This is a genomic window from Aromatoleum tolulyticum, assembly GCF_900156155.1.
Lineage (GTDB): Bacteria > Pseudomonadota > Gammaproteobacteria > Burkholderiales > Rhodocyclaceae > Aromatoleum > Aromatoleum tolulyticum.
The window spans coordinates 228,766-400,850 of the sequence record NZ_FTMD01000003.1 but is presented as its reverse complement, the minus strand read 5'-3'; the positions used below and the strand labels follow the sequence as shown (position 1 = coordinate 400,850).

The following is a 172,085-nucleotide window of genomic DNA, read 5'->3' as shown; positions in this document are numbered from 1 at the left end:
CCCATAGTCCTTCTTCAGAACCTCGATCACCGCTTCAAAGAATTGGGATTTTTCCCGCGCTTCCTTGAGCTGGACCTCCAGTTCCTTGATCCGTTGCTCCGGCGTGAGCGTCTGGCTGTTCGGTGATTGGGCAGGGTCACTCATACGACCGTAGTGTGCCATCGCACCCCAGCTCTGGCGACCGTGCTTGCGCAACCAGACCAGAACCGTCGACCGGCCTTGAATGCCGTAACGCTCCTGCGCCTGCTTGTAGGTCAGTTCGCCTTTTTCTACTTGCTCGACCACCGCCAGTTTAAAAGCCAGCGTGTAGTCCCGCTGTGTCCTCTTAATCCCCGTTTCCATCTGACTTCCCCTTTCTTTCCAGAAAAGGTGTCAACTTCTTTCAGGACGGGTCAAGTGCAACAAAAAAGCCGGCTCGAAAGCCGGCTTTTTTGCGTCGCTGGAAGAGCGTTACTTCTTGGCAGCGTCGGCGGCTGCAGCAGCTGCGTCCTTGGCAGCGTCGACTGCGGTGCCGGCAGCGGCAGCGCTGTCCTTGGCGGCTTCGACGGCGGTTGCAGCGGCTTCCTTGGCGGCTTCGGCCGGGGCAGCGGCGGGAGCAGCCGCCGGGGCAGCTTCCTGAGCGGGAGCAGCAGCCGGGGCGGCGGCGGGGGCTTCGGCCTTCGGAGCTTCGGCCGGCTTGCCGCAGGCGGCAACGGCGAGGGCGAGCAGGGAAGCAACGAGGAGCGACTGTTTCATGTTCGGTGTCCTTTCTTGTGGGGGCTAGATGGATGATCAGTTCCAGCCGGGCAAGCGTAAACGGAACCCCACCCGGTGAACCTCAGGAAATTCTAGCATGTGATTCGGTTGTGCCAATAGTTTATTGGTGCAACGCAATAAGGAAAAACGATAAGTCAAATACCAAGCGGCGTGCCGACAGCACTTGTCTCGCCATTCACCCAGAATGTTCCGAATTGCGTAGCGAGGTGTGCCAGCGTGCCCGATGCGTCGGTGCTGCTCTTCCCCCGCGGCAGATCCTGGTGGAAGCGGGTCACGAGGTGGCGGTCATCCGCGATCAGGAAGGGCTGGCTCCAGCCGCGTGCGCCAACGTCCGCGGTACGGACACTGGTGCAGTGTGCGTAGTGGCTGAGCAAGCGCGTGAGGCGAGGGCAGTCCTTTTGCAGCCAGGTGGTGGAATGCAGCAGGATGCGCAGAGTGTCGCGGCGCCTGCTCTGCGAGCACAGGCGCTCGAGTTGCTCGATTCCCTGCGGGCTTTCGAGACCCGTCTCGCGCAGGTCGGGATCGAAGATGATCACCGTTTGCTGCGCGTTCTCCAGGGCGTCGATGAGCGCTGCGCGGTATTCGCCGTAGCTGTCGAAAGTCTGTTCGCGTGGAGTATCCATGGTCGGGGCGTGCACGGTGGGCCGGGCGGGGGCGGGGGCGGAGGCCGGATGCAACCGCCTGTTTGCCGCCCGTTCGCAGCAATTATAGAACCCGGCGGGTAAAGCACTCTGCGAGTAGGTAAAATCGCGCTCTTTTGGGCGGACGCTTGATGCCGGTTGCTGTCATCGAATCACTGGACCATGAAGGGCGCGGCTTCACCCGTGTGGACGGCAAGGCGGTGTTCGTCGATGGCGCATTGCCCGGCGAGACGGTCGAGTACAGGGTGGTGCGCCAGAGGCCGAGCTACGACCTGGCCGAGCTGGAGCGCGTGCTCAAGCCCAGCGGGCAGCGGGTGGTGCCGCCCTGTCCGCATTACGGTACGTGCGGCGGCTGCTCGATGCAGCATTTCGATTCGGTGGCGCAGGCGGCGACGAAGCAGCGCGTGCTCGAGGATGCGTTGTGGCACATCGCCAAGGTCACGCCGGCAGTGATGTATCCGGCCATCCACGGGCCGGCATGGGGCTATCGTTACCGCGCGCGCATCGGCGTGCGGATGGTGCCGTCGAAGGGCGGGGTGCTGATCGGTTTCCACGAGCGGCGCAGCAGCTACATTGCCGACATGCAGAGCTGTGCGGTGCTGCCGGCGCATGTGTCGGCGCTGTTGCCGGCGCTGCACGAACTGGTCGCGGGACTGTCGATTCCCGACCGGCTGCCGCAGATCGAGATCGCGGTGAGCGAGGACATCACGGTGCTGGTGTTCCGCAACCTGATGCCGTTCACGCCGCAGGACATCGCGCGCCTCGCGGCGTTTGCCGATGCGCACGGCGTGCAGGTGTGGCAGCAGCCGGGCAGCCCGGCAACGGCGAAGCCGCTGCATCCGAAGAAGGGGCCGGGGCTCGCCTATACCCTGCCCGAGTTCGACGTCACGCTGGACTTCCTGCCGACGGACTTCACTCAGGTGAACGTCGACATCAACCGGCTGCTGATCCGGCGCTCGATGCAGCTGCTTGACCCGCAGCCGGGCGAGCGCATCGCCGACCTGTTCTGCGGTCTGGGCAACTTCAGCCTGCCGATCGCGCGCCGCGGGGCGCATGTGATCGGGGTCGAGGGCAGCGACACGCTGGTCGCGCGGGCGCTGAAGAATGCGCGGCGCAACGGCCTGGCGGAGCGGACCGAGTTCTACGCGGCGAACCTCTTCGAGACCACCGAGGACAGCCTCGCCGCGCTCGGCCGCCTCGACAAGCTGCTGATCGATCCGCCGCGCGAGGGGGCGATCGCGGTGGTCAAGGCGCTGAGCGAGCAGCAGATGCCGCCGCGCATCGTGTATGTGTCGTGCAACCCGGCGACGCTCGCGCGCGATGCGGCGGTGCTGGTGCGCGAAAAGGGCTACGTGCTGCGTGGCGCAGGGATCGCGAACATGTTCCCGCAGACCTCGCACGTCGAGTCGATCGCGCTGTTCGAGCGGGGCTGACATGCGAAGGCGGGGTGATATACTCCGCCGCTTCCGGAGGTGTGGCAGAGTGGTCGATTGCACCGGTCTTGAAAACCGGCAACGGGCAACCGTTCGTGAGTTCGAATCTCACCGCCTCCGCCAGATCCTGTCCATGTTCCCCGCATCTTCCGGCGACCGGATCTTCCACCCATCATTCTGCGCATGCCCCGCGTCATTCTCCTCAACAAGCCTTTCGGCGTGATCTGCCAGTTCACGGCGGAGCCGGGGCGGCCGACGCTGAAGGATTTCGTGGCGGTGCCCGGTGTGTACGCGGCCGGGCGGCTCGATACGGACAGCGAGGGGCTGCTGCTGCTGACCGATGACGGCGCGCTGCAGCACCGGATCGCGGATCCGCGCCACAAGCTGCCCAAGACCTACGTCGTGCAGGTCGAGGGGGAGCCGGACGAAGACGCGCTGGTGCGGTTGCGCGGGGGCCTGGATCTGGGGGATTTCGTGACGCGGCCGTGCGAGGCACGGCGTATTGCGGAGCCCGACTGGCTGTGGCCGCGCGATCCGCCGGTACGTTTCCGCAAGAGCGTGCCGACGTCGTGGCTGGAGATCGTGCTGCGCGAGGGGAAGAACCGGCAGGTGCGACGGATGACCGCGAAGGCGGGGTTCCCGACCTTGCGCCTGATCCGCGTGGCGATTGGAGCCTGGTCGCTCGCGGGTCTGCCGCCGGGGGCGTGGCGCGCCGAGGAGGTGGATGGCGGGCGCTTCGGCAGCGCAGCACCGGGGCGCAGGCCCGGATCCTCAGGCATCCGGCGTGCTTAGCCGCGCTGCGGTGCGCGCGGTAGAATCGCGCTTTCCCATTTATTCCCTCAGGGCTTGCCGGCGATGAATGTTCCGTCTCTTTTGGGCCGCTGTGCGGCGATCGTCACGCTGGCCGCCACCTTTCTGCCCGCGGCCCGTGCGGAATTGCCGATGGTGGAGCTGGGGGCGGGGATGCACCGCATCGAGGCGGAACTGGCGCATACCGATCAGGCACGCCAGATCGGCCTGATGAATCGCAAGGCGATGCCGCTGCAGCGCGGGATGGTGTTCGTATTCACGCAGGATGCGCGCCATTGCATGTGGATGAAGAACACGCTGATTCCCTTGTCGGTGGCATTCATGGATCGCGACGGGCGCATCCTGAACATCGCCGACATGCAGCCGCAATCGGAGGTCAGCCATTGTGCCGCGGCGCCGGCGCGCTTCGCGCTGGAGATGAACGCGGGCTGGTTCGCCGCGCGCGGCATCGGCGCCGGTACGGTGATCCGCGGCATCGACCGGCTGCCTGCCGGGCGCTGAGGCGTCGATGGCGGCGCGTCGGCCGCCGCAGTTTCCAAGACGCGATTTAGGGCTGTTTTCCCGCGCTTATCCGGCGGCGGGGCTTGCCGGTGTGCGGCGATAATTGCCGCACGTCGCCGAGTGTCCGTGCTGAACGGGCCGTATCCGGCGTGCAGGCAAGGAGTCGGCCGTGGCCGAAGACAGCGATCTCGAGAAAACCGAACAGCCATCGTCACGACGGCTGGAGCAGGCCCGCGAGGAAGGGCAGGTTCCGCAGTCGCGCGAGCTGTCGACCTTTCTCGTCCTGATCGCGGGCGTCGGTGCGCTGTGGATGATGGGGGAATGGATCTCGGGGCGCATGCTCGGCATGTTGCGCGCCGGCTTCGCGATCGAGCGGGCACGTGCCTTCGATGCGAAGCTGATGCTGGAGAGCTTCGGCGACCTGTTCACCGATGCGCTGCTGACGATGATGCCGCTGTTCGGCGTCCTGATGGTCGCGGCGATTGCGGCGCCGGTCCTGATGGGGGGCTTCGTGTTCGCGCCCAAGATGCTGGGGCTGAAGCTCGAACGCATGAATCCCATCCAGGGTATCGGCCGCATGTTCTCGATGCACGGACTGGCGGAGCTGGTGAAGTCGCTGCTGAAGGCGACGGTGGTCGGGCTGATGGGCGTCTACGCGGTGTGGCGCGAGCACGAGCACATCTTCGGCCTGACGGGCGAGGCGGTGGAAGCGGCGGTGCCGGACTTCCTCGAGATGGTGCTGTTCGCGACGTTGCTGATCATCATGGGGTTGGCGATCCTCGCGCTGATCGACGTGCCCTTCCAGCTGTGGCAGTACAACAAGAAGCTGCGCATGACGAAGGAAGAGGTCAAGCGCGAGAGCAAGGAACAGGAAGGCGATCCGCAGATGAAGGGGCGCATCCGCGCGATGCAGCGCGAGATGGCGCGCCGCCGCATGATGACGCAGGTGCCGAAGGCGGATGTGGTGGTGACCAACCCGACGCACTTCTCGGTGGCGCTGAAGTACGACGCGGACAAGATGCGCGCACCTATCGTCGTCGCGAAGGGCCGCGGCGAGGTCGCGCTGAAGATCCGCGAGTTGGCCAAGGAACACAAGGTGCCGATGCTGGAGGCGCCGCCGCTGGCGCGTGCGCTGTACAAGCACTGCGAACTGGAGCAGGCAGTGCCGGGGGCACTGTATACGGCGGTGGCCGAGGTGATGGCCTACGTGTATCAGCTCAACCACTGGATGGCTCACGGCGGGCTTCCGCCCGCGGCGCCCGGCAAGCTGCCGGTGCCCGCCGACATGGACCCCGGCGCGCCCGACTGAGCGGGCGTGCGGAACCGACGATGCGATAGAGGCTGGCAATGAACGATGTCCTCAACCTGCGAGCGCTGCTGACGCCGACGAACCTGCGGATGCTGGGTGCGCCGATCTTCATCATCATGGTGTTGTCCATGATGGTGCTGCCGTTGCCGGCGTTCGCGCTGGATGTGTTCTTCACCTTCAACATCGCCGTGTCGGTGATGGTGATGCTGGTGGCGATGTACACGCGCCGGCCGCTGGAGTTTTCGGTATTCCCGACCGTGCTGCTGGTGACGACGCTGCTGCGCCTGGCGCTGAACGTCGCGTCGACGCGCATCGTGCTGCTCGAGGGCCACACCGGCCCCGACGCCGCGGGCAAGGTCATCGAGGCCTTCGGCCACTTCCTCGTCGGCGGCAATACGGCGATCGGCCTGGTGGTGTTCGTGATCCTGGTCGTCATCAACTTCGTCGTCGTGACGAAGGGTGCCGGCCGGATTGCGGAAGTGAGCGCGCGCTTCACCCTGGATGCGATGCCCGGCAAGCAGATGGCGATCGACGCGGACCTCAACGCGGGGCTGGTCGACGAGGCGGAGGCGAAGCGCCGGCGCAAGGAGGTGGCGCAGGAGTCGGAGTTCTTCGGCGCGATGGACGGTGCGTCGAAGTTCGTGCGCGGGGATGCGGTCGCGGGCATCGTGATCCTGCTGATCAACATCGTCGGCGGGCTGCTCGTCGGCATCGTGCAGCACGACATGCCGGCCGGTATCGCGGTCGAGACCTACACGCTGCTGACGATCGGCGACGGCCTCGTCGCGCAGATCCCGGCCCTGATCATTTCGGTCGCGGCGGGCATGGTCGTGTCGCGCGTCGGCGACGACGCCGACGTGGGCGGCCTGGTGATCAACCAGGTGTTCTCGAATCCGCAGGTGCTGATGCTCGCGGCGGTGATCATCGGCGTGCTGGGCCTGATTCCCGGCATGCCGAACCTGGTGTTCATCCTGATGGCCGGCTCGCTCGGCTGGCTCGCATGGCGGCGCTTCGGCATCGTGCGCAGGGAGGCGGCCGCGGCAGCACGCGTGGCGCCCGAGGCTGCGGCGGCGGTGCCTGCGGCCGAGAGCCAGGAGGCGAGCTGGAACGACGTCGCGCCGGTGGACGTGCTGGGGCTGGAGGTCGGCTATCGGCTGATCCCGATGGTCGACAAGGGGCAGGACGGCGAGCTGCTGAAGCGCATCCGCGGGCTGCGCAAGAAGTTCGCGCAGGACGTCGGCTTCCTGTCGGCACCGGTGCATATCCGGGACAACCTCGAGCTCAAGCCGAACGCGTACCGCATCGCCCTGAAGGGGGTCGAGATCGGGTCCGGCGAGGCTTATCCGGGCCAGTTCCTGGCGATCAACCCGGGGCGCGTGACCGGGCCGCTCGCCGGGCGCGAGACGCGCGATCCGGCGTTCGACCTGCCGGCGTACTGGATCGACGCGAGCCAGCGCGAGCAGGCACATGCGCTGGGCTACACGGTCGTCGATGCGAGCACGGTGGTCGCGACGCACCTCAATCACCTGATCCTGAACTACGCCGCGGAGCTGCTCGGGCGCCAGGAGACGCAGGCGTTGCTCGACCACATCAGCAAGACGACGCCGAAACTCGTCGAGGACCTCGTGCCGGCGTTGCTGCCGGTGGCGACGGTGCAGCGCGTGCTACAGAACCTGCTCGAAGAGGGGGTCAATATCCGCGATATGCGCACGATCATCGAGACGCTCGCCGAGAACGCGCCGCGCACCCAGGATCCGCTCGAGCTTACCTCGCGTGTGCGTCAGGCGCTGGGCCGCTCGATCCTGCAGAGCCTGTTCCCGGGCAATGCCGATATCCAGGTGATGGCCCTCGATCCGGCGCTCGAGCGCATCCTCATGCAGGCGATGTCGACGGGTGGCGGCGATGGCGGCGTCATCGAGCCGAGCCTCGCCGACGGCATGCTGCGGCACGCGGCGGAGGTATCGCAGCGGCAGGAGGACATGGGGTTGCCGCCGGTGCTGCTGGTGCCGCCGCAGCTGCGCTGGCTGCTGTCGCGCTTCCTGCGCCGTGCGGTGCCTTCGCTCAAGGTCATCGCGAATTCGGAAGTGCCCGAGACGCGCACGATCCGCGTCACGGCGATGGTCGGCGGCGCCGCGCGCTGAGCGCTTTTGAGGAAACCGTCGCGGGCCGGATTTGCGGGGGGAAACCCGGTCTATTCCGCGCTATCGATCCGCCTCCCCGCCACCATAATCGGTTCCATGCTGCGCACAGAGCGCGGTAGTCGGGAGAACCACCATGAACGTCAAGCGCTACTTTGCCCCCTCCGCCCGTGAGGCCCTGCGTGCCCTGAAGGCCGAACTCGGTGCCGATGCCATCGTGCTGTCGAACCGCGCGGTCGAAGGCGGCGTCGAGATCCTGGCCCTGCCGGCAGACGACGTCGGATCGCTGCCGGGGACGCCGCGCGCTGCCGGCCCTTCGCCCCAGCCGGCCCCGCGGTCGGCCCCCGTTGCGCCCGCAGCGGCGGCCGAGGACGACGACTTCCAGGTGAGCCTGTCGGGACGCGCGCCCGCGGCTCCCGCCGCGACGCCGAAGCCGGCAAAGATCATCCGCCCGTTCAATCCGCCGCGCATGGAGACGGCCGACTATGTGATGCGTACGCGCGCCGCGGCTCTGAGCGAACAGTACTCGATCGATGACTGGAGTGCTCCCGATGCGGCGCCCGCTCCGCTTGCCGCGGCCACGGCGCCCGCTCCGAAGCAGGCGGTCCCGGTCGCAGCGCAGGTCCGCGCCGCCGAGCCCGCACGCGCGGTCGAGGACGAACGCATCCGTTCGCTGCAGGAAGCGAACGTCCAGCTGATGAAGGAAATGGCCGGTATCCGCAGCATGATCGAGCGCCAGCTCGCGGGTTTCGCGTGGGGCGAGACCCGGCGCAAGGCGCCCGCACGGGCGGATATCGTCGGCGAACTGCTCGAAGCCGGTTTCTCCAGCGTGCTTGCGCGCCGGCTGGCCGAATCCGTGGATGAGGAGGCTTCGCCGGAGGACGCCCGCGCTGCGGTGAAGAATGCCCTCGCGCGCGACCTGCGCGCGGTCGCGTCGGATGCGGACATCATCGACCGCGGCGGCGTGTATGCGCTGGTGGGGCCGACCGGCGTGGGCAAGACCACGACGACGGCAAAGCTCGCGGCACGCTGCGTGGTGCGCCACGGGGCGGAACGGCTGGCACTGATCACGACCGACGGCTACCGCATCGGCGCGCAGGAGCAGCTGCGCATCTACGGCCGCATCCTCGGCGTCCCGGTGTTCTCGGTGCGCGATGCGGCCGACCTGCGCCAGACGCTCGCCGAGCTGCGCAACAAGCACATGGTGCTGATCGATACGATGGGCATGAGCCAGCGCGACAAGATGGTGGCCGAGCAGGCGGCGATGCTCACCGGTGCCGGCGACGTGCGCCGCCTGCTGCTGCTCAATTCGACCTGCCGCGGCGACACGCTTGCCGATGTCGTGCGTGCCTACAGCGGGCCGGACCTGGCAGGCTGCGTGCTGACCAAGGTCGACGAGGCGGCGTCGCTCGCCCCGGCGCTGGATGTGGCCGTGCGCAACGACCTCAACGTATTCTATGTCGCCAACGGCCAGCGTGTGCCGGAGGACCTGCATCTGCCGAATCGCGCCTACCTGCTGCATCGCGCGCTGCGCGAGCAATCTGCCGAGTCGCCGTGGAAGCTGCAGGGCGACGAAGCGGCGCTGATGCTGGCGGCCGGCGGAGTCTGACATGATCGACCCGCGGGAAGACCAGGCGGCCGGGCTGCGGCGCCTGTTCCGGCGCGCGCCCCCGACGGTTGTCGCGCTGTACGCGACCGGACGCCGCCGTGCGCATGCCGCGTTGCAGGCGGCGCACCGTATCGCCGGGCACAGCCAGCGCGTGCTGCTGCTCGACGAGGTGCAGGGCGAGGACTCGCTGGCCGGGGTGCTCGGCCTGCCGGCCGGGGGAGATCTGTTGAGCGTGCTCGGTGGCCGCAGTTCGGTGCGGGAGCTCGTCCAGCCGGTGCCGGGCCTGCTCGGGCGCGTGCCGGTGGCCGCATGTGCTCTCGCATTGCCGCTGCTCGACGACGAACGGCGCGACTGCGTGCTCGATGCATTGCGCACGCTGCAGCGCCCCGCCAGCTTCATCCTGATCCATTCGGCGTGCGAAAGCGCCGCCGATCCGTCGCCCTTCGCGCTGGCGGCACCACGCCGTCTGGTCGTCGCCGAGGCGAGCCGCAGCGGTGCGACGGACGCCTACCAGGTGATCAAGGGCCTCGCCGTTGCCGGGGCGGGCTCGCTGCACGTGGCGGTGTGCGGTGCGCGTGGCCGTGCCGACGCCGCGGCATTCTTTCGCAGCCTCAACGAACTGGTGCGCCGCCACGTCGGGGTGCCCCTCGCCTGGCTGGGCGAGCTCGAGCGCGACGAGCTGGCAACCGGCCTGGGGCGCAGTGCGGCGGAAGCGTCTCCGCGCGATGCGGAAGCCGCCTTCCTGCGGCGCCTCGCGGCTTTCGGCAACGCACAGGCCGGCGCGGCGGCAATGCGCGGGAGACAGGCATGGGATTGAGCGCGTACCCGTTTGGCAAAAGCGGGCCGGCAGGGGGACAATGGAAATCCGCTGGTTTGCCCCCAGATGCGGAAACCCGTCCGGGCCGGAAGAAAATACAGGCGAAGTGGATGTACGACGCAGCAGGTAATCTCGACAAGAACCATCTGGTGGAGGCCTATGCCCCCCTGGTCAAGCGCATCGCCTATCACCTGATGGCGAAGCTGCCGGCCAGCGTGCAGATGGACGACCTGATCCAGAACGGCATGATGGGCCTGCTGGATGCGATCAGCCGTTACGAGGACGGGCTGGGCGCGCAGTTCGAGACCTACGCGGTGCAGCGCATCCGCGGCGCGATGCTCGACGGCCTGCGCGAGAACGACTGGCTGCCGCGCAGCATGCGGCGCGACATGCGCCGCATCGAGTCGGCGGTGCACGAACTCGAGCAGCGCAACGGGCGTCAGCCGAGCGAGGCGGAGCTCGCGGAGCTGCTGGGCATGCCGCTTGCCGAGTACCAGCGCATGCTGCAGGATGCGCGCGGCTACCAGCTCGTGCATTTCGAGGACTTCACCGACGGCGAGGGCGAGGACTACTTCGAGCGCCACCTCGGCGAGCACGAGTCGAATCCGGCCGACATCCTCGAGAAGGCCGACATGCGTAACGCGCTCGTGCGCGCGATCGAGGATCTGCCCGAGCGCGAGAAACTGATGATGGCGCTGTACTACGACGAGGAGCTCAACCTGCGCGAGATCGGCGAGGTGCTGGGCGTTTCCGAGTCGCGCGTGTGCCAGCTCCACAGCCAGGCTGTGGCGCGCCTGCGCTCGCGCATCGTGGGGACCGCGCGGCCAGCCGGCGCCACGACCGGGGCGCGTCGCGGACGGCCGCCGAAGAATCCGCCGTCCGGCGGCTGAGCGCGCCGGCCGGGGGACTGCGGACATGGACAAGATCAGCGTCGTCGGGCTCACCCTCGGCATCGCCGCCCTGATCATGGGGCAGGTGATCGAGGGCGGCCATATCGCATCGCTCCTCCAGCCCACCGCCTTCCTGATCGTGATCGGGGGCACGCTGGGGGCCGTGATGTTGCAGAGCCCGCTGAAGGTTTTCCGCGAAGGCATCCGCATGACCCGCTGGGTCTTCGTGCCGCCGCCGTCGAGCCATGCGGCGTTGATCCGCCAGGCGACGAGCTGGAGCCAGATCGCACGCAAGGAAGGGCTGCTGGCGCTGGAAGCGCAGATTCCGCGCATCAACGACCCGTTCACCCGCAAGGGGCTGCAGCTCCTCGTCGATGGCGTCGAGCCGCAGCGGCTGCGCGAGGTGCTGGAGGTCGAGATCGACGCCTGGGCGGCGCAGATGCGCCAGGGCGCGCGCATCTGGGAGGCCGCGGGCGGCTACGCGCCGACGCTGGGGATTCTCGGTGCGGTATTGGGCCTGATCCACGTGATGGAGAACCTGACCGATCCGTCGAAGCTGGGGGCGGGGATTGCGGTGGCCTTCGTCGCCACGGTGTATGGCGTGGGCTTCGCCAACCTGGTGTTCCTGCCGATGTCGAAGAAGCTGATGGCTTACGTGGCCGACGGCGTGTCGCAGCGCGAGATGCTCGTCGACGGGCTGGTGGGCATCGCCAACGGCGACAACCCGCGCATCATCGAGAGCCGCATGCAGGGCTACATGGCCTGAGCGTGCCGCGATGCGACGCCACCGCCGACACCGCCAGCTGGACGACGCGAACCACGAGAACCAGGATCGTTGGCTCGTGTCCTACGCCGACTTCATCACGCTGCTGTTCGCGTTCTTTGTCGTGATGTATTCGCTGTCGTCGGTGAACGAGGGCAAGTACCGCGTCCTGTCCGATTCGCTGATCAACGCCTTCCGCAACATTACCGTGAATGTGCCGGGCGACCCGGTGATCGCGCCGCCCCCGGCCGTCGCCCCGCCCAAGCCCGCGCCGTTGTCGCCGACCCCCGACGAAGAGGTCGAGAAGCGGCGCCGCGCCGAGTACAAGCGCATGACGACGATGGCCGAGGACATCCGCCGCGTGCTGACGCCGCTCACCCAGGGCGGGCAGGTCAGCGTGTCCGAGGGCGCGCGCGGGATCTCGGTCGAGATCAACGCCCGCGTGCTGTTCGCGCCGGGTGATGCGGTGCTTTCGGCGCCGGCAGTGGCGGCCCTGCGGGCCGTGGCCGAGGTGCTGGCGCGTGCCGAGTTCCCGGTCACGGTAGAGGGGCACACCGACAACATGCCGATCCGCACCGGGCGCTTCCCGTCGAACTGGGAGCTGTCCGCGGTGCGCGCCTCGACGGTCGTGCGGCTCTTCATCGAGTCGGGGGTGCGTGGCGACCGCCTCACCGCGGCCGGCTACGCGGACCAGCGGCCGCTTACCGACAACACCAACGAGGAAGGCCGCGCGCGCAACCGGCGCGTCACGATCCTGATCGAGTCGATGGTCGGCGAGCCGCCGCCACGCGCGCCGGGGCAGATCCGGGACGGCGATCCGCTCCGCGCTATCCTTCCCCCGGGTGAGGTGACGGAGCGCGAGGAAACGCCGCCGGCCCGCTGAGGTTCCCGAATCGCTTCCCCGCGGTTCAGGCGCTCGTGCGTGGCGCGAAGCGTTCCAGCACGTGCCCCGTCATGCCCTTGGCGAGCTCCTCCTCGCCGTAGAAAACCGTGCCGATGCCTTCCTTGCGCAGCAGCCGGGAGTCGTCCTCGCTGTGGCTGCGCAGGACGATCTCGATGGCCGGGTTGAGCGTGCGTGCCGTGGCGACCATGGGGCGGACGTTGACCGGGTCGGGTGTCGCGATCACCAGCATCGCCGCATTGGCGATGTGGGCCTGAATCAGCACTGCCGGCTCGGACGCGTCGCCCGCGACCGCCGCCACACCCTCGCTGCGCAACTGTTCGACCTGTTCGCGGTTCTGCTCGGCGACGACGAAGGGGATGCCGCGCGCGGCGAGCGCCTGTGCGATGCGCCGGCCGACCCGCCCGTAGCCGACCAGCACGACCTGGCCTTCGAGGTACCTGCGCTCGGTGCTCGTCGGCAGCTCGGCGTAGGGATCCTCGCGGCGCTCGAGCCGCCGCACGAACTCGGAGCGCTTCAGCGTCCATTCCCGGATCGGCCCGACCGACGCGAACACCAGCGGATTGAGCGCGATCGAGATCAGCGCGCCGGCGAGCACGAGGCTCATCCCGGTCTGCGGCAGCAGACCCAGCGTGAGGCCCAGGCCGGCGAGGATGAATGAGAACTCGCCGATCTGCGCGAGGCTCGCCGCGACCGTCAGCGCGGTGTTGAGCGGGTAGCGGAATGCGAGCACCAGCGCCATCGCGGCGAGCGACTTGCCGAGTACGATGATGAGCACCACGGCGAGCACCTGCAGCGGAAATTCGGCGATCACGACCGGATCGAAGAGCATGCCGACGGCGACGAAGAACAGCACCGAAAAGGCGTCGCGCAGCGGCAGAGACTCCTCGGCGGCGCGGTGGCTGAACTCGGACTCGCGCATCATCATGCCGGCGAAGAAGGCACCCAGCGCGAAGGACACGCTGAAGAGCTGGGCCGCGCCGTAGGCGATGCCGATCGCGGCGGCGATCACCGACAGCGTGAAGAGTTCGCGCGAGCCGGTGCGCGCCACCTGCCACAGCAGCCAGGGCAGGACGCGCCGGCCGGCGATCAGCATCAGCGCGATGAAGGCAGTGACTTCGAGGAGGGTCTTGCCGATCGTGCGCCACAGCGGGTCGCCGGCGTCGCCGGGCGCGGTGGTGGTCGCGCCGAGCGTGCCCGCGAGCGGCGGCAGCAGCACGAGGATCACGACGGTGGCGAGGTCCTCGACGACCAGCCAGCCGACCGCGATGCGGCCGTTCATGGTGTCGAGCACGCCGCGCGCCTCGAGCGCCTTGAGCAGCACCACGGTGCTCGCACACGACAACGACAGTCCGAACACCAACGCGGCGCCGGGACTCCATCCCCACCACCATGCGACCCCCGTGCCCAGCACCGTCGCGAAGCCCATCTGCACGACTGCGCCGGGCAGGGCGATGCGTCGCACCGCAAGCAGGTCGTCGAGCGAGAAATGCAGGCCGACGCCGAACATCAGCAGCATCACGCCGATCTCGGAGAGCTGGGAGGCGGTGTGGATGTCGGCGACGAAGCCCGGGGTTGCGGGGCCGATCGCGATGCCGGCGACGAGGTAGCCGACAAGCGCCGGCACTTTCAGGCGCTCGGCGACGAAGCCGAAGATCAGCGCGAAGCCGAAGGCTGCGGCGACCGTGGTGATGAGGGAGATGTCGTGGTCCATTCGGAGTCTTGGTTATGAGGGATGCAACAGCCACAACGACACACGCCGGCCTCGTGCGAGGCCGGCGTGTGTCGGGTGCGCTTCCTGAAAGACTACGTGGGGGCGAATGGGTTCCGGCCGCAGTTACGCGGCCGGCGAATCAGGCGGTCGTCAGGGCCGTGGGCGCGACCTTGGGCGTGAGTGCCATGCCCTTGCGCGCACGGCGATGGACGAGCGGCACGAGCTGGTTCGGCTTGAGTTCGACGGCGATGCTCTTGCTGCCACGACCGATGCCTTCGACCCTGAGCGTCGCGTCATCGGGCGGCACGGCCACCGCGACGAGCGCCTCCTTGTCGTCGAGCGCCATCACGATGACGCCGCGTCCGCCGGCCTGCACCTTCATCTCGCTGCGCATGAAGACCAGGATGCGGCCGTGCTCCGACACCGCGGCGATGCGCTCGCCCACGACGCGCGCCGGCACCAGCACCTTCTCGCCCTTCTCGAGCGTCATGAAGGCCTTGCCCGCGCGCTGGCGGCTGGTCGCGTCGGCGAGCGTGCAGATGAAGCCGTAGCCGCCGGAGTTGGCGAAGAACCAGCTCGACTCGGGCTCCGCGGTGAGTACCTGCGCCATCTTGCCGCCGTCCTGGAAGTCGACCAGCGTCGCGATCGGCGCGCCGTCGCCGCGCCCGCCGGGGAGATCCGACACGCGCACCGTGTAGGCGCGGCCGTTGCTGTCGATGACGACCAGCGGCCAGGTGGTGCGCGTCTCGATCACGGCGAAGGCGAAGTCGCCCGCCTTGTAGCTGATCGCCGCGGCGTCGATGCCGTGACCCTGGCGCGAGCGCACCCAGCCGTTCTTCGACACGATCACGGTGACCGGTTCGTCGGCCACGCTGATCTCGGCCGGCGCGACCGCGGCGACGGCTTCGATCACGGTGCGGCGATTGTCGCCGTACTTCTTCGCGTCGTCCTCGATCTCCTTGAGGATCAGCCGGGTCATCGCGGCGCGGCTGTCGAGGATGTGCTGCAGGCCGTTGCGCTCGTCCTTGAGCTCGGCCAGTTCCTTCTCGATCTTGAAGCCTTCGAGGCGCGCGAGCTGGCGCAGGCGGATCTCGAGGATGTCCTCGGCCTGCACGTCGGAGAGGCCGAAGGCCGCGATCAGCGCGGGCTTGGGCTCGTCCGACTCGCGGATCACGCGGATCACTTCCTCGATGTGCAGGAAGGCGATCATGCGCCCTTCGAGGATGTGGATGCGGCGGTCGACCTCGTCGAGGCGATGGCGGGTGCGGCGTTCGACGGTGACGTAGCGGAAGTCGATCCACTCGCGCAGGATCTGCACGAGGTTCTTCTGCTGCGGCCGGCCGTCGCGGCCGATCATCGTCATGTTCACCGATGCCGAGCTTTCGAGGCTGGTGTGCGCGAGGAGCACCGCCATGAACTCGTCGCGGCTCTGGCGGGACGAGCGCGGCTCCAGCACGATGCGCACGGGCGCCTTGTCGCTCGATTCGTCGCGCACGGTTTCCAGCACGCCGAGCACGAGCTGCTTGAGGTTCTTCTGTTCCTGGCTGACTTCCTTCTTGCCGGCACGCGGCTGCGGGTTGGTCAGCGTTTCGATCTCGGCGAGCACGCCGGCGGCGGAGACGCCGTGCGGCAGTTCGTCGATGATGACGCGCCACTGGCTGCGGGCGAGCTCCTCGACGTGCCAGCGCGCACGCACGCGCAGGCTGCCGCGCCCGCTCGCGTAGGCGTCGCGGATCGCCTCGGGCGAGGAGATGAGCTGGCCGCCGCCGGGGAAGTCGGGGCCGGGCAGCAGCGGCAGGACGTCGTCGAGTCCGGCCTCCGGGTGGCGGATCAGGTGGCAGGTGGCGTCGGCGACTTCGCGCAGGTTGTGCGGCGGGATCTCGGTCGCCATGCCGACCGCGATGCCCGAGGCGCCGTTGAGCAGCACGAAGGGCAGGCGCGCGGGCAGGAGCTGCGGCTCCTCGAAGGCGCCGTCGTAGTTGGGCACGAAATCGACGGTGCCGCGGTCGATCTCGGCGAGCAGCAGCTCGGCAATCGGCGTCAGACGGCACTCCGTGTAACGCATCGCGGCGGCGGAGTCGCCGTCGCGCGAGCCGAAGTTGCCCTGGCCGTCGACGAGCGGATAGCGCAGCGAGAAGTCCTGCGCCACGCGCACCATTGCGTCATAGACGCTGGAGTCGCCGTGCGGGTGGTACTTGCCGATGACGTCGCCGACGACGCGGGCGGACTTCACGTGCTTGGACGTGGCCGACAGGCGCATCTCGTTCATCGCGTAGAGGATGCGGCGCTGCACCGGCTTCATGCCGTCCTCGACCTGCGGCAGCGCGCGCGACTTCACGACGCTCATGGCGTAGGCGAGGTAGGCGCGTTCGGCGTAGCGGTCGAGCGCGAGGGTGCCGTCGTCGGGGGGCGGGGCGTCGTGGCCGCCGCCCGCGGCCGGAGGGGCGGGGGGCGCCGGTGGTGCGGCGTTGAAGAGATCCAGCGTGTCTGAAGTCATTGGGCGATGCGTCGAAAGGCTTGGGTGGGTGGCACGGCGTGAGGTCCGGGGCGCTTGGCCGGGACGGCGACGGCTGCGGGGCGATGTGGGCCGAGGGACGTCATCGTCCGGGCCGGGATACCGCGTCGGCAACGAATTGCGCCGGCGCGCCGATCAGCTTAGAGTCATTCGACCGCCTGCCAGCGGCAGCGCGCATTCTGGCAGCGTTCCGGGCTGAAGTTCAAGGATGTCGAGCGCGTCGGGCGTGAGCCGCGGTCACGTCCTCGGTTTTTGTGGTGCTTCCCCGGTGCGATCGCCGTGCGCTTCCGACCTTGCCGATCTCGTCCATGAACCTGCGTTTTGTCGAAGCCTTCCTGTGGGTCGCCCGTCTGAAGAGCGTCACCCGCGCCGCGGACAAGCTGTGCCTGACCCAGTCGGCGGTGTCGAGCCGCATCGCGAGCCTGGAGGAGGAGCTGGGCGTGGCGCTGATCGACCGGCGCGAACGGCACTTCCGCCTGACCAATGCCGGCAACCGCTTCCTCGTGTTCGCCGAGCGCCTGCTCGACATCCAGCGCGAGTTGAAGAGCGAGATCGGCTTGCCGGAGCCGCAGGCGATGACGATGCGCATCGGCGGCATCGAGTCGGTGCTGCACACCTGGCTGATCCCGCTCGTCGAGCATCTGCGCCGCACGCAGCCGCACATCGAGTTCGAGCTGACGGTGGAAATGACGCCGGTGATCACCGAGCAATTGCGGCGCGGCGGCCTCGATCTTGCGTTCGCGGCACTGCCCGCAGTGGGCGAGGGCATCCGCGTCGCGGAAATGCCTTCGCTGGAGATGGTGTTCGTCGGGCGTCGGGCCGATGCGGAACGCGCAGGCAGATGGACCTTGCCGGAGATCCTTGCGCACGACGTGCTGACCTTCCAGCGCAGCTCGCAGCCGCACGTTGCGCTGCTCGAGCTGATCCGGCGCGCGGGCCTCGAGGGCGGGCGCATCCATACGATTTCGTCGATCTCGGCGCTGGTGCGCATGGTGGAGGGCGGTTTCGGCTTCGCGACGCTGCCGCTGGCGACCATGCCGACCGTCGCCAGGGGGGCTGATGTCGCGGTGCTGGATGCCGAGCCCCGGCTCGAGCCCTTGCCGATCCACGCGTCCTACTGGGCCTACCCGTCGGCGCCGCAAATGGAAGCAGCGGTGCAGGAGGCGATCGCTTTCGTGCGGCGGTTTCCGGTCGACGGCGTGGAAGCGTCCGACGCGCCCGGCTAGGCGAGGAAAATGCGCGCAGACCATCGAAAAAATCGATGAACTCACAAAGAAATTTTGCGTTTGTGTAGCCTCCGGGCGCCACCGATACTTTGCTTACGACGCGATCACAGCGTCGGGTAAAGGACGAGGAGACATTCGGTGGAAAACAATCGAGACGGCGCGTTCGCGTCCGCTGCGGAGCTTACGACCGGGATCGCGGCGCGCAAGGCGATCCGTGCGGGGCAGTGGACTTCGCATACCAGCGGCCTCGCGCCGGGCCATGTGCAGGGCAACGTGGTGATCCTGCGCGCGGCCGATGCCGACGACTTCCTGCGCTTCTGCCTGCGCAATCCCAAGCCCTGTCCGCTGCTGGCGGTGTCCGAACCGGGCGAACCGCTGCTGCCGACGCTCGGCGCGGACGTCGACATCCGCTTCGACGTGCCGCGTTACCGCGTGTGGCGCAAGGGCGAACTTGTCGCCGAGCCGACGGCGATCGCAGAGTTGTGGCAGGCGGACTTCGTGACCTTCGTGATCGGCTGCTCGTTTTCCTTCGAGCAGGCGCTGCTCGACGCGGGCATCCCGCTGCGTCATGTGGCCAACGGCCGCAATGTCGCGATGTACCGCACGAACATCCCGACCACGCCGGCGGGCAAGTTCCACGGTCCGCTCGTCGTGTCGATGCGGCCGATGACGGCGGCCAACGCGATCCGTGCGATCCAGGTCACGTCCCGCCTGCCGAACGTGCATGGCGCGCCGGTGCATTTCGGCGACCCGGCCGAGATCGGCATCGCGGATCTGGCGAAGCCGGATTTTGGCGACCCGGTCGAGATCCTGCCGGGCGAAGTGCCCGTCTATTGGGCCTGCGGCGTCACACCCCAGGCCGCGGTGATGGAGGCCAGGCCCGAGCTGTGCATCACGCACGCGCCGGGAGCGATGCTGGTCACCGATCTGCTCAATCACCAGCTCGCCTTTTCCTGAACCGAACCTGTTTTCGTCGCACCCCGGCACAGACCGGGGGGACGTGTGTCGAACACCAAGAGGAGACTCACCATGTGGCTTCGTGAAACCAGCCAGAACGAACGCAAGACCCTGACCGCGGCGTTTGCCGGGTACGGCGTCGATGCGTTCGATTACATGATCTATACGTTCCTGATCCCGACGTTGATGGCGGCGTGGGCGATGAGCAAGGTCGAGGCCGGCTATATCGCGACCGGGGCGCTGATCACGTCCGCGATCGGCGGCTGGGCCGCCGGGGTGCTCGCCGACAAGTACGGGCGCGTGCGCGTGCTGCAGTGGACCGTCATCTGGTTCACGCTATTCACCTTCCTGTCGGGCTTCACGAACTCGTTCGAGCAGCTGTTCTTCACCCGCGCGATGCAGGGCTTCGGTTTCGGCGGCGAATGGTCGGTCGGCGCGGTGCTGATCGCCGAGATGGTCCAGGCCAAGAACCGCGGCAAGGCGGTCGGCCTCGTGCAGAGCAGCTGGGCCGTGGGCTGGGGCGCAGCGGCGATCGCCTTCTGGGCGGTGTATGCGATGCTGCCTGCCGAGCAGGCATGGCGCGTGCTGTTCTGGATCGGCATCCTGCCGGCGGTGCTGATTTTCTACATCCGCCGCAACATCCACGACCCGGAAGTGTTCCACGTCGCCCGTGCGAAGGTGAAGGCCGAAGGTGGCGGCAACTTCCTGCAGATCTTCTCGCCGCACCTGCTGCCGACGACCATCTTCGCCAGCCTGCTGTCGACCGGCATGATGGGCGCCTACTATGCGGTCACGACCTGGCTGCCGACCTTCCTCAAGGTCGAGCGCGGACTGTCGGTGCTGGGCACGAGCGGCTACCTGCTGGTGCTGATCGTCGGCTCCTTCGTGGGCTACCTGACGAGCGCCTGGTTGTCGGACCACCTTGGCCGCCGCCGCTGCTTCATGCTCTTCGCGACCTGTGCCGGCGCCTTGGTCTACAGCTATACGCTGCTGCCGATCACCGACACGATGATGCTCTTCCTCGGCTTCCCGCTCGGCTTCTTCCTGTCGGGCATCTTCTCCGGGATGGGCGCCTTCCTCGCCGAACTGTTCCCGAACGAGCTGCGCGGCTCGGGCCAGGGCTTCTGCTACAACTTCGGGCGCGCGGTCGGCGCGACCTTCCCGGCGCTGGTCGGCTACCTCAGCACCAGCATGCCGCTCGGTGAAGTGATCGGCATGCTGGCGGCCGGCGGCTACGTGCTCGTGATCCTCGCCTGCCTGCCGCTGCCGGAAACGCGCGGCCGGGACCTCGTCCTGCAGAACTGAGCACGCCGTCTCTCCGGCCGCAAGGTTTCCCGCGCCGTCCTGCACGGCACGGCGCGGGCAGCCACGCATCCAAGTCACTGGGCGCACGCCCTCTCCAGCGGAATAATCCCGCCATGACTACTGACCTTGCTCACCCGCCGGCGCGTCTGCTGAGCGTCGGCGACGCCGCCTGGACCGTCGAGTTCGGCAATGCCATCGACCCCGCCATCCACGGCCGCGTGCTCGGCTTCTCGAGCCTGCTCGACGCGCTGTCGAGCGACGGGCGCCTCGAAGGCGTCGTCGAATGGGTGCCGACCTTCCGTTCGGTGACGGTGCATTTCGACCCGCTGCGCGCCGACGCGCTGGCGCTGCACGATTTGCTCGCGGAGCTTGCCGGCAAGAGCGGCAGCCTCTCCGCGGCCGGTTGCCGTTGGCACATTCCGGTGTGCTTCGATGCGAGCTGCGCTCCGGATCTCGACGAGGTCGCTGCCGCCAAAGGGATGGGGCGCGAGGACGTCGTGCGCCTGATGACCGAGACGGTCTTCACCGTCTACATGCTGGGTTTCCTGCCCGGCTTCCCCTACCTCGGCGGCCTGCCCGAAGCGCTCGACATGCCGCGGCTGGCGACGCCGCGCAAGGTCGTGCCGTCGCGCTCGATCGCGATCGCCGGCCGCATGTGCGCCGCCTACCCGTGGCAGAGCCCGGGCGGCTGGCGGCTCCTCGGGCGCACCCCGGTGCGCCTCTTCGATCCGGCCAACGCGCGCCGGCCGGCCCTGCTCGCGCCGGGCGACCAGGTCGTGTGGCAGGCGATCGACACCGACACCTACGAAGCGCTCGACGAGGAATGCGCCGCCGGCCGGTTCGATCTGTCCTCGCTGCTGAAGGAAGGAGAGGCGACATGAGCGCGGTCGTCGAGGTAGTCGATGCGGGCCTCGCTGTCAGCGTCCAGGACCGCGGCCGCACGGGCTTTCGCAACATCGGCGTGCCCGTGTCCGGCGCGCTCGATGTGGTGCTGATGGCCGCGGCCAACGCGCTCGCCGGCAACCCGTCGGAGGCGGCGGTGCTCGAAGTGGGGTTGAGCGGGCCGTCGCTGAAGGCCTTGTCCGGCACCGTGCGCATCGGTCTCGCCGGCGATATGGGGGCTCAGGTCGTGAATACGCGCGGCCAGCTGCTCAAGGTGGCGCCGTGGCGGACGGCGACACTGTTTCCGGGCGACATCATCCGCATCGGCGGGGTGTCGCACGGTGTCGGCTATGTCGCGCTCTCGGGCGGCGTGCAGGTGCCCGCGCAACTCGGCAGCCGTTCGACCTATCTGCGCGCGGCGATCGGTGGCGTGCAGGGCAGGGCGCCGAAGGCCGGCGACCGCCTGCAATGCGAGGCGGTGCGCGGCGATCCTTGGCTCGAATCCCGTGCGCAGGCGCCGTGGCATCACGAGACCGGGCCGATCCGCGTGATCCTCGGGCCGCAGGAGGACCACTTCACGCCGCAGGCGCTGGAGACTTTCCTGACGCGGCCCTATGCGGTGACGCGTGACATGGACCGCATGGGATTGCGTCTCGAAGGCGATACGCTCGCGCACAACGAGCAGGGCGCCGAGATCGTGTCGGATGGCGTCGCGCCGGGCACGATCCAGGTGCCGGCGAACGGTCAGCCGATCGTGCTGATGGCCGACTGCCAGACATCGGGCGGTTATCCGAAGATTGCGACCGTGATCCGCGCCGACCTGCCGCGTCTCGCGCATCTGCGGCCCGGTGACGAGCTGCGCTTCGTCGCGGTCAGCCATGCCGAGGCCGCGGCTGCATTGCGCGAGCAAGTGCAGCGCCTTGCCGACTGGGTCGGCGCGATCCAGAACTTTCGCCCGCCCGGCGTCATCGACGAGGCGGCGCTGTACGGCGCGAACCTCATCTGCGGCGTGGTGCGCGGCGACGAATGGGCCCTGCATGGCGTCGATTTCAATCATTACTGTGGAGCACAGCATGTCTGAGCGCATCAACCTCAACGCCGACCTCGGCGAAAGTTTCGGCGCCTGGCGCATGGGCGACGACGCGGCAATGCTGGAGGTCGTGAAGTCGGCCAACGTCGCCTGCGGTTTCCACGCCGGCGATCCGCTCGTGATGCGCCAGACCGTCGCAACCGCGAAGCGCTGCGGCGTGAGCCTCGGCGCGCATCCGGGCTTCCCCGACCTGCAGGGCTTCGGCCGCCGGCGCATGGACGTGCCCGCGACCGAACTCGAGGCGATGCTGATCTACCAGATCGGTGCGCTCGCCGCGCTCGCGCGCGCCGAAGGGACGACGGTGACCCACGTCAAGCCGCACGGCGCGCTGAACAACATGGCCTGCGCCGACGCGAAGCTCGCGGCGACCGTCGCGCGTGCGATCCATCGGCTCGACCCGGACCTGATCCTGCTCGCGCCGGCGCTGTCGCAGCTCGCGGTCGCGGGGCGCGAGGCGGGTCTGCGGGTGGTCGAGGAGATCTTCGCCGACCGCGCCTATCTGGACGACGGTAACCTGGTGCCGCGCTCGCAGCCGGGCGCGATGATCCACGGCGCCGAGGCCTGCCTGCGCCATGTGCTCGACATGCTCGGAGCCGGCGCGCTGATCTCGATCAATGGCAAGCGCCTGCCCGTGAAGGCGCAGAGCATCTGTGTGCATGGCGACGACGCCGATGCGGTGGCGACCGCGCGGGCTCTGCGCGAAGGGCTGCAGCGCGCCGGCTACGAGCTGGTGGCGATCCCCGAACTCGCCTGATCAAGCGAGCGCGAGCAGACGCGTGACGGCGTCGGCGAAGTCGTCGGCGACGAGCGTCGGACGCACGTCCGGGGCGTCGTCGTCGCCGGGGCGGAACTTGCCGGTGCGCACGAGGATGGCCGGAATGCCCGCCGCGAGCGCCGCGCCGACGTCGTCGTGCAGATCGTCGCCGATCACCACCGCGTCGGCCGGCGCGACACCCAGTTCGGCGAGCGCGGTGTGGAAGAAGCCCGCCGCGGGCTTGCCGACGATCTCGGCGCTGACGCCGCTGCTGAACTCGAGCCCGCTCACGAAAGCGCCCATGTCGAGCGACAGGCCGTCCTCTTCCATGAAGTAGCGATTCTTCGCCATCGCGATGAAGGCGCCGCCGGCCATCAGCAGGCGGAACGCAGTATTGAGCTGCGCGTAGTCGAGATGGGGGCCCATGTCGCCCATCACGACCGCATCGGGAGCGTCGGCGCTCGGGCCGATTTCCGCCGCGAGGTCAGGGTGGACGAGATACAGCGGCTTCAGGCCGCGCTGGCGCACGAGCTGCTGCGCCGCGTGCGGAGCGGTCTGGAGCTCGTCTTCGGCGATCGCGAAGCCCATTCGCTGCAGCTTCGCGACCAGCGTGCGGCGTGGCGTGCGCGTCGTGTTGGTGAGAAAGCGCAGCGGCATCCCGGCGGCGCGCAGGCGGGCGAGGGCGTTCACCGCGCCGGGGATGGCCTGCTCGCCGACATGCAGCACGCCGGCGAGATCCACCAGTACGGCGCGGGGACGCCGAACGAGGAGGGGGGCAGGGTTCGCGGCCATGAAGGGTTACTCGAAAACGGGACGGGCGTTTCCGTTATAGGAGCCGTGATGCGACGCAGCAAGGCGCCGCCATCGAGGCTCCGACTCAGATGTCGGCCTCGACCGTATCGCCCTTTTCCTCCATCCACGCGCGGCGGCCCGAGGCTTCGCCCTTGCCCATCAGCAGCGTGAACATGCGCAGCGTCTCGTCGAGCGCGTCGGGGCGCACGTGCACCGGCAGCACGCGCCGGGTCGCGGGGTCCATCGTCGTCTCGCGCAGCTGGTCGGGGTTCATCTCGCCCAGGCCCTTGAAGCGGCCGACCTCGATCGACTCCGGCTTGAAGCCTTCCTTCTCGACGCGGTCGCGGATCGCCGCCAGTTCGCCGTCATCGAGCGCGTAGAGGCGGCGCGCCGGGCGCTTCTTGCCCTGCGCCGGGACGTCGACGCGATACAGCGGCGGCTGGGCGACGTAGATGTGGCCGCGCGTGATGAGTTCCGGGAAGTGGCGGAAGAACAGCGTCAGCAGCAGGGTCTGGATGTGCGCGCCGTCGACGTCCGCGTCCGACATGATGACGACCTTGCCGTAGCGCAGGCCCGACAGATCGGGGTTGCTGCCCGCGGCATGCGCGTCGACGCCGAGCGCGACCGCGATGTCGTGGATCTCGGCGTTCGCGAGCAGCCGGTCGGGGTCGATCTCCCACGCGTTCTGCACCTTGCCGCGCAGCGGCAGGATCGCCTGCGTCTCCTTGTTGCGCGCCATCTTCGCCGAGCCGCCTGCGGAGTCGCCCTCGACGAGGAAGAGCTCGTTGTCGGCGATGTCCTCCGATTCGCAGTCCGAGAGCTTGCCCGGCAACACCGCGACGCCCGAGGTCTTCTTCTTCTCGACCTTCTGCGCGCTCTTCTGCCGCGCGAGGGCCTGCTTGATCGACAGCTCGGCGATCGCCTTGCCGGCCTCGACATGGTTGTTGAGCCAGATCTCGAAGGGATCGCGGATCATCGACGAGACGAGCTTGACCGCCTCGCGCGAGTTGAGCTTCTCCTTCACCTGGCCCTGGAACTGCGGGTCCAGCAGGCGCGCAGAGAGCACGAAGCTCATGCGCCCGGCGACGTCATCCTGCTGCAGCTTCACGCCGCGCGGCAGCAGCGCATGGTGCTCGATGAAGCTCTTCACCGCGTCGAACACGCCCGCGCGCAGGCCGCTTTCGTGCGTGCCGCCAGCGACGGTCGGGATCAGGTTCACGAAGGACTCGGACGGTACCGACTGTTCGAACCAGCCGATCGCCCAGGCTGCGCCTTCGCCGGGCGCGAACGTCGCGTCGTCCTTGTCGGCGTACTTTTCGGCGGTGTAGAGCGGCGCGACCGGCTCGAGGTCGCCCGCCTGTTCGCGCAGATAGCCGGCCAGGCCGTCCGGATAGGACCAGGTCTTGGTCAACGCCGGACCGCTCGCCTGCTCGATATCGAGCCGCACCGACACGCCCGACAGCAGCACCGCCTTGGAGCGCAGCAGGCGCTCGATCTCGTTCTGCGGCACGCGCGGATTTTCGAAGTACTTGCCGTCGGGCCACGCGCGCACGCGCGTCCCGGTCTGGCGTCCGCACTCGCCGACGACCGAGATCGCGCCGATGTTCTCGCCGCCCTCGGCAAAGTCGATGCGGTGGATCTTGCCCTCGCGCTTCACTTCGACTTCGACGCGAGTGGAGAGCGCGTTCGTCACCGCGACGCCGACGCCGTGCAGGCCCCCGGAGAACGCGTAGGCGCCGTTGCCGTCGCGCTTGTCGAACTTGCCGCCCGCGTGCAGGCGCGTGTAGGCGAGCACCACGACCGGCACGCCTTCCTCGGGGTGCAGGCCGACCGGGATGCCGCGACCGTCGTCGGCGACGCTCACCGAGCCGTCGAGGTGCAGCGTCACGTGGATTTTCTTCGCAAAGCCGCCGAGCGCCTCGTCGGCCGAGTTGTCGATGACTTCCTGGATGATGTGCGTCGGCGAGTCGGTGCGGGTGTACATCCCGGGGCGCTCGCGCACCGGTTCGAGTCCCTTGAGGACGCGGAAGGACGATTCGTCGTATTGCTTGCCTGTCATGGTGTCTGGGCTGTGTCGCGGGCCGGCGGAGGCCGGCAGGCGTGCAAGGATACCTGCTGGGCAGCGATCTGGCACGGAGGTGATGCTCCGCGCGATCGCCGTGGCCGCTAATATGAGGCTTTGCGGTCGTCGAGGGCGCGGGCATGCAGCATTGCTTTACCTACGGTTCGCTGATGTGCGAGGACATCATGGCCGCGGTGAGTGGCACGCGCTGCAGCTTCGTTGCAGCCTCGCTGGACGGGTATCGGCGACAGCCGGTGCTCGGCCAGGCCTATCCGGGGATGGTGTCGGCGGCGCGGGCCGGCGTGCAGGGGGTGTTGTATCTGGATCTGCCGGCATCCGCGTGGCCGCGGCTGGACCGTTTCGAGGGCGAGGAGTACGAGCGCCGGCAGGTCGTCGTGCGGCTTCAGGACGGGCGGGTGGAGACGGCGTGGACCTACGTCTTCCGGCCGGAGTGCGCGGGGCGGCTCGTGGATGGGGAATGGGATTTCGAGCGTTTCCTGCGTGCCGGCAAGGCAAGCTTCACCGCGCAATATGTCGGTTTCGACGACCGGGCGGGCGACAAGTCGGCGTGAGGTGCCCCAGGCAGGGCGCGAGACGGGCGCCGCGCGCTATCGCTCCTTCTGCTGCTCCTCCCTGCCGCGCCGGTCGCGTTCCTCTTCCTGCGGCGGCTGTTTGCGTCCCCGCTGCTCCGTGCGGCCTCCCCGGTCCTGAGGGGGGCGCTCGTTCATGCGCGGACCACCCGTCTGGCGATCACGCATCTCCCTTTCCCGCATCCGCTCTTCGCGCCCGGGGTCCATCCGGCGCGGTTCCATCTGTCGGGGCTCCCGCTGCCGGGGTTCCATCTGCATTGGCTCGGCCCGCCGCTGAACCGGACTGCCCTGCCGGGATTCCGCGTCGGGCGCCGAACGCCGCCGATCCTGCTCCATCGTGCGAGGAGGGCGCTCGCGGCGCGCGGTTTCGCGGTCGTCGCGCTCGGGTCCGCGCGTTCTCGGGGGCGTCGGCTGGGGCAGGAACTCGCGCGCTGCGGCGTCGCGCGGCCGATAGCGGTAATGCTGGCCGCTCAGGTCGCGCTGTTCGCGGATGTCGCGCGGATACCGGTCGCCCGAGTATCGTCGCTGATAGATCGGGAGCGGCGCCGGCGGCGGTGCGGCGCGGCGGTCCCAGCGGTTCCAGTCCCGTCGGTGTTCGGCCCAGTCGTCGCCCCAGTGTTCGTGCCAGCGCGGCGGAGCCTCGCGGCGCCAGCTGCGGAAATAGATCGGCGGATCGCGGTAGTAGCGCACCGGAATGCGCAGGATGAACACGGGCACGGCTATTGGCGCGACAAGCGTCCACGGACCGTTGTACCAGGAGCTGACGTACCAGTCTTCACCGTAGAACACCCAGTACAGGCCGTCGTAGAAGAAGAAATTCCCGGCCACCCGCGGCGCGTAATACACCGGATAACCGGGCACCCGCACGAGTTGTGGATATACGGGCAGGTTGATGCCGATGGATACCTGGACCGAGGCCGTCGCCGGAGTGACTCCGGCCAACAACAGCCACAACACCATCAATAGCATGCGCATGGTCATTTCTCCCTCGGAGCCGCCTCGCGCGCGATGCTGTCGATGTGCTTGCTGTCCTCGCGTGGATCAACCCCGGAAACGCGCGCTCCGTCCGGGCTTCGCAAAATGGGATGAAAGCGTGAACGACAAATTTCCCGCATCATGCGGGCGGAATGAGGCGGACAGGGCGACACGCGAGCGCCAATTGGGCGCTCTTGTACATTTATAGGCCGTCTGCCGTCTGCATGCCATCACTTTCTGTCGCCAACTCCTGCGAAATTGCAAGCAAATGCTGGTATGGGCAGGTACGGCGAAGGGGCTGACGCCGACCGGCGATGCACGGTGGGAAATGTCGTTCGTATAGTCGGGGCGGCTGGGGGGCGGATTCCGGACAGCTCGACGCCGCTACTGGCCACGCATGAAGAAGCGGTCCAGGTCGCCCATCGTGAGCTGGGTCCAGGTCGGGCGGCCGTGGTTGCACTGGTCGGCGCGCTCGGTCGCCTCCATGTCGCGCAGCAGCGCATTCATCTCGGGAATGGTCAGGCTGCGGTGTGCGCGCACGGCGCCGTGGCAGGCCATCGTCGCGAGCAGTTCGTTCCTGCGTGCCGTGACGACTTCCGAGGCGGGGTATTCGCGCAACTCTTCGAGCAGCTTCCGCAGCAGCTCCGCCACGGGCGCGTTCGCCAGCAGCACCGGCACCGCGCGCACGGCAAGTTCCTGCGGACCGGCGGGCGCGATCTCGAAACCCATGCCGGCGAGCACTTCGGCACAATCCTCGGCTGCGGCCATGTCCTTCGCGCTCACCGAGAATACCGCCGGGATCAGCAGGCGCTGCACCGACGGGGTGCCGTCGAGGACGGTCTTGAGCTTCTCGTACAGGATGCGCTCGTGCGCCGCGTGCATGTCGACGAGCACGAGCCCCTTCGCGTTCTGCGCGAGGATGTAGATGCCGTGGAGCTGGCCGAGCGCGTAGCCGAGCGGGGCGGAGTCGTCGGCGTGCTGCGGCAGCGACGTTGCGATCGCGCCGGTCGGACGGCCCGCGGCGGGGGCGAAGGCGGTGGGGCGGAAAGCCTGTGGTGCGGCGCTGGCCGTTGGCGTCGTGGCTGGAGCGAGATTGGCGGCCGCTGCGGGCTCGCGCGCGGTGCCGACGAAATCGAAATAGCTGCGGCTCGCGGACTCCATCGCCAGCCGCCCCTGCACCGGCGGCGCGTTGCCGTAGCCGCCAAAGGGGCGTGGGCGTTCGTCCTGCGTGCGCGTTTCGGACGTGAACGCGGCGCTAGCGGTCGTCGTCACCGCCGCCGCTTCGTCGCGGGCCGCGAGACCGGCGCCCGACTCCGCGAGCGTGCGCGTCAGCGCATGGAACACGAACTGGTGGATCGCGCGCGCCTCGCGGAAGCGCACCTCGATCTTGGCCGGATGGACGTTCACGTCCACGCCCGCCGGGTCGAGTTCGAGGAACAGCACATAGGCCGGATGGCGGTTGCCGTGCAGGATGTCCGTGTAGGCCTGGCGCACCGCATGCGTGAGCAGCTTGTCGCGCACGAAGCGGCCGTTGACGAAGAAATACTGCGCGTCGCGGCTCGCGCGCGAATACGCGGGCAGTGATGCAAAACCGGACAGGCGCAGCGGCCCCGCATCGGCATCCAGGGCGCGCGCCTGCGCGAGGAAATCGTCACCCATCAGCGCGCCGACGCGCCGTGCGTGGTCCGCGGCGGGCAGGCGATGCACGACGCGGCCGTTGTGCGCGAGCTGCAGGCCGATGTCGGGGCGCGCCAGCGCGACGCGGCGGAACATCTCGTCGCAGTGCGCGTATTCGGTCGATTCCGACTTCAGGAACTTGCGCCGCGCCGGGGTGTTGTAATACAGATCCGCGACATCGACGACGGTGCCCGCGCCGAGTGCCGCCGGCGCCACGCTGCGCTCCGTGCCGTCGATGCGCCACGCGTGCGCGCTGCCTTCGGCGCGGCTGGTGAGCGTCGTGCGCGCGACCGCCGCGATCGCCGCCAGCGCCTCGCCGCGGAAGCCCATCGTGCCGACGCGCTCGAGATCGTCGAGGTTCGCGATCTTGCTCGTCGCGTGGCGTTCGAGCGCGAGCGCCAGCTCGTCCTTCGCGATGCCGCAGCCGTCGTCGGCGACGCGGATGCGCCGTACGCCGCCCTGTTCGAGCTGCACGTCGATCGCGCGCGAGCCCGCGTCGACGGCGTTCTCCAGCACCTCCTTGAGCACCGAGGCCGGCCGTTCGACGACCTCGCCGGCGGCGATCTGGTTGATCAGGAGGTCGGACAGCAGGTGGATCGAGGGCATGGGGGCGGGGGAAAGGCGGCGCAACGCGCAATTATACGGAGTCCGCCCCGGCCCCGGTCGCCTTGGCGTGCCGGCCGGGTTTCGGGGCCGGGGCTCCCTTCCGGTATCATTGGCGAAAATCCATCCTCCGTGCGCCGGTGCCGGATTGTCTGCGGAACATCTCGCGCCGGTCCCTGTCCGATTCCCCCGACGCGCGCGTTCGCGTCCGAACCGAATACCAAGAACACCTTCATGAAGTCCATTGTCATCCTCATTTCCGGCCGCGGCAGTAACATGGAAGCCATCGTGAACGCGGGCATTCCGGGCGCGCGCATCGCCGCGGTGATCAGCAACCGCGCCGACGCGAAGGGGCTCGAATTCGCCGCCGCGCACGGTATCGCGACCGCCGTCGTCGACCACAAGGCCTTCGCGTCGCGCGAAGCCTTCGACGCCGCGCTCGCCGAGAGCATCGACACGCACGGCGCCGACCTCGTCGTGCTCGCCGGCTTCATGCGTGTGCTCACCGACGCCTTCGTGCGCCGCTACGCGGGGCGCCTGATGAATATCCATCCTTCGCTGCTGCCATCCTTCCCCGGGCTGCATACGCACCAGCGGGCGATCGAGGCGGGCGTGCGGGCGCATGGGGCGACGGTGCATTTCGTGACCCCGGAGCTCGATTGCGGACCGGTCGTGATCCAGGCAGTCGTGCCGGTGTTGCCCGATGACGACGAGGGCAGCCTGTCGGCGCGCGTGCTCAAGCAGGAGCATCGTATCTACCCGCAGGCGGTGCGCTGGTTCGTCGAGGACCGGCTGACGATCACCGCGCACGGACAGGTGCGCGTGCGTGACGAAGCGGTCGATGGGGCCGGGTGGACGATCCCCGCCCTGGATCGCAGCGCCGGGGCCGGAGCGTGCGGCAGCCGACAATCCTGATCCTCGCGACGGGCGCTTCGGTGATCGCGCACGCGCTCGTGCTGAGTCTGCCGGGCTGGCCGGCGCACGTCGGCATCGAGCCGCCGGTCCTGCACGCGACGCTCGTGGTCGCCGAGCCCAAGCCGGCCGTGGACCTCGCGGCGGTCGCGGCGCCCCCGCCGCCCGTCGTGCGGGAACAGCCCAAACCGCGGCCCAAGCCGAAGCCCAGTCCCGCGCGCGCGGTCGAAGCGCCGCCCGCAGTTCCGCTGACGGCCCCTTCGGCCGGAGACGCAGGCGAGATCGCCATCGCGGCGCCCGCCGCTGCCGAGGTGCAGGCAGCGGACGAGGTGCCGCCGGCCGTCGATGCGGCGCCCGTCGCCGACGCAGCCGCGGAGTTGGTCGCGGCCGCCGACCTCAAGGGCTTCAACGTCACCGGCTGGCCCGAGCGCGGCAGCATCCGCTTCCGTGTGCATCTGGGCGAAGGCGGTTTCGCCGTCGGCGAGGCGCAGCATGAGTGGTCGCACGACGGCAAACGCTATCGCATGTCGGTCGCCGTGCGCACGACCGGCGTCGTCGGCATGTTCCGTTCCTTCCATTACGCCCAGAGCAGTGCGGGCAGCGTCGGACGCGAAGGCCTGAAGCCCGAGCGCTTCAGCGTCGAGCAATCGCGCAAGACGCCCGCCAGCGCCGAGTTCGACTGGGATGCGCGCAAGGTGACGATGAAGCGCGGTGCCAAGGAGCGTGTCGCGGACCTGCGCCCGGGCGACCAGGATCTGCTGAGCCTGTGGCACCAGATCGGCATCGTCGGCGCGGTCAGCGGATCGACCGAGCTGAACGTTATCACCGGACGCGAGGCCACGCCGTCGGCCGTCGAGGTCGTCGGGCCCGAGAAGCTGCCGCTGCCGATCGGGCTGCTGGATACCGTGCGCGTGCGTGCCGAGGCACGCAACGGCAGCCTGACGATAGACATCTGGCTCGCACGCAACTACGGCATGCTGCCGGTGCGCATCCGCGTCGTCGACGACAAGGGCGAGGTGCTCGACCAGCAGGCCGTCGAGCTGCGCCTGTCGCCCCCGGGGTCGGCCGGCGACGAACCCGCCGTGGCGGGGAGCGGCGGCGAGCGGGCGGAAGAAGGCATGATCGAATTGCGGGCGGAGGACAATGCCTTCGCCCATCCAACCATCGGAAATTGAAGAACAACTATGGCAAGACATGAAGAGGCCGCCTCGCGCGGCCTGCTGATCCACGCCGCCCAGGTCCTCGGCGTGGTGCTCACCTTCGAACATCCGGCCGACGTCGTGCTGTCGCGGCACTTCCGCGAGAACCGCGAGATCGGCCACCGCGACCGCGGCTTCATCGCCGAGGCCGTGTACGGCATCGTGCGGCGCCTGCGCTGGCTGCGCCGCCTGGTCGGCGACGATGCGCGTCCGCGCGCGCTGCTGCTGGCGTGGCTCGCGCGCGGCGAGGGCTGGCCGATGCGCAACTTCGAAGGTCTCGCGTCGGCGACCGAGCGCGACTGGATCTCCGGGATCAAGGCGAAGGACCTCGAAGAAGGCTCGCTCGGCGAACGCGCCGACATGCCCGACTGGCTCGCCGAGCGCCTGTTGACGACGCACGACGAGGCCACGCTGCTCGAACTCGCGCACAGTCTCAACCGTCCCGCGCCGCTCGACCTGCGCGTGAACGTGCTGAAGAGCGACCGCGAGGCCGTGCTCGCCGCCCTCAAGGTCAACGGCATCGACGCCGCCCCCTGCCCGTACTCGCCGCAGGGCATCCGCCTCGCCGGCAAGCCCGCGCTGCAGAAACATCCGCTGTTCCTCGACGGTTCCTTCGAGGTGCAGGACGAGGGCAGCCAGCTGCTCGGCTTCCTCGTGCAGCCCAAGCGCGGTGAGCTGGTCGTCGATTTCTGCGCCGGCGCCGGCGGCAAGACGCTGCAACTCGGTGCGCTGATGCGCTCGACGGGGCGACTGTATGCGTTCGACGTGTCGGAGAAGCGCCTCGCCAAGCTCAAGCCGCGCTTCGCCCGCGCCGGTCTGTCGAACGTGCATCCGGTGCTGATCGCGCACGAGCGCGATGCCAAGGTGAAACGCCTCGCCGGCAAGGCCGACCGCGTGCTGGTTGATGCACCGTGCAGCGGGCTGGGCACCTTGCGCCGCAACCCCGACCTGAAGTGGCGCCAGACGCCCGAGTCGGTTGCCGAGATGGTCGCCAAGCAGGGCGCGATCCTCGACTCCGCTGCGCGCCTCGTCAGACCGGGTGGCCGGCTGGTGTATGCGACCTGCAGCCTGCTCGCCGAGGAGAACGACGGCATCGTCGACGCCTTCCTCGCCGCGCATCCCGAGTTCCGCCAGGTGAGCGCCGCCGAGGTGCTCGGCAAGCAGGGCATCGCGCTCGACACCGGCGAGCGCCTGCGCCTGACGCCGCGCGTGCATGACACCGACGGCTTCTTCGCGGCCGTGCTGGAGCGCGTGGATGCCGGGGCGTGATGTATCGGTGCGACTGCTCGCAGGCGTCGCACTAGCGTTCATCGCCATGGCGCCGTCAGGCGCCGCCGCAAGCCAGCGCCTGCCCGCGCGGGGTTCGGTCGAGGTCGCATTTTCCCCTGCCGACCGCCCCGAGGCGCTGCTGATCGACGTCATCGACGACGCGCGCAAGACGCTGCACGTGCAGGCCTATGCCTTCACGAGCAAGCCGATCGCGCGCGCGCTCATCGACGCACACCAGCGCGGCGTGCGCGTCGAAGTGCTCGCCGACGCGAAGATGAACAAGCGCGGCAAGGGCAACGTGCTGCCCGAGCTGCTCGCGGCCGGCATCCCGGTATCGCTCGAGACGCGCTTTGCCGCGGCCCACAACAAGGTCATGATCGCCGACGCCGAAGGCCCCGTCTGCACACTGGTCACGGGCTCCTTCAACTTCACGCAATCGGCCGTCAAGCGCAACGCCGAGAACCTGCTCGTGCTGCGCGACAACTGCACGCTGACGCAGATCTACCTGGACAACTGGCGCCGCCACCGCGCCGACGCAACCCGTATCACCCGTCTGCCCTGGAAACCCGGAACGTGAAAGAAGAGATTCGTTTCGCCGCCATGCTCATGGATACCTGGAGCGACCTGCAGAGTCCCTCGGTCCTGTGGCAACTCGGCGCCCTGGTCGGCTGTCTCGTGCTCGCGTGGCTGATCGAACGTGCAATGCTCGAGCGTGTCGCCCGCCGGGGCGACGCCGAAACCGCCGCCCAGCGCTTCGGCCGCAGCGGCCTGCGCCGCGTGCTGTTCCCGTTGTCGGCGCTCGTCTTCGTATTCGCCGCGCGTGCGGTGCTGGGCAAGTACCAGAGCGTGCACCTGCTCAATCTGGCTGTGCCCCTGCTGACCTCGTTCGCCGCGATCCGCTTCGTCGTTTTCACGGTGCGGCAGGGCATAGGCCACTCGAGCTGGCTGGGCAACTTCGAGCGCGTCTTCGCATCGCTCGCGTGGGCCGTGGTTGCGCTGCATATCCTCGGTTGGCTCCCCGAGGTGATCGATGCGCTCGACGGGGTGTCGTTCAAGGTCGGCAGCCAAAAGCTCTCGCTATGGACGCTGCTGCAGGGCGTCGGCATGGTGATGTTCACGCTGCTCATCGCGCTGTGGGCGGCGGGGGCGCTGGAGCGCCGGCTGAGCGGTGCCGCCGGCCTCGACGACAGCATGCGCCTCGTGCTGATGCGCGTCGCGAAGGCGCTCCTGATCGTCGTCGCAGTGCTGATCGCGCTGCCCATGGTCGGCATCGACCTCACCACGCTATCGGTGTTCGGCGGGGCGCTGGGTGTGGGTCTGGGCTTCGGCCTGCAGAAGATCGCGGCGAACTATGTCTCGGGCTTCATCATCCTGCTCGACCATTCCCTGCGCATCGGCAACCTGATCTCGGTCGGCGCCGAGCGCGGCGTCGTCACCCAGATCAACACCCGCTACACGGTCCTGCGCGCGGCGAGCGGCATCGAATCGCTGGTGCCGAACGAGACCCTGATCGGCTCGGTCGTGCAGAACGAAACCTACAGCGACACGCGCATCGTCGTGCCGATCAACATCCAGGTGAGCTATGCCACGGATCTGGAGCGCGCAATGCAGATCCTCGTCGAGGCGGCGAAGACGCATGAACGCGTGATCGCGGAGCCGGAGCCCAAGGCCTTCGTCGTCGCCTTCGGCGAGAGTGGCGTCGACATGCGCCTCGCGGTATGGATCGCCGATCCGCAGGAAGGCACGCTCGGCGTGATCTCGCACATCAACCTGGAAGTGTGGAAGCGCTTCCGTGCCGAGGGCATCGAGATCCCCTTCCCGCAGCGGGAAGTGCGCGTGGTGCACAGCGAGGCCGCACTGGCGCAGGCGGTCGCCGAGGCCGCAGCGGCAGACTGATCGCGTCGGTGTTTCAGAGGCCTGCGTCGCCGCGCACGGCGTCGGCCCAGCAGTTCGGTGTCTCGTACAGGCGCACGCGCTCGAGGCGCAGGTGGTTGCCGTAGCTGTCGTGGTAGCGCGGATCGAGGATGCGGAATGCCTCGTGCGCGAGGTTTTCGGCGGTCGGCACGCAGTCGAGCACGACCGTCTTGTGGCCCGGCATGGAGGCGAGGAACTGCATGACTTGCGCATCGCCGCGGAACACCAGGAAGGCGTGGTCCCAGATGTCCACGACATGCGCCTTGGCGATCGACTTCACCTCGCCGAAGTCCATCACCATGCCATTGACCGGCTGGCCGGCGGCCTCGATGATTCCCCCCGACAGGGTAATCTCGATCGCGTAGCGGTGGCCGTGCAGGTGGCGACACTGGCTGGCGTGGTCCGGAATCCGGTGTCCTGCGTCGAATTCCAGGCGGCGGGTGATGCGCATGATTGACCTCGGGAGTGCAGGGCGCGGATTATAGCACCCGTCCAGATCGACCCTTTCGGGCCTCCCCCTCCGCCACTTCCGACCGCGATTCGCGGCACCTTCATCGATGGCTTCCAGCGACCGGCAACTCACGATCCGCAACCACGACCGCGACCTCGCGGGCCTCACCTATGTCTATCCGGTGCTGTCGCGCCGTGCCGGCGGGGTGTCGGTCGGCATCAACCTGAATCCCAACAACGCCTGCAACTGGCATTGCGCCTACTGCCAGGTGCCGGGTCTCGTGCGCGGCAGTGCCCCCCGCATCGACCTCGCCCAACTCGAGGCCGAACTCGCCGGCTTCCTCGATGCGCTCGTCAATGGCGACTACCTCGAGCGGCACGTGCCCGAGGGGCTGCGCCAGGTCCGTGACATCGCCTTTTCGGGCAACGGCGAGCCGACCAGCGCCGCCGAATTCGCCGATGCGGTCGGCATCGCGGTTCGCCTGCGTACGCGCTTCGGATTCGGCGCCGAAGTGCCACTGCGCCTCATCACCAACGGCAGCCTGATGGGGCAGGCGGGCGTGCGCGAAGGCGTGCGTCGCCTCGGTGAAGCGGGCGGGGAAGTGTGGTTCAAGCTCGATGCAGGCACGCGGGCAGGCATGCGCCGCATCAACGGCGTGGGGCCCGATCCTGACGCCGTCGCGCGCCGCCTGCAGGCGAGCGCCGAGCGCTGCACGACCTGGGTGCAGACCTGCATGTTCCGCTGGGACGGGCAGGCGCCGTCCGACGCGGACATCGCTGCGTATGTGGCAGTGCTGGAAAAAGCCGGCATCGAACGCCTTGCCGGGGTGCTGCTCTACGGTATCGCGCGTCCCTCGATGCAGCCCGAGGCGCCGCGCCTGTCGCCGCTCACCGAGGCCGAGCTGGAGGCGATCGCCGAGCGCATAAGAAAAACGGGGCTGACGGTTCGCGTCAGCCCCTGATGGCCATGAACTACTCCGCCCGGGTTAGCGCGACGTGCGCTCCTTGCGCTTTGCACGGGCTTCCTTCTTCAGCGTCTTGAACAGGTCCGGGTTCGATGCCTTCAGGAACTCGGCGACCTCGACGTCTTCCTTCTTGACCTTGTTGATGTCGATCTGCTCGATGTGAACCAGGCGGAGCAGGGCCTGCACGGGACGCGGAATGTTGCGGCCGCTCTCGTAGCGCGATCCCCCACTTTGGGTAACGCCGATCTTCGACCAGAACTGCGACTGGTTCAGGCCGAGCTTGCGGCGGATCTCGCGAACGTCAATGGTGTCAGTGCTTTTCATCTCTTGGGCCTCTGTTGTGAAGTCGGTTGTGCTATGAGGATTAGCTGCGCCCGAAGGCGATCATACGACTTAAGTCATATGGTGATCGAAGTATAGATTACTATTCCGGACAAATACAATGGGAAAATCAAAAGTCCTAGGGTTAACCGCAATCCATAAGTGCCCAAATTGGGTTTTGCCGCCTCGGTTACGTCGATCTGCAAAGTCCACTGGCTTTCGCTAGAATTGCGTGTTTTATCCACGGTTATTTGGATACGACGATGGCACTGATAGTTCAGAAGTACGGCGGCACCTCCGTTGGCAATCCGGAACGCATCAAGAACGTCGCCCGCAAGGTCGCGAAGTTCCAGTCTGCCGGCCATCAGGTGGTGGTGGTGGTGTCCGCGATGAGCGGCGAGACCAACCGCCTGATCGCGCTCGCCAAGGAAGTCGCAGGTACTCCCGATCCGCGCGAACTGGACGTTGTCGTGTCGACCGGCGAGCAGGTTACGATCGGCCTGCTGTGCATGGCGCTGCAGGACATCGGCGTCAAGGCGAAGAGCTACACCGGCGGCCAGGTGCGCATCCTCACCGACAGCGCGCATACGAAGGCGCGCATCCTGAATATCGACGAGGCGCCGATCAAGAAGGATCTCGATGACGGCAACATCGTCGTCGTCGCCGGCTTCCAGGGGGTGGACGAGCACGGCGCCATCACCACGCTCGGCCGCGGCGGTTCCGACACCACCGGCGTCGCGCTCGCTGCCGCACTGAAGGCGGACGAGTGCCAGATCTACACCGACGTCGACGGCGTCTACACGACCGACCCGCGCGTCGTGCCGGAAGCGCGCAAGCTCGACAAGATCACGTTCGAGGAGATGCTCGAACTCGCCAGCCTCGGCTCCAAGGTGCTGCAGATCCGCTCGGTGGAATTCGCCGGCAAATACAAGGTCAAGTTGCGCGTCCTGTCCAGCTTCCAGGAGGAAGGCGAGGGCACGCTCATCACTGTTGAGGAAGAACAGAACATGGAACAACCCGTCATCTCCGGTATCGCCTTCAACCGCGACGAAGCCAAGCTCACGGTGCTCGGCGTGCCCGACAAGCCGGGTATCGCCTACCAGATCCTCGGACCGGTCGCCGATGCCAATATCGAAGTCGACATGATCATCCAGAACGTGAGCAAGGACGGCACGACGGACTTCTCGTTCACCGTCGCTCGCGGCGAACTCGACAAGGCGGTGAAGGTGCTCGAGGCGGTCAAGGAGCACATCGGCGCTCGCTTGATCGTCACCGACAGGACCATGGCCAAGGTCTCGATCGTCGGCGTCGGCATGCGCTCGCACGCCGGTGTTGCCTCGCAGATGTTCCGCACGCTCGCGGAAGAGGGTATCAACATCCAGATGATCTCGACGTCGGAAATCAAGATCTCGGTCGCGATCGAGGAGAAGTACCTCGAGCTCGCCGTGCGCGTGCTGCACAAGGCTTTCGGCCTCGATGTGGCTGCATAATTAAGTTTGACCGGCACGCCCGGAATCGCTATGATGATGGGCTCTAAGGTTGGAGAGTTGGCCGAGAGGTCGAAGGCACTCCCCTGCTAAGGGAGCATACGGGCTAAAACTCGTATCGAGGGTTCGAATCCCTCACTCTCCGCCAGCCGTATAGAAATAAGCCGCCGTCTTGGGCGGCTTTTTTCTTGTGCGCGGCATTGTGTGGCCGGACCGCCGGTGGGCTGCGTCGGCACTCTCGCGATACCAGCCGATACACACGGGGCATCCGCTGGAGGGAATAATTGCGCAATGACGCCGTTGGGGCGGAAGTGCCGCGCGGCGACCGTTGCGCGGCCTCTATCGGAAAGGGGCGGTGCAAATGAGTTTGAGGAGTGTGCTGCTCGCTGTTGCGAGCGCGGCAATGCTCGGCGGGTGCGCGGTGGTTGCTGTCGCCGATGCGGCGGTGACGGTGGTGGCCACGACGGTCAAGGTGGGTGCCAAAGTTGTCGGCGCCGGAGTCGATGCGGTGATTCCGGACGACGATGACGATGAGGATGCGAAGAAGGAGTAATCGTGTTCGGTGCGGGGTGCCCGCGCGTGCGGCATTGCGCTCGCGCTCGTCGAGGATGAAAAAAACGGGCCCCGCGGGGCCCGTTTCATGTGCTGCGGGCTGAATCGCGCGATCAGGCCTGCTTCGCGGTGCCCTTGTAGTTGAGCTTTTCCTTGATCCGTGCGGACTTGCCGGAGCGCTCACGCAGGTAGTAGAGCTTGGCACGGCGCACGTCGCCGCGACGCTTGACTTCGATGCTGTCGACCAGCGGGGAGTAGGTCTGGAACGTACGCTCCACGCCTTCGCCCGACGAAATCTTGCGCACGATGAAGTTGGAGTTCAGGCCACGGTTGCGCTTGGCGATCACCACGCCTTCGTAGGCCTGGAGACGTTCGCGCGTACCTTCCTTGACCTTCACCTGCACCACCACGGTGTCGCCGGGGGCGAACTCGGGGATGGTCTTGTTCAGGCGGGCGATTTCTTCCTGTTCGAGCTGCTGAATCAGGTTCATTGTGCGACTCCTGTCGATTCAATGGCACTTGGCCTTGCGGCAGAGCAGGACATGCCTGATGCGCGCGGTTTGTATACGGGCTTCAGGCTCTGCCTTCGGCCCCTGCTTGCTCCTGCCTGAATTCACCAAGCAGTGACAATTCTTCTTTCGTCATCGTGCGCCCTTCCAGCAGGTCGGGGCGCCGGCGCCAGGTCGTGCCCAGTGCCTGCTTCAGTCGCCAGCGACGGATCGCGGCGTGGTTGCCGGAGAGTAGCACCGCCGGCACCGGCTCGCCTTCGTAGATCTCGGGCCGCGTGTAGTGCGGGCAGTCCAGCAGCCCGTCCACGAACGAGTCCTCGATCGCCGACACGGCGTCATTCAATGCGCCCGGCAGCTGGCGCACGATCGCATCGAGCAGCACCATTGCCGGCAGTTCGCCGCCCGACAGCACGAAGTCACCGAGCGATATTTCTTCGTCTACGCAGCGCTCGATGAGTCGCTGATCGACGCCTTCGTAGCGTCCGCACAGCAGCGTCAGCGCGGGCAACTCCTTCAGTTCCAGCACTTTCGCATGGTCCAGCGGCCGGCCTTGCGGCGACAGGTAGATCACGCGTCCCGCGGCGCCGAACTGCGCCTGCTGCTGCGCCTTCGCCTGGCCGATCGCCTTTTCGAGCGGCTCGGCCATCATTACCATTCCGGGGCCACCGCCGTAGGGGCGGTCGTCCACGGTGCGGTGCGGATCGTCCACGAAATCCCGCGGGCTGTGGAACGCGATGTCGTAGAGACCGCGATCCAGTGCACGCCGCGTGATGCCGCTGGCGGTCAGCGCCGCGAACATCTCGGGAAACAGGGTGATCACGTCGAAGCGCCTTGCGGCGACTGGTGTGCTCACCCGTTGTTCACCAATCCTTTTGCCAGTCGACCCGGATCGTCCGGCTCGGCAGGTCCACGTTCAGCACGTAGGCGGCGACGAAGGGAATCAGTCGCTCCTCGTCGCCGTCGCGCACCTGCAGTACATCGTGGGCGCCGGTAGACATCAGGGTCTCGACCGTGCCGAGCGATTCGCCCGACTGGTTTACGACCGAAAGGCCCACCAGGTCGCCCCAGTAGTATTCGTCGTCGCTGGTGCCGGGCATCGCCTCGCGCGGCGCGGCGATGTAGCGGCCCTGCAGCGCTTCCGCGCCGCTGCGGTCCGTCACGCCTTCGAACGAGGCGATGAGGCCCGCGCCGTGCTCGCGGAAACCGGCGAGTTTCACCGGCTGCCACGCCTCATCGGGGGCTTCGGCCTTGTCGGCGAGCCACCATTGGGGCATTTCGCGCCAGGAGAGCGGGTCGTCCCCGAAGGGGTGCACCTTGACCCAGCCCTTGACACCAAAAGGGGCGACAATGCGCCCCAGTACCATCATGACTGCGAAGAGTCAGGCAGGATCAGGCGGCCGCTTTCGCAGCCTGCTTGGCCAGGCGCTCGACCGTCGGCGACAGCTGGGCGCCGTTCTGCTTCCAGTAGGCCAGGCGCTCGGCGTTGATCACGAGACCCTTTTCGGACTCGGCTGCCATCGGGTTGAAGAAGCCAACGCGCTCGATGAAGCGGCCGTCGCGGCGGTTGCGCGAGTCGGCTGCAACGATGTTGTAGAACGGGCGCTTCTTGGCGCCACCACGGGCAAGGCGAATGACGACCATTGGGGTGTCCTGATGAGTAGATGCGAAAAGCAGGCGATTGTAAGGCAAGCGGCCGCGTGAGACAAGTGCGGATCGGGATTCGTCGGCGAGCGGGGCATGCCGATTCCGCTGCAAGGCCCGTGGGACGCGGGATTCCGCTCAAGAGCGTGATTCTTGAATAGAATGCTAAGACCTCCCCGAGCGGAAATTTTACCCCGATGTCTGCATCCGATCCGGTCTCCGAACAGTTGGCCTCCGTGCTGGAGTGGCTGGCGAGCGAGCCGGCCGACGATCCGCATGCGGAGCTGAATGCCCTGAGGGGCCGCCTTGGGAGGCTGCCCGAAGCGGCCGCCGGCGGCGCACCGCTCGTGCAATGCATCGACGAATTCGAGGCGAGGGTTCTCGACGTGTGCGGGCGCCTGAAGCCGCGCCTTCTGAATGCGGCGTTGCCGCTTTCGCACGAACTGCATGCGGTCGCAGGGGAACTCGTCGAGGCCTTGCTCGAAGTCGCGGGCAAACTGGGAGAAATGGCTGCTGCGACGCGCGAGCGTTGGCGTCCGGTGCGCCGCGGCGATCCGATGGCAGTGACGGCGCGTGCGTTGGGACTGGTACATGAGGCCTTCGTTGTTGCCGCGATGGGCGGGGCCGTCACGCCGCCCGGACTGTGGTTGGCGGCATATGGCATCGTCGAAGCCGGGGGGGGCTTCGACGCACTGGTATCCGCGCGGCCGGAAACGGCTGCCGCCGATGCCCTGCATGCGCTGAAACGCCTTCTGGCCCTGGCGGTGCTGCAGCCCGAGAGCCTGACGGCGCGCGAGCTGGTGTGGGCGAACGATTACCTGGAAGGCGTTGCGGACGAGGGGGCGCTGTCGCGGGAAACCCTGATGCCTGCCGCATCGTCTTTCTGGATCGATTCCGGCGAGGACCTGCCGCCGATTGCGACGATCCGCAGCGCGCCGCCGGTGGCCGAGGGGCTCGTCCATTTTTCCGCGTTCGGCGTCTCGCGTGCGCTCACGGGGCAGCTCGACTGGCTCAAGGAGCGTATTGCCGAGGCCGAGGCGGTGGGGCTGGAGCGCGACGGCGAGCTGCTCGAACCCGATGCGTCCGGATTGCCGGTCGGCCTGACGCCGGTCGAGATGGTCTCGCTGCTGCGGCGTATGCGCGATCGCTGGGCGCTGCCGCCGAATCGCGGTCAGTCGCGGCGGGCGTACCGCTATTCGGTGCAGGTGTGTGTCGGCCTGCGCGCGGTGTGGGAGGCCGCCCGGTCCGATGGCGCGACGGAACGCATCTCGGAATGGATGGTGTACAACGAGAGCCCCGGCGGGTACGCGCTGATGTCCGTCGAGGGCGTGACGGGCAGCCTGAGTGCCGGCATGGCGGTCGCGCTGCGCCGGGATGCCGGGCATCCGTGGTCGGTGTGCATCGTGCGCTGGATCCGCAGCGACAGCCCCGGTCAGGTCGAGCTCGGCCTGCAGCTGGTGGCGCAGACCTGTACGCCGGTGACGATAGGATTTCGCGGTGGCGAGGTGCAGTCCACGACGCACGCACTCATTCTGCCGCCGCTGCCGGCGTTGCGGCGCAACCAGGCGATCCTCGCGCCGGCGGGAACCTATGCGTCGCGCCGCTTCGTGCTGGTGCACGAAAGCGAACACCTCTATGTGGCACAGGCTCGCGTGCTGAGCCTCGACATGCAGACGGCGAACGTCGAGCTGTTCCAGTACGAGATCGATCCCTACCCGATCTAGTGGCGACCCGAGCCGGTCCGGACGTTGTTCAAGGTTCCTGCAATTCGGGACGCTGGGCCTTCTCCGCGGCCAATGCCGCGATCGAGATGTCGGTGGCGCGCAGTGCGTTCTCGATGCGTTCTGCCGTATCGCGCGACAGGTCGTTGCGTCCGGCCTTGCGCCACGCCGAGGGCGACAGCGCGAGCTGGCACAGCACGTCGGCGAGGCCGATGCCGGCGGCGTCGCGGCTGAGCAGCCAGTTGCCTTCGTCGGTGCGTGCCACCCAGCCGGCCTCGCACAGCTCGCCGAGCAGGCTTTCGCCTTCGTCGCCGTTGAGGCGGGCCGCCCCGACGAGCGGTTCGAATGCTACGGTGCGGCCTTCGGCCTGCGCGCGCGCGAGGGTCGTCAGCAACGTGGTCGCCGCCCACGCGCGGTCGCCGGCAAAGGGGGCGAGCACCCGCGTGCGTTCGAAGAAGCCGGGCAGCGACGCGCACAGGATCGCCCCGAGCAGGATTACCACCCACGACAGGTAGAGCCACAGCAGGAAGATCGGTACCGTCGCGAAGGTGCCGTAGATCAGCGTGTAGGTCGGGATGCGTGCGAGGAAGAGGGCGAAGAGCTGCTGCATCACGAGGAAGGCCAGCGCCGCGGTGGTGCCGCCGGCGAGCGCATGGCTCGGGCGCACCTTGTGGTTGGGTACTGCGAAGTACAGGAAAGTGAACACGACGCACAGCAGCGCGGCCGACACCAGCGTCGAGAAGGCTTCGACGACCCACGAACCCTTGCCGGCCAGTGCGACGGAGCTGGCGACGAGGTGGCCGGTGGCGAGCGCGCTGGCGCCGAGCGCGACCGGGCCCAGCGTGAGGGTCGACCAGTGCACGGTCAGGCGCGTGAGCAGCGGGCGCGGGCGGCGCACGCCCCAGATCTGGTTGAACACGCGGTCTATCGTCATCAGCAGCATCAGTGCCGTGACGACCAGCGCGCCGGTGCCGATCAGCGTGAGCTTGGCGGCCTTTTGCGAGAACTGGAAGGCGTAGGTCGCGATGATCTTGCCGGCACGGTCGGGCAGCAGGTTTTCCAGCAGGAAGGTCTTCAGCGAAATTCCGAGTTCGGAGAATGCCGGGAAGTTGCTGAAGAGGGCGATCACGACCGTGACGAGGGGCACGAGCGCGAGCAGGGTCGTGAAGGCGAGGCTGCCGGCGACCTGCGGGCAGCGGGTGGCGACGAAGCGCTGCGCGACGAGGCGCAGGAAGTCGCGTGCGGGATGCAGGGGCATGACGGACATGCGGTGGATGGGGCCGATGGGGCGGATGCGGTGGATGGGGCCGGGGCGGTGCCGGAGGGGCGGCTATAATGCCGCAATTCGATCCAGACCGTTCAGATGAAAGAAATTCTCGTACTTTATTACAGCCATCGCGGCTCGGTCCGGGCGCTCGCGGAGCAGATCGCGCTCGGAATCCACCAGGTGCCGGGCGTGGCGGCGCGGGTGCGGACGGTGCCCAAGGTGTCGACGGTGTGTGAGGCGGTCGAGGACGACATTCCAGCGTCGGGGCCGCCTTACGTCGAGGTGCGCGACCTCGAGGAATGCATCGGCGTTGCGGTCGGTAGTCCGACGCGCTTCGGCAACATGGCTGCGCCGATGAAGTACTTTCTCGACGGCCTGGCCGGGCCGTGGGTGAATGGTACGCTGGCCGGCAAGCCGGCGTCGGTGTTCACCTCCACCGCGAGTCAGCATGGCGGGCAGGAGTCGACGCTGCTGTCGATGATGATGCCGCTGCTGCATCACGGCATGCTGATCATGGGACTGCCCTACACGGAGCCGGCGCTCAACCGCACGCGCACCGGGGGGACACCGTACGGTGTGAGCCATGTCGCCGGGGCGGACGGCAATCCTGCGCCGAGCGCGGATGAGATCGAGCTCGCGATTGCGCAGGGGCGGCGGCTCGCCGAGGTTGCACTGACGCTCGCGGCGGGACGGACATGAGCGCGCGCACCCTGAACTTCGCGGCGACAGTGCTGTTGGTCGCGCTGATTGCGTTGTGCGTGCTGTGGGAGGCGTGGCTCGCGCCGCTGCGGCCGGGCGGTTCGTGGATGATCCTGAAGGCGCTGCCGTTGATGGGGGCCTTCCTCGGGGTGCTGAAGGGGCGGCGCTATACCTACCAGTGGCTGACGATGCTGGTACTGCTCTACCTGGTGGAGGGGGTGGTGCGGGCGACGGACCCCGGGCTCGCCGGCACGCTCGCGATCGCGGAAGCGGTGCTGGCGGCGCTGCTCTTCGCCTGTGCCGTGTGGTACGCGCGGGTGTCAGCGCCTTCGCGGCAGGGGCGCGCCTCGGCCTGATCCCGTCCGGTGCGGGCCGCGGACGGTTGTCCGCGGCCGTTACTGGTCGGAGCTGCGGGTCAGAGCTGCGGGTTCAGCTTCTCGAGCTTGCCGTGCAGCTTGTTCAGCGCATTGAGGTAGGCTTTCGCCGACGCGACGATGATGTCGGTATCGGCGCCCTGGCCGTTCACGATCTTGCCGTCCTGCGACAGGCGCACGGTCACTTCGCCCTGCGCGTCGGTGCCGGTGGTGATCGCGTTCACGGAGTACAGCAGCAGCTCGGTGCCGCTCTTTGCGACCGCCTCGATCGCCTTGAAGGCGGCATCCACGGGGCCCGATCCCTGCGCACTGGTGCGGGTTTCCTTGCCGCCGACGGCGATCGTGAGTTCGGCCTGCGGGGTTTCGCCGGTCTCCGAGTGAAAGCGCGAGGCGAGCAGGCGGAAGTGCTCGTGTTCGGGCGTGACGCCCTCGTCGCTCATGAGTGCGTTGAGATCCTCGTCGAAGATCTCGTGCTTCTTGTCGGCGAGCTCCTTGAAGCGCGCGAAGGCGTGGTTCAGCTGATCCTCGGACGCGACGACGATGCCGATCTCCTGCAGGCGGCTGCGGAAGGCGTTGCGGCCCGAGTGCTTGCCGAGTACGAGCTTGTTGGCGCCCCAGCCCACGTCCTCTGCGCGCATGATCTCGTAGGTCTCGCGGTGCTTGAGCACGCCGTCCTGGTGGATGCCGGATTCGTGCGAAAACGCGTTGGCGCCGACGATGGCCTTGTTGGGCTGGACCGGGAAGCCGGTGACGCCGGACACGAGTTTCGAGGCGGGCACGATCTGCGTCGTGTCGATGAGCGTGTCGCAGGGGAAGACGTCCTGGCGGGTGCGCACGGCCATGACGATTTCCTCGAGCGCGGCGTTGCCGGCACGCTCGCCGAGGCCGTTGATCGTGCATTCGACCTGGCGTGCGCCGGCCAGCACCGCGGCCAATGAGTTGGCGACCGCGAGGCCGAGGTCGTTGTGGCAGTGCACGGACCAGATCACCTTGTCGGAGTTGGGCACGCGCTCGATCAGGGTGCGGAGGGTGTTCGCGTACTGCGTCGGCACGTTGTAGCCGACCGTGTCGGGGACGTTGATCGTCTTCGCGCCGGCCTCGATGACCGCGGTGAAGATGCGCACGAGGAAGTCGATCTCGGAGCGGCCGGCGTCCTCGGCGGAGAATTCGATGTCGTCGGTGTATTCCTTGGCCCAGCCGATCGCCTTCACCGCCTGCTCGACGACCTGATCGGGCGTCATGCGCAGCTTCTTCTCCATGTGGATCGGGCTGGTCGCGATGAAGGTATGGATGCGGCCGCGCGCGGCGGGGCGGATCGCTTCGCCGGAGCGCCGGATGTCGTTCTCGTTGGCGCGGGCGAGCGCGCACACGGTCGATTCCTTGATCGTCTCGGCGATCGCGCGGACCGATTCGAAGTCGCCGTTGGAGGCCGCGGGGAAGCCTGCCTCGATCACGTCGACGCGCATGCGTTCGAGTTGGCGGGCGATGCGCAGCTTCTCTTCCTGCGTCATCGAGGCACCCGGGCTTTGTTCGCCGTCGCGCAAGGTGGTATCGAAAATGATCAACTGGTCTTTCATCGTCGGCTCCTGCTGGAATGGTGGAAAACCGGATATGACAAGCGGCCGGCGCTGGGACGCTGGCGGAAGTCGGGCAACACGAGGTGGGTGGGTATATTTAGCGCGCGGGGCGCAGCAGCGGGCCGAGCAGCAGCAGGCCCGCCGGGAGAAGGCGTAGCGACAGGAGGTGGTGGTCGCTGACGGAGTTCATGCGCACGACTATAAACCGCGGATTTGGCCGAACGCAAGGATGGAGCGGCGACGCGACGGATATGGGAGCGATTGCCGCCGGCTATCGGTGACGGCCGGGACGGACGAAAGGCCGCTCGGGCCGGGAAGCCCGAGCGGCCTGCGCACGATAAGGCGCGATGCCCGCCTAATCGTCGTCGTGGTGCCGGTCCCGCGCGTCGGCGGTCGTGGTCGGCTGCGGTAGCCACGCGTCGGCCGCGCCGCTCTGGTAGGCGAACCAGAAGCCCAGCACCGCGACGAGGAGCGCGGCGCCGGCGAAGCGGTGCGCGTGGCGGATGCCCTCGGTGGGTGCGCCGGACTTGCGGCCGGTGAGCATCGCGCGGGCGAGGTTCTCGCGGTGCAGCAGGCTGCTGACGAGGACTCCGGCGACATGCACGAAGACGATCGCGAGCATGGCGCTGGCGGCCCCTTCGTGCAGTTCCTCGAGCCATTCGCCGCCGATGTCCTGATAGGTCGCGAAGCCGCTCAGGGCGATCAGCGCGCCCAGCCCCAGCATCGCGAAGATCGCGACAGCGCCGGCGGGATTGTGACCGAGGTAGTGCCGGGGTTTCATCGCCAGCAGCGATTTCAGGTAGGACACGAGTTCGCGCGGGGAATAGATGAAGCTCGCGAAGCGGGCGTAGCGGGTGCCGATCAGGCCCCACAGCAGGCGGAACACGGCGAGCCCGGCGAAGGTGTAGCCGAGCATCACGTGCAGGTCGCGCAGCCGTTCCGAGTCGGATGTGAGCCAGGCGCCCGCGAAGCACAGCGCGAAACTCCAGTGGAAGACGCGCGTCGGGACGTCCCACACGCGCACGGCGGCGGCCGTGCCGGCGGCCCGGGAGGCTCCGCCTGCGGCGCTCGAGGAGGCGATGCTGGTGTTCATGAGCGTGCTCCGTTTTTCGGGATGCGGATGTCGCGTTCGCTGAAGTCGCCCTCGGCGGCGTTGCGGTGGCAGGCGGCACAGTTGGCTGCGCTCTTGACGGCCTCGCTGCGGAAGATCCCGGGCGTGATGCCGTCGTGGCCGTCGCGGTGTTCCTTGCGGAACCAGGGGGTGTCGCTGATGCGCAGCTGCGGGCGGCCGTCGTTGCCGGCGGTGTCGCGCCGCGCGGCGTTGGCGACGAGGAACTTCGTGATTACGGCCGACGTTTCGGCGTCGAGGCTTGCGTCCGAGCCGAAGTGCTTGTCGAGCCCGGCCATCATCGCGCGCCAGGACTCGGCGCCCAGCAGCGCGGGCGGGAAGGCGATGTGGCAGCTGCCGCATTCGCTGCGATACGTGGGGTGATTGATGTTCAGGCGCTTGTCTTCGTCGTCGTCGGCGAACGCGAGGCCTGCTGTGCCGGCGGTGACGACCAGGGCGAGTGCGCGCAGGGCGCGGGCGGGGAAGGTGGCGGTCATGTCGTGGAGCTCCGTGTGGGTCAGCGGGGGGAATTCATCAGCCAGGCGACGACGTCGGCCTTCTCGGCGGGCGTGCAGGTGCGGCCGAGCACGTCCTTGCAGTTGCGCCCGAACCATTTTTCGACCGAGCGGGTGCTGGCAAGGCGCTCGGGATTGGCTGCTGGCGCCATCGGCTCGATCGCCTTGCCTGTGCTGGCGTGCTTGCCGCGTGCGGCGGGATTCCTGGTGTGGCAGGTGGAGCAGCTCCACTCGCCGCCGTGCGTGGCGGTGAAGAACTTTTCGCCGCGTTCGGCTGAGGCGCTGAAGCCCGGTGTGGATTGCCGCGCCTCGGTCTGGTAGCGGGCGAGGAAGTCGGCGGGTGTTTCGGCACTGGCGAATCCGCTCGCGAGCAAGGCGGCGCCGGCCAGGAACATCCGCAGGGGGTGGCTTTTCATGTTTGCTCCTTGTGCTGATGGTGGAACAATGTCTTTGGAATCGGATCGCCGGAGTGTCGGCTCTGGCTGCAGGACGTACTTTGCGCGGCGGAGCCTGAACGCACGGTGAAGACGGCGTTCAGCTGCGGTTCACTCCGGCCGCCTTACAACGGAAACCGGAAAGCAGCGCGCACGGTGCGCGCGGCAGGGAAGGGAGGTTTCGATGCGCACGCTTGTGACATCGGCTGTCGTGGGGATGGTCGTTGCAGCCTTGTCGATCGGTCCGGTCGCGGCCGGCGGTGACGACCACGATCACGACCGCGCGCGTGCGGCCCTCGAGCGCGGGGAGGTGCTGCCGCTGCGCACGATCCTCGACAAGGTCGAGCGCGAACATCCGGGGAAAGTCGTCGAGGTCGAGCTCGAACGCGAGCACGGGCGCTGGATCTACGAGATCCGCCTGCTGCGCAGCGGCGGCGCGCTCGTGCGGCTGGACGTCGATGCGCGCGACGGCACCGTGCTCGGCGTCCGCTCGCGCGGTGACAATGGAGGGAAGCGCTGATGCACATCCTCGTCGTGGAAGACGAGCCCACGCTGGCCGCGCAGCTGTCGCAGGCGCTGCGCGAGGCCGGCTATGCGGTCGATTGCGCCGACAACGGGCGCGACGCGCATTTCATGGGCGAGGTCGAAGCGCTCGACGCGGTCGTGCTCGACCTCGGCCTGCCGCAGATGGACGGGCTGACGGTGCTGAAGAAGTGGCGCGCGGCGGGGCGGACGGTGCCGGTGCTGATCCTGACCGCGCGCGACAACTGGCACGAGAAGGTCGCCGGGATCGACGCCGGCGCCGACGATTACCTGACCAAGCCCTTCCACATGGAGGAGCTGCTCGCCCGCGTGCGCGCGCTGATCCGGCGCAGCGCCGGACATGCGAGCGCGGAGCTGCGCTGCGGTCCGGTGCTGCTCGACACGCGCGGCGGGCGGGTCACGGTGGAAGGGAAGGCGGTGACGCTGACCAGCCACGAGCTGCGTGTGCTGAGCTACTTGATGCACCGCAAGGGGGAGGTCGTGTCGCGCGCCGAGCTGACCGAGCACATCTATGCGCAGGACTTCGAGCGCGATTCGAACACGATCGAGGTCTTCGTCGGGCGTCTGCGCAAGAAGCTGCCGCCGGGCCTGATCGAGACCGTGCGCGGCCTCGGGTACCGCCTCGCATGTCCGGAATGAGCGGACGGAACTCGCTGCGTGCGCGGCTGCTGGCCGGCAGCCTGGTGTGGATCCTGGGGACGCTGACCGTCACCGGCTGCGTGCTCGGGGATCTCTTCCGCCGCCACGTGGAAGAGCGCTTCGAGGCGGAACTGCGCATCCACCTCGACCAGCTCACGGCGAGCATCGAACTCACTCCCGACGCGGGCTTGGCCCTGCGCACCGACCTGAGCGACCCGCGCCTGCGCAGACCCCTGTCCGGCCTGTATTGGCAGGTGGACCGCGAGGGCGGGGACGCCGCCCGCGGCGTGCTGCGCTCGCGCTCGCTGTGGGATGTGACGCTCGCCGTTCCGGCCGACGGACCGCGTGACGGCGAGGTGCACGTGCATCGCATCGACGGGCCGGATCGCGAACGCCTGGTGATGATGGAACGCATCGTGCAGCCGGAGGAAGTCGTCGCGCAGCCATTGCGGCTGATCGTCGCCGCCGACGAGCGTGGCATGACGAGTCCGGTACGCGAGTTCGTCGGGCTGCTCGTGATCGCGCTGGGCGTGCTCGCGGCCGGCGTGATCGCCGCGGTGCTGCTGCAGGTGTCGGTGGGCCTCGCCCCGCTGAAGCGTCTGCGCGAGCAGCTTGCCGAGGTGCGCGACGGCCGCAGCCGGCGGCTCGAGGGAGCCTTCCCGAACGAGGTCCGGCCGCTGGTGGACGAGCTCAACGCGGTGCTGCAGCACGATGCCGAGGTCGTCGAGCGCGCACGCACGCAGGCCGGCAATCTCGCGCACGCGATCAAGACGCCGCTCGCGGTGCTGGGCAATGCCGCGCTGCGCGAGGAGGGGCCCCTCGCACGCCTCGTCGCCGAGCAGGTCGCGACGGCCCAGCGCCAGGTCGATTACCACCTCGCGCGTGCGCGTGCCGCTGCGGCGACGCAGGTGCCGGGGCTGCGCAGCGCGCTGCGGCCGGCCGTCGAGGGGCTGGTGCGGGTGATGCGGCGCGTGCATGCGGAACGCAATCTGCATTTCGCGATCGAAGCGATTCCCGACGATGCGGCCTTCCGCGGCGAGGAGCAGGATCTGCAGGAAATGCTCGGCAATCTCATCGACAACGCGTGCAAGTGGGCGCGCCGCGAGGTGGGCGTGAGCGTCGCGGTGCGCGAAGGCGAAGTCGCGATCGTCATCGACGACGACGGTCCCGGCCTGCCGGCCGACGCGCGCGAGGCGATGTTCGCCCGCGGCGCGCGTGCCGACGAGGAGATGCCCGGTTCCGGCCTCGGCCTCGGCATCGTGCGCGACCTCGCCCAGCTCTATGGCGGGCGCATCGAACTGGGGCAGGCGCCGGCTGGCGGGCTGCGTGCCGCGCTGTTCCTGCCCGCCGCGTGAGATCGTCCGGTCGGCCCCCAACTGAAACCCTATTGTTGTTGCGAGAAGAGAAACGATGACTCACGAACAGAACCGCTCCCTGATCTCCGTCTGCCTGATGGCGGCCTTCGCCGACGGCCACAACGACCCGCGTGAGCGCGACCACGTGCGGCGCACGGCGGAGTCGCTGTCGGCCGGTGCCGGCGTCGACGTCATGTCGCTGTACCAGGACGTGCTGCTGAAGCGCGTGACGCTCGAGCAGGCCGTCACCGGGCTGGATGCGCCCGAGCTGCGCCAGCTCGCCTTCGAGATGGCGGTCGGCGTGTGCGATGCCGACGGCGTACACAATGCCGGCGAGACGGCCTTCCTGGAGCGCCTCGGCGCCCTGCTGCAACTCGGCCGCAGCGACGCGGCCGCGATCGTGAACCAGGCCGACGCGCTCGCCGGGGCGCCGGTCGACAAGCCCCTGCCGGAGATGCCGTCAGTCCCGTCGCCGGTGGCGCCTGCCGGGCCCGATCAGGCCGAGCTGGACAAGATGATCCTGAATGCGGCGATCCTCAACGGTGCGCTCGAACTGCTGCCCGAGTCGCTCGCTTCGATGGCGATCATTCCGCTGCAGACGCGCCTCGTGTATCGCGTCGGCAAGGCCCACGGCTTCGAACTCGACCGCGGCCACATCACCGATTTCCTCGCGACGGTCGGTGTCGGCCTCACCTCGCAGTACGTCGAGCAGTTCGGCCGCAAGCTCGTCGGCGGCCTGCTGGGCAAGGTCCTCGGCCGCGTCGGGCGCACGATAGGCAGCGAGGCCACCGGATCGGCCTTTTCGTTCGCGACGACCTATGCACTGGGACACGTCGCGAAGCGCTACTACGCGGACGGGCGGCGCCTCGACGGGACGGCGCTCAAGGCCGCCTTCGGCCAGATCTTCGACAATGCCAAGGGGCTGCAGCAGCGCTATGCGCCGGAAATCGCCGAGCGCGCCCGCACGCTGGACCTGAAGAAGCTGACCGCCGAGCTCACGCGCTGAGCGGCTGGGGCCCTCAGGGGGCGGGCAGCCGCGCCCCAAGCGCCTGTCGGGAGCCTGGAGTTGGCGTCACGAGGCGCGCAGCTCGACCCGGAACTCGCAGCCGGAACCTTCGCGGGGGGAGAGGGTGATCTGCCACCCCTGCCGGTCGCAGATGCGCTGCACCAGCGACAGCCCGATGCCGATGCCGTCCCCGCGCGTACTGCCACCACGGGCGAAAGGCCGGAACACCAGCGCCCGCTCCGCCTCCGGAATCCCCGCGCCGGAATCCAGCACCGAAAAACCGCCGTTGCGCAGCACCACGCGTACGAAACCTTCATCGGTGTAGTGGATCGCATTGCGCACGAGGTTCGTCAGCACCGCGCGCAACAGGGGGGCCGGATAGACGCCGTCGTCCACGCTTTCGCTGACGAGATCGAGTGTGAGGCCGCGCTGTGCCGCCTCGGGTTGCCAGCGGTGCAGCTGCTCGGTCGCCACGGCGGCGAGTGAGGTGCCCGCGAGCTTCGTGCCGCGCTCCTGCGGCGCGCGCGCGAGGCCCAGGAAAGTCTCCACCAGCTCCTGCATCTCGGCGCAGGCGCGGGCGACGCGTTCGACCTGCGCGCGCTGTGGCGGCGCCAGGCTCTGCGCCTCGAGCAGCTCGCAGGAGCTGGCGATCACCATCAGCGGCGTGCGCAGCTCGTGGCTCACGTCGCTGGTGAAGAGCTGTTCGCGTTCGAGCGCCGCGCGCAGGCTTCCGAGCGTCTCGTCGAACGCCGCGGCGAGCTTGCCGACTTCGTCGTCAGCGTATTCGGAGGCGAGTGACGGTGCGAGCGGCAGCAGCTGGTCGCGGTGCTGCACCTGTCCCGACAGGCGCACGACCGGCGAGATCACGGTGCGGGCGAGCGCCCGGCCGAGCAGGGCCGCGGCGAGGATGGAGATCACGACTCCGGCGGTAACCGCGACGAACAGCATGGTCTCGCGCCGTTCGAAGTCCTCCTGGTCGAGCACGAGGACATAGCGCTTGGCGCTGCGGTCGCGTACGAGCACGTGATAGGCCTCGTCGTCGTTCTCGGTTTCATGCAGACCTTCGTGCAACAGGGCGAGCCACGCGGGCAGGGATGCGCTGGCGCCGACCGGTGCGACGTACAGTTCCAGACCGGGACCGAGCGCCGGAAACCGTCCCTCGTCGGATTCATCGATGATGAAGTCGAGCTGACGGTTCATCGCATCGCTGACGAGGCGAGTTTCCACCGTGTCGATCGCGTTGACGACGATCAGCGCGAACACGCCCGCGACGACTGCGGCCATCAGGACGAAAGCTGCGACGATGCGAGACGCGAGGCTCTGCGGTGTCGTCATGTCAGACCTTTCGCAGCGTCGTCGTGCGCGGACATGCGCACGGGGTTTGGCCGGAGCGCTTCATCCTCTAGGCCGCGGCCAGCCGATAGCCGACCCCGTGTACGGTGTGCAGCAGCGGGGAGCCGAAGGGCTTGTCGATCTGCTGGCGCAGCGTGTGGATATGGCTGCGCAGGCTGTCGCTGTCGGGGGGGGAATCGCCCCACAGCGCGCTCTCGAGCGCCTCGCGCCGGACGACGCTCGGGCTCTTCTGCATCAGCAGTTCGAGGAGCTTCAGACCGATCGGTCCGACGTGCAGGGGCTGCCCGGCGCGCGTGACCGCGAGCGTGTCGAGGTCGAACTGCAAGTCTGCGACGCTGAGTACGCGCCGACCGCCACCCCGGGTGCGCTTGAGCACGGCGGCGATGCGGGCCGCGAGTTCGGACAGGGCGAAGGGTTTGGTCAGATAGTCGTCCGCGCCGGTGCGGAAGCCCTGCAACCTGTCATCGAGCGTGTCGCGCGCGGTCAGCATGATGACCGGTATGTGACTGCGCTCGCTGTCGCGCAGGCGCTGGCACAGCGTGAAGCCGTCCATGCCGGGCAGCATCACGTCGAGCACGATCAGGTCGTACTGCTGAGTCGCGGCGAGATGCAGTCCGGTCAGCCCGTCCTGCGCGCAATCCACCTCGTAGCCCTTCAGGGCGAGGTAATCCGCGAGATTCGCAAGAATGTCGCGGTTGTCTTCCACCAACAGTAGCCGCATGCGGATTCCAGTCTCCAGTCGGACGCAGGGGGCGTCACGCCCCCGTCATTATCCGCGGTGTCGACTGAATCGTGCCAGATTCGCCATGATCTCGACCATCGCCGAACGGATCGCAGCGATCGCCTCGTCCGCGCTGGCGAGCGGGCGATCGTCGCCGTCGGTCGCCTCGTTGCGCACCGCGCCGATCGCATTGACCGGGAAGGTCACCTTGTAGTCGTCGCCGATGTAGGCGAGACGGTTCCAGTCGGCGGCCACGGCGTAGTCGCGGTGAAAATCCGCGGCGAGCAGATCATGGCCCAGCGAGTAGTCCTCGGCGGGGTTCTGCACTCCCAGCAGCGGCATCAGGGTCGCGGGAATGTCCAGGTGGCTGGTGATGCCGGCGACGACGCGCGGCGCACGGCCGGGAACGCGAATGACCCCGGGCGTGCTTGTCTGGAAGCGGTTGAACTCCGCGCTGTGGCCCCAGCGGCTGCGCTCCATGAACTCCTCGCCGTGGTCGCCGAGCACGATCACGATCGTATTGTCGAGCAGGCCGCGCCTCTTCAGGTGGTCGATCATGCGTCCGATCTGGCTGTCCACGTGATGCGCCGCGTTGATGTAGCGGTTCTTGATCTGCCCGATCTGCGCGCCGAAGTCCGCCGTCAGGTAGTTGAAGTCCTGCAGCACCGGGGTGGCGATTTCCGCCTCGGGCGGATAGTCGTAGTTCGCGTGGGTCGACTCGAAGAACATGTAGGTCATGAACGGCCGGGCCGGATCGCGCTTGTCGATGAAGTCGATCAGCGCATCGATGTTGCGCACGTCGCGCTGCCAGGCCGGCGCGCCGCCTTCGAGCGGATGCAGGTCTGCCGGCCGCATGTTGGCGAACACCGTCTTGTCGAAGGCCGGGTAGGTGAAGCGTTGGCTCGTGTTCAGGCTGAACTGGTAGTTCTGCTGCTGCAGCACGTCCATCAGCACCGGCGCGCGGCGTGCGGCCAGCATCGGGAACCAGTAGTTGCCGTACAGGCCGTAGAACATCGAGAACACGCCCATCTGCGTCATGTTGCCGCCGCTGAAGTGCTTTTCCAGGCGCACGGCGTCGTTCGAGAACGTCCACAGGCGCGGCATGATCTTCGGGTCGAGCATGTCGAAGCGCAGCGACTCCGCGACCAGCCACACGATGTTCATGGGCATGTCGGGCGCCGTCACGCGCAGCGGCTGCTGCGGATAGCTAAGGCTCTCTTCCCGCACTTGCATGCTGCGCGCGCCGGCCTGATCCACCTTGAAGCCCAGGTTCTGCGCGAAGTTGCGAAAGGTCAGCGGCTGGTACAGCGGGAAATGCTCGCTGGCGAACAGGATGGGTTGGTAGTTTGACATCTCGCTGTAGCCGTAGGCGATGCGCTCGCCGGTGGTCAGCACGAAAAACAGCGCGAGTGCCCACGCACCGCGCAGCCTCCACCCGCCTGCGGTCGTGTCGCGCCGCACCACCCACACCCAGGCCGCGGCCTGCAGCGCACATAGCGCGAGGATGATCGCGCTGGCGGTGATCTCGGTGCTGCGGCTCGCGCCGAGCGAGGCGATGCCGCCCGGCGTGAACACCAGGTTCACGACGAAGCCGTTGATGTGGAAGCCGTACATCTCGTGGATCACGCGGTCCGCGAAGAGCAGTACCTGCGTGAGACCGGTCAGCACGATGAGGGCTGCGCCGAGGATCGCCGGCCCGCGCCGAAATGCCTTGCGGCCGTCCAGCAGCCTGCGCAGTCCATGTCCGATTGCGACGCTCGGCAGCAGGTACATGAAGGCGTATGAGAGCGTCGCTGCGAGCGTCCAGCCGGCCACCACCGGGCTCGCGTAGTCGCCCGTGCCCTGCTGCGAGAACAGCTGCACGAGCGCCACCAGCCAGGTGATCAGGAAATAGGCGTTGAGCTTGCGGGACGAGGGCAGGGCGGACATGCAGGACTCCGGATGCGGGCAGGCAAGGATGCTCGCAGTCCGGCCGTCAAGCGGCGCTCAAGACCTGGTGAAGAATTCGTGAAGTCCCGGGCGACGGGCGCTTCGGCCCGCCCAGGGGCGGGGAGAGGGGGCGGACGTCCGGGCGTCCGCCTTCCTGCAGTGCCTATTTCTGAGCGGAGTCCGCCTCGTCCTCGCCGTTGCCGGCGGGCTGCGGCGCCGGCACGGCGGCGCTGGCTCCCGCGCGCCGCTTCTTCATCCAGCGCATCGCATACACGACGTAGCCGGAGCCGGCGTAGACGAGGAACAGCCCGAAGAGCACGCCCGGCGGGTAGCTCGACACCAGCGCGAACGCCATCACCAGCGCGATCACGACGATGAAGGGCACGCTCTTGCGCAGGTTGATGTCCTTGCCGCTCCAGAACAGCACGTTGCTGACCATCGACACGCCCGCGAAGATCGTGAGCATGCCCGCAAGCCAGCGCACGTCCTGGCCGGCGAGACCCAGGTCGGTCACGACCCACACCAGCCCGGCTACCAGCGCCGCCGCAGCCGGGCTGGGCAGGCCCTGGAAGAAGCGCTTGTCGATGACGTCGATGTTGGTATTGAAACGGGCCAGACGCAACGCGGCGCCGGCGCAATAGATGAAGGCCGCGATCCAGCCGAATTTCCCGGTGTCCTTGAGCGCCCACTCATACACCACCAGTGCGGGGGCCGCGCCGAACGACACCATGTCGGACAGCGAGTCGTATTCGGCGCCGAATGCGCTCTGGGTGCGCGTCAGGCGCGCCACGCGGCCGTCCAGCCCGTCGAGCACCATGGCGACGAAGATCGCGACCGCGGCGGATTCGAAGCGCAGGTTCATTGCCTGCACGATTGCGTAGAAACCGGCGAACAGGGCTGCCGTGGTGAACAGGTTGGGCAGGATGTAGATGCCGCGGCGGCGTTTTTCGTTCGAGATCAGTGGCATGGAATATGACGTTCCTGCGCAGGGGCGGTGCGCGTAGTGGCCGGTTGCCGATTCTAACGCAGCGCGGGGTGATCGGGATGACCACACCGTCGGTGGCGGCCGATCAGGGAAGCTCGGCGAGGATGGTGCTCGAGGCAGAGACCTTGTCGCCGATCGTCACGCGTGCGCGGGTCCCCGGCGGCAGGTACAGGTCAACGCGCGAGCCGAAGCGGATGAAGCCGTAGCGCTGGCCGCGCGCCACCTTGGCGCCCGGGTCGACGTAGCACAGGATGCGCCGTGCAACGAGGCCGGCGACTTGTACGCAGGTCACGTCCTGGCCGTCGCGCGTCACCAGATGCAGGGCGTTGCGTTCGTTCTCGACCGAGGCCTTGTCGAGCGCGGCATTCACGAAGCGTCCGGCGTTGTACCAGCGCTGCCGGACTTCGCCGTCGACGGGAATGCGGTTCGAATGGACGTTGAAGACGTTCATGAACACGCTGATCTTCACGCAGTCGCGGTCGAGGTAGGGGTCGCGCACCGGCTCGATCGCCACGATGCGCCCATCTGCCGGCGACAGGACGTCCTTGGCACCCTGCGGGATCGGGCGCGCCGGATCGCGGAAGAACTGCACCACGAAGGCGAACAGGATCCAGAACGGCAGCGCCCAGGCGAAGCCGGCCGAGGTGTTGATCACCAGCGCCACGACCAGCGTGATCGCGATGAAGGGCCAGCCTTCGCGCGCCAGGATGGGATGAGGGTAATTATTGTTGGACATTGCGTATCCGATATGAAAAAAGGCCGGGCCCCCGCACATGGCGGAGCCCGGCCTGATGCATCGAGCGGTCTCAGTTCTTCGACTGGTCGACGAGCTTGTTCTTCTTGATCCAGGGCATCATGTCGCGCAGCTGGCCGCCGACCTGCTCGATCGGGTGGGCTGCGTTCAGACGACGACGCGCGGTCATCGACGGGTAGTTGGTCTTGCCTTCCTGGATGAACATCTTCGCGTATTCGCCGGTCTGGATGCGCTTCAGGGCGGCGCGCATCGCTTCGCGCGACTGTGCGTTGATGACTTCGGGGCCGGTCACGTACTCGCCGTACTCGGCGTTGTTCGAGATCGAGTAGTTCATGTTGGCGATGCCGCCCTCGTACATCAGGTCGACGATCAGCTTCAGTTCGTGCAGGCACTCGAAGTAGGCCATCTCGGGCGCATAGCCGGCTTCGGTCAGCGTCTCGAAGCCCATCTTCACCAGCTCGACGGCGCCGCCGCACAGCACGGCCTGCTCGCCGAACAGGTCGGTCTCGGTCTCTTCACGGAAGTTGGTTTCGATCACGCCGCCCTTGGTGCCGCCGTTGGCCGCCGCGTAAGACAGCGCGATGTCCTTGGCCTTGCCGGAACGGTCCTGGTGCACAGCAATGAGCGACGGCACGCCGCCACCCTTCAGGTATTCCGAGCGCACCGTGTGGCCGGGTCCCTTCGGCGCGACCATGATCACGTCCAGATCTTCACGCGGCACGACCTGGTTGTAATGCACGTTGAAGCCGTGCGCGAACGCGAGGGTGGCGCCCTTCTTGATATTCGGCTCGATGTCGTTGTAGTACACGCCCGGGATGTTCTCGTCCGGCAGCAGGATCATGACGACGTCGGCGCCCTTGACCGCCTTGGCGACTTCCTCGACCTTCAGGCCGGCCGCTTCGGCCTTCTTCCACGACGCGCCGTCCTTGCGCAGGCCGACGGTGATCTTGCAGCCGGAATCCTTCAGGTTCTGGGCGTGAGCGTGGCCCTGCGAGCCGTAGCCGATGATGCTGATCTTCTTGCCCTTGATGAGGGAGAGGTCGGCGTCCTTGTCGTAATAGACTTTCATGCTTTTCCTTTTTTGCTTTCGGTGGGGATGTTGCCCGGCCGCCGCCATGATAAGGGCGGGCGTGCCGGTCGCAATCTGTTGATCGATCGTCCGGAAACGGACTGTCCTGCGGCCGTGGATCAGACCTTCAGGATGCGGTCGCCGCGGCCGACGCCGCAGACGCCGGAGCGCACCGTTTCCAGGACCAGCGCCGGGTCGATGGCACTGATGAATGCATCGAGCTTCGCCTGGTTGCCGGTCAGTTCGATGACGTAGGACGTGTCGGTGACGTCGATGATGCGTGCGCGGAAGATATCCGCCATGCGCTTCATCTCCTCGCGGTCCTTGCCGGTAGCGCGGACCTTGGTGAGCATCAGCTCGCGCTCGATGTGCGCGGCCTCAGAGATATCGACGACCTTGACCACTTCGACCAGCTTGTTCAGCTGCTTGGTGATCTGTTCGATGATGTCGTCCGATCCGGTGGTGACGATGGTCATGCGCGACATCGAGGCATCCTCGGTCGGCGCGACGGTCAGGGATTCGATGTTGTAACCGCGGGCGGAAAACAGGCCCGATACGCGCGACAGGGCGCCAGATTCGTTCTCGATCAGCAGGGAGATGACGTGTCTCATGGTGTGTCTCTGGTCGATGCTTACAGGTCTTCGGCGGACAGGATCATCTCGGTGAGCCCCTTGCCGCCCTGAACCATGGGGTACACGTTTTCGGTCTGGTCGATCTGGAAGTCGAGGAACACCAGATCGTTCTTGCGCGCGAAGGCTTCGCGCAGCGCGCCCTCGACGTCCGACGGGCGCTCGATCTTCAGTCCCACGTGGCCGTAGGCTTCGGCGAGTTTCGCGAAGTCGGGCAGCGAGTCCATGTAGGACTCGGAATAGCGTTCGCCGTGGAACAGCTGCTGCCACTGGCGCACCATGCCGAGGTAGCGGTTGTTCAGGTTGCAGATCTTGATCGGCAGGCGGAACTGCTTGCAGGTCGACAGTTCCTGGATGTTCATCTGGATCGAGGCCTCGCCGGTCACGCACGCCACCTGTGCACCCGGGTTCGCGAGCTGCGCGCCCATCGCGTAGGGCAGGCCGACGCCCATCGTGCCGAGGCCGCCGGAGTTGAGCCAGCGGCGCGGCTTGTCGAAGCGGTAGTACTGCGAGGCCCACATCTGGTGCTGGCCGACGTCGGAGGTCACGATGGCGTCGCCGCCGGTGACTTCCCACAGCTTCTGGATCACGAACTGCGGCTTGATGATCTCGTCCGAGTTCTTGTACTTCATGCACTCGCGGCTGCGCCATTCGTCGACCTGCTTCCACCACGAGCCGAGCGTGTCGGGGTTCGGGCGCGCGGCGTTGGCCTCGAGCTGGCGGATCATCTCCTCGAGCACTTCCTTGAGGTCGCCGACGATGGGCACGTCGACCCGCACGCGCTTCGAGATCGACGACGGGTCGATGTCGACGTGGATGATCTTGCGCGGCTCTTCGGCGAAGTGGTCCGGATTGCCGATCACGCGGTCGTCGAAGCGGGCGCCGACGGCGAGCAGCACGTCGCTGTAGTGCATCGCCATGTTCGCTTCGTAGGTGCCGTGCATGCCGGGCATGCCGAGGTACTGGCGGTCGCTCGCGGGATAGCCGCCCAGGCCCATCAGCGTGTTCGTGATCGGGAAACCCAGCATGCGCGTGAGCTTGGTGAGCTGTTCGGCCGCGTTGGCGAGGATCACGCCGCCGCCGGTGTAGATCATCGGGCGCTTGGCTTCCAGCAGCAGCTGCACGGCCTTGCGGATCTGGCCCTGGTGACCCTTGACGACCGGGTTGTACGAGCGCATCGAGACCTCTTTCGGGTACTCGAACTCGCACTTGTGCATCGACACATCCTTGGGGATGTCGACCAGCACCGGGCCGGGGCGGCCGGTCTTCGCGAGGTAGAAGGCCTTCTTGATCGTCGTGGCGATGTCGCGCACGTCCTTGACCAGGAAGTTGTGCTTCACGCAGGGACGGGTGATGCCGACGGTGTCGACTTCCTGGAACGCGTCCTGGCCGATCGCGGCGGTCGGAACCTGGCCGCTGATGATGACCATCGGGATCGAGTCGCAGTAGGCGGTGGCGATGCCGGTGACCGCATTGGTGGCGCCTGGGCCGGAGGTCACCAGTGCGACGCCGACGTTCTCGGTGCTGCGGGCGTAGCCGTCGGCAGCATGCACGGCAGCCTGTTCGTGGCGCACCAGCACGTGGCGCACCTTGTCCTGGTTGAACAGTGCGTCATAAATGTAGAGTACCGCGCCGCCGGGGTAGCCGAAGACGTAATCGACCTTTTCTTCCTGCAGACACCTGATTACAATTTCCGCTCCACTCAGCACCATCGCAAACTCGCTATTCTTACGTTCCGAAACGCTGAACGTTACCGGTCAGGCGCAGTTTGGTCAAGGCTGCTGCGGCATCGCACAATGGCCTGAATAACCGGTTTTCATAAGGATCCAGAACTGGCTAACCGGGCAGAACTCTCCGCATTTCTCCAGAGTGTCGAAAAGCGTGCGTTCAAGCAGGCAGTGTATGCGCTGCGCAACGACGACGCGGCCCTGGATGCGGTGCAGGATGCGATGCTCAAGCTCTCGGTCAGCTATGGCGAGCGTCCCGCGAGCGAATATCCGATGCTGTTCCAGCGCATCCTGCAGAACGTCATCTACGACGCGCTACGGCGGCAGAAGGTGCGCAATACCTGGACGACGCTGCTGTCGTCTTTCGTCGGCGACGACGAACAGGACAGCGACAACGATCCGCTCGATACCCTTGCCGGGGAACCCGACGAAGCGAAGGCCGACACGCCGCACGGGCAGTACGAGCGCGCACGCACGCTGGCCGCGATCGAGCGGGAAATCGAGCGGCTGCCCCCCCGTCAACGGGAAGCCTTCCTCATGCGTTACTGGGAAGAGATGGATATTGCCGAGACGGCAGCGGCGATGGGCTGTTCCGAGGGGAGCGTGAAGACGCATTGCTCGCGCGCCACGCAGACGCTGGCAGCAGCCCTGAAAGCGAAGGGAATCAAGTTATGAACGACGAAGCTTTTGCCCGCAGGGTGGCGGTCCAGTTGTCCGCGGCCGCGCGCAGCGTGGACGGCGATGTCGCGGACCGTCTGCGGCTCGCGCGCGAGCGCGCCCTCGCCGCGCATCGGCCGGTGCAGGCGGGGTTCGGCGCGAAGATCGGTAGCGCGCTGCGTCGCCTGTTCCCGCCCATGATGCGCCCGGCGGCGGTGGCGGCGGCGATCCTCGTCGCGGTGCTGGCGGGCGATTACTGGACCACCTGGCTGCGCGTGAGCGAGATGGAGGAGGTCGATACGGCGCTGCTGATCGACGACCTGCCGATCGACGCCTATCTGGATTCGGACTTCAAGGCATGGCTGCAGGACGATTCGCAATCCTGATCCTGATGGCCGCCCTGAGCGGTCCGGTCCTCGCGGTCGCGCCGATCGGTGCGCCCTCGTGGTCCGGTCTGACGGCTGCCCAGCGTTCGGTGCTCGCGCCGCTGTCGGACGACTGGAATGCGATGAGCGAAGTGCAGCGCCAGCGCTGGCTGGGGGTTGCCAACCGCTATTCGCGCCTGACGCTGGAAGAGCAGGCACGCATCAGCGCGCGCATGCGCGACTGGGCGAACCTGCGGCCGGACCAGCGCGAGCGCGCGCGCGATCAGTACCGCGCGCTGCGCAGCATGCCGCGCGAGCGGCGCGAGTCGCTGCAGGAACAATGGCAGCGCTACCGCAGCATTCCGCCGGAAGAGCGCCAGCTCAAGTCCGGCCCGCGCATCGTGCGCCCCTTACAGCGACCGCCCGTGCGCGGCAACAAGGAATGAAGAAACAAGACCCAAGGCGCAATACCGCGGCCCCGTCCCGCAACGCTGAATCCCGTTCCGCAAACCACCCTCAGGTCGTCGCGCAGGTGGTCGAACTCGCCGGCGTGCGCCGCCGCCTTGCGAGCCTGCTGTACGAGGGGTTGCTGCTGCTGGGGGTGCTCGCGCTCGTTTTCCTCGTGCCCTACCTCGTGCTCGGTGTCCTGTTCGGCATCGCGCCGGCCGGGTGGGTGGCGTGGTTGCACATCTACGTCGCGCTGGGTGCGTATTTCATCTGGTACTGGCGTCGGCGCGGCCAGACGCTCGCGATGCAGACGTGGAAGCTGCGCCTGGTAACGGCCGACGGCCGTGTGCCCAGCGTCGCGACCGGCTGGCTGCGCTACACGCTCGCGTGGCCGTCGCTGCTGTGCTTCGGCCTGGGGCTCGCGTGGGCGCTGGTCGACCGCGATCGCCAGTTCCTCCACGATCGCCTCGCCGGCACGCGCATCGTGCTGCTTCCCTGACGCGGGCGTCGGGCGGCGCGGGGGGCGTATACTCACGGTTTGTCCCGTACGCGGCCGGACAGCCGGAGAAACAATGAAAAGCGAACACGCCCCGACCATTCAACGATCCGACTACACGCCGCTGGCGTGGACCATCGACGACATCGAGCTGCATTTCGCGCTCGATCCTGCGGCAACCCTGGTGACGACCCGGCTGCGCTGCGTGCGGCGCTCGGCGCGCGCGGAGCCGCTGCGCCTGCTGGGCGAGGAACTCGAGCTCGTGAGCGTGAGCGTCGACGGCGTGCCCGCCGGATCCGGGCAGCTGACCCGGGGCGAAGGCTGGATCGAGATCGCGCTCGATGCCGCCCGGGCCGAACTCAGTATCGTCACGCGCATCAATCCGCAGGCGAACACCGCGCTGTCGGGTCTCTACGTGTCGCGCGGCGGTTTCTTCACGCAATGCGAGGCCGAGGGGTTCCGGCGCATCACCTATTTCCCCGATCGACCGGACGCGATGACGCGCTTCACCGTGACGCTGGAGGCGGACGCCGCCGAATGTCCGGTGCTGCTGTCGAACGGCAACCTCGTCGCGCAGGGGGCGCTCGAAGGCGGCCGCCACTTTGCGAAGTGGGTCGATCCGTTCCCCAAGCCGTCGTATCTCTTTGCGCTGGTCGCGGCGAAGCTGGTCGCGCTGGAGCGTCGCGTCACGACCGCCTCGGGGCGCGAGGTGCTGCTGCAGGTGTGGGTGGAGGAGGGCAATCTCGACCGCACGCCGCACGCGATGGACTCGCTGGTGCATGCGATGCGCTGGGACGAGGAGGTGTTCGGCCTGGAGCTCGACCTCGACCGCTTCATGATCGTCGCCGTCAGCGACTTCAACATGGGCGCGATGGAGAACAAGGGGCTCAACATCTTCAACGCGAAGTACGTGCTCGCGAAGCCCGACACGGCGACCGACGTCGACTACGAGAACATCGAGAGCGTGGTCGCGCACGAGTACTTCCACAACTGGACCGGCAACCGCGTGACCTGTCGCGACTGGTTCCAGCTCACGCTCAAGGAAGGCCTGACGGTGTTCCGCGACCAGCAGTTCTCCGCGGACATGCTCGCACAGGCCGCGGGCGACGCCGGGGCGGCGTCGGCACGCGCGGTCAAGCGCATCGACGACGTGCGCGTGCTGCGCGCGGCGCAATTCCCCGAGGATGCCGGGCCGATGGCGCACCCGATCCGGCCGGAGCGCTACCAGGAGATCAACAACTTCTACACCGCGACGGTGTATGAGAAGGGCGCCGAAGTCATCCGCATGCTGCACACGCTGCTGGGCGCGGAGGGGTTCCGCAACGGCATGGACCTGTATTTCAGCTACCACGACGGCCAGGCGGTGACCTGCGACGACTTCGTCGATTGCATGGCGGAGGCGAACGGCTACGACCTCGACCAGTTCATGCTGTGGTACAGCCAGGCGGGCACGCCGCGCGTGCAGGCGGCCGGCGCGTGGGACGCGGCGAACGGCCGCTACACGCTGACTCTGTCGCAGCACACGCCGCCGACGCCGGGGCAGGCCGACAAGGCGCCGCTGGTGATCCCGGTCGCGGTGGGCCTCATCGGACCCGACGGCAAGGATTTGCCGCTGACCCTGGAAGGGGAAAACCACGGCGGCGCGACGACGCGCGTGCTGGTGCTATCGGAGGCGGAGCAGACTTTCCGCTTCGTCGGCGTCGCCGCCGAGCCCGTGCCCTCGGTGTTGCGCGGGTTCTCGGCCCCGGTGATCCTCGAACTCGACGAGAGCGACGAGCGGCTCGCCTTCCGCATGGCGCATGACGCCGATGCCTTCAACCGCTGGGATGCGGCGCAGCGCTATGCGGAGCGCGTGATCCTCGCGCTTGCGGCGGATGCCGACGCCGGGCGCGCGCTTGCGCTGCCGGCGGCCTTCGCGCAGGCCTTCCGTGCGCTGCTGAACGACGCGGCGCTCGATCCGGCCTTCCGCGCGCAGGCGGCGGCACTGCCGTCGGAGACCTATCTCCTGGAGCGGATGGAACCTGCCGATCCGGCATCACTGCGGGCTGCGCTGATGTACATGACGCGCGAACTGGGCAAGGGGCTGGCGCCGGACTGGCAGGCGATCGGCGCGGCGATGGAGGTGCCGGGCGAGTATCGCTATCAGCCGGGCGACGCGGGCCGGCGTGCGCTGGCCAACCTTGCGCTGAAGTACCTCGCGGCCGCCGGCGTGCCCGAGGGGCTGGCGCGCGCGGAGGCGCAGTTTGCGCGCTTCGGCAACATGACCGAGGGCTTCGGCGCGCTCGCTGCCCTGGTGCAAAGTGCGAGCCCCGTGCGCGAGGCGGCGCTGTCGCGTTTCCATGAGCGCTATCGTGACGATGCGCTGGTGCTGGACAAGTGGTTCGCGCTGCAGGCCTCGGCCTGGCGCTGGGACGCGGCCGCGGGGCCGGTGCTGGAGCGCGTGCGCGCGCTGATGGACGACCCGGCCTTCAGCCTCGCCAATCCGAACAAGGTGTATGCGCTGCTGGGAAGCTTCTTCCGTGCGAACCCGGCCGAATTCCATGCGCCGGACGGCAGCGGGCATGCGTTCTGGGCCGATCAGGTGATCGTGCTGGATGGCCGCAATCCGCAGGTCGCGGCGCGCATGGCGCGGGCGCTGGAGAACTGGCGCCGTTTCACGCCCGCGTTGCGGCAGAGCATCCGCGCGCAGATCGCCCGGGTCGCCGCGACGCCGGGGCTGTCGCCCGACGTGGCGGAAATCGTCGGCAAGGCGCTCGCGGATTGAGTGAACTCGGTGCCGATATTGACGCGGCAATTGGATACAGCCGTTCGCCCTGAGCCCGTCGAAGGGCGTTGGCACGGCTTCGACAGGCTCAGCCCGAACGGTGGTTCGTGGTCGGGCGAATGAAACTGGCGGGTCGCGATGTGGGTGGCCCGCCGGATGTTCAGGTGGTGAGTTCGCCGGCGATGTAGTTCGACAGGTGGTTGATCGTCTTTTCCTGCAGGTCGATGATGGATTTGACGACGTCGCCGATCGTGACGATGCCGACGATGTGCCCGTGCTCGACCACCGGCAGGTGACGGAAGCGGTTCTCCGTCATGATGTTCATCACCGCGTCGATCGCCAGCGACGGGGTGATCGTGCACACGTTGGGCGTCATCACGTCGCCCACGGTGGCTTCGCGCGAATTGAGGCCCTTGAGGACGAGCTTCCGCGCGTAGTCGCGTTCGGTGAAGATGCCCACGAGGCGATCGTTTTCGAGCACCAGCACCGAGCCGATGTCGTGTTTGGCCATCATCGCCAGGGCGTCGAGGACGCTGACGGTGGGCGTCACCGAGTGCGTCGTCGTGCCCTTCTGTTCAAGAATCTGTCGCACTGTCACAGTTGTCGCAAGCATCGTGTCCCTCCGTTCGTGTTAGGCATTCACGCGGCTCTCCCCTTGTTCGGGAGCATGCTGGCATAGCTTGGAACGAACCGGGCGCGGATGCAAGTGTGCAGTGCCCTGCGGGACCGTTGCGGCCCCGCTTGTGCGTCAGATTTCCAGGTTGTCGATGAGGCGGGTGCGTCCCAGCTTGGCGGCGGCGAGAACGACGAGCGGGTCGTCGGCATGCACCGGGGGCTGCAGGTCGGCCTGGCGGCGCACGGCGATGTAGTCGGGTTTCCAGCCGTGTGCGGCGAGTTCGGCGACGGCGATGGTCTCGAGCTTGAGGAAGTCGTGGTCGCCGCGTCGCACCGCGTCGCGGATGCGTGCGAGCTGGCGATAGAGGCGCGGCGCCTCGGCGCGCTCGTCGGGCGAGAGGTAGCCGTTGCGCGACGACAGGGCGAGGCCGTCGTCGGCGCGCACGGTCTCGCCGGGCAGCACTTCGACGGGAATCGCAAGCTGGCGCACCATATTGCGCAGCACCATCAGCTGCTGGTAGTCCTTCTTGCCGAACAGCGCGACGTCGGGCTGGACGATGTTGAGGAGCTTCAGCACGACCGTGGCGACACCGCGGAAGTGGTCGGGGCGGAATTCGCCCTCGAGGATGCTGATCTGCGCCGGCGCCGGATCGACGTGGTAATGCTGCGGCTCGGGGTACATCACCTTCTCGTCCGGGGCGAACACATGGGTGACGCCCGCGGCCTCCAGCCGCTCGCAGTCCGCGGCGAGCGTGCGCGGGTAGCGGTCGAAATCTTCGCTGGGGCCGAACTGCAGGCGATTGACGAAGATGCTGGCAATGACGCTGTCGGCCTTCTCGCCGGCCTGGCGCACGAGGTCGATGTGGCCGTCGTGCAGGTTGCCCATCGTCGGGACGAAGGCCGCCTTGCCGGCGGTCTTGCGCGCGGCGCGCAGGCTGTCGATTGTCGTGTGAATCTGCATGGCGTGTGTTCCCTGCGGGTGGGGCGGGCGGCGGTCAGTAGCAGTGCTCGGCGGCGGGGAAGCTGCCGTCCTTGACCGCGCGCACGTAGTTGGCGACGGCGTCCTCGATGCTGGCGGCGCCGGTCATGAAGTTCTTGACGAAACGTGCCTTGCGGCCGGGATAGACGCCGATCATGTCGTGCAGTACGAGCACCTGACCGTCGCAGTCGGGGCCCGCGCCGATGCCTATCGTCGCCATCGAGGTGAGGCTGGCGGTGACTTCGGCCGCGAGGGCCGCGGGGACCATCTCCATGACCATCAGCGCAGCGCCGGCCTGTTCGAGTGCGAGGGCATCGGCCTTGAGCCGGGCGGCGCCGGCTTCGCTGCGGCCCTGCACGCGGTAGCCGCCGAGCTGATTCACCGACTGCGGCGTGAGGCCGATGTGGGCGCACACGGGCACACCGCGCTCGACGAGGAAGCGCACGGTTTCGGCCATGAAGGCGCCGCCTTCGAGCTTGACCATGTGGGCACCGGCCGCCATCAGGCGCGCAGCGTTGCGCAGCGCCTGCTCGGGGCTTTCCTGGTAGCTGCCGAAGGGCATGTCGGCGACGATGAAGAGGCGGGTGTTGGCCCGGGCGACGCATTCGGTGTGATAGACCATCTGGTCCAGCGTCACCGGCAGGGTCGACTTCTGTCCCTGCACGACGTTGCCGAGGGAGTCCCCGATCAGCGCGACGTCCACGCCGGCGCGTTCGAGCAATGCGGCGAAGCTCGCGTCGTAGCAGGTGAGCATGGTGATCTTGTGCCCTTCGGTGCGCATCTTGCCAAGTTCGGACAGGGTGACGGGTTTTCCGTCCTGGAGGTAGCTCATCGGGGTTCCTCGAAAGAGGCGCGAGTTTTTCCTAAATTCCGCGCGGGTACAAGCCGTTTCGTGGTTTGCCGGCTGCTCGCTCAGGCGGCGTAACCGAAGAATTCGCGATAGCTGCGCATGTTGCGCAGGCGATCGAGCAGGAGTTCGAAGTCGTCATCGTGGTCGACGGGATTGAGGACTTCGGCATCGACGATGAACAGCGGCGCGGCATCGTACTGGTAGAAAAAGCGTGCGTAACGCTCGGCGACGCGCTCGAGGTATTGCTCGGTGATGCGCCGCTCGGTGTCGAGGCCGCGCCGGCGGACGCGTTCGACCAGCGTTTCGGGTTTGGCCTGCAGATAGATGATGAGGTCCGGCTTGGGCGGCGACGCGGGTTTCATCGCGTCGAATACGCGCTGGTAGAGCGCGAGTTCGTCGGGCGCGAGGTTCAGCGCGGCGAACAGGGGGTCCTTGTCCAGCACGAAGTCGGACACGACACGCTGCTGCTGTTCCATTGCCTCGGCGACCATGCCGAGCTGGTCGAAGCGCTGGAACAGGAAGTGCAGCTGGGTGGACATCGCCCAGCGCTCGGCGTCCTGATAGAAGCGGCCGAGGAAGGGGTTCAGTTCCGGTTGCTCGAACAGCGCCCGCGCGTCGAGGCGTTCTGCAAGCCGCCGGGCGAGCGAGGTCTTGCCCGCGCCGATGGGGCCTTCGACCACGATGTAGCGTGCCTTGTCCAACATGCAGGAACGTCGCCTTTAGTTTCTGAAGATGAAATATACCGCGCCAAGCATACACAGGGCGGCCCAAAGATAGTCAAGCTTGATCGGCTGCTTCATGTACAGCACGACGAAGGGCACGAAAACCAGCAGGGTGATCACTTCCTGCATGATCTTGAGCTGGGCGAGGTTCAGCTCGCTCGCGCCGATGCGGTTGGCCGGCACCTGCAGCAGGTATTCGAACAGCGCGATGCCCCAGCTGACGAGGGCGGCGACGAACCAGGCCCTGGACTGCATGTTCTTGAGATGGCCGTACCACGCGAAGGTCATGAAGACGTTCGATGCGGTGAGCAGCATCGCGGTCTGCACCCAGGCGGGCAGGGTCTGCATCCAGGCGGTCATGGGCAATTCGGCGTTGCGGGCGGATCAGGAAAGGCGTTCGATGCGCTGGTCGCGCACGGTGTCGAGCAGGTCCGCCGCGCGGCCGCGGCCGGGGATGTCGGTGTCGGGCGCGATCTCGGCGAGCGGGACGAGCACGAAGGCGCGCAGGTGCATGCGCGGGTGCGGGACGTCGAGGCCGGGCAGGGCGATGGTCGCGTCGCCGTAGAGGAGCAGGTCGAGGTCCAGCGTGCGCGGGGCGAGTTCGGTCTCGCGCCGGCGTCCGTGCGAGCGCTCGAGGTCGAGCAGGGCCGCAAGCAGGTCGGGTGCGGGCAGCGTCGTGTCGATCGCGGCGACGGCGTTGAGGTAATCGGGATGGCCGGTGACGCCGATCGGTGCGGAGCGGTAGAGGCTGGAGCGCGCGAAGAGGCGGGTGCCGGGCAGGTCGTCGAGCGCGGCGAAGGCGCTGGCGAGCGCGGCGGCGGCATCGCCCAGGTTGGCACCGAGGGCGACGAACGCGCGCACCGGGTCGCGGCCCGGCGGCGGGTGGTGGCCGGTCATGACGCGTTGCTGCTTGCCGTGGCCTCGGTAGTGGCCGCGGACGGCTTGCGGCGGCGACGGCGGCGCTTGCGCTCGGCGGATTCGCCGGCGGTCGGCGTCTCGGCGAGGAGCGCTTCGCGCGCGTCGTGGCCCGCGTGGGCAAAGCGATCCCACCAGTCGGGCAGTGCGGCGTCGATTTCGCCGGACTGGGCACGCAGGCGCAGGAAGTCCCACGCGGCGCGGTAGCGCGGCTGTTCGATGAGGCGGTACGGCGCCTTGCCGGTGCACTTCTCGAAGCGCGGCTGCAGGGCCCAGATTTCCTTGATGTCCCCGACGATGCGCTTGGTGATCGCGAGCTTGCCGGCCTGCCTGTCGAGCACTTCGTCCATCGCGGCGAACAGCGCGGGCTGGGTGTGCTCGCCGTCCTTCCTGCGTGTTTCCCAGTTGGCGAGCACTTCGTGCCACAGCAGGGTCGCGAAGAGGAAGCCGGGGGATACGGGCTTGTCGGCGCGTACGCGCTCGTCGGTGTTTTCCAACGACAGCCAGACGAAGCGCTCGCCCATCGGTTGCTCGAGGATCACGTCGAGGAGCGGCAGCAGGCCGTGGTGCAGGCCTTCCTCGCGCAACTGCTTGAGGCAGCGCACCGCGTAGCCGGAGAACAGCAGCTTGAGCATCTCGTCGAAGAGGCGCGCCGCAGGCACGTTTTCGAGGAGTTCCGCCATCTCGCGGATGGGATTGCGCGCGGCCGGGTCGAGTGCGAGGCCGAGCTTGGCGCCGAGGCGCACGCCGCGCAGCATGCGCACGGGATCCTCGCGGTAGCGCGCGCGCGGATCGCCGATGATGCGCAGCGTCTTCTGCTTGAGGTCCGCGACGCCGTGGTGGTAGTCGAGGATATGTTCGGTGGTCGGGTCGTAGTACAGCGCGTTGACGGTGAAGTCGCGGCGCGTGGCGTCTTCGGCCTGCGAACCGTACACGTTGTCGCGCAGCACGCGGCCGTGTTCGTCGGTCTCGGTGTCCTCGGCGCTCTGGCTGGCGCGGAAGGTCGACACTTCGATCGTTTCCGGGCCGCTCATGACATGCACGATCTTGAAGCGCCGGCCGATGATGCGCGAGCGGCGGAACAGCGCGCGCACGTCCTCGGGCGTCGCGCTCGTGGCGACGTCGTAGTCCTTGGGAGGATGGCCGACCAGCAGGTCGCGCACGGCGCCGCCGACAACGAAGGCCTTGTGGCCGCTTTCCTGCAGCACGGTGCACACCTTGCGGGCGGCGGGCGAGATCTGTTCGCGACGGATGCCGTGCTGGGTGACGGGGACCAGCGCAGGTTCGGTGTTGATGGGCGAGGCGGCGCGGCGGAAGACCTTGCGCAGCAGCTTGCGGATCATTGGAGAGAGGGGCTTGCAGTCAACATAAGCTGTGAATCATAACCGATGCGGCGCTGCGGGAGGGACTGCATTGTGGGTTGGATCGTGCTGTGGGAGCGGCTTCAGCCGCGAATGGGCGCCGATTCGCGGCTGAAGCCGCTCCCACGAGGCGACGGGGTCAGCGCAGCGAAATGACCGGCCAGCCGGCAGTCTGCGCGTGGGCGCGCAGGGTGTCGTCCGGGTCGACGGCAATGGGGTCGGTGACGCGCGACATCAGCGGCAGGTCGTTGTGCGAGTCGCTGTAGAACCACGAGCGGGCGAAGCTGCCGGTGTAGAGGCCGAGCGATTCGAGCCAGGCGTCGACGCGTTCGATCTTGCCGGCCTTGAAGGCGGGCATGCCGCGCGGCTTGCCGGTGAAGGCGCCGTTCTCCTGCGCGGGGATGGTGGCGACGAGGTGCGGGATGCCTAATTCGCGCACGATGGGGCCGGTGACGAAGCTGTTGGTGGCGGTGACGACGGCAACGAGCGCGCCGCTGTCGAGATGCTCGCGCACCAGCGCGCGCGCCTTGTCGGTGATCATCGGGGCAATCGAGCCGGCCATGAACTCGCGGTGCCAGGCGTCGAGCTGGTCGCGCGAATGGCGGGCGAGCGGGGCGAGCTGGAAGTCGAGGAACTCGAAGATGTCGAGCGTGCCGGCCTTGTACTGCTCGTAGAACCGGATGTTCTTCGCTTCCTGCACTTCGCGGTCGAGGACGCCCTTGGTGATGAGGAATTGCGCCCAGGCGAAGTCGGAGTCGCCGTTGAGCAGGGTGTTGTCGAGGTCGAAAAGGACGAGATCCACGTGTGTTTCCTTGGGTTTGGGGCGTGCGGCCGGCTCAGATGTCGAGGCCGGCCTGCATCATTTCGCGCAGCAGCGGCAGGGTGACGGCGCGCTTGCGTTCGAGGGAGGCGTTGTCGAGGGCGTCGAGCACCGCGAGCAGGCTGGGCAGGTCGCGGCGGCCGTGACGCATCAGGAAGTCGATGACGTCGTCGGCCAGACGCAGGCCGCGGCGTGCGGCCAGGGTCGCGAGGATGGCCGCGCGCGATTCGTCGTCGAGCGGACGCACCTCGTAGATCAGGCATTGGCCGATGCGGGTGCGCAGGTCCTCGCGCAGGGCGAGCTGGCGCGGCGCTTCCTTGCCCGCGAGCAGCAGCGTCTGGCCGAGGCTGCGCGAGCGGTTGAAGGCGTTGAAGAGGGCGATCTGGGCGTCGTCGCCGAGGCGGTCGACGTCGTCGATGGCGAGGAGAAGGCCCGGCGTCTGCGGCAGCTCGCGGCCGACCTCGGCGGCGGCGATGCAGGCCGTCGGGCGCCCGCCCGCGGCGGCGAGCGTGCCGCGCAGCAGGTGGCTGCGGCCGCTGCCGGCAGGGCCCCACAGGTAGAGGTGGCCGGGTAGGGGGGCACCTGAGTGGGCGCCTGAGGGAGCGGCGATGGCGCCGAGCGTGGCGACGAGTTCTTCGTTGCCGCCGACGACGAAGTTGTCGAGGGTGGGCGGCGCGTCGGGGCGGATGTCGAGGACGAGCTGTTTCATTGCGGGGGGGCGTCGGCAGGGGTGTCGCCGAGATAGATGCGGCTTGCGAGCCAGGCCGTGCGCACTTCGCGCAGGCCGACGAGGATCGCGGCACTCGCGGGCAGGGCGACGAGGATGCCGACGAAGCCGAAGAGCTGGCCGAAGGCCATCAGCGCGAAGATCACCGCGAGCGGGTGCAGGCCGATGCGTTCGCCGACGAGGTAGGGGGTGAGCACGAAGCTTTCGATGAGCTGGCCGAGGCCGAAGACGATGGCGACGCCGATCAGCGGCGGCCAGCCTTCGGCCTGCAGCAGCGCGGAGAGGATGGCGAGCAGCAGGCCGCCGCCGAAGCCGATGTAGGGGATGAAGACGAGCAGGCCCGTGATGACGCCGACGGGCAGCGCGAACTTGAGGCCGGCGATCCACAGGCCGACGCTGTAATAGACGGCCAGCAGCAGCATCACCGAGAGCTGGCCGCGCAGGAATTCGGAGAGCACGCGGTCGATGTCGTTGATGATGCGCATCGTGCGTTCGAGCATCGGGCGCGGGATGACGGTCTGCAGGCCGTCGAGGATGTGTGGCCATTCCTGCAGCAGGTAGAACATCACGACCGGCACGAGGAAGACGCTGGCGGCGGCGCCGAGCAGGGCGAGGCCGCCCTGACGCAGCTGGCCGAGGATCACCGGGACGAGGTCCTGGGCGCTGTCCCAGTGTTCGGCGATCCAGGTGCGCACGACGGCGGCGTCGAGCTGGAAGTCGATGTCGAAGCGCGCGCGCAGCAGGGGGGCGACGTGGGCGTTGAGGAGTTCGATGAGGTCGGGCAGGCGGCGGACGAGTGCGATCGCCTCGCGCCAGATCATCGGGGCGAGGATCAGCAGCAGGAGAAGCAGCGTCGCGCCCATGCCGGCGATCACCAGCAGAACTGCAGCCGTGCGCGGGATACGGCGTGCGACCATCCAGTTCACCGCGGGATCGCAGATGTAGGCGAAGACCGCCGCGATCGCGAAGGGCGCGAGGATGGGCGACAGGGCGTAGAACAGGGCGGCCAGCGCCAGGGCGACGCCGGCCCAGGCGGCGGTTTGCAGACGGTCGGCGCGGGATGGGTTCATTTCGAGTAAAATCGAGCACTTGGCGCGGCCGCCGGGCGGTCGCGAAACCTGTAAATGTAGCCACTTGGCGTTGCGGTCTCAAGTTGGGCCGTCCGCTCGAGCGGCCAGAACGCGCATTCCGCAAGCCTGAGGAACGATCTTGAGCTCCCCGAAACCTTCGCTTTCCTACCGTGATGCCGGTGTCGACATCGACGCCGGCGACGCCCTCGTCGACCGCATCAAGCCACTCGCGAAACGTACCATGCGCCCCGAGGTGTTGGGCGGCATCGGCGGTTTCGGCGCGCTGTTCGAGCTGTCGAAGAAGTACCGCGAGCCGGTGCTGGTGTCCGGCACCGACGGCGTCGGCACGAAGCTGAAGCTCGCGTTCCAGCTGAACAAGCATGACACGGTCGGTCAGGATCTCGTAGCGATGAGCGTGAACGATATCCTCGTGCAGGGCGCCGAGCCGCTGTTCTTCCTCGACTACTTCGCCTGCGGCAAGCTGGACGTGGATACCGCGGCGGCGGTCGTCGGCGGCATCGCTCGCGGTTGCGAGCTGTCGGGCTGCGCGCTGATCGGCGGCGAGACCGCCGAGATGCCGGGCATGTACCCGGACGGCGAGTACGATCTCGCGGGCTTCGCGGTCGGTGCGGTGGAGAAGTCCGAGATCATCGACGGCTCGCGCATCGTGCCGGGTGACGTGGTGCTGGGGCTGGCGTCGAGCGGCGCGCACTCGAACGGCTATTCGCTGATCCGCAAGATCATCGAGCGTGCGCAGCCGGATCTGGATGCCGATTTCCACGGTCGCCCCTTCCGCGACGTGGTGCTGGAGCCGACCCGCCTGTACGTGAAGTCGATGCTGGGCCTGATGCGCGCGATCCCGGGCGTGGTGAAGGGCATGGCGCACATCACCGGCGGCGGCCTGCTGGAGAACGTGCCGCGCATCCTCGCCGACAACCTGACCGCGCGCCTCGATGCGTCGTCGTGGACGCTGCCGCCGCTGTTCCAGTGGCTGAAGCAGGAAGGCAACGTCGCCGATCAGGAGATGTACCGCGTGTTCAACTGCGGCGTCGGCATGGTCGTGATCGTGTCGGCCGAGCAGGCCGATGCGGCGGTCGCGAATCTCGAGGCGGCGGGCGAAACGGTGTATCGCCTCGGTCGTATCGAGGCGCGCGCCGAAGGCGTGGCGCAGACGACGGTCGCCTGAGTTTTCCGGGGCCGCGCGCGATGCGGGGCCCGGCCGTCCGTGCAACTTTGTTGCCGGGCGGGTTGTCAGCAGGATGCAGGGAGCGCACCGAAGAGGGTGCGCTCGTTTTTTTTCCGGATCCCGTTCCAGTTTGAGTGCTCGCCGAAGATGCCCGCCCGTCGCCGCCTGATTGCCGCCGTCAGCCTTGCCGGACTCGCCGCCCTTGCGGGCTATGCGTACTACGCGAACCGCAGTGTCGGCACGGTGCAGCCGGTGGCCGGCGCGAAGCCGGCGGCGGGCGCCAATGCGCCGGCGGCGCAGGGGCCTGCCGAGGTCGAAACGGTGACGGTGCTGGCCGAGGCGATGGCGGACGATGTGACGGCGGTGGGAACGCTGCGCTCGAACGAGTCCGTCGTCCTGCGCCCGGAGGTTGCGGGGCGCATCGATGCGATCCGCTTCCGTGAGGGCGGCCCCGTCCGTCGCGGTGATGTGCTGGTCGACTTCGATGCCGCCGTGCAGCGGGCCGAGGTGCAGCAGGCGAAGGCGAACCTCGCGCTGGCGCAGGCCAATTTCGGCCGTACCGAAGATCTCTTCAACCGCAAGTTCCTGAGCCAGAGTGCGCGCGACGAGGCGGCGTCGCGGCTGGAGGTGGCGCGCGCGAACATGGCGCTCGCCGAGGCGCGGCTGGACAAGATGCGCATCCGTGCGCCCTTCGCCGGCATCGTCGGCATCCGCAACGTGAGCGTCGGCGACTACGTCAAGGAAGGCGAGGATCTCGTCAATCTGGAGGACATCGCGACGCTGAAGGTGGATTTCCGGCTTCCCGAGACCTACCTTGCGCAGATCCGGCCGGGGCAGAAGCTGGAACTCGCGTCCGATGCGGTCGCGGGCCGGCTGTTCACGGCGGTGGTGAGCGCGATCGATCCGCTCGTCGACGAACAGGGGCGGGCGGTGGTGATGCGCGCGACGCTGCAGAACGAGGGGCTGGGCCTGCGTCCCGGGATGTTCGCGCGCGTGCGGCTGATCCTGGAGGAGCGCGCCAACGTCGCGGTGGTTCCCGAGGAGGTGCTGGTGCCTGCGCCGGGCGACGTGCAGTTCGTGTATCGCGTGGTCGACGGCAAGGCGCAGCGCGTCGAGGTGAAGACCGGGGCGCGGCGCGGCGCCCGCGTGGAGATCGTCAAGGGCGTGCAGGCGGGCGACGTTGTCGTGACGGCCGGGCAACTGAAGCTGCGTGACGGTGCGGCCGTGAAGATCGTCGGCGCGGGCGGGGCGCAGGTCGCCCCCGCAGCCGGATCGGCGAAGCCGGCAAGCTGAGGGTAGTGCGATGGTCCTGTCGGAAATCTGCATCAAGCGCCCGGTGTTCGCGTCGGTGCTGTCGCTGCTGGTGCTGTTGACCGGGCTGATGTCATATTCGCGCCTGACGGTGCGCGAGTACCCGAACATCGACGAGCCGGTCGTGACCGTGGATACGACCTATACGGGCGCGAGCGCGGAGATCGTCGAGTCGCAGGTGACCAAGCCGCTGGAGGATTCGCTCGCGGGCATCGAGGGCGTCGACGTGCTGCAGTCGATCAGCCGCCAGGAGCGCAGCCAGATCACGGTGCGCTTCCGCGTCGAGCGAAATGCGGACAGCGCCGCCGCGGACGTGCGCGACCGGGTATCGCGCGTGCGCCGGCGCCTGCCGGACGACATCGAGGAGCCGGTGATCTCGAAGGTCGAGGCGGATGCGAATCCGATCATCTGGATCGCGTTCTCGTCGGACCGCCATTCGCCGCTGGAACTCTCCGATTTCGCCAGCCGCGTGGTCAAGCCACGCCTGCAGACGCTGTCCGGCGCGGCGGACGCGCGCATGTTCGGCGAGCGCCGCTATTCGATGCGCATCTGGCTGGACCGCGACCGGCTGGCGGCCTTCCGCCTGACGCCGCAGGACGTCGAGGACGCGATCCGGCGGCAGAACGTGGAGCTGCCGGCGGGGCGCATCGAGAGCCGCGAGCGCGAATTCGCGGTGGTGGCGCAGACCGATCTCGCCACGCCGCTGGAGTTCGAGTCGATCGTCGTGCGCCAGCCGCAGGCGGCCGGCGGCTACGCCGTGCGCATCCGCGACGTCGGCCGCGTGGAGGTGGCGGCGCAGAACGAGCGCACGCTGGTGCGCTTCATGGGCAAGCCGGCAGTGTCGATCGGGCTGATCAAGCAGTCGGTGGCGAATCCGCTGGATCTCAAGCGCGGCCTCGTGGAGATGCTGCCGGTGCTGCAGGCGGAGCTGCCCGAAGGCATGCGCATGGACATCGCCAACGACACGACGGTGTTCATCGACCGCTCGATCGCGTCGGTGTTCAGCACGATCTGGGAGGCGGTGCTGCTGGTCGCGGTGATCTGCTTCTTCTTCCTGCGCAACTGGCGCGCGATGCTAATTCCGCTGGTGACGATCCCGGTGTCGCTGGTGGGGGCGTTCGCGCTGATGCTGGTGTTCGGCTTCTCGATCAACACGCTGACGCTGCTCGCGCTGGTGCTGGCGATCGGCCTCGTCGTCGATGACGCGATCGTGGTGCTGGAGAACATCTACCGTCACGTCGAGGAGGGCATGGAGCCGCTGCAGGCGGCCTTCCGCGGCGCGCGCGAGATCGGCTTCGCGGTGGTGGCGATGACGATCACGCTGGCGGCGGTGTATGCGCCGGTGGCGTTCATGACCGGGCGCACGGGCAAGCTGTTCACCGAGTTCGCGCTGACCCTTGCGGGGGCGGTGATCGTGTCGGGCTTCGTCGCGCTGACGCTGTCGCCGATGATGTGCTCGAAGCTCCTGCGCCACGAGAAGAAGCACGGCCGCGTGTATAACGCCATCGAGCATTTCCTCGGCTGGCTGACGGCGGGGTATCGGCGCGCACTCGGGATCGCGCTGAACCGGCGCTGGCTCGTGATGCTCGCCTTCGCGCTGGTCGCCGGCAGCTCGCTGGTGCTGCTGAAGGCGCTGAAGACCGAGCTCGCCCCGGTCGAGGATCGCGGGCGCGTCGTGGGGATCTTCTCGGGACCGGAAGGCGCGACGATCGACTTCATGGCGCGCTACGCGACGCAACTGGAAGCGATCTACGCGCAAACCGCCGAGGTCGACCGCTATCTCGTGATCTCGGGCAATCCGACGGTGTCGCAGGGCATCTCGTTCGCCGGTTTCACGGACTGGAAGGAGCGCCAGCGCAATTCGAGCGCCATTGCCGGCGAAATGCGACCGAAGCTCGCGGCGATTCCCGGCCTGCAGGTCTTCCCGGTGCTGCCGGCGTCCTTCGGCCAGAGTCCGCGCACGCGGCCGATCAGCTTCGTGATCACGACCTCGGAGTCGTACGACGAGCTGGCGCGCTACACCGACCTGATCCTCGACGAGATGCGTACGCAGCCGGGTTTCGTGTCGCCGGATACCGACCTGAAGCTGACCAAGCCGGAGCTGGCGGTCGACGTCGATCGCGAAAAGGCGGCCGATCTCGGCATTCCCGTCGATGTGATCGGGCGCACGCTGGAGACGATGCTGGGCGGACGGCAGGTGACGCGGTACAAGCAGGATGCGGAGCAGTACGACGTGATCGTGCAGGTGGCGGCGCCGAGCCGCGCGGTCGCGCGCGACATCCGCGAGATCTACGTGCGCGCCCGGAACGGCGAGATGGTCCCGCTCGCCAACGTCGTCAAGGTGCAGGACCGCGTCAGCCCGCGCGAACTGAATCACTTCGGCCAGCGGCGCTCGGTGACGATCTCGGCGAACCTCGCGGCCGGATTCGCGATGGGCGAGGCGCTGGCGTGGCTCGACGCGACCGCCGCGCGCGTGCTGCCGGCCGGCTACGCGGTCGATTACGACGGCCAGTCGCGCGAATTCAGGACCAGTTCGGCGAGTCTCGCGCTGACCTTCGTGCTCGCGCTGGCCTTCATCTACCTCGTGCTGGCGGCGCAATTCGAGAGTTTCCGCGATCCCTTCATCATCATGCTGACGGTGCCGCTGTCGATGACCGGTGCGCTGGCGGCGTTGTATTTCGCCGGGGGCACGCTCAACGTGTATAGCCAGATCGGGCTGGTGACCCTGGTCGGCCTGATCACTAAGCACGGCATCCTGATCGTGGAGTTCGCGAACCAGTTGCGCGACCAGGGGGCGGTGCTGCGCGACGCGGTCGTCGAGGCGTCGGTGCTGCGCCTGCGCCCCATCCTGATGACGACCGGCGCGATGGTGCTGGGCTCGATCCCGCTCGCGCTCGCGACCGGCGCCGGGGCCGAGAGCCGCCAGCAGATCGGCTGGGTGATCGTCGGCGGCCTGCTGCTGGGGACCTTCTTCACGCTGTTCGTGGTGCCGACCGTTTATACCCTGCTCGCCCGGCGCGAACGCGACCGGCTCGCGGTCGAGGACGGCGCGCCCGCGTCGGCCTGATCGTCCGCGACGTGTCCGACGCGCATATCCACGCGCTTTCCCGCCCGCGCACGGTCCTCGCCGCCTGGTTGATGGCGGGGCTCGTGCTGCTGTCGTTGGCGCACGGCGCGCGCACGGGCCTGCCGGCGTGGCCGGCGGGGCTCGCCGCGTGGGGGGCGGGCGTCGCGCTGTGGCCGCGTCTCGACGGCAAGCAGCGACGCTTCGCGCTGATCCTGTGCGGACTGGGCGTTCTCGCCCTGCTCGCGGCGGTGTGGCGCGGCGCCGCTCCGGCATGGAGTGCGCTGCTGACGCAGAACACTGCCTTGCTCGGGATGCTGGCGGCGGTGAGCTTCCTGCAGCTCGTGGGATTCGGCAAGGACGGCGAGCGGCCCTTGCCGCGCGGGCGGCGGGCGCTGTGGCAGACGCTCGCGGGCGTGCATGTGCTCGGCGCGGTCATCAACATGTCCGTCGTGTTCATCATCGCCGAGCGCATCGCCCTGGATGGGCGCCTGAGTGCGGCGCAGGCGGCGCTGCTCGCGCGCGGCTTTCTCCTCGCGGCGCTGTGGTCGCCGTTCTTCGGCGCCATGGCGGTGGCCCTGACCTACGCGCCGGGCGCGCGCCTGGAAGATCTCGTGCTGGCCGGTCTGCCCCTCGCGGCGATGCTGTTGTGGCTGGTCACGCGGACCCTGCCGGTGGCGGCGGACGGGGGCGAGCGCGACTTCGTCGGCTTCCCGATGCGCGCGTCCTCGCTGTGGCTGCCGCTGGTGCTGACGGCGATGGTGTCGGCGGGGCTCGTCTGGCTGCCCGGCTGGTCGTCGCTGGCGGTAATCAGCGGCTCGGCGCTCGCGATCAGCGTCGCATCGGTGTTGGTGACGAACGGGCCGGTCGATGGCGTCGAACGCCTGTCCGCCCATGCGCTGCGCCGCCTGCCGGCGATGTCGGGCGAGCTGATGCTGTTCCTCGCCGCGGGCGTGTTTGCCACCGGCTTGCAGGCGCTGATGCAGGGCGACTCGGGCTGGACGCCGTTTGACCGCTTCGGTCCGGTGGAGGCGGCGCTGGTGCTGGGCGCGATGGTGGCGCTCGCAGCGATCGGCGTGCATACGGTGATCACGATCGTGATCGCGGCGACCTGGCTCGCGCCGCTCGCGCCCGACCCGATGCTGCTCGCGCAGATCTTCCTGATGGCGTGGAGCATCGGCCTCGCGCTGAATCCGATGGCGGGCGTGCACCTGTCGCTGCAGGGGCGTTTCGGGCTGTCGGCGCTGGGCTTGGCGCGGGGAAACCTGCGCTACTGCCTGGCGAGTTATGTGCTCGCGTCGCTGTGGCTGATCGTCGTGGGGGCGTGGCGCGGCTTACTGTGACGTCTCGAGCAGGCGTAGTGCCGTCGCGGCGACGGCGTCGGTGAGGTCGGGGCGCAGGCAGTCGAGTTCGACCAATTCCGGCCAGGTCTCGCGGAACTGGCGCTGCCAGGTGAGCTGGCGCTTCGCGAGCTGGCGCGTCGCGGCGATGCCCTTGAAGCGCATCGTGGCGTAGTCATCCGTGCCGTCGAGGTATTCCCACGCCTGGCGGTAGCCCACGCAGCGCATCGAGGGCATCGACAGGTCCAGCCGGTAGCGTTCGCGCAGGCGGCGCACCTCGTCGATGAGTCCGGCGGCGAGCATCGCATCGAAGCGCTGCTCGATGCGCGCGTGCAGCGCGGCGCGGTCGGACGGCGCGAGCGCGATCGGCAGCAGGCGGAAGGGCGGCGGCACCATCTCGCGCTTTGCGTAGCTGTCGGCGAGCGCTCGTCCCGTGAGGCGGACAATCTCGAGCGCGCGCTGGATGCGCTGGGAGTCGGTCGGTTCGAGCCGCGCGGCGGCTTCAGGGTCGAGGCGCGCGAGTTCCGCATGCAGCGCGGGCCAGCCGTGTTTCGCCGCCGTCGCGTCGATCTCCGCACGCAGGGTGGCGTCGGCGGCGGGGAGGTCGGACAGCCCGTCGCGCAGCGCCTTGAAGTACAGCATCGTGCCGCCCGCGAGCAGCGGGATGCGGCCGCGCGCGGTGATCTCGTCCATCAGGCGCAGCGCGTCGGTGCGGAACTGTGCGGCCGAATAGCTTTCTTCCGGGCTGACGACGTCGATCAGGTGATGCGGGCAGGCCGCCCGTTCCTCTGGCGTCGGCTTGGCCGTGCCGATGTCCATGTCGCGATAGACGAGGGCCGAATCGACGCTGACGATCTCGACCGGGAGGATGCGTGCGAGCGCGAGCGCGGACGCGGTCTTGCCGCTGGCGGTGGGGCCGAGGAGGAGCAGGGCGGGCGGAAGCATCGGTCGGGCGCGTGCGGTGGGCGGAGGCCGCGATTGTAGCGATGAAACGTGAGCGGCGCGCTGGGTCTGCGGGGCGGCTGGCCGGAGCTGGGCGAAGACGTGCCGGGCGTGTTTTTCGCTTGTTATGCAGCTCCGGCGGTATCGGTCCAGCCGAGTGCATCGAGCACGCGGGCGAAGTCTTCCGCGAGGGGAGTGCTCAGGTCGAGCGCTTCCCCGCTGCGCGGATGCGCGAGTTGCATGCGGGTGCAGGCGAGCAGCAGGCGCGAGACGCCGAAGAGCTGCGCGAACAGCCGGTTGTGCCGCCCCTTGCCGAAGGTCGCGTCGCCGATGATGGGATGGGAGATGTGCTTCAGATGGCGGCGGATCTGGTGGCGGCGACCGGTGGCGGGGTCGAGTTCGACGAGCGCGTAGCGGCTCGTCGGATAGCGGTCGACCCGGTGGGGCAGTTCGGTCGTCGCGAGGCGGCGGAAGTGCGTCACGGCGTCCTGCGCGGGGGCGTCCGTCGCGGCCTGGGGGCGACGCTCGGCGTCGTCGAAACGGCGCGTCAGCGGGTGGTCGATGACGCCTTCCGCGGGCGGATGGCCGCGCACGACGGCGAGGTAGGTCTTGCGCACCGTCTGTCGTTCGAAGGCGGACGACACCAGGGCTGCCGTCTCGCGGTCGAGCGCGAACAGCAGCACGCCCGAGGTGCCCTTGTCGAGGCGATGTACGGGGTGCACGTGGCGGCCGATCTGGTCGCGCAGGATCTGCACCGCGAAGCGCTCTTCATGCACATCGAGGACGGAACGATGGACGAGCAACCCCGAGGGCTTGTGCACGGCGACGAGGAAGTCGTCGCGGTACAGGATGGGTAGGGCTTCCGCCGCGGGTAATTCTGCGGCGGGCAGGTCCGCCTGCGGGGCGATGGCGGTGGGGCTGTCCGCGGGGGCGGCCGCCCCCGCGTCGGTCGTCGAAACCGCGTCGCTCAAAGCGCCGCGCCGTTCGCGTCGAACAGGCCTTCGAACAGGATGGAGCTGAGGTAGCGCTCGCCCGAGTCCGGCAGGATCGCGACGATGGTCTTGCCCGCATTTTCGGGCCGCTGCGCGAGGCGCGCCGCGACGGCCGCGGCAGCGCCGCAGGAGATGCCCGACAGGATGCCTTCCTCGCGCGCGAGGCGACGGGCGTAGAGGATTGCGTCATCGTTGCTGACGGTCTCGATCGCGTCGACCAGCGACAGGTCCAGCACTTTCGGCACGAAGCCGGCGCCGATGCCCTGGATCTTGTGCGGCGAAGGCTTCAGCGGTTCGCCCGCGCGCGTCTGCGTGAGCACCGGGCTCGCGCTCGGCTCGACGGCGACCGACAGGATCGCCTTGCCCCGGGTCTGCTTGATGTAGCGCGACACGCCGGTGATGGTGCCGCCGGTGCCGACGCCCGACACCAGGATGTCGATCTTGCCGTCGGTGTCGTTCCAGATCTCGGGGCCGGTCGTCGCCTCGTGGATCGCCGGGTTCGCGGGGTTCGTGAACTGCTGCAGCAACACGTACTTGTTCGGGTCGGACGCCGCGATCTCTTCTGCCTTGGCGATCGCGCCGTTCATGCCTTTCGCGCCTTCGGTCAGGACGAGCTTGGCGCCGTAGGCGACCAGCAGCTTGCGCCGCTCGACGCTCATCGTGTCGGGCATCGTCAGCGTGATGGGAATGCCGCGCGCGGCGGCGACGAATGCCAGCGCGATGCCGGTGTTGCCGCTGGTGGGTTCGACGATCTCCTTGCCGGGGCCGAGCAGGCCGCGCTTCTCGGCGTCCCAGATCATCGCCGCGCCGATGCGGCACTTCACGGAATAGGCGGGATTGCGCCCTTCGATCTTGCCCAGCACGATCGCGGGGGCTCCGTCGGTGATGCGATTCAGTTTGATCAGCGGCGTCTTGCCGATGGATTCGGCGTTATCAGCGTACCAATTTGACATTTGTGGGCTCCATGGTCCGGAAATTGGAGAATAGCAGGCGCCGGGGAGTGGCGCGCTGCGTCATTCTTCGGCGAGGCCGTTGGCCGTCGGGGTGACGCTGTTGCGCACCGTCGCTTCGCCGAGCGTCGGCGAGCACATTTCGATGAAGCGGTAGGCGAAGCCGCGCAGGTAATGGCCGCGGCGCACGGCGATGCGCGTGGTATTGGCGGGAAACAGGTGGCTGCTGTCGAGTTGGCGCAGTTCGCCCTCGCGCCCGGGCTGGAAGGCCATCGACGCGACAATGCCCACGCCCAGGCCGAGTTCGACATAGGTCTTGATGACGTCCGCGTCCATCGCCGACATCGCGACGTCCGGCAATAGCCCCGCGGCGGCGAAGGCGCGGTCTATGATGGAGCGTCCGGTGAAGCCTTCGTGGTAGGTGATCAGCGGGTACTCGGCGATCGCCTCGAGCGTGAGCGGTGTTGCGCTTTCGAGCGGATGGCCGGCGGGCACGATCACCGAGTGATGCCAGGAGTAGTAGGGGAAGGACGCCAGTTCGGGCACATCCGAGAGCGCCTCGGTCGCGATGCCGATGTCTGCCTGCCCGTCCAGCAGCATCGATACGATCTCCTCGGGGCTGCCTTGATGCAGCTTGAGGAGTACCTTGGGGTAAGCCTTCTTGAACTCGGTCACCACCTGGGGCAGCGCGTAGCGCGCCTGCGTGTGTGTGGTCACGACCGTCAGGCGGCCTTCGTCGCGGTTGCTGTACTGCTCGGCCAGGCGCTTGATGTTGCCGGCGTCGAGCAGCATGCGCTCGACCATCACGACGAGCTCGCGGCCCGGGTCGGTGAGGCCGAGCAGGCGCTTGCCCTTGCGCACGAAGAGCTCGACGCCGAGCTCGTCCTCGAGGTCCTTGATGTGCTTGGAGACACCCGACTGCGACGTAAATAAGGCGTTGGCGACCTCGGTGAGATTGAAGTTGCGGCGCACCGTCTCGCGGATGATGCGTAGCTGCTGGAAATTCATGCGCTTGCTCCGATGGCGTCGTTGCGCTGGAAGACTTTCAGGCGCGAGGGTAGCAGACGCACGGTCTGTCCCTCGGCAAGGGCGAGTTCGGTGACGCACTGCTGCGTCAATTCGACTTCAAAATGCTGGCCGGTCGCTCCGTTCAGGCCGTCGAGCTCGACGCGCACGGTGACGCCGAAGGCAAGGATGCGCGTGATGCGCGCCGCGACGCCGGTGTCGGCATGCGCGTCCGGAACGAGGTCCAGTTCGTGCGGGCGTGCGAAGGCGATGACTTCCGAGCCGGTGTCGAAATCCTGCGGCGCATGCGGAAGCACATCCTCGCCGACACGCAGATTGCTGCCGTCGACGCGGCCGTGAAAGAAGTTCACCGACCCGAGGAAACCGTAGACGAAGGGTGTCGCGGGCTGGCGGTAGACCTCCTCCGGTGTGCCGATCTGTTCGACGTGGCCGCGGTCCATGAGCACGACGCGATCGGCCACTTCCAGCGCTTCCTCCTGGTCGTGCGTGACGAAGATCGACGTGATGTGCAGCTCGTCGTGCAGCTTCCTCAGCCAGCGTCGCAGTTCCTTGCGCACCTTCGCGTCGAGCGCGCCGAAGGGTTCGTCGAGCAGCAGCACCCGCGGCTCCACCGCGAGCGCGCGGGCGAGCGCGATGCGCTGGCGCTGGCCGCCCGAAAGTTGCGCGGGGAAGCGGTCGGCGAGCCATTCGAGCTGCACGAGGGCGAGCAGCTCCTCGACCTTCGCGCGGATCGCCTTCTCCGACGGGCGCTGATCGCGCGGCTTCATGCGCATGCCGAAGGCGACGTTGTCGAACACGTTCATGTGGCGGAACAGCGCGTAGTGCTGGAACACGAATCCGACCTGGCGTTCGCGCACATGCGTGCCCGAGGCGTCGGCCCCGTCCAGCAGCACCTGTCCGGCGTCGGCCTGTTCCAGGCCGGCGATGACGCGGAGGAGCGTCGTCTTGCCGCAGCCCGACGGCCCCAGCAAGGCGACCAGCTCGCCGGTGGGAAAGTCGAGCGAGACGTCATTCAGCGCGACGAAGTTGCCGAAGGTCTTGCGGATGTTCCTGACCTGAATGCTCATGATGCAGCGTCCTGATGGGCTTCTCGTGATTGACTCCCGCCGCTCGCGCGGTGCTCGACCCAGGTCTTGACCGCCAGGGTCACGAGCGCGAGCAGGGCCAGCAGCGAGGCCACCGCGAAGGCGGCGGCGAACTGGTATTCGTTGTAAAGGATCTCCACGTGCAGCGGCAGCGTGTTGGTCTGGCCGCGGATGTGACCGGATACCACCGACACGGCGCCGAACTCGCCCATCGCGCGCGCATTGCACAGGATCACCCCGTACAGCAGGCCCCACTTGATGTTCGGCAGCGTCACGTACCAGAAGGTCTGCCAGCCGTTCGCGCCGAGCACGATCGCGGCTTCCTCCTCCTCGCGCCCCTGCGCCTGCATCAGCGGAATCAGCTCGCGTGCGACGAAGGGGAAGGTCACGAACACGGTCGCGAGCACGATGCCGGGGACGGCGAAGATGATCCTGATGTCGTGCTCCGCGAGCCAGGGGCCGAGCCAGCCTTGTGCGCCGAAGATCAGCACGTAGATCAGGCCGGCGATCACGGGCGACACGGAGAAGGGCAGGTCGATCAGCGTGATGAGGAGATGCTTGCCGCGGAACTCGAACTTCGCGATCGCCCACGCGGCGCAGACGCCGAACACCAGGTTGAGCGGTACGGATATCGCGGCGGCGGTGAGCGTGAGCTTGATCGCCCACAGCGCATCTTCATGGATCAGCGCGCTCCAGTAGGTTTCCCAGCCCTTGCGCAGCGCTTCGACGAAGACCGCGACCAGCGGCAGCAGCAGGAACACCGCGAAGAAGGTCAGCGAGATGCCGAGGATGGTCCATTTGACCCACGGCACCTCGCGCGTGGCCTCGCGGGATTCGTAGCGGACGGCGGCATCGCCCCGCGGGGCCGCAGTCCAGTTGAGTGTCGTTGCGGCAGACATCAGCGGTCCCTCCCGGTGCGTTTCGCGGTCCAGGCCTGCAGGCCGTTGATCAGGAGCAGGAGCAGGAAGGACAGCACCAGCATCACGACGGCGATCGCGGTGGCGCCCGCATAGTCGTATTGCTCCAGCTTGGTGATGATCATCAATGGCGTGATCTCGGACACCATCGGGATATTTCCGGCGATGAAGATGACCGAGCCGTATTCGCCCACGGCGCGGGCGAAGGCCAGGGCGAAGCCCGTCAGCAGCGCGGGCAGCAGCACCGGCAGGATCACGTGGCGGAAGATCTGCCAGCGCTGGGCGCCCAGGCTGGCGGCGGCTTCCTCCAGTTCCGTGTCGAGGTCCTCGAGGACGGGTTGCACGGTGCGGACGACGAAGGGCAGGCCGATGAAGACCAGCGCGACCAGCACGCCCAGCGGCTTGAACGCGACCTGGATGCCCTGCGGTTCGAGGTATTGCCCGATCCAGCCGTTCTTCGCGTACAGCGCCGTCAGCGCGATGCCGGCAACCGCCGTAGGCAGCGCGAAGGGCAGGTCGATGAGGGCGTCGACGAAACGTTTGCCCGGAAAGCTGTAGCGTACCAGCGACCACGCCAGCATCAGGCCGAACACGGCGTTGATCGCGGCGGCGGCGAGCGACACGCCAAAGGACAGCCGGTAGGTCGCGACGACGCGCGGGGCGCTGATCACGTGCCAGAATTCCGCGGCGCTGAGGCTGGCGCTCTTGAGGAATACCGCCGCGAGCGGCAGCAGCACGATCAGCGAGAGGTAGGCGAGGGTGTAGCCGAGCGTCAGGTGGAAACCCGGCAGCACCCGGAAGGTCCGGCTGGCGCTCATATCTTGGCGCTCCATATGCATTTCATGAATCAAGTCTATGCGCGCCGTTTGTGCTCGTTAAATAATAAAAAACGGGCTGGTTATTCGAATTCCTGCTAAAGGCGTCCGGCGCCTTTCCGCCGGTCCGTCTCTCCATGCGCTTGGTGGCCCCTCCACTGCACCCCGCCGGAAAGCGGATACGGTGCCGAGCTGCGGCAATTCCGCCCTCGACCGACGGGCGGCCCGCGTCCCGGCTGCCCGCGCGCGCGGGACGCGGGCCGCAGCCGGTCACCGTGGCTGAGTTACGGTGACCGGCTGCGATTGCCAGCGGTAGGTGCGGAAGCGCTCGCGCAGCGCCAGCTTGTTGATCTTGCCGGTGGCCGTGTGCGGAATCTCGTCCACCACGACGAGGTCGTCGGGGAGCCACCAGTGCGCGATCTTGCCGTCGTAGAAGGCGCGCATCGCATTGCGGTCGAGTCCGGCGCCGGGCTTCAGCACCACCGCCATCAGCGGCCGTTCGTCCCACTTCGGATGCGGCACGGCGACCGCCGCCGCTTCGGCGACGGCCGGATGCGACGCGAGGATGTTCTCCAGCTCGATCGAACTGATCCACTCGCCGCCGGACTTGATCACATCCTTGGCGCGGTCGGTGATGTGCATGTAGCCGCCCGCGTCGATGGTCGCGACGTCGCCGGTTCGGAACCAGCCGTCGGCGGTGAAGCCGTCGCCTTCCTCGCGCCCGTAATACTGGCGCAGCGACCACGGCGCGCGCACCACCAGTTCGCCGAAGGATTCGCCGTCGTGCGGCAGCGCCTGGCCGTCGTCATCGAGGATCGCCAGTTCCACCCCCGGCAGCGGCCGCCCCTGCGTGAGTCCTTGCACCTCGCGCCGTTCGGGAGCGAGCGTCGCCTCGTCGGCGCGTGGCACATTCACCGTGCCGATCGGCGACAGCTCGGTCATGCCCCACGTCCGCAGCACTTCGACGCCGTGACGGGCGAACGACTCCGCCATGGCCGGCGGGCAGGCCGAGCCGCCGATCGCCAGACGGCGCAGGCGCCCGAGCCCGCCGCCCTGCTGCGCGAGATGCTGCAGCAGGCCGGCCCACACCGTCGGCACCCCGTTCGAGAAGCTGACGCCCTCGTCGACGATCAGCCGGTGCAGCGACGCGCCGTCGAGCAGCGGCCCCGGCAGCACCAGGCGTGCGCCCGTGAGCGCCGCGATGTAGGGCAGGCCCCAAGCATTGACGTGGTACATCGGTACCACCGGCATCACGGTGTCGCGCGCGCAGATGCCGAAACTGTCGGGCAGGGCGCAGGCGTAGGCGTGCAGCACCGTCGAGCGGTGGCTGTACAGCACGCCCTTCGGGTTGCCGGTCGTGCCGGACGTGTAGCACAGGCTCGATGCCGTGTTTTCGTCGAGCTGCGGCCACGCGTAGTGTTCCGAATGGCGATGCACGAGATCCTCGTAGGCGAGCAACTCGCGCGGGAATTTCGCGGGCAGGTGTTCGCGGCCGGTCATCTGCACGAAGTGCGTCACCTGCGGTAGCTTGTGCGCGATGCGTGCGACGATGTCCGCGAAGGTGGCGTCGAAGAACAGCACCTGCGCGTCGGCATGCGCGAGGATCCAGGCGATCTGGTCATCGAAGAGGCGCGGATTCACCGTGTGGCACACCGCGCCGCTGCCGGCCACGGCGTAGTACAGCTCGAGGTGACGATGCGTGTTCCACGCGAGCGTCGCGACGCGGTCGCCCTGGCGCACGCTCAGGTGCGCGAGCGCATTGGCCAGCTGGCGGGCCCGGCGGTGGGTTTCGCGCCAGGTCGTGCGGTGCAGCGGGCCGTGCGGGTCTTCGGCGAGCCGGCTGACGATCGTGATATCGCCGTGATTGCGGTCGGCATGGGCGATCAGGCCGGAAATCAGCAGCGGCAGCTGCATCATCAATCCCTGCATCGTGGAAAACTCCTGTGTGCGTCGAATGGAAATGGGAATGGAAACGGAAATGGGAATGGGACGAACGCGCGCGCACGGGCGGCGAGCCCGCGGCGCAGTGCGGGTGGCGGGGAATTTCCCGGTGCGCGCCGCTTGCGCGGCGGCGCATCCCGGTCAGTGTCCGGCGGCCGGCGTGCGCGGCTGGAACGGCGCGTTCTCGTAGCCGCCGTCGCGCACGTAGCGCGCCAGCCGCAGCCACTCGGCGGCCGGCCAGCGGCTGCCCGGCTGGCGTGCCACGGCGATACCGTCGAGGTCGTAGAACACCACCGTCGGGAGCGCGAACACGCGCTGGGCATTCGCGAACGCGGCCTGCGTCGTCGCACCGCCGTCGAAGTCGCGCAGTGCCACCGGCTCGTCCGCGCGCAGGCTGACCGGCACGAAATGGGTGCGCAACTCGCGCTGCAGCGCGGTATCGCGGAAGGTCGAGGCCTTCACGCGTGCGCATTCGCCGCAGCCGTCCATCTCGTACAGCACCGCGACCCCCTTGCGCCCGGCGCGGCGCGCGTCGGCGAGCGCCGTGGCGAGGTCGACTGTCGGTGCGAAGAGGGGTGCGTCCGGCGCGGAGCGTCCCGCCGCCGCGTACGCGCCGCCCCATCCGAACAGCAGGGTCAGCGCGAACAGCAGCAGGCCGGCGAGCGCCCACCACAATTGACGTGCGATGTAGCGTTCCTTGTCTTCCTCATCGTCGGGGCGGGGTGGTTCCGGCATGACGACAGTCCCCGGAAAATCGTGCTTGCGCAGAAAGCTGCTCATCGTCGCCCCCTTAACGCAGCCAGAACAGCGCACGTGCCCGGACCCGCTCGAGCACGGTCATCGCGGCCCAGGTCACGACGCCGGTGTACAGGATGCCTGCCACCATGCGCGGGTAGTCGGCGAAGTCCGCGTAGTATTGGACGAAGCGACCGAGGCCCGCGTTCGCGCCGAAGAGCTCGGCGACGGTCAGCAGGATGAAGCCGAAGCCCAGGCCCACGGCCATCCCCGAGAAGATGTGCGGCAGGCTTGCGGGGAAGACCACCTTGCGCAGGTATTCGAGGCGGGAAAAGCCCAGCACCGCGGCGTTGTCGCGATGCCGCCCCTCGACGGCGTGCGCACCGGCGACCGTGTTCTGGAACACCGGCCAGAAGGCGCCGACGAACACGACGAAGGTCGCCGACAGGTGGAAGGTCGGCAGCACGGCGATCGCGTAGGGGATGTAGACGGTCGGCGGCACCGGCGCCGCGACCTTCGCGAAGGGGAAGAACGCCCGCCCCAGCCGCGGCGACGTGCCCGTGACGAGACCCAACCCGACGCCGACAACGACCGCGAGCGCGAAGCCGGGCACGAGGATCAGCAGCGATGACCAGGTCCCCGTGAACAGCTCCGGCAGCGACTGCCATAGCGCGTCGAGCACCACCGCGGGGGGCGGCAGTAGCGGATTGCCCTGCCCGGCGATCAGGCTGGCGATGCCCTGCCACGCGGCGATCAGCGCCAGCCACAGCAGCCAGGGTTCCCACGCGAAGGCGAGTCGGGCTGAGCGCGCGGACGCCGTGTCGGCGTCGTCCCGCGTGTCCGCGGGCACCGACACGGCGTCGAGCGTCGAAGTTTCGGAAATCATGAACGGTTCTCCAGATGACGGTTCAGGCCGCCGCGAGGCGGGCCAGCGTGTCCGCGTCGAGCGCTTCGGCGATCGATTCGCGCAGTGCGTGGAAGCGGTGGTCGCCGAACAGCGCTGCGCGCGAGCGCGGACGCTCGAAGGGCACCGCGAAGTCCGCGATGACCCGCCCCGGCGAGGCCCCCAGCACCGCGACGCGGTCGGCGAGCAGCAGGGCCTCGTCGACGTCGTGCGTCACGAACACCACGGTCGGCCGCGGCGCGCGCCCCTGCCACAGCTCGACCAGCAGATCCTGCAGACGGGCGCGATTGACCGGATCCAGCGCCCCGAAGGGCTCGTCCATCAGCAGAAACGGCGATTCCAGCGCCAGCGCGCGGGCGATCGCCGCCCGTTGCTGCATGCCGCCGGACAGCTCGAACGGGTAGCTCTCCGCGACGCCCGGCAGACCCACGCGCTCGAGGTAGTCGGCTGCCCGCGCGCGCGCCGCCGTGCGGGCAATCCCCGGCCGCGCCTTGCGCACGCCCTCGGCGACGTTGTCGACCACGCGCATCCACGGAAACAGCGCATAGTTCTGGAACACCTCCGCACGCTCGACGCCCGGCCCGGCGACTGGCCGGTTGCCGGCGAGCACGCGCCCGCGTTCGGGGCTTTCCAGGCCCGCGATCAGGCGCAGCAGAGTGCTCTTGCCCGAACCGCTGGGGCCGAGCAGGGCGAGGAAGCTGCCTTCCGCCACCGCGAGGTCGATGCCGTCAAGCACCGTCGTCCCGCCGTAGCCGAAACGCAGCCGCTCCACGCGCAAGGCCGCAGTCGTCGCGCCGCTCACAGCTGGTTCCTCGTCGGCTCGCTCTTCAGGCGCGCCTGCCAGAACGCGTCGCGCGGGTTCTCCTTCGCGAGGCTGTCGAGCGCCTTGCGGTAGGGCGTCAGATCGAAGATCGGCGCCAGCGGGCGCGTGCCGTCGACCACTTCCGAGCTCACCAGCGTCGTCCAGAACTTCTGCGTGCCCTGCACGTTGGGGTCGGTCGACTGGTCCAGATGGGGCGAGTAGTAGCCCTGTTCCAGCACGTCGCGATCGAGCTTCACATACTTCTGGATCGCGTCGATCGTTTCCTTCCTGCGCTCCGCCGCGAACTTCTCCGCCTTCAGGATCGCGCGCAGGAAGCGCACGTGCGTATCGCCCTGCTTGAGCTTGTCCGAGGTCACGACGATGCGGCAGCACGGATGCCCCGGCTGCAGCTCGGACGAACGCACGACGATCTTCAGCCCCTGCCGCTCGGCACGGATGTCGTGCGGCCCCCACACCACCCCCGCATCGACCTGGCCGGACTTCACCGCCTCGATCACCGCGGGCGGATTCTTCAGTTCGAAGATCTTCAGGTCGCTCTTCCAGTCGATCTTCTCGTCGTGCAGCGCGCCGCGCAGCACCGCGTCGCCCGTCGCCAGTCGCACCGTCGCGACCTTCTTGCCGCGCAGGTCGCCGATATTGCGGATCGACGCCGCCTTTTCGGGCGTCACGACCAGCGCCGCATCGAGCCCCATGATGCCGCCGATCACCTTCAGGTCGGCCCCCTTCGCGTAGTGCGCGAGCGGTGCGGTGGTGCCGAAGGCGCCCACGTCGAGCTTGCCGGCGGTGACGGCATTGAGCCCGTCGGCCGAGTTCTGGAACTCGATCAGCTCGACGTCCAGCCCCTCCTGTTTGAACAGGCCGTATTCCTTGGCGACGAAGAACTTGGCGTGGCCGGTGACCGGCAGGTAGCCCACCTTCAGATTCTCCGCATGCGCGAGACTGGTCGCGCCAAGCAGCGACAGCGCGAGGATGCCGGCGCGTGCGATTCGAGATGGATGCATTGGAATTCTCCCTGGGCAATGTGCGACGTCCGCGGCGTGCGCCTCATGCGCTGCCGCCGTCCTATGCACAAAATCTACGCGGCGGCGGTGCGCCGACGAACCAAGAAAAATTCGGATGTATTGCAGCGGGGAAGAAATACGGTGCTTATCGTCGGATGCGATAAGCACATACGGCACGGCGCCCGCCGTCGGCCGGACCGGAGGCCGTCCGCGGGCGGGCGCTGCTACTGCCTGGGGCGAGGGGGGAGGAATTAATCCGGATCGCCGGGCCGCAGCTCGAGCGAACTGCGGGTGTGATGGCGCAGGCGTGCGAGTGCGCTGCGCCGGCCTTTGTGCGACTCGCGCCGGCCGGAGATCGCGCCCAGCGGCAGATCCTCGTGAGCCTGCTGCATGCCGTCGAGCAGGTCGTGGCAGTAGGGCCAGGCACCGAAGCCGGAGTCGACGTTGATGTGCCCGGCCGCACCGACATTGATGAAGCGCGCCCCCCAGCGGTCGGCCCAGTAGGCCGCGACCGTCAGCCGCACCCAGGGGTCGTTGGTGCTGGCGATCACCGCACAGGGAAAGCCGAGCTGCCCCTGCGGCAGCCACGGCCCGAGGTCGTCGATCGGCCCCGCCGTTTCCTCCTGCAGTCCGAGCGGGCCGAAGCGTGCCGGATCGGCCGGCGCGACCAGCAGTGCTCCGGCGACCCGCTCGGGCCGGTCGGCCGCCGCGACCACGCTCGCCAGGCAGCCGAAGCTGTGCGCGACGAGCCATACCGCGTGCGCCGACTCGTCGATCTCGCGCCGCACCGCCGCCGCCCAGCGCGCCAGCACGGGCGCTTCCCAGTCGACGCCGCGCACGCGCCGCGCGTCCGGCAAGCGCTGTTCCAGCCACGTCTGCCAGTGGTCCGGCCCGCTGCCGTGGAAGCCCGGCACGATCAGCGTCGTGTGTCGCATGCGCGGCTCTCTCCGTGCGCTTGTCGTCAGTGGTGATGCGCGGCTCAGCGCGTGAAGATCTGGTCGAACACGCCGCCGTCGTCGAAGTGCGCCTTCTGCGTCTTCGCCCAGCCGCCGAACAGGCTGTCGATGGTGAAGGTCTTCAGCTTCGGAAAGCGCGCCACGTCCTTCGGGTCGGCCAGTTCCGGCTTCGCCGGGCGGTAGTAATGCTGCGCCGCAATCTTCTGCCCGACCGGCGAGTACAGATATTCCACGTAGGCCTTCGCGACTTCCGCCGTGCCGCGCTTCGCCGCGACCCCGTCGACCACGGTGACCGGCGGCTCCGCGAGGATCGACACCGACGGCACCACGATCTCGAACTTGTCCGGGCCCAGCTCATTCACCGACAGGAAGGCCTCGTTCTCCCACGCCAGCAACACGTCGCCGATGCCGCGCTGGACGAAGGTGTTGGTCGCGCCGCGCGCGCCCGAATCGAGCACCGGCACGTGCTTGAACAGCTCGGTTATGAACTCCTTCGCCTTCGCCTCGTTGCCGCCCGGCTGCTGCAGCGCGTAGCCCCACGCCGCGAGGTAGTTCCAGCGCGCGCCGCCCGAGGTCTTCGGGTTCGGCGTGATCACCTCGACGCCCGGCTTCACCAGGTCGCCCCAGTCCTTGATGCCCTTCGGATTGCCCTTGCGCACGAGGAACACGATCGTCGACGTGTAAGGCGAGCTGTTGTGCGACAGGCGCTTCTGCCAGTCGGCGGGAAGCTTGCTCGTCTTCGCAGAGATCACGTCGATGTCGTAGGCCAGCGCCAGCGTCACGACGTCTGCCTCCAGCCCGTCGATCACCGCGCGCGCCTGCTTGCCCGAGCCACCGTGCGACTGCTTGATCGTCACGTCCTGGCCGGTCTTCGCCTTCCAGTGCTTCGTGAATTCGGGGTTGAAGGCCTGGTACAGCTCGCGCGTCGGGTCGTAGGAAACGTTGAGCAGCGTCGTCTCGGCCTGCACGCTGCCGATCAGGCCGGCGGTGAGTGCGAGCGCCAGCAGGCTGCGGCGGATGAGGCTGGTGGTCATGGTGTTTTCTCCCTTGAATGGAATTCAATGGAGAAAATCTACCGTTGCGCGCTTGGAACCAGAACCAAGAAAAACTGAAATGTATATTCAGAAACGGCGAGGCCTCCGCCCTGCACCGCAGGGGGAGGCCTCGCGGCCGGCCTCCGGGGAGGCCGGCAGATGTCGCACGGGGATCAGGCGGCGAAGTTCTTCGCGGCGAAGTCCCAGTTGGCGAGGCTGTTCAGGAAGGTCGCGACGAAGTCCGGGCGACGATTGCGATAGTCGATGTAGTAGGCGTGTTCCCACACGTCGATACAGAGCAGGGCCTTGTCGCCGGTCGTCAGCGGGGTGCCGGCGGCGCCCATGTTGACGATGTCGACGCTGCCGTCGGCCTTCTTCACCAGCCAGGTCCAGCCCGAACCGAAGTTGCCCACGGCCGAGGTCGTGAAGGCCTTCTTGAAGTCCTCGAAGCTGCCCCACTTGGCCTTGATCGCGTCGGCCAGCGCACCGGTCGGCTCGCCGCCGCCGTTCGGCTTCATGCCGTTCCAGAAGAAGGTGTGGTTCCACACCTGCGCGGAGTTGTTGTACACGCCGCCGGCAGGGGCCTTCTTGATGATCGCCTCGAGGTCGAGGTTCTCGTATTCGGTACCCTTGATCAGGTTGTTCAGGTTGGTCACATAGGCCTGGTGGTGCTTGCCGTAGTGGAACTCCATGGTCTCGGCCGAGATGTGCGGAGCCAGGGCGTCCTTGGCGTAGGGCAGGGGGGGCAGGGTATGTTCCATTTGTTCTCCTTCCTGTTTTGTTTCAGGGTTGTCGGGGTTAAAGCCTGACTATTCTAGTCGGGATTTGACCCCGCTGGCAATCCTGCGGGCCGTGCAGCCTGTCCGCGGGGAGATCTCGTGGCACGCGCACGCGCGCCCCTCATGCTTCCGTGCTATTCACGATAGCACGCAGGCGCCCGATTGCGAGTTCCACCGAAATTTCCTCGCCTGCCGTCGTCTCGTCGGCGGCGCGCAGGATGCGGCCGTCGGCATCGCGCGTGATGCTGTAGCCGCGCGCCAGTACCGCCTGCGGCGCCAGGTGCTGCAGGTGGGTCGCCAGTGCGGCGATCCGCTCCGCGCGGCGCTGCACCAGTTGCTCGCCCGCTGCCCCCAGCCGCTGTGCCGCGCGGACGCAGCGTTCCATCTCCCGGCGCAGGTCGGGCTTGCGTGCGACGAGGCGCAGTTCCAGGACCCGCCGTGCACCTTCGAGGCGCTCGAGGCGGCGCGTCATCGCCGCGCCCAGGCGGGCTGCGAGCCGTTCGCTGCGTTCGCGCGCCAGCCCCAGCCGCTCGCGCGGATGCACCAGCCGCAACGCCGCCCGGTCCAGCCGCTGCGCCAGCCCGTGCAGACGCCGCTCCATTCCGGCCGACAGGGATCGTTCTATTTCACCGACGCGGGCACGCGCGGCGTGGTAGCCCGCGCTCGCCAGTTCGGCTGCGCCGGTGGGCGTCGCGGCGCGCACGTCGGCGGCGAAGTCGGCGATCGTGAAATCGGTCTCGTGGCCCACCCCGCTCACCACCGGCACCGTGCACGCGCGGATCGCGCGCGCCAGCGCCTCGTCGTTGAAGGCCCACAAATCCTCGATGCTGCCGCCCCCGCGCACCACGAGCAGCAGGTCGATGCCGTCCTCCGCAGCACGTGCATCCGCCGTGCGCACGGCTTCCGCGAGCCTTGCGCCGGCGTCCGCGCCCTGCACCGGCGACGGGTAGAGGACGACCTCCAGGTGCGGCGCACGCCGCTGCAACGCCGCCAGCACGTCCTTCCATGCCGCGGCCGCGGACGAAGTCACGACGCCGATGCGGCGCGGGTAGGGCGGCAGTTCCCGCTTCGCGGCCGGATCGAACAGCCCTTCCGCCGCGAGCTTCTCCTTGAGGTGCAGGAAGGCCTCGAACAGGTTCCCCTGTCCGGTCTGGCGCAAGGCCTCGACACTGAGCTGGAAATCGCCGCGTGCCTCGTACAGCGTCACGACCGAACGGGCGTCCACCCGCATCCCGTTCTCGGGGCGGAACGGCAGCAACTGGGCGCGATTGCGCCACATCGTGCAGCGAACCTGCGCCTGGGCGTCCTTCAGCGTGAAATACAGGTGGCCAGATGGCGCCCGCGTCAGGTTGGAAATCTCGCCGCTTACCCACAGCAGCGGGAAGCGCGCCTCGAGCGTCTCGCGCGCCACCCGGTTGAGCGCGGAAACGCTGATCGTCCGGCTGCCACCGTTCGTGTCGTCGGCGCCGCCGAAGGGGAGGGATACCGTGTTTTGCATGGGCCGGGATTGTAGCGGAATCCACAAGGCGCCCGTTCTGTCAATGGTGTATATACGAACCCCTGAAGTATTTAAGGATATTTTCAAGTTGCTGTTTTTAAACGAAAAAATTGTTGCTTAATTTTTCAGCGAAGTAAGAAAACACTTGTTGCGCCAGCTATTTGGCGACTAATTCGCGAAGAATCCACAAACTTATCCACAGGTTTTGTGGATTCTTGCCGCCCCCATGACAAAGGGTTGCGCCCTTGCCGTGTTCGCGGCCGGGGGTTAGAGTTCTTCTTTTTTCGAGCTCCGGAGTTCCTGCGTGTTCGCGCTCATCCAGTCCGCGGGCTGGCCCGTCTGGCCCCTCCTGCTGGTATCCATCGTTGCCGTCGCCCTCATCATCGAACGCGGCGTGACCCTGCGTCGCTCGCGCATCGTGCCCGAGGGGCTGCTCGACAAGGTACTTGCCGACCTGCGCCAGAAGGGCGCCACGTCCGAGATGGCCAGCCGCGTCGCCGCCCATTCGCCGCTCGGGCGCGTGCTCGCCGCGGGCCTGCGCAACGTCAGCAGTTCGCGCGAAGTCATGAAGGAGGCGATCGAGGAAACCGGTCGCGCCGTCGCGCACGAACTCGAGCGTTTCCTCAACGCGCTCGGCACCATCGCGTCGATCGCCCCGCTGATGGGCCTGTTCGGCACCATCGTCGGCATGATCGACATCTTCGCCGCCCAGGGCGGGGCCACGACCAACCCGCAGCAGCTCGCACAGGGCATCTCGACGGCCCTTTATGCCACGGGCCTGGGTCTGATCATCGCGATCCCCTCGATCATCTTCTGGCGCCACTACCGCGCGGTCGTCGATGGCTTCGTCGTCGACATGGAGCAGCAGGCGATCAAGCTGGTCGAGGTCGTGCACGGCGACCGTCGTCCCTGAGCGGGAATGCGCATGAACTTCCAGCGCGGACGCAAGCACGAAGCCCCGGACATCAACCTGATCCCCCTGATCGATGTCCTGCTGGTACTCATCATCTTCCTCGTCCTGACGACGACTTATTCGAAGGTGTCGGGGCTGGAGATCAATCTGCCCACGGCCGACACGAAGGCGGCGGAAGTGACGCCGAACGAGATCGTCGTCGCGGTAAACGCGGCCGGCGACGTGCTGGTCAACCGCCAGCCGGTCGGCGACAGGAACATCAACGCGATCGCTGCGGCGCTCGGTCGCGCCGTTCCCGCGGGCGGTACGGACCCGGTCGTCGTCATCACGGCCGACGCCAAGGCCGCCCACCAGAGCGTCATCGACGTGATGCAGGCGGCGCAGCGTGCGGGTCTGCCGCACATCACCTTCGCCACCCAGTCCGCCCCGTGAGCCGTTTTGCCGCCGGGGCGTCGTCGACGCCGCAGTCGCAGCTGCAGCGCAGCTGATCCATGGCGCGCAGCAGTCCGGGCTGGTGGCAACGCCGGTCGCCGGTTGCGTTCCTGCTGGGCCCCCTGTCGGCGCTGTTCGGAGCGCTCGCCGCGGCGCGGCGCAGCCGTTACCGCAGTGACCCGCGGCGCGTCGAACGCCTTCCCGTTCCTGTCATCGTCGTCGGCAACATCGCCGTTGGCGGGAGCGGCAAGACGCCGGTCGTCGATTGGCTCGTGCGCGAATTGCGCGCTGCAGGCTGGGTGCCCGGCGTGGTCAGCCGCGGCTATGGCGGCCATGTCGACGGAGTTGCCGTCGTCCCCGCAGGCGGCGATCCTTCTCTGTACGGCGACGAGCCCGTCCTCCTCGCGCGCCTCACCGGCTGTCCCGTCGCCGTCGGGGCGGACCGCCCGGCCGCCGCGCGCGCGCTGCTCGCCGAACACCCCACGTGCAACGTCATCGTGTCCGACGACGGGCTGCAGCACTACCGCCTCGCACGCGACATCGAGCTCGTGGTCGTGGATGAACGCACGCTCGGCAACGGCTGGCTGCTGCCCGCCGGGCCGCTGCGCGAACCGCTTTCCCGGCTGCGCGAAGTCGACCTCGTGATCGCGCACGGCCCGTTCTCGGCCGGCCTGAAGCAGGCGCTCGGCGACACGCCGGTGTTTCCGATGCGGCTCGAAGGCGATACCTTCATTGCCCTGCACGATGGCGCGAAACAATGCCGGTCCGCTGCATTTCAGGGGCGCCGCGTGCATGCGGTCGCCGGCATCGGCCGCCCCGAGCGATTCTTCGATCAGCTGCGCGCGATGGGGCTGGACGTCGTACCTCATCCCTTTCCCGACCATCATCCGTTCACCGCCGCCGACCTCGCTTTCGCGCCCGGCGAGGCGAAAGTCCTGACCAGCAAGGATGCGGTAAAATGTTCGGCTTTCGCGCCTGCCGACACTTGGGAATTCCCGGTCAGGGCACAGATCCCGGCGGGCGCGGCCGAACATATCCTGGAGAAACTGTCGCATGGACGCCAGACTGCTTGAAATCCTCGTGTGCCCCGTCTGCAAGGGTCCCCTCGACTTCGTCAAGGACAAGCAGGAACTAGTCTGCAAGGCCGACCGTCTCGCGTTCCCGATTCGCGACGGCATCCCGGTGATGCTCGAGGAAGAGGCCCGCCAGCTGCCCGCCGAAGAAGTCGACGCGCTGCGCCGCTGAGCATGGCGGGTTTTCACGTCGTCATTCCGGCGCGTTACGCGTCGACACGCCTGCCGGGCAAGCCGCTCGCGGACATCGGCGGCAAGCCGATGGTGGTGCGCGTGCTCGAACAGGCACGCAAGGCGGGGCCGTTGTCCGCGTGGGTCGCGACCGACGATGCGCGCGTCGTCGACGCCGTGAAGGCTGCCGAAGGCGACGTGCTGATGACGCGTGCCGATCACCCCAGCGGCACCGACCGCCTGGCCGAGGTCGTCGCCGCGCTCGGCTGGGGCGATGACGAGATCGTCGTCAATGTGCAGGGTGACGAGCCGCTGATCGACCCGGCGCTGATCGCCGATGTCGCCGGCGCACTTGCCGACACGCCGGAAGCCGCGATCGCGACGGCCGCGCACCCGCTGCACGATGCCGCCGAGTTCTTCAATCCGAACGTGGTCAAGGTCGTGTGCGATGCGCGCGATCAGGCGCTGTACTTCTCGCGCGCCCCGATTCCGTGGGCGCGCGACGACTTCGCCAAAGCGCGCGACGTCATCCCTGCGGGCCTGCCGGTGCAGCGCCACGTCGGCATCTACGCCTATCGCGTGGACTTCCTGCGCCGCTACGCAGGCCTCGCGCCGTCGCCGCTGGAAAACTGGGAAGCGCTCGAGCAGTTGCGCGCCCTGTGGCACGGCTACCGCATTCGGGTACTTTCGGTCGAACGCGCGCCGGCAGCGGGCGTCGATACCGCGGAAGACCTCGAGCGGGTCCGGGCGGCGTTTGACCGCGCGGGGCGAGTCGAGTAAGTTTCGGGCTTCATTTTTTGGGAACCATGCGGCCGGACCGGCGCGGCATGACAGGGAGGAGAGGATTCATGCGTTTGATTCTGTTGGGACCCCCGGGAGCAGGCAAGGGCACTCAGGCGAACTTCATCAAGGAAAAGTTCGGCATTCCCCAGATTTCCACCGGCGACATGCTGCGTGCCGCGGTCAAGGCCGGCACCCCGCTCGGTATCGAAGCCAAGAAGGTGATGGATGCGGGCGGCCTGGTTTCCGACGACATCATCATCGGCCTGGTGAAGGATCGCCTGCAACAGGACGACTGCAAGGCCGGCTACATGTTCGACGGCTTCCCGCGCACGATTCCGCAGGCCGACGCGATGAAGGAGGCCGGCGTGCCGATCGACTTCGTCCTCGAAATCGACGTTCCCGACAGCGAGATCGTCGAGCGCATGAGCGGCCGCCGCGTGCACGTCGCCTCGGGCCGCACCTACCACGTCAAGTACAACCCGCCCAAGGTTGCCGGCAAGGACGACGTGACCGGCGAGGAACTCATCCAGCGCGATGACGATCGCGAGGAAACCGTGAAGAAGCGCCTCGAGGTCTATCACGCCCAGACCAAGCCGCTGGTCGAGTACTACACCAAGTGGGCCGCCTCCGGTGCGGCTTCCGCCCCTAAGGTCCGCAAGATCGGCGGGCTCGGCGCGGTGGATGCGATCACCGCGCGTGCGTTCGAAGCGCTGAAGTAAGCGGGCGTCTCCGGTACATACGCGGCGAGCGGCGGGAGCCATCCCGTTTCTCGCCGCGTTTTCTTTTGCATCACACGAGAGCGCGATGGCCAGGACCAATCTACTCTATGCGCAGTCGGGGGGCGTCACCGCGGTCATCAACGCCACCGCTGCGGCGGTCATCGCCGCGGCCCGCGAACGTGACGACGCCATCGGGACGGTGTTCGCCGCACGCCACGGCATTCTCGGCGCACTTGACGAGGATCTGATCGACACGACGGCGCTTGGCGCGGACGATCTGGGTGCTCTCTCGCACATACCGGGCGGAGCCTTCGGCTCGTGCCGCTTCGATCTCGATCCGCCCGACCGGAACCCTGCCCAATATGACCGCCTGTTCGCGGTCTTCGCCGCGCACGACATCGGCCATTTCCTCTACAACGGCGGCAACGGCTCGATGGATACCGTCGCCAAGATCTCCGCCGCGGCCCGCGCGCGGGGCTATCCGCTGGTGTGCGTGGGCGTGCCCAAGACGGTCGACAACGACCTCGAAGGCACCGACTGCTCGCCGGGGTTCGGCTCGGCCGCCAAATATGCGGCGGTGTCGATGCTGGAAGCCGGGATCGACATCGCATCGATGGCGAGCAGCGCCGGGCGCGTCTTCGTGCTCGAGGTGATGGGGCGCAACGCCGGCTGGATCGCTGCGGCAAGTGCGCTCGCCGCGCGCACGGCGGACGACCCGCCCCACATCATCCTGATGCCGGAGGCCCCGTTCGACGAAGACGCCTTCCTCGCCGCCGTCGACGCCACCGTGAAGCGCCTCGGCTACTGCGCCGTGACCGTCTCGGAGGGGATCCGTCGTGCCGACGGCACGCTCGTGATGGAACAGGATCACGACCGCAAGGGACACGTGCAGCTCGGCGGCGCCGGCCAGTGCATCGCGCGACTGATTCACGCGCGTCTCGGCCACAAGCACCACTGGGCCATTCCCGACTATTTGCAGCGCGCGGCGGGGCATCTCGTTTCCGCCGTCGATCACGCCCAGGCGTGTGCCGTCGGGCGCGCCGCCGTCGAAGCTGCCATCGCCGGGCGCGACTGCGTCATGCCGGCGATCCGGCGCCTGTCCGACGACCCCTATCGCTGGGATATCGTGTTCCCGGACGTGGCCGCGATCGCCAACCTCGAACGCCGGGTTCCCGCCCATTTCATCCGTGCCGACGGGCTCCACGTCACCGACGCGGCAAAGCGCTACCTGCGCCCCCTCATCGAGGGCGAGGTGTATCCCGCGTTCGCCGCGGGCGTTCCGGACTACCGGCGTCCGCGCCTTTCCTCGGTCCCGCGGCAGCTCGCCGCCTACATCCCCTGAAACGTCGCGATACACTCCGCGTGGCCCGCCAGGCGTCGGCCGCGGGTATCGTTGCGACGTGCCAACCCGCCGGCATGCGGAACTCGGAGGGGATATGAACGCATCGCGAACGCTGCTGGCGGCGCTCCTGACCCTGGGCCTGACGATCCTGCCTGCGCCCGGGCCCGTCTTCGGACAGATTCCCGCACAGCCCGAAGCCGCGTCCGGGTTTCGCGCGAAGCCGGCCGTCGTCGCGCCGCGGGCGATGGCCGTTACCGCGAACCCGCATGCGAGCGATGCCGCCGTGGGTGTGCTGCGCGACGGCGGCAGCGCGGTCGATGCCGCGATCGCCGCCGCGCTGGTGCTCAACGTCGTCGAGCCGCAGTCCTCCGGCATCGGAGGAGGCGGATTCCTCGTCCACCATGACGCGCGAAAAGGCAGGACGAGCGCGTGGGACGGGCGCGAAACCGCACCCCGAGCCGTGGATGAGCGTCTCTTCCTCACGCCGCAAGGGGACAAGATGGCCTTCTACGACGCCGTCGTGGGCGGGCGTTCGGTCGGCGTGCCGGGGCTGCTGCGCATGTTTGCCGAAGTCCATGCCCGTCACGGCCGGCTGCCCTGGCCGCGCCTGTTCCAGCCTGCGATCGGCCTCGCCGCTGACGGCTTCGCAGTCTCGCCACGCCTGCACAGACTGATCGCACAGGACCGCTTCCTGGCGCACGATCCGTCCGCGCGGCAGCTCTTCTTCGACGCTGACGGGCGACCGCTGGCGGAGGGCTCCACGCTGCGCAATCCCCAGCTCGCCGAGGTCATGCGCACCGTGGCGGAGCAGGGCGCCGATGCCTTCTACGCAGGGTCGATCGCGCGGGACATCGTCGACGCAGTCGCTTCCGGTCCGAACCCTGGGGCGCTCTCGCTCGAGGATCTCTCCGCCTACCGCGCGGTCGAGCGTGCTCCGTTGTGCGGCAGGTACCGCGCCTACCGCGTCTGCGGCATGCCCCCGCCCAGTTCGGGTGCAGCCACCGTGCTGGCCATGCTCGGCATGCTCGAACGTTTCCGCCTCGCCGACATCCCGCCCGACTCGGCGTTCGCGGCCCACCTGTTCAGCGAGGCAGGGCGGCTCGCGTTCGCCGATCGCGATGCCTGGTACGGCGACCCCGCCGCGATGCCGGTCGCGCCGGCGCGGCTGCTCGCGCGGGAATATCTCGTCGGTCGCGCACAACAGATCCGGCTCGACGACAGTCTCGACCGGGCCCGGCCCGGCACTCCGGGCGAGGCGGCAGCGCCGCAGGCGGTGAACGTCGAGCAACCCGCGACCTCCCATATCTCGGTCGTCGATGCCGCAGGCAACGCCGTTTCCCTGACCGCCTCGATCGAGGATGCCTTCGGCAGCCGGCGCATGGTGCGGGGCTTCCTGCTCAACAACCAGCTCACCGACTTTTCCTTCGTGCCCGCCGACGAGCGCGGCCCGCACCCGAACCGCGTCGGCCCGGGCAAGCGCCCCCGCAGTTCTATGTCGCCCACGCTCGTGTTCGACGCCGGCGGCAAACTCCATGCCGTGACGGGCTCGCCGGGCGGCAGCCAGATCATCAACTATGTCGCGGAAAACCTCGTCGGCCTGCTCGACTGGAACATGGCGCCCGACGCCTTGCTCGCGCGCCCGCACGTCGGCAGCCGCAATGGCCCCACCGAGATCGAGGACCGCGCCGACGCACGGCAACTGGCGGCGGGCCTCGCCGCCTTCGGCCACGAAACCGTGATGCGCGACCTGACCAGCGGGTTGAGTGTGATCGTCAGGCGCGGCCGGGACTGGGTCGGTGCGGCCGACCCGCGTCGCGAAGGCGCTGCCGCCGGATACTGAGGGTGCCGGCCGGCGCCCGTCTCCGGCGGGAATTTCAGCCGAGCAGCGACGGATTCAGCGTGCAGGTGCCGGTGAGTTTCGCTTCGGCGAGCACGTGGCCCGCGATCGTGTTGCGCACCTGGACCCCGCTGAATTGGCCATCGAGGCAGCAGCATTCCTTGTCCAGCGCGTACAGCGTGAACACGTAGCGGTGCACGAGTTCGTCGTTCCACGGCGGGCAGGGGCCGTCGTAGCCGTGGTAGTTCCCGCGCATCGTTTTATCGCCGGCAAACCACGCCGTGTAATCGTTGATGCCCTGACGCGAGCCGAGCGGCCCTTCCGGTCCGTTCTTCCCGCCGGGAGTGACGCCATCCGAAAAGCTGCCGGCCGCGATTTCCCGCAGGTCCGCAGGCAGGTCGATGACGACCCAGTGGAAGAAATCCACGCGCGGCAGGCTCGCGGGCACGACGCGGCCTTCCTGGTTGACGTCGTCGCCCTTGCTCGGCACGTCCGGGTCGTGGCAGATCAGCACGAAGGACTGCGTTCCCGCCGGCACGCCGCTCCATGCCAGATGCGGATTGCGATTGCCGCCCAAGCATACGTGCCCCTCGGCGGCAGGAATGCAGAACGAGAATTCGCCGGGGATGCGCGCACCGTCGGCGAAGCTTTGGCTGCTGAGTTTCATGCCAGGGAACTCCTTACATGTCGATCGGGAGAATCAATCGCTTCATTGTAGTGCCCCGGCGGTGTCCGTGGCGCGGCGACGCAGGTCAGGCCGCGCGTCGGCGGAAGTCCCGCAGGCGGATCCCCAGCGCGAACAGCGTCAGGAAGTACGCCGCGATACCCCCCAGCACGACCGCGGACAGGCGCAGCGCACGCGTGGTCGCATGCTGCGCGTACCACCACGTCTCGTCGCCCATGCCGAACCACAGCACGACCCCCAGGACTGCCAGCGCGACCAGCAGGCGCAGCGTGAAAATCCCCCAGCGCGGCTGCGGCCGATAGACTCCGCGGCGGCGCAATCCCCGGTACAGCAGCGCCGCGTTCAGCAGCGAGGCGAGCCCGATCGACAGGGCGAGGCCCGCGTGCTTGAGCGGCACGATGAACGCAAGGTTCATCAATTGCGTCGCGCCCAGCGTGATCAGCGCGATCTTCACCGGCGTGCGGATGTCCTGGCGCGCATAGAAGCCGGGCGCGAGGATCTTCACCAGGATCAGGCCGCTCAGCCCCACGCTGTAGGCGACGAGCGCCAGGCGCGTCTGCTGCACGTCCGTCGCCGTGAAAGCGCCGTGCTGGAACAGCGTCGACAGCAGCGGCACGGCCAGCAGCGCCAGCGCCAGGGCGGCCGGCAGCGTGAGCATCAGCGTCAGGCGCAGTCCCCAGTCGAGCAGCGACGAGAAGGCTTCCGGCTGCTCGTCCGCGTGCAGTTTCGACAGACTGGGCAGCAGGATCGTCCCCAGCGCGGCGCCAAGCAGGCCCGCCGGGAACTCCATCAGGCGATCGGCGTAATACAGCCACGACACGCTGCCGCTTTCGAGGAAGGACGCGAAGATGGTGTTGATGATCAGCGATACCTGGCTCACCGAAACGCCCAGCATCGCCGGCAGCATCAGTCTGGCGATGCGGCGCACGCCCGGATCCGACAGGTTCAGGTCGAAGCGCGGCAGCAGCCCGATACGCGCGAGCGGTCGCAGCTGCAGCGCCAGTTGCAGGATGCCGCCGATGAATACCGCCCAGGCCAGCACGAGGACCGGCGGATCGAACCACGGGGCGGCGAACAGCGCCATGCCGATGAAGGAGAGGTTCAGCAGTACCGGCGTGAACGCGGGAATGGCGAACCGGCTCCATGAGTTGAGCACTCCGCCGGCCAGCGCCACCAGCGCCATGAACAGGATATAAGGGAAGGTGATGCGGGTCAGTTCGACCGTCAGCGCGAATTTGTCGGGCTCATCCGCGAACCCCGGCGCGGACACCCAGATGATCAGCGGCGCGGCGACGATGCCGATCGCGGTCACCGCCGTCACGGCCAGTGCGAGGGCTGTGGCCACGCGGCTGACCAGTTTGTGTGTCTCTTCCGGACCCTGGCGATTCTTGTATTCGGCCAGAATGGGCACGAAGGCCTGCGAGAAAGCCCCCTCCGCGAACATGCGACGCAGCAGGTTGGGCAGCCGGAACGCGACGAAGAAGGCGTCGGTCGCCATGCCGGCGCCGAAGGTGCGCGCGATCACGAAATCCCGGACGAAGCCGAGGATCCGCGACAGCAGGGTCATGCTGCTGACGGTGGCAAGGGCGCGCAACAGGTTCATCGGTGGCTGCCGTGGCAAAAGACGCGATGATAGCCGCTGTTGCCGGTCGGTGCACTTGCGCCTTGCCGATCGAATGGTTAAACTCGCGCGTTTTCAAGAACCACTCAACGGAAGAACATAGATATGGCCAACTCGGCACAAGCCCGCAAGCGCGCCCGTCAGGCGGTCGTGGCCCGCGCTCACAATGGCAGCCTCCGTTCTCGTCTGCGTACCGCGATCAAGGCTGTGCAAAAGGCCGTCGTCGGTGGCGACAAGGCTGCTGCTCAAGCGGTGTTCCGCACCTCGACGAGCACCATCGACAGCATCGCCGACAAGAAGATCATTCACAAGAACAAGGCTGCCCGCCACAAGAGCCGCCTGTCCGCAGCGATCAAGGCCATGGCTGCCTGATCCGCGCGTTCTTGCGACAAGAAAAACGGCGACCTCGGTCGCCGTTTTTTTTATTTCAGCTTCATTCGTTGCGTGCTTGCTGACCCCGCCTTCCTCAGATCTTCATCTGATCGTCGTCGATGCTGTCGACGACCAGATCGTTGTCCTTCGCAAAGTTGATCAGGAATTTGTAGGCGAGCGGTTCGATGTCATACAGCCGGGCATCCACCAGCACGGCCTTGTGGCCCTTCAGCGTGCATCCCGGTCGCACGTGGGGCGAATACATCATCCGGTTGTCGGCGCCGAAGGCCGACATGATTCCGCACAGCCGATCAGCCCAGTCGCTCGGGCGGAAGGTCTTCCCTTCGCGCGTGACTCCGATGATGACGAAGCTTTCGATCGATTGGTTCATAGGGCGAGGCTCGGCGGCTGCGGGAGTTTCCTGGGGAATGGTGCGCCGGCTGGAGCCGGAACTGCTGGCACCGCGAAAGACGGGGCGAATTCTAGCAGAAATCCCCCTCTTTATCCCGCGATGCGACGGATGATTCCGGGATGCGGATGTTGTCGGCAGGCGCAAAACCGTACGCGACGGGCACCCCGCCGCCCTGCGCCGCGTGCGCCTGACCGTGGCGCGCGCAACCGCCCGGGCCTCCCGTGTGTCGATCCAGAACCTATACAACGCCTGCGGTTTTCGCTTAACATCATCCTTCAATCCTTTCACGGCGGCATGTGCCGCCGTGTGCGTTTCTGCTACATCCTGAACGGGGTCCCCCATGTCGCATCTCATGAATACCTACGCCAGACTGCCCGTTGCTTTCACGCATGGGGAGGGCGTCTGGCTCTTCGATGAGACCGGCAAGCGCTATCTGGATGCGCTTTCGGGCATTGCCGTGTCCACTCTCGGCCACAATCACCCGCGGCTGGTGCGTGCCATTTCCGAGCAGGCCGCGAGCGTGCTGCATACCTCCAACCTGTACCGCATCCCGCGTCAGGAGGAACTGGCCGACCGCATCGCCGCCCTGTCCGGCATGGACGAAGTGTTCTTCTGCAATTCCGGCTGCGAAGCCAACGAGGCTGCCATCAAGCTCGCGCGCTTCTACGGCCACAAGAAGAACATCGATCATCCCGAGATCATCGTCATGGAAAACGCTTTCCATGGACGCACGCTCGCGACGCTCTCCGCAACGGGCAACCGCAAGACGCAGGCCGGCTTCGAGCCGCTCGTGACAGGTTTTGTGCGCGTGCCGTACAAGAACATCGCGGCGATCCGCGCGGTCGGCGAACACAACCACAACGTCGTTGCCATCATGCTCGAGATGGTCCAGGGCGAAGGTGGCATCAACATCGCCGACGACGCCTTCCAGCGCGAATTGCGCGCGATATGCGACGAGCGCGGCTGGCTGTTGATCTGCGACGAAGTGCAGTGCGGCATCGGTCGCACCGGTCATTGGTTCGGTTTCCAGCAGTCGGGCGTCAAGCCGGACATCATGACGCTCGCAAAAGGTCTCGGTTCGGGCGTGCCGATCGGCGCATGCGTCACCGCGGGGCGCGCGGCAGGCCTGTTCGCGCCCGGAAACCACGGCTCCACCTTTGGCGGCAATCCGCTCGCGTGCGCGGCAGGCCTTGCGACGCTCGACGAGATCGAGGACAAGGCGCTGCGGGACAACGCCGTCCGCGTCGGCGCCGCCATCTGCAACGGCATGCGCGAAGCGCTGGCCGGCGTGGCCGGGGTCGTAGACATCCGCGGCCGCGGCCTGATGATAGGCATCGAGCTCGACCGCCCCTGCGGCGACCTCGTGCGCCAGGCGCTCGAAGCGGGCCTGCTGATCAATGTCACTGCCGAACGCGTGATCCGGCTGCTGCCCGCGCTCGTGTTCACCGAGCAGGACGCCGGAGCCCTCGTGTCGGCGCTCGCGCCGCTGGTGCGCAAGTTCCTCGCGCAATAAGGAGGCCCGGGATGAACACGCCGCGGCACTACCTGCAGTTCAAGGATTTCACGCGCGAGCAATACGACTACCTGTTCGGTCGCGTGCGCTGGATCAAGGACAAGTTCAAGCGCTACGAGCCGTATCACCCGCTGTTCGACCGCACGCTGGTCATGATCTTCGAGAAGGCCAGCACCCGCACGCGCCTGTCCTTCGAGGCGGGCATGCAGCAGCTCGGCGGGTCGGCGATCTACCTGAACACGCGCGACTCGCAGCTCGGCCGCGGCGAGCCCGTCGAGGACGCGGCGCAGGTCATCTCGCGCATGAGCGACGTCGTGATGATCCGCACCTTCGAACAGGACATCATCGACCGCTTCGCGGCGAATTCGCGGGTGCCTGTGATCAACGGGCTGACCAACGAATATCATCCCTGCCAGATCCTGGCCGACATCTTCACGTTCATCGAGCATCGCGGCTCGATCCAGGGCAAGACGGTCGCCTGGGTGGGTGATGCCAACAACATGTCCTACACCTGGCTGCAGGCCGCCGAGGTCCTCGACTTCAAGGTCCGCGTGTCCACGCCGCCGGGCTACGGGATCGACCCCGCCCGCGCCGGCCTTGCCGGCACCGGACACTTCGAGCTGTTTGCGGACCCCATGGAGGCGTGCCGCGGCGCCGATCTGGTGACCACGGACGTGTGGACGTCGATGGGATTCGAAGCCGAGAACGATGCGCGCATGAAGGCCTTTGCCGACTGGTGTGTCGATGCGGACATGATGGCGGCGGCCAATTCCGGAGCGCTGTTCATGCACTGTCTGCCGGCGCATCGAGGCGAGGAGGTCACGGCCGAGGTGATCGACGGCCCCCAGTCCGTCGTGTGGGACGAGGCGGAGAACCGGTTGCACGTGCAGAAGGCGCTGATGGAGTACCTCATGCTAGGCAAGGTCGAAAGCTAGCAGCTTCGTCCGGCGCAGGCGGGAGCCACCGCGTGCGCAGGGCAGGGCGAAGGAACAGCATTTGACCGGGGGCGCGAAGGCTTCGCCGACCCCGGAACGAAAAGCGGTCGTGGCAACACGGCCTTCAGTCAAGCGGTAAGGAAAGAGCGGAAATCCACATGAGCGACGTCAAGAAAGTTGTCCTCGCCTATTCGGGCGGACTCGATACCTCAGTCATCCTCAAGTGGCTGCAGGACACCTACAAGTGCGAAGTGGTCACCTTCACGGCCGATCTCGGCCAGGGCGAGGAACTCGAACCCGCGCGCCAGAAGGCACTGAAGTTCGGCATCAAGCCGGAAAACATCTTCATCGACGACCTGCGCGAAGAGTTCGTGCGCGACTTCGTCTTCCCGATGTTCCGCTGCAACACTGTTTACGAGGGCGAATATCTCCTCGGCACGTCGATCGCCCGTCCGTTGATCGCCAAGCGCCAGATCGAGATCGCGCGCGCCACCAACGCCGACGCGGTGTCGCACGGCGCGACCGGCAAGGGCAACGACCAGGTTCGTTTCGAGCTTGGCTACTACGCGCTCATGCCCGGCGTGAAGGTTATCGCCCCGTGGCGCGAATGGGACCTGCTCTCGCGCGAGAAGCTGCTCGCCTACGCCGAGAAGCACGGCATTCCCATCGAGATGAAGCACAAGCAGGGCGGCTCGCCGTACTCGATGGACGCCAACCTGCTGCACATCTCCTTCGAAGGCCGTCATCTCGAGAACCCGGCCGCCGAAGCGGAAGAGTCGATGTGGCGCTGGACCGTGTCGCCCGAGGCGGCGCCGGATGCCGCCGAATACGTCGACCTCGAGTTCGAGAAGGGCGACCTCGTCGCGATCAACGGCAAGCGCATGAAGGCGCATGAACTGCTGGCCGAACTGAACAAGCTCGGTGGCAAGCACGGCATCGGCCGTCTCGACCTCGTCGAGAACCGCTATGTCGGCATGAAGTCGCGCGGCTGCTACGAAACGCCGGGGGGAACCATCCTCCTGCGCGCACACCGCGCGATCGAGTCGATCACGCTCGACCGTGAAGTCGCCCATCTCAAGGATGACCTGCTCGCCCGTTACGCGAGCCTGATCTACAACGGCTACTGGTGGAGCCCCGAGCGCCAGGCGATGCAGGCGCTCATCGACCACACCCAGCAGACCGTCAACGGCTGGGTCCGCCTCAAGCTCTACAAGGGCAACGTCATCGTCACCGGCCGCGACTCGAAGACCGATTCGCTGTTCGATCCGACGATCGCGACCTTCGAGGACGACCAGGGCGCGTACAACCAGAAGGATGCGCACGGCTTCATCCGCCTCAACGCGCTGCGCATGCGCATTGCCGCGAACGCGCGCAACAAGCGCGGTTAAGGAGCAGTCTGGATGGAGGGTGACCCGATCATATTCGGGCTGACGGTGGCGGAATTCGAGGATTGGTCGCTCAAGATCCTCGTTTCCGCGCTGATCGTTTACATGTTGTTCATCATCGGCAACCTCGCGAAACAGTCGAAGGCAGGGCGCTACGGGACGATCTGGCTGTTCGTCGCGCTCGGCCTCGGTTTCATCGGATTCATCGCCAAGAGCTTCATCCAGAAATTCATGGGTATCGAATAAGGAAGCCTCATTTCATGAGCATTACCGAGAAGATCGACGGCGTCGCCGTCACGACCAAGGCCAACGTCTATTTCGACGGCAAGTGCATCTCGCACGGCATCACCTTCGCCGACGGCACTCGCAAGTCGGTCGGCGTGATCCTGCCCGCGACGCTGACCTTCAACACCGGCGCGCCCGAAATCATGGAAGGTGTCGGTGGCAGCTGCCGCGTGCGACTGAAGGGCGAAACCGAGTGGACGACTTGGGGGGCTGGCCAGTCCTTCAACGTTCCGGGCAATTCGAGTTTCGACATCGAAGTGACCGGCGAGCCCTACCACTACGTCTGCCACTTCGGCTGAACGCCGCGCAGGGAGCCGAGCATGCCGTCTTTCGACATCATGTCCGAGGTCGATCAACCCTCGCTGAAGAACGCCGTCGACGTCGCCAACAGCAAGATCGCCGGGCGCCATGACTTCAAAGGCACCAGTGCGAAGCTCGAACTCGGCGACAAGCTGATCACGATGTTCGGCGACACCGATTTCCAGCTCGACCAGATGAAGACCATCCTTCTGCCCGAGATGACCAAGAAGAGCGTCGACGTGCGTTGCCTCGACTATGGCGACGTGCAGAAGATCTCGGGCAACAAGGTCAAGCAGGAAGTGAAGGTCCGGGTCGGCGTCGATCAGGATCTGGCCAAGAAGATCGTCAAGCTCCTCAAGGACAGCAAGATGAAGGTCCAGGCGGCGATCCAGGGCGACGTGGTGCGCGTTTCCGGCGCCAAGCGCGACGTGCTGCAGGAAGCCATCGCGCTGGTCAAAAAGGAAATCGTCGATTTCCCGCTGCAGTTCGGCAACTTCCGCGACTGATATCGCCAGGCGGAGGCATCATGGACATCACCACCATCGCATCCATCGCCTCCGCCAACGCATCGACCTCCCTCAAGGCCCAGGTTTCCGTCCTGGTCCTCAAGAAAGCCATGGAGTTGCAGACGCTCAATGCGGCGCAACTCCTGCAGGCTCTTCCCGCTTCCGCCGGCCCGACTCCGGGCGCAACCATCGGCGGGACGATCGACCTCTTCGCCTGACCCCCTCTCGACGCCGCGAACGGGCGCTTCGCCTGTCACGCTGTAGCGACGCATCGCCGGGTCCTTCCGTACCCACCCCTTTCCCGATTTCGTAGTGCGCGACCAGGCCGCCGTGACCTGAGTCCTCACCCCTCGGCGCGCGGATGCTGGGCGCTCCGCACATGCCCAAGTGAGCACGGCCGCGCCGGTGTGAACGAGGTCGCTCCGGTGAATCGTGCAGCTCGGCGGTCGGATCCGTAGAGCGGCAGCAGTGCGGCGAGTCTCGCTACGAAAAGTCTATTGGCATATTTCGTGGAAATGACAATAGAATTACGGGCGATCCGTTTCGGGAGAGGCGCAATGGGTGTGCGTGAAGGGATGGGCGATGCCCGGCGAAGGCAGCGGCCGGCGCAGGGAAGCGTTAAGCCGCGATGCCGGCGCGTGTCGTCACGGGGATATTCGCTTGTGGAACTGGCGGTGGTCATGACCGTCGTCGGGGTGCTATCCGCGATCGCGGTACCGTCGTTTGCGCGGCTGCTGGCCGAGACGCGTGTGAGCGACGCGTCGAGCGATCTGTTCGCCGCGGTGGTTCAGACCCGCTCGGAAGCGCTCAAGAGGCGCCACCGGATCATCCTGTGTCCGAGCGACGACGAGCAGGATTGTGCCGACACGGTCGAATGGAACCGGGGCTGGATCATGTTCGAAGACGGCAACGACAATGGCACGCGGGACACTGACGAGCCGCTGCTACGCATCGGCGAGGTACGGCCAAGCAACATCCGCATCTCGGGCGACGACAGCGTTGGTCGTTATGTGTCCTACGTTGCCACCGGACGCACGCAGCAACTTACCACCGGCGCGTGGCAGGCAGGGACCTTGACCGTGTGCAGCGAGGGAATTGCGCGAAAGATCGTTATCAACCGCGTAGGCCGGCCACGCATGGCGCACGCGACGTGCTGAAAAGGTTCGCTTGCGCTTTTGCGCCAAGGCGACGTGCACGGGGCGGGCCAGCATTTCAATATTCGCAGGACAAAAGAAAAAGCGCGGGCCGCATTGTCGCGGCCCGCGCTCAGTTTTCCCAAGACTGATCAGTCAATCTTCTTGTATCGATACACCTTGGTGCGATCCTTCCTGATCGGAATCTTCACATCGTCCCCGCAGATCGCCGATTGACAGTCCTCCCCGGGTTTCCCGCCGATGATGAACGGCACGATCTCCTTGGATCCATCGGGGTTGGTCACTTCAACCGTTCCCGTGACCGCGGACGGCGCCATCCCCCCGCCGACGAAAGTGGCAGAGCGGATTGTCCCCTCCGGTGGGGGCGTTTCGCATGTCGCGCCGCCGTGCAGGAAACATGCGGCGTACCCGCGCGCCGTTCCGAGCGAGGAGCAGAGATCCTTGTTTTTCGCCTGGAAGGTACTGAAGTTGACCATGCCCCCGATCGTCGCGGGCGTCGTCACAACCTGCTCGTTCGGGCCTGTGTCGCTCGTGTCGTCGAGGTCGATGGCCCAGCCGCGCGGACGGGTTACGATCGAGTTGAATACAGGCAAGTAATCGAGCGTCGTGGTGCTGGTATTCATCAGGTGGCAGGAACTGCTCGTCATTGTCGTGTCACCCGCCGCATCGCAGTCCTGGCGGTCGTCGATCGTGACGAAACCCGACCTGACTCCGAACTCGTCCCAGAACCCGTAAAAGCGGTTCTTCACTTTTGCCGCCGCGGAGGTACTGAGCGGTTTTTCGCGATTGCCTGAACCGATCAGCAGGATGTTGAAGTTGCCGAACCGCACGACGTCGGGAGCATAGAGGAACTTGCGGTTGCGGATATTGGTGGATGACCAGTCCCCGATCGTCGCTACATGCGTGACGGTCCAATCCGCCTGGCTCTGGGTGCCCGTCTTCGTCGGATCAGTGAGGTTGATGCGCCACACGTTCCCGGCGGTATCGGCCGCATAGATCAGGTCGGTAAAGCCGTCGTCATTGGTGTCGGTCGGAACGAGGTCGGCCACTACGCGACCGGCGCCTGTTCCGAGATTGATGTATCGCAGTTGCGTTCCGGCGGCGGCGTCGAGCACGAAAATGCCGTTCCCGGTCGGTGCGCTGGCGCAGTCCCGGGGTTCCGTGTCTTCGCATGCATCGTAGCCGGCGCCGAAAACGGTGTAGAGCTTCGACTGGTTCTTTACGCGCACAACCCGTGGGGTCGACCAGGTTTGCCCGAGCTTTGTCGCGTCGCTGCCGCCGAAACAGTTCCCGTTCTGGTCGCACCCGAATCGCCACATCGGTACCGGCGCTGAAGTCGTCGGATGCTGCGTGGCATTGAACGCGTAGATCATCTTCCCGCCACGCCTCATTGACGGGTAGATATAGGTCACGCGCGAGCCTGTTCCGTCGGCCTTGTCGGGGCCGATGTATGCGCCGATGGAGCCGTCGAAGAAATAGTCCTTGGGCGCGGCGGGATCATCCTTGAAGGTGACCAGCGGGAAGTTGTCCCGACTGCGCTTGAGACGCGATTTGAACTCGGGGGCAAGAAAGGCCCACAGTTCGTTGCCGCTGGACTCCGTCTTGTTGCCGTCGACCGCGCGGAACAGCCCATCGTCAGCCCCATAGTAGACGACGACATCGTTTGTTCCGTTGCTCCCGTAGTTGATGGCCAGCGGACGGGAATGGACGACGGCGCCGTGGATTGTGGGTCGAATGACGCTGGCGGTGCGTTGATACTGTTCATTTACCGTCGTCGTGGCCGAGTTATAACCATCTCCGACGTTGTCGCCGCGGATCCACCTCTCGTCGTCGGTTGTCACCGCGAAACTGGTGCCGCTCGTACAGTTGGACGGGGCTGCCGCGCACGTCGTGATCTTTCTGTCCGCCGGGTTGGCAATTTCGCGCAACTGTTGTGCCACGCCGCCGCGTTCGACGACACGTCCGTCCGGCTTGTCGTTGAATTCCGATCCTACGCAGCTTCCGTCGGGAATGTCGTAGTCGGGCGTCGGGGATTCGGTGACGGTCTTCCAGTATTCGCCCGAATTCGTGGTCCAGTAGCTGCGTGCGCAGGCCTGCAGGAAGCCGGTATTCGCGTTGTCGATCGCCGACACGCCATCCGCGTCGGCGATGAAAAGCGACCGGGTCGTCACGTCGTCGATAACGGTTTTCTGGAGCGCGAACTGGTACTGCTTCAGGTTGCCCGCCCAACGGGGGCGGGATTTGGTGTCCGGCCTGAACATGCCGATGAACACCTGATTGAGGTAGGTGCCCTGCGTGTTGACGCTGATCGGAAGCGAGGCCGAAGCGAACGAGCTGTTGACGGCATTGATCTGCATGAAGATGGTCTTCAGCCCGTCGACCAGCGCCTTGAGGTCACCATTCACCTTGAAGGCCCCGCCGACCCCCGAGCCGCCGTTGCGTGCCATGCTGTTGAGCAGGGCCGTCTGCGCCAGATCTTCCTTCTTGTTGAAGACATTGATCGTGAATGTCTTCAACGGTTGATGGCCAGCCACCGAACTGACGTCGGTGCGTGCGAGGAACTGGGCCCATTCGTCGGCAAAGCGGATGTCTGCCTTGTTGGTGGTCGGGAACAACTGGGGCGGTTTGAGTCCCAGGTACCCCATGACCCTGTTGGTCGCGGGGGTGACAGTTGTGTCGGAGCCGGATTCCTGGTTCGGGAACTGGTTACCGATCACCACGAGGTAATTATTGCCGCATGAATCCTTGTTGATGGGGCTCTGGTAGGTGTCCCGGGAGCCGGTGACGAACGCCGCGGGATCCTCCATGTCCCTGAGAGACTGCGAGCCGACCTTCACATCTTCAAGTGTATATCGTTTCGGGCCGAAACCTCTGGCACCCGTGGGGCTTCCGGCGGTGGTGGCCGCGACGCCGTTGGTGTTCGCGTATCCGCCGAAATACTTGAACGCCTCGAACATTGCCGTCCCGTAATCGGTCGATGACGGTCCCTTGAATTCGTCCGACTGGATCTGGCTGTCGATCAGGGTGAAATCGGATCTAAGGTTGGTGCAACCCGCGGACAGCGGCGCAAGCGATTGGACTGCCCGACGGATATACCCGGATACGACGTTGTTGCCGTCCACCGTTCCCGACGTATAGAGCATCAGCCCCAGATTGACGGTGAATGGCGCGCCGGTGTTGCAGGCGAGTTCATCGATGACTGCCTTGAGTGCCCGAACCTCGACCTGCCCTTGCGATAGTCTGGTGGTGGTGCCGAACACGAGATCGACGTACTTGAGGCAGGTCTCGTCGCCATTACATTTTGTGCTGACTTCCGTCTTGTCCCACCCCTGATCCATCGCCGACCAATTCGACGAGTTGTCGATGAATAGGAGAACATTGGGGGCCGCCTGGGTGGTCTGAGCCATCGTGTAGATGTCGATGTCCTCGGCCGCCACAGGTAGTGCGAGGCTGCTTCCCATCAAGGCAATCGCTAGGGCAATGCGTAGTCGCTTGCTCATTTCGGGGCTCCGTTTCGTTTGGGTATCGCGATTCATTTGCACGCAGACTGCGCTTCGGCATAGTCGATGCGCATTTCGACGCCCTGTACCACCTGAGCCTTGGCACTGGCGTTGGGAAGCTCGACGTTAGCCGTCATTTCCCAAAGCGAAGTGGCGCACAGAGAATTGCCCGACGTGTTGGTTGTGGGGTCGATGATCATTATGTCGTTGGATTTTCCGCCGAAGCAGGCGACGTTGGCGATCGGCACGTAGTCCTCCACCTTTTCCACCGCCGTTTCCACTCCCTCTACCACTTCAGTGACGGTTACCGTCCGCTTTGCCAACAATTCGTTCTGTTTAATGTATCGGTAGCGCTTGCATTTAGGCGGAGGCACCGTGACCGTGTAGTTCGTTTCGGGCGTGACGGCCGCCCCGGAAAATGCGGGAAGCGGAGCGCTCCGGTTAACGTTCCGAGCGGTGAACTCGTTCGAGTTGAGCGCCAGGTCCAGGTGATAATTGGCGGCGTCCTCTGCCTCCTTCTGGAACTGCTCGTTACCTACGACGAGGAGGTTGGTGTTCGCAAGGCGGATTGCGGAGACTGCCAGCAGCGTGATCAGTATGAGCATGATCAGGCCGACGAAAAGTACTGCACCCTGCTGCGGTGCGCGCGCTCGAAGATGCTTCATTTTGTTCTCCGCCCGACGGGGTGGATCAGTTCGACATAGGTGCTGAAAACGTGCCGCTTGTAGTTGTCGGCGAACGTCACGGGGCCCTTGGGGCCCAGCGTGAAGGTCTTGCTGCTGGCGTCGTAACCGGGCGACGGTTCGAGCGCACGGGCGAGCAGCCACAGGCGGACGCCGACGATGTGGCGGAGCTGGGCCGCGGTCGGGGTGTCGCTGAAGAGGTCCGGCGAGCCGTCGTTGCTGGTATCGATCGCGTATTCGAAAGACATGTCCTCGATGCCTTCGACCAGCGCCTGGACGTCCGGATTGGTGGTTCCGAGCGCCTCGGTGCGGAAATCGGCTCGTTTCAGCGTGGGAATGCCGTCGCCCGCAACGTTGTTGCCGGCGATGAAGAAAGCTCGGCGCAGGTACTGACGGATCGGCGCCCGATTCGCCGTCTTGCAGTCGATTTGCTGAAGGTCGAAGGTGCCTGATCCCGTCTTGACCCTGAACGGCTTGTCGGCAACTGCGCTGACGTACTCGTCACCGCACAGGGATACCTGCAAATAGCCGTTGTTCGGATTGAGTGCGTCCGGTGCAGTAACCGCCGTGGAGGCGCGCTGGACAAAAAGCAGTCCCGTTCCGCTCTTTGCGGAAATCGAGCAAGGGAAAGTGTCGGGAGTAAAGCCCTGAGCCGCGATATCCATCGAATCCTTCCAGACATCCACGTCGGTCGAGCACGGGGTGGCAGTCGTGGAAGCAAGCGTGTCGGGAAGGTGGGCGATGGCATCGTAATAACCCGCCATCGAGATTTCGTCCCGCAGGATCTGGATCGCGTAGCGGCCGTTCTCGAGCTGCTGGGCCGCCTTGTCCAGTTCGCGCCGGGACTGGCTGTTGTTAACGAAGATGGTCGTCATTGCGCCAATTACGAATAACCCTAGCGTCATGGCAATCATCAATTCGATGAGCGATATGCCACGCTCGCGCGAGCGCGAAACGCGGAGGCATGGCTGTGTGATCGATCCAGGTGCGTGCATGTTGTCTTACCCGGCAACTTGTTTCGGAATGAGGACGCGGGTGACGACTGCGCGCCGCAGACCTGCGCCGAAATCGACGTCTGCGGCGCACTGCGCCCCCGGGGTGTTGGCCGGGGGCGACGCCGTCGGCCTCAGCCCTTGCCAGACGCCGACGACGAAGAATTCGCCGAGTGCGTCATCGGTCGGTGGAATCGAGATCAGGCAGCCGCGCATGCCGATGGGAGCGCCGATGTTGCTGGTTCCTTTCTTTTCGGATGCCCCCTTCATCGCATTGCTCCATTCGCACAGTTGTGCGCTGACGTCGGCAGCGTCTGCGCATGTGGCGGGCTGCGCGTCGCCGACACCGTAGGTGACCAGGCTCTGCGCCTTGAAGGTGTCCACGTAGTTGCGTCCCGCGGAGATGCGGTCGGCCATGTCCTGCACCAGCATCAGCGCCATCGAACGCTGATAGGCTTCCATCTCGACTTCGTTCGCCTTGGACTGCAGCCCTGCGAGTCCCAGAAGTCCAATTGCCAGGATCACGATCGAAACCAGAACCTCGAGCAGACTGAAACCCTTCTGCGGGCGTACGGGCTCGCTACAACGATGGTCACGAGTCATGAACATGCTCCCTCGGTCAGTCGCGGCCTGCCGGTGGTATCGAGGCGGATGCAGCGTTGTACGTTTGTTCCGGTAGTTGAAATGGTTATCGCGGTATTCGCACCGCTGATCAGCCGACCGGTAGTGCCGTAGACGATCGTGGGGTTTGCCGGAGTGAAGCTCAGTCCCGCGAGCGCCGATTGCGAATGCACGTCTTGACCGCCGACCTGAATCGTCCAACCCTTTGCGAGGTCGCTCCCCGACAGCGCGAAACTGGCGTTCGCGTTGTTCTTCAATGCCTCGCTGCGGGCGACGACCATCGAGTCGTAGAGCGCCGACGACGCCGCGCGAACGCGTTGGGATGCGAGCAGCTCCTGGAACGACGGGTAGCCGATGGTGGTGAGAATTGCGAGTATCGCCAAGGCGATCATCAGCTCGATGAGCGAAAAGCCGGCAGAGCAAGCTTGCGCGTTCAGGCGGTCACGCACATTCGTCGTGTTCATGATTATCGACCGCCCCAGCAGTCCGCGACGCTTCCGGAACCGGAGATCGACTTGGTTCCCGCCTGGTTGATGCTCAGGGTGCCGCACTTGGTGTCCTGCGATAACTGCGAGCCGGTCGGCACGGCCTTTATCGTGAAGGCGGTTGCGGTGGGGGTTCCGTCAACGCTGACAGCATAGTGTTTGCTCACCTCGGACGGGGTGCCCATGCCGATGTCGCTCAGGGAACCGAACGTCCGTGCATCGAGGCGGTATTGCTGCTGTCGCGTCGCAATGTCGAGCAGATGCGCGGTGGCGACGCTGCGGTTCGAGCGCACCAGGTAGGACGTGTAGGAAGGGTAGGCAACGGCGGCCAGAATCCCGACGATCGCGACGACAATCATCACTTCGATCAGGGTGAAGCCGTTGCGCATCGGCTGCTGTGCGGTTTGTTTCGAGTTCACGATCAGGTCCATATCATGAGGGGGTACGTGGATGGTATGGTCGGAACTGCATCCTGGATAGAGGCTAATCAAAGTCCGGCCAAAGCAGAAGCCGCGTCCGATGAGCGTCTGCTTTCGGCGCACGAGTGGCAGACGGATGCCTCGATGCACTCCCGGTCGACGGTGCGGAATAGACTGCGGGGCGAAAACGCCGCCCCGTGCGGCGTGTGACGGCAGCAGGTTTTCACAACAGGAGCTTGATTTCGTTGGACAGCGCACCATCGCACGACATCGTGACCCTTCCGGACTTCCGCAACCTGGGCGTGCTGTTGCGCATCCTCGTGATCGCCGAGGCCGCCAATCTCGTAACGCTCGCGGCCCACTCCCCGGATGTGATCGAGGCCCTGAAGGGGGTCGGGGCGGTGGCCCTGCCATTTGAGCTGTCGCTGCTGGCGATCGTCCTGTTGTTGTTCGTGCTCTCGCCGCTCCTGGCACGCATTCCGTACCGGCGTGGCGTGGGGGTCGTGGTGGCGCTCGCCGCTGCCGCCGCAGGCGGGCTGGATGTCGCGTTCCATGCCTGGACGGGCGCGATCCCCTGGGGCGCGGCGCTGAAGTCTGCCGGGATCGCCGGTCTGCTCGCGGCGCTGATTCTGGGCTACTTCAACTGGCGCCAGCGGGTTCTTTCGCCAGCCCTCGCCAAAGCGCGCCTGATGGCGCTGCAGTCCCGCATCCGGCCGCATTTCCTGTTCAACAGCCTGAATACGGCAGTTTCTCTGGTAAGGCAGGATCCTCGCCTCGCAGAGCAGGTCCTGCTCGACATGTCGGATCTCTTTCGTGCGCTGCTGAAAGACAGCCGTTCGCTTGTTCCGCTCGCCGATGAGATCCGCCTCGCCGAGGCCTATCTGCAGATCGAACAGCTGCGTCTGGGGGAGCGCCTGCGGGTGCATTGGGATCGTGACGGCGCGCCCGTGTCGGTGAATGTCCCGATCCTGGTCCTGCAACCGCTGCTCGAGAACGCGGTGCGTTACGGTGTGGAGCCGTTCGCGACGGGGGGCGACGTGCATGTTTCGATCCGCGCCGAGGCGAGCGAACTCGTCATCGAGGTCACCAACTCGGTATGTGGCGGCGACTCGCCGATCCCGTCAGGCAACAGGATTGCGCTGGCGAATATCGAGGAGCGATTGGGCCTGTATTTCGACGCGGAGGGGACTCTGCACGTCTCGACGCGGGACATGCAGTTCGTCGTCAAGGTGTGCGTGCCGTTGCGGGGGGCACGTACAGTCGGCAAGGTGGCATGAAGCGTTGCGATTTGGCAGGCGGGAGGCGAAAAGGTACGCTGCTTCGAGGCGTGCGTGAATGGTGCGCACAGGTGGGGCTCTAATCCGGTAGGTGCATGATGGTCGGTCTGGTCGCGATGTTTCGGATTCCGTTCATGGTCGTCGCCGTTGCGGCGCCGCACGCGGTGCTCGCAGCGGAGGTCGAGCTGGTCGGGCTTTTCGGCAGAAAGGCGGTGCTGGTCGTGGACGGTGGTGCGCCGCGCACGCTGGCGGTGGGTGAGCAGACCCGTGACGGACTGCGTCTGGTCGAGGTGGCTGAAGCTGCGGCAACCGTCGAGATCGGCGGAAAAAGGCAGAAGGTGGCACTGGGCGCCGGCCCGGTCCGTGGCGGGTCGGGCGAGCAGGGTGGCGCTGCGGCGGTCAGTCTTGTCGCGGATGCACGCGGACATCATTTTTCCAGCGGCAGCATCAATGGCGCATCGGTCCGCTTTCTCGTGGATACGGGGGCGAGCATGGTGTCGATGGGGGCTTCTGACGCGCGTCGTGCCGGAATCGACTTTCGCAAGGGCGTGGGGGGCGTGAGCCAGACGGCCAGCGGTCCCGCGAGGGTATGGAAGGTGAAGCTGGATACGGTACGCGTCGGCGACGTCACGTTGCACGGCGTCGACGGACTGATTCACGAGAACGATCTTCCGTTCGTGCTGCTCGGGATGAGTTTTCTCAGTCGCATGGACATGCAGCGGGAAGGTGACCGCCTGACGCTGCGCAAACGTTTCTGAGAGGTGGGCGTGACAGAGAAGGAAGGCGCGCGCTCGGGCGCACTCCGCGATGCCGAATGGTTGCGGCGGCAGTTCACGGACCCCCGTACGGTCGAACCCGTGCACGACGACGGCAGCCTGTCGGGGCGGAATCTGCGGCCGGCAGCGGTGCTGGTGCCGGTCGTCGCACGCGAACAGGCGCTGACCGTGCTGCTGACGCGCCGCACGGATCATCTGCATCATCATCCCGGGCAGATCAGCTTCCCCGGCGGAAGGGTGGAAGAGACCGACGTTTCGGCAGTGATGACGGCCCTGCGTGAGACGGAAGAGGAGATCGGACTCGATCCCGATCGCATCGAGTTGCTCGGCGAACTGCCGGAATATCGGACCGGCACCGGTTTTCGCATCACGCCGGTGGTCGGACTGGTGCACCCGCCGTTCGATCTGACGCTCGACAGTTTCGAGGTCGCCGAGGCCTTCGAGGTGCCCTTGTCACACTTTCTCGATCCGGGCAGGCACCAGAAGCACAGGGCGGAGTACCAGGGAAGGATGCGCGAGTACTATGCGATGCCCTACGGCGAGTACTTCATCTGGGGGGCGACCGCGGGAATCCTCGTTTCCCTGTACAGATTCCTGGGCGAAGGGAGGTAGTGCGACCGGTGGCCACAGTTGACGTTGACGTCAACTGCAATTATTTTGCGCCTCCGTGTCGCCGCATGTGGACGGCGATGGAGAGGAGTTCGGCATGAAGATCGAAAACAGCGTATTCGTGGTGACCGGGGGCGGCTCCGGTCTTGGAGCGGCAACGGCGCGCATGCTCGCGGCGGCGGGCGGCAGGGTGGTGCTTGCCGATGTGAACCGCGAGGGCGGAGAGGCGCTCGCGCAGGAGCTCGGCGCGACGGTTGCGTTCGCACACACCGATGTGACGAGCGAGGAGAGCGCCCGGGCAGCGATCGCGCGCGCAGTGTCCGAATTCGGCGGGCTGCACGGGCTCGTCAACTGCGCTGGCATCGCTCCGGCGGAAAAGATCGTGGGCCGCGACGCTCCGCACCGTCTCGAGTCCTTTGCCCGCACCATCAACGTCAACCTGATCGGCAGCTTCAACATGATGCGGCTGGCAGCGGACGTGATGAGCAAGGAGGCCCCGAACGAAGAGGGCGAACGTGGCGTGATCGTCAGCACCGCCTCGGTTGCCGCCTACGATGGCCAGATCGGCCAGGCCGCCTATGCGGCGTCGAAGGCCGGCGTTGTCGGGCTGACACTGCCGGTCGCGCGCGAGCTCGCCCGCTTCGGCATCCGGGTCATGACGATCGCGCCGGGCATCATGGAGACGCCGATGCTGATGGGCATGCCGCAGGAAGTGCAGGATTCCCTCGGCAAGACGGTGCCGTTCCCTTCGCGCATGGGGAGGCCGTCGGAGTACGCGGCGCTCGTTCGCCACATCGTGGAAAACTCCTACCTGAACGGCGAGACGATCCGTCTGGACGGGGCGATCCGGATGACCGCCAAGTAAGTCGGCGTTCCGGATTGCCGGTCCAAGCAGGGGGCGTGCCGAGGGTGGCCGCCCCCTGCGTTTTTCCGGGCCTCCGGATGGGGCGTTGGTGGGGATCGGGGAAGTGTGCTAAAAGTGAGTTCCTCCCCGTTTCATGCTGCGCTGCAGCGGCCGCCTGTCCGGCTTCTTTCCGCACGTTCCGATGACTTCGTCCGAAACTGCCGTTTCCGCTTCATCTCCTGCCGCCGAGTGCTACCACTGCGGCCTGCCCGTTCCGCCGCAGACCAGCCACTACGTTGCGATCGACGGCGTCGAGCGGCGGATGTGCTGCGTGGGCTGCGAGGCAGTCGCGCGCTCCATCGTCGACAACGGGCTCACTGATTATTACCGGCACCGCGACGCGATGCCGGAGCCGCAAAAGGAGGCCCTGCCGGCGGAACTGCAGGAGCTTGGACTGTTCGACCACCCGGACTTCCAGAAGAGCTTCGTCGAACCCGTCGGAGAACACGAGCGGGAGGCCTCGCTGATCCTCGAGGGGATCACCTGTGCAGCCTGCGTCTGGCTGAATGAGCAGCATGTCTCGCGCCAGCCGGGCGTGTCGCTGGTCGATATCAATTACGCCACGCGGCGCGCGCGGGTGCGCTGGGACGAGCGCCGCACGCGGCTGTCGGACATCCTCGCGGCCATCCAGGCCATCGGTTACCGCGCCTATCCCTACGACGCGGAGCGTTCCGAGCAGATTGCGAAGCGCGAACGTCGCTCGATGCTGTGGCGGCTGTTCGTTGCCGGCTTCGGCATGATGCAGGTGATGATGTACGCCTTCCCGGCATATGTCGCCGGGGAGGGCGACCTGACGCCCGACATCGAACTGCTGATGCGCTGGGCAAGCCTCGTGCTGACGCTGCCGGTCGTCGTGTATTCCGCGGCGCCGTTCTTCCGGCGGGCACTACGTGACGTCAAGCTGCGCCGGCTGGGCATGGACGTGCCGGTTGCGCTGGGGGTGGGCAGCGCATTCGTCGCAAGCGTGTGGGCAACACTGACGGCGCGGGGCGAAGTGTATTTCGACTCGGTGACGATGTTCGTCTTCTTCTTGCTCTGCGGGCGCTACCTCGAAATGATCGCGCGACAGAAGGCCGTGCGCGGTGTGGAGGAGCTCGGCAAGGTCCTGCCGGCTTTCGCCGAACGGCTTCCGGGCTGGCCGTCCCTGACCGGCGAACGGATTCCCGTCTCGCAGCTCGTTGCGGGCGACGTCCTGCGCATACGGCCGGGCGAGGTCGTTCCGGCCGACGGTGTCGTGATCGACGGGCAGAGCGAAGCCAACGAGGCCCTGCTCACCGGGGAGAGCCTGCCGGTGCCCAAGTCGGTCGGCAGCGAGGTGACGGGCGGGAGCATCAACATCTCCAGCCCGCTTGCGATCCGGGTGGAGCAGACGGGCGATTCGACCCGGCTCGCGGCGATTCAGCGGCTGATGGAGCGTGCCGCGAGCGAGAAGCCGGCGATCGCCCGGCAGTCCGACAAGGTCGCCGTCGTATTCATCGTCGTGTTGCTGGTTCTGGCGAGCGTCACGGGCGTCGTGTGGTATTTCGTGGATCCGTCGCGGGCCCTGTGGGTGTTCGTGTCGGTGCTGGTGGTGGCATGTCCGTGCGCACTGTCGCTCGCGACGCCGGTCGCGCTCACGGTCGCGACCGACGCGCTGGCGCGGATGGGCGTGCTCGTGACCCGCGGTCACGCGATCGAGACGCTGGCGAACGCGAACCATTTCGTCTTCGACAAGACCGGCACCCTCACACTGGGTCACTTGACGCTCGAGGAAACGCTGCCGCTTGCCGATCTCGATGTCGGGCAGTTGCGGGCGATCGCAGGCGCCCTCGAGCAATCGTCCGAGCACCCGGTCGCCCGCGCCCTGCGCCGCTCGAACGATGATGCGGATCTCCCCGCGGCCCGGAATCTCGCGTCGGAAACGGGGCAGGGGGTTACGGGTACGGTGGATGGGGAATCCTACTGGCTGGGACGCCCGGACTTCGTCGCGGCGCATCTCGGCTGCGACTTGCCGTCAAGCGTCGACGAGCTGTCGGGGCGCGGCGGCTCCGTCGTCGCCCTCGGTGGGCGGGGGCGCTGCCTGGGGCTTTTCCGCCTGGCCGACGTTGCCCGGCCGGAGGCCGGTCAGCTGAGCGCGAAGCTGGCGGCCGAGGGCATCCGCACGACCGTGCTGAGCGGCGACACGCAGTCCGTCGCGGCTTCGATCGCGGCCCGGTTGGGGCTGAATGAAGCGCATGGCGGAATGACGCCGCAGGGCAAGCGCGACTTCATTGCCGGGTTGCAGGCCGATCCGTCAGCGGTCGTGGCCATGGTCGGTGACGGCGTAAATGATGCGCCGGTCCTCGCCCAGGTCCATGTTTCGGTGGCGATGGGGGGAGGGACAGAGCTTGCTCGCAATCAGGGTGACATCGTGCTGCTGAGCGAGAACCTGGCGGGGCTGGGGCGTGGCGTGGATCTCGCCCGGCGCACCCTGACGGTCATCCGGCAGAACCTGTGGTGGTCCTTCGCCTACAACTTCACGTCGGTCCCGCTCGCGATGGCGGGGCTGGTCACGCCCTGGATGGCCGGGATTGGCATGGCAGGAAGTTCGCTGCTCGTCGTGCTAAACGCCCTTCGCCTGCAGGACCATCGCCGGATAAACTGAAAATTCATGGAAAGTCTTTACATCCTCGTGCCGCTCTCGGTCGTGCTGGTGTTCGTGATCGGCGCAATCTTCTGGTGGTCGCTGCGCTCGGGTCAGTACGATGACATGGAAGGACCCGCCTATCGCATGCTCATGGACGACCGTGATCAGCCCGAAGGCACGAAGCCGGAACAGTCCGATGACTCGCCCTCGCAGATCGGGAAACAGTGATTCCGGCGGCAGGGGAATGCCCCCTCCAATCCCCCCGAGGGGTTTGTTGACCTACGTCAACGCCCCGGAGAACGAGGATTGGCATACTTTTCTTACGGTTTTCGAGATTGGTGCGTCGCGATTCGATCGCGCCAATCTGGTAAGGAATTTTTGTCTCTCTGTTGGGGTTGGGGGTGCGCTTGATGCGCACCCTTTTTTTTTGCCCGAAAGCACGGGCTATGATGCAGTAATTAAAACCATGCTGGCAACAGGTTTTTTTTGTAATTGGGTATTTTCACCCACTACTGCAGTGCAATAGAATGTCGGCCGTTGTCACGAGTCCGTGGCGAGCCGTTGCACATGCTCTCCCGGACTGGTGCGGAGGTTTTCTTCATCTCAAGGGGAGTTCCATGCAATCGCAGGCGACTTATAACTACAACGTCGTCCGCCAGTTCTCCATCATGACCGTGGTGTGGGGAGTGGTGGGCATGCTGGTGGGGGTCATCGTTGCGGCGCAACTTGTCTGGCCGGAGCTCAATCTGGGCGAGTGGCTGCATTTCGGCAGGTTGCGTCCGCTCCACACGAACGCGGTGATCTTCGCCTTCGGCGGCTGTGCGCTGTTTGCGACCTCGTATTTCGTCGTGCAGCGTACGTGTCATACGCCGCTGTTCGCGCCAAAGCTGGCGACCTTCACGTTCTGGGGCTGGCAACTGGTGATCGTGCTGGCGGCGATTTCCCTGCCGCTGGGCTTCACCTCCGGTAAGGAGTACGCCGAGCTCGAGTGGCCGATCGATATCCTGATCGCCGTCGTGTGGGTGTCCTACGCAATCGTGTTCTTCGGTACGATCGCGAAGCGCAAGACCAGCCACATCTACGTTGCGAACTGGTTTTTCGGCGGCTTCATCCTCACGGTCGCGCTGCTCCACATCGTCAATAGCGCCGCGATGCCGGTCAGCCTGACGAAGTCCTACTCCGCCTATGCCGGCGTTCAGGACGCGATGATCCAGTGGTGGTATGGCCACAATGCGGTGGGCTTCTTCCTGACCGCGGGCTTTCTCGGCATGATGTACTACTTCGTGCCGAAGCAGGCCGAGCGTCCGGTGTATTCCTATCGCCTGTCGGTGGTGCACTTCTGGGCGCTGATCTTCACTTACATGTGGGCAGGTCCGCACCACCTGCACTACACGGCGCTGCCCGACTGGACCCAGTCGGTGGGCATGATCTTCTCGCTGATCCTGCTGGCGCCGTCGTGGGGCGGCATGATCAACGGCGTGATGACGCTCTCGGGCGCGTGGCACAAGCTGCGTACCGATCCGATCCTGAAGTTCCTGATCACCGCGCTGTCCTTCTACGGCATGTCGACCTTCGAAGGTCCGATGATGTCGATCAAGACGGTCAATGCCCTGTCGCACTACACCGACTGGACGGTCGGACACGTGCATTCGGGCGCGCTCGGGTGGGTCGCGATGATCTCGATCGGTTCGATGTACTACCTGATCCCGCGCATGTACGGCAAGACCCAGATGTACTCGGTCGGGCTGATCAACACCCACTTCTGGATCGCGACGATCGGCATCGTGCTGTACATCGCGTCGATGTGGATCGCCGGTGTGATGCAGGGTCTGATGTGGCGCGCCACGAACCCGGACGGCACGCTGACCTATTCCTTTGTCGAAAGCGTGAAGGCGAGCTATCCGTTCTGGGCGATCCGCCTGGCGGGCGGTGTGATGTTCCTCACCGGCATGCTCATCATGTTCTACAACATGGTCAAGACGATGGCGGGCGAGAAGGCGTACGAGGCGCCCGTGGTCGCTCCTGCTGCCGCCCACGCTTAATCGGAGAGACAGGACATGGCTCAATCGAAACACGAATTCATCGAGCGCAGCGTCGGCTGGCTGATCGTGCTGACCCTTCTCACGGTCAGTGTCGGCGGTCTCGTCGAGATCGTTCCGCTGTTCTTCCAGAAGACCACGACGACCGCGATCGACCGCACCGGCAAGCCGCTCAACGTCAAGCCGTATGATCCTCTGCGGCTGGTCGGACGCGACATCTACGTGCGCGAAGGCTGCTACAACTGTCACTCGCAGATGATCCGCCCCTTCCGTGCGGAAACCGAGCGTTACGGCCATTATTCGGTCGCCGGGGAGTACATCTACGATCGTCCGTTCCAGTGGGGTTCGAAGCGTACCGGTCCGGACCTCGCGCGTGTCGGTGGCCGTTATTCGGACGAATGGCACCGCGTGCATCTGGTTAACCCGCGCGATGTCGTGCCGGAATCGAACATGCCCGCGTTCCCGTGGCTGCAGCGTCCGGTCAAGGCCGACGACATCGAGGACAAGATGCGCGCGCTGCAGACGCTGGGGCACCCCTATACCGCCGATGAAATCGCCGGTGCACGGGCCGTGCTCGAAGGCAAGTCGGAAATGGACGCCGTCGTTGCCTACCTTCAGGGGCTGGGCACCGCTTTGTCGAACTTCAAGTAAGGAAAAGGAGAAGCGCCGTGGATATCAACGATCTCCGGTCCCTCGTGACCGTGCTCGGTCTCACCTGTTTTCTCGCCATCTGCGTATGGGCATACAGCAGGAGCGCACGGGCAGGCTTCGAGGAGGCGGCGCGACTTCCCTTCACCGATGACGATGCGCCGGCCCTCCCGGGGGGCGGCACCGCAAGGAAGGATAAAAATGGCTGACTTTATTAGCGGCTTCTGGAACTCGTACGTGATGGGCCTGGTGGGCCTGAGCCTGCTGTTCTGTTTGTTCGTGCTCATGTCGAACAACAAGCGGGAAACCGGCCCGGTAGAGCTCCACGGTCACGTGTGGGACGAAAACCTCGCCGAGTACAACAACCCGCTGCCGCGCTGGTGGTTGTACCTCTTCTGGATCACGCTGATCTTTGCCGTGGCGTATCTGGCAATGTACCCGGGTTTCGGCAATACGAAGGGTGTGCTGGGCTGGAGTGCCGTCGGTCAGTACGAGACCGAGATGCGCCAGGCCGAAGAGCGTTACGCTCCGATCTTCGCCAAGTATCAGGGCATGGACGTGGCTGCGGTCGCGGCCGACGAGGAAGCACGCGGCGCCGGCAAGCGGCTGTTCGTGACCTATTGCGCACAATGCCACGGTGCGGATGCGCGCGGAGCGAAGGGCTTCCCGAACCTGACCGACAAGGCGTGGAACTGGGGCGGTGAGGCCGAGACGATCAAGACCACGATCACCGGCGGGCGCATGGGCATGATGCCGCCGTTCGGGCCCGTTTTGGGGCCTGAGGGGGTCAAGGATGTCGTGAACTACGTCCGTTCGCTGTCGGGTCTCGCCCATGATTCGCTGCGCGCCCAGCGCGGGGCGGAGCTGTTCCAGCAGAACTGCGTCGCCTGCCACGGCCCCGAGGCGAAGGGAACCCAGGCGATGGGCGCTCCGAACCTGACCGACGGGGACTGGTTGTACAGTTCGAGCGAAGCCGTCATGACGGAAACGGTGCAGAACGGTCGTACCAACCGCATGCCCGGATTCGGCGAGTTCCTCGGCGAGGCCAAGGTCCATCTGCTGGCGTCGTATGTGTATGGCCTCTCGAACCAACCGGCCGCCAAGTAAGTCGAAATCCTGAATTAGCTGCATTGCTGTTTTGTCCCCGGGGTTCGCCCCGGGGAAAATTATTACCAGTAAATCAGAAGATACGGATATAGCGATAATGAGCGATCCGGTACGGGTGCGCGTGGTCCCGAAATCGCAGCTTCGGGAAGAGCAAGGCGACGATCTGTATGCGGCCAGGCAGAAAATTCATGTCCGGTCGGTGAAGGGCGTCTTTGCAAACTGGCGTTGGGCCCTCGTCTGGCTGACCCAGATCATCTATTACGGCCTGCCATGGCTGACCTGGAACGACCGCCAGGCGGTCCTGTTTCACCTTACCGAACGCAAGTTCTACATCTTCGGCTGGGTCTTCTGGCCGCAGGACGTGTTCTATCTGGCGATCCTGCTCATCATCTCCGCCTACGCCCTGTTCTTCTTCACCGCGATCGCCGGTCGCCTGTGGTGCGGATATGCCTGCCCGCAAACGGTCTACACTGAAATTTTCATGTGGATCGAGGAGAAGATCGAGGGCGACCACAACAAGCGCCGCAAGCTCGAGGCCGCTCCGATGGACGCGCGGAAGTTCGGTCTGCGCGCGGCCAAGTTTTCGGCCTGGGGGCTGTTCTCCCTGTGGACCGGTTTCACGCTCGTCGCCTATTTCACGCCGGTCGATGAACTGCTGCAGTCCGCCAGGACTTTCGCCTTCGGGCCGTGGGAAATTTTCTGGATCCTGTTCTACGGCGGCTTCACGTACCTGTTCGCCGGCGTGATGCGCGAGCAGGTGTGCAAGTACATGTGCCCCTATGCGCGTTTCCAGAGCGTCATGTTCGACCCGGACACGCTTGTCGTGACCTATGACGAGGAGCGCGGCGAGCCGCGCGGAAGCCGTCGCAAGGGCGTGGAGCCACGCAGCGTCGGAGTGGGGGACTGCATCGACTGCGGCATCTGTGTGCAGGTGTGCCCCACCGGTATCGACATCCGCGAGGGGCTCCAGTACGAGTGCATCGGCTGCGGCGCCTGCATCGATGGTTGCGATCAGGTGATGGACAAGATGGGTTATCCCCGTGGGCTGATCCGTTATTCGACCGAGAACGCGGTACGCCGTCACTGGGGCCGGCGCGAAATCGTGCGGCACGTCCTGCGTCCCCGCACGTTGATCTACGGCGGCGTTCTTGTCCTGATCCTGCTGGCGACGGTGTGGAGTCTGGCAACTCGGTCCGATTTGCGCGTGGACGTGATCCGCGATCGCGCAACGCTGGCGCGCGAGGTCGCAGGCGGGCTGATCGAGAACGTCTACCAGCTGCGCATCATGAACATGCAGGAAGTCACGCGTCCGGTCGTCGTACGCGTGTCCGGTCTCGCGGGAATCCGGCTGGAAGGGCCGCAGCAGTTCGAGATTCAGCCGGCGATGACCGAATCGGTGACCGTGCAGGTCCAGGTTCCGCCCGAGGCGGCGACGCCCGGCAGCCACGAGATCGTTTTCGAGATCGGTGTTCCGGGTGACCCCGGCGCCGCGGTCCGCGAACGCACGACTTTCCTTCTTCCGCGCTAATCAGGAGCACACGCATGCGCAGTGCAAACATGCACAAGACACTGGAACCCTGGTATCGGCAGGGCTGGCCCTGGTTCCTGATCGCCATTCCTGCCATATCCGTCGTCGCGGGGATGGTTACCCTGTGGCTCGCCGTGAGTACCTGGGACGGTCTGGTGGTGGACGACTATTACCAGGAAGGAAAGGCGATCGAAAAGACGATCGCGCGTTCGCTCAAGGCCGCGGAACTCGGATTGCTGGCTGACGTCAGGCTGCGCGCCGAGGAGGTGACGCTCGATCTTTCGTCCGCAGCCAGCGCGCCGCTGCCGCCGACGGTCGTGCTGACGATTTCCCATCCGACACGCGGAGGAATGGATCAGGTGGTGGTGCTCAAACGTCGTGACGGTGTGTTCGCGGCACCGCTTGCGCCATTGTCAGCCGGACGGTGGCTGCTGCAGGTAGAGGACGAATCGCGCAGCTGGCGCATGAACGGGTCGGCGAACGTTCCCGCCGATTCCGTGATCCGTATCGTTCCCGCCAAGTCCTGATAGCCACGCTGGGGGATGCAATGCTGAAATGGGTACAGGTTTTGTGGCCGTCGTTTCTGGTGGCCGGACTTGCCGAGGCCGTCTTTTTCACGTTGATCGATCCGCAGGAGCTATATCTCTTCGGCGAGCCAGTGCATTACTCACTCACGGCCACCTACTCGATCGGCTTCTTCGGTTTCTGGCTGGTGGGTGCAGCGTCCAGCTTGCTGACGCTGTTCTTTCAGCGCAGCGCCGCAGAGATCAACCGGAAGGCGTAATATCGGCATCGGGCAGCGGTTCCCCGCTGCCCGATGCGCATGGAGCAACCAATCGGCCGCTGCTCAGCGGTAAACGAGTACGGGGATCTTGCTGTGGGTGAGAACCTTCTGCGTCTCGCTGCCCAGGAGCAGGCCGGCAATCCCGCGGCGCCCGTGCGACGCCATGAAGATCAGGTCGCAGCCGTGGCGCTGCGCCGCGTCAATGACTGCTTCATAGGGAACCTCGTTGACGATGGTGTCGGTGTCGGATGCGACACCCGCTTCGTCCGCGGCGCTCTTCGCCGCGTCGAGGATGCGTTTAGCTTCGTCGGCGGCAGCCTTGCCGAATTGTTCCGGCGTGGTGGGATCGATCAGCGCACCTTCCCCGTAAATCGGCATGGGGAAGTCGGGCTGCGCGTAGAAGAACGTGATGCGCGCACCGGCGTCCTTCGCGAAGGACACGGCACGGGCGACGGTGCTCTCGGACAGCGGAGATCCGTCGGTGGGAACCAGTATGTGCTTGAACATCGTGCATCTCCCAATGTTTTGCAAGGACAGGTCGATTATAGCGAGCCCGCTTGTGCGAAAGCGACGATAACGCTGTCGGGCTGTTGACTCCCGTCAAGCTTCGTCGCCCTCGCGCCGGTCAGTCAATGTCATGTGGGAGGCAGCATGGAACTGACATTTTTCGGCGCTGCCGGGGAAGTTACCGGCTCTTGTGCGCGTCTGCACTACGATGGCGGCACGTTTCTCGTCGACTGCGGCCTGTTCCAGGGCGGGCGGGATGCGGACCGGAAGAACCTGCAGGCGCTCGATTTCGATCTGCGCGGAATCGACTTCGTGCTCCTGACGCACGCCCATCTCGATCACTCGGGTCTTATCCCGCGGCTGGTGTCGCTCGGCTACAGGGGAAAGATCTATGCCACGGCGGCGACCGTGGACCTGCTGGGCGTGATGTTGCTCGATTCGGCGCACATCATGGAAAAGGAGGCGGAGTGGATCAACCGCGGCAAGCGCCAGAGGAATCTGCGGCGCGGCTACGAGGCGGGTCCGCTGTATACCGTCAACCAGGCGCGCGCGAGTTTGGGCAGCCTGCGCAAGGTGTCGTACGGCGAAGAACTGAATCCACACCCGGGCGTCCGCTGCCGTTTCCATGACGCCGGGCACATCCTCGGATCGGCGGTGATCGAACTCGACATCGAGTCGGGGGGCGTCGGGCGCAAGGTGGTGTTCAGCGGCGACCTCGGGCAGCCGGCCAGGCCGGTACTCCGCGACCCCACTCGGGTGCCGGAGGCGGACTTCCTCGTCGTCGAGTCGACCTACGGCAATCGCGCTCACCGTGCGATGGCCGAAACCGAGAAGGAACTGCTCGCCGTCCTGCACGACACGCTCGAGCGCAGGAAGGGAAACGTCATCATTCCCGCATTCGCTGTCGGCCGCACCCAGGAAATGCTGTTCGTGCTCGCAAACCTCGTGCGTCAGGGCAAGTTGGATGCGCTCGATGTCGTCGTCGATTCGCCCATGGCGTCATCGGTAACGGAGCTTACGCTGCGCTACGACGAACTGTGGGACGACGAAACGCGCGAGTTGCTGGCATGGATTCGTGCCCACGGCGAGCGCATGCGCGTGAGGTTCGTACAGGATGTGGAGGAGTCGAAGGCTCTGAACAACGAGCGCTCGGGACTGGTGATCATCTCGGCCAGCGGCATGTGCGAGGCCGGCCGCATCAAGCATCATCTGCGCTACAACATCGACCGCAGCGAATGCAGTGTCGTGATCTGCGGATTCCAGGCGGCCGGTACGCTGGGCCGCCGCCTGGTCGATGGGGCCCGTGCGGTCACGCTGTTCGGCGAGCGGGTGCCGGTGCGGGCGGCGATCCACACGATAGGCGGCCTGTCCGCCCATGCCGACCAGCCGGCCCTGCTGGCATGGCTGTCGAATTTCGTGCGACCGCCGCGACACACGTTTGTCGTGCATGGTGAGCAGGAAGCCGCATCCGCGCTTGCCGATGCGATCGATGAGCGGCTGGGCTGGCCGCATGTCACGGTCCCGCTTGCAAGGCGCTGCTATAGTCTGACCTGAGCGTCATCGCGAGCGCAGGAGCGTCGACTATGAAGAATGGAACGACAAACAGGAAGCACGGTGCGGGCGATTCCCCTCGGTCCGTCCGTCGGGCGCTGCGAGAGATCCACGACAGCGTCGAAGGAAGTCTCGATCCGCTGGGGATGGCGGCACCCATCGTGCATGCGCAACTCGCATGGTTTTCTCATCCCCAGGAGTTCGCGGAGCGCATGGTTGAGCTTTCGAGCGACCTGTGGCGCCTGCAATGGCATTCCGCCTGCCGCGCGATGGGCTTGGTCAGCAGGGATCCGGTCGTTCCCAACGCAGACGATGCGCGCTTTTCCGATTCCGTGTGGACCGACTCGGCGACGTGGGACCTGACGAAGGAGTGGTACCTCGCGTTCACGCACCACATGCAGGACATGCTCTTCGACACGCCGGGACTCTCGAGCAAGGAGCGACGCCGTGCCGCGTTCTGGTGGCGGAAGTGGCTCAACGCCGTCGCACCGACCAATTTCTTCTGGACAAACCCGGTTGCCATCCGCAAGGCCGTCGAGACGAAAGGCGAGAGCCTTGCCAGCGGTGTGCGCAACATGCTCGCGGACCTCGAGGCGGGCGAGATCCGCCTGAGCAGTCCGGGTGACTTCAAGGTGGGGGTCACGCTGGGCACGACCGAGGGATCGGTCGTCTTCCGCAACCGTCTGCTCGAGGTGATCCACTACGCGCCTACACAACCGAAAGTGCACGCCGAGCCGGTCGTGATCGTCACGCCGTGGATCAACAAGTTCTACATCCTCGATCTCACGCCGAAGAAGAGCATGGTCCGCTACCTGCTGGATCAGGGGTTGGATGTGTTCATCACGAGCTGGAAGAACCCCGATCAGTCGATGCGCGACGTCACCTTCGACAGTTATCTGGAGGATGGCGTCCACGCCATCGTCGAAACGGCGCGCAGCTTCACCGGTGCGCCGAAGGTGCATGCGGTCGGTTACTGCATCGGCGGCACCGCCCTCGCGATGTATATGGCATGGGCAAACCGCCGCTTTGCCGCGGACGAGGTGCCGGTGGCCGACTGGACTCTGTTCACGACCCTGGTCGATTTCCATCGACCGGGCGACATCGAGGTGTTCATCGACGGCGCGAGCGTCCGCTACCTGTCGGAGAACATGGCCCGCAAGGGCTTCCTCGAAGGCAAGGAAATGGCTTCCGCCTTCCGTCTGCTCCGCTCCAACAGCCTGATCTGGCACTATGTCGTGCACGGCTGGCTGTATGGCGAGGCGCCTGCGCCCTTCGACGTGCTGTACTGGAACATGGACGCCACGCGCATGCCTTACGCGATGCATTCGTGGTACCTGCGCGAACTCTACCTGGAGAATCGCCTGATCGAAGTGGATGGGCTGACGATATCGGGGCAGCCGATCGATCTGTCGCGCATCGTGCAGCCGCTGTATGCCGTCGCCGCCGAAGACGATCATATCGCCCCATGGGAGCAGGCGTATCGCATCAACAACCTCGTCACGGGGCCGCGTCGTTTCGTGCTGTCGAGTTCGGGCCACATCCTCGGCATAGTCAACCCGCCGGTGAATCCGCCGAAGCGCAAGTACTGGGCGGCGGCAGCCCGCCGCACGGACAAGGCGGACGACTGGCGCAAGCACGCGGAAGCGCATGAAGGCAGCTGGTGGAACGACTGGATGGGCTGGCTCAAGCCGCGTTGCGGCGAGCTCGTCGAGGCCCGCCCGGCCGCGTCCGCGGCATTTCCAGAACTTGCAAAGGCGCCCGGCCGATACGTCCTCGAGCGCTGATCCGCCCTCCGGTCAGCGGGAGAATCCGGGGGCGGCTCCGCCCGATTGACCCCTGTCAAGGTCACCTGGGGGCTGCGCACCGAGAATCCCTGGCAATCCCCGCCAACGGGTGCCGGTCAGCCCTGGTGGCGTGCCAGGCGGGCGGGGTCCAGCAGGGAGATGTGTTTGCCGTGTACCGTGATGAGTCCCGCTTCGGACAGGTCGTGAAAGATGCGCGACAGCGTTTCGGGCGTCAGATTGAGCCGCGAGGCGATGACCTGCTTGCTGGTCGGCAGGGCGATGTCGCAGGCGACGCCGCTTTCGCCGTCGACCTGTTGCAGCAGGTAGCCGATCACTCGCTGCATGCTCGAGCGCAGGGAATAGGTTTCGACGTCCTGGATCATGCCGTGCAGGCGGATTGCCATGCCGGCGAGGAGTTTGCGCGCAAATCCCGGATCTTGGTCGATGAGCTCGGAGACCACCGCCTGGCCGATGTGCAGCAGATGCGTGGACGTGAGGGCTTCCGCGAAAACCGGGTAGGGTCGGTTGAGGAACATCACGGCCTCGCCGAAGGTGTGCATCGGGCTGATGATCTCGACCACCTTTTCGTTGCCCTGCGCCGACGACACCGCGAGCTTCATCTGACCCGAGACGACGTAGTAGAAGCCATGCACGGGATCGCCGCGCTGGAAAAGGATTTCGCCCTTCTCGAGGTGGCGTTCGCGGGTGAAGCGGGCAACACGGTCGATCTCCTCTGCGGTCAGTTCGCTGAAGAAAGAAACCTGGCGCAGTGCAGTGGGAATATCGACTGGACGGTTGGACATCTCGGACTCCGTGGAGAAACTCGTGCATTTTAACCCGCAACCCGGCACGGGCCGCGATCCGGCGTCCCGCAGACTGTCTCCGCTGGGGGCGACAGGAGACAAGATGCAAGCTCACGCGAAGCCGGCTTCAACCTCGTTCATGCTGTTTGTCGCACCGCACCGGACAATGTTCCTGTCCGGCGCGGTGATGCTTCTCGTGAGCTTTGCGATGTGGGCGGCGGAACTCGGTGCCCGCGCGGGGTTGCTGCCGACGATCGGCTGGGCGCTCCCTCCGGGGTGGATGCACGCCCTGCTCGTGACGAGCGGCGTGTTTCCGTTCTTCATGTTCGGTTTTCTCCTCACCGCCATGCCGCGCTGGCAGGGCTATGACAAGATTGCGTCAGGACGCTGGCTATGGGCCTGGCGCCTGCTGGCGGCAGGATGGGCGCTGATCATCGTGGGCATGATCGTGCCCGGTGTCGCCGTCCCGGGTTTGGTGCTGGTGTTTCTCGGATGGGGCGGGATGCAGCGCATCCTGTGGCAGGTCGCACATCACGGCGACCTGGAGGCGCTGCATGCCCGCCTCGTGTGCTATGCGATGATCGCCGGAATGGCCGCAGTCCTCGCTTGGCTCGGCTTTGCGCTGAGCGGCAACCCCGTCTGGGGGCGCATCGCGATCGAAGTTGCCGTGTTCTGCTCGCTGCTGCCGGTGTTCTTCGGCGTGTGTCATCGCATGGTGCCGTTCTTTTCGAGCAGCGTGATCCCGGCCTACGTGATGGTGCGTCCCCTGTGGGTACTGGTCCTGGTCGTCGGCGGCAGCGTCCTGCACGCCGCGCTCGATGTGGCGGGATGGCTGTCGCTGCGCTGGATCGTCGACGCGCCCGCCGCCTATGCAGCCCTGTGGTTGTCGCGGCAGTGGAGGCCGGTGCCGGCCATGAAGGTGCCGCTGCTGGGGATGCTGCACATCGGTTTTCTCTGGCTTGGAATTGCGCTGACGCTCTTCGCCATCCAGGGGGTTGCGTCGCTGCTGGGCTACAGCGTGCTGGGCATGGCGCCGCTGCATGCGCTGGGCGTCGGATTCTTCGGCTCCGTCCTGATGGCGATGGTGTCGCGGGTGACTCTCGGGCACTCGGGGCGCAAGCTCGCCGCGGATCGCCTGACCTGGGCGCTGTTCCTTGGTCTCGAAGTCGTGGTCGTCGCGCGCATTGCCGCAGAACTTGTTCCCGCGGGCTGGTCGGCGATCGTCATGCTGCTGGCCGTGCTCGGCTGGCTGGGCGTGTTCGGCGCGTGGGCGTCGCGCTATCTGCCGATCTACTGGCGCCCGCGCAGCGACGGACGCCCGGGCTGAGCGCGATGTATCTGGCGATCAAGCACCTGCACATCCTGTGCGCGGCCCTGAGCATCAGCGGATTCGTGCTGCAGGGCGTCTGGATGATGCGGCGCAGTCCGCTGCTGGATCACCGCGTCACGCGCACCCTGCCGCACGTCATCGACACCGTGTTTCTCGGCAGCGCGATCATGCTCGCGACCATGAGCGGCCAGTATCCCTTCGTTGCGCCGTGGGTCACCGCGAAGGTCGTCGCGCTGGTCGTCTATATTCTTCTCGGCGCGACCGCGCTGCGTTGGGGGCGCACCATGCGCGTCCGAGTGCTGGCGCTGCTCGCGGCCGTGCTAACCTTTTCGTGGATCGTGTCGGTGGCTCTGAGCAAGAACCCGGCAGGATTCCTCGCGTTTGCCGGAGTATTCGGATGACCGATTCGCTGATTCCTTCGTCCCCGGGTTTCGAGACGCCCCTCGAGATGCTCGAAGCCTGCCACGAGCGCCTGCAGGCGCAACTTGCGACCCTCGCGCGGCTTGCCGCATGGCTCCCGGAGCATGGTCCGGACAAGCAGGCACGGCAGGCGGCAGTCAACGTGATGCGCTACTTCGATATCGCTGCGGTGAAGCACCATCAGGACGAGGAGGACGACCTCTTCCCCGTCCTGCGGGCGCGTGCCGATGACGCCCGGCGCGCCGAACTCGGCACGCTCATCGACTGGATCCTGGCCGACCACCAGAGGCTCTTTGCCGGCTGGGCGCGGATGCGGGCACGGCTCGAGCGCATCGCCGCCGGCGAACACGCCGATCTGTCGCCTGCGGATGTCGAGGAGTTTGCCGACGCCTACCGTCGCCACATCCAGCGCGAAGAGGGCGAACTGCTGCCGATCGCTCGCGGTCTGCTTTCCGAGGAGGATATCGCCGCCCTGTCGGGAACGATGACTGCGCGGCGGCGTCAATAGCGCACGACGCGGACGGATCGGCCGGACGAAGGGGGAGGCCCCTTCAGGGGCGCGGCGACGGGTGCTGGATCAGCCGCTTCAGGCCGACGATGTCGAGGATGCGGATGTGCTTCTGTTGCACCGCGATCAGGCCTTCGTCCTGGAACTTTGAAAAGGCGCGTGACACCGTTTCGAGCTTGAGGCCCAGATAGGAGCCGATCTCCTCTCGGGTCATGCGGAGGTGGAACTCCGCGGGAGAGAAGCCGCGCGCCGTGAAACGTTGGGACATGTTGAGCAGGAAGGCCGCCAGCCGCTCTTCCGCTCGCATCGAGCCGAGGAGGGTCATCACGCCATGGTCGCGCACGATTTCGCGGCTCATCACCTTGTGGAACTGCAGCTGCAGCCCCTCGACCACGCGCGACAGCTCTTCGAGCTTACTGTACGCGATCACGCAGACTTCGCTGTCCTCCAGCGCAATCGCGTTGCACGAATGGGTTTCGGTGCTGATGCCGTCGAGGCCCAGCATCTCGCCGGTCATCTGGAAGCCGGTGACCTGTTCGCGTCCGTCCTCGAGCAGCACGTCGGTCTTGAACGAGCCGGCGCGGATCGCGTAGATCGCTTCGAAGGGATCGCCCGCGCGATACAGATTCTGCTGCCGCTTGATCTTGCGACGCGCGCCGACGAGTTCGTCGAGACGGTCGATTTCCGATTCCGACATCCCGAACGGCAGGCACAACTCGACCAGATTGCACTGGGAGCATGCGACCTTCAGACTCGCAACTGTAATCGGCACCGTCGCCTTCATTTGCACGATAATATTGTTCCTTCTACGTCGACCGAGAAGTGGCAGGCGCCCGGCGGAATGGACCGTTGATCCACGTCAACCACGAAACTGCGGCTTTTTGAGATCGTACGGAATGCACTCAAGCGATACAACCATGACCAGTCAGAAAGATCTTGTATTCGACCAGCAGTTGATTCGTCGGTTCGATATCAACGGGCCGCGCTACACGTCCTACCCGACGGCCGATCGCTTCGTCGAAGCGTTCGATGCCCGTGCATTGCGGGACTGGCTGGCGCAACGCGGTGTTGGGGGCGTGAGTAAACCGCTCTCATTATACTTCCACATCCCGTTCTGTAACACGATCTGCTACTACTGCGCCTGCAACAAGATCATCACCAAGGATCATGCGCGCTCGGCCAAGTACCTGAAATATCTCGACAAGGAAATCGAGATGCAGGCTGCCGCACTGGGCGGCAGCCATCAGGTGACGCAGCTGCACCTCGGCGGTGGCACGCCGACCTTCCTGTCCCACGACGAGCTGCGCCAGCTCATGGATTCGGTGCGCAAGCGCTTCACGCTGGTGCCGAACGGCGAATACTCGATCGAAGTCGATCCGCGCAAGGTCGATTTCGACACCGTGAAGCTGCTCGCCGACCTCGGCTTCAACCGCATGAGCGTCGGGGTGCAGGACTTCAACGAAGACGTGCAGGAGGCGGTCAACCGCATCCAGAGCTACGACGAGACCAAGCTCGTCATCGACGCTGCCCGTGCCACCGGCTTCAAGTCGATCAGCATGGACCTGATCTACGGCCTGCCGCGCCAGAACATCATCAGCTTCAACCGCACGCTCGAACAGGTGCTGGAGCTGTCGCCCGATCGCATCTCCCTGTACAGCTACGCGCACCTGCCGGGCCTGTTCAAGCCGCAGCGTCGCATCGCGATCAACGACATGCCGACGTCGGACACCAAGCTGCAGATCCTGCAGCTGGCGATCCGCCGCCTGACCGAGGCGGGCTACGTCTATATCGGCATGGACCACTTCGCGAAGCCGGAGGACGAGCTGACGATCGCCCAGCGCCAGGGGCGTCTGCACCGCAATTTCCAGGGCTATTCGACGCAGGCCGAGTGCGACCTGCTGGCGTTCGGCGTTTCGGCGATCGGCAAGATCGGCCCGGTGTACGCGCAGAACGTGAAGACGCTCGACGAGTACTACGACGCCCTCGATCGCGACGAGCTGCCCGTCCTGCGCGGCATCGAGCTTACCGCCGACGACCTGCTGCGCCGTTCGATCATTCAGGCCCTGATGTGCCATTTCGAGCTGTCGATCGACTCGATCGAGATCGCGCACCTGATCAAGTTCGACGAATACTTTGCCGACGAACTCGAGGATCTGAAGGCGATGGAGGAGGCCGGCCTGCTGAAGGTCAGCGACAAGTGGATCAGCGTGCTGCCCCCCGGGCGTCTGCTGGTGCGCGGCATCGCGATGGTGTTCGACCGCTACCTGCGCTCCGACCGCGAGCGCGCGCGCTATTCGAAGGTCATCTGAGCCGCTTCGGCAGCCCGCGGCCGCGGGCTGTACCGGTCGGGAGAAGGTGATACAGTGCGGGCGTCCTCGGGCGCCCGCTTTGTTTTTTCGCGTCGCGATCCCGGGCTTCTCCCGTCTTGCCGTCTATCGCCATGCCTGAAACCGGATACATCGCAGCCTTCCTGATCGGCCTTCTGGGAGGTACGCACTGCGTCAGCATGTGCGGTGGTATCGTCGGCGCGCTCACCGTGAACATGCCGGGCCGGGCCGGGCGGCAGTGGCCCGTGCATCTCGCCTACAACCTCGGCCGGATCGCGACCTACACGGCGCTGGGTGGGGCGCTCGGCGCTCTCGGCACGGTCGGCATGCTGTTCTCGGACGTCCTGCCGGTGCAGATGGGCCTGTATGTGCTCGCAAACCTGATGCTCGTCGCCCTGGGGCTGTACCTGACCGGCTTCACCCGGCTTCTTGCGCCGGTGGAGCGGGCGGGCCTGGTGCTGTGGAAGCGCGTGCAGCCCTTCACCGCACGCTTCATCCCCGCCCGTTCGGTGGGGCAGGCCCTGCCGCTGGGGCTGTTGTGGGGATTCCTGCCCTGCGGCCTTGTCTACAGCGTGCTGACGACGGCGCTGGTGACCGGTTCGGCCGGGCGCGGGGCGGGGCTGATGCTGGCTTTCGGGCTCGGCACGCTGCCGAACCTGATGCTCGCGGGCATGGTGTTCAAGCGCTTCCGCGACATCACGCGCAATCGCCGCGTGCGCTTTGTCGCCGGGATGCTCGTGCTGGGGTTCGGCGTGTTCGGGCTGTTCCATGCGCCCAGCCTCGGCGGCGCGCTCTGGCGCGGAGTCGTGTGCGAGGTCTGAGCGGCGACGTTACGGCACCTGTCTTGCGGATCGGGCGCGAGCCTTGCCCCGCGGTGCGGGCATCGGCTCGGCAGCGTTAGCGAGGGCGTGGAGAATCGGGCAGGGGGCGGGTGCCTCGGTATGTTCGCAACAGCTCACGAGTCCCTGCAGCGCGTTGCGCATCTCCTCCAGTTGGCGAATGCGGGACTCGACGTCCGCGATCTTGGCGCGGGCGAACGCGCGCGCACGCTCGCGGTCTGTCTCTTCGTCGAGCGCGAGCAGGTCGGAGACCTCGTCGAGGCTGAAGCCCAGCGTCTGGGCGCGGCGGATGAAACGCAGGCGGGCGAGCTCGTCGTAGCCGTAGACGCGAAACGCGCCCTTATGTGCGCCGTTCGGCGGAAGCAGGCCGCGGCGCTGGTAATAGCGCACGGTCTCGACGCCGACTCCGGCGGATTTTGCCAGCGCACCGATCGTGAGGTCATTCATGGAGTTGACTCCGTACTCAGGTACGGGGGCTAGACTGCCATCAGGCGTTCCGTTGCGCAAATCGGCGGACGGGATGTGCGGATCCCGGGACGATCCCGGACGTGCCGAATGGAGTGGTGTAGATGAGTGCTCCCGAGACGACGATGAAAAGCCCGACGCTGGAAGTGCCGGTTTCAGGGATGACCTGTGCGGCATGCGCGGCGCGGATCGAGAAGGTGCTGAAGCGGCTGCCGGGCGTCGATGCCACGGTCAACCTCGCCGCGGAAAAGGCGCGCGTGAGCTTCGCGGATCCCGCCAGTGGCCCCGAACAGGTGATCGCAGCGATCCGCAAGGCGGGTTTCGATGTTCCGCAGGCCACGATGGAACTGGCCATCTCGGGCATGACCTGTGCGGCGTGTGCGACGCGGCTGGAGAAGGTGCTGAACCGGCTCCCTGGCGTGGACGCGACGGTGAATTTCGCGACCGAGCGCGCGACGCTGCGTTACCAACCCGGCCTCGTCGTGCCGGAAGCCATTCGCGAGGCAGTGCGCCGTGCGGGTTTCGCGGGTGTAGAGACGGGAGTTGCCGCGCGCGAGCAGCAACGCCTGCAGCAGGGGCTGGCGTGGAAGCGGGAGATGCAACGCTTCTGGATCTCGGCCCTGCTCACCCTGCCCCTCTTGGTGCAGATGCCCCTGATGTTCGGCGGGCAGTGGGCCGGCGCGCATGACCTCGTCCCCCGCTGGCTGCAGCTGCTGCTCGCGACGCCGGTGCAGTTCTGGATCGGCGCGCGCTTCTATCGCGGCGCTTGGTCCTCGCTGCGTGGCGGCGGCGCCAATATGGATGTTCTGGTGGTACTCGGCACGTCGATGGCGTGGATCTACAGCACGGTGGTGACGATGCTCGGTCGTCACGATCTGCACGTGTATTTCGAGGCGTCGGCGACGATCATCACGCTGATCCTGCTCGGTAAGCTGCTCGAAGCGCGTGCGAAGGCGCGCACGACCGCGGCGCTGGACGCCCTGCTGCGCCTGCAGCCGAAACTCGCGTTCGTCGAACGTAACGGCGAGATTGTCTCCGTTCCCGTCGAGACGCTCCTGCCAGACGACCGCTTCGTCGTGCGCCCCGGCGACGCAGTCCCGGTGGATGGCGAGGTCGAGTCGGGAGAGTCGGCGATCAATGAGGCGATGCTGACCGGAGAAAGCATGCCGGTCGACAAGCGCCCGGGCGACAGGATCTTTGCCGCGACCCTGAATGGTCAGGGGGTGTTGCGTTGCCGGGCGACCGGGGTCGGAGCGCACACGCTGCTGGCGGGAATCATCCGCATGGTCGAGCAGGCCCAGGGCTCGAAAGCGCCCGTGCAGCGCCTCGCGGACCGGGTCGCGGCGGTGTTCGTGCCGGTCGTCGTGGCGATCGCGGCGCTCACTTTCGGCGGATGGTGGTTGCTGGCGGGCGATTTCGCTCAGGCACTGATCAGCGCCGTCGCGGTGCTGGTGATCGCATGCCCCTGTGCGCTCGGACTGGCGACCCCGACGGCGATCATGGTGGGTACGGGGCAGGGCGCGAGGGCGGGCATGCTGGTCAAGAATGCGGAGGCGCTCGAGCTGGCCGAAAAGATCAGGGTGCTCGTCGTCGACAAGACCGGCACGCTGACCGAGGGGGCGCCTGAAGTGAGCGCGGTGCTTACCGCGGCCGGCTGGAGTCGCGAGGAGTTGCTGGCGGTCGCCGGCGCCTTGGAGGCGACGAGCGCTCACCCGATCGCCGCGGCGATCGTCCGCGCCGCGCGCGAATCGCCGCTGCCGCTGCCGGCCGCGGCGGACGTGGTGGCCGTGGCGGGCAAGGGGCTCGCAGGCAGGGTCGACGGTCGCGACGTGGTCGTCGGCGCGCCGACTTTCCTCGATGAGCGCCAGGTGGCGGTGGACGCTGCTGCCTGCGAGCGGATTGCAGCGGGAGGAATGACCCTCGTGGCCGTGGGCGTCGACGGGGTGTTTGCCGGTGTCATCGGCGTGGCGGACCGCGTCCGTGCCGATTCGGCCGCCGCGGTGGCTCGTCTCAAGGCGCGCGGTCTGCGCGTGGTGATGCTGACCGGTGATCACCCCGCCACGGCCGCGGCGATTGCAGCGCAGACGGGCATCGAGGACTGGCGCGCGGGCGTCATGCCGGGGGACAAGGCGGCGGCAGTGAAGGCGCTCGCAGGCCATGGACGGGTCGGAATGGCCGGGGACGGCATCAACGACGCGCCGGCGCTGGCAGCGGCCGACGTGTCGTTTGCGATCGGTGTCGGTGCCGATGTCGCGGTCGAGGCCGCGGATATCACGTTGGTGAGGAACAGCCTGCACGGGGTTGCCGACGCGATCGAGCTGTCGCGGGCGACGCTGTCGAAGATCCGGCAGAATCTGTTCTTCGCCTTCGTCTACAACGTGCTGGGCATTCCGCTGGCGGCACTGGGACTGCTCAATCCCGTGATTGCCGCGGCGGCGATGGCGATGAGTTCGGTTTCGGTGGTCACCAATTCGCTGCTGTTGCGGCGCTGGTCGCCGGATCGGTGAGTCGATTTCTCGGGAGAAAATTAAATGGCGGAAGTGACGATCAAGGTCGAGGACATGAGCTGCGGAGGGTGCGTGCGCAACGTGACGACAGTCCTCAAGGCGCTGCCCGGCGTGAGCGATGCCCAGGTGTCGCTCGAAGCGGCTCAGGCCGTGGTCCAGTACGATCCGGTGAAAGTGTCGGTCGAGGCGATGCGCGCGGCAGTGGAGGATGCCGGCTTCGGTTGTCCCGCCTGACGGGGCACTGTCGGCGTCAGTCGTCCAGGCGGAAGACGATAGGCACCAGCAGGGAACTTTCGATGGGCGCCTCGCCCTGGCGCGCCGGCACGAAACGCCATGACTGCACGGTCTCCAGTGCCGCATCGTCCAGTCGCGGATGTCCGCTGCTGTGGGCGATTTCGACGGCCTCCGCGCGTCCGTCGGCACGCACGCGTACACGCAGTGTGACTTTCCCCTGTTCGCCGCGTCGCCGCGACAGCTTGGGGTATTGCGGCGTCGGGTTGTCGAGATAGGCGGCGTCGTACCTCGGTGCGTGAAAGGACGCCCCTGCACCCGGCGCGATCGGCGTAGACGCCGGCGCGACCGCGGCAATCCCAGCGGGCGCCGGGGGTTCGGGTGCCGCAGGGGCGGTCGGGTGCCCGCCTGGTTGCCGTGGCTCCTCATGGGGTTGCGGCGCGTGCGCTTCGGGCGCCACGCGTCCGACGGAAGAGGCGGGCGGTTCCGCGGGAGGCGGGTGGCCCGCAGGAGATTCCGTTCGGCGTCCACGGGTGTGAGCGGGTGGCGGCGCGGACTTTTCCCGGACGGGCGCGGCTGCGTGCGGATCGGGTGATGCGATGGCCGCGTCGGGGCGCGGCTGAGCATCGGCCGCAAGCAGGCGGACGCTGATCGCCGTTGCTTCCGCCGGTTGCAGTTCCGGATGTGGCTCTCCGCCCAGGCCCGAAAGCGCGACCAGTCCGGCGGCGTGCGCGCCGGCGACTGCCGCCAGCCATCCCCAATGGATCGCTCGCAGCCCATGTTTCGGGCGGCGCGGTGGTGGCGAGGCCATGGGAGGCGGTGCGTGCATCCGGAGCGGGGGCGTCCATGCGATCAGGGCGCGCGATTATATCGTGCCGGGTGGAACGTCCGGGGCTGGAGGCTGCCCGCTCTGGTCGCGGAATGTTTCAAGCCGCCGACGGCGGAGGACATTTCCACATATAATTCGCCCCACAAAATTTTCACGGGAGGGAAGTATGGGTTTCGATCAGGTGAAGGCCGGCAAGGACGTGCCGAACGACATCAACGTCATCATCGAGATTCCGGCTCAGGCCGATCCGATCAAGTTCGAAGTGGACAAGGACAGCGGCGCAGTGTTCGTCGACCGCTTCATGGGCACCTCGATGCGTTATCCGATCAACTACGGCTACGTTCCGCACACCATCGCCGGTGACGGCGACCCGGTCGATGTGCTGGTCGTGACGCCCTTCCCGCTGCTGCCGGGCGTGGTGATCCGCTGCCGTCCCGTCGGCGTGCTGAAGATGGAAGACGAGTCGGGCCAGGACGCGAAGGTCGTTGCGGTTCCCGTCTCCAAGCTGACCCCGCTGTACGACAAGGTCCAGACCACCGACGACCTGCCCGAGCTGCTGATGAAGCAGACCGTGCACTTCTTCGAGCACTACAAGGATCTGGAGCCGGGCAAGTGGGTCAAGGTGCTGGGCTGGGGTTCGGTCGAAGACGCCAAGAAGGAAATCGTCGACGGCCTGAACAAGGCTGCCGGCAAGTAAGCCCGAAACGGTCCGCAGGATGACGATGGCCCGCCCGCGAGCGGGCCATCTGCATTTTCGGGGGCGAAAGTCCTACCCGAGCTTGCAGTCGCTGGCGAGCGGCTTGTTGGTGTCGCGGTCGAGGAGGATGCTCTTCCATGGCAGATCGATCCACACCAGCCCGCTGCGATCGTCCTCGAAGCGCGGCAGCCCCGAGTGCGACGGATTGCGCGCCAGCTGGTAGCGTTTGCCGCTCCATCCGATCTGGATCAGGCCGGCATCGCCGGTCGAACGCTGGACGTCGACGCGCCGCCCCATGTCGCAGCGGTAGGTGCCGCTGGCGAGTCTGAATTCGAGTTGCTGGTTGTCGATGCTTGCCGGCGTGTCGAGTACCCCTGGTTCGGTGTCCGTGGTTGCGGAGGGGGTGGGCGGCGTGGTCGAACAGGCAGCGAGCGCGAGAAGCGCGGGGGCGAGGGCGAAGCGGACGAGCATCGAATGACCCGAAGGAGAACTTGATAATTGAATTCTAGTTCCCACCCCGTCGCGCGTCGTCCGGGCTGCGCGCAGTCAAACGTAACAGAAGGTTTTCCGTGTCGCGATGGCCGTGCGCGCGGGTGTCCGGCTGCCGGGATGCCGGTCGACGCGGTATAGTTGCGCCCATGAAACAGCATGCTCAATCGCTCTCCATCGCCGTTGCCCAGCTGAATTGCACGGTGGGCGACCTGAAGGCGAACGCCGACCGGATCATCCGCGCCCTCGATCAAGCCCGCGCGCTTGGTGCCGACCTCGTCCTGACCCCGGAACTCGCCCTGTCGGGCTATCCGCCCGAAGACCTGCTGCTGCGCCCGGATTTCTACCGCGCGTGCGCGCGCGAGGTGGCGCGCATCGCCGAGCATACGCAAGGCATCACGCTCGTGCTCGGCCATCCGGAAGCGCGTCAGGCCAAGCGCTACAACGCCGCGTCGGTGATCCGCGACGGCCGGATCCTGACCACCTATCACAAGCATTGCCTGCCGAACTACGAAGTGTTCGACGAGGAGCGCTATTTCGACCACGGACGGGCCGCGTGCGTGTTCGAGCTGAAGGGCGTCAAGCTCGGTGTGAATATCTGCGCGGACCTGTGGGAATCCGGTCCTGCCGAACTCGCGCGCGCCGAGGGGGCGCAGGTGCTGCTCGGCCTCAATGCGTCGCCCTACCACATGAACAAGCTGCAGCGCCGTTACGAGGTCCTGCGCGAGCGGGTCGGCGGTACCGGCTTGCCGGTGGTCTATTGCAACATGGTCGGCGGGCAGGACGAACTCGTGTTCGATGGCGCCTCGTTTGCCCTCAACGCGGACGGCTCGCTCGCATGGCAGGCGTCCGGGTTCGACGAACGCCTCGACATCGTCCGACTGGACGACGGCCACTGGGTCGATGGCGAGCAGGTCGAAGCGCGTCCGATCGAGGCCGAGGTGTATGAGGCACTCAAGGTCGGCGTGCGCGACTACCTCGGCAAGAACGGCTTTCCGGGCGCCCTGATCGGGCTTTCCGGCGGCATCGACTCCGCGTTGACGCTGTGCATCGCGGTGGATGCGCTCGGCGCCGACAAGGTGCGCGCGGTGATGATGCAGTCGCCCTACACTGCGCAGATGAGCCTCGACGACTCGCGCGAACTCGTGGCGAACCTCGGCGTCCGCTACGACGAAATTCCGATCGAGCCGGCGATGAGCACCTTCGCCGGCATGCTTGCCGATCAGTTCCGCGGCCTGCCGGCCGACACCACCGAAGAGAACCTGCAGAGCCGTATCCGCGGCATGATCCTCATGGCGCTGTCGAACAAGACCGGCGCGATCGTGCTCACGACCGGCAACAAGAGCGAGATGGCGACAGGCTATGCCACGCTGTACGGCGACATGGCGGGCGGCTTCGCGGTGCTCAAGGATCTCTACAAGACCTTCGTGTTCCGGCTTGCGCGTTGGCGCAATACGCTCAGCCCGGTGATTCCGGAGAACATCATCACGCGTCCGCCCTCGGCCGAGCTGAAGCCGGATCAGACGGACCAGGATTCGCTCCCGCCGTACGAGGTCCTCGATGCGATCATCGAGGCCTACATGGAGCGCGACGAATCGCCGCGGGAGATCATCGCGGCCGGCTACCCGGAGGCGGAGGTGCGCCGGACGGTGGCGATGCTCAAGCGCAATGAATACAAGCGCCGCCAGGCGCCGGTCGGGATCCGCGTCACCAAGAGAGGGTTCGGCAGAGACTGGCGTTATCCGATAACATCGCGCTATCAGGACGAATATTGACCGTGCCGCGGGCCGCGTGGCGACATCCCGCCGAGGAGATCGAAATGAAGAAGATTGAAGCCATCATCAAGCCGTTCAAGCTCGACGAAGTCCGCGAGGCGCTCTCCGAGGTCGGCATTGCCGGCCTGACGGTGTCCGAGGTGAAGGGGTTCGGCCGGCAGAAGGGGCATACCGAGCTGTATCGGGGTGCCGAGTATGTCGTGGACTTCCTGCCGAAGATCAAGGTCGAGATCGTCATCGGCGACGACCTGGTCGATCAGGCAGTCGATGCGATCATCAAGGCCGCCCACACGGGCAAGATCGGCGACGGCAAGATCTTCGTCATGCCGGTCGAGCAGGTCGTGCGCATCCGCACCGGCGAGACCAACGAGGCCGCGATCTGAGCGGCGTCGGTATCAGGGGCGGGTCGCGTTGCCCGCCCTGAGCAGCACCAGCAGGGCCCCCGAACCGCCGTCGTGCGGGCCCGCCTGGCAGAAGGCCAGGATCTCCTCGCGTTGCGCGAGCCAGCCGCGCGACAGGTGTTTCAGGATGGACTGCTTGCCCGGCGAGCCGTGACCCTTGCCGTGGATCACGCGCACGCAGCGCCAGCCCTGCTGCAGGCTTGCGGCGAGGAAATGCGCGAGTTTCTCGCGTGCCTCGTCGCGATTGCAGCCGTGCAGGTCCAGGCGGGCCTGCAGCACCCAGCGGCCGCGGCGCAGGTCGGTGAGCACGCGGCGCGGTAGCCCCGGCCGCAGGAAGGCCGCCTCCTCGCCCGTTTCCAGCCTGTCTTCCAGCGTCATCGGCGCTTCCATCGATTCTCGCAGCGCTTCGCGCTCGTCCTCGACGTGCTTGATCGGGTGGGGCTGGGGCCGGGGGGCTTCGACCTCGGCGCGATTGCGCGTATCGACCGGCTTGGCGCCGCGTACCGCGTAGCGGAAGAGATCGGTCGGATCGGCGCTGTCCGCGTCTGCAGGCAGCAGCAGGAACTCATGCCCCGGCGTGCCGGGTGCCGCGGGCGTGTGTGTTTCGTGATGCCGCGCACGGCGGCGATCCATGCCGACCTCGGCGCGGTTGCCGTGATCGATCGGGGTCACATCTTCCATCGCGAAGCGGAAGAACTCGCTGTCGTCGCGGGGTGGTCGCCGCCGCAGCGGAGCCGCAGGCGATGCGTCTTCGGCGTCCGGTACCTGCGGGCGGCGAACGGGGGGCGGTTTGGGTGTTTCGAGCTCGGCTCTGCGTGACGACGGCGGCAGCGGCTTCACATCCTGCAGCGCGGCACGGAACAGACCGCTGTCGGCGTCGTCCGCATCGGCGGCCGGAGTCCTGTCCGCATCGCTGCTGGTTTCAGGGCGCTCGATCCGGCGACCGAGCACCCGCTCCTCGCGCAGCTTGCCCCGCAGCGGGGCAAGCTCGTCGAACGGACTTTTCGACGGCCCGCTCCGGTCAGCCGGGCGGGACGAGGCCGGGCGGGGCGGGCGCGGCATGGGATCAGCTGCCGAGGGCGTCGAGGTAGCGTTCCGCGTCGAGGGCGGCCATGCAGCCGGTGCCGGCCGAGGTCACGGCCTGCCGGTAGATATGGTCCTGCACGTCGCCGGCGGCGAACACGCCGCGCACGCTCGTCGAGGTGGCGTCGCCCTCGCGGCCGCCCTTCGTGACGATGTAGCCGCCTTCCATCTCCAGCTGGCCCTCGAAGATGTCGGTATTCGGCTTGTGGCCGATCGCGATGAACACCCCCTGCAGCGCGACGTCCTTCGTCGCACCGGTGTTGATGTCCTTCACGCGCATGCCCGTCACGCCGGTGTTGTCGCCGAGCACTTCGTCGAGCGTCGAGTTGAGTGCCAGCTCGATTTTGCCGGCCGCGACCTTCTCCATCATCTTGTCGATGAGGATCTTTTCGGCGCGGAATTTCTCGCGGCGATGCACGACGGTGACCTTCTTGGCGATGTTCGCGAGGTACAGCGCTTCCTCGACTGCGGTATTTCCGCCGCCGATGACCGCTACGTCCTGGTTCTTGTAGAAGAAGCCGTCGCAGGTCGCGCAGGCGGAAACGCCCCGGCCGGAGAACTTCTCCTCGGACGGCAGGCCGAGGTACCTGGCCGTCGCGCCGGTCGCGATGATCAGCGCGTCGCAGGTGTATTCGCCGGCGTCACCGACGAGCCGGAAGGGCTTTTCGGCGAGCTTCACGGTGTGGATGTGATCGAAGATCATCTCCGTGTTGAAGCGCTCCGCATGCTTCTGGAAGCGCTCCATCAGTGCCGGACCCATGACGCCGTCGGCATCGGCAGGCCAGTTGTCGACCTCGGTGGTGGTCATCAATTGACCTCCCTGAGCGAGCCCGGTGATGAGGACCGGATTCAGGTTCGCGCGTGCAGCATAGACGGCAGCGGTGTAACCGGCGGGGCCGGAACCGAGGATGAGCAGACGTGCGTGCTTGGTCGTCATGGCGATGTCTTCTTTCGGGTTGGCAATCGCGAAATTATAGCCGAGGGGCATCGACGTTCGATCCAATGGTGTCCATAGGTTCGGATAATCGCCTGTCCGGTTTCGATCGGCAGGGCCGTCTTGCTATGGATTCGGGCGGCATCAATCGGCTTATAATGCGCGGAATATGTCACGCCGTCGGCCATCCTCGCGCCGATACTCATTGCACTGCCGTTTCCGGAGGTTCCATGACACAGGCTACTGCAGTTTCCACGGCCGCTCTGAGGACGTTTCCGTTGTTTCACGGGTTGTCCGACGAGACCTTGCTGGCGGTGGCGCACTCGGCAGTGATGCGGCGTATCCCCCGCGGCCAGGGGGTGCTGCATGCAGGCGACCGCAGCGACTTCGTGTATTTCGTGCTCACCGGCAGCCTCAAGGTGATCGTCAGCGACGAGGATGGGCGCGAGGTGATCCTCAGCATCCTGGGGCAGGGCGAGCTCTTCGGGGAGATGGGGATATTCGGCGAGCAGCCGCGATCGGCGTCGGTTGTCGCGGTCACCCCGGCCGACCTGGTGCTGATCGCCAAGCACGACTTCCGGCGCATCATGCAGGAGAACTTCGAGGTAGCCTGGCGCATCATGTGCAACCTCGCCGACCGCCTGCGCAATGCCGACCGCAAGATCGAGTCGCTTGCGCTGATGGACGTGTACGGGCGGGTCGCGCGCCTGCTGCTGGAGATGTCGGAAGAGGTCGATGGCGAGGCGGTCGTCGTGCGCAAGATCACCAAGCAGGACATCGCGAAGATGATCGGCGCTTCCCGCGAAATGGTCAGCCGTGTGATGAAGGATCTCGGGACGCAGGGGCTCATCGAGGAAACCGATCACGGCATCGTCCTGCGCGACCGCCTGAACGACGTCTGAGGGTGGGGCGCGGCCGCCCCCTGTATCGCTTCGCAACAGCGTCAGCGGTCGGGATGGCTGATCGCATATAATCGCGAATTGTCGATTTTCCAGGGCCTTCGTTCCCGCGCCGATGTCGTCCCGTCAGTCTCCCCGTTTCCAGCCGCTGCCGGAACGGATTTCCCTCTTGCTTCAGGAAGCGCGCTGGCTGATTCTCGGCGTGATGTCGTTGTATGTCGGACTGGTCCTGCTCGGCTACAGCAAATCCGACCCCGGCTGGTCGCACGCCGCCGAAGTCGCGCGCGTCAGCAATCCCGGCGGGCGTTTCGGCGCCTGGCTGGCCGACCTGCTCTACTATCTGTTCGGGCTGTCCGCGTGGTGGTGGGTCGTATTCCTCGGCTATGCCCTCGTGTGGGGATTCCGGCGTCTGCGCCATGACGTCCAGCTCGACCGCCGCTCCTTCTTCTTCGTCCTGACCGGGTTCTTCGTCGTGCTGCTGTCGAGCAGCGCCCTGGAGTCGCTGCGTTTCTATTCGCACGGTGCCAGTGTGCCCCTGGGGCCGGGCGGTCTCGTTGGCGTCGAACTGGGTCAGCTCGTGCAGCGCTACTTGGGCTTCACCGGCGGTACCCTGTTGCTGCTGGCGCTGTTCGCGTCCGGGCTGAGCCTGTTTTCCGGCATCTCCTGGCTTTCGGTGATCGAGCGTGTCGGGCTCTCGCTGGAGCGGGGGTGGCTGGGCGCGCAGGCCGCGTGGCAGGGATGGCAGGACCGCAAGGCCGGGCAGCAGGTCGCGCAGAAGCGCGAGGCGGTCGTCGAGACCAAGCGCCGCAAGACGGTCGCGGCGCCTGCTGCGCAGCTGCGCATCGAGCCCGCGGTCGCCGAAGTGGCGAAGTCGGAGCGTGTCGAGAAGGAACTCCGGCAGGAGCGGCAGCAGTCGCTGTTCACCGATCTGCCGGCGCCGGCTGGTGCGATTCCGCCGCTGAGTCTGCTCGACCAGCCCTCGGGAGAAGTCGAGCCGCCTGCGGCCGAGGTGCTGGAATTCACCTCGCGCCTTATCGAGACCAAGCTCGGTGACTTCGGCGTCGAGGTCAAGGTGCTGGCGGCCTATCCGGGACCGGTCGTGACGCGCTACGAGATCGAACCGGCGACCGGGGTGAAGGGTAGCCAGGTCGTGAATCTCGGCAAGGATCTCGCGCGTGCGCTGTCGCTCGTGTCGATCCGCGTCGTCGAGACGGTGCCGGGCAAGTCCTGCATGGCGCTCGAACTGCCGAACGTGAAGCGTCAGACCGTGCGTCTGTCGGAGATCCTCGGGTCCAAGGCCTATCACGACATGCATTCGCCGCTGACGGTGGCGCTTGGCAAGGACATCGGCGGCCAGCCGGCGGTTGCGGACCTCGGCAAGATGCCGCACCTGCTGGTTGCCGGCACGACCGGTTCCGGCAAGTCGGTCGGTATCAACGCGATGATCCTGTCGCTGCTGTACAAGGCGGGGCCCGAGAGGGTCCGCCTGATCATGGTCGACCCGAAGATGCTTGAGCTGTCGATCTACGAGGGCATTCCGCATCTGCTCGCACCGGTCGTTACCGACATGAAGCACGCCGCCAATGCGCTCAACTGGTGCGTGGTGGAGATGGACAAGCGCTACAAGCTGATGGCGGCAGTCGGCGTGCGCAACCTCGCCGGCTTCAACAAGGCCGTCATCGAAGCGGAAAAAGCCGAAAAGCCGCTGACCAACCCGTTCGCGATCAACCCGGACAATCCCGAACCGCTCGAGCAGCTGCCGCATATCGTCGTGATCGTCGACGAGCTCGCGGACATGATGATGGTGGTCGGCAAGAAGGTCGAAGAGCTGATCGCGCGGCTCGCACAGAAGGCGCGTGCGGCCGGCATCCACCTGATCCTCGCGACGCAGCGTCCGTCGGTGGATGTCATCACCGGCCTGATCAAGGCCAACGTGCCGACGCGCATCGCCTTCCAGGTGTCGAGCAAGATCGATTCGCGCACCATCCTCGACCAGATGGGGGCGGAAACGCTGCTGGGCATGGGCGACATGCTGTACCTGGCCCCGGGCACGGGCCTGCCCGTGCGCGTGCACGGTGCCTTTGTCGCCGACGAGGAGGTGCACAAGGTCGTCGATTACCTCAAGCGCAGCGGGCCGCCCGACTATGTCGACGGCATCCTGTCGGCGCCCGACGACGATCTCGAGGCGGCGCTCGGCGGGGGCGGTGGCGGGGAGGGCGATGGCGAGGCCGATCCCTTGTACGACCAGGCGGTGGAGGTGGTCATCAAGACGCGGCGTCCGTCGATTTCGCTGGTGCAGCGCCACCTGCGCATCGGCTACAACCGTGCGGCCCGTCTGATCGAACAGATGGAGCGCGCCGGGCTCGTGTCGGCGATGGGGACGAACGGCAATCGTGAAGTGATCGTGCCGGCCAAGGAGGGCGAGTGAGTCTTACCGGAGTTGTCTGCAGGGCGGGCCTGCGCCTTGGCGCGGCGTTCGCGCTGGTATGCGCGACGGGTGTCGCGTCGGCCGGCGGCATTGCGCAGTTGCGCCAGTTTGTCGATACCGCGCGCAGCGCGCAGGGCGAGTTCGAGCAGACGGTTTTTGCGGCCTCGGGGCGCAAGCCGCAGCGCGCGAGCGGCAGTTTCGTGTTCGCGCGTCCGGGCAAGTTCCGCTGGACCTACGACAAGCCGTATCCCCAGGTGCTCGTCAGCGACGGCGACAAGCTATGGTCCTGGGACCGCGATCTGAATCAGGTCACGGTCAAGCGCCTCGGCGATGCGCTGGGCAGCACGCCGGCGGCGATCCTTGCCGGTGACGACGCGTTCGAGCGCAATTTCGAGCTCGCCGAGGCGGGATCGTCGGACGGGCTGGAATGGGTGCATGCGAAGCCGAAGCAGGCCGACAGCAGCTTCGAGTCGATGCGCATGGGCTTCGCGGGCGGAGCCCTCAAGCGCATGGAACTCAAAGACAACTTCGGGCAGACGACGCTGATCGAGTTCCGCTCGCTGGTTGCCGGTGCGCGCCCCGATCCCGGGCAGTTCCGCTTCGTTCCGCCGCCTGGCGCCGACGTGATCGGCGACTGAGGCAGGCCGGCGATGGCTGATCTCTTCGATTCGGTGCAACCGCCGCGCGTGCCGCTGGCCGAGCGGATGCGACCGCAACGGCTCGACGAGATTGCCGGCCAGCGCCATCTCGTGGGTCCGGGGAAACCGCTGCGGCTCGCATTCGAATCGGGCAAACCGCATTCGATGATCCTGTGGGGGCCGCCCGGTGTCGGCAAGACCACGCTCGCGCGGCTGATGGCGCAGGCCTTCGATGCCGATTTCGTCGCCCTGTCGGCGGTATTCTCAGGGGTCAAGGATATCCGTGAGGCCGTCGGCCAGGCGCAGGCCGCCAAGGCGCGCGGCCGTCACACGATCCTCTTCGTCGATGAGGTGCATCGCTTCAACAAGGCCCAGCAGGATGCCTTCCTGCCCTATGTTGAACAGGGACTGGTCACCTTCATCGGCGCGACGACCGAAAATCCCTCCTTCGAGGTCAACTCGGCGCTGCTGTCGCGTGCGGCGGTGTATGTGCTGGAGCCGCTCGACGACGAGGCAATGGGCGGGTTGTTCGAGCGGGGACGGGCGACGGCATGTCCGGACCTCGTCTTCGACGAGACGGCGCGCGAACGCATGATCGGCTTTGCCGACGGCGATGCGCGGCGACTGATGAACCTGATCGAGCAGGTGCAGGTCGCCGCCGAAACCGCTGACGTGAATCCGGTCAGCCCGGAATTTGTCGACGAGGCCTTGGCAAGCAAGCTCAGGCGCTTCGACAAGGGCGGCGAAGCCTATTACGACCAGATTTCGGCGCTGCACAAGTCGGTGCGCGGCTCCAATCCGGACGCAGCGCTGTACTGGCTGTGCCGGATGCTCGACGGCGGTGCGGATGCGCTATACCTCGGGCGCCGGCTCGTGCGCATGGCCGTCGAGGACATCGGTCTCGCGGACCCGCGTGCGCTGGAAATCGCCCTGAACGCCTGTACCACTTACGAGCGGCTGGGGTCGCCCGAAGGCGAGCTGGCGCTCGCACAGGCAACGATCTTCCTTGCCTGTGCCGCAAAGTCGAACGCAGTCTACAAGGCCTACAACGCTGCGCGACAGCACGTGGCGAATGACGTGTCGCGCCCCGTGCCGCTGCACCTGCGCAATGCGCCGACACGGCTCATGAAAGAACTCGGCTACGGCAAGACCTACCGCTATGCCCACGACGAGCCTGAAGCCTATGCGGCGGGTGAAACCTACCTTCCCGACGGGATGGCGCCACCGGCCTGGTATCGTCCTACATCTTACGGAATGGAAGCGCGCATCGCAGCCAAACTCGAGCATCTGCGCGAACTCGACGCGGCCGCAACGCCGGACCCCGGGTCCGGCGTGCGCCGCAAAACGGAATAAGTCGTTCCCGCGTCCTCAGTGGGGCAGGGGATGGTCGGCCATGAAGCGGGCCTGGACGCTTTTTGCACGTTCGGCCTGAGCGAGGTCGCCGCGCTCGGTGGCCCGGTCGATCAGGTCCTGCATATAGCCTGTGAGTACGAGAACGCCCTCGGTAGTCTGGACCATGCCGCAGACGATCTGCGCGGCAGCTCCATCGGGAATCCCCTCGTGCTCGGCAATCAGTGCCACTTCGTCGTCGGTCAAATCGCAGTAATCAAGGCAGTCTCGGATCGACAGCATAGGCATCTCCTCAGATGTGGCATGCGCCGTCTGTGCGGCGTTTCTTTTGGAATATTAACTATAAGCCACGCGGCGCCGAATTCAAGGAAGAGTTTGCTTGCAATGTGTCGGTAAATTGTTGATTTGACTAATATAATTGTGCGTTGCGGCATTGGGGCGATTTTGCCCTAGAATGTCATGAAACAGAACGAGTTGGCGGCGGATCGCAAGGTTCTGTCGCAGTATTCATTGCCTATTCATTGAATTTAAAGAATTTCGGAAAAGCCATGCTTGACATCCAACTGCTACGCAACCAGATCGACGTCGTTACCAGCGCACTGGCCGCGCGTGGCATGAATTTCGACTCCGCGGAGTTCCAGTCGCTGGAGAACGAGCGCAAGAACCTGCAGACCCGCACGCAGGAACTGCAGGCGCAGCGCAATTCGCTTTCCAAACAGATCGGCATCCTGAAGGGCAAGGGCGAGGACGCGGCGGCGGTGATGGCCCAGGTGGCCGGTATCGGCGACGAACTCAAGGCCAACGAACAGGCGCTCGCCGCGCTGCTGGCGCGCATCGAGGCGCTGGTCGCCGGGTTGCCGAACCTGCCGCATGCGAGCGTGCCGGTCGGCAAGGACGAGACCGCGAACGTCGAGGTGAGCCGCTGGGGGACGCCGCGCGAATTCGGCTTCGAGGTCAGCGATCACGTCGACGTCGGTGGCGGCCTGGGGGGGCTGGATTTCGAGACCGCGGTCAAGATCACCGGGTCGCGCTTCGCGCTCATGCGCGGGGGCGTGGCCCGCATGCATCGCGCGCTGGCGCAGATGATGCTGGACGTGCATACGCGCGAGCACGGCTACACCGAAGTCTATGTGCCCTATCTCGTCAATGCCGAAAGCATGTTCGGTACCGGCCAGCTGCCGAAGTTCGAGGCCGACCTGTTTGCCGTGCCGTGGGACGACGGGCGTTTCTACCTGATTCCGACGGCCGAGGTGCCGGTCACCAACATCGTGCGTGGCGAACTGCTCGCAGCCGACGCGTTGCCGCTCAAGTTCGTCAGCCACACGCCCTGCTTCCGCTCCGAGGCGGGCAGCTACGGGCGTGATACGCGCGGGATGATTCGCCAGCACCAGTTCGACAAGGTCGAGCTGGTGCGCATCGAGCATCCGGACAATTCCTGGGCGGCACTCGAGGAAATGGCCGGCCACGCCGAGGCCATCCTGCGCAAGCTCGAGCTACCGTATCGCAAGATCGTGCTGTGTACGGGCGACATGGGCTTCTCGTCGGCGAAGACCTACGACCTCGAAGTGTGGCTGCCGGCGCAGAACACCTACCGCGAGATCTCGTCCTGCTCGTGCTTCGAGGCCTTCCAGGCGCGTCGCATGCAGGCGCGCTTCAAGAACGCACAGGGCAAGAACGAACTCGTGCATACGCTCAACGGCTCGGGGCTTGCGGTCGGCCGGACCTTGGTGGCGGTGCTGGAAAATTACCAGCAGGCCGATGGTTCGGTGGTCGTTCCGAAGGCGCTCGTGCCCTACATGGGCGGTATCGAGGTGCTCGAACCGCGTGGCTAACCGTCGCTTGGGGGCGGCGCCTTCGCGGCCGCCCCGAGTTTCAGTCCTGCGGGTTGAAGGGGCGGGACGTAGGCGCCCTCCAGGCGCACCAGGATGTCGTGGTAGTTGCGGATGTTTTCCGCCATGATCACCGCTTCGCCCCCCCTTGCAGCGCCGGCCTTCAGACGGTTGGCGTATTCGGGCCGGGACATCAGGGGCAGCACCGCCTTCATGTCCAGCCAGCTGGTGTTGTTCTTGCCCATGCGCTGGGCGATCGTCCGGGCACCGTTCATGTGCCCCATCCCCAGGTTGTAGGCGGCCGCGGCCATCCAGGAACGGTCCGGTTCGCGCACGTTGTCCGGCAGCTGCTCCCTGAGCATCGCGAAATAGCGTGCGCCTCCGAGAATGCTCTCGCGCGGGTCGAGGCGATCGCGCACGCCCAGGCGGTCGGCCGTTTCCGACGTCAGCATCATCATTCCCCTCACGCCCGACCACGAGGTCGCGAGTGGATCCCAGTGCGATTCCTGGTACGCGAGCGCGGCAAGAAAGCGCCAGTCTATGCCCGTCCGCGCCTGGGCTTCCTGGAAATGCGGGCGGTAGCGCGGAAGGCGGGCCTGAATGCGCGCGAGGAAGGTCGTGACCGCCGTATCGTCGAGCCGGCGTATATGGCCGAAGTAGCGGTCGGACAGCCGCGCGAGTGTGTCGTCGGTGCGCGCGCCTGCGAGGAAAGCCTCGATTTCGGTGGCCAGGCCGTTTTTCGCGTCAGGGGGGAGGGCCCATCCGACCGTCGAACTGACGGGCAGGTCGAAGACCACGCTCAGGTTCGGAGAGGTCTGTGCGGCCAGCGCAAAATGAACCCGGTCGGTGGCGACGAGGTCCAGACGGCCCTGCGCCAGTTCGTCGAGGAGGTGCGCGTCGGCCGCGTTTGCGGGAAAATGGAGGTTCAGGTCGGAAACACGCTTGCGGACCTGGTTCAGGTAGTCGGCCGCGAGCGATCCATGCCGCACTGATACCGTGCGTCCCACCAGTGCCCTTTCCTCGATGAATTCCGGATTGTCGGAGCGCCCGACGATGACGTAGTCGACCTCGCGCAGCGGACTGGTCCAGGTGAGCGGCAACCTGTCGTTGCGGCCGACTCCTGCTGCCGCGAGATGCACCTGCCCCCGGATGACGGCCTCGAGGGTCCTTGTCGCGTCGGGAAAGAGGACGAAGCGGACCGGAACGCCGAGATGCTCGCCCAGCTTTTGCAGCAGGTCATGATCGAAGCCGGATGCTTTCCCGTCGCCATTGCTGCGATAGGAGGCCGGATCGACCCGGGTCGCGACACGCAGTTCCCCTGCGCTCCGATAGTCGGCGACCGGATGGAAATCAGCGAACCTCGGCGTTGCGCCTGGCTCGCAGCCGGCGACGAAGAGTGCCGCGATGATGATCAGAATAGCGCGCAAGCAGTCGTACCGTTGAACATAACCGCATGATTCTGAGGGAGTCCGGCGGTTTCGGCAATGTCGCGATAATTCCAATGTCCTTAAAATGACGCTTTTCTGCCTTGTTCGAATCACCTACATGGGTGGCGGGCCGACCCTGATGTTTGCGGCGGAGGCGGTGCGAGCGTACGAGGAGTTTCGCGAAGCAGGCGCGAAGGCTCCGGTCTGACAGCATCGCGGCGCGCATAAAAAAATTTTGTGTTGTTGTTGCCCCGCGGAATTTTCTGCGTATAATTCGGCCTCCCGCAAGGCTAGCCCGTGCGGGAGTCGGAGAGGTGGCAGAGTGGTCGAATGTACCTGACTCGAAATCAGGCGTAGGTGCGAGCCTACCGTGGGTTCGAATCCCACCCTCTCCGCCAAGCAGCACAAAAAGTTGTAAAACGTTGTTGACGCGAGATTAAAGCATGCTATAATCTCGCTTCTTCAAAAAGCGCCCGTAGCTCATCTGGATAGAGTACTTGGCTACGAACCAAGGGGTAGGGAGTTCGAATCTCTCCGGGCGCGCCACAGATTCAAGCAAAAAGGCCAGTCGAATGACTGGCCTTTTTGCTTTTTTCGCCCCTTTCGGTGTGCGTTCCTTCGCGTACAGGCGTTCGAGGCGCCTCCCGCGAGCCGTTACATCAAGTCGAACAGGTATGCGAAGACCGCGAGACCCATCGCAACCCAAGCAACCAGGAACGCAGGCCAGCGTACCCTGTTGAACCAGGTGTCGTTGATCCGACGTTTCGGTGCTGCGTTCGGGTCGACCTCGTGTGTGCGACGGTCCTCGGTGGAAAGCTCCGGGGGCGCTTCCTGGCCGGAGTAATAGTTGGTGGCTGACATGATGGACCCCTCCTCCCGAACGTCTTGTCGCTGATGTAGGGCCGCGTCCGGCGGTGACCCATTTCCAGTATAGACGCCCCCGGGATGGGGTTGCCGGAATCGAAGCAGCCCTCGGCGCACCGGAACGAAAATAAGGGACGCCAGTGGCCTCCCTGGCGCAGTGGGCGTCCGAGTCGATCGTTCTCGACGCTCAGGCGCCGGATGCCTGGATGCGCTGGAACACCTCCGGAAGATTCACGACACGGTTGCCGACCAGCGCGATGCGCTGCCGGGCGACGCCTGCACGATGCAGCCTGTCGGAGTTGGTGCGCTCCGCGACCCATGCCTGCACGTGTGGATGGCGGTCGAGCAGGTCGGCGAGCATGAGTGCGCCGGTCGCGTCCAGGTAGGACATTTCGCACAGGTTCAGCGTGCGTACCTTGCCGTCGGCGAGACGCGCGGCGATTTCGCCAGCCAGGCTGGCGCTCGTCAGGAAGGTGATGCCGTGATTGACCGTGAGCACCGCTTGTCCGCGCACGTCGTGCACGTCGACGCGGTGATCGCTCAACATGCCGCGCAGGGCCAGGACGAGCATCAGGGCGATACCGACCGGAACCGAGACCGTCAGGTCGATGGTGACGGTCAATAGCACCGTCAGCACGGTGAGCATGCCCTCGCTGGTGTCGATCCTCGCGATGGTACGGATTTCGTGCACTTCGATGAGGCGGCGCGCGGTAAGCAGCAGCACCGCGGCGAGCGAGGCCATCGGCAGCAGGCCGATTGCGTCATAGAGAAGGGCGACGAAGGCGGCGAGAAACACGGCATGCAGGATTGCGGCCGTCTTTTCCGTCCCGCCGCTCACGACATTGGTGCTGCCGCGCACGATCACGCCCGAGGCCGGCAGTCCGCCGATGAAGGGAACGACGAGATTCGCCAGGCCGAGGCCGAACAATTCGCGGTCCGGGTCGTGCCGGGTGTTCGTCATCGCATCCAGTGCCTTGGAGGAGAGCAGCGATTCGACGGCGATCAGGATGCCGAGCGTGAATGCAGCAGGGACGATCTTGTCGAGATGGGTCGTCAGTGCCGTAAGGAAGTCGGGCGAGATGCCGACGCTGCCGACGGAAATTTCGTACAGCGCGCCGATGGTGCGTACGGGATGGCCTGCGCGGGCCAGCGCCAGGGACAGGGCTGTGCCTGCGAGCAGCGCGACCAGCGGGGCGGGTAGCCATCGCGCCATGCGCGTCCGGCTCCACAGTATGGCGGTGACCACCGTTGCGATCATGACCACCAGTTCCCACGGGTTCCCGTCGTGCAGATGCGTGGCCGTGTATGCGAGCTTTTCGATGATGTCGTGTCCCTTGGCTTCGATCCCGAGCCCAGGCGGAATCTGACCGAGCAGGATCAGCACGCCGATGCCGGTGGTGAAGCCGACGATTACCGAGTGAGGCATCAGCTCCATCGCCTTGCCGAGGCGTAGCAGGCCGATGGCAATGACGACCAGGCCGGCGAGGAAGGTCGCTGCGAGGAGGACCTGCGGGCCGTGTTCGGCGATCAATCCATAGATGATGGTGATGAACGCGGCCGCGGGGCCGGAAACCTGGAAGCGGGAACTGCCGAACAGGCCGGCGATGAAGCCGCCTGCGACACCCGAGACGATACCGGCCATGGGGTTTGCTCCCGATGCTATCGCGAAGGCGATGCATAGTGGGAGGGCGACGACCGCGACGATGAAACCGGCGAAGATGTTATTGGTGCTGAATCCCGATTTAAATGTTTTCAAGCTGACCTCCAGAATCAGTGGGCGCGTGGCGCGATGGCTCATGACGCCGCAAGCAAAGCTGTTGTGCGCGGTCGGACCGAAAGACCGGGGCGGACAACCGGTGCGAAGGCGAGTTGCTCGGGGTCGTACGCTTCGACGACGCCTCGTTCGATGACGTAGTACCAGCCGTGGAGACTCAGGCTGCCATCGGCGACGCGGCGGGCAACTGCCGGGTATGTCATCAGGTTTGCAAGGTGTTGGACGATCATGGCCATTTCGGTGGCGCGCATGACTTGTTCGCGCTCCTTGTGGCCACCGAACCGGGCTCGGGCGGAAGGGGTTCCATAAGCCCGCTGCGCCAGGACGAGGTCGCGAACCCGGCTTCCCTGTGCGAGCCATTTGCGGGTGAGCGTCAGCTCGTCGGGATGCTCGGTCTGGTACAGGGCGGCACACGCGCCGCAGTGCGAGTGACCGCAGACGACGATTGCGGAGACTCCGAGGACGGATACCGCGTATTCGATGCCGGTACCGGTGGAACTGCATTCCTGTCCCGGCCGGTGGGGAGGGACCATGTTGCCGACATTGCGCATCACGAACAGATCGCCCGGATCCGACTGGGTGAGGGCATGAGGGATGATGCGGGAGTCTGCGCAGGTTATGAACAGCGTGTCGGGGTTTTGCCCTTCGCGCACGAGTTCGACGAACTTCGACCGGTTCTTCCGGAAGTAGCTGCGATGGAACCGTGCGACGCCTTTGACGAGGGAATCAACCATATTGAAGCTCCTGTGAAGACGGGGAACGGCACTTGCCGCCAGTCCGTATGGCAGCTTCCATGCCAGCGGAGTTAATACCCTTTCTGATCAATGGTTTTTCCGTGCAGCAGAAGGGGCTTCCCGGAGGCGGTGTTGCGGTGCGCCAAAAAACTGTCGGTTCCTGACGACTTGATTCGCACCGATCGGCCAGTTTATTGATTTGCAATGGGAATTCATGTCGCCGGCAAGCGACGCCCGCCCGTGGGGTGTCCACTCCGGGCTTGACGCGCGCTATACCGCTCCGCGGCGAAGCGTTCGGCGACGCCGCGCCGTGTCCGTCAACGGCGCAGGAACTTCCAGTGCTTGTGGATCTCTCTCAGCGCGGCAAGACCGCCCGACGGGACCGACAGGCCCGTGTGGCCGGGAATCCCGGGTGCGCGGGGGTTGATCCGCACGAGGGTTCCACCCGCGTGCTCGCTGAAGCGGCGGATCGTCGGGATGTCGACGCCTGCACCGATCTCGATGACGACGAGGCGTTTGACGCGTCCGAGCCACGTCGCCAGCGCTTCCCGCTGCGCGGCGCTGCGCGTATCTATCCAGTCCCAGTCGTCGAACATCAGGATGTTCGGGCGCGCTACCCCGCCGCAGTGGGGGCAACGGGGGAGTTCCGAGTCGAGGCGGCATTGCGCTTCGTCGACCCGCGGTTCGAACCCGGTGGCTTCCCAGATTGCGTCCCGGCACGGCAGCAGACACTGGAGGTGATGGATCGATCCATGGATTTCCGCGATGCGGGAGGGCTTGAATCCGGCCTTCTGGAACTGCCCGTCTACATTGCTCGTCAGAACGAACGCGCCCCATGGCATGTCGTCCGCAAAGTCGCGCAGAAGGCGGAAGCCTTCATGCGGAACGGTCTCGCGGTAGAGTCGCAGCCGGTGTCCGTAGAATCCCCAGGCGCGCGCCGGATCCGCGCGGAAAGCGGAGGGGGTGGCGATTTCGGTGAACGATGTGCCGCTGTGCGCGAGCGCCGGGTAGGCCTTCCAGAAACCCTCGTTGCCGCGGAAATCGGGTAGGCCCGAATCGACACCCATGCCGGCGCCGGCCGTGACGAGAAGGGCGTCGGCGCTTCCGATGGCCGAAGCGCATTGTTCGAGGGTTGCGGTGAGATCGGCGTCCATGGCGCGCAAACCACGGTTGGCCTCAGCTCCCTTCGCGCTGTGCCGTTCCGGCGAGGCGGCGCAGCACGTTCAGCATGTAGCGGCCGGCCCGGCCGTCCGGCTCCAGTCCGTTCGTCTTCTGGATTTCCTGGATGGCCTCGCGGCTGGTCTTGCCGATCAGTCCGTCGATCTCCCCGACCGGATACCCGAGGCGCGTCAGCAGGGTCTGCACCTCACGGCGTTCGGCCCGTGACAGGCCGGGATCGTCTGTCGGCCATGGTTTGACGAAGGCTCCGCCGCCGCGCAGCCGGTCGGAGAGGTGGGCGATCGCAAGCGCATAGGTCTCGGCGGCGTTGTACGAATAAAGCGCGTCGAAATTACGCTGCACGAGGAAGGCGGGCCCGCCTTCGCCCGCGGGCAACAGGACGGCGGTAGCCGTGGTCGAGGCTTCGAGTGCGACGCCGTCGACGCGCTGGACCCCCTGCCGCGCCCATTCCGCGATCGAGCGCTTGTTGTGCCTGCCTGCGAGCGAGTAGTCGAACCCGGCCGGCAGCGTTACCTCGTGCCCCCACGGCTGTCCGCTGACCCAGCCGGCCTTGGCCAGAAAGTTGGCTGTCGAGGCGAGGGCGTCGGGAATGCTGTCGATGAGATCGCGCCGGCCGTCGCCGTCAAAGTCCACGGCGACCCGGGCGAACGTGGAAGGCATGAACTGGGTGTGCCCGAACGCGCCCGCCCACGAGCCGCTCAGCCGCGCCGCGTCGACATCGCCGTTCTCGATGATCTTCAGGGCCGCGAAGAATTCGCCGCGGAAGTAACCCTGTCGCCGACCGAAGCAGGACAGGGTGGAGAGCGAGGTCAGCAGCGGGCGTTTACCAAAGTTGCGGCCAAAGTTGCTCTCGATGCCCCACACGGCCACGATCGTCGCCCGGTCGATGCCGTACTGCGCTTCCACCTCCTGCAACGTGGCGGCCCACTGCTCCATCATCGCCCGGCCGTCGGCGATGCGCTCATCGTCGACGAGCCCTGCCAGATAATCCCAGATCGGCGTGCGGAATTCGGGTTGGTAATCGAGCTGGCTGAGGATGGAGCGGTCGGGTTCGAGCGCCCGCGTGAGGGTATCGAAGGTTTCCGCCCTGATGCCGCGCGTCTGTGCTTCCGAGCGCAGCTCCCCGATGCAGCGGTCGAATGATGCGTCAGCTGCCGCCAGCGGTGACAGCAGGGTGGCGACTAGGGTGCTGCAGGCAACGGCGGGCTTCAGGATCATCGCGGGCAAACTGTGGGGCGCGGAGATGCGGGTAGATGGTACTCCCGTTGCCGACAGTGTGCAGAGGGCAACAAGATGCCAGGCCAATTGTGGCATCCTTGAAAGATTTGAGCGATTGTCGCGGGGGCTCGTAACCGCTGCAATGCCCCCGAGCCGCCAATGGAAGTCGTTCTTGGAATCATCCTGCCGGTGTTCGGTACCCTTGGCCTGGGGTACGCCGCCGCACGCCTCGGTCTGTTCGATGACGCGGCGAACCGCGGCCTGTCGGTGTTCGTGTTCAACTTCGCACTGCCGCTGATGCTGTTTCGCGCGATTGCGCAGACGGACCTCCCGGAAGCCCTGCCGTGGGGCTACCTGTTGTCGTATTTCATTGGTGCGTTTTCGGTGTTTGGCTTGTCGATGCTTGCCGGCCGGCTGCTGTTCGGCCGGCAGCTTGCCGAGCAGGGCGTGCTGGGGCTGGGGGCGAGTTTCTCGAATACTGCGATGCTCGGCATCCCGCTGGTCGTGACGGCCTATGGCCCGTCGGCAGCTTTGCCGCTGTTCGTGTTGATTGCAGTGCACAGTTTGGTGATGTTGCCGCCGACCACGGCGTTGATCGAGACGGCGCGGGGCGGGGGGCAGTCTCCCGCCCGGGTTCTGCTTGGCCTTGCGCGCAGCATTGCGGCGACACCGATCATCTGGGGCTTGAGTGCCGGACTGGCGCTCGCCACGCTGGGCGTGGCGCTTCCCGGACCGGTGGATGCCGTTGCGAAGAGTCTCGGCAGCGCCGCCGCGCCGTGCGCACTGTTTGCCCTTGGCGCGTCGCTCACCCGCTACAAGCCGGGCGGTAATTTGCGCGAACCGCTGATGCTCGTTCTGCTGAAGACCATCGTTCATCCCGCACTGGTCTGGTTGCTTGCGACCCGGGTGTTCGAGGTTCCCGATCTGTGGGTGATCGTTGCCGTAACGCTTGCCGCCTTGCCGACCGGCGTTACCCCGTATCTCTTCGCGCAACGCTACCAAGTATGTCTGGCGAGTTCCGCGTCGGCCGTATTCCTGTCCACGATGCTGTCGGCCCTGACCTTGTCCGCTCTGTTGCTCGTGCTGCGCAGCTGACAGTCTGGGTCCGTGGGGCGGCCGCGGACGAGCGACCGATTTCCGAGCCCGGCGGGTCGATTTCAGGCACGCCTTGAAGAATTCGCTTACGTTCGGCGCAGTGTGCCCCGTTCGACCGTCGCTGGTTTTGACGTATCCTCTGAGGATACCGAATGGCGTGGGGGGGGCGCTGTCGCCACGGATTCCTCCCCGCTTCGTACCCCTTAGTTTCGACGGCGGAGCAGCATGAACCTATACCCCGTAATCCTTTCCGGCGGGTCCGGCACCCGATTGTGGCCGCTCTCGCGCGAACAGTATCCGAAGCAACTGCTGGCGCTGATCGGTGACGACACCATGCTGCAGCAGACCGCGAGCCGGCTCGACGGCTTTTCCGGGAGCCTTCCCGTTTCGGCCGAGCCGATCGTCGTGTGCAACGAGGACTATCGCTTCATCACGGCCGAGCAGATGCGTGCGATCGGTCGTTCGGGGGGGCGCATCCTGCTTGAGCCGGTCGGCCGCAACACCGCGCCCGCGCTCACGCTGGCAGCCCTTTCGGTGGCGCGCGAAGACGGTGACGGGGTGCTTCTGGTCATGCCTGCCGACCATGTCGTGCGCGACCGCGAAGCCTTCCATCGTGCCGTCGCGATCGGCCTGGAGGCGGCGCAGGGGGGCGCGATGGTCGCCTTCGGTATCGTCCCGGAGCGTGCGGAAACCGGCTACGGCTACATCCGCTCCGGCAGCGAATGCAGTCCGGGCGTGTGCGAGGTCGTCGCCTTCGTCGAGAAACCGGATGCAGACACGGCGGCGGAATATGTCGCGAGCGGCGACTATCTGTGGAACAGCGGCCTGTTCATGGTGCGCGCCAGCGTATGGCTGAAGGCCATCGGCCACTTCAATCCGGCGATGCTGGCCGCCTGCGAGGCGAGTGTGGACGGCGCAGTTCGCGACATTGACTTCGTGCGCGTCGGGCGGGGCGCGTTCGAGGCGTGCCCATCCGACTCGATCGACTACGCGGTGATGGAGAAACTTGCCGCCACACCCGAACTGGGCATTGCGCCGCGTGTCGTGCCGATGTCCGTAGGGTGGTCCGACGTCGGCGCCTGGGATGCGCTTTGGGCGCTTGCGGAGAAGGACGACACCGGCAATGCGGCGCGCGGCGATGTCGTTTTCGAGGGCACTACCGACTGTCTCGTGCATGCAACCAGCCGTATGGTCGCATGCGTCGGGGTGGACGGGCTCGTCGTCGTCGAAACTCCCGATGCCGTGATGGTTGCGCACAAGGACCACACGCAGGACGTCAAGAAGATCGTTTCACGCCTCAAGGCGGACAATCGCAGCCAGGTTTACGCACATCGCAAGATCCACCGGCCGTGGGGCTGCTACGACTCGATCGACAACGGACAGCGCTTCCAGGTCAAGCACATCGAAGTCAAGCCGGGTGCGGCGCTCAGCCTGCAGATGCACCACCACCGTGCCGAGCACTGGATCGTCGTGCGGGGCACGGCGAAGGTCACGCGCGGCGATGAAACCTTCCTGCTCACCGAAAATCAGTCGACCTACATCCCGCTGGGGGTCACCCATCGCCTCGAGAATCCGGGAAAGTTGATGCTCGAGATGATCGAGGTCCAGTCAGGGAGCTATCTCGGCGAAGACGACATCGTGCGCTTCGAGGATACCTACGGCCGCAAGTAGCTGGAGGCTGTTTCGGACGGGCCTTGCGCCCGTCCGAAAGCCGGGGCTGTTCCCGCTTACCAGAGTTGCCACCACGGACGGCCGTCCTTCGGGCCACCCGCGTAATACACGCTGTTGGGGAAGTTCTTGCGCATCACGCGTTCGGCATCGTCACGCAGGTCGCCCATGCCCAGCGCGTCGTAGCTCTTGACCAGCACGAACAACGCCTCCTCGGTCGCCGGGGCGTTCGGGTAGGTCTTGATGGTCGCCTGCGCCCGGTTGATGGCAGCCACATAGGCGCCGCGCTTGTAGTAGTAGCGCGCGACATGTACCTCGTGCTGGGCGAGCGAGTTCACCAGATACTGCATGCGCTGCCGTGCATCTTCGGCGTAGCGGCTGTTCGGGAAGCGGTTCACAAGCTGGCCGAAGGTGTCGAAGGACTCCTGCGCGGCCTTCGGATCCCGCTCGGAAAGGTCCTGGTTCGACAGTCCGGCAAGCAGGCCGAGGTCCTCGTTGAAGGTCGCGAGACCCTTCAGGTAGTACATGTAATCCGCATTCGGATGGTTGGGATGCAGCTTGATGAAGCGATCCGCCGCCGCGATGGCCAGCGCCGGCTCGTACGACTTGTAGTGGGCGTAAGCGACCTCGATCTGCGCCTGTTGGGCGTAACGGCCGTACGGGAAACGTGCCTCGAGCTTTTCGAAGAGCTTGATGGCCTGCTCGTAGGAACCGTCGGCCATGTAGTTCTTCGCTTCCGAGTACAGTTTCTGGGCATTCCAGCCCGCCGTCTCGTCGATCTGTTCCGGCAACAGGCCGCATCCGCCGAGCAGCAATGCACCGATAACCGCTAAACTTCCAAGGGTGAACCTGGCCATCGAAAAAACTCGCGTGAATGAACCGGACGATTATAGCCCACTGGACGAGGCTGCTTCGCACCACAGGCTGACGATACCAGGCGACTGTGCCGGACTGCGGCTGGATCAGGCCCTCGCGCGCCTGTTTCCCGCGCACTCGCGCAGTCGCCTGCAAGGCTGGCTCAAATCCGGGCGCGTCAGCCTCAACGGCGGCCTGCATGATGCAAAGTTCAAGGTGTGGGGTGGAGAAATTCTCGAAGTCGATGCGGCACCAGCTCCCGAGGAGGTCGCCGAGACACCCGAGGACATCCCGCTCGCCATCGCCTACGAGGACGCCCATATCCTGGTCATCGACAAGCCGGTCGGCCTCGTCGTGCATCCCGGCAGCGGCAACTGGAGCGGGACGCTTCTCAATGCGCTGCTGCACCACGCTCCGGAACTTGCCAGCATACCGCGTGCCGGCATCGTGCATCGCCTCGACAAGGATACCAGCGGCCTGATGGTCGTCGCACGGACCCTCGAGGCGCAGACCGACCTCGTGCGCCAGCTCCAGGCACGCTCCGTCAGTCGTCACTATCTCGCGCTCGTGCATGGAACGGTAACCGGTCCCGGCATCGTCGATGCATCGATCGGCCGGCACCCGTCGCAGCGCACGAAGATGGCCGTACATTCGGCAGGACGTGTGGCAGTGACGCGCTATTCCGTGCGCGAACACTTCGCCCGCGCGACCCTTGTCGAGTGCCGACTCGAGACCGGACGCACACATCAGATCCGCGTACATATGGCGCACATCGGCCATCCGCTGGTCGGTGATGCGACCTACGGCCGGCGGCGCAGCGGCAGCGCAGTCCTGGATGCCTTCCCGCGCCAGGCGCTGCATGCCTTCCGCCTGGGCCTCACTCACCCCGCAAGCGGAGAGGAAATGGCCTGGGAATCGTCATTGCCCGAAGATTTCGAGAGCCTTCTTGCAATCATCCGCGCGGAGACGCCTGCATGAGTCCAGACTGGTTCGAACCCGACTGGCCCGCTCCCGAGCGCGTGCGCGCGCTGGTCACCACGCGCCACGGCGGCGTCAGCGAGGGGGCCTGGGCGAGCATGAATCTGGCTAGCCACGTCGGTGACTCACCGATCGCGGTCGCCCGCAACAGGGCCATCCTGCGCGCCGTCGTGCCGTCGGAGCCATGCTGGCTGGAGCAGGTTCACGGCACCGACGTGTGGGATGCCGCAGGCACGGACGCGGACGGCATTCCGCCGCGTGCCGACGCTTCCGTCGCGCGCAAGGCCGGAACGGTATGTGCCGTGATGACGGCGGACTGCCTGCCGGTGCTGTTCTGCGATGACGACGGCTCGGTCGTGGCTGCCGCCCACGCCGGATGGCGCGGGCTGGCAGCGGGCGTCCTCGATGCGACGGTGGCACGCATGAATGTAGTGCCCGCGCGCATCATGGCGTGGATGGGCCCCGCCATCGGGCCGGATGCCTTCGAGGTCGGCAGCGAGGTGCGGGAACGCTTCGTTTCCGACGACAAAGATGCCGCGCGTGCGTTCTTTCCGGCGGAGCTGCCCGGCAAGTGGTATGCGGACCTGTTCGAACTCGCGCGTCGGCGCCTGCGTGCGATCGGAGTCGAGCGGGTGTACGGGGGCGACGTGTGCACATACTCCGACCCCTTGCGTTGGTTCTCCTACCGCCGCGACGGGGTGACGGGCCGGCTGGCTTCGCTGGTATGGCTCTCGGATTGACGGCCAGCCTTTCCGGCTATTGATCGATATTCGAATCGGTTCTATCGTTCGACGGTGCAGCGTTCGCGTCTTCGCGGCGGGCTGCCGCGCGGC

General features: G+C 66.5%; 172 protein-coding genes, 4 tRNA genes and 2 pseudogenes (1 of these 178 running past the window's edge). 97 read left to right on the top strand and 81 right to left on the bottom strand.

Annotation, left to right across the window (positions count from 1 at the left end):
* From BW991_RS06960 to BW991_RS06950, 3 genes and pseudogenes are all read right to left on the bottom strand, one after another.
* Nucleotides 1-342 (bottom strand): annotated as a pseudogene (locus BW991_RS06960) (helix-turn-helix domain-containing protein); the annotation flags it as partial.
* A gap of 108 nt (nucleotides 343-450) precedes the next feature.
* Nucleotides 451-735: a hypothetical protein gene (locus BW991_RS06955; RefSeq protein WP_076601348.1), complete on the bottom strand. Its 285-nt coding sequence runs from the start codon at nucleotides 733-735 to the stop codon at nucleotides 451-453.
* 155 nt (nucleotides 736-890) lie between these two features.
* The gene (locus BW991_RS06950; RefSeq protein WP_076601347.1) at nucleotides 891-1,379 is read right to left on the bottom strand and encodes a DUF7931 domain-containing protein; all 489 of its coding nucleotides are present in this window, start codon (nucleotides 1,377-1,379) and stop codon (nucleotides 891-893) included.
* Between the two features lie 149 nt (nucleotides 1,380-1,528).
* Here BW991_RS06950 and rlmD point away from each other — a divergent pair, with 149 nt between their 5' ends.
* The 11 genes from rlmD (at nucleotide 1,529) to motD (ending at nucleotide 12,550) form a co-directional block, all read left to right on the top strand.
* Nucleotides 1,529-2,830 carry a 23S rRNA (uracil(1939)-C(5))-methyltransferase RlmD gene (gene rlmD / locus BW991_RS06945; protein ID WP_076601346.1) on the top strand — a complete coding sequence of 434 codons (1,302 nt, stop codon included), beginning with the start codon at nucleotides 1,529-1,531 and terminating at the stop codon, nucleotides 2,828-2,830.
* Between the two features lie 35 nt (nucleotides 2,831-2,865).
* Nucleotides 2,866-2,953, top strand: a tRNA-Ser gene (locus tag BW991_RS06940).
* A 60-nt stretch (nucleotides 2,954-3,013) separates the two neighbouring features.
* A complete protein-coding gene (locus tag BW991_RS06935) occupies nucleotides 3,014-3,622 on the top strand; it encodes an rRNA large subunit pseudouridine synthase E (protein WP_084204991.1) in 609 nt (202 codons plus the stop codon).
* Nucleotides 3,623-3,685: 63 nt separating this feature from the next.
* Nucleotides 3,686-4,141, top strand: coding sequence for a DUF192 domain-containing protein (locus BW991_RS06930; RefSeq protein WP_076601344.1), 456 nt, complete (start codon nucleotides 3,686-3,688; stop codon nucleotides 4,139-4,141).
* A 169-nt stretch (nucleotides 4,142-4,310) separates the two neighbouring features.
* The gene (gene flhB, locus BW991_RS06925; RefSeq protein ID WP_076601343.1) at nucleotides 4,311-5,450 is read left to right on the top strand and encodes a flagellar biosynthesis protein FlhB; all 1,140 of its coding nucleotides are present in this window, start codon (nucleotides 4,311-4,313) and stop codon (nucleotides 5,448-5,450) included.
* Between the two features lie 38 nt (nucleotides 5,451-5,488).
* Nucleotides 5,489-7,591, top strand: coding sequence for a flagellar biosynthesis protein FlhA (flhA, locus tag BW991_RS06920; protein ID WP_076601342.1), 2,103 nt, complete (start codon nucleotides 5,489-5,491; stop codon nucleotides 7,589-7,591).
* A 133-nt stretch (nucleotides 7,592-7,724) separates the two neighbouring features.
* Nucleotides 7,725-9,197 carry a flagellar biosynthesis GTPase FlhF gene (flhF, locus tag BW991_RS06915; protein WP_076601341.1) on the top strand — a complete coding sequence of 491 codons (1,473 nt, stop codon included), beginning with the start codon at nucleotides 7,725-7,727 and terminating at the stop codon, nucleotides 9,195-9,197.
* A 1-nt stretch (nucleotide 9,198) separates the two neighbouring features.
* A complete protein-coding gene (locus tag BW991_RS06910) occupies nucleotides 9,199-10,014 on the top strand; it encodes a MinD/ParA family ATP-binding protein (protein ID WP_076601340.1) in 816 nt (271 codons plus the stop codon).
* 110 nt (nucleotides 10,015-10,124) lie between these two features.
* Nucleotides 10,125-10,904, top strand: a complete 780-nt coding sequence (locus BW991_RS06905; protein WP_076601339.1) for an RNA polymerase sigma factor FliA — start codon at nucleotides 10,125-10,127, stop codon at nucleotides 10,902-10,904.
* A gap of 25 nt (nucleotides 10,905-10,929) precedes the next feature.
* Entirely contained in the window at nucleotides 10,930-11,670 is a 741-nt protein-coding gene (locus BW991_RS06900; RefSeq protein WP_076601338.1) for a flagellar motor protein, read from the top strand.
* A gap of 10 nt (nucleotides 11,671-11,680) precedes the next feature.
* Complete coding sequence (motD, locus tag BW991_RS06895) at nucleotides 11,681-12,550, top strand: flagellar motor protein MotD (protein WP_076601337.1); 870 nt, start codon at nucleotides 11,681-11,683, stop codon at nucleotides 12,548-12,550.
* Between the two features lie 25 nt (nucleotides 12,551-12,575).
* On the opposite strand, the gene BW991_RS06890 is transcribed toward motD, so the two are convergent.
* Nucleotides 12,576-14,282, bottom strand: a complete 1,707-nt coding sequence (locus BW991_RS06890) for a cation:proton antiporter (protein WP_076601336.1) — start codon at nucleotides 14,280-14,282, stop codon at nucleotides 12,576-12,578.
* A gap of 139 nt (nucleotides 14,283-14,421) precedes the next feature.
* Nucleotides 14,422-16,779, bottom strand: a complete 2,358-nt coding sequence (parC, locus tag BW991_RS06885; protein ID WP_076601335.1) for a DNA topoisomerase IV subunit A — start codon at nucleotides 16,777-16,779, stop codon at nucleotides 14,422-14,424.
* Nucleotides 16,780-17,105: 326 nt separating this feature from the next.
* Between parC and BW991_RS06880 the strand changes: the two genes are divergently transcribed.
* The 6 genes from BW991_RS06880 (at nucleotide 17,106) to BW991_RS06855 (ending at nucleotide 23,011) form a co-directional block, all read left to right on the top strand.
* Nucleotides 17,106-18,023 (top strand): LysR family transcriptional regulator, encoded by a 918-nt coding sequence (locus BW991_RS06880; RefSeq protein ID WP_076601334.1) that lies wholly within the window; start codon nucleotides 17,106-17,108, stop codon nucleotides 18,021-18,023.
* Nucleotides 18,024-18,161: 138 nt separating this feature from the next.
* Nucleotides 18,162-18,980, top strand: a complete 819-nt coding sequence (locus BW991_RS06875; protein WP_084204990.1) for a putative hydro-lyase — start codon at nucleotides 18,162-18,164, stop codon at nucleotides 18,978-18,980.
* A 72-nt stretch (nucleotides 18,981-19,052) separates the two neighbouring features.
* Nucleotides 19,053-20,285, top strand: coding sequence for an MFS transporter (locus BW991_RS06870; RefSeq protein WP_076601333.1), 1,233 nt, complete (start codon nucleotides 19,053-19,055; stop codon nucleotides 20,283-20,285).
* Between the two features lie 113 nt (nucleotides 20,286-20,398).
* Nucleotides 20,399-21,166: a 5-oxoprolinase subunit PxpB gene (gene pxpB, locus BW991_RS06865; protein WP_076601332.1), complete on the top strand. Its 768-nt coding sequence runs from the start codon at nucleotides 20,399-20,401 to the stop codon at nucleotides 21,164-21,166.
* On the top strand, nucleotides 21,163-22,248 hold the full coding sequence (locus BW991_RS06860) for a 5-oxoprolinase subunit C family protein (RefSeq protein ID WP_076601331.1): 1,086 nt from the start codon (nucleotides 21,163-21,165) through the stop codon (nucleotides 22,246-22,248). The genes pxpB and BW991_RS06860 overlap by 4 nt, the downstream gene beginning before the upstream one ends.
* Complete coding sequence (locus BW991_RS06855) at nucleotides 22,241-23,011, top strand: LamB/YcsF family protein (RefSeq protein ID WP_076601330.1); 771 nt, start codon at nucleotides 22,241-22,243, stop codon at nucleotides 23,009-23,011. The genes BW991_RS06860 and BW991_RS06855 overlap by 8 nt, the downstream gene beginning before the upstream one ends.
* Here BW991_RS06855 and BW991_RS06850 read toward each other — a convergent pair whose 3' ends face one another.
* Both BW991_RS06850 and BW991_RS06845 read right to left on the bottom strand, forming a co-directional pair.
* Nucleotides 23,012-23,803: a TIGR01458 family HAD-type hydrolase gene (locus BW991_RS06850; RefSeq protein ID WP_076601329.1), complete on the bottom strand. Its 792-nt coding sequence runs from the start codon at nucleotides 23,801-23,803 to the stop codon at nucleotides 23,012-23,014.
* A gap of 85 nt (nucleotides 23,804-23,888) precedes the next feature.
* On the bottom strand, nucleotides 23,889-25,862 hold the full coding sequence (locus BW991_RS06845; RefSeq protein WP_076601328.1) for a DNA topoisomerase IV subunit B: 1,974 nt from the start codon (nucleotides 25,860-25,862) through the stop codon (nucleotides 23,889-23,891).
* A 143-nt stretch (nucleotides 25,863-26,005) separates the two neighbouring features.
* On the opposite strand from BW991_RS06845, the gene BW991_RS06840 reads away from it, so the two are divergent.
* On the top strand, nucleotides 26,006-26,437 hold the full coding sequence (locus BW991_RS06840; protein ID WP_076601327.1) for a gamma-glutamylcyclotransferase family protein: 432 nt from the start codon (nucleotides 26,006-26,008) through the stop codon (nucleotides 26,435-26,437).
* A 36-nt stretch (nucleotides 26,438-26,473) separates the two neighbouring features.
* Here the strand turns inward: BW991_RS06840 and BW991_RS06835 are convergent, their stop codons facing one another.
* Together BW991_RS06835 and mutL are read right to left on the bottom strand one after the other, a co-directional pair.
* Nucleotides 26,474-27,436, bottom strand: a complete 963-nt coding sequence (locus BW991_RS06835; protein ID WP_244551627.1) for a hypothetical protein — start codon at nucleotides 27,434-27,436, stop codon at nucleotides 26,474-26,476.
* Nucleotides 27,437-27,814: 378 nt separating this feature from the next.
* Nucleotides 27,815-29,713, bottom strand: coding sequence for a DNA mismatch repair endonuclease MutL (gene mutL, locus BW991_RS06830; protein ID WP_076601326.1), 1,899 nt, complete (start codon nucleotides 29,711-29,713; stop codon nucleotides 27,815-27,817).
* Nucleotides 29,714-29,944: 231 nt separating this feature from the next.
* On the opposite strand from mutL, the gene purN reads away from it, so the two are divergent.
* From purN to BW991_RS06805, 5 genes are read left to right on the top strand one after another with little or no spacing between them, the layout of a single operon-like run.
* Complete coding sequence (purN, locus tag BW991_RS06825; RefSeq protein ID WP_076601325.1) at nucleotides 29,945-30,625, top strand: phosphoribosylglycinamide formyltransferase; 681 nt, start codon at nucleotides 29,945-29,947, stop codon at nucleotides 30,623-30,625.
* The gene (locus BW991_RS06820; RefSeq protein WP_076601324.1) at nucleotides 30,604-31,797 is read left to right on the top strand and encodes a DUF3108 domain-containing protein; all 1,194 of its coding nucleotides are present in this window, start codon (nucleotides 30,604-30,606) and stop codon (nucleotides 31,795-31,797) included. The genes purN and BW991_RS06820 overlap by 22 nt, the downstream gene beginning before the upstream one ends.
* A 9-nt stretch (nucleotides 31,798-31,806) precedes the next feature.
* On the top strand, nucleotides 31,807-33,090 hold the full coding sequence (locus BW991_RS06815; protein WP_076601323.1) for an RsmB/NOP family class I SAM-dependent RNA methyltransferase: 1,284 nt from the start codon (nucleotides 31,807-31,809) through the stop codon (nucleotides 33,088-33,090).
* Nucleotides 33,077-33,667, top strand: coding sequence for a phospholipase D family nuclease (locus tag BW991_RS06810; RefSeq protein WP_076601322.1), 591 nt, complete (start codon nucleotides 33,077-33,079; stop codon nucleotides 33,665-33,667). The genes BW991_RS06815 and BW991_RS06810 overlap by 14 nt, the downstream gene beginning before the upstream one ends.
* Nucleotides 33,664-34,986 carry a mechanosensitive ion channel family protein gene (locus BW991_RS06805; RefSeq protein ID WP_084204989.1) on the top strand — a complete coding sequence of 441 codons (1,323 nt, stop codon included), beginning with the start codon at nucleotides 33,664-33,666 and terminating at the stop codon, nucleotides 34,984-34,986. The genes BW991_RS06810 and BW991_RS06805 overlap by 4 nt, the downstream gene beginning before the upstream one ends.
* A 13-nt stretch (nucleotides 34,987-34,999) precedes the next feature.
* Here BW991_RS06805 and queD read toward each other — a convergent pair whose 3' ends face one another.
* Entirely contained in the window at nucleotides 35,000-35,455 is a 456-nt protein-coding gene (gene queD, locus BW991_RS06800; protein WP_076601321.1) for a 6-carboxytetrahydropterin synthase QueD, read from the bottom strand.
* Nucleotides 35,456-35,561: 106 nt separating this feature from the next.
* Between queD and BW991_RS06795 the strand changes: the two genes are divergently transcribed.
* Complete coding sequence (locus BW991_RS06795; protein ID WP_076601320.1) at nucleotides 35,562-36,416, top strand: radical SAM protein; 855 nt, start codon at nucleotides 35,562-35,564, stop codon at nucleotides 36,414-36,416.
* Nucleotides 36,417-36,440: 24 nt separating this feature from the next.
* On the opposite strand, the gene BW991_RS06790 is transcribed toward BW991_RS06795, so the two are convergent.
* On the bottom strand, nucleotides 36,441-36,743 hold the full coding sequence (locus tag BW991_RS06790) for a helix-turn-helix domain-containing protein (protein WP_076601319.1): 303 nt from the start codon (nucleotides 36,741-36,743) through the stop codon (nucleotides 36,441-36,443).
* A gap of 260 nt (nucleotides 36,744-37,003) precedes the next feature.
* On the opposite strand from BW991_RS06790, the gene BW991_RS06785 reads away from it, so the two are divergent.
* The 3 genes from BW991_RS06785 (at nucleotide 37,004) to BW991_RS06775 (ending at nucleotide 38,780) form a co-directional block, all read left to right on the top strand.
* Entirely contained in the window at nucleotides 37,004-38,230 is a 1,227-nt protein-coding gene (locus tag BW991_RS06785; protein ID WP_076601318.1) for an aspartate kinase, read from the top strand.
* 51 nt (nucleotides 38,231-38,281) lie between these two features.
* Nucleotides 38,282-38,375, top strand: a tRNA-Ser gene (locus BW991_RS06780).
* 213 nt (nucleotides 38,376-38,588) lie between these two features.
* The gene (locus BW991_RS06775; protein ID WP_076601317.1) at nucleotides 38,589-38,780 is read left to right on the top strand and encodes an NF038104 family lipoprotein; all 192 of its coding nucleotides are present in this window, start codon (nucleotides 38,589-38,591) and stop codon (nucleotides 38,778-38,780) included.
* 112 nt (nucleotides 38,781-38,892) lie between these two features.
* Here the strand turns inward: BW991_RS06775 and rplS are convergent, their stop codons facing one another.
* The 4 genes from rplS to rpsP form a co-directional block, all read right to left on the bottom strand.
* The gene (rplS, locus tag BW991_RS06770; RefSeq protein WP_076601316.1) at nucleotides 38,893-39,270 is read right to left on the bottom strand and encodes a 50S ribosomal protein L19; all 378 of its coding nucleotides are present in this window, start codon (nucleotides 39,268-39,270) and stop codon (nucleotides 38,893-38,895) included.
* An 82-nt stretch (nucleotides 39,271-39,352) separates the two neighbouring features.
* Nucleotides 39,353-40,141: a tRNA (guanosine(37)-N1)-methyltransferase TrmD gene (trmD, locus tag BW991_RS06765; RefSeq protein ID WP_076601315.1), complete on the bottom strand. Its 789-nt coding sequence runs from the start codon at nucleotides 40,139-40,141 to the stop codon at nucleotides 39,353-39,355.
* Nucleotides 40,142-40,148: 7 nt separating this feature from the next.
* Complete coding sequence (rimM, locus tag BW991_RS06760; RefSeq protein ID WP_076601314.1) at nucleotides 40,149-40,655, bottom strand: ribosome maturation factor RimM; 507 nt, start codon at nucleotides 40,653-40,655, stop codon at nucleotides 40,149-40,151.
* 22 nt (nucleotides 40,656-40,677) lie between these two features.
* On the bottom strand, nucleotides 40,678-40,929 hold the full coding sequence (gene rpsP, locus BW991_RS06755; RefSeq protein ID WP_076601313.1) for a 30S ribosomal protein S16: 252 nt from the start codon (nucleotides 40,927-40,929) through the stop codon (nucleotides 40,678-40,680).
* A 197-nt stretch (nucleotides 40,930-41,126) separates the two neighbouring features.
* On the opposite strand from rpsP, the gene BW991_RS06750 reads away from it, so the two are divergent.
* Nucleotides 41,127-42,653: a hypothetical protein gene (locus BW991_RS06750; protein ID WP_076601312.1), complete on the top strand. Its 1,527-nt coding sequence runs from the start codon at nucleotides 41,127-41,129 to the stop codon at nucleotides 42,651-42,653.
* Between the two features lie 28 nt (nucleotides 42,654-42,681).
* On the opposite strand, the gene BW991_RS06745 is transcribed toward BW991_RS06750, so the two are convergent.
* Nucleotides 42,682-43,917 carry a YihY family inner membrane protein gene (locus BW991_RS06745; protein ID WP_084204988.1) on the bottom strand — a complete coding sequence of 412 codons (1,236 nt, stop codon included), beginning with the start codon at nucleotides 43,915-43,917 and terminating at the stop codon, nucleotides 42,682-42,684.
* 96 nt (nucleotides 43,918-44,013) lie between these two features.
* On the opposite strand from BW991_RS06745, the gene wrbA reads away from it, so the two are divergent.
* Entirely contained in the window at nucleotides 44,014-44,616 is a 603-nt protein-coding gene (gene wrbA, locus BW991_RS06740) for an NAD(P)H:quinone oxidoreductase (protein WP_076601311.1), read from the top strand.
* Nucleotides 44,613-44,972: a DUF2069 domain-containing protein gene (locus BW991_RS06735; protein ID WP_076601310.1), complete on the top strand. Its 360-nt coding sequence runs from the start codon at nucleotides 44,613-44,615 to the stop codon at nucleotides 44,970-44,972. Before wrbA ends, BW991_RS06735 begins: the two co-directional genes overlap by 4 nt.
* Nucleotides 44,973-45,031: 59 nt before the next feature.
* On the opposite strand, the gene BW991_RS06730 is transcribed toward BW991_RS06735, so the two are convergent.
* The 4 genes from BW991_RS06730 to BW991_RS06715 form a co-directional block, all read right to left on the bottom strand.
* Complete coding sequence (locus BW991_RS06730) at nucleotides 45,032-46,567, bottom strand: 2-isopropylmalate synthase (RefSeq protein ID WP_076601309.1); 1,536 nt, start codon at nucleotides 46,565-46,567, stop codon at nucleotides 45,032-45,034.
* Nucleotides 46,568-46,922: 355 nt separating this feature from the next.
* The gene (locus BW991_RS06725) at nucleotides 46,923-47,660 is read right to left on the bottom strand and encodes a cytochrome b/b6 domain-containing protein (protein ID WP_084204987.1); all 738 of its coding nucleotides are present in this window, start codon (nucleotides 47,658-47,660) and stop codon (nucleotides 46,923-46,925) included.
* A complete protein-coding gene (locus BW991_RS06720; protein ID WP_076601308.1) occupies nucleotides 47,657-48,172 on the bottom strand; it encodes a diheme cytochrome c in 516 nt (171 codons plus the stop codon). The genes BW991_RS06725 and BW991_RS06720 overlap by 4 nt, the downstream gene beginning before the upstream one ends.
* Nucleotides 48,173-48,192: 20 nt before the next feature.
* Nucleotides 48,193-48,606: a DUF1924 domain-containing protein gene (locus BW991_RS06715; protein WP_076601307.1), complete on the bottom strand. Its 414-nt coding sequence runs from the start codon at nucleotides 48,604-48,606 to the stop codon at nucleotides 48,193-48,195.
* Nucleotides 48,607-48,808: 202 nt separating this feature from the next.
* Between BW991_RS06715 and BW991_RS06710 the strand changes: the two genes are divergently transcribed.
* Genes BW991_RS06710 through BW991_RS06695 form a run of 4 tightly spaced genes read left to right on the top strand, consistent with a single transcriptional unit; the run spans nucleotide 48,809 to nucleotide 52,167 of the window.
* A complete protein-coding gene (locus BW991_RS06710; protein WP_076601306.1) occupies nucleotides 48,809-49,144 on the top strand; it encodes a PepSY domain-containing protein in 336 nt (111 codons plus the stop codon).
* The gene (locus BW991_RS06705) at nucleotides 49,144-49,806 is read left to right on the top strand and encodes a response regulator transcription factor (RefSeq protein ID WP_076601305.1); all 663 of its coding nucleotides are present in this window, start codon (nucleotides 49,144-49,146) and stop codon (nucleotides 49,804-49,806) included. Before BW991_RS06710 ends, BW991_RS06705 begins: the two co-directional genes overlap by 1 nt.
* Nucleotides 49,803-51,161 carry an ATP-binding protein gene (locus BW991_RS06700; RefSeq protein WP_084204985.1) on the top strand — a complete coding sequence of 453 codons (1,359 nt, stop codon included), beginning with the start codon at nucleotides 49,803-49,805 and terminating at the stop codon, nucleotides 51,159-51,161. Before BW991_RS06705 ends, BW991_RS06700 begins: the two co-directional genes overlap by 4 nt.
* A gap of 55 nt (nucleotides 51,162-51,216) precedes the next feature.
* Entirely contained in the window at nucleotides 51,217-52,167 is a 951-nt protein-coding gene (locus tag BW991_RS06695; RefSeq protein WP_076601303.1) for a YcjF family protein, read from the top strand.
* A 66-nt stretch (nucleotides 52,168-52,233) separates the two neighbouring features.
* Here BW991_RS06695 and BW991_RS06690 read toward each other — a convergent pair whose 3' ends face one another.
* The 8 genes from BW991_RS06690 to BW991_RS06655 all read right to left on the bottom strand — a co-directional run bounded on the left by BW991_RS06690 (nucleotide 52,234) and on the right by BW991_RS06655 (nucleotide 61,319).
* Nucleotides 52,234-53,502, bottom strand: a complete 1,269-nt coding sequence (locus BW991_RS06690) for a sensor histidine kinase (RefSeq protein ID WP_076601302.1) — start codon at nucleotides 53,500-53,502, stop codon at nucleotides 52,234-52,236.
* A 67-nt stretch (nucleotides 53,503-53,569) separates the two neighbouring features.
* Nucleotides 53,570-54,241 (bottom strand): response regulator transcription factor, encoded by a 672-nt coding sequence (locus BW991_RS06685; RefSeq protein ID WP_076601301.1) that lies wholly within the window; start codon nucleotides 54,239-54,241, stop codon nucleotides 53,570-53,572.
* A gap of 48 nt (nucleotides 54,242-54,289) precedes the next feature.
* On the bottom strand, nucleotides 54,290-56,170 hold the full coding sequence (locus BW991_RS06680; protein WP_076601300.1) for a sulfatase-like hydrolase/transferase: 1,881 nt from the start codon (nucleotides 56,168-56,170) through the stop codon (nucleotides 54,290-54,292).
* Between the two features lie 163 nt (nucleotides 56,171-56,333).
* Nucleotides 56,334-57,137, bottom strand: coding sequence for a CDP-diacylglycerol--serine O-phosphatidyltransferase (gene pssA, locus BW991_RS06675; protein ID WP_076601299.1), 804 nt, complete (start codon nucleotides 57,135-57,137; stop codon nucleotides 56,334-56,336).
* Between the two features lie 103 nt (nucleotides 57,138-57,240).
* Entirely contained in the window at nucleotides 57,241-57,891 is a 651-nt protein-coding gene (locus BW991_RS06670; protein WP_076601298.1) for a phosphatidylserine decarboxylase, read from the bottom strand.
* A 70-nt stretch (nucleotides 57,892-57,961) separates the two neighbouring features.
* Nucleotides 57,962-59,026, bottom strand: a complete 1,065-nt coding sequence (gene ilvC, locus BW991_RS06665; RefSeq protein WP_076601297.1) for a ketol-acid reductoisomerase — start codon at nucleotides 59,024-59,026, stop codon at nucleotides 57,962-57,964.
* A gap of 71 nt (nucleotides 59,027-59,097) precedes the next feature.
* Nucleotides 59,098-59,589, bottom strand: coding sequence for an acetolactate synthase small subunit (ilvN, locus tag BW991_RS06660; RefSeq protein WP_076601296.1), 492 nt, complete (start codon nucleotides 59,587-59,589; stop codon nucleotides 59,098-59,100).
* 20 nt (nucleotides 59,590-59,609) lie between these two features.
* A complete protein-coding gene (locus BW991_RS06655) occupies nucleotides 59,610-61,319 on the bottom strand; it encodes an acetolactate synthase 3 catalytic subunit (RefSeq protein WP_076601295.1) in 1,710 nt (569 codons plus the stop codon).
* 93 nt (nucleotides 61,320-61,412) lie between these two features.
* Here BW991_RS06655 and BW991_RS06650 point away from each other — a divergent pair, with 93 nt between their 5' ends.
* The 5 genes from BW991_RS06650 to pepN all read left to right on the top strand — a co-directional run bounded on the left by BW991_RS06650 (nucleotide 61,413) and on the right by pepN (nucleotide 66,063).
* Entirely contained in the window at nucleotides 61,413-62,009 is a 597-nt protein-coding gene (locus BW991_RS06650; protein ID WP_212566866.1) for an RNA polymerase sigma factor, read from the top strand.
* The gene (locus tag BW991_RS06645; protein WP_076601293.1) at nucleotides 62,006-62,377 is read left to right on the top strand and encodes a DUF3619 family protein; all 372 of its coding nucleotides are present in this window, start codon (nucleotides 62,006-62,008) and stop codon (nucleotides 62,375-62,377) included. Before BW991_RS06650 ends, BW991_RS06645 begins: the two co-directional genes overlap by 4 nt.
* A complete protein-coding gene (locus tag BW991_RS06640) occupies nucleotides 62,350-62,802 on the top strand; it encodes a DUF3106 domain-containing protein (protein WP_076601292.1) in 453 nt (150 codons plus the stop codon). Before BW991_RS06645 ends, BW991_RS06640 begins: the two co-directional genes overlap by 28 nt.
* Nucleotides 62,799-63,302, top strand: a complete 504-nt coding sequence (locus BW991_RS06635) for an RDD family protein (protein WP_212566864.1) — start codon at nucleotides 62,799-62,801, stop codon at nucleotides 63,300-63,302. Before BW991_RS06640 ends, BW991_RS06635 begins: the two co-directional genes overlap by 4 nt.
* 73 nt (nucleotides 63,303-63,375) lie before the next feature.
* A complete protein-coding gene (gene pepN, locus BW991_RS06630; RefSeq protein WP_076601291.1) occupies nucleotides 63,376-66,063 on the top strand; it encodes an aminopeptidase N in 2,688 nt (895 codons plus the stop codon).
* 160 nt (nucleotides 66,064-66,223) lie between these two features.
* Here the strand turns inward: pepN and BW991_RS06625 are convergent, their stop codons facing one another.
* The 10 genes from BW991_RS06625 to BW991_RS06580 all read right to left on the bottom strand — a co-directional run bounded on the left by BW991_RS06625 (nucleotide 66,224) and on the right by BW991_RS06580 (nucleotide 74,122).
* Entirely contained in the window at nucleotides 66,224-66,676 is a 453-nt protein-coding gene (locus BW991_RS06625) for a CBS domain-containing protein (protein WP_076601290.1), read from the bottom strand.
* A gap of 135 nt (nucleotides 66,677-66,811) precedes the next feature.
* On the bottom strand, nucleotides 66,812-67,639 hold the full coding sequence (gene panC, locus BW991_RS06620) for a pantoate--beta-alanine ligase (protein ID WP_076601289.1): 828 nt from the start codon (nucleotides 67,637-67,639) through the stop codon (nucleotides 66,812-66,814).
* 34 nt (nucleotides 67,640-67,673) lie between these two features.
* A complete protein-coding gene (gene panB, locus BW991_RS06615) occupies nucleotides 67,674-68,489 on the bottom strand; it encodes a 3-methyl-2-oxobutanoate hydroxymethyltransferase (protein WP_076601288.1) in 816 nt (271 codons plus the stop codon).
* Between the two features lie 80 nt (nucleotides 68,490-68,569).
* Nucleotides 68,570-69,211 (bottom strand): deoxynucleoside kinase, encoded by a 642-nt coding sequence (locus BW991_RS06610; protein WP_076601287.1) that lies wholly within the window; start codon nucleotides 69,209-69,211, stop codon nucleotides 68,570-68,572.
* A gap of 15 nt (nucleotides 69,212-69,226) precedes the next feature.
* The gene (locus BW991_RS06605) at nucleotides 69,227-69,589 is read right to left on the bottom strand and encodes a DMT family protein (protein ID WP_076601286.1); all 363 of its coding nucleotides are present in this window, start codon (nucleotides 69,587-69,589) and stop codon (nucleotides 69,227-69,229) included.
* Nucleotides 69,590-69,613: 24 nt separating this feature from the next.
* Nucleotides 69,614-70,126: a 2-amino-4-hydroxy-6-hydroxymethyldihydropteridine diphosphokinase gene (folK, locus tag BW991_RS06600; RefSeq protein WP_076601285.1), complete on the bottom strand. Its 513-nt coding sequence runs from the start codon at nucleotides 70,124-70,126 to the stop codon at nucleotides 69,614-69,616.
* Complete coding sequence (gene pcnB / locus BW991_RS06595; RefSeq protein WP_076601284.1) at nucleotides 70,123-71,487, bottom strand: polynucleotide adenylyltransferase PcnB; 1,365 nt, start codon at nucleotides 71,485-71,487, stop codon at nucleotides 70,123-70,125. The genes folK and pcnB overlap by 4 nt, the downstream gene beginning before the upstream one ends.
* 157 nt (nucleotides 71,488-71,644) lie before the next feature.
* The gene (locus tag BW991_RS06590; RefSeq protein ID WP_076601283.1) at nucleotides 71,645-72,307 is read right to left on the bottom strand and encodes a histidinol-phosphatase; all 663 of its coding nucleotides are present in this window, start codon (nucleotides 72,305-72,307) and stop codon (nucleotides 71,645-71,647) included.
* A gap of 34 nt (nucleotides 72,308-72,341) precedes the next feature.
* Nucleotides 72,342-73,034, bottom strand: coding sequence for a DnaA regulatory inactivator Hda (hda, locus tag BW991_RS06585; protein WP_076601282.1), 693 nt, complete (start codon nucleotides 73,032-73,034; stop codon nucleotides 72,342-72,344).
* Complete coding sequence (locus BW991_RS06580) at nucleotides 73,031-74,122, bottom strand: AI-2E family transporter (RefSeq protein WP_076601281.1); 1,092 nt, start codon at nucleotides 74,120-74,122, stop codon at nucleotides 73,031-73,033. The genes hda and BW991_RS06580 overlap by 4 nt, the downstream gene beginning before the upstream one ends.
* Before the next feature lie 139 nt (nucleotides 74,123-74,261).
* Here BW991_RS06580 and purM point away from each other — a divergent pair, with 139 nt between their 5' ends.
* The 4 genes from purM (at nucleotide 74,262) to BW991_RS06560 (ending at nucleotide 81,026) form a co-directional block, all read left to right on the top strand.
* The gene (purM, locus tag BW991_RS06575; protein ID WP_076601280.1) at nucleotides 74,262-75,308 is read left to right on the top strand and encodes a phosphoribosylformylglycinamidine cyclo-ligase; all 1,047 of its coding nucleotides are present in this window, start codon (nucleotides 74,262-74,264) and stop codon (nucleotides 75,306-75,308) included.
* A 147-nt stretch (nucleotides 75,309-75,455) separates the two neighbouring features.
* Nucleotides 75,456-76,601 carry an efflux RND transporter periplasmic adaptor subunit gene (locus BW991_RS06570; protein WP_076601279.1) on the top strand — a complete coding sequence of 382 codons (1,146 nt, stop codon included), beginning with the start codon at nucleotides 75,456-75,458 and terminating at the stop codon, nucleotides 76,599-76,601.
* Nucleotides 76,602-76,611: 10 nt separating this feature from the next.
* On the top strand, nucleotides 76,612-79,686 hold the full coding sequence (locus BW991_RS06565) for an efflux RND transporter permease subunit (protein ID WP_076601278.1): 3,075 nt from the start codon (nucleotides 76,612-76,614) through the stop codon (nucleotides 79,684-79,686).
* Nucleotides 79,687-79,697: 11 nt separating this feature from the next.
* Nucleotides 79,698-81,026, top strand: coding sequence for a hypothetical protein (locus BW991_RS06560; protein WP_084204984.1), 1,329 nt, complete (start codon nucleotides 79,698-79,700; stop codon nucleotides 81,024-81,026).
* On the opposite strand, the gene miaA is transcribed toward BW991_RS06560, so the two are convergent.
* The 16 genes from miaA to xseA form a co-directional block, all read right to left on the bottom strand.
* Entirely contained in the window at nucleotides 81,018-81,968 is a 951-nt protein-coding gene (gene miaA, locus BW991_RS06555) for a tRNA (adenosine(37)-N6)-dimethylallyltransferase MiaA (protein ID WP_076601277.1), read from the bottom strand. The genes BW991_RS06560 and miaA overlap by 9 nt on opposite strands.
* A 122-nt stretch (nucleotides 81,969-82,090) precedes the next feature.
* Nucleotides 82,091-82,936: a pseudouridine synthase gene (locus tag BW991_RS06550; RefSeq protein ID WP_084204983.1), complete on the bottom strand. Its 846-nt coding sequence runs from the start codon at nucleotides 82,934-82,936 to the stop codon at nucleotides 82,091-82,093.
* Nucleotides 82,933-83,910 carry a cysteine synthase A gene (gene cysK, locus BW991_RS06545; protein WP_076601276.1) on the bottom strand — a complete coding sequence of 326 codons (978 nt, stop codon included), beginning with the start codon at nucleotides 83,908-83,910 and terminating at the stop codon, nucleotides 82,933-82,935. Before cysK ends, BW991_RS06550 begins: the two co-directional genes overlap by 4 nt.
* A 60-nt stretch (nucleotides 83,911-83,970) precedes the next feature.
* Nucleotides 83,971-84,915: a CysB family HTH-type transcriptional regulator gene (locus BW991_RS06540; RefSeq protein WP_076601275.1), complete on the bottom strand. Its 945-nt coding sequence runs from the start codon at nucleotides 84,913-84,915 to the stop codon at nucleotides 83,971-83,973.
* A complete protein-coding gene (locus BW991_RS06535; RefSeq protein WP_076601274.1) occupies nucleotides 84,912-86,000 on the bottom strand; it encodes a sulfate/molybdate ABC transporter ATP-binding protein in 1,089 nt (362 codons plus the stop codon). Before BW991_RS06535 ends, BW991_RS06540 begins: the two co-directional genes overlap by 4 nt.
* Nucleotides 85,997-86,917 (bottom strand): sulfate ABC transporter permease subunit CysW, encoded by a 921-nt coding sequence (gene cysW, locus BW991_RS06530; protein ID WP_076601273.1) that lies wholly within the window; start codon nucleotides 86,915-86,917, stop codon nucleotides 85,997-85,999. The genes BW991_RS06535 and cysW overlap by 4 nt, the downstream gene beginning before the upstream one ends.
* Nucleotides 86,917-87,753, bottom strand: coding sequence for a sulfate ABC transporter permease subunit CysT (gene cysT, locus BW991_RS06525; protein WP_076601373.1), 837 nt, complete (start codon nucleotides 87,751-87,753; stop codon nucleotides 86,917-86,919). The genes cysW and cysT overlap by 1 nt, the downstream gene beginning before the upstream one ends.
* A gap of 267 nt (nucleotides 87,754-88,020) precedes the next feature.
* On the bottom strand, nucleotides 88,021-89,679 hold the full coding sequence (locus BW991_RS06520; RefSeq protein WP_076601272.1) for a long-chain-fatty-acid--CoA ligase: 1,659 nt from the start codon (nucleotides 89,677-89,679) through the stop codon (nucleotides 88,021-88,023).
* Nucleotides 89,680-89,832: 153 nt separating this feature from the next.
* A complete protein-coding gene (locus tag BW991_RS06515) occupies nucleotides 89,833-90,471 on the bottom strand; it encodes a thioredoxin fold domain-containing protein (RefSeq protein ID WP_076601271.1) in 639 nt (212 codons plus the stop codon).
* Between the two features lie 10 nt (nucleotides 90,472-90,481).
* Entirely contained in the window at nucleotides 90,482-91,312 is an 831-nt protein-coding gene (locus tag BW991_RS06510; protein WP_076601270.1) for an ABC transporter permease, read from the bottom strand.
* A gap of 22 nt (nucleotides 91,313-91,334) precedes the next feature.
* The gene (locus tag BW991_RS06505; RefSeq protein WP_076601269.1) at nucleotides 91,335-92,132 is read right to left on the bottom strand and encodes an ABC transporter ATP-binding protein; all 798 of its coding nucleotides are present in this window, start codon (nucleotides 92,130-92,132) and stop codon (nucleotides 91,335-91,337) included.
* Nucleotides 92,129-93,154 (bottom strand): ABC transporter substrate-binding protein, encoded by a 1,026-nt coding sequence (locus BW991_RS06500; protein ID WP_076601268.1) that lies wholly within the window; start codon nucleotides 93,152-93,154, stop codon nucleotides 92,129-92,131. The genes BW991_RS06505 and BW991_RS06500 overlap by 4 nt, the downstream gene beginning before the upstream one ends.
* Before the next feature lie 251 nt (nucleotides 93,155-93,405).
* Entirely contained in the window at nucleotides 93,406-94,089 is a 684-nt protein-coding gene (locus BW991_RS06495; protein WP_076601267.1) for an RBBP9/YdeN family alpha/beta hydrolase, read from the bottom strand.
* 44 nt (nucleotides 94,090-94,133) lie between these two features.
* The gene (locus tag BW991_RS06490) at nucleotides 94,134-95,144 is read right to left on the bottom strand and encodes a sulfate ABC transporter substrate-binding protein (protein ID WP_076601266.1); all 1,011 of its coding nucleotides are present in this window, start codon (nucleotides 95,142-95,144) and stop codon (nucleotides 94,134-94,136) included.
* 173 nt (nucleotides 95,145-95,317) lie between these two features.
* Nucleotides 95,318-95,905 (bottom strand): superoxide dismutase, encoded by a 588-nt coding sequence (locus BW991_RS06485; RefSeq protein ID WP_050416747.1) that lies wholly within the window; start codon nucleotides 95,903-95,905, stop codon nucleotides 95,318-95,320.
* 139 nt (nucleotides 95,906-96,044) lie between these two features.
* Entirely contained in the window at nucleotides 96,045-97,421 is a 1,377-nt protein-coding gene (gene xseA / locus BW991_RS06480) for an exodeoxyribonuclease VII large subunit (protein WP_170879055.1), read from the bottom strand.
* A gap of 304 nt (nucleotides 97,422-97,725) precedes the next feature.
* On the opposite strand from xseA, the gene BW991_RS06475 reads away from it, so the two are divergent.
* The 8 genes from BW991_RS06475 (at nucleotide 97,726) to ggt (ending at nucleotide 104,694) form a co-directional block, all read left to right on the top strand.
* Nucleotides 97,726-98,334, top strand: coding sequence for a MotA/TolQ/ExbB proton channel family protein (locus BW991_RS06475; RefSeq protein WP_076601265.1), 609 nt, complete (start codon nucleotides 97,726-97,728; stop codon nucleotides 98,332-98,334).
* Between the two features lie 12 nt (nucleotides 98,335-98,346).
* Nucleotides 98,347-98,766, top strand: coding sequence for an ExbD/TolR family protein (locus BW991_RS06470; protein ID WP_076601264.1), 420 nt, complete (start codon nucleotides 98,347-98,349; stop codon nucleotides 98,764-98,766).
* A 59-nt stretch (nucleotides 98,767-98,825) separates the two neighbouring features.
* On the top strand, nucleotides 98,826-99,839 hold the full coding sequence (gene lpxK, locus BW991_RS06465; RefSeq protein WP_076601263.1) for a tetraacyldisaccharide 4'-kinase: 1,014 nt from the start codon (nucleotides 98,826-98,828) through the stop codon (nucleotides 99,837-99,839).
* Nucleotides 99,820-100,011, top strand: coding sequence for a Trm112 family protein (locus BW991_RS06460; RefSeq protein WP_018991185.1), 192 nt, complete (start codon nucleotides 99,820-99,822; stop codon nucleotides 100,009-100,011). Before lpxK ends, BW991_RS06460 begins: the two co-directional genes overlap by 20 nt.
* Nucleotides 100,012-100,013: 2 nt before the next feature.
* Nucleotides 100,014-100,790: a 3-deoxy-manno-octulosonate cytidylyltransferase gene (gene kdsB / locus BW991_RS06455; protein WP_076601262.1), complete on the top strand. Its 777-nt coding sequence runs from the start codon at nucleotides 100,014-100,016 to the stop codon at nucleotides 100,788-100,790.
* Between the two features lie 68 nt (nucleotides 100,791-100,858).
* Nucleotides 100,859-101,512, top strand: coding sequence for an adenylate kinase (adk, locus tag BW991_RS06450; protein WP_076601261.1), 654 nt, complete (start codon nucleotides 100,859-100,861; stop codon nucleotides 101,510-101,512).
* Nucleotides 101,513-101,597: 85 nt separating this feature from the next.
* Nucleotides 101,598-102,854, top strand: coding sequence for a 6-phosphofructokinase (locus BW991_RS06445; protein ID WP_076601260.1), 1,257 nt, complete (start codon nucleotides 101,598-101,600; stop codon nucleotides 102,852-102,854).
* A gap of 94 nt (nucleotides 102,855-102,948) precedes the next feature.
* Nucleotides 102,949-104,694 (top strand): gamma-glutamyltransferase, encoded by a 1,746-nt coding sequence (gene ggt / locus BW991_RS06440; RefSeq protein ID WP_076601259.1) that lies wholly within the window; start codon nucleotides 102,949-102,951, stop codon nucleotides 104,692-104,694.
* A gap of 34 nt (nucleotides 104,695-104,728) precedes the next feature.
* Here the strand turns inward: ggt and BW991_RS06435 are convergent, their stop codons facing one another.
* Both BW991_RS06435 and murJ read right to left on the bottom strand, forming a co-directional pair.
* Entirely contained in the window at nucleotides 104,729-105,358 is a 630-nt protein-coding gene (locus tag BW991_RS06435; RefSeq protein WP_076601258.1) for a YbhB/YbcL family Raf kinase inhibitor-like protein, read from the bottom strand.
* 85 nt (nucleotides 105,359-105,443) lie between these two features.
* Nucleotides 105,444-106,979, bottom strand: coding sequence for a murein biosynthesis integral membrane protein MurJ (gene murJ / locus BW991_RS06430; RefSeq protein WP_076601257.1), 1,536 nt, complete (start codon nucleotides 106,977-106,979; stop codon nucleotides 105,444-105,446).
* 123 nt (nucleotides 106,980-107,102) lie between these two features.
* Between murJ and rpsT the strand changes: the two genes are divergently transcribed.
* Entirely contained in the window at nucleotides 107,103-107,369 is a 267-nt protein-coding gene (gene rpsT, locus BW991_RS06425; RefSeq protein ID WP_076601256.1) for a 30S ribosomal protein S20, read from the top strand.
* 94 nt (nucleotides 107,370-107,463) lie between these two features.
* On the opposite strand, the gene BW991_RS06420 is transcribed toward rpsT, so the two are convergent.
* Nucleotides 107,464-107,760, bottom strand: coding sequence for a DUF3579 domain-containing protein (locus BW991_RS06420; protein WP_076601255.1), 297 nt, complete (start codon nucleotides 107,758-107,760; stop codon nucleotides 107,464-107,466).
* Nucleotides 107,761-108,121: 361 nt separating this feature from the next.
* Here BW991_RS06420 and BW991_RS06415 point away from each other — a divergent pair, with 361 nt between their 5' ends.
* The 8 genes from BW991_RS06415 to BW991_RS06380 all read left to right on the top strand — a co-directional run bounded on the left by BW991_RS06415 (nucleotide 108,122) and on the right by BW991_RS06380 (nucleotide 113,862).
* Nucleotides 108,122-109,294 carry an aspartate aminotransferase family protein gene (locus BW991_RS06415; protein WP_076601254.1) on the top strand — a complete coding sequence of 391 codons (1,173 nt, stop codon included), beginning with the start codon at nucleotides 108,122-108,124 and terminating at the stop codon, nucleotides 109,292-109,294.
* 11 nt (nucleotides 109,295-109,305) lie between these two features.
* Complete coding sequence (gene argF / locus BW991_RS06410) at nucleotides 109,306-110,229, top strand: ornithine carbamoyltransferase (protein WP_076601253.1); 924 nt, start codon at nucleotides 109,306-109,308, stop codon at nucleotides 110,227-110,229.
* A gap of 158 nt (nucleotides 110,230-110,387) precedes the next feature.
* Complete coding sequence (locus tag BW991_RS06405; RefSeq protein ID WP_076601252.1) at nucleotides 110,388-111,617, top strand: argininosuccinate synthase; 1,230 nt, start codon at nucleotides 110,388-110,390, stop codon at nucleotides 111,615-111,617.
* A 12-nt stretch (nucleotides 111,618-111,629) separates the two neighbouring features.
* Nucleotides 111,630-111,860 carry a DUF2788 domain-containing protein gene (locus BW991_RS06400; protein ID WP_050416734.1) on the top strand — a complete coding sequence of 77 codons (231 nt, stop codon included), beginning with the start codon at nucleotides 111,630-111,632 and terminating at the stop codon, nucleotides 111,858-111,860.
* Nucleotides 111,861-111,874: 14 nt separating this feature from the next.
* Nucleotides 111,875-112,198, top strand: a complete 324-nt coding sequence (gene ppnP, locus BW991_RS06395) for a pyrimidine/purine nucleoside phosphorylase (protein ID WP_076601251.1) — start codon at nucleotides 111,875-111,877, stop codon at nucleotides 112,196-112,198.
* Nucleotides 112,199-112,219: 21 nt separating this feature from the next.
* Complete coding sequence (locus BW991_RS06390; protein WP_076601250.1) at nucleotides 112,220-112,705, top strand: YajQ family cyclic di-GMP-binding protein; 486 nt, start codon at nucleotides 112,220-112,222, stop codon at nucleotides 112,703-112,705.
* A gap of 20 nt (nucleotides 112,706-112,725) precedes the next feature.
* Nucleotides 112,726-112,923, top strand: coding sequence for a YjfB family protein (locus BW991_RS06385; RefSeq protein WP_076601249.1), 198 nt, complete (start codon nucleotides 112,726-112,728; stop codon nucleotides 112,921-112,923).
* A 297-nt stretch (nucleotides 112,924-113,220) separates the two neighbouring features.
* Nucleotides 113,221-113,862: a GspH/FimT family pseudopilin gene (locus BW991_RS06380; RefSeq protein ID WP_342067213.1), complete on the top strand. Its 642-nt coding sequence runs from the start codon at nucleotides 113,221-113,223 to the stop codon at nucleotides 113,860-113,862.
* 128 nt (nucleotides 113,863-113,990) lie between these two features.
* On the opposite strand, the gene BW991_RS06375 is transcribed toward BW991_RS06380, so the two are convergent.
* From BW991_RS06375 to BW991_RS06350, 7 genes and pseudogenes are all read right to left on the bottom strand, one after another.
* On the bottom strand, nucleotides 113,991-117,359 hold the full coding sequence (locus BW991_RS06375) for a pilus assembly protein (protein WP_076601248.1): 3,369 nt from the start codon (nucleotides 117,357-117,359) through the stop codon (nucleotides 113,991-113,993).
* Between the two features lie 32 nt (nucleotides 117,360-117,391).
* Nucleotides 117,392-118,024 carry a hypothetical protein gene (locus BW991_RS06370; RefSeq protein WP_076601247.1) on the bottom strand — a complete coding sequence of 211 codons (633 nt, stop codon included), beginning with the start codon at nucleotides 118,022-118,024 and terminating at the stop codon, nucleotides 117,392-117,394.
* The gene (locus BW991_RS06365; RefSeq protein ID WP_212566867.1) at nucleotides 118,021-118,917 is read right to left on the bottom strand and encodes a PilW family protein; all 897 of its coding nucleotides are present in this window, start codon (nucleotides 118,915-118,917) and stop codon (nucleotides 118,021-118,023) included. Before BW991_RS06365 ends, BW991_RS06370 begins: the two co-directional genes overlap by 4 nt.
* 9 nt (nucleotides 118,918-118,926) lie before the next feature.
* Nucleotides 118,927-119,037, bottom strand: a pseudogene (locus BW991_RS24455) (PilW family protein); the annotation flags it as partial.
* A gap of 6 nt (nucleotides 119,038-119,043) precedes the next feature.
* Nucleotides 119,044-119,637, bottom strand: coding sequence for a type IV pilus modification protein PilV (gene pilV / locus BW991_RS06360; protein WP_076601245.1), 594 nt, complete (start codon nucleotides 119,635-119,637; stop codon nucleotides 119,044-119,046).
* Nucleotides 119,634-120,119, bottom strand: a complete 486-nt coding sequence (locus BW991_RS24335; protein WP_076601244.1) for a GspH/FimT family pseudopilin — start codon at nucleotides 120,117-120,119, stop codon at nucleotides 119,634-119,636. The genes pilV and BW991_RS24335 overlap by 4 nt, the downstream gene beginning before the upstream one ends.
* Nucleotides 120,120-120,121: 2 nt before the next feature.
* Nucleotides 120,122-120,571: a type IV pilin protein gene (locus BW991_RS06350; RefSeq protein ID WP_076601243.1), complete on the bottom strand. Its 450-nt coding sequence runs from the start codon at nucleotides 120,569-120,571 to the stop codon at nucleotides 120,122-120,124.
* Between the two features lie 194 nt (nucleotides 120,572-120,765).
* On the opposite strand from BW991_RS06350, the gene BW991_RS06345 reads away from it, so the two are divergent.
* The 14 genes from BW991_RS06345 (at nucleotide 120,766) to BW991_RS06285 (ending at nucleotide 132,836) form a co-directional block, all read left to right on the top strand.
* Nucleotides 120,766-121,836, top strand: a complete 1,071-nt coding sequence (locus tag BW991_RS06345; protein WP_244551625.1) for a sensor histidine kinase — start codon at nucleotides 120,766-120,768, stop codon at nucleotides 121,834-121,836.
* Nucleotides 121,837-121,931: 95 nt separating this feature from the next.
* Nucleotides 121,932-122,594, top strand: a complete 663-nt coding sequence (locus tag BW991_RS06340) for a retropepsin-like aspartic protease family protein (RefSeq protein ID WP_084204980.1) — start codon at nucleotides 121,932-121,934, stop codon at nucleotides 122,592-122,594.
* Between the two features lie 9 nt (nucleotides 122,595-122,603).
* Complete coding sequence (locus tag BW991_RS06335) at nucleotides 122,604-123,224, top strand: CoA pyrophosphatase (RefSeq protein WP_425290205.1); 621 nt, start codon at nucleotides 122,604-122,606, stop codon at nucleotides 123,222-123,224.
* A 94-nt stretch (nucleotides 123,225-123,318) separates the two neighbouring features.
* Complete coding sequence (locus BW991_RS06330; RefSeq protein ID WP_076601242.1) at nucleotides 123,319-124,086, top strand: 3-hydroxyacyl-CoA dehydrogenase; 768 nt, start codon at nucleotides 123,319-123,321, stop codon at nucleotides 124,084-124,086.
* 181 nt (nucleotides 124,087-124,267) lie between these two features.
* Nucleotides 124,268-126,748 carry a heavy metal translocating P-type ATPase gene (locus BW991_RS06325; protein WP_076601367.1) on the top strand — a complete coding sequence of 827 codons (2,481 nt, stop codon included), beginning with the start codon at nucleotides 124,268-124,270 and terminating at the stop codon, nucleotides 126,746-126,748.
* A gap of 6 nt (nucleotides 126,749-126,754) precedes the next feature.
* Complete coding sequence (gene ccoS / locus BW991_RS06320) at nucleotides 126,755-126,958, top strand: cbb3-type cytochrome oxidase assembly protein CcoS (protein ID WP_076601241.1); 204 nt, start codon at nucleotides 126,755-126,757, stop codon at nucleotides 126,956-126,958.
* Between the two features lie 46 nt (nucleotides 126,959-127,004).
* Nucleotides 127,005-127,256, top strand: a complete 252-nt coding sequence (locus tag BW991_RS23650) for a hypothetical protein (protein WP_139335903.1) — start codon at nucleotides 127,005-127,007, stop codon at nucleotides 127,254-127,256.
* Between the two features lie 91 nt (nucleotides 127,257-127,347).
* Nucleotides 127,348-128,772 carry a cytochrome-c oxidase, cbb3-type subunit I gene (gene ccoN, locus BW991_RS06315; protein ID WP_076601240.1) on the top strand — a complete coding sequence of 475 codons (1,425 nt, stop codon included), beginning with the start codon at nucleotides 127,348-127,350 and terminating at the stop codon, nucleotides 128,770-128,772.
* Between the two features lie 15 nt (nucleotides 128,773-128,787).
* Nucleotides 128,788-129,420: a cytochrome-c oxidase, cbb3-type subunit II gene (ccoO, locus tag BW991_RS06310; RefSeq protein WP_076601239.1), complete on the top strand. Its 633-nt coding sequence runs from the start codon at nucleotides 128,788-128,790 to the stop codon at nucleotides 129,418-129,420.
* Between the two features lie 17 nt (nucleotides 129,421-129,437).
* Complete coding sequence (locus tag BW991_RS06305; protein ID WP_076601238.1) at nucleotides 129,438-129,626, top strand: cbb3-type cytochrome oxidase subunit 3; 189 nt, start codon at nucleotides 129,438-129,440, stop codon at nucleotides 129,624-129,626.
* Nucleotides 129,619-130,524 (top strand): cytochrome-c oxidase, cbb3-type subunit III, encoded by a 906-nt coding sequence (ccoP, locus tag BW991_RS06300; RefSeq protein WP_076601237.1) that lies wholly within the window; start codon nucleotides 129,619-129,621, stop codon nucleotides 130,522-130,524. The genes BW991_RS06305 and ccoP overlap by 8 nt, the downstream gene beginning before the upstream one ends.
* A gap of 97 nt (nucleotides 130,525-130,621) precedes the next feature.
* Nucleotides 130,622-132,052 (top strand): cytochrome c oxidase accessory protein CcoG, encoded by a 1,431-nt coding sequence (gene ccoG, locus BW991_RS06295; RefSeq protein ID WP_076601236.1) that lies wholly within the window; start codon nucleotides 130,622-130,624, stop codon nucleotides 132,050-132,052.
* A gap of 14 nt (nucleotides 132,053-132,066) precedes the next feature.
* Nucleotides 132,067-132,579: a FixH family protein gene (locus tag BW991_RS06290; protein ID WP_076601235.1), complete on the top strand. Its 513-nt coding sequence runs from the start codon at nucleotides 132,067-132,069 to the stop codon at nucleotides 132,577-132,579.
* A 20-nt stretch (nucleotides 132,580-132,599) separates the two neighbouring features.
* Nucleotides 132,600-132,836 carry a hypothetical protein gene (locus tag BW991_RS06285; RefSeq protein ID WP_076601234.1) on the top strand — a complete coding sequence of 79 codons (237 nt, stop codon included), beginning with the start codon at nucleotides 132,600-132,602 and terminating at the stop codon, nucleotides 132,834-132,836.
* A gap of 63 nt (nucleotides 132,837-132,899) precedes the next feature.
* On the opposite strand, the gene BW991_RS06280 is transcribed toward BW991_RS06285, so the two are convergent.
* Nucleotides 132,900-133,343: a universal stress protein gene (locus BW991_RS06280; protein WP_076601233.1), complete on the bottom strand. Its 444-nt coding sequence runs from the start codon at nucleotides 133,341-133,343 to the stop codon at nucleotides 132,900-132,902.
* A gap of 144 nt (nucleotides 133,344-133,487) precedes the next feature.
* Here BW991_RS06280 and BW991_RS06275 point away from each other — a divergent pair, with 144 nt between their 5' ends.
* Together BW991_RS06275 and BW991_RS06270 are read left to right on the top strand one after the other, a co-directional pair.
* Nucleotides 133,488-134,897 (top strand): MBL fold metallo-hydrolase RNA specificity domain-containing protein, encoded by a 1,410-nt coding sequence (locus BW991_RS06275; protein WP_076601232.1) that lies wholly within the window; start codon nucleotides 133,488-133,490, stop codon nucleotides 134,895-134,897.
* A gap of 143 nt (nucleotides 134,898-135,040) precedes the next feature.
* Nucleotides 135,041-136,678, top strand: a complete 1,638-nt coding sequence (locus BW991_RS06270; RefSeq protein ID WP_076601231.1) for a PHA/PHB synthase family protein — start codon at nucleotides 135,041-135,043, stop codon at nucleotides 136,676-136,678.
* A gap of 116 nt (nucleotides 136,679-136,794) precedes the next feature.
* On the opposite strand, the gene BW991_RS06265 is transcribed toward BW991_RS06270, so the two are convergent.
* On the bottom strand, nucleotides 136,795-137,481 hold the full coding sequence (locus BW991_RS06265) for a Crp/Fnr family transcriptional regulator (protein ID WP_076601230.1): 687 nt from the start codon (nucleotides 137,479-137,481) through the stop codon (nucleotides 136,795-136,797).
* A 103-nt stretch (nucleotides 137,482-137,584) separates the two neighbouring features.
* Between BW991_RS06265 and BW991_RS06260 the strand changes: the two genes are divergently transcribed.
* Genes BW991_RS06260 through BW991_RS06250 form a run of 3 tightly spaced genes read left to right on the top strand, consistent with a single transcriptional unit; the run spans nucleotide 137,585 to nucleotide 139,739 of the window.
* A complete protein-coding gene (locus BW991_RS06260; RefSeq protein WP_076601229.1) occupies nucleotides 137,585-138,808 on the top strand; it encodes an NnrS family protein in 1,224 nt (407 codons plus the stop codon).
* A gap of 5 nt (nucleotides 138,809-138,813) precedes the next feature.
* Nucleotides 138,814-139,212 (top strand): SirB2 family protein, encoded by a 399-nt coding sequence (locus BW991_RS06255; protein WP_076601228.1) that lies wholly within the window; start codon nucleotides 138,814-138,816, stop codon nucleotides 139,210-139,212.
* On the top strand, nucleotides 139,209-139,739 hold the full coding sequence (locus BW991_RS06250; protein WP_084204979.1) for a hemerythrin domain-containing protein: 531 nt from the start codon (nucleotides 139,209-139,211) through the stop codon (nucleotides 139,737-139,739). The genes BW991_RS06255 and BW991_RS06250 overlap by 4 nt, the downstream gene beginning before the upstream one ends.
* 43 nt (nucleotides 139,740-139,782) lie before the next feature.
* Here BW991_RS06250 and fnr read toward each other — a convergent pair whose 3' ends face one another.
* Nucleotides 139,783-140,523 (bottom strand): fumarate/nitrate reduction transcriptional regulator Fnr, encoded by a 741-nt coding sequence (gene fnr, locus BW991_RS06245; protein ID WP_076601227.1) that lies wholly within the window; start codon nucleotides 140,521-140,523, stop codon nucleotides 139,783-139,785.
* Nucleotides 140,524-140,656: 133 nt separating this feature from the next.
* On the opposite strand from fnr, the gene hemN reads away from it, so the two are divergent.
* Nucleotides 140,657-142,048, top strand: coding sequence for an oxygen-independent coproporphyrinogen III oxidase (gene hemN / locus BW991_RS06240; RefSeq protein ID WP_076601226.1), 1,392 nt, complete (start codon nucleotides 140,657-140,659; stop codon nucleotides 142,046-142,048).
* Nucleotides 142,049-142,179: 131 nt separating this feature from the next.
* Nucleotides 142,180-142,887 carry a sulfite exporter TauE/SafE family protein gene (locus BW991_RS06235; RefSeq protein WP_076601225.1) on the top strand — a complete coding sequence of 236 codons (708 nt, stop codon included), beginning with the start codon at nucleotides 142,180-142,182 and terminating at the stop codon, nucleotides 142,885-142,887.
* Between the two features lie 9 nt (nucleotides 142,888-142,896).
* Here the strand turns inward: BW991_RS06235 and BW991_RS06230 are convergent, their stop codons facing one another.
* On the bottom strand, nucleotides 142,897-143,352 hold the full coding sequence (locus BW991_RS06230) for a MerR family DNA-binding protein (RefSeq protein ID WP_076601224.1): 456 nt from the start codon (nucleotides 143,350-143,352) through the stop codon (nucleotides 142,897-142,899).
* A gap of 122 nt (nucleotides 143,353-143,474) precedes the next feature.
* Here BW991_RS06230 and BW991_RS06225 point away from each other — a divergent pair, with 122 nt between their 5' ends.
* Both BW991_RS06225 and BW991_RS06220 read left to right on the top strand, forming a co-directional pair.
* On the top strand, nucleotides 143,475-145,877 hold the full coding sequence (locus BW991_RS06225) for a heavy metal translocating P-type ATPase (protein ID WP_076601223.1): 2,403 nt from the start codon (nucleotides 143,475-143,477) through the stop codon (nucleotides 145,875-145,877).
* A gap of 24 nt (nucleotides 145,878-145,901) precedes the next feature.
* A complete protein-coding gene (locus tag BW991_RS06220; protein WP_076601222.1) occupies nucleotides 145,902-146,111 on the top strand; it encodes a heavy-metal-associated domain-containing protein in 210 nt (69 codons plus the stop codon).
* A gap of 16 nt (nucleotides 146,112-146,127) precedes the next feature.
* Here the strand turns inward: BW991_RS06220 and BW991_RS23570 are convergent, their stop codons facing one another.
* Nucleotides 146,128-146,919: an energy transducer TonB gene (locus BW991_RS23570; RefSeq protein ID WP_088179578.1), complete on the bottom strand. Its 792-nt coding sequence runs from the start codon at nucleotides 146,917-146,919 to the stop codon at nucleotides 146,128-146,130.
* 184 nt (nucleotides 146,920-147,103) lie between these two features.
* On the opposite strand from BW991_RS23570, the gene ppa reads away from it, so the two are divergent.
* Entirely contained in the window at nucleotides 147,104-147,634 is a 531-nt protein-coding gene (ppa, locus tag BW991_RS06210) for an inorganic diphosphatase (protein WP_076601221.1), read from the top strand.
* A gap of 72 nt (nucleotides 147,635-147,706) precedes the next feature.
* On the opposite strand, the gene BW991_RS06205 is transcribed toward ppa, so the two are convergent.
* Entirely contained in the window at nucleotides 147,707-148,105 is a 399-nt protein-coding gene (locus BW991_RS06205) for an MliC family protein (protein WP_076601220.1), read from the bottom strand.
* Nucleotides 148,106-148,272: 167 nt separating this feature from the next.
* On the opposite strand from BW991_RS06205, the gene BW991_RS06200 reads away from it, so the two are divergent.
* Together BW991_RS06200 and BW991_RS06195 are read left to right on the top strand one after the other, a co-directional pair.
* Entirely contained in the window at nucleotides 148,273-149,898 is a 1,626-nt protein-coding gene (locus BW991_RS06200) for an NAD+ synthase (protein WP_076601219.1), read from the top strand.
* A gap of 44 nt (nucleotides 149,899-149,942) precedes the next feature.
* Nucleotides 149,943-150,281 carry a P-II family nitrogen regulator gene (locus BW991_RS06195; protein WP_018991238.1) on the top strand — a complete coding sequence of 113 codons (339 nt, stop codon included), beginning with the start codon at nucleotides 149,943-149,945 and terminating at the stop codon, nucleotides 150,279-150,281.
* 12 nt (nucleotides 150,282-150,293) lie between these two features.
* Here BW991_RS06195 and BW991_RS23485 read toward each other — a convergent pair whose 3' ends face one another.
* Together BW991_RS23485 and trxB are read right to left on the bottom strand one after the other, a co-directional pair.
* Complete coding sequence (locus BW991_RS23485) at nucleotides 150,294-151,361, bottom strand: Smr/MutS family protein (RefSeq protein ID WP_084204977.1); 1,068 nt, start codon at nucleotides 151,359-151,361, stop codon at nucleotides 150,294-150,296.
* Nucleotides 151,362-151,365: 4 nt separating this feature from the next.
* Nucleotides 151,366-152,319, bottom strand: coding sequence for a thioredoxin-disulfide reductase (gene trxB, locus BW991_RS06185; RefSeq protein WP_076601363.1), 954 nt, complete (start codon nucleotides 152,317-152,319; stop codon nucleotides 151,366-151,368).
* Nucleotides 152,320-152,546: 227 nt separating this feature from the next.
* Here trxB and BW991_RS06180 point away from each other — a divergent pair, with 227 nt between their 5' ends.
* The 4 genes from BW991_RS06180 to BW991_RS06165 all read left to right on the top strand — a co-directional run bounded on the left by BW991_RS06180 (nucleotide 152,547) and on the right by BW991_RS06165 (nucleotide 157,634).
* Nucleotides 152,547-153,218, top strand: a complete 672-nt coding sequence (locus BW991_RS06180; RefSeq protein ID WP_076601218.1) for a Crp/Fnr family transcriptional regulator — start codon at nucleotides 152,547-152,549, stop codon at nucleotides 153,216-153,218.
* A gap of 112 nt (nucleotides 153,219-153,330) precedes the next feature.
* Nucleotides 153,331-155,643 (top strand): DNA translocase FtsK, encoded by a 2,313-nt coding sequence (locus BW991_RS06175; protein ID WP_076601217.1) that lies wholly within the window; start codon nucleotides 153,331-153,333, stop codon nucleotides 155,641-155,643.
* Nucleotides 155,640-156,281: an outer membrane lipoprotein periplasmic chaperone LolA gene (gene lolA, locus BW991_RS06170; protein ID WP_076601216.1), complete on the top strand. Its 642-nt coding sequence runs from the start codon at nucleotides 155,640-155,642 to the stop codon at nucleotides 156,279-156,281. The genes BW991_RS06175 and lolA overlap by 4 nt, the downstream gene beginning before the upstream one ends.
* Nucleotides 156,282-156,293: 12 nt before the next feature.
* Nucleotides 156,294-157,634, top strand: a complete 1,341-nt coding sequence (locus tag BW991_RS06165) for a replication-associated recombination protein A (RefSeq protein ID WP_076601215.1) — start codon at nucleotides 156,294-156,296, stop codon at nucleotides 157,632-157,634.
* Between the two features lie 15 nt (nucleotides 157,635-157,649).
* On the opposite strand, the gene BW991_RS06160 is transcribed toward BW991_RS06165, so the two are convergent.
* Nucleotides 157,650-157,913 (bottom strand): hypothetical protein, encoded by a 264-nt coding sequence (locus BW991_RS06160; RefSeq protein WP_076601214.1) that lies wholly within the window; start codon nucleotides 157,911-157,913, stop codon nucleotides 157,650-157,652.
* A gap of 266 nt (nucleotides 157,914-158,179) precedes the next feature.
* Between BW991_RS06160 and serS the strand changes: the two genes are divergently transcribed.
* Nucleotides 158,180-159,463: a serine--tRNA ligase gene (gene serS, locus BW991_RS06155; RefSeq protein WP_076601213.1), complete on the top strand. Its 1,284-nt coding sequence runs from the start codon at nucleotides 158,180-158,182 to the stop codon at nucleotides 159,461-159,463.
* Here serS and mltF read toward each other — a convergent pair.
* Complete coding sequence (mltF, locus tag BW991_RS06150) at nucleotides 159,460-161,001, bottom strand: membrane-bound lytic murein transglycosylase MltF (RefSeq protein WP_244551624.1); 1,542 nt, start codon at nucleotides 160,999-161,001, stop codon at nucleotides 159,460-159,462. The two genes, serS and mltF, sit on opposite strands and share 4 nt — an antisense overlap.
* A 194-nt stretch (nucleotides 161,002-161,195) precedes the next feature.
* Between mltF and BW991_RS06140 the strand changes: the two genes are divergently transcribed.
* A tRNA-Ser gene (locus BW991_RS06140) sits at nucleotides 161,196-161,285 on the top strand.
* Between the two features lie 71 nt (nucleotides 161,286-161,356).
* Nucleotides 161,357-161,433: transfer RNA gene (locus tag BW991_RS06135), tRNA-Arg, on the top strand.
* Nucleotides 161,434-161,541: 108 nt separating this feature from the next.
* Here BW991_RS06135 and BW991_RS06130 read toward each other — a convergent pair.
* The 5 genes from BW991_RS06130 to BW991_RS06110 form a co-directional block, all read right to left on the bottom strand.
* Complete coding sequence (locus tag BW991_RS06130; protein WP_076601211.1) at nucleotides 161,542-161,748, bottom strand: hypothetical protein; 207 nt, start codon at nucleotides 161,746-161,748, stop codon at nucleotides 161,542-161,544.
* A 190-nt stretch (nucleotides 161,749-161,938) separates the two neighbouring features.
* On the bottom strand, nucleotides 161,939-163,507 hold the full coding sequence (locus BW991_RS06125; protein WP_170879053.1) for a SulP family inorganic anion transporter: 1,569 nt from the start codon (nucleotides 163,505-163,507) through the stop codon (nucleotides 161,939-161,941).
* Nucleotides 163,508-163,545: 38 nt separating this feature from the next.
* On the bottom strand, nucleotides 163,546-164,259 hold the full coding sequence (locus BW991_RS06120) for a carbonic anhydrase (protein ID WP_076601209.1): 714 nt from the start codon (nucleotides 164,257-164,259) through the stop codon (nucleotides 163,546-163,548).
* Between the two features lie 317 nt (nucleotides 164,260-164,576).
* Nucleotides 164,577-165,413 carry an SIR2 family NAD-dependent protein deacylase gene (locus tag BW991_RS06115; RefSeq protein ID WP_076601208.1) on the bottom strand — a complete coding sequence of 279 codons (837 nt, stop codon included), beginning with the start codon at nucleotides 165,411-165,413 and terminating at the stop codon, nucleotides 164,577-164,579.
* A gap of 22 nt (nucleotides 165,414-165,435) precedes the next feature.
* Nucleotides 165,436-166,656 carry a lytic murein transglycosylase gene (locus BW991_RS06110; protein ID WP_076601362.1) on the bottom strand — a complete coding sequence of 407 codons (1,221 nt, stop codon included), beginning with the start codon at nucleotides 166,654-166,656 and terminating at the stop codon, nucleotides 165,436-165,438.
* A gap of 159 nt (nucleotides 166,657-166,815) precedes the next feature.
* Here BW991_RS06110 and BW991_RS06105 point away from each other — a divergent pair, with 159 nt between their 5' ends.
* Together BW991_RS06105 and BW991_RS06100 are read left to right on the top strand one after the other, a co-directional pair.
* Nucleotides 166,816-167,751, top strand: coding sequence for an AEC family transporter (locus tag BW991_RS06105; protein ID WP_076601207.1), 936 nt, complete (start codon nucleotides 166,816-166,818; stop codon nucleotides 167,749-167,751).
* A gap of 225 nt (nucleotides 167,752-167,976) precedes the next feature.
* Complete coding sequence (locus BW991_RS06100; protein ID WP_076601206.1) at nucleotides 167,977-169,422, top strand: mannose-1-phosphate guanylyltransferase/mannose-6-phosphate isomerase; 1,446 nt, start codon at nucleotides 167,977-167,979, stop codon at nucleotides 169,420-169,422.
* A 56-nt stretch (nucleotides 169,423-169,478) separates the two neighbouring features.
* Here the strand turns inward: BW991_RS06100 and BW991_RS06095 are convergent, their stop codons facing one another.
* Nucleotides 169,479-170,276 (bottom strand): outer membrane protein assembly factor BamD, encoded by a 798-nt coding sequence (locus BW991_RS06095; RefSeq protein WP_076601205.1) that lies wholly within the window; start codon nucleotides 170,274-170,276, stop codon nucleotides 169,479-169,481.
* 13 nt (nucleotides 170,277-170,289) lie between these two features.
* Here BW991_RS06095 and rluD point away from each other — a divergent pair, with 13 nt between their 5' ends.
* Entirely contained in the window at nucleotides 170,290-171,252 is a 963-nt protein-coding gene (gene rluD / locus BW991_RS06090) for a 23S rRNA pseudouridine(1911/1915/1917) synthase RluD (protein ID WP_244551623.1), read from the top strand.
* Nucleotides 171,249-171,992, top strand: coding sequence for a peptidoglycan editing factor PgeF (pgeF, locus tag BW991_RS06085; RefSeq protein WP_076601203.1), 744 nt, complete (start codon nucleotides 171,249-171,251; stop codon nucleotides 171,990-171,992). The genes rluD and pgeF overlap by 4 nt, the downstream gene beginning before the upstream one ends.
* 16 nt (nucleotides 171,993-172,008) lie before the next feature.
* Here the strand turns inward: pgeF and BW991_RS06080 are convergent, their stop codons facing one another.
* Nucleotides 172,009-172,085: the 3' portion of a hypothetical protein gene (locus BW991_RS06080; RefSeq protein WP_076601202.1), read on the bottom strand. 148 nt of this gene lie beyond the right edge of the window; 77 of the gene's 225 nt are visible here — the last part of the coding sequence; the start codon falls outside the window, past its right edge; it ends in the stop codon at nucleotides 172,009-172,011.

Bases quoted from the DNA above. Each gene is read 5' to 3' on its own strand.
- BW991_RS06955 (WP_076601348.1), bottom strand. From the start codon at position 735: ATGAAACAGTCGCTCCTCGTTGCTTCCCTGCTCGCCCTCGCCGTTGCC.
- BW991_RS06950 (WP_076601347.1), bottom strand. From the start codon at position 1,379: ATGGATACTCCACGCGAACAGACTTTCGACAGCTACGGCGAATACCGC.
- rlmD (WP_076601346.1), top strand. From the start codon at position 1,529: ATGCCGGTTGCTGTCATCGAATCACTGGACCATGAAGGGCGCGGCTTC.
- BW991_RS06935 (WP_084204991.1), top strand. From the start codon at position 3,014: ATGCCCCGCGTCATTCTCCTCAACAAGCCTTTCGGCGTGATCTGCCAG.
- BW991_RS06930 (WP_076601344.1), top strand. From the start codon at position 3,686: ATGAATGTTCCGTCTCTTTTGGGCCGCTGTGCGGCGATCGTCACGCTG.
- flhA (WP_076601342.1), top strand. From the start codon at position 5,489: ATGAACGATGTCCTCAACCTGCGAGCGCTGCTGACGCCGACGAACCTG.
- flhF (WP_076601341.1), top strand. From the start codon at position 7,725: ATGAACGTCAAGCGCTACTTTGCCCCCTCCGCCCGTGAGGCCCTGCGT.
- BW991_RS06910 (WP_076601340.1), top strand. From the start codon at position 9,199: ATGATCGACCCGCGGGAAGACCAGGCGGCCGGGCTGCGGCGCCTGTTC.
- BW991_RS06905 (WP_076601339.1), top strand. From the start codon at position 10,125: ATGTACGACGCAGCAGGTAATCTCGACAAGAACCATCTGGTGGAGGCC.
- BW991_RS06900 (WP_076601338.1), top strand. From the start codon at position 10,930: ATGGACAAGATCAGCGTCGTCGGGCTCACCCTCGGCATCGCCGCCCTG.
- motD (WP_076601337.1), top strand. From the start codon at position 11,681: ATGCGACGCCACCGCCGACACCGCCAGCTGGACGACGCGAACCACGAG.
- BW991_RS06890 (WP_076601336.1), bottom strand. From the start codon at position 14,282: ATGGACCACGACATCTCCCTCATCACCACGGTCGCCGCAGCCTTCGGC.
- parC (WP_076601335.1), bottom strand. From the start codon at position 16,779: ATGACTTCAGACACGCTGGATCTCTTCAACGCCGCACCACCGGCGCCC.
- BW991_RS06880 (WP_076601334.1), top strand. From the start codon at position 17,106: ATGAACCTGCGTTTTGTCGAAGCCTTCCTGTGGGTCGCCCGTCTGAAG.
- BW991_RS06870 (WP_076601333.1), top strand. From the start codon at position 19,053: ATGTGGCTTCGTGAAACCAGCCAGAACGAACGCAAGACCCTGACCGCG.
- pxpB (WP_076601332.1), top strand. From the start codon at position 20,399: ATGACTACTGACCTTGCTCACCCGCCGGCGCGTCTGCTGAGCGTCGGC.
- BW991_RS06860 (WP_076601331.1), top strand. From the start codon at position 21,163: ATGAGCGCGGTCGTCGAGGTAGTCGATGCGGGCCTCGCTGTCAGCGTC.
- BW991_RS06855 (WP_076601330.1), top strand. From the start codon at position 22,241: ATGTCTGAGCGCATCAACCTCAACGCCGACCTCGGCGAAAGTTTCGGC.
- BW991_RS06850 (WP_076601329.1), bottom strand. From the start codon at position 23,803: ATGGCCGCGAACCCTGCCCCCCTCCTCGTTCGGCGTCCCCGCGCCGTA.
- BW991_RS06845 (WP_076601328.1), bottom strand. From the start codon at position 25,862: ATGACAGGCAAGCAATACGACGAATCGTCCTTCCGCGTCCTCAAGGGA.
- BW991_RS06840 (WP_076601327.1), top strand. From the start codon at position 26,006: ATGCAGCATTGCTTTACCTACGGTTCGCTGATGTGCGAGGACATCATG.
- BW991_RS06835 (WP_244551627.1), bottom strand. From the start codon at position 27,436: ATGACCATGCGCATGCTATTGATGGTGTTGTGGCTGTTGTTGGCCGGA.
- mutL (WP_076601326.1), bottom strand. From the start codon at position 29,713: ATGCCCTCGATCCACCTGCTGTCCGACCTCCTGATCAACCAGATCGCC.
- purN (WP_076601325.1), top strand. From the start codon at position 29,945: ATGAAGTCCATTGTCATCCTCATTTCCGGCCGCGGCAGTAACATGGAA.
- BW991_RS06815 (WP_076601323.1), top strand. From the start codon at position 31,807: ATGGCAAGACATGAAGAGGCCGCCTCGCGCGGCCTGCTGATCCACGCC.
- BW991_RS06810 (WP_076601322.1), top strand. From the start codon at position 33,077: ATGCCGGGGCGTGATGTATCGGTGCGACTGCTCGCAGGCGTCGCACTA.
- queD (WP_076601321.1), bottom strand. From the start codon at position 35,455: ATGCGCATCACCCGCCGCCTGGAATTCGACGCAGGACACCGGATTCCG.
- BW991_RS06795 (WP_076601320.1), top strand. From the start codon at position 35,562: ATGGCTTCCAGCGACCGGCAACTCACGATCCGCAACCACGACCGCGAC.
- BW991_RS06790 (WP_076601319.1), bottom strand. From the start codon at position 36,743: ATGAAAAGCACTGACACCATTGACGTTCGCGAGATCCGCCGCAAGCTC.
- BW991_RS06785 (WP_076601318.1), top strand. From the start codon at position 37,004: ATGGCACTGATAGTTCAGAAGTACGGCGGCACCTCCGTTGGCAATCCG.
- BW991_RS06775 (WP_076601317.1), top strand. From the start codon at position 38,589: ATGAGTTTGAGGAGTGTGCTGCTCGCTGTTGCGAGCGCGGCAATGCTC.
- rplS (WP_076601316.1), bottom strand. From the start codon at position 39,270: ATGAACCTGATTCAGCAGCTCGAACAGGAAGAAATCGCCCGCCTGAAC.
- rimM (WP_076601314.1), bottom strand. From the start codon at position 40,655: ATGATGGTACTGGGGCGCATTGTCGCCCCTTTTGGTGTCAAGGGCTGG.
- rpsP (WP_076601313.1), bottom strand. From the start codon at position 40,929: ATGGTCGTCATTCGCCTTGCCCGTGGTGGCGCCAAGAAGCGCCCGTTC.
- BW991_RS06750 (WP_076601312.1), top strand. From the start codon at position 41,127: ATGTCTGCATCCGATCCGGTCTCCGAACAGTTGGCCTCCGTGCTGGAG.
- BW991_RS06745 (WP_084204988.1), bottom strand. From the start codon at position 43,917: ATGTCCGTCATGCCCCTGCATCCCGCACGCGACTTCCTGCGCCTCGTC.
- wrbA (WP_076601311.1), top strand. From the start codon at position 44,014: ATGAAAGAAATTCTCGTACTTTATTACAGCCATCGCGGCTCGGTCCGG.
- BW991_RS06735 (WP_076601310.1), top strand. From the start codon at position 44,613: ATGAGCGCGCGCACCCTGAACTTCGCGGCGACAGTGCTGTTGGTCGCG.
- BW991_RS06730 (WP_076601309.1), bottom strand. From the start codon at position 46,567: ATGAAAGACCAGTTGATCATTTTCGATACCACCTTGCGCGACGGCGAA.
- BW991_RS06725 (WP_084204987.1), bottom strand. From the start codon at position 47,660: ATGAACACCAGCATCGCCTCCTCGAGCGCCGCAGGCGGAGCCTCCCGG.
- BW991_RS06720 (WP_076601308.1), bottom strand. From the start codon at position 48,172: ATGACCGCCACCTTCCCCGCCCGCGCCCTGCGCGCACTCGCCCTGGTC.
- BW991_RS06715 (WP_076601307.1), bottom strand. From the start codon at position 48,606: ATGAAAAGCCACCCCCTGCGGATGTTCCTGGCCGGCGCCGCCTTGCTC.
- BW991_RS06710 (WP_076601306.1), top strand. From the start codon at position 48,809: ATGCGCACGCTTGTGACATCGGCTGTCGTGGGGATGGTCGTTGCAGCC.
- BW991_RS06705 (WP_076601305.1), top strand. From the start codon at position 49,144: ATGCACATCCTCGTCGTGGAAGACGAGCCCACGCTGGCCGCGCAGCTG.
- BW991_RS06700 (WP_084204985.1), top strand. From the start codon at position 49,803: ATGAGCGGACGGAACTCGCTGCGTGCGCGGCTGCTGGCCGGCAGCCTG.
- BW991_RS06695 (WP_076601303.1), top strand. From the start codon at position 51,217: ATGACTCACGAACAGAACCGCTCCCTGATCTCCGTCTGCCTGATGGCG.
- BW991_RS06690 (WP_076601302.1), bottom strand. From the start codon at position 53,502: ATGACGACACCGCAGAGCCTCGCGTCTCGCATCGTCGCAGCTTTCGTC.
- BW991_RS06685 (WP_076601301.1), bottom strand. From the start codon at position 54,241: ATGCGGCTACTGTTGGTGGAAGACAACCGCGACATTCTTGCGAATCTC.
- BW991_RS06680 (WP_076601300.1), bottom strand. From the start codon at position 56,170: ATGTCCGCCCTGCCCTCGTCCCGCAAGCTCAACGCCTATTTCCTGATC.
- pssA (WP_076601299.1), bottom strand. From the start codon at position 57,137: ATGCCACTGATCTCGAACGAAAAACGCCGCCGCGGCATCTACATCCTG.
- BW991_RS06670 (WP_076601298.1), bottom strand. From the start codon at position 57,891: ATGTCCAACAATAATTACCCTCATCCCATCCTGGCGCGCGAAGGCTGG.
- ilvC (WP_076601297.1), bottom strand. From the start codon at position 59,026: ATGGCGGCGGCCGGGCAACATCCCCACCGAAAGCAAAAAAGGAAAAGC.
- ilvN (WP_076601296.1), bottom strand. From the start codon at position 59,589: ATGAGACACGTCATCTCCCTGCTGATCGAGAACGAATCTGGCGCCCTG.
- BW991_RS06655 (WP_076601295.1), bottom strand. From the start codon at position 61,319: ATGGTGCTGAGTGGAGCGGAAATTGTAATCAGGTGTCTGCAGGAAGAA.
- BW991_RS06645 (WP_076601293.1), top strand. From the start codon at position 62,006: ATGAACGACGAAGCTTTTGCCCGCAGGGTGGCGGTCCAGTTGTCCGCG.
- BW991_RS06640 (WP_076601292.1), top strand. From the start codon at position 62,350: ATGGCTGCAGGACGATTCGCAATCCTGATCCTGATGGCCGCCCTGAGC.
- BW991_RS06635 (WP_212566864.1), top strand. From the start codon at position 62,799: ATGAAGAAACAAGACCCAAGGCGCAATACCGCGGCCCCGTCCCGCAAC.
- pepN (WP_076601291.1), top strand. From the start codon at position 63,376: ATGAAAAGCGAACACGCCCCGACCATTCAACGATCCGACTACACGCCG.
- BW991_RS06625 (WP_076601290.1), bottom strand. From the start codon at position 66,676: ATGCTTGCGACAACTGTGACAGTGCGACAGATTCTTGAACAGAAGGGC.
- panC (WP_076601289.1), bottom strand. From the start codon at position 67,639: ATGCAGATTCACACGACAATCGACAGCCTGCGCGCCGCGCGCAAGACC.
- panB (WP_076601288.1), bottom strand. From the start codon at position 68,489: ATGAGCTACCTCCAGGACGGAAAACCCGTCACCCTGTCCGAACTTGGC.
- BW991_RS06610 (WP_076601287.1), bottom strand. From the start codon at position 69,211: ATGTTGGACAAGGCACGCTACATCGTGGTCGAAGGCCCCATCGGCGCG.
- BW991_RS06605 (WP_076601286.1), bottom strand. From the start codon at position 69,589: ATGACCGCCTGGATGCAGACCCTGCCCGCCTGGGTGCAGACCGCGATG.
- folK (WP_076601285.1), bottom strand. From the start codon at position 70,126: ATGACCGGCCACCACCCGCCGCCGGGCCGCGACCCGGTGCGCGCGTTC.
- pcnB (WP_076601284.1), bottom strand. From the start codon at position 71,487: ATGATCCGCAAGCTGCTGCGCAAGGTCTTCCGCCGCGCCGCCTCGCCC.
- hda (WP_076601282.1), bottom strand. From the start codon at position 73,034: ATGAAACAGCTCGTCCTCGACATCCGCCCCGACGCGCCGCCCACCCTC.
- BW991_RS06580 (WP_076601281.1), bottom strand. From the start codon at position 74,122: ATGAACCCATCCCGCGCCGACCGTCTGCAAACCGCCGCCTGGGCCGGC.
- BW991_RS06570 (WP_076601279.1), top strand. From the start codon at position 75,456: ATGCCCGCCCGTCGCCGCCTGATTGCCGCCGTCAGCCTTGCCGGACTC.
- BW991_RS06565 (WP_076601278.1), top strand. From the start codon at position 76,612: ATGGTCCTGTCGGAAATCTGCATCAAGCGCCCGGTGTTCGCGTCGGTG.
- miaA (WP_076601277.1), bottom strand. From the start codon at position 81,968: ATGCTTCCGCCCGCCCTGCTCCTCCTCGGCCCCACCGCCAGCGGCAAG.
- cysK (WP_076601276.1), bottom strand. From the start codon at position 83,910: ATGTCAAATTGGTACGCTGATAACGCCGAATCCATCGGCAAGACGCCG.
- BW991_RS06540 (WP_076601275.1), bottom strand. From the start codon at position 84,915: ATGAATTTCCAGCAGCTACGCATCATCCGCGAGACGGTGCGCCGCAAC.
- BW991_RS06535 (WP_076601274.1), bottom strand. From the start codon at position 86,000: ATGAGCATTCAGGTCAGGAACATCCGCAAGACCTTCGGCAACTTCGTC.
- cysW (WP_076601273.1), bottom strand. From the start codon at position 86,917: ATGTCTGCCGCAACGACACTCAACTGGACTGCGGCCCCGCGGGGCGAT.
- cysT (WP_076601373.1), bottom strand. From the start codon at position 87,753: ATGAGCGCCAGCCGGACCTTCCGGGTGCTGCCGGGTTTCCACCTGACG.
- BW991_RS06520 (WP_076601272.1), bottom strand. From the start codon at position 89,679: ATGCAGGGATTGATGATGCAGCTGCCGCTGCTGATTTCCGGCCTGATC.
- BW991_RS06515 (WP_076601271.1), bottom strand. From the start codon at position 90,471: ATGAGCAGCTTTCTGCGCAAGCACGATTTTCCGGGGACTGTCGTCATG.
- BW991_RS06510 (WP_076601270.1), bottom strand. From the start codon at position 91,312: ATGATTTCCGAAACTTCGACGCTCGACGCCGTGTCGGTGCCCGCGGAC.
- BW991_RS06500 (WP_076601268.1), bottom strand. From the start codon at position 93,154: ATGCATCCATCTCGAATCGCACGCGCCGGCATCCTCGCGCTGTCGCTG.
- BW991_RS06495 (WP_076601267.1), bottom strand. From the start codon at position 94,089: ATGCGACACACGACGCTGATCGTGCCGGGCTTCCACGGCAGCGGGCCG.
- BW991_RS06490 (WP_076601266.1), bottom strand. From the start codon at position 95,144: ATGACCACCAGCCTCATCCGCCGCAGCCTGCTGGCGCTCGCACTCACC.
- BW991_RS06485 (WP_050416747.1), bottom strand. From the start codon at position 95,905: ATGGAACATACCCTGCCCCCCCTGCCCTACGCCAAGGACGCCCTGGCT.
- xseA (WP_170879055.1), bottom strand. From the start codon at position 97,421: ATGCAAAACACGGTATCCCTCCCCTTCGGCGGCGCCGACGACACGAAC.
- BW991_RS06470 (WP_076601264.1), top strand. From the start codon at position 98,347: ATGAACTTCCAGCGCGGACGCAAGCACGAAGCCCCGGACATCAACCTG.
- lpxK (WP_076601263.1), top strand. From the start codon at position 98,826: ATGGCGCGCAGCAGTCCGGGCTGGTGGCAACGCCGGTCGCCGGTTGCG.
- BW991_RS06460 (WP_018991185.1), top strand. From the start codon at position 99,820: ATGGACGCCAGACTGCTTGAAATCCTCGTGTGCCCCGTCTGCAAGGGT.
- kdsB (WP_076601262.1), top strand. From the start codon at position 100,014: ATGGCGGGTTTTCACGTCGTCATTCCGGCGCGTTACGCGTCGACACGC.
- adk (WP_076601261.1), top strand. From the start codon at position 100,859: ATGCGTTTGATTCTGTTGGGACCCCCGGGAGCAGGCAAGGGCACTCAG.
- BW991_RS06445 (WP_076601260.1), top strand. From the start codon at position 101,598: ATGGCCAGGACCAATCTACTCTATGCGCAGTCGGGGGGCGTCACCGCG.
- ggt (WP_076601259.1), top strand. From the start codon at position 102,949: ATGAACGCATCGCGAACGCTGCTGGCGGCGCTCCTGACCCTGGGCCTG.
- BW991_RS06435 (WP_076601258.1), bottom strand. From the start codon at position 105,358: ATGAAACTCAGCAGCCAAAGCTTCGCCGACGGTGCGCGCATCCCCGGC.
- murJ (WP_076601257.1), bottom strand. From the start codon at position 106,979: ATGAACCTGTTGCGCGCCCTTGCCACCGTCAGCAGCATGACCCTGCTG.
- rpsT (WP_076601256.1), top strand. From the start codon at position 107,103: ATGGCCAACTCGGCACAAGCCCGCAAGCGCGCCCGTCAGGCGGTCGTG.
- BW991_RS06420 (WP_076601255.1), bottom strand. From the start codon at position 107,760: ATGAACCAATCGATCGAAAGCTTCGTCATCATCGGAGTCACGCGCGAA.
- BW991_RS06415 (WP_076601254.1), top strand. From the start codon at position 108,122: ATGTCGCATCTCATGAATACCTACGCCAGACTGCCCGTTGCTTTCACG.
- argF (WP_076601253.1), top strand. From the start codon at position 109,306: ATGAACACGCCGCGGCACTACCTGCAGTTCAAGGATTTCACGCGCGAG.
- BW991_RS06405 (WP_076601252.1), top strand. From the start codon at position 110,388: ATGAGCGACGTCAAGAAAGTTGTCCTCGCCTATTCGGGCGGACTCGAT.
- BW991_RS06400 (WP_050416734.1), top strand. From the start codon at position 111,630: ATGGAGGGTGACCCGATCATATTCGGGCTGACGGTGGCGGAATTCGAG.
- ppnP (WP_076601251.1), top strand. From the start codon at position 111,875: ATGAGCATTACCGAGAAGATCGACGGCGTCGCCGTCACGACCAAGGCC.
- BW991_RS06390 (WP_076601250.1), top strand. From the start codon at position 112,220: ATGCCGTCTTTCGACATCATGTCCGAGGTCGATCAACCCTCGCTGAAG.
- BW991_RS06385 (WP_076601249.1), top strand. From the start codon at position 112,726: ATGGACATCACCACCATCGCATCCATCGCCTCCGCCAACGCATCGACC.
- BW991_RS06380 (WP_342067213.1), top strand. From the start codon at position 113,221: ATGACAATAGAATTACGGGCGATCCGTTTCGGGAGAGGCGCAATGGGT.
- BW991_RS06375 (WP_076601248.1), bottom strand. From the start codon at position 117,359: ATGAGCAAGCGACTACGCATTGCCCTAGCGATTGCCTTGATGGGAAGC.
- BW991_RS06370 (WP_076601247.1), bottom strand. From the start codon at position 118,024: ATGAAGCATCTTCGAGCGCGCGCACCGCAGCAGGGTGCAGTACTTTTC.
- BW991_RS06365 (WP_212566867.1), bottom strand. From the start codon at position 118,917: ATGACGACCATCTTCGTTAACAACAGCCAGTCCCGGCGCGAACTGGAC.
- pilV (WP_076601245.1), bottom strand. From the start codon at position 119,637: ATGACTCGTGACCATCGTTGTAGCGAGCCCGTACGCCCGCAGAAGGGT.
- BW991_RS24335 (WP_076601244.1), bottom strand. From the start codon at position 120,119: ATGAACACGACGAATGTGCGTGACCGCCTGAACGCGCAAGCTTGCTCT.
- BW991_RS06350 (WP_076601243.1), bottom strand. From the start codon at position 120,571: ATGGACCTGATCGTGAACTCGAAACAAACCGCACAGCAGCCGATGCGC.
- BW991_RS06340 (WP_084204980.1), top strand. From the start codon at position 121,932: ATGATGGTCGGTCTGGTCGCGATGTTTCGGATTCCGTTCATGGTCGTC.
- BW991_RS06330 (WP_076601242.1), top strand. From the start codon at position 123,319: ATGAAGATCGAAAACAGCGTATTCGTGGTGACCGGGGGCGGCTCCGGT.
- BW991_RS06325 (WP_076601367.1), top strand. From the start codon at position 124,268: ATGACTTCGTCCGAAACTGCCGTTTCCGCTTCATCTCCTGCCGCCGAG.
- ccoS (WP_076601241.1), top strand. From the start codon at position 126,755: ATGGAAAGTCTTTACATCCTCGTGCCGCTCTCGGTCGTGCTGGTGTTC.
- ccoN (WP_076601240.1), top strand. From the start codon at position 127,348: ATGCAATCGCAGGCGACTTATAACTACAACGTCGTCCGCCAGTTCTCC.
- ccoO (WP_076601239.1), top strand. From the start codon at position 128,788: ATGGCTCAATCGAAACACGAATTCATCGAGCGCAGCGTCGGCTGGCTG.
- ccoP (WP_076601237.1), top strand. From the start codon at position 129,619: ATGGCTGACTTTATTAGCGGCTTCTGGAACTCGTACGTGATGGGCCTG.
- ccoG (WP_076601236.1), top strand. From the start codon at position 130,622: ATGAGCGATCCGGTACGGGTGCGCGTGGTCCCGAAATCGCAGCTTCGG.
- BW991_RS06290 (WP_076601235.1), top strand. From the start codon at position 132,067: ATGCGCAGTGCAAACATGCACAAGACACTGGAACCCTGGTATCGGCAG.
- BW991_RS06285 (WP_076601234.1), top strand. From the start codon at position 132,600: ATGCTGAAATGGGTACAGGTTTTGTGGCCGTCGTTTCTGGTGGCCGGA.
- BW991_RS06280 (WP_076601233.1), bottom strand. From the start codon at position 133,343: ATGTTCAAGCACATACTGGTTCCCACCGACGGATCTCCGCTGTCCGAG.
- BW991_RS06275 (WP_076601232.1), top strand. From the start codon at position 133,488: ATGGAACTGACATTTTTCGGCGCTGCCGGGGAAGTTACCGGCTCTTGT.
- BW991_RS06270 (WP_076601231.1), top strand. From the start codon at position 135,041: ATGGCGGCACCCATCGTGCATGCGCAACTCGCATGGTTTTCTCATCCC.
- BW991_RS06265 (WP_076601230.1), bottom strand. From the start codon at position 137,481: ATGTCCAACCGTCCAGTCGATATTCCCACTGCACTGCGCCAGGTTTCT.
- BW991_RS06260 (WP_076601229.1), top strand. From the start codon at position 137,585: ATGCAAGCTCACGCGAAGCCGGCTTCAACCTCGTTCATGCTGTTTGTC.
- BW991_RS06255 (WP_076601228.1), top strand. From the start codon at position 138,814: ATGTATCTGGCGATCAAGCACCTGCACATCCTGTGCGCGGCCCTGAGC.
- BW991_RS06250 (WP_084204979.1), top strand. From the start codon at position 139,209: ATGACCGATTCGCTGATTCCTTCGTCCCCGGGTTTCGAGACGCCCCTC.
- fnr (WP_076601227.1), bottom strand. From the start codon at position 140,523: ATGAAGGCGACGGTGCCGATTACAGTTGCGAGTCTGAAGGTCGCATGC.
- hemN (WP_076601226.1), top strand. From the start codon at position 140,657: ATGACCAGTCAGAAAGATCTTGTATTCGACCAGCAGTTGATTCGTCGG.
- BW991_RS06235 (WP_076601225.1), top strand. From the start codon at position 142,180: ATGCCTGAAACCGGATACATCGCAGCCTTCCTGATCGGCCTTCTGGGA.
- BW991_RS06230 (WP_076601224.1), bottom strand. From the start codon at position 143,352: ATGAATGACCTCACGATCGGTGCGCTGGCAAAATCCGCCGGAGTCGGC.
- BW991_RS06225 (WP_076601223.1), top strand. From the start codon at position 143,475: ATGAGTGCTCCCGAGACGACGATGAAAAGCCCGACGCTGGAAGTGCCG.
- BW991_RS06220 (WP_076601222.1), top strand. From the start codon at position 145,902: ATGGCGGAAGTGACGATCAAGGTCGAGGACATGAGCTGCGGAGGGTGC.
- BW991_RS23570 (WP_088179578.1), bottom strand. From the start codon at position 146,919: ATGGCCTCGCCACCACCGCGCCGCCCGAAACATGGGCTGCGAGCGATC.
- ppa (WP_076601221.1), top strand. From the start codon at position 147,104: ATGGGTTTCGATCAGGTGAAGGCCGGCAAGGACGTGCCGAACGACATC.
- BW991_RS06205 (WP_076601220.1), bottom strand. From the start codon at position 148,105: ATGCTCGTCCGCTTCGCCCTCGCCCCCGCGCTTCTCGCGCTCGCTGCC.
- BW991_RS06200 (WP_076601219.1), top strand. From the start codon at position 148,273: ATGAAACAGCATGCTCAATCGCTCTCCATCGCCGTTGCCCAGCTGAAT.
- BW991_RS06195 (WP_018991238.1), top strand. From the start codon at position 149,943: ATGAAGAAGATTGAAGCCATCATCAAGCCGTTCAAGCTCGACGAAGTC.
- BW991_RS23485 (WP_084204977.1), bottom strand. From the start codon at position 151,361: ATGCCGCGCCCGCCCCGCCCGGCCTCGTCCCGCCCGGCTGACCGGAGC.
- trxB (WP_076601363.1), bottom strand. From the start codon at position 152,319: ATGACGACCAAGCACGCACGTCTGCTCATCCTCGGTTCCGGCCCCGCC.
- BW991_RS06180 (WP_076601218.1), top strand. From the start codon at position 152,547: ATGACACAGGCTACTGCAGTTTCCACGGCCGCTCTGAGGACGTTTCCG.
- BW991_RS06175 (WP_076601217.1), top strand. From the start codon at position 153,331: ATGTCGTCCCGTCAGTCTCCCCGTTTCCAGCCGCTGCCGGAACGGATT.
- BW991_RS06165 (WP_076601215.1), top strand. From the start codon at position 156,294: ATGGCTGATCTCTTCGATTCGGTGCAACCGCCGCGCGTGCCGCTGGCC.
- BW991_RS06160 (WP_076601214.1), bottom strand. From the start codon at position 157,913: ATGCTGTCGATCCGAGACTGCCTTGATTACTGCGATTTGACCGACGAC.
- serS (WP_076601213.1), top strand. From the start codon at position 158,180: ATGCTTGACATCCAACTGCTACGCAACCAGATCGACGTCGTTACCAGC.
- BW991_RS06130 (WP_076601211.1), bottom strand. From the start codon at position 161,748: ATGTCAGCCACCAACTATTACTCCGGCCAGGAAGCGCCCCCGGAGCTT.
- BW991_RS06120 (WP_076601209.1), bottom strand. From the start codon at position 164,259: ATGGTTGATTCCCTCGTCAAAGGCGTCGCACGGTTCCATCGCAGCTAC.
- BW991_RS06115 (WP_076601208.1), bottom strand. From the start codon at position 165,413: ATGGACGCCGATCTCACCGCAACCCTCGAACAATGCGCTTCGGCCATC.
- BW991_RS06110 (WP_076601362.1), bottom strand. From the start codon at position 166,656: ATGATCCTGAAGCCCGCCGTTGCCTGCAGCACCCTAGTCGCCACCCTG.
- BW991_RS06105 (WP_076601207.1), top strand. From the start codon at position 166,816: ATGGAAGTCGTTCTTGGAATCATCCTGCCGGTGTTCGGTACCCTTGGC.
- BW991_RS06100 (WP_076601206.1), top strand. From the start codon at position 167,977: ATGAACCTATACCCCGTAATCCTTTCCGGCGGGTCCGGCACCCGATTG.
- BW991_RS06095 (WP_076601205.1), bottom strand. From the start codon at position 170,276: ATGGCCAGGTTCACCCTTGGAAGTTTAGCGGTTATCGGTGCATTGCTG.
- pgeF (WP_076601203.1), top strand. From the start codon at position 171,249: ATGAGTCCAGACTGGTTCGAACCCGACTGGCCCGCTCCCGAGCGCGTG.